Source organism: Paraburkholderia megapolitana (assembly GCF_007556815.1).
In the GTDB taxonomy this organism is placed as follows: domain Bacteria; phylum Pseudomonadota; class Gammaproteobacteria; order Burkholderiales; family Burkholderiaceae; genus Paraburkholderia; species Paraburkholderia megapolitana.
This window is the reverse complement of record NZ_CP041743.1, coordinates 2,205,001-2,435,686: the sequence shown is the minus strand read 5'-3', so window position 1 is coordinate 2,435,686 and position 230,686 is coordinate 2,205,001. Positions and strand designations below refer to the sequence as shown.

Below are 230,686 nucleotides of genomic sequence, written 5' to 3'. Positions count from 1 at the left end.
AAAGAAATCGGTGGTATAGCCCTGCGTGAAATCGCTGCCGATGCCGACCGTGTCCTCGCCAACGATGTTCACCACATAGTCGATTGCTTCGACATAGTCTTCGACGGTTGCATCGATACCGCGCTTCAGGAACGGCGCAAACATCGTCACGCCGACAAAGCCGCCCGCATCGGCGATTTCCCGCAGCTGCTCGTCGGACTTGTTGCGCGGATGTTCCTTGAGCCCCGACGGCAGACAGTGCGAGTAGCACACTGCTTTCTTCGAGAACGCGATCGCTTCCGACGACGTCTTGCCACCCACATGCGACAGATCGACCATGATGCCGACGCGGTTCATTTCGGTGATCACTTCGCGACCGAAATCCGACAGGCCACCGTCACGCTCGTAGCAACCGGTGCCGACCAGGTTCTGCGTGTTGTAGCAAAGCTGCACGACACGCACGCCCATATCGGCGAACGCTTCGATATAGCCGAGGTTGTCCTCGAACGCATGCGCGTTCTGGAAGCCGAGAATCACGCCGGTGCGGTTTTCTTTCTTGGCACGCAGGATGTCGTCGGTGGTGCGCACGAGCGTCAGCAGTTCGCTGTTCTCGCGGATCTGCTGCTTCATCAGTGCGATGTTATCGACGGTCTTCTCAAAGCTCTCCCAGACCGACACCGTGCAGTTGGTCGCGGTGATGCCGCCTTTTTGCATGTCTTCGAACACCGAGCGGTCGAACTTCGAAATGTTCAGACCGTCGATGATGATGCTGTTCTCGTGCAGAGTGCTCATGGTTCGGTGCTCCAGCTATCAGCGTGTGGGGAAACGCGGCGCATGTGTGTCTCGCGCGTGTTGTTTATTGCAGTATCAGTAGATCGGGAAGCGCTCGCACAGCGCGAAGATCTCGCGGCGCACGCGCTGTTCGGTGGCGGGGTCGCCTTCCGGATGGTCGCGCAGCGAGTCGAACACTTCGAGGATCAGACGGCCCGTTTCGCGGAACTCCGCCACACCGAAACCACGCGTCGTGCCTGCCGGCGTGCCGAGACGGATGCCCGAGGTGACCGTGGGCTTCTCGGTATCGAACGGGATGCCGTTCTTGTTGCAGGTGATGCCCGCGCGTTCGAGCGCCTGTTCGACCTGCGCGCCTTTCAGACCCTTCGGACGCAGATCGACGAGCAGCAGATGGTTGTCGGTGCCGCCCGTCACGAGATCGACGCCGCCGTCCTTCAACACGTCGCCGAGCGCCTTTGCATTGGCGAGCACGCTGTCGATGTAAGTCTTGAAGCTGTCCTGCAGCGCCTCGCCGAATGCAACCGCCTTGCCGGCGATCACGTGCATCAACGGGCCGCCCTGCAGGCCAGGGAACACGGCAGAGTTGATCTTCTTCGCGATGTCTTCTTCATTGGTAAGCACGAAGCCGCCGCGCGGACCGCGCAGCGTCTTGTGCGTGGTCGACGTGACGACATGCGCGTGCTCGACCGGATTTTGATGACGACCGGCTGCGATGATCCCGGCGATATGCGCCATATCGACCATCAGCTTCGCGCCGACGCTGTCGGCGATCGCCCGGAAGCGCGCGAAGTCGAGCTCGCGCGGATAAGCGGAGAAACCCGCGATGATCAGCGATGGCTTGTGCTCATTGGCCAGCGCTTCGACCTGGTCGTAATCGATGCGCATCGTCTCGCGGTTCACGCCATACTGCACGGCGTTGAACCACTTGCCCGACAGCGCGGGTTTGGCGCCGTGCGTGAGATGACCGCCTGCGTCGAGCGACATGCCGAGCACCGTGTCGCCCGGTTTCGTCAGTGCCAGCATCACCGCACCGTTTGCCTGCGCGCCCGAGTGCGGCTGCACGTTCGCAAAACCGGCATTGAAGATCTGCTTGATACGATCGATGGCGAGCGTCTCGATCTGGTCGGCGAACTCGCAACCGCCGTAGTAGCGCTTGCCCGGGTAGCCTTCCGCATACTTGTTGGTCAGCACCGAACCCTGAGCTTCGAGCACCGCACGCGACACGATGTTTTCCGACGCGATCAGCTCCACCTGCGACTGCTGCCGCTCGAGCTCCTTGAGAAGCGCGCTGCGGACCGGCGCGTCGCGTTCGGCAAGAGGTTGCGAGAAGAAGGGATTGGCGTTCGTCATGGGGTGTCCCGGGGGTGTCTGTTAGTCATGGAAAGCAAGGGGTCGCACGGCGATTCAAACAGACCGACGAGGCGCGCTGTACCTTCCCGCTTCCCTTGACTGGCCTGCCGGCACCGGCTCCCGACGGCTCTATTCTTCTCCGCTGTCTCGCCCGTCAATTTACGAATTCAGACGTGTTCTTGGCGTTTTCCGACATCCAGGTCCGTTTTGGACAAGTGGCCCGGTGGCCGGCCGGCCCGCCGGTCGCTCCGGCTTGGCGGCATTATTCGTGACGTCCGATCGTATGTTGCGATGCAGCGCGATCGCACTGCCGGCGTGCGCGGCCCGCCCGCGAACAGTGCCCTCGCCGCACATGCAAGGTGCGGCGAGCCGCCCCCGCCTGGTCCGACCGCGCGTGCCAGCCAGGGTTTAGCCGTATGGCATGCTTGTTGCGCTAGATCTCAGAATAGTGCGGCCGTCCCCCCCACGTCGGCTGCTACACCAGAGATCAGAGTCGAAGGAACACTCGCCCCCCATGTCTCCCGACCGCACCGCGTCGCTGGCGCACTTTGCGTTCATGCCGCTGCCCAACTTCACGATGATCGCTTTTACCAATGCGATCGAAGTGCTGCGCATGGCCAACTACCTGAGCGGGCAAACGCTTTATCGCTGGTCGATCATCAGCCCCGAAGGCGGCCTCGTGTCGGCCAGCAACGGCCTTGCCGTCGACACCGCGACAGCGGAGTGCGCGGGTCAACCCGACATCGTGTTTGTCTGCGGCGGCATCGACGTGCAGCGCGAAACCACCCCGGCCCATCTGTCGACACTGCGCCGCTTCGCGCGCGCAGGCGTCGCGCTCGGCAGTCTGTGCACCGGCACTTATGCGCTCGCGAAATCGGGGCTGCTCGCGGGCTATGCGTGTGCGATCCATTGGGAAAACATGTCGGCGCTGAAGGAAGAGTTTCCCGACACGCGTTTCCTGAAAGAACTGTTCGTTATCGACCGTGACCGCGTAACCTGCACCGGCGGTGTCGCTCCGCTCGACATGATGCTGAACCTGATCGCGGCGCGCGTCGGTACGCCGCGCGTCACGCAGATCGCCGAGCAGTTCATCGTCGAGCATGTCCGTGATACCAGTGCACAGCAGCGCATGCCACTCGTCGCACGGCTCGGTTCGGCGAACAAGTCGCTGTTCGAAGTGATCGCGCTGATGGAAAACAACATCGAAGAGCCGTTGTCGCGTGAAGAGCTGTCGCGCCTCGCGAACATGTCGCAACGACAACTGCAACGGCTCTTTCGCGAGCACCTCGGCATGACGCCGACTCACTACTACCTGACCCTGCGCCTGCGCCGCGCGCGCGAACTGCTGCTGCAGACCGACATGTCGATCATGCACATCACGATGGCGTGCGGGTTCCAATCGGCGTGTCATTTCAGCAAGAGCTACCGCGATGCATTCGGCACGGCGCCGACACGCGAGCGCCGCAAACAGGTTGCACCGCTTGCTCACGTCATGCCGGGTGTGACAAGCGGGCTGGCGCTGCCGGCCTGACACCCCTCTCCTGCCTGTTTCCGGGGCACCCGCGCCCCGCGTCCGAAGCGGCCCACACATGGCCTCGTATGGCGCTATAGTGAATGATCTCCAGTCCGTCAGCCCTTCGCCCGAGGCAGGAAATCATGGCCGAAAACGACACCGATATCGCCGCGCGCACGCTCTCCGTCGCTCCACAACAATTCTCGCTCGACGTCCTGCTCGAAAAGTACGCAAAGGGTGACGAACAAAGCGTCGACGACGTCTACCGGCGCGTCGCGCACGGTGTCGCACAGGCCGAACCGCCGGCGCTGCGCGAAGAGGTCGAAGCGCGTTTCGTCGAGAACCTGCAGCATGGCGCGCTCGGCGCCGGGCGCATCATGAGCGCGGCCGGCTCAGGCATCGCCGCGACGCTGATCAACTGCTTCGTGCAACCGGTCGGCGACAGCATTCAGGGTGTCGACGAAGACGGTCTGCCGGGCATCTACGTGGCACTGCTGCAGGCGGCCGAAACGATGCGCCGCGGCGGCGGCGTCGGCTACAACTTCTCCGCGATCCGCCCCAAGGGCGCGCGCGTGCACACCACCAGTTCGTCGGCATCGGGCCCGTGCAGTTATATCGACGTCTTCGACGCGTCGTGCCGGACTGTCGAAAGCGCCGGCTCGCGTCGTGGTGCGCAAATGGCCGTGCTCGACTGCACACACCCGGACCTGCCCGAGTTCATCGAGGCCAAGCATTCGAAGGGACGCTGGAACAACTTCAACGTCTCCGTCGCCGTCACCGACGAATTCATGCAGGCCGTCGAAGCCGACCTGCCGTGGCAACTCGTGCATCGCGCGGAGCCGTCGCCCGCGTTGCGCGCAGCCAGCGACCTGCGGCAACGTGAAGACGGTTTGTGGGTGTACGCCGAGAAACGCGCCCGTGAAATCTGGGAGCGCATCATGCGCTCGACCTACGACGTCGCCGAACCCGGCGTCGTGTTCATCTCGCGGATGAACGAAGACAACAACCTGCGCACGCTCGAAACGATCCGCGCAACCAATCCATGCGGCGAACAACCGTTGCCTGCTTATGGCTGCTGCAATCTCGGCCCGCTTAATCTGACGCGCTTCGTGATCGATCCGTTTGCGCAGGTGCGCGGCGGCAAACCGTCGTTCGACTGGGACGAACTCGCCGCACGCACGCGCACGCAGGTGCGTTTTCTCGATGACGTGCTCGACGTGACGCTGTGGCCGCTTCCCGAGCAATACGACGAATCGCGTGCGAAGCGCCGCATCGGTGTGGGATTTACCGGTCTCGGCGACACGCTCGTCATGTTGGGCTTGCGCTACGACCGCGCCGAAGGCCGCGACTTCGCCGCGCGCATCGCGCAACTGATGCGCGACGAGGCGTACCGCGCATCGGTCGAACTCGCGCGCGAACGCGGCGCGTTTGCGCTGTTCGATGCCGACAGCTATCTGGCCGATGGCACGTTTGCCTCGCGCCTGCCCGACGACATCAAGGCATCGATTCGCCGCGACGGCATCCGTAACAGCCATCTGCTTTCGATCGCGCCGACCGGCACCGTGAGCCTCGCGTTCGCGGACAATGCATCGAACGGTATCGAGCCCGCGTTCTCGTGGACCTATACGCGCATGAAGGTGATGGCCGATGGCAGCCGTGCGTCGTTTGCGGTCGAAGATCATGCGTATCGCGTCTATCGCGCGTTCGGCGGCAACGTCGATGCGTTGCCCGACTACTTCGTGAGCGCGCTCGACATGTCCGCGCGCGATCACCTCGACATGATGGCGGCCGTGCAACCGTACATCGACACGTCGATCTCGAAGACTGTCAACGTCCCTGCCGATTACCCGTTCGATGCGTTCGAAAACCTCTACTTCGATGCATGGAAAGGCGGCCTGAAAGGACTCGCCACCTACCGGCCCAACGAAACGCTCGGCGCGGTGCTGAGCGTGACGCCCCAATCCACCGACGATGCGCTCGCTGAAATCGACGCCGATCCGCTGCGCGTCGCCATCGATCATCGGCCGAAGGGCGAACTACCCGCGATCATCGAGAAGGTCGAATACCTGACGCAGGTGGGCAAGAAGTCGCTGTATGTCGCGGTGTCGTTCATCGAGGTGACGGGCAGAGTCGGCGGCGAAGACATGACGATCGAGCGGCCGATCGAGTTTTTCATCCCGGTCGGCCAGCGCGACGAATCGCAGCAATGGATCACGGCGACGATGCGTTCGCTGTCGCTCGCTGCGCGCGGAGGGTTCGTCGCGCGCAATCTGCAGGATCTGCGCAAGGTGTCGTGGGATCGCGGCCAGGTGCGGCTTGGCGATGTGCTGCGGCTCGATGGGCACCGGACGCCGCGCTGGCACGATTCGGAAGTCGCTGCACTTGCCTATGCGATCCAGCAGATTCTGCATCGGCGTGGGTTCCTCGATGCGGAAGGTAATCAGGTGCCGACGCGGTTGCTTGCGCGCTTGCCGCGTGGGCATCTTGCTGAAGCTGCGGCGCCTGTGGCCGGCCTTGCTGAACCGGATCGCGGCGATAGCGGCGAAACTGCCGCGCTGCCGGAAGGCGCAGGCCCGCTCGAACTGCGCACGATGCTCGGCCGCAAGTGCGATACGTGCGGCGCGAATGCGGTCATTCGTAAGGATGGTTGCGACTTCTGCACGGCGTGTGGGGAAGTGGGCGCGTGCGGGTAGTGGTTTGAGTGTGACGCGTTGTTGGGACAACGCGCCACACCTGTACCCGCGTTCCATACGACGCCATCACTTCGCTTTCCAGCGCTTCATTTCGCACGCCCCCATTTCCGGGCACATCCCCTCCTCTACAGTGATCGCATGCACTGAAACAACCGGTTTCAGTGCAGTTCCCAATCCGGGTCAGCTTTCAATCCAGGAGAAACGATATGGGCATCGCCTCAATTGCTGGTTCACTTGGCCATTCCGCTAGCGGCGGTCTCAAGGCACTTGGAGAGCATAAGGATGGTTTTGAAGCGCTAAATTCCGTGAAAGATCTCACGAGTTCGGGTGGCGGCGAATCGAGTAAAGCGACGTCGGACGAGTCGCCATCGGGTGGCGCGCTCCAGCAACTGCTGCAAGGCATCGAGAAAGCATTGGGCGATTGAACCCGGATTCCGGCTTGAACAGGGTGTTCGATCAATACAAGGAATTCTATGGACCTGCCCCAAACCACTGAGGCCGCCCGGCTAGGACGAGCCGTGTTCGACAGCATCAGGGCCGAACGTTTCGACGAAGCGGAAACGCTCCTGCAGCAGTTGCACGAGGCTCATCCGGCGTCGCGGGACATGCTGTTCTTTCCCGTGCTGATGGCGATCCAGCGTGGCGATGTGCGGGGAGCGTGGCAAGTCGTCAATGGCTTGCCGGAAGACCAGAACCCCGAGCTAAAGGCAATCTGCCTGTACCTGTTGAAAGACCCCACGTGGCATAGCTATGCGGCAGCACTCGAAGACAGCCCCGACCCGTATATCCGTCGGGCAATGTTTGCGCTACTCGGCCGTACAGAAGAAACCAGCGTTGCAGAGCCCGTGCAGTCCACCATGTTGCACGCCTTGCAGGTATGACTTTCGGTTCCCCGGTACAGCTTTACTGAAGCAAACGTGATCCGCCTGCACCTGTGCAGGCGGACCACCACCGCATCAAGCCGCTTTCAGCAACCCATGCGGGTCGATCACGAATTTACGCGGCGCCCCTCCATCGAACTTCCGATAACCATCCGGCGCTTCTTCAAGCGACACGACCGTGACGTTCACGATCTGCGCAATCGGCAGACGGTCCCACAAGATGGCCTGCATCAGATTGCGGTTGTACTTCATCACCGGCGTCTGGCCCGTGTGGAACGAATGCGACTTCGCCCAGCCGAGGCCGAAGCGGATGCTCAGACTGCCTCGGCGCGCGGCGGCGTCGGCGGCACCCGGATCGTCTGTCACGTAGAGGCCAGGAATACCGATCGCACCGGCCACACGCGTGATGTCCATCAGCGAATTCAGCACCGTAGCGGGCGCTTCTTCCTGGCTACCGTGGCTACCATGGCCGTGCGCCTCGAAACCGACGCAATCGACCGCGCAATCCACTTCCGGCTTGCCCAGAATCGCGGCGATCTGTTCGCCGAGCGTCGCATCGCGTGAGAGATCGACCGTCTCGAAACCGACCGAGCGCGCATGCGCGAGGCGTTCCTCGTTCATGTCGCCGACGATCGTGCACGCCGCGCCCAGCAGCCGCGCCGAAGCGGCAGCAGCCATCCCGACCGGGCCGGCACCGGCGATATACACCGTCGCACCCGGCTTCACGCCCGCCATCACGGCACCGTGATAGCCGGTAGGCAGAATGTCGGACAGGCAGGTCAGATCGCGGATCTTCGCCATCGCGCGATCGCGATCCGGGAATTTCAGCAGGTTGAAATCGGCGTACGGCACGAGCACATACTCCGCCTGCCCGCCGATCCAGCCGCCCATATCCACATAGCCATACGCACCGCCCGCACGCGACGGATTCACGTTCAGGCACACACCGGTGTGCTGCTCCTTGCAGGTCTGACAGCGACCGCACGCAACGTTGAACGGCACCGACACGAGATCGCCGACCTTCAACGTCTCGACATCGCGCCCGACCTCGATCACTTCGCCGGTAATCTCGTGGCCCAGCACGAGGCCGACTTCGGCCGTCGTGCGGCCGCGCACCATATGTTGATCCGAGCCGCAGATATTGGTCGACACCACTTTCAAAATCACGCCATGACCGATCGCGCGACCGCGCGGATCGACCATCTTCGGAAAATCGATCGACTGGATTTCGACCTTGCCCTGCCCCAGATACACGACACCGCGATTGCTGCTCATTGTCTCGTCTCCATGTTCGTCTGACGTCACGCATTTCGACACGGCATTCGGCGAACGCCGCTCTTTCGAGCGTAGCCCCTCGGCACCCGCACCCGGTGTATGAAACCCGACATCCGTCTGACTAAAACCGACACGGTCGCCTTTTGCGGTTTTTGTTGATTGATCGGTCAATAAAAAAACGCTAAGCTACGGCTTCCTCGCAGCCTGGCGCTCTCTGGTGTTGGGTTCGTGCAGCCTGTTTTTTGTGGGTTTTCGCGTTTTTTGGGGGTTCGACAGCATGCCCAAGCTTGGAATGCGTGAAGTGCGCCGCGCCCAGCTGATCGACGCCACCCTGCTCACCATCGATCAGGCGGGCCTGTCCGGCACGACGCTCGCTTCGGTTGCACAGCGCGCCAATATTTCGACGGGGATCGTCAGTCACTACTTCGGCGACAAGGACGGTCTGCTCGAAGCGACGATGCGGCATATCCTGCGCGACCTGTGGGCGGCCACCACGCGTCGGCGCAACGCTGCGAAGGCGCAGCCTCGTGCGCGGCTACGCGCTGTCGTCGCCGCCAATTTCGACGTATCGCAAGTTAGCGGACCGGTGATGAAAACCTGGCTCGCGTTCTGGACCGAGAGCATGCACGAGCCCGGGCTGCGCCGTCTGCAGCGCGTCAATACGCGGCGCCTGTACTCGAACCTGTGCGCGGAATTCGCGAAGGAACTGCCGCGCGGCGCCGCACGCCGGGCCGCGAGCGGCCTCGCGGCGATGATCGACGGGCTGTGGCTGCGCGGCGCGCTATCAGGCGATCCATTCGACACCCGGGCCGCACTGCGGCTCGCCAACGACTACATCGACATGCTGCTCGCGCACGCAGCCTGACGCGTTTCCAGCATATCCAGCTCGCATACAAGGAGAACCCCGTCATGACCTCTTACGGCCTGCAACGTCTTTATATCGGCGGCGAATACGTCGATGCCACCAGCGGCGAGACCTTCGAGACCTTCGACCCCGCCACGGGCGCAAAGCTCGCCACCGTGCAGCAGGCGAGCGCAGCCGATATCGACCGCGCGGTGCAGTCGGCACGCGAAGGCCAGCGCGCGTGGGCCGCGCTTACCGCAATGCAGCGCTCGCGCATCCTGCGGCGCGCCGTCGAGTTGCTGCGCGAGCGCAACGACGTGCTCGCCGAACTGGAGATGCGCGACACCGGCAAACCGATCGCCGAAACGCGCTCGGTCGACATCGTGACGGGTGCCGACGTGATCGAGTACTACGCGGGTCTCGCCACTGCGATCGAGGGTCAGCAGATTCCGCTGCGCGCCGAATCGTTTGTCTATACGCGGCGCGAACCGCTCGGCGTCACCGCCGGCATCGGCGCATGGAACTACCCAATCCAGATCGCCTGCTGGAAATCGGCGCCGGCGCTCGCAGCCGGTAACGCGATGATCTTCAAACCGAGCGAAGTCACGCCGCTATCGGCATCCAAGCTTGCCGAAGTCTACCTCGAAGCCGGTGTACCGCCGGGCGTTTTCAATGTCGTGCAAGGCGACGGCCGGGTCGGCGCGCTGCTCGCGGGGCACGAAGGCGTCGCGAAGATTTCGTTTACCGGCGGCGTCGCCACGGGCAAGAAAGTGATGTCGCTGGCTGGTGGCTCGACGCTCAAGGAAGTGACGATGGAGCTCGGCGGCAAGTCGCCGCTGATCGTCTTCGAAGACGCCGATCTCGACCGCGCCGCCGATATCGCCGTCACCGCTAACTTCTTCAGCTCGGGTCAGGTGTGCACGAACGGCACGCGCGTGTTCGTGCATCAGTCGGTGCAGAAGGAATTCGAAGCGCGCATCGTCGAGCGTGTGAAGCGCATTCGCATTGGCAAGCCGTCCGATCCCACCACCAACTTCGGCCCGCTCGCGAGCGCCGCGCAACTCGACAAGGTGCTCGGCTACATCGAAAGCGGCAAGCGCGAAGGCGCACGGCTCGTGGCCGGCGGTGCGCGGATCGTCGACGGCGATTACGCGCAGGGCCAGTACGTGCAACCGACCGTGTTCGCCGATTGCCGCGACGACATGCAGATCGTGCGCGAAGAAATCTTTGGGCCCGTGATGAGCTTGCTGAGTTTCGCCGACGAAGAAGAAGTCATCGCGCGCGCCAACGACACGATCTACGGCCTCGGAGCCGGCGTCGTCACCGAGAACCTCTCGCGTGCGCATCGCGTGATTCACCGTCTCGAAGCCGGCATCTGCTGGATCAACACGTGGGGTGAATCGCCGGCGGAAATGCCGGTGGGCGGCTACAAGCAATCGGGCGTCGGCCGCGAGAACGGCATCACGACGCTCGAGCACTACACGCGTATCAAGTCGGTTCAGGTGGAACTCGGCAAGTATCAACCGGTGTTTTGAGGGAGCGTCGCATGGCAGCGAACGAATACGACTACATCGTCATCGGCGCGGGATCGGCGGGCAACGTGCTCGCGACGCGTCTGACCGAAGAACGCGACGTGACGGTGCTGCTGCTCGAAGCCGGCGGCCCCGACTACCGCTTCGACTTCCGCACACAGATGCCCGCGGCCCTCGCCTATCCGCTGCAGGGACGGCGCTACAACTGGGCGTACGAGACCGACCCGGAACCGCACATGAACAACCGCCGGATGGAATGCGGTCGCGGTAAGGGGTTGGGCGGATCGTCGCTGATCAACGGCATGTGCTACATCCGCGGCAATGCGCTCGACTACGACGGCTGGGCACAGCGTAAAGGACTCGGGGACTGGAGCTATCTCGACTGCCTGCCGTACTTCCGCAAAGCCGAAACCCGCGACGTCGGCGCAAACGACTATCACGGCGGCGACGGTCCGGTTCACGTCACCACCAGCAAGCCCGGCGCGAACCCGCTGTTCGAAGCGATGGTCGAGGCCGGTGTGCAGGCGGGCTATCCGCGCACCGACGATCTGAACGGTTACCAGCAGGAAGGCTTCGGCCCGATGGACCGCACGGTCACGGCGCACGGCCGTCGCGCGAGTACTGCGCGCGGCTACCTCGACCAGGCGCGGCAGCGGCCGAACCTGACGATCGTCACGCACGCCACTACCGACCGCATTCTCTTCAGCGGCAAGCGCGCCAACGGCGTGGCGTATCTGCACAACGGTGCGTCGGTCACCGTGCACGCGCGCCGCGAAGTGCTGCTGTGCGGTGGCGCGATCGCCTCACCACAGATCCTGCAGCGCTCGGGCGTCGGTCCGGCCGCATGGCTGCGCGAACTGGACATTCCAGTGGTGCTCGATCTGCCCGGCGTCGGACAGAATCTGCAGGACCACCTCGAGATGTACATGCAGTACGCGTGCAAGGAACCCGTATCGCTCTATCCGGCGCTGCTGCTGCGCAATCAGCCGGCAATCGGACTCGAGTGGCTGCTGAAAGGCACCGGTATCGGCGCGAGCAATCATTTCGAAGCGGGCGGTTTTATCCGCACGCGCGACGACGACCTGTGGCCGAACATCCAGTATCACTTCCTGCCGGTGGCGATCAACTACAACGGCACCAACGCGATCAAGATGCACGGATTCCAGGCGCACGTCGGCTCGATGCGTTCGCCGAGCCGCGGACGCGTGAAACTGCGTTCGCGCAATCCGCACGAACATCCGTCGATCCTCTTCAACTACATGGCCGAAGCGCTCGACTGGCGCGAGTTCCGCGACGCGATCCGGATTACGCGCGAGATCATTGCGCAGCCGGCGCTCGGCCGGTTTCGCGGCGATGAACTGAGCCCCGGTGCCAGGCTGCAGAGCGATGCGGAGATCGATGCATTCGTGCGTGCGCGTGCGGAAACGGCCTATCACCCTTCGTGCTCGTGTGCGATGGGCTATGACGACATGGCCGTGGTTGACGATGAGGGCCGCGTGCATGGGATCGACGGGTTGCGTGTAGTCGATGCGTCGATCATGCCGCTGATCACGACCGGCAACCTGAATGCACCGACCATCATGATCGCCGAGAAAATCGCCGACCGGATTCGTGGACGGACCGCGCTCGCGCGCTCGACTGCACGGTATTTCGTGGCAAACGGAGCACCGGCACGGGGCATCGAGGTACACAAGGGTGCAGCGGAGACCGTTCACGCGACGTGACCCACTGAACGGCTGAGGGGCTTGCCCTGGGTGACGCCCCCATCCTATCCAGATGCCGCATTCCTTCTATGTCGGCAAATAATGGTCAAGTCTACTGAACGGATCGAGGCCGCGAAGACGCTAGCGAGTGTGCGCATCTTCTCCGCGAGCCTCCTCACATCCATTCAGAGGATGCCATGTCGACCACCGCTTCTTCCTCCACCTCACGTCCCAGCGCCGCTGCCCGGCTAGAACGTTTACCGTTCTCCGGCTACCACCGCACGATCTTCCTGATCATCGCGATCGCCTTCTTCTTCGATTCCGTCGATCTCGGCACGATGACCTTCGTGCTCGGCTCAATCCGCACGGAGTTCGGACTGTCGAGCGCGGCCGCAGGTCTGGTCGCGAGTGCGAGCTTCTTCGGCATGGTGCTCGGCGCGGCCGTGGCGGGTTTGCTCGCGGATCGCTTCGGACGACGCCCCGTATTTCAGTGGAGCATGGTGCTGTGGGGTCTCGCATCCTACCTCTGCTCGACCGCGCATTCCGTCGATACGCTGATCGTCTATCGCATCCTGCTCGGCATCGGCATGGGCATGGAGTTTCCGATTGCGCAAACGCTGTTGTCCGAATTCGTACCGACGGCGTCGCGCGGCCGGCTCGTCGCGCTGATGGACGGCTTCTGGCCGCTCGGTTTCATCACGGCGGGCGTCGTGTCGTATTTCGTGCTGCCGCAGTTTGGCTGGCGCACCGTGTTCGCGCTGCTCGCCATTCCCGCCGTATTCGTGCTGTTCGTGCGCCGCATCGTGCCCGAATCGCCGCGCTGGCTCGAACATCGCGGCCGTCTGCATCAGGCCGACGCGGTGCTCGTGCAGATCGAAGCGAAAGTGATGAAGTCGAAGGGGCTGACATCGCTGTCCGCACCGTCGATGCTCGTCGAAGCCGTCGGCCAGCGCACCCGCGGTGCGTTCCGCGAGATCTGGAGTGTCGCCTACCGGCAGCGCACGATCATGGTGTGGGCGCTGTGGTTCTTCGCGTTGCTCGGTTTCTACGGCCTGACATCGTGGCTCGGCGCGCTGATGCAGCAGGCCGGCGTCGCCGTGACGAAATCCGTGTTGTACACGGTGCTGATTTCGCTCGGCGGCATTCCGGGCTTTCTCTGCGCGGCGTGGCTGGTCGAGCGCTGGGGTCGCAAACCGACTTGCATTGCTTCGTTGATCGGCGGCGGCGCCATGGCTTATCTGTATGGCCAGGCCGCACTGCACGCCGAGAGCGTCACGCTGCTCATCTGCTCCGGCCTGCTGATGCAGTTTTTCCTGTTCGGCATGTGGGCCGTGCTCTACACCTATACGCCCGAGTTGTACGGCACCGGCGCACGCGCGACCGGCTCCGGTTTCGCCTCGGCGATCGGACGGATCGGTTCGCTGATCGGACCGTACGCGGTCGGCGTCGTGCTGCCGGTGTTCGGTCAGGGTGGCGTGTTTACGCTCGGCGCGTTGTCGTTCGTGGTGGCAGCGCTCGCCGTCTGGGTGCTCGGCATCGAAACGAAGGGGCTTGCGCTCGAATCGCTGGCGTCGGAGATGACGGATGGCGTAGCGGCGACGTATCGCGTAGCGGTCGACGAGGTGCGCTGAGTACTTTCGCACGCGGGGTTGGTTGAAAGATAGGGGTATACGCGGATTCGCGAACCCGATCGCACTACGAGCCGTTCACGCATCCCGCATGCTATGCCTATCAGATCCTCACATCCGATAAGAATAATTGCGCCCTCCGCACTGGTCCGACTTTTTCAACCGTTCGTCTTTATCCCTGGCGAGGCCATGAAAGCGGACGAGCTTCGGTCGCGACGCCGTATATCGCATCGGACGGGCAATGAGCATGGATCAGCAGTATCTGCGCACGGATCACAGCATCCCGACGCACAGCAGCAGCGATATCCCCCACCGGATTTCGATCGATGCCGATCGATCCGCCCCTGAACCCCGGGCGACGCATACCGCGGCGGCGGTTGCGACACGCGTGTCGGCGTGGCAACCGGATTTCGCCCTCCTGCGCGGCAATATTCGCATCGCGCTGGCCGATCAGATCGAGCAGGCGGTACGCCTCGGCGTGCTGCGGCCTGGCGATCTGTTCCGCCCGCAACGCGAAATCGCCGATGCGCTCGGGTTTCATCGCAACACGATCAACGCGGCATTCCGCGAAGCGGCACGCCGCGGCCTCGTCCGTGGCAGCAAGCGCCGCGGGACGGTCGTGCTGCCGCTCGACGAGGGCTGAGCCAGCGCCGTAAGCGGTCCACCGTACGCGGTTATTACGCGCGTCGGGTAGTTTCGCGTCGCCGCCACGCGTGCGACGCGTTGCGCGTCGCCTACGCTACACGCGTAGGCGTACTCCATCGCACATTCCATCTCGCCCGCCAGTAGAAATACTGGCGGCGCCCATCTCGCGCCCGTCGCGCAACAGCAAACGTTTTTGTCGATTTTTGTGTGTTCGTGCGATGCCGTCACATACGACAATTCGCTGTCGAAACGTTAAATTGTTAAATGCGCTTCAGCGTCGAAAACATATAAGCTAATAACCCGCAACGCGCTTTCGCCGAAAAGCACGCAAATCTTAGGCAATATCGCCGATTTTCACTAAACATCGCAGGCCGGTTTTGCCGGCAACGAAGCACTACGCATCGAGCCCCTCACTTCGCATCCGATGGTCCGCCACACGCACGCTCGCCGCAACGCACGCACGTGTACAGTCCTGTCTGGTCGCTGCTTGACACTGCAAATCTGGCCGGGTAAAAGTTAGTAACATTCGGCAGGACGTCGTAATTAAAGCGGTGATACGAGGCAGCATGTCAAACCGCCCTTCCTTTCTACAAACTCGCGCTTCGTCGCACTCGCCTGGAGTTAACTTGGCTAAGGGGCTTTTCGATGAACTGGTCAGCGGCTATCACGAGTTAAAACGGGTGCTGACACGCGAGCTGGATACGGATAATGCGGCCGATGTCGCGCAATCATCGTTTGAGCGGGCACTGCGCTACGCGCAAAGTCACGAGGTACACTCGCCGCGCGGTTTGCTGTTCGGTATCGCCCGCAATCTGCAGATCGACGGTGGCCGGCGCTTCGCGCGCGTGTCGTGGCAATCGGTCGACGAGGTCGAAGACGATATCGACCGGCTGGCGTGTTCGGAGGTGACGCCCGAGCGTTCGCTCGCTGGTCGCCAGGCAGTCGACCAGCTATGCGATATCATCGACGCCTTACCACCCCGTTGCCGGGAAGCCTTTGTCCTGTGCAAACTGCATCACATGACTTATGAAGAAGCCGCCGATGAAATGGGCATCAGCCCTACGGTCATCCGCAAATACCTTGTGCAAGCCTTGCGCGAGTGCCGTGTCGTGCTCGGTTAGCACGCGGCCAGCCACGCTCGTACCTTGGGAATCGTCAGGCCCATGCCGCTGAGTCAGTCCGAACGCGACGCCGCCGACGATCTGTTCGCCTCCGCGAAGTTCGGCGACATCGCACAGCAAAAATCAGCGCAAACCGCCCTCGACACATGGACAGGCGGGGATTCCGAACGTCTGGCGCATGTCGCCGGTCTCGAAGCCGCTAACCGGGCACTCGAAGTCAACGTCGGGACCTTGCGCAATCGCTATCCGCGTCACATCGAAAGTCGCGTGCCGGTTGCTGCCGCCACGATCGCGCGTGCACCGGGTCTGTCGCGTTTCTGGCCCGGCATTGCCATGGCCTGTTGCGCCATGGTGGCGGCCGCCACGTGGGTCATCAATCCGGTGCTGTCGCACCAGACCACTTCATCCGCGGTCGGTCAGCAACTCGCCTTCGATCTCGATGACGGCAGCCGCGTCCTGCTCAACACCGATACCGCAGTGCGCTTCGTCAACCGGCTGCATTCGCGCGAGCTGACGCTGGAAAAAGGCGAAGCCATGTTCTCGGTCGTGCATAGCAGCGTGCGGCCGTTCCACGTGTACGCCGGCACCGCCGATATCCGCGACGTCGGTACGCAGTTCAGCGTGCGTCTGCTGCCAACCGGCGTGAGCGTCGCGGTACTTGAAGGCCGCGTATCGGTGACGCCATCCGCCGACACACCGCCCGCCCTGCTCACCGCCAACCAGGCGCTGCGCACCGACGGTACGACGATGGTTGCGGTCGACGGACCACAGGCGGTCAACGCGATGCTGAGCTGGAAAGACCAGCGGCTCGATTTCGACAATACGAGCATCGTCGATGTCATCGGGGATCTGCAGCGCTATCGGTCTAAACCGATCGTGCTGGCCGACAACAAGGCAGGCAAGTTTCGCGTGAGCGGCGGCTTCTCGATCGCCGATCCGGAACAACTGCTCAAGACACTGCCCTCCGTGGCGCCGGTGACAGTTACCATGAAGCCGGATGGCACAGCCGTCATTGCATCGCGCCACTAGCCTGCAGCGGCAACCGGAAAGCAAAGTTCGTCATCGCAGGACACCCGATGTTATCCCGTCATCTGTCGCGCGCCCGGCCGCCTGACACTTTTATCGTGCCTGCCGCATGCAACGTAGATCGCCTGGACCTTGAATGAGAACGAGCTGGACAAGCAAGGCCCTTGTGCAATATCGGCTGGCAACGCTCGCGGGTATGCTGGGCGCGCTCGGCCTGGCAAGCCTCGCTGTTCATGCGCAAACGATCATCGCGCTGCCGGCCCAGGCGTTGTCGCTCTCGCTCTCGCAACTGGCCCGCGAAGGCGCGGTCAATATCCTCGCGCCGTCGGAACTCACCGCCAACCACAACGCGCCCGCGCTGTCGGGCAAGCTGACCGTCTCCGAAGCGCTGCACCGGCTGCTTGAAGGCACCCAGCTCACCGTGCAGCAGCGCGACGAGAAGACCTACATCATTCACGGGCCGCCCGCTCAGGCCGAAGCATTGCCGCTCCGCCCGAGCGATATCGTCACCGTCCTGCCCCCGGTGATGGTCAATGGCACGAACGCGATGAACGACCTCGGCTTTGCCGCGCAATCAAGCTCCCTGGCAACGCGCACCGACACACCGATCATCCAGATCCCGCAGTCCATCGCCGTCGTCACGCAGGACACCCTCGCAAGCCAGCAGGATCAATCGGTGCGGGACGTGCTGCGCAATATCAGCAGCATCACGATCGATCGGGTCGGGAGCTACAGCGCACAGGGTTTGCCTTATATCCGCGGATACGCCGCGCCTGTGCTGCTGGACGGATTGCCGGTCGCGTTGAGCCAGTCCGACATTCCGTTGTCGCTGCCGCCCGTAGCCATATCGCGCGTCGAGGTGCTCAAGGGTGCGGACTCGATTCTCGCGGGGAGCATGGACGCGGGAGGGCTCGTCAATATCGTCACGAAACGCCCACAGGCCGACCCCGTGCAGCGCCTCACCGTGCAGGCCGGGTCATATGGCGACTGGCTGACCTCGCTCGACCTGGCCGGTGCGATCACGGACGACAAAAAGCTGACCTATCGATTCGTGATGTCCGGCGAGCGTGCCGGCCAGGATTCCATCGGCTACGACGGCAAGCGCAATTTCTATGTCGCGCCATCGATCGGCTGGCACGATGCGCAGACCACGCTGGTGGTGGGACTGCAACAGAACTCGGACCGGGAACCGTTTGCGCCGAATTCGCTGCTACTGCCGACCGGTCCGATGAACCTGTCGTCTCCGCTTGGTCGCCCGGATGACCGCTACCTGATCAACGATACGGCGGTGTATTACGACTACACGCGCAAGCTCACGAGTTCGCTGACATTCCACAGCAAGGCGCGCTACGACGCGTCGAGCCAGGACTCGCGGGAATACCTCATCACGGCGTTACCGTCCCCCAGCGGGACCACCTTCCTGCCGCAAACCAACCAGATACAGCAGGATCAGATCAGCGTCGACAACAACCTGCAGTTCAAGACTCGCACCGGGCCGATCACGCATACGCTGCTGGGCGGTTTCGCGTGGTCGTCGGACCGGTATGCCCAGACGCTCGGCAGCGGGACGTCGGTGACCGTACCCATTCCGGTACCGCCGTTACCACCGGTCGCGATAACGAGCGTCAACAAGATTCCGTCACAGCGAGATTCCCTCACGACGCTATACGTGCAGGATCAGATGACGTGGGGACCGCTCCACGTGCTGGTCAATCTCGGGCGTAGCCAGGTCTGGACCACCCACGATGCCCCAGGCATTCCCTCCGCACGCGTGACTAACTGGTCTCCGAGCATCGGCATTGCGTACCAGTTGACCGATAGTCTGGCCATCTTTGCGAACACCACGCACAGCTTCCTGCCGCAGTACACGTTTCCCACTTTCAACGGAAGCGTCCCGCAGCCCAGAATCGGTCACTCGATCGATACCGGTATGAAGTTCAGTCTGCTCGACGATCATCTGACGGGGACCGTTGCACTGTTTCGCAGCAAGGAATCCCACGCGGTACAAGACGACTTCAATCACCCGAACTTCTATGCAGTCGTTCCGGATATCGCCTATCGCGGCGTCGAATTCGACATCACGGGCCGTCTGCTGCCTGGCTGGAATGTCATCGCGAGCTATACGTATAGCAATGCGCAGGCGCCCAACGGCGAAGTCGGACAACTGCCAACTCACGTAGCAAGCCTGTGGACGACCTATGACTTCCAGAATGCGTTCCTGCATGGCTGGGGCGCAGGGATCGGGGTGTGGGCTCGCACTCATTACAACGCGATCGATGCTACTGGAAACCTGTACCGGCAAGCCGGTCAGACACGCACCGACGTGAGCGTCTATTACCACGCCAAACGCTGGTCGGCGACGCTTAGCGCGAAGAACATCTTCAACCGCGCGCTGTATGACGACTACGCGGACCAACGGCTCGAACAACAATCCGGTCGCCTGTTCTTTCTGAGCGGCACGTACGACTTCTAACGCATTCGCGTAGCAGCATGCCGGTCATGACGGCTGTATTACCAGCTTCATGATCGCGAATCTTCTTTCTGCTGATTCCACTGGTTCTCTTCCCTGCCTCGTTCGTCTTTAACAACAACGGACTCCAGAATATCGCGCGCATCTATCGCGTTATTCGATCTGCATTACGCGCAGGAGCGTTTCGATGGAATTAAAGGCAGGCATGACCACTCAGGTTCTGGATACCACCGACGCGAAGTTCGAGATCGACGTCGCGCACACGACGTCGCCGGTGCTGTTGTACTTCTGGGCACCATGGTCGGAGCCGTGCGGTGCGATCGATCCGTTACTCGACCAGGTTGCGCGACACCATACGAGCCGCCTGAAAATTGTCAGGGTGAACGTCGACGAACATGAAGCGATTGTTAAACGCTTCGACATCCACCGTATTCCAACCGTGCTGTTCTTCGACAAGGGCGATCTACACACCGCGCTCGTTGCACCGTCCGTTGCACGCGTGCAGGTACTGATCGAGGATCGCTTTGGATCCGACATGCCGTGGAACGCTGCGCGGGCCGACGAACTCTGCGCATCGTCGGCGCTTGCCTTCCAGGGTCAGGCAGCACGCAAAAAGATCTGTCTCAAGCGCCTGCGCGACACGGTTTTCAGTGCCGAGCATCCGCCCTCCCATTGTGCTGCCGGCGACGCCGGACACTTCGTCGACGAGGTGGGCGTACCGGGCGTGCTCGGCGACATGATCGATACGCTCTGGCGCCTGACCTGTGCGACCGAAGGCGCTGCCTATGCACGTGCGCGCACGATCGCACTGATCGAGGCGATTCCTCTGGGAGCGGACCTGAGCAGTGTCGCACCGGCGGTTACGCATGGACTGCTGCACGATCGCCGCTGGGGACTCGTCCGATACGCGCCGGAAGGCAACGCCCGCGAGATCTTCGCGCGGCTCGCCGTGTTGCATGCTCGCGAACTCGTCGGCACGCGGGTCGATGACCGGGCCTGGCTAGAGTTGGCACGCGATGCGATTGCACTCGCGGATGTTCACAGCCTGCGTCAGTCGGAAGACACGGCGACACCGCTGGATCTGCAACAGATCTTCATCGAACAGATGGAACACGTAGCCCGTCCGCTCGCACGACTGGACCTCGACATGTTGCTGCAGATGGTTCTGTCGCTAACCTATGCACGCGAGCAGCCCAGGTTCTGGACCGACGAAGACGAGCGCAACACGAGGATGATGGGGGACGCGGCGTTACGCGAAGTCGAGCGACAATGCGGACTCAAACCTCCCGACGACGATATCGAAACCGTCAACCGATGGCGTCATCAGGTACGCACGCTGATCGACAAACTGGAAGCGACCCAATCTACCGCGGACCCAACAACCGCCGTGCGCCTCGAGATCTGGAAAAGCCATCGGGACTCGCTTGCGGCAGAACTTTATTCCACTGTTTGCGAACTCATGGTGAACCGCTTCGACCGCGCGCCGAAGACCGTTGTGTTGCACTAGATCAGTCGAGATGTTTTTTCAGAAAGACCTGCATCAACGAAGCAATCTCGTCGACCTGCTCGTCGAGCGCGAAATGACCCGCATCCAGCAGATGAATCTCGGCAGCAGGTAGATCGCGCCCGAAGGCCTCTCCCCCGGCGGCAATGAACGAGGGATCGTTTCGCCCCCACACGACGAGGGTCGGCGGCTTGTGCTCGCGCAACCACGACTGCCATGCCGGATATGCGGCGACATTCGTCTGATAGTCGTATAGCAGCGCCCCCTGGATGTCGCGTTGACCGGGTCTGGACAGGTGGGCGTCCTCGTCGGTCCAGGTGTCCGGGTTGTAGCGTTCGGGATGCGACGTGCCGGCGGTATGGCGCTGTTCGTTTGCCGCCGGCGACATGAACGTATCGAGCACTTCAGGGTGCGCTTTCGGATCGGCCCAATACTGCGCAATTCCCGTCCACTTGACGCCTAGCCCTTCGCGGTAAGCGTTGGCATTCTGGATGACGAGTGCCTGCACACGCTCCGGATGCGCGAGCATGATCCGGAAGCCGACCGGGCCGCCATAGTCGTGCAGATAAAGGTTGTATCTGTCGATACCCAGTTTCTCGAGCAGATGGTTAGTGGTTTGCGCCAGATGATCGAACGTGTAGGTGTACGACGATGGCGGCGGCGCATCGCTTTGACCGAAGCCCGGGAAATCGGGTGCTACCAGGTGATAGCGTGTTGCCAGCAATGGAATCAGCGTGTCGAATTCGCGCGACGAGGACGGATAGCCGTGTAGCAGCACGATTGTCGGTGCGTTCTTCGGACCGGCCTCGCGGTAGAAGATCGAAGTGCCGTCGACCATCACGCGATGATAGGAAGTCGTAGCAGACGTCGACTCCAGCATGGCAGCCTGCGCGGTGTGACCAACCATCAACGCAGCAACCGTTCCCAACAGAATTCGAGTTTTCACAGTGGTAATCCTCTTGCACGCGAGGCAATCAAATTACCACGGCAGCAGCAGCGTCGCAGGCAGGTGCGCATGACGGTAAAATCGCGCATGGCGATGGCGCCCGCATGAGAGGTGGTGGTTTGACCGAGCTTGAACAGGGTTTCATTTTGACCCGGCATTGGCGCGACACACCGGCCGGTACGGAAGTCGATTTCTGGCTGGCAACGGACAGCGGGCCCCGCCACATCCTCCTGCGTCACCAACCGTCGGTGGCATTTATTCCCGCTGGACATCGCGAACGCGCCGAAACCATTCTGCGCCGCGAGGCACCGCTCGATCTACGGCCACTCGAGCTGCGCGACTTCCATCATCGGCCGGTCATGGGTCTTTACTGCCCGCAGTACCGGCAACTGACGGGCTTCGAGAAGCGCCTGCGGCAAGGCGGTGTCGACGTCTACGAAGCCGATATCTTTCCGCCCGAACGCTACATGATGGAGCGGTTCATCACTGCTCCCGTGCACTTCAGCGGCGATGTGCAGCGCGACGGTTCGCTGCTGAACGGCGAACTAAAACCGGCCAGCGGTTATCGTCCTTCGTTGAAGCTCGTGTCGCTCGATATCGAAACCAGTGCGCAGACCGAGCTCTATTCGATCGCGCTGGAAGGTTGTGGGCAACGCCAGGTCTATATGCTGGGACCGCCCAACGGCGACGCAGGCGAACGCGATTTCGACCTCGAATACTGCGAAACCCGCGCGCAGATGCTCGAAAAGCTGAACCTGTGGATCGAACGGCACGACCCCGATGCGATCATCGGCTGGAATCTCGTGCAGTTCGATTTACGCGTGCTGCAACAGCACGCCGAACAGTATCGCGTGCCGTTGCGGCTCGGTCGCGGCGGTTCGGCGATGGAATGGCGCGAGCACGGTCTCAAGCAGAACCATTTCTTTGCAGGTGCTGCCGGGCGGCTGATTATCGACGGCATCGAGGCACTGCGATCCGCGACGTGGAGTTTTCCGTCGTTCAGCCTCGAATATGTGTCTCGCACCGTATTGGGCGAAGGTAAGGCGATCGACAATCCGTATCAACGCATGGATGAAATACAGCGGCGCTTCGATGAAGACAAGCCCGCGCTCGCCCGCTACAACCTGAAAGATTGCGAACTGGTTACGCGCATTTTTGCGAAGACCGAGTTGATGTCGTTTCTGCTGGAGCGCGCCACCGTTACCGGCTTACCCGCAGATCGCAGCGGCGGGTCAGTTGCGGCATTCACGCATCTGTACATGCCGCGCATGCACCGGCAAGGCTATGTCGCACCGAATCTCGGCGATGTGGCCGGCGCGGCAAGCCCGGGAGGCTTCGTGATGGATTCGCGGCCAGGTCTCTACGATTCGGTGCTGGTGCTCGACTACAAGAGCCTGTATCCGTCGATCATCCGTACCTTCCTGGTCGACCCGGTCGGTCTGGTAGAAGGCACGCTGAACCCCACCGACGAAGCATCCATACCCGGCTTTCTAGGCGCGCGCTTTTCGCGCACGCACCATTGCTTGCCGGCGATCGTCAGCCAGGTGTGGCAAGGACGCGAAGCGGCCAAACGCGAACACAACGCGCCGCTTTCGCAGGCGCTGAAGATCATCATGAACGCCTTTTACGGCGTACTGGGGTCGACCGGTTGTCGCTTCTTCGACCCGCGTCTTGCCTCATCGATCACGATGCGCGGTCATGAAATCATGCACACCACGCGCGAGCTGATTCAGGGCGAAGGCTACGAAGTGATTTACGGCGATACGGATTCCACGTTCGTATGGCTCAAGCATGCGCATGACGAGGGAGACGCGAGCCGCATCGGGCGCGCGCTGGTCGAGCATATCAATGCCTGGTGGCGCCAGAATCTGCCGATACGCTTCGGCATTGAAAGTGCACTGGAGCTGCAATTCGAGCGGCATTACCGGCGCTTTTTCATGCCGACCGTGCGCGGTGCCGAGGACGGCAGCAAGAAACGCTATGCCGGGCTCGTTGTTTTGCCGGACGGCAGCGAGGACATCGTCTACAAGGGGCTCGAAACGGTGCGCACCGACTGGACGCCGCTCGCACAGCAGTTCCAGCAGGAGTTGTACCGGCGCATTTTCACGCGGCAGCCGTATCAGGATTATGTGCGCGACTATGTGCGCGATACGCTCGCGGGCAAGCTCGACGATCAACTGGTCTACCGGAAACGCCTGCGCAGGACGCTTGAGGAATACGAGCGCAACGTACCGCCCCATGTGCGCGCGGCACGCGTCGCCGACGAATTCAATCGCCGGCAAGGGCGGCCCCTGCAATACCAGAACGGCGGCTGGGTCAGCTATGTGATGACAGTCGCGGGACCGGAGCCGCTGGAAACGCTGCGCTCGGCGATCGACTACGATCACTACCTCACGCGGCAATTGCAGCCGGTGGCCGATGCGATCCTGCCGATGTTGCGCGATGACTTTACGACTTTGATTTCGGGGCAGCGGCAGTTGTTTTGATGCGCGGCGTAACCACAGATTTACGTGCCTCGATCCGGATGCGTCCAGCTCCCCTCCACCTCGATCACGGTCTTCACCGAATTCGCGAGATAGCACGACTCGTGCGCTTCATGATGCAGGTGCCGGAGCGCTTCGTCGTCCGGCACTTTCGTTCCGCCGAACACGACGAGTGGCCTGAGCACGACCCGCGTCACGACTTCCTTTCCCGCTTCGTTATGCCCCATCTCTCCGAGCGCTTCGTCGCGATACGACTCGATGGCATATCCCGCCTGCGAGGCAATGTCGAGGAACCACAGCATATGGCAACTCGAGAGCGCCGCGACATAGCCTTCTTCCGGGTCCACGCCGGCAGGATCGGAGAACGGCACACGCACGACGTGCGGCGAACTCGACGCGGGCACGACCGCCCCGCCATCGAAACTCCATTGATGCGCGCGGCTATAACGTCGATCGGTAAACCGGCTGCCGTTGCTGCTCCATTCGACGGTCGCGGTGTGGGTTGCCATCTGATCGCATCCTTATGAAAGAGATCGTGCAGGAGAAACTGTGTGTGCGGCACGCGTTCAGATCGGCGTCAGCACGGCCTCGCCGGCAAAGTGCCGTTGCGCATTGACGAGAAAATTCTGCACCGATGCACCGATCGCTTCCGGCGACGATCCGGCCACATGCGGCGTCAACACGATGTTCTTCAGATGCACCAGCGCCTGCGGCAGATGCGGCTCGCCCTCGTAGACGTCGAGCCCCGCGCCGCCGAGCGTACCCGCTTCGAGCGCGGCAGCCAGCGCCGCCGTATCGACTACACTGCCGCGCGACACGTTCACGAGAAAGCCCAGCGGCCCGAGCGCGTCGAGCACCGCCCGATCGACCAGATGATGGGTGCCCGCGCCACCCGGCGTCGCGATGACGAGAAAGTCACTCCATTCAGCCAGCGCCACCACGCTATCGAAGTACCGCAGCGCCGACCCTTCGCGCGGCTTACGGTTGTGATAACCGGTTTCGATATCGAAGCCCGCCGCGCGCCGCGCGACTTTCAGTCCGATATTGCCCAGCCCCAATACGCCGAGTCGCTTGCCCGATACGTTCGGCCTCAACGGCAGCTTGTCGCGCCAGACGCCGTCGCGCGTCGCCCGGTCGCGCTGCGCGATGTCGCGCACCGCCGCGAGCAGCAGCGCGAACGCGTGGTCGGCCACGCAGTCGTCGTTGGTGCCGGCGCCGTTGACGAGCACGATGTCGCGGGCACGGGCGTAATCGACGGCGATGTTTTCGTAGCCCGCACCCAGCGCACTGACGAACTCGAGATCGGGAAGCCGGTCGATCTCGTCGGCGGTCAGGCCGGTCGTGCCGTTGGTCAGTACCGCGCGAATCGTCGCACCGTGCGACGCGATGATCTGCGTGCGCTGCTCAGGCGTCGGGGCGTAAAGGATGTCGAAGGAGGCTGCGACGCTCGCGTAGCTATCGTCGCGAAGGGAAATCAGGACCAGCAGGGAGGGCTTCATGACCTGGGCGCGTTGTGTGGAGACGGCGACAGGCGAAAGTGTAGCAAGGAGCAGCGTGGCGCGCTTCGGGATCTGCCTTTAAAACTTCCTCTTACCGGGCCGCCGCCCGGGCAGCAAGCTAGCCAGCCTGCGCCGGAAACCGCAATTCGAAGCGCGCCACGCCCGGCGTCGGACACTGAGCGCTCGCCGTGCCGCGATGCAGGTTCATGATCGCCTTGACGATCGCGAGTCCGAGTCCGTTCGATTCGGTGAACTGGCTGCGCGCCGCATCGGCACGATAGAAGCGGTCGAAGAGCCGCTGCAGCTGTTCCGGCGCGATCGCCGCACCGTCGTTCTCGACGACGACGGTCGCGCCCTGCCCGTCCTGGACACCGGTCAGGCGCACCACCGTATCGCGCGCACCGTAGCGCACGGCGTTCACGACGAGGTTGTTGATCGCGCGCCGGCACAACATCGGGTTCGCCCACGCGACCCCGTCCGCCGATACGGCGAAGCGCATGCCGCGTTCGTCCGCGATGCCTTCGAAGTAGTCCGCGATCTTGTGCAGTTCGTCGCTCAACGCAACCGGCGCGCGCTCGATCGACAGCCCTGCGTGATCGGCCTGCGCGAGAAACAGGATGTTCTCCGCGATATGACTGAGGCGGCTCAGTTCTTCGAGATTCGACTCGAGCACCTGCTGATACTCGGCCACATCGCGCGGCTGTGCGAGCGTCACCTGGGTCTGACCGATCAACGCGCCGACCGGCGTGCGGATTTCGTGCGCGAGATCGGCGGAAAACTGCGAGAGCCGCTGATAGCCGTCCGCAAGCCGGTCGAGCATCGCGTTGAAGGCAAGCGTCAGCTGGCGCAGTTCGACCGGTGCATCATCGCTATTCAGTCGCACAGCGAGATTGGTCGGGCTGATCTGCGCGGCGTGTGTCGCGATGTGCCGCACCGGCCGCAGTCCACGCCGCAATACGACGTACGCGAGCAACGTTGTAGCCAGCATGCCCGCCAGCGTCGCGGCAAGGATCAGGTCGCGATACGCGGCCAGCATGCGTTTCTCGGCGGTCATTGGGTGCCCGGCGATGATTTCGACCGCCGCACCGTCCTCGCGAGCCGGTGCGAGCGCGACGGCCCAATGCATGATGACGCCGTTCGGCAGACGTGTCTGTTGAATATCGGCGAGCGTGGGCAGCCGCTGCACATCCAGCGTGCGTAGCGCCGGCACCGGCACGTTCTGCGGATTGACGTCGATGAATGACGTTTCGCCCGGCCGGCGAAACAGCAACACGTCCTGCTCGGCGCCAAGCATCGTTTCGAACAGCAACGGTCGGTCTTTCAGCTCGCTGACGGTGTACATCTCGCGCACGAGCCGGCTGAAATGCTCGACCCGGCCGAGCAACACGAGGTCGGCGCGGCGCTGCAGCGACACCTGCGCGGAGCCGTAGAAGTACGCACCCAGCGCGCCGTTCACGAAACACGCGATCAGCGCGAGCAGGATCGTGGTGCGGGTGGTGAGCGAGCGCGACGTCCAGAGCTTCATGTCTCGAGACCGAACGTGTAGCCGATGCTACGCACCGTGTGAATCAGCTTGCGCTCGAACGGATGGTCGATCTTCGCGCGCAACCGCTTGATCGCGACATCGACGACATTCGTATCGCTGTCGAAGTTCATGTCCCACACTTCCGATGCGATCTGCGTGCGCGACAACGCCTCGCCCTGCCGCTTCACCAGCAGATGCAGCAGCATGAATTCCTTGTTGGTGAGCGCAATCTCGATGCCTTCGCGCGTCACGCGCCGGCGCAGCACATCGAGCTTCAGGTCTGCGACTTCGAACACATCCGCTTCGCGCACGATGCCGCGCCTGAGCAACGTGCGGATGCGCAGCACGAGTTCGGTGAACGAGAAGGGTTTGACGAGGTAATCGTCCGCACCGAGTTCGAGACCGTGGATGCGGTCGCTGACGTGATCGCGTGCAGTCAGGAAGATGACCGGCAGGTCGCGCCGCGCGCGCAGCGTACGCATGATCTCCCAGCCGTCGATGCCCGGCAGCATCACGTCGAGCACGACCAGTTCGTAGGCATGCTCGAGCGCCATGTGCAGGCCGTCCGTACCGGTGCGCGCGAGATCGACTGCATAGCCGCTCTCGCGAAGCCCTTTTTTCAGGTAGTCGCCGGTCTTCGGGTCGTCTTCGATGACGAGAATGCTCATGGTTGCTGAATCGTCCGCGGGCGCGCGTGCAGGGAAACTACAGGGTAACGCGCATTCATCAAGAATGTTTTGCCGCATTCTAGCCGGCTGTCTCCGGGAATTAATGACGTTTTTGTCATCCAGAAGTCAGACGCACGAGCCATCTCGCGCACTACGCTTCTCCCGTCCTTCACCACCGGGAAACACCATGAAACCTGCTGCACCCAGCGCCGTACACCATTTTTTGCGCGCAGTCGCCGCGCCTGCACTGATCGTCGCCGCCTTCGCTACGACGGCGCCCGCCGCCTTCGCACAGGCCAGCGCGCCGGCCGGTGTGCGCGGCACGGTCACTGCGCTCGCAGGCGACACGCTCAAGGTGCATGAGAACAGCGGTCAGGATGTCGACGTGAAGCTCGCCAAAGACACGCCGATTCGCGGTGTCACGCTCGCAAACATCGGCGACATCAAGGCGGACAGCTACATCGGCACGGCCGCGATCCCGCAGGCCGACGGCACGCTCAAAGCACTCGAAGTTCACGTGTTCCCGGCCAGCATGCGCGGCATGGGCGACGGCCACCGCCCGTGGGATCTGGGCGCGAACAGCTCGATGACGAACGGCACGGTGGGTAGCGTCGTCGTGAGCAACGGCCGCACGGTCACCATCAACTACAAGGGCGGCGAAAAGAAGGTCGTGATTCCGCAGGATGTGCCGATCGTCAATCTCGAACCGGGCGACCGTTCGCTGCTCGTGCCGGGCGCGCACGTAGTGCTGTTTGCCCACAAGGAAGCCGACAGCTCGCTCGCGGCGAACTTCATTTCTGCGGGTAAGAACGGCGTCGTTCCGCCGATGTAATTGCATGCGCCACCGCTTGTTTTTTGCTTGCGGTGGCGCTTCGCCTCGATTGTTTTCCGATTTCCCCTACTGCCATGTCGCAGAACCCCTCGCGCGTCGTCGCGCATCCGCTGGTCGTCCGGATCACTCATTGGGTCAACGCGTTCGCGATGACCTGCATGATCGCGAGCGGCTGGGCCATCTATAACGCCTCACCGATCTTCGCGTTCCGCTTTCCAGTCTGGGCGACCGTCGGCGGTTGGCTGGGCGGGTCGATTGCGTGGCACTTCGCCGCGATGTGGCTGCTGTGCGCGAACGGCCTCGTCTATCTGACCTACGGGCTCGCGAGCCGGCATTTGCAGCGTCAGTTGCTGCCGGTTCATCCGCGCGAGGTGGTACACGACGCGCTGCTGGCAATGCGCCTGCGCCTGCCGCACGAAACGGGTCGCTACAACGCCGTGCAGCGCGCGCTTTATGTCGCGGTGCTGCTGCTCGGCGTGCTGCTCGTTGCGTCCGGACTGTCGATCTGGAAACCCGTCCAGTTCGCGTGGCTTACCGCTCTATTCGGTGGCTTCGACTTCGCGCGCAAGGTGCATTTCGGCGCGATGGCGGGCGTGGTCGGTTTTGTCGTCGTGCATCTCGCACTAGTCGTGCTCGTACCGCGCACGCTGCCGCCGATGTTCACCGGGCGCGCGATGAAACCGCGCAACACACAGAAAGGCCACCACGCATGAACGACCGGCACAATCTGTCCGCGGGCCGTCGCGACGACACCGACGTTGCGCCTATCGAAACGCCCCGCCCCGCAAAGCGAGAACGCATCGTGCTCGCCGACCATCGCCCGCAACTGGAGCGCCTGCAGCGCCGCCTGTTCCTGCGCTCGACGCTGTCCGTCGGCGCGCTCGCGATGCTGTCGGGCTGCAACATGCAGGACGGCGATTCCGTCGACAAGGTGTTATGGGCGATGTCGCGCTGGAACGATCGCGTGCAGGCGTGGCTCTTTAGCGGCACAAAGCTCGCGCCCACCTATGCGGCAAGCCAGATCACGAAGCCGTTTCCGTTCAACGCGTTCTATCAGGAGTTCGATGTGCCGGAGATCGACGGTGCGTCGTACGCGCTCGAGGTGTCGGGGCTCGTTGCCAACAAGCGTTCGTGGTCGCTCGCACAATTGCGCACGCTGCCCCAGGCGTCGCAGATCACGCGGCATGTGTGTATCGAAGGATGGAGTGCGATCGGCGAATGGCGCGGTGTGCCGTTTCGCACGTTCCTCGAGCGCATCGGCGCCGATACGACGGCGCGCTATGTCGGCTTCAAATGCGCGGACCGCTATTACTCGAGCCTCGATATGGCGACCGCACTGCATCCGCAGACGCAATTGACGCTCGACTTCGGCAGCGAACCGCTGCCGCCGAAGTACGGTTACCCGCTCAAGCTGCGCGTGCCGACCAAGCTCGGCTTCAAGAACCCGAAGCATATCGCCGAGATCTTCGTGACCAACACGAACCCAGGCGGCTACTGGGAAGATCAGGGCTACAACTGGTTCAGCGGACTCTGAGCGAGGCGCGCTTCCGAAAGAGCCTTCACTCAAACCGCCGTCACGTACTGTCGAACCGGCGGCAGGCTGCGCGGAGCCGGCGGCTCGAACGCATTGCGCATCCGTCGCACTTCGTCGACGGGGCTCAGTCCGAACAAACGCTTGAATTCGCGGCTGAACTGCGACGCGCTTTCGTAACCGACCTTGCCCGCCGCCGCGCCCGCATTCAGGCCATCCTGAACCATCAACAGCCGCGCGTGATGCAGGCGCGTGGTCTTCACGTACTGCATCGGCGAAGTGGCCGTCACGGCCTTGAACTGCGCGTGGAAGACGGCGAGGCTCATGCCCGCTTCGCTCGCAAGCGTCTCGACATCGAGTTCGCTCTCGTAGTCCGCATGAATGCGCCGCAGCGCCTTCGCAATGCGGCCGAAATGATGTTGATGCGTGAGCGCCGCGCGGATCGCATCGCCCTGCACGCCCGTCAGCACCCGATAGCAGATCTCGCGGACCATACCGGGCCCGAGAATGCGCGCATCGAGCGGCGACGCCATCACTTCGAGCAGCCGTAGTACCGCGCAGCCAAGCGTCGCGTCGAGCGGCGTCGAATAGATACCGCGCGGCTCGTCGTGAGTCGCGCCGCGCGTGTCGTTCAGCATCAGCACCAGTTCGGCCACTACACCCAGGTCGACGCGGATCGAGATGCCGAGAAACGGTTCTTCCGGGCTCGCCTCGGTCTCGCATTCGAACGGCAGCGGCACCGACATCACAAGATACTGCTGCGCGTCGTAGAAAAACGTCTGTTCGCCGATATAGCCGCGCTTGCGGCCCTGGCACACGATCACGATGCTCGGTTCGTACATCACCGGCTTGCGCTCCACGGGCCGGTTCGAACGCATGAGCTTGACGCCGTCGAGCGGCGTCTGCGTGAAGCCTTCGGCGGGCGCGAGCACGTCGAACAGCTCGACCATGCTCTGCTGCGCGGCCGAGGCTGCGGCATCGAGGGACGCGCCGAAGCTAGGCGGCAATGGGGAGGAAGACGGAATCGGGTTCATCGCGGAAATCTGCGCTAATTGATAAACAGGCTTGAAATCTAGCATTAAACGGGTTGTGGTGCTTGCCTCGGAGAGAAATAGGCAAACCTTCAAGATATTCAGGTATTCCCCAGGACGCGCCCGGCCCCTACGATGGGAACCCTGATGCAACGGCGTCTGAAGTAGCCCGGACACACCCGGAAACGCCCCCGAAGCCCCCTTTTACGCTCGCACACGCTGCCTCTCGACGAGGTTCACAGCATCCGCCGTGAACCTCGCCGCGCGGCCGGCTGGCGGCACTCACCCATCTGCAGGAGCGACCATGACGACAACCCAGGCCTACGCGGCCCACAATCCGAATTCGAAGCTGGTGCCGTTCACTTTCGATCGCCGTGCGCTGCGCGATCTCGACGTGCAGATGGACGTGCTGTTTTGCGGCGTCTGCCATTCCGATCTGCACCAGGCGCGCAACGAATGGAAGAACTCGATCTACCCGGTGGTTCCGGGCCATGAAATCGTCGGCCGTGTTACCGCGGTCGGTGCCGGCGTCACGCGTCATCGTGTCGGCGATCTCGTCGGCGTGGGGTGTCTGGTCGACTCGTGCCGCACCTGCCCGAGTTGTGCCGAAGGGCTCGAGCAGTATTGCGAGAACGGCTGGGTCGGCACCTACAACGGCGCGGACCGCATCACCGGCGACATCACGCTCGGCGGTTATTCGACCAGTCTCGTCGTCGACGAAGCATTCGTGCTCGGCGTACCGGATAACCTCGATCCGGCCGGCGTCGCGCCGCTGCTGTGCGCAGGCATCACGACGTACTCGCCGCTGCGTCAATGGAACGTCGGTCCCGGCCACAAGGTCGGCATCGTCGGGCTGGGCGGTCTCGGCCACATGGGCGTGAAGTTTGCCCGTGCGCTCGGCGCGCACGTCGTGCTGTTCACGACGTCGCCGTCGAAGATCGAGGATGCGAAGCGGCTCGGTGCACACGAAGTCGTGATTTCGAAGAATCAGGAGGAAATGGAGGCCCACCTGAACAGCTTCGATTTCATCCTCAACACGGTAGCCGCACAGCACGACCTGAACCCGTTTATCAACCTGCTGAAACGCGACGGCACGATGACGCTGGTCGGCGCACCGGAGCACGACCATCCGTCGCCGCAGGTGTTCGGCCTGATCTTCAAGCGCCGGCGTCTGGCCGGTTCGCTGATCGGCGGAATCGCGGAAACGCAGGAGATGCTCGATTTTTGTGGCGAGCACGGCATTACGTCGGATATCGAAGTGATTCCGATGCAGCAGATTAACGACGCATACGAGCGCATGTTGAAGAGCGATGTGAAGTACCGCTTCGTCATCGATCTCGACTCGCTGAGGCAGTAAGACAGGCAGCAGGACACCGCATCGCATTTCCTCCTGGGGGCTGCGCTCGCGCGCGGCCTCCTGTCCCGCTCCCCGCCTTACGCATGGCTCGTTGCGCCGGTTCACCTCCCTGACGGGAAGGTGCACCGGCTGCTTGCCGTGCACGCTGTCGACGTTTTACGCGTTACCCGCAATCAATTCGTTTCGTTCACTCTGGAGATGTCCCGTGATCGACCGTATTCAGGCGATGCGCACTTTCGTCCGCATCGTAGACACAAACAGTTTTAGCCGCGCCGCAGAGTCGCTCGACATGCCGCGCGCCACCGCCACGACCGTCGTGCAGAATCTGGAGGCCCTGCTCGGCACTGCGTTACTGACGCGCACGACGCGCCGGCTCAGTCTCACTACCGAAGGCGCCGCGTACTACGAACGCTGCGCGCAGATTCTCGCCGACATCGACGAGCTCGAAGCCGGTCTGCGCGGCACCACCGATGCGTTGAGCGGCCGCCTGCGTGTCGAGATGCCAGGCGCCGTCGCCACCGAACTGGTGTTGCCGGCGCTCGACGATTTCCACATGCGTTTTCCGAACGTGGATCTCGCGATCGGCATCAGCAATCGCAGCATCGATCACATCGCCGAAGCTGTCGATTGCAGCATCCTGCTCGGCGAGCTGCCCGATTCGGGTCTCGTCGCGCGACGCCTCGGCACGCTCGATCACGTGACGTGCGCGAGCCCCGCCTATCTGGAACGCTACGGCACGCCGCTCGAACTCGACGATCTCGCCACGCACATCGCGGTGAACTGCATGTCGTCGCAGAACGGCCGCGCGTGCGACTTCGATTTCGAAGTGGGCGACAACGCAACGCGTGTGAAGGTGAACGGCTTCGTGAAGGTCAGCGATGAGCACGCGTATCTGACCTGCGGCCTGCAAGGGCTCGGTCTGATCCAGCCGTCGCGCATCGCGGCGCAGGCGTACCTCGATTCCGGCGCCCTGCGCGAAGTATTGCCGCAGTGGAAGCCGGTGCCGATGGCAGTATCGGTGGCGTATGTGAAAAGCCGGCGCGTGTCGCCGCGCGTGCGTGCTTTTGTCGACTGGCTTGCGCAACTGTTCGAGCAGGCCGGGCATGTGGAGAAGGACTTGCAGCGTGTGCGGCAGTTGCTGCGCGGCGGGTTGCATCCGGCTTGATGGTTTAGCCTGCCTGGTGATCCAATGTAGCAATCCAACGCTCAGGCGGCCCGACCCGGCCGCCTGAGCGTTATCAGTTCTGCGGCAGCTTCACCGGTACCGGCCGCGTCAGCAGATCGACGTAGTAATCGAAGAAGCGCGCGTTGTCGAAGCGCTTCACGATCGTCATCTTCTGCAGGCCCGCCGGCGGATTGCTCGCGTAGCCGGTCGCTTTCCCATCGTTCGCACCGACGAGTGTGTCGACGTCGACCCACTCGTCGACGGTCTGCGTCGCGAACGTTGGGTCCATCAGGTACGCGATGGTCAGCGTGTCCCAGACGCTCGTCGTGTAGTTGGGATTGGTTTCGAAGCCGTTCTTGCCGTCGAAGCCATAGCCGTTCAGCTTTTTGAACATCCGTGTGATGACGGTCTGGTGTTTGGGATCGTGTGCGATACGGTCGTAGGTCGCCTTGTCCATCTTCACCGTGTCCGTTACGTCGAGCGGCACGACCACCTGCTTGACCGGCAGACGCAACACCTCCTGCGCGGCCACCGGGTCGAACCACCAGTTGAACTCCGCAGTCGGCGTGGTGTTGCCGGGCACATCGATCGCGCCGCCCATGTAGATGATCTGCTTGATCATGGGCACGATTTCCGGATGCTGGCGCGTCGCGAGTGCGATGTTAGTCAACGGGCCGATCGCGAGGATCGTCACTTCGCCAGGATGCTGCTTCACGCTGTCGACGATGAAGTCGACAGCGCTCTTGTGCTGCACTTTGGTGTGCGTCGCGAAACCGTCGGGCGGCGCGACGAGGTCGGCATTCGACTTCGGCTCAGGCGTGCCCCATGCCCCAAGATAGCCGTCGCCGCCGGGGAATTGCGCGAGCTCCTGCTTGATCGTCGCGTAGTCGTGCGAGAGCGGATAATTCGCACCCACATAGACACCGATACGGTTGCCGGCCCCAAGGCGTTCCATCGACTTCAACGCATCCGCTACGCCTTGCTTCAACCACTGGTTGCCGCTGACGACCGTGATGCCGAGCACATCGATCTGACCTTGCGCCTGCAACTGCACCGCCATCACACCCAGCTGGCCATCGTCGCTCAACGTGTTGTAGTCGCTATCGATGATGACCTTCGGACCACCTGTATGCACGGTGCCTCCGTATGCGGTCCCTGCCGCGATGCCAGTTAATCCTGCTGCGCACGCCAACGTCACGATCAATCGCTTCACACACTCCTCCTGTTTTATTCCTGTTCTGTCCGGGCTCTACGCATCGTCACGTTCGCCGAACGCGGCATGCCGGAAGGCGGTCCATCATAAGCGTAAACATCGCGCAGACAAAACGTCATGCCGCGTGCATGGCATGCGCGGCAACGTTCGTGTGAATGGGTTCGGTGATGGAGTCGTGCGGCAGCGAGCTGCTGACCGGATCGCGCACGTCGCACACCATGCACGAAAGAAAAAAGCCGCGACAGAAATGTCGCGGCCGTCGTTCAGGGTTGGTGTGCCTGGTTCGCATTCGGGCACGCAGGGTCTTTGCCCCAGTGCCCGTCGCATACGTGCCAGCGACACATCTGCTCGTCGAAGAAGCCGCGTGCGCCGCATTCTTTCACGCGCTGCGCGAGCGTGGTGGCCGGCGCGCTTGCGGCAGCCGGTGGCGCGGCTTTCGCAGCGTGTGCATTCTTCGCTGCCGCGGTATCCGTTTTCGCACCGGCAGGTTTAGTACGGGCAACGAGCGCCGCCAGCAGATCGGCATCGGAATCCGTACGCGCGCCGGACTTCGCATCGCGTGCGGCCGGCTTCTTCGCCTGCGCAACCGCAGTGGCCGAACTCGCATGATGCGCGTTGGCGGCTTCGCGCTTCGCGCGCGCTGCACTTGCTGCGTGCTTCGCACTGCTGCCAGCCAGCGTCGTCTTCGCCGCTGCGGCAGGCACCGCGACAGCCGAGGCGGACACCGCGGAAGCCGCCGGCGGCGATACACCGCTCGCCTCTTCGGCGCCGCTCGCGAGTGCACGCGACAGACGGTTATCGCCATCGGCACCCGAAGCGCCAGCAGCCGTTGAATCGGACGCGGCCTTATTCGTCGTATCTTCAGAGATGATCGTGGCGGCCTGCGGTGCCGACGCCTGATTGTCGGTTTTCGCCATGACCTGAGCTGTCGCGCTCGCAGCAACCGGCGCGACCGGGTTTGCGCTGGCGGGCACCGGCACGGCGGCAACGGTGGCGGTCTGCCCTTCGCCGCGATGCTGAAGATGCCATGCGCCCCAACCGCCTGCTGCGATTACGAGCAGCGCGACAATGACGATCGGTGCGCGGGAACGCTGTTGTGGTTTATCGGGAGGTGGTGCAACGCGGCCCTCCAGATTCGCGAGAATGCGCGAGCCATTGGCTTGCGCAGCGTTCTCCTTATCGGAAAGCAGGCTGGGAGGGGCTTTGTTCGAATCGGAGCTATCCGGCGCACTCATTCACTGTCTCTTTGAAACCTGCTCATTGAATTCAGGCTTATTTAGCCGCGATAATACGCTTGAGCCCATGTTCGGGCTGGCCTGATTCTAAGAGCAAGCATTACAAAATACAATTGTTTCGAATTTTCCGGGGGTTCTTTGATTGCTGTTGCACTGGTTGCTTATTTTGCCATCGCCGTCCTTGTGGCAGCCATTCTGCTATTACCGTCGGTACGGGCATCACTTTTTGGCGGCGTATTCAATCTGCATAACCGCATAGTACGCCGGGCTTCGCGGGGCGCCGCACACGCGCGTGGCACGATTGCAAAATCGGCAAGAATTTCGCAATCGACGCTCGGCGATATGCAAAATTTACTTGTGCGCCGGCGCTTGCTGATTTTTACGACCACAGGTATTCTTGCGACGCCGCCATTGGTGGCAATTGCATTACGCGGACGACAGTTTTTTCAATATGACGACACTATCAGGGTGCCCGACGAGAAAATAGCCGCACTCCTGAACGGCGAACAACTCGTCCCACCGCCGCCGTTGCCACCCGAGATTTTCGAGACGCAGGAAGTTCAGCAGATCCGGCCCGCGCTAAAGGGCGCAAGCCGCGACTGGAATCTGCTCGATGCTGACTTCAGGACACGCTTATTGCTCGTTTACAAAATGATGCACGAGCAATACGGTTATGAAATGGCTTTGCTGGAAGGTTATCGCAGCCCGGAGCGACAAAACCAGCTGTCGAAAATGGGGGGAGTCACGAATGCCGCTGCGTTTCAGAGCTACCACCAATATGGCCTCGCCGCGGACAACGCGTTTTTGCGCGACGGCAAGCTCGTCATTACGGAAAAAGACCCCTGGGCCATGCGCGGTTATCAACTGTACGGACAGTGCGCCGAACAGGTTGGCCTGACATGGGGCGGCCGCTGGAAGTTGATGGACCTCGGGCACGTCGAATATCACAAACCCGGCTTCGTGATGGGAAAGTCGAAACCGCTCGTCGTGCCCAGCCAATGACCTTATCCCCGATCCGCGGACACTGTTTCGCAACCCAAATCCGCTACGCTCGCGAGCGCGCACCCGCATACGGACGCGCAACGCCCGCCGCTACACCGCACCCCGCTACAACGAATAGCGATAGCCCCAACAGCAGCAATCAAGGCACCAGGACCTGAACGGCATATGCGACGCTTTCTCAACGTGTTGACCCATCCCCGCACGCTTTCCATCGTCGGCCTGATCGCGCTGGCAGCGGTGCTGTTCATTGCAGCCGATACGCTGCAGATCCCGTTGATATGGCCTGCGATCGCAGTCGGCGTCATCGTCGCGCTGTGGCTGCTGGTGTGGCTGATCAGAGTGCTGCGCACCCGGCGGGCCAACAGCAAGCTCGGCGACATGCTCGAGCAGCAAGCCGAAGCGGGCAAGACGACAGTCGCCGCCACCCCGGCCAAGCAGGCCGAACTCGATGCGCTGCGTCAGCGGCTCGTCGAGACCGTAAAGACGATCAAGACGTCGAAGATCGGCCAGATGTCGGGCGGCTCGGCGCTGTACGAAATGCCGTGGTACATCGTGATCGGCAACCCGGCGGCCGGCAAAAGCAGCGCCGTGCTGAATTCCGGGTTGCAGTTTCCTTTCACCGAAAAGAACGAAGCCGTAATTCACGGCATCGGCGGGACGCGTAACTGCGACTGGTTCTTCACGACCGAAGGCATCCTGCTCGACACCGCGGGCCGCTACTCCGTGCACGAGGAGGACCGCAGCGAATGGCTCGGCTTCCTCGGCCTGCTGAAACGCTACCGGCCGAAAGCGCCGATCAACGGCATCATCGTCACCGCGAGCATCGCGGAGCTGACCGGCAATCGCCCCGAGTTTGCGATCAACCTCGCAAAGAACCTGCGCCAGCGCGTGCAGGAACTGACCGAAAAGCTCGAAGTGTTCGCGCCGGTCTACGTGATGTTCACGAAGGTCGATCTGATCACCGGCTTCACCGAGTTCTTTACCGGCAACGACCGCCAGGAATACGACCGCGTGTGGGGCGCTACCCTGCCCTACGAGCCGGACGAAAAGCGCGATGTCGTTGCACAGTTCGACGAGCGCTTCGAAGAACTCTACGAAGGGTTGAAGGAAATCAGCATCGCGCAGATGTCGATCAACCGCGGCGCCAAGCTTTCGCCGGGACAACTGAGCTTCCCGCTCGAGTTCTCGACGATCAAGCCGGCGCTGCGCGCGTTCCTCGCCACGCTGTTCGAAACCAACCCGTTCCAGTACAAGCCGATTTTCCGCGGCTTCTATTTCACGAGCGCGTTGCAGGAAGGCGAAACCAACAGCGCCGCAGCGCAGCGCATCGCGACGCGCTTCGGGCTCGCCACCGACAGCCTGCCCAAACAGACCAGCGCGTTCTCGAAGAACGGCTTCTTCCTGCGCGACCTGTTCTCGAAGGTGATCTTCGCCGACCGTCAGACCGTCAGGCAGTTTGCAAGCCCCGCGAAAGCGCGCTTCCGGTACATGACGTTCTTCGGCTTCGTCGCCGCGCTGGCCATCGCGCTGGGCGGCTGGACGTGGTCGACGATCGGCAACCAGCAGCTCACCGCGAACGTGCAGGCCGACCTCGACAACGTCGTGAAACTGCAGCAGAACCGCAACGATCTGCAGTCGCGCCTGCAGGCCATGGACATTCTCGAAGACCGCATCGAACAGCTCGAACAGTTCCGCCGCGACCGGCCGCTGTCGGTGTCGCTCGGTCTGTATCAGGGCGACCGTCTCGAGCAGCATCTGCTGACGCAGTATTACAGCGGCGTAAAGCAGATCATGCTGGCGCCGGTCTCGCAGAATCTCGCGTCGTTCCTGAAGGACGTCAACACGCACCCCGATCAACTCGCACCGATGACGCATGCGCCCGATTCCGGCGCAGTGCAGGTGTCCGCACATTCGGCGATGGCGGCAAACAACCAGGGCGGCCTGTATAGCGACGCGTCGCCGACCAACGTCGAAGATGCGTACAACGCGCTCAAGACCTACCTGATGCTGTCCGACAAGCGCCACGTCGAAGCCGCGCATCTGACCGATCAGATCGCCCGCTTCTGGCGCGGCTGGCTCGAGACGAATCGCGGCAACATGCCGCGCGACCAGATGATCAAGAGCGCCGAGCGGATGATCACGTTCTATCTGTCGCGCGTCTCGGACGACGACTGGCCGATGGTCGACGAGAATCTGGCGCTGGTCGACCAGACTCGCGAAAACCTGCGCCACGTCGTGCGCGGTATGCCGGCACGGCAGCGCGTGTACGAAGAAATCAAGGCGCGCGCGTCGACCCGCTTCGCACCGATGACCATCGCGCGCATTGTCGGCGAAGGCAACACGGCGCTGGTCGCGGGCAGCTACGCGATTCCCGGCACGTTCACGCGCGAGGCGTGGTTCCAGTACGTGCAAGGCGCCATCCGCGACGCCGCGACCAAGGAACTGCAGGCGAAGGACTGGGTGCTCAACACCTCGGCCACCGACGACCTGACGCTCGAAGGCAGCCCCGAGCAGATCCAGAAGGCCCTCGTCGCGATGTACAAGGACGAGTACGCAATGCACTGGCAGAAGTTCATGCAGGGTATTGCGGTGCAGAGCTTCGGCAGCTTCAATCAGGCCGTCGATGCAATGAACCGGCTTGGCGACCCGCAGGATTCGCCGATCCGCAAGGTGCTCGAAACTGCTTACGACCAGACTTCGTGGGACAACCCGTCGCTCGCCAACGCGAACCTGAAGCTCGCGCAGACCGGCGTGACGAGCTGGTTCAAACGCCTGTTCTCGTCGCACACGCCGTCGGCCGTCGGCCAGCTCAGCGCGAATATCGACATCAACGGCAATCCGGTCGAAGTGCCGATGGGGCCGATCGGAGTAGAGTTCGCGGGCCTCGGGCGGATCGTCTCGACGCAGGACAATACGTCGATGCTGCGCGGCTATATGGACACGCTGTCGAAGGTCCGCACGCGCTTTAACATCCTCAAGAATCAGGGCGACCCGGGGCCGGGCGCGCGTCAGCTGATGCAGCAGACGCTCGACGGCAGCGGCTCCGAGCTGGCCGATTCGCTGAAGTACGTCGACGAGCAGATGCTGACGGGTCTCACCGATACGCAACGCAAGGCACTGCGCCCGCTGCTCGTGCGGCCGCTGATGCAGGCATATGCGGTCGTGATCCAGCCGGCCAGCGTCGAAGTCAACAAGGTGTGGAACGCGCAGGTTTACCAGACCTTCCAGAGTTCGCTCGCGACCAAGTATCCGTTCTCAGGCAGCGCGAGGGTCGAAGCCGCCGCCAGCGAAATTGGCCAGGTGTTCGGTCCGGATGGCTCCATCGCGAAGTTCGTCGGCACGACGCTCGGGCCGCTCGCGGTACGCCGCGGCGATACGCTGACCGCGCGGACGTGGGGCGACATGGGCCTTGCGTTGACACCCGATCTGACGAACGGCTTCGCGCGCTGGGTGGCTCCGCTTGCGGGCGGCGCTGCAGGCGGTGGCGGGGGTGGCGGCGGTGGCGGTTCGTCCGAGCCGCAGACCGTGTTCCAGATCCTGCCGCAACCGGCCACCGGTACGACCGAGTACACGATCGCAATCGACGGGCAGCAACTGCGCTATCGCAACACGCCGCCGCAGTGGACCAACTTCGTGTGGCCGAATCCGTCCGGTTCACCGGGTGCCACGCTGTCGGCAACGACGTTCGACGGCCGCACGATCCAGCTCGTCAACGAGCCGGGCCACTACGGTCTCGAGAAGCTGATCAACTCGGCGCAGCGCAAGCGCCGCCCCGACGGCACGTTCGATCTGGTGTGGACGCAGGGCAATGTGTCGGTGGAAGTCAGCATGCGCATCATCAGCACGTCGACGCCGACTAGCGCCAGCACCGGCAGCGGTAGCGACACGCCGCAAGCGCAGAGCCTGCGCGGGCTGCAACTGCCGTCCTCGGTCGTCGACGTGAGCGCCGGTGCGAACGCCGCGGCCGCGATCGCGACGGGTATCACGCCAGGCGCCCCTGGTGCACCCGGCTCGGCACCGGCCACGGCAACCGCCAATCGGGCCCCGGCCACCACGGGAGGTGCGCAATGACGCCGACAGTCCAGGCGCAAATCGCCTATTTCGGCAAGATCCCGTCGCGCGGCGACTTCGTGAAGAGTGCGCACAACCCGCAGCTGCTACAGACGCTCGACCGCTGGATCGCGCAGGCCATGGAAATGCTCACCGACGATCCGCGCTGGAAGATCGTCTACGAAAACGCGAAGCCGATGCATTTCGCGTTTCTCGGTTCGCGCAGCAAGCTCGCAATTGCCGGCCATATCGTCGCGAGCCACGATCTGTCGTCGCGGCGCTTCCCGTTTCTCGCCGCAACCGCGCTCGAAGTCGAGCGGCCGCTGGCGTTCCTCGCGCGCAGCCCGCTGGCATTCGCGCGGTTGTGGTCGCGTGTCTCCATGCAGATGAAGCCGCTGCTCAGCGCCACCGAGCCCGCGGGCGCACTGCAGGCACTCGGCGACATGCAGGTGCCGATCGATATCGGCGCGCCCGGCAATCCGCATGACGGCACCTTCGACGACTTCGTCGAACATCAAACGCTGTCCGGCCTCGAACAGATGCTGCTCGCGAGCGGCCACCCGGTGCGGCTGCGCGGTGCGATGCTCGCGCTCGGTTCGCTGCTGCGACCCGTGATGCAAAGCGGCTCGTCGCACCTCGAGCGCGGTCTCACATTGCCGCTGCCGACCGATCCGTTCTATCGCACGTTGATCGCCGCGTTCTGGCTCGAACTGATTGCGCCGTTTGTCTCGCAGGCCGATTTCGAACTGGCGATCTTCATCGGCACGATTGCGGAGCGCGAGCGGCTCATCATCGGCTTTAACGGCGCCTCGGCGAAAACGCTGCACAGCGTGGTCGATCCGCAGGCCTATGCAACGCACAACATCGACATCGACGACCCCGAGTGGATCAACGATCACGCACAGAACGATCATGGCATCAGCAAGCTGGTCAGCTACCTCGATCAACCGCAACTGTCGCTGCGTGTCAGCATCGATACGTTCCGCGAAGCCTTCATCGGGGGAGTAACGCAATGACCTTCTACTTCGGCACGATCCGCCGTACGTTGCCCCTCGCGCTGCTCGCCGGCGCACTGGCGAGCAGTCCCGCATGGGCGGACGACGATGGCGGCGGCGCCCGTGTCACGCCGATCGACAACAGCGGCGTGCAGGTCCGTACGACCGTGCTGCCGGCCACGCCCAATGCGACGACAGGCGCTGCAGCAGCCACCATTACGCCGGCCGCGGCGAATCCCGTTCCCGGACAGGTCGTAGTGGGCGGCAAGGTGCCCGACGAAGCGACCAAGGCCGCCGTGCTCGGCCAGTTGCGCAACACGTATGGCGCAGGCAATGTCGTCGATCAGATCGAAGTCGGCGATGTCGCGACGCCGCCGAACTGGGCCACCAACGTCCAGAAGCTACTCGGCTCGCAACTCACACAGATCCACAAGGGGCAATTGACGATCGACGGCACGCAGATCGACGTGAAGGGCGAAGTTCCTAACGAATCGCAGCGTCAGAAGATTGCCAGCGACATGGCCAACGCGCTGAATCCGACCTACACGATTCGCAACGGTCTGCGCGTGAGCGCGTCCGAACAAGGCGTGCTCGACCAGACGCTTGCGAACCGCACGATCGAATTCGAAACCGGCAGCGCGACGCTGACACCGCAGGGCACGCTGATTCTCGATCAGATGGCGGCGGTACTCGCGAAGCTGACGACGCGGACTGTCGCGATCATCGGGCACACGGACAACTCCGGCGCCCGCGCATCGAACATCGCGCTGAGCCAGGCACGCGCCGACACGGTGAAGGGCTATCTGATCGCGAAGGGCATTCCGTCGCAGCAATTAACAGCGACCGGCGTCGGCCCCGACCAGCCGATTGCCTCGAACGATACGCCCGACGGCCGCGCGCGCAACCGGCGCATCGAGTTCCGCGCGGGCTCGTAGCACGCGTCCGTCACACGCCTCGAGATTTTCGAGGCTTCATGCAGGCACAAAACAACGCGGCCGGCATCGCAATCCTGCGAGCCGGCCGCGTGTCTTTTCAGACCGCCTAGTCAATCGATCAGCTACCGCCTGTATCCGCCTGCTTCACGCCGAGCATCTCGCGTATGTGCGAGAGCGAAGCGTCGTCCTTCACCACGGTCGAGAGCCACTGGTCGAGCGGCATGCCGGCCCACTCCGCCGCTTTGTCCGCGAGGTAGGCGACGGGGCTGTGCGGTTCGGTGGCACGAAAGAACTTCGCGACTGCACGCAACTGGTCAACAGCCTGCGCGCGGGTCTGGATTCCGGCCTGCGGGACCACCGGCGTTGCGGTGTGCGAGCTCGGCGTCGACATGTTTCCCTCCGGCAACGACGGGGTCTTGAAACTGGGTTCGTTACGCTCGGGGATATCGGACGGGCGTGTGACTTTCGGCGCGGCGTTGAGATCGACACCGACTTCGCGCGCGAACCGCTCGGCGAGTCGATAAACGCTCTCCTGAGCCTCCTTGATCTGACGGAAACTCGGCGACGCATCGCCCGCGCGGCGATTCAGTTCCTGTTCGAGGTCGAGCACCGCCGCTTCAAACGCTCGCAGATCGGCCAGCAGCGCCAGGTAAAACGTCCCCGGTGTGATGCGCCTGGCCGCATCGATCTGTTCGACCGACGGTTTGCCGCGTGCAATGTCGTCCGCGTTCTCCGGGTCGCGCTTTACCGCTTGCGCGACATGTGTAGCGACTTCCCAGTCGATCGTGCTGTAGCGTGTGCCGGAGGTGAGCGGTATCGCGCGCAGCAACTCCACCGAGCGCCCCACCAGCCAGCCGACATTGCCGAGCCGGTATTCGGTGTCGTCGCCTTCAGGCAACGGATGCACCTGCTCCCAGAAACGCTCGCACAGGCCCGTGAGCAGCGCGTAGCCCTGCGTCAGACCTGTTACGCCGTCTTCGATCGCCCAGCCCTCGGTGAGCCAGACAGCGAGCCGCAAGTCCTTCGTCTTCGTCTGCAGCAGATCGGTGCTGCGCTCGACGACGAACGACCAGTCGGCTTCCTTGACGTCGGTGATCCATTCGCCCTGATCGAGCGTCGCGTCTTCGAAACGGCGCGCGTTCTGGATCGCGTCGAAGTCGGACGAGAACAGCATGTCGTCGCCGCACGGCGATGACTCGTTGATGGGCGCTAGCAGCGCGTTAAGATCGGTCGGCATGACGGATGCAATGAATGCGATAGATGTCGGTTGTGAAGCTTCAGACTACCGTGTAATCGAACGCGCCCGATTCGTCGGCGCGCACCGTGATCTTCTCGATCGCCGCACCTTCGGCGATCCGTTCGAGCACCTCCTGCGCGATCTCGGGCAACAGCGTGCCGTTCAGGATGTGATCGACATTGCGCGCGCCCGAATCGACTTCGGTGCAGCGCGCGAGCACGGCTTCGACCAGCGAATCGTCCCATTCGAACGTCGCCTTGTGATTCGCCTCGATGCGCCGGCGAATCCTGTCGAGCTTCAGTTCGATGATCTCGACGAGCACGTCGTCCGAAATCGGATAATACGGCACGACCTTCATGCGGCCGAGAAACGCCGGCTTGAACGCCTTGTACAGTTGCGGGCGCAACGTCTCGGTGAGTGCATCGGCGTCGGGTAGTTCTTCCGCGCTCTTGTTCAGACACTCCTGCATGATCGCCGTTGAACCGACGTTCGAAGTCAGGATGATCAGCGTATTGCGGAAGTCGATTTCGCGCCCTTCCGCGTCGTCCATGGCGCCTTTGTCGAACACCTGGAAGAACATCTCGAGCACGTCGGGGTGCGCTTTCTCGACTTCGTCGAGCAGCACGACCGAATACGGATTGCGCCGCACAGCCTCGGTCAGCACGCCGCCCTCGCCGTAGCCGACATACCCCGGCGGCGAGCCTTTCAGGCCCGACACGCTGTGCGCTTCCTGGTACTCGCTCATGTTGATCGTGATGAGCTTGCGTTCGCCGCCGTACAGGATATCGGCGAGCGCCAGCGCGGTTTCGGTCTTGCCGACGCCAGACGGGCCGACGAACATGAACACGCCGCGCGGCTTGTTCGGATCTTCGAGGCTCGCACTCGCGGTCCGCACACGCTGTGCGATTGCTTCGAGCGCATGGTCCTGGCCGATCACGCGTGCGCCCAGCAGCGTCTGCAGATTCAGCACGGTCTGGATCTCGTCCTTGACCATCCGCCCGAGCGGAATGCCGGTCCACGATGCAACGATTTCGGCGACCACGTGGCCGTCCACCTGCAGCGGCACCATCGGCTGGCCCGCTTGCAGCGTCTGCAATTCGTTCACGCGCTCCGTCAGCGTGGCGCGCGCAGTTTCCGCTTTCTGCGCCTGCTCGGCATCCGCACTACCGCCACGCGCCGCATCGATGTCCGCGCGCAGCGTACCGATTTCCGTCACCAGCGCGCGCTCCTTTTCGTAGCGCGCTTCGTCGGTAGCAACCGATTGCAGATCGGCTTCCCGGCGCGTGCGCAGTTCGGCAAGCCGCTCGTCGTGCGTGGCACCGCTTGCCGCCTCACGTTCGAGCGACGCGATTTCCGCATCGATGCGCTCGATACGCTTCTTCGTATCGTCGATCGCGCCCGGTGTCGAACTGTGCGCAAGCGCAACCTTTGCACACGCGGTGTCGAGCACGCTGATCGCCTTGTCCGGCAGCTGACGTCCGCTGATATAGCGATGCGACAGACGCACGGCTTCGGTGATCGCATCGTCGAGCACGCGCACGTTGAAGTGCTTTTCCATCAGGCCGGCCATGCCGCGCAGCATCGCCGCGGCCAGCACTTCGCTCGGCTCTTCGATCTTCACGACCTGGAAGCGCCGCGCGAGCGCCGCGTCCTTCTCGAAGTACTTCTTGTATTCGCTCCACGTCGTCGCGGCAATGGTGCGCAGTTCACCGCGCGCGAGTGCCGGCTTCAGCAGGTTCGCCGCATCGTTCTGCCCGGCCTGACCGCCCGCACCGATGATCGTATGCGCTTCGTCGATGAACAGAATGATCGGGTGCGCGCTTTTCTTCACTTCGTCGATCACGTTCTTCAGGCGGTTTTCGAACTCGCCCTTCACGCTCGCGCCGGCCTGCAGCAGTCCCATATCGAGCACGTGCAGTGCAACGCCGCGTAGCGGCGTCGGTACATCGTCGGCGGCGATGCGCAACGCGAGCCCTTCGACTACCGCCGTTTTACCGACACCGGCCTCGCCGGTCATGATCGGATTGTTCTGGCGGCGTCGCATCAGGATGTCGATGGCCTGGCGGATTTCGGCTTCGCGGCCGATCACCGGATCGATCTTGCCTTCGCGGGCGCGTTGTGTGAGGTTGGTCGTGTAGGTGTCGAGCGCGGGCGTCTTCGACACGGTTCGCTGCGGCGTGTCGACCGCATCCTGTGCGGCGCCCTCCGGCGTCGCCGCGGTGCTGCGTTCCACTTCGCACGAACTGGCCGTCAACTCGTCGAACTTGTGCTTCAGGTCCGTGACACGCACGCGCGCGAGCAGCGGTGACATACGCTGCGCAAACTGCGCGAGGTCCGGAGCAGTCAACAATGCGAGCAGCAGATGGCCGGAACGGATGCGGCCGATCTGCGAATCGAGCGAAGCGATCAACCACGCCTGTTCGAACAGCGCGATCAGATGCACGGAAAAGACCGGTGTGCGCGTATTGCCGGTCTTCACGCGTTCGAGTTCGTGCTCGAGATCGGCGCGCAACGCGTGCGCATCGATGCGGCTCGCGCTCACCACCACCGACACGTCGCTCGCCGGTTCATCGAGCAATGTCAGCAGCAGATGCTCGAGATCGACTTCATAGTTGCCACGCGACAGACACAGGCTCGCGGCCCGTTCGGCTGCCTGCCGGCAGGTGGTGTTCAGTTTGGCGATCAGGGTTTTCAGCGGCGTACTCATGTCGTGCGATCCAGGTCTGGGTTTCAACGCTTATGGGTCAATGACGGTCAATGTATGACGTGCAACTCGTAGCGTGCGTCGGCGCGGTCGCGATCGGCATCGTGCGTGCAGAGGAACGCATCCCAGCCGAGCCGCGCGCCAGCGCCGAGATGGCTCGGCCCGACTTCGTCGCGTCGCAGCACCAGCGATACTTCGTATTCGAGCGTGACGCCGGCCAGCAGCGTCAGCATGCGTTCGAGCGCCACCGCGCACTCGGAACCGGGCAGAAACGCTTCATAGTCGCGCTTCGACAACGGACCGACCACGAGCCGCGCACGCATGTCGCGCTGCCAGACGCGCTCGCCCGCAAGCGCGGTCGCGCCGAGCAGTGCGTTCACCTGGCCGAGCACCGTCAACTGGTCCTTCGGTACGTCGTACCACTTGCCGACAAACTGATCGACCCGCACCGGCACCTTGAAGTAATCGGACAACGTGCGCTGCAGGTAGGCCGCCGATACCGGTCGATGCCGTGCGGCCAGCGCATAGCCGGCAATCGCTTCGTCGAGCAGCGCGCCGGTGCCGTCTTGCAGGCTTTCGCGCGAGTCGTCGTTGGCGACGCCGGCAAGCGAAAGCAGCAGCGGCAGATAACGTTCGTCACGATCCAGCTCGTAGTGCAGCGGTAGCCGGTATTTCTTCCACGCCGCATAAAACAGCGCGGTCGCGCGGTTCGAAAAAACGTCGAAGAATTCGCGCGCGGCGCGATCGCGCTTCAGATACTCGCGCGCGACAATCTGTTCGGTGTAGTGCAGCGGCAACGCGCCCTGCCCGCCTAGCAGGCCGAAGAACGCGGGCGTCAGATCGACGCGCTGCACTTTCTCGCCGTCGAGCGCCGCGCTGCGCTGCGCCTTTTCCCTGAGCGCCACGCCTTCGGTGTCGTACGGTAGTGTGCTCTCGATCTCGCTCGGCGGAAAGCCAAGCGAGATCGAGTTGCGAAAAGCGATGCGCCGGGCCACGACGTCGCCTGGACGCAGCGAGGTGTCGCCGTCGGTAAACCAGCGTTCGAGCAACCGCACCGCCTGGAAGAACTCGAAGCGGTGAGGCTCGTCGAGCAGACGCTCGATTACGCCAGGATCGATTCGCCGCTGCGGGGTTTGCATCGCAGAATTTCCTCGCCGGTGCGCTTCGACAACACGACCAGTTGCACAAAGCTGTTCAGGTGGACGTAGAGCCCGAAAAACGTGTCGATGACCCGCACGAACGCGCCAAGGCTCGTGCCGACAAAATGCTCTTCATCGATCGTCAGGCGGATTTCGATGCCGCGCACGAAGGTAGCGAACGGCTTGCCGGGCAGCCACTGCACGGCCGCATGCTGTTCGATGCCGGTGATGCCGTCGATATAGCGCGCCGACACCGCCGTGCGCCGCAGATCGTAGAGCACGAGCATTTCCTTCAGCGCAGCCAGACCGTTGCTCGCGAGCGAGACATGATTCAGCGCGAGATGCGAGATCAGGCGCCAGTGCGCGGCGCGGCCGCGCTCGAAGTGCACGCTCGGCGTCGGCCGGCGCAGCATCGAGATGCTGCCGGTCAGCGAACCGCCTTCGAGAAACAGGTCGCCGCCTTCGAGCCCAACCGCGAGACTCGCCGGCAAATCGCGATTCGTGCAGGTCAGCTCGATGCTCAACGTATCGGTTTGCGGCGACGACGGTTCGAAGTCGATATCGACGATCGAGATCTCGGTTTCGTAGCCGGGGCTTTTCTGCGCCACCCAGTCGTTGCGCCGCGAGAACCAGTAGTGGCCCATGCGTGCGGCTTCGCCGTGATGCAGCGAATAGAACGGCCGGAATTCGATCACGGTTTCTTCGTGCGCCTGCTGGCGCACGAGTTGCACCGAATCGATCGAATAGACCTCGTAAGCGAACGCGCGCCGCGATTCCGCGATGACCGGATACGAAATGGCCTGATGGCTGACGCGCACCGGTTCGCCATGCTGCTTGAACAGATTGACGACCGGCGTGCAGAAGAGCCGCATGTGATGCGATGCGAGACCGTCGAGCAGCCGCGCGACGTGCGAGTCGCTGCGCACTTCCTTCAGGACGATGTGCAGCGTGAGCCGCTGGCAGCGGCCGCTTGCGCGCGTCATCGCGGGCAGATCGAAATCGACGAAGTTGAACTTGTCGGGAAAGGCGAAGTACTCGGTCAGCAGCCGGTACGCCGGGTGCGACTTCGCCGGATAGTCGATAAGCGCGTCCTCTTCGCTGTAACCGACCTCGGCGAACGGCAGCGTGCGCAACGCCGTCCACACGCCGCGCCGGTCGCCTTCCACATAGGCCGCGAGCCCGTTGACGAACAGGCAGTCCGACAGCGCGGCGATAAACGACTGCTCGCCGTGCAGATAGGCGCGCAGCTTGTCGATTTTCATCGCACTGAGATCGAGTTGCGGCGAGGTCGACTCGAACGTCACCGACACGATTGCGGTGGCGTTGCCGGGCAGCACGGTTGCGCTCGGCGCCATGGCCACCGACGTGTACTTCGCCTCCGAAATCCGGATCGGCGCGAGCGTGACGTCGTAGGCGGTACGGAAACGGCATTGCACGCCGCGAATCGGGCGCGATTTGAATTCGGTGCCGCGCTCGATGGTGGCGGGCTCGGTCAGATGGCTGAACGCAGCAGCCGTGCCGAGCTGCGCGATCGAACAGGAAGGAAACGGCCGCAGATAATGCGGGTACAACACCTCGAGCAACGCCTCGGTGAACTCGGGGTAATCGTCGTCGAGTTTCTTGTTGATGCGCGCGCCGAGCAGCGCAAACGATTCGATCATCCGCTCGACGTGCGGGTCCTCGCAGTGCTCGCCCGACATGGCGAGACGCGCCGCGATCTTGGGATATCGTTCGGCAAAATCGCGCGAATAACGCCGCAGGAAAGATAATTCGCGCTCGTAATACGGCAGCAGTTCTTCCATCAATCGTCCCCGAACTCCCCGTTGCTTCCCGGTCGATCTCGCCGCCGCTGCCGTGGCGCGTCCCGGCAAACAGCGGAATTAAAGCTTCGCGCGTGCGCGCGTCACCGAATACTGCAGCGTCGACGGCTGCAGCATCGCATCGAAACTCACCGGCTCTTCCGCCGGATGCACAACCAATAGCGCCTGGATAGCGAAATTCAGCGCATTGGTCGACTGCTGGCTCATTTCGAGCGTCACCGCCACCTGCTGCAGGCGCGGTTCATGCCGCTCGATCGCCGCCTGGATCGACTTGCAGATGAACGTGCGGTCGTAATGACTCGCGAGGCTCAGCCCGGCGAAGTCGTTCAATCCATAGGTCAACACCGATTTGCGGCACTCCGGCAGCGCCAGGAGTTCATGCTCGGTCAATGCGATGCGCGTATTCAGAATCGCTTCGACATCGCGCGCGACCGTTGCCTTCAATTCTTCCAGCGACAATTGCCGCATGGCCGGAGAAGCCGGCAAATGCGGTTCGTCGTCAAACAGCTTGTCGAGAAAACTCGGTTCGAATCGCTTCATCGGGAAGGGTAGAACCGGTGGTGGTGCATCATGTCGCCTCGAGAGGGTTGCCATGCAGAGTCTTGCGGACCGCCTGATGGACCCCGAGCGACCAGCAGGCGGCTACCTGCGCGCAGCAACACGCGCGGTAGCCGCCTTAACCATCAGACAGCGTAGGTCTTGTCGTTCTTCGTCAGGCTCCACGCGCCTTGTACGTTACCGCCCTGGCCACCGCCGACGTTCTGCTGCGTGTACGTCCACTGCACAGCAGCGTACTTCAGCGAAAACTCTTCCGTCGGCAGGCCTTCACCCACGACGGACGGCGTGACGCTCGAGATGATCACGTACTTCATCTTGAGCTGCATGTACTTGACGCGCTTGCCTTCACCGTCTGCACGCATGAAGTCGACCGTCACCTCATCGAATGTCGTGCCACCCGACGCATGCTGATACAGCAGCGGGCTGACCAGATCCATTTCTTTCGTGAAGCGCATGTCGCTGTGTTCGCAGCGCTCGGACGTGCCGCCGCCCGACGACGAAGTCGTGGCGGAACGCGGTTGCAGAATCGAGTGGCTCCATGAGGTGCACTCGATCCACTTACCGTGATCCTTATCCGCCGATTCGCCCTGAATCGCCGGACTGCCGAACTTGAGATAGATGTCCTTGTTGGCCATGATGCTTCAACTCCCCAGATAGGTGGTTTCTACAGCAAGCCCGGGAAGCCCGGGCATTTTTGACTTCGTTTGAATCTCAAGAACCGGCCGGCTTCGGCAGATCCGCGACGAGCCGCAGGGAAATCGACAACTCGTCGAGCTGGAAGTGCGGGCGCAGGAATGCCACCGAACGATACGAACCAGGCTTGCCCGGAATCTCCGAGACCTGGATCGACGCTTCACGCAACGGAAACTGCGCTTTCTGCTCTTGCGGCGCGTTGTCGTCGAGTAGCACGTACTGCGAAATCCAGCGGTTGAGAAACACCTCGACGTTCTGCGCGGATGCAAAACTGCCGATCTTGTCGCGCATCATCGCCTTCAGGTAATGAGCCACACGCGACACCGAGAAAATGTACTGCAGCTGCGCGGACAGAACGGCGTTCGCGTTCGCGCTGTCGGTGCTGTACTTCTTCGGTTTCTGCGTGGACTGCGCAGCGAAGAACGCTGCATAGTCCGAGTTCTTGCAATGGACGAGCGGGATAAAACCCAGATCGGCCAGTTCCTTTTCACGCCGGTCGGTGATCGCGATTTCGGTCGGGCACTTGAGCGCCACTTCGCCGTCGTCGGTCTTGAACGTGTGGGTGGGCAGGTCTTCCACCAGACCGCCGCCTTCCACGCCGCGAATCGCCGCACACCAGCCGAAATCGTCGAACGCAGCAGTCAGGCGCGCAGCGAATGCCCACGCGGCGTTACACCACAGGTACTTGCTGTGATCGGTGCCGTCCACGTCTTCGACGAAGTTGAAGCCTTCCGCCGTGGCACCGTCTTTCGGATTGAACGGCAGACGACCCAGATAACGCGGCAGTGTGAGACCGACGTAGCGCGAATCTTCGGAGTCGCGGAACGACTTCCACTTCGCGTATTCGACGGTGTCGAACACCTTGCCGAGATCGCGCGGCTTGCCCAGATCGGCAAACGACTCGAGGCCGATCAGTTCCGGCGAAGCCGAGGCAATGAACGGTGCATGCGCGGCAGCCGCGACGTGCGCCATCTGCTCGATGAAATAAACGTCTTCCGGCTGACGCGTGATTTCGAAGTCGCCGACCAGCGCACCGAACGGCGCACCGCCGAACGTGCCGAACTCTTCTTCATAGACCTTCTTGAAGAGTGCGCTCTGATCGAATTCGATGGCGGTCTTGAAGTCGCGCACGAGGTCGCGCTTCGGCGCATGCAGCGCCTTGATCTTCACGGTCGCGCCGGTATTGCTTTCCTTGCACAGGTAGTCGAGCCCGCGCCACGTGCTTTCCAGTTTCTGGAATTGCGGCGCATGCATGACTGCGCTCAACTGGTCGGAAATCAAACGGTCGAGTTCGGCCACGCGCGCATCGATCGTTGCCGACAGGTTGTCGGATACAACGACGGTGCCTTCCAGCACCTGATGTACGAGTTCGCCGATCAGATCCTTCGCGCGTGCATGCTCGGAATCGGATTTCGCGACCTTGCTCTTCTCGACGATGTCGTCGAGCAACGAAGTCGCAGCGCTAGCCTCCGGTGCGCCCGCTGCCTGATTTGCAGCCGTTTGCTGATTCATCTCACACCCCGTGGCTATTCGCCCTGCTTGTCATTGTCCGGCTTGCCGTCGTGCGGGTCGCCCACGCTGCTGTCGCCCTTGAGCGTCTGCAGTTGCTGCGTATTCGTCAGCACTTCGCTGAGCAGATCCTCGAGCTTGTCGTTGCCGGCAAGCTTGTTGCGCAGATCCGCGAGCTTCGAACGCGCGTCGAGTAGACGTTGCAGCGGTTCGATCTGCGAGACGACTTCGTCCGGGTTGAAATCGGCAATCGAACGGAAGCGCAGGTCGACAGCGAACTTGCTGCCGCCTCCGGCCAGGCGGTTTTCCACCTGGAACGCCGCGCGCGGCTCGATGCCTTTCATCACGTCGTCGAAATTGTCGCGGTCGATATTCACGAACTTGCGGTCGCGTAATTTCGGCTGCTCGACTTCGGACTGTCCCGCGAGGTCGGCAACCACGCCGACGACGAACGGCAGTTCCTTGATTTCGATCGCATCGCCACGTTCAACCTCATAAGTCAATTGAACGCGCGGAGGGCGCACTTTTTGTAAGCGCTTTTGAATACTTTCTTTCTTCGCCATCGTCGGCTCCCCAGATGCAAGAAAAACTAGCGTGTGATATCAGCGATAGATAAGACGAAACTCAACGCAACGCACTGAAAGGATCTGATGCAGCACCTGAACCTTTTGCTGCTGCCGCTGCCGGCGCAACCGGTTTCGGGACTGCTGGCGCAGGTGCGGGTGCAGGCGTCGGCGCGGTTGCTACAGCCGCTGCCGTGGTGCCCGCCGCCGGCGTTGCGCCCGGCGTCGTGCCCGCTGCAGTCGCGGCGTTGTCCGTGGCCTTCGGCTTGCTGCGTACATACCTGCGTGGCTTGTGAACCGGCTTGTCGGTGACTTCAGGCGGAAACAGCGAAGCCTCGCCGAGCGTGTCGCGCAGTTCCTTCGCGAGCGCCTGGGCATCGGACTTCGCGTCGCCGGCCAGCGATGCATCCTGCCGCAATTCGCCAAGCGACTGGGTTGCCACCCTCAGCCCGGCCACCGCCAGCACGCTCTTGGCCTGCCGGTCGGTCTGATCGCGCTGCAGCGCTTCCTGCGCAGCGACGATCGCCTGTCCATAATGCGCCTGCGAGAACTGGATCTGTGCAATCCGCGACCACGGTTCTTCACGGGTCGGATCGGACTTCGCCAATGCCTGATAAAGCGCCATTGCGCGATCCTGGTCGCCGCCCTTCGCGACCGTATCGGCGTCCGCAAGGCTCTTATTAAAAGCCTCCGGTGTCGGTGCAACGTTGTTCGCCTGTGTTGCGCAGCCTGCAATCACGCCGCACGCCAGTACAACCCCAGATAGTTTTAAAAAGAGTCTCTGTTTCATCGTTTTTCACCGACTTGCGATTTTTTAATTCAAGGAAAAACCGGAGTTTTGCTTTGCTTGAAGTGCGCGGGTATAGTACAGGCCAATTTTTGATAATTCAACTTTCGTGTGAAACGGCTGTGGATCAGAAAAATCGTATGCCGGTTATGTCGCGGCGCCAAGAAGAAATAGTTTCCGGCGCCGAAACAAAACCAATGCAAGATGCGGAAAAAATTGCCGGATTCTTTATGGGGTAACGGTCTGTTCGATGCGCTTTGCATGAAAACGGTGCGTTCCAATTTGACTTTCCTTAACGCTTTGACAGGGGCGGCCGGCGCAAAGCCAGCTGGTATAAATGAATTCGCGTTTTATCCGTTATACAGCGATTCTTTCGGCGTGCGCAGTACTCGCCGGTTGTGCAGCCGCAGTGCCGATGCTGGGCAGTGCGGCCTCGGCAGTCATGCAGGCGACCGGTCTCACCAAGCCCGATGTGCCCGACGCGCAAAAGCCGCCGCGCAATGTCGGCCTGACGCTCTACGCCGCCCCGAACCTGAACGCCGCGAACGACAACAAGCCGCTGGCACTGGTCGTCCGGCTGTATGCGCTGAAGGACCCGACCTCGTTCCTGCAGGCGCCGTTCGACATCTTTACCGACCCCGACAAGGAAAAGAGCACCCTGGGCGGCGATCTGATCAGCGTGCGCGAAGTGACGCTGATTCCGGGTCAACGCTACACCGTGACCGAGAAAGTCTCGCGCGAGGCACAGGGCTTTGGCATCGTCGCCCTGTTTCGCGCTCCGGCGCTACAACGCTGGAAATTCGCTTTCGATCCTGCGAAGTCGGAGAAATCCGGCATAATGATTGGCCTGCATAACTGTGCAATGACCGTAACCAACGGCACCGTGATCCCGCCCGAACAGGGATTGCCCGCACAACCGCTGAATCTGCTTTCATCGGTCAGTTGCGGTTAAAGGACCTAAAAGGAGCGACAGGACAATGTGATGGATGTCGCTCAAATGTCATTTAACAGTCTTTGGCGATTCAAGGTTGCTTTGTATGGATCTGCGGTTCGCCCGACGCATATAACAGGTTTGACATGAGTTATTCAGCTAAGGTGCTCTGGGGGGAAGGCCTTTTTCTGAGGCCGCAGCATTTTCAGCGGCAGGATGCCTATCACGAGGCACGCCTGTTCGAATCGATCCAGGCGATCCAGCCGTACAACTGGGGCGTGCGCTCGGTGCGCTTCGATCGCGACGCGCTCGGCAGCAACGTGCTGCGCGTGAGCGAGCTGTCGCTGGTGTTCCCCGACGGCGCGCTCTACTCCGCGCCGCAGGCCGACGACCTGCCGCCGCCCATCGCGCTCGACACTCTGCCCGACGGCATCAACGAATTCACGTTCTATCTGGCGCTGCATCCGTTGCGCGAGACCGGTGCAAACTATTCGGCCGACCAGAACGCGGGGTTCGTCTCGCGCTATGTGAGCGAGCAGTCGCCGGTTGCCGACCACTTCACCGACGCCGCCGAAGCCGACATCACGTTCCTGAAAACCAGCGTCAAACTGCTCGCGCACAGCGAGCCGCGCGACCAGTTGCTGTCGGTGCCGCTCGTACGTGTGCGCCGCACCGCGACTTCGGGTTTCGAGCTCGACGAGACGTTCGTGCCGCCGTGCCTCGCGATCGATGCTTCGCCGATCCTGCATCAGCGGTTGCGCCAGCTGATCGACGCGCTGCAGGCCAAGGTCAATGCGCTGTACGGTTTTCACCGCGAGCCGACCAAGAACATCATCGAATTCCGTTCCGGCGACATCGCGTCGTTCTGGCTGCTGCACACCGCGAGCGCGGCTTTCGCATCGCTTGCACATCTGTACCAGCACGCGGCCCTGCATCCGGAGCGACTGTTCCAGGAACTGCTGCGCCTTGCCGGCCAGTTGATGACATTCTCGAAAGGCTACGCGCTCGCCGATTTGCCGCCGTACCGGCACGACGACCCCGGCCCAGGCTTCGCGCGTCTCGACACGATCCTGCGCGATCTGCTCGAAACCGTGATCTCGACGCGCTACTTCGCGATCGCGCTCGACGAAGTGCGTCCGTCGTTCCACGTCGGTCGCCTCGACTCGGGCAAGATCGACGACAAGACGATGTTCTACATCGCGGTGTCGGCGGACATGCCGACCGTCGAACTCGTCGAAGCGGTGCCGGCACGTTTCAAGGTCGGCGCACCGGACGACGTCGACAAACTGGTGCTGTCGGCCATGCCGGGCGTGCGCCTCGTCTACACGCCGCAGGTGCCGCCCGCTATTCCGGTACGCCCCGGCGCATGCTATTTCTCGTTCGAAACGCGCGGTGCGCTGTACGACCGCATGCTGCAGGCCCAGTCGGCGATGATCTACGCGCCTTCCGGTATTAACGATCTCAAACTCGAACTGATCGCGGTCACATCATGAGCCACGCGCCCTCCCTGTTTGGCGACGCCAGTCCGCCGTCCCCCAGCCCGTCGTCCGCGCCGCTGAGCGAACCGAACTATCAGGTACGCTCGCTGCTCGATCTGCTGTACGACGGCTTCTTCATGCTGTTCCTGCTGAAGAACGGCCGCGAACCCGGCGATGCCGGCGAATTCACATCGCGCATCCAGCAGTTTCTCGGCGACTTCGAGCGCGGCGCGAAAAAGCTGAACGTCGCCGCCGAAGATGTCTACGCGTCGAAGTTCGCTTTCTGTGCGGCTATCGACGAATCGGTGCTGTCGTCGTCGTTCAAGATCCGTACCGAGTGGGAACGTCGCCCGCTGCAACTGGTGCTGTTCGGCGAGCAGCTTGCCGGCGAGAAGTTCTATCACTACCTCGAGGAATGCCGTGCTCAGGGTGCCGCGCGCCTGCAGTCGCTCGAGGTGTTCCACATGTGTCTGCTGCTCGGCTTCCAGGGCAAGTATCTGCTCGAAGGACCGGAGAAGCTCGCTTACCTGACGGGCCGCCTCGGCGACGAAATCGCGCGCATCAAAGGCAAGCGCGCGCCGTTCGCACCGCACTGGGCGCTGCCCGACCAGGTCGCGCACCGGCTGAAGCGCGAAGTGCCGATCTGGGCCATCGGCGCGGTGTTCGCGCTGGTCGCGCTGCTCGCGTATCTGGGCCTGAACACGTATCTGCGCGATTCGACGTTGCGCACGCTCGCACCGTATTCGCAGGTCGTCCAGCTTGGGCCGCAGTCGGCCAACCTCACCATCTCGCTGCCATAAGCGTGTGAAGCGGGGCGCGCGGTGTAACGCGCGCCCTGTCCTCAACCGTCAGCCCGCGCGCCACACATCGCGCAGAATCGCGAGTCCTTCGCGAATCCCCGCTTCGTCCACCCCGCCGTACCCGAAACCGATCCCGCTGCGCGCACTGCTCCCCGCGTAATACGCGCCGAGCGATTCGAGTCGCACGCCCTTGTCGCGCACGCGTTTCAGCATTCGCTCGATCTCGTGCGGCTCCACATTCGCGAACGCCGCCAGATGCAAACCGGCATCGGACGCAATCGGCTCGAGCGAGCCGGCGAAATCGCGCTGCAGACACTCCAGCAGCACGCGTCGCCGCGTCCCGTAGATCTCGCGCATCTTGCGCACGTGGCGCGCCAGATGCCCTTCGGCGATGAACGCCGCGAGCGTATCCTGCGGCAGCACTGCCGGATGCCATTCCGCGTGCTGCCTGAGCGAGACCAGCGGTCCCTGCGCCCACGCCGGCGCCACGACATAGCCGAGCCGCAGCGCCGGGAACAGGCTCTTCGAGAACGTTCCGACGTAGAACACCGAGGCCGTGCGGTCGAGTGTCTGTAGCGCGTCGAGCGGCCGGGCGCCGAGACGGAATTCGCCGTCGTAGTCGTCTTCGACGATCACGGCGCCGTGTGTCTGGGCAAACTCGAGCAGCGCGGTGCGGCGACGCATCGACATCGCCGTGCCGAGCGGAAACTGGTGCGACGGAGTGACACAGATGATTCGGGCATCGGCGGGTAAGAGATCGACGATGAGCCCCTCCTCATCGACTGGGACCGGCACTACGCGCGCACCAGCCAATGCGAACGCGGCGCGCATCGGCGGATAACCCGGGTCCTCGACGGCGACTGTCGTGCGGCCGTGCGTTACCAGAATCCGTGCGAGCAGGTCGAAGGCCTGTTGCGCACCGGCCGTGACGATCACGTCGTCCGCCCTGCAGGCCACCGCGCGCGCAAACGCGACGTGCGCCGCGATCGCTTCGCGCAGCGCGCCACGGCCCTGGGCATCCGAATAGATGGCAGGCGCTTTGGCTAGCGCCCGGATGGCCCGGCTCGACAGTCGCTGCCAGATATCGAAGCGGAAAAACGCCTGCTCCGGGACGCCGAACTGGAAATCGCGTGGCGCGGACGCCGGCATCGGCACATACGGCGCCGGCGCCGCGCGCCAGTACGCGTTCAGCCGCGGGTCGCCGGGCCGCGGACCGTCCGGTTGCGCGACCAGCTGCGATTGTGGCTGCGCAGACGTCCGGACAGGCGGCTGCGGCAGCACCTGGGCCACGTAGGTGCCGGCCTTGCGACGCGTCACCAGATAACCCTCGCTGAGCAGCAGGTCGTAGGCGGCGATCGCCGTATTGCGCGATACACCGCACGCTTCGGCAAACGCCCGCGTGGCCGGCAGGCGCAGACCCGGCTTCAACCGGCCGTCCAGAATCGCCGTACGCAGCTGCCGGTGCAGTTCGCGCAGCAGATTGCGGGAATCGCGCGGCGGCAGTTCCAGCGGGAATTCGAAGGGGGAAGACAGCATTGAGGAAGACACGGTCGCCGTCGATTCTGGTTCCATAAAATTCCTCATTTATGGTGCTTTATACGTACCAGAAGAATGCCTATTCTGCGTCTATGGCGCAAGCTTTCCTGTTCCTCTTGAACCCTGCTCGATGCGAGGTTGCTCATGATCGATCTGTACTTTTCCCCGACGCCGAACGGCCTCAAAGTCCGGCTTTTCCTCGAAGAAACGGGCTTGCCGTATCGCATCGTTCCGGTGAGTCTGAGCAAAGGCGAGCAGTTCGCGCCGGCCTTTCTCGCCATCTCGCCGAACAACAAGATTCCCGCGATCGTCGACCACGCGCCCACAGCCGGAACCGCACCCGCTGCCGGCGAACCGCTGCCGGTCTTCGAGTCCGGCGCGATCCTGCTGTATCTCGCGGAAAAGTCGGGGCGCCTGCTCGGTTCATCGGCGGCGGAAAGGGTCGAGATCCTGCAATGGCTGTTCTGGCAGATGGCGGGGCTCGGCCCGATGGCCGGCCAGAGCGGCTACTTCCGCGTCTACGCGAACGAACGCGTGCAGTTCGCGATCGACCGCTACACGAAGGAAACCGCGCGGCTTTACCGCGTGCTCGATACGCGCCTTGCCGGTCGCGCGTTCATTGCCGGCGATAACTACTCGATCGCCGATATCGCGTGCTACCCGTGGATCGTGCCGCACGAACCGCACGGCCAGGACCTGCGCGATTTTCCGAACCTGCAGCGCTGGTACGAATCGATCCGTACCCGCCCCGCCACGCAGCGCGTGTACGAAGGCGTCGCCGATGTTTATACGCAACCGGGCAAGCCTGTGCAGCAAGCTGCCGTTGCTGGCCGGAGTTGAGCCTGTCGCACCCGGCCTGCCGCACCAAAACCACCCGCAGCTGAAATCCAGATACCAGGGAGCATTGCCATGAAACGGTCCGATCTCGCTATGCTGATTTCGCTCGCCGCGCTATGGGGCGCGTCGTATCTGTTCATCCGCATGGGCGCGGGCCAGTTCGGCGCCGTGCCGCTCGCCGGCGCACGCGCCGCGCTCGCCGCGTTGATGCTGACCCCGCTGCTCGCGCTGCGCGGCGCAGGCGGCCTTCGTGAGCTGCGTATGCACTGGAAGCCGATCGCGCTCGTCGGCATCACGAATTCGGCGCTGCCTTTCGTGCTTTTCAGTTTCGCCGCGCTGACGCTGCCCGCCGGGCTCTCATCGATATTTACCGCAGCGACGCCGCTCTTCACCGCGGTGATCGCGTGGCTCTGGTTGAACGAGAAGTTGAGCAGCATGCGCGTCGCCGGTCTGGCTGTGGGCTTTGCCGGCGTGTTGTGGCTGGTGTGGGACAAGACGGCCCTCGCCGCACACGGTGGTGCTATCGACGTACACGCCGTCTCGCATACCGCGGTGCACGCAACAGCGCTCGCGATTGCCGCGTGTCTCGCGGCCACCCTGCTCTATGGTTTCTCTGCGAACTTCAGCAAGCGCCGTCTTGGCGGTGTCTCGCCGCTCGCGGTGGCGACCGGCAGCCAGATCGTATCGGCGATCGTGCTTGCAGTGCCCGCTGTTTCTTTGTGGCCAGCAACTGCGCCGGCGCCGCACGCGTGGGCCGCGCTGTTCGCGCTCGCGCTTGCTTGCACCGCATTTGCCTACGTGCTGTTTTTCCGGTTGATCGCCAGTGTTGGGCCGTCGCGCGCGATGACGGCGCTGTTCCTGATTCCCGCGTTCGGAGTGCTGTGGGGCGCGCTCTTTCTCGGCGAGACCTTCACGATGGCGATGGCGATCGGTTGTGGTGTGATACTCGCGGGTACGGCCTTGACTACTGGCGTACTGCGTCTGCCGTCGAGGCGCGAGGCGCCGGTGGTGCGCACCGCAGCCGTGGTATGCCGCGATCGGTCAGCATGTCCGGCAACGGGATCGTGAGTGAAGTCTCGCGTCTGCAAATGCAACGCCAGACAGCGGATGCACACACCGTGGCATGCCGCGCTCAACCAGCGTGGCCCGCAACAGGATCGTGAGCGAAGTCACGAGTAGTGGAAGTATCGGCAGGATCGTGAGCGCGCCGGGCGCGCGTTCGCGCTTCGCCGACCACGCGTGCCAGCGTCGCGGCACTCATCCTCGCTGCGATATCGCGCACGTAGTCGTGATGCCGCGTATCGAGCGGCGCATGCAGATGCTCCGCCTGCAAATAGCGGATCAACGCAATCCGCCGATGACCCAACGCCATACTTTGTTCAAGCAGTGTGATCGCGGCCTGCGCATCGCCGGCATCGTATGCGCGCCTGACGAGTTCGGAGGTGTGGGCGCGCGGCATGGTCGATGGACTGTGCCTGGGCGCCGCGCCGCTCAGCTCGCCACGCCCGGCGCAGCGGCACGGGCTAACCACGCGTCGTAGTCGGCGCGGGTCCAGTCGAGTTCGACGCCGATACGACGCGTGCCCTCGCGGATCTTCGGCTTGTGCAACGCCAGCGTCAGTGCATCGAGCGCGGGCCACTCGCCGAACGACAGCACGGCAAGTTCGACGGCCAGCGTTTCCAGCGTTCTGGTGTGCGGCTTCGTCGACAGAAACGCCGTTACGCGCTCGCAATACTGCTCGTAGTCGATCAGTCCGTGCGCGCCGGTTTCCGACGGCTCGCAGCGATAGACGAGGCTCGCGTCGAGTACGATCGGCTGGGCCGCAGCGTGCTCGTGCGGATGGATACCGATGCGCGTCGCGACGCTCAGTTCGTCGACGAACACGCGCCAGCCGCGCCCCTGTCTCGCTACCAAAGGCGCGGCAAACGCGGCGACCGGTGCGTCGAATGGCTTCATGACATGAGCGGCTCGGCCGCGTCGAGCATGATGCGCACGAAGTAGTCGGCAAAACTGCGGCGCACGACCAGTTCATACGTGGTATCGGCCACCGGAATCAGCACGATCGATGCCTTGAAGTAGTGGCTCTGCGCACACTGCCCCGGTGCGAACACGCGTGGATGCAGATCGAGCGGACAACCGCGTGCAATCACATCACTCACCTTCTCGCCGCTAATCTCCAGCACCGTATACCCGCTGCCGATATCGACCGCCGCGGCGAACTGCCCTGCCAGCGCCGCCGTGAGCTTGCCTTCGAGCGTCGCCGCCTGTTGCTGCTGCGAACGCACGAGCCACTCGTCCGGGCCGAGCCACAGCACGTCGTAGCCGTTGCCGCGCACGACGGTATTCGGTTTGACGGGCAGCCGGCAGCCCGTGACGCTTTCCACTGCGTTGAGGAACGCGGCATCGTTTGCATCGCCGCGCAGATTCACGAGATCGCGAAACGGCCGCTCTTCGAGCCGGAACTTCTTTGCGGCGCCCGCCTGATGCGCCTTCAACAGATCGCCGACTCCGACGAGCGGCGACTCCGCCTGCACGATCGCCGACGCAGTGCCCGGTACATTGCTTCTGGTTTCATTCCACATGTTGACGGACTCCTTCGGTGTCGTAGAAAACCGGGCTCGCGATCTTCGCTGCGATCTGCTTGCCGCTCGCGAGCGGAATCGTCACGCTCTCGCCCATCTTGTCGAGGCCGCCCTTCACGACTGCCAGTGCAATCGAACGCTTCAGGATCGGGCTGTAGTAGCTCGACGTCACGTGCCCGAGCATCGGCGCGGTAGCGCCCTGGAACGGCCCGGCGACGATCTGGCTGCCCTCCGGAATCACGTATTGCGCGTCGTCGGCAAGCAGACCGACGAGTTGCTTGCGGCCCGCCTTCGCGGTATCGGAACGCGCGAGCGAACGCCGGCCGAGAAAGTCCTTCGACTTCGCAACGAGCCCGCCCATGCCGAGATCGTGCGGCGTGATCGACCCATCGGTGTCCTGCCCGACGATGATGTAGCCCTTCTCCGCGCGCAGCACGTGCATCGTTTCCGTGCCGTACGGCGTGATGTCGAATTCAGCGCCCGCGGCCATCAACGCTTCCCACACCGCACGGCCGAGATTGGCCGGCACATTCACTTCATAGGCCAGTTCGCCCGAGAAGCTGATGCGCATCACGCGTGCGGCCACACCCGCCACTGTGCCTTCGCGATACGTCATGAACGGGAACGCGGCGTTGGCGAAGTCGATGTCGCTGCACACTTTCTGCAGGACCTTGCGGCTCTTCGGCCCGACCACGGCGAACGTCGCCCAGTGATCGGTGACCGATGCGAGCCGCACTTTCAGGCTCGGCCATTCGGTCTGCAGCCAGCGTTCGAGCCAGGTCAGCACGCGCGCCGCGCCGCCTGTCGTCGTGGTCATCATGTAGTGCTGGTCGGCGAGACGCACGGTCACGCCGTCGTCGAACACCATGCCGTTTTCGTCGAGCATCAGGCCGTAACGGCACTTGCCGACTTCGAGCTTGCTCCACGGATTCGTGTAGACCCAGTTCAGCAGTTGCGCCGCATCCGGGCCTTGAATGTCGATCTTGCCGAGCGTCGATGCATCGAGAATGCCGACGCTGTTGCGCACCGCGAGGCACTCGCGCGCCACCGCTGCATGTAGGTCCTCGCCCGCCTGCGGGTAGTACCACGGACGCTTCCAGTTGCCCACGTCCTCGAAGGCCGCACCATGTTCGACGTGCCATTCGTGGATGCAGGTCTTGCGAATCGGATCGAGCAGGTCGCCCAGTTCGCGGCCGGCAAATGTGCCGAACGTAACCGGCGTGTAGTTCGGCCGGAACGTCGTCGTGCCGGTTTCGGGAATCGTCTTGCCGAGCGCGTCGGCGAGAATTCCCATCCCGTTGATGTTGCCTAGCTTGCCCTGATCGGTGCCGAAGCCCATCGCCGTGTAACGCTTGACGTGTTCGACGGATTCGAAGCCTTCGCGCGCTGCGAGCAGGATATCGGCGGCCGAGACGTCGTTCTGGAAATCGACGAACTGCTTCGGACCGCGCGGCGCCGCCTCGCGACTACCGACGAGCCACAGCGGCAACAACGGTGCCTCGGCGATGTCCGCCGCCTGCGGGGCCTGCGGACGCGGTGCATCGAAGCCCGTTGCCTTCGCGGCCTCTACACCCGCATCGACGGCGAACCGCAACCCGCGCGCGAGACTGAATTCTCCGGCCGCGGCGCCGATACTCGATTCGGCCTGCGCGGCCTTGCCCGGTACGAAGCACGCCTTGTCGTCGTTCCAGTGCGCCTTGCCGCCCGACTGTGCGAACAGATGCAGTACGGGGCTCCAGCCACCCGACATCGCGAGCAGATCGCACGGCACATCGGCTTCGCGTGCGCCGACCTTGCCGTTCTCATAAGCGGCGACTTCCACCGACGCAACCCGCAGCTTGCCCTGCGCCGCCGTCACGACCTTACCGTTGAGCACTTTCACGCCATGCCGGCGCGCCGCGGCGGGCAACGCGCCGTTGCCCTGCTGGCGCGGATCGATCACGGTCACGTTCGCGCCGCACGCCTTCAGGTCGAGCGCGCACTGATAGCCATCGTCGTTGTTGGTGAACACCACCGCCGTGCGGCCCGGCAACACGCCGTAGCGATGCACGTAGGTCGATACCGCCGATGCGAGCATCACACCCGGCAGATCGTTGTTGCCGAACACGATCGGACGTTCGTGCGCACCGGTCGCGAGAATCACGCGCTTTGCGCGGATCTTCCACAGCAGTTCGCGCGAACCCTTGCGCATCGATACCGGCAGATGATCGGTCAAACGCTGCGTCACGGTGACGAGGTTGTGATCCTGATATCCGAACGCGGTACTGCGGCTCAGTATCTTCACATCGGGCAGACGTGACAGTTCCGCCTCGATTTTCTCGACCCATTGCAGCGCGGAACGTCCATCGATTTCCGCGCGGCACGACAACAGGCTGCCACCCAGTTCGCGCTGATCGTCGACGAGAATCACGCGTGCACCGGCGATACCGGCCGCATGTGCTGCGGCGAGACCCGTCGGGCCACCGCCCACGACCAAGACGTCGCAATGCGCATAGCACTTGTCGTAGCGATCGGCATCGAGCGTATCGGGCGCCTTGCCAAGACCCGCTGCTTCGCGAATCTTCTCTTCGTACTTCGGCCACCATTTGCGCGGCCACATAAACGTCTTGTAGTAGAAGCCCGCAGGCAAAAAGCGCGAAAACTTCTGGTTGATCGCCATGCGGTCGTGCTCGAGGCTCGGCTCCGCGTTCACGCTAGTCGCGACGAGCCCCTGATACAGCTCGACCTCGGTGGCACGTGCATTGGGCACCGTGTAGGCGCCGCGCTCGAGCTGAACCACTGCATTCGGTTCCTCGACACCCGCGGTCACGATGCCGCGCGGCCGGTGATACTTGAAGCTACGCGCAACGAAGTGCACGCCGTTCGCAAGCAGCGCGGACGCCAGCGTATCGCCCTGAAAACCCTGATATGTGCGGCCGTTGAACGTGAAAGTCAGCGGAATCGCGCGGTTGATGCGCCCACCGGCGCCGAGGCGGTCTTTCTGGCTCATCAGGAATTGCCCTCGCTGGGGGTGCTGGCCGGCGTCGGCCGGTCGAAGGTTTCATAGCCCTGGAACGCATACGACACGGTGTCGCGTGTCGCCATGAACCAGCGGCGGCAACCCTGTGTGTGCAGCCATTGCTCGCGATGCACGCCGCGCGGATTCTTGCGCATGAACAGGTAGTCGCCCCACTGTTTGTCGGTCAGGGCATCGGTATCGAGCGGACGGGCAATATCGGCCTCGCCGCCGCAGGAAAATTCGGATTCGGCGCGCGGTCCGCACCACGGGCATTCGATCAGCAACATGTGGTTATCTCCGTTGTGCGTGGGGTTAGTGCGCGACTGCGGCCGCGCCGTGTTCGTCGATCAGGTGACCGGTGTAGAAGCGATCGAGCGAGAACGGCGCGTTCAGCGGATGCGGCTCGTCCTTCGCGATCGTGTGTGCGAACACCCAGCCCGAGCCCGGCGTCGCCTTGAAGCCGCCGGTGCCCCAGCCGCAGTTGAAATAGAGGCCCTTCACATCGGTCTTGCTGATGATCGGGCACGCATCCGGCGACACATCGACGATGCCGCCCCACTGCCGGTTCATGCGCACGCGCGAGAACACCGGGAACATTTCGACGATGGCCTGCAGCGTGCCTTCGATGATGTTGAAGCTGCCGCGCTGGCCAAAGCCCGTGTACTGGTCGACGCCCGCGCCGATCACGAGATCGCCCTTGTCGGACTGGCTGATGTAGGCATGCACCGCGTTCGACATGATCACCGTGTTGACGACCGGCTTGATCGGCTCGGACACCAGCGCCTGTAGCGGATGGCTTTCGAGCGGCAGCCGGATGCCGGCCATATCGGCAAGCGTCGACGTGTTGCCAGCCGCGACAACCGCGACCTTCTTCGCCTTGATAAAACCCTTCACCGTATCGACACCGATCACCGCGCCGCCCTCGCGGCGAATCCCGGTGACCTGGCAGTTCTGGATGATGTCGACGCCGTGTTGATCGGCACCGCGCGCAAAACCCCACGCAACCGCATCGTGACGCGCGACACCCGCGCGCCGCTGGATCGATGCACCGAGCACCGGGTAGCGGCTATTCAGATTGATGGTCGGCTCGATCGCCTTGATCTGCTCGGGCGTGAGGAATTCGGCATCGACACCGTTGAGCCGGTTCGCGTTCACGCGACGCTCGGTGTCGCGCACGTCCTGCAGCGTGTGCGCGAGATTCATCACGCCGCGCTGGCTGAACATCACGTTGTAGTTAAGGTCCTGCGAGAGCCCTTCCCACAGCTTCATCGCCTTCTCGTACAGCGCCGCCGATTCGTCCCACAGGTAGTTCGAACGCACGATCGTCGTATTGCGCGCCGTATTGCCGCCGCCGATCCAGCCTTTCTCGAGAATCGCAATGTTGCGCACGCCGTGCTCTTTCGCGAGGTAATACGCCGTGGCGAGCCCATGCCCGCCGCCGCCGACGATCACCACGTCGTATTCGCGTTTCGGCTCGGGGCTCCTCCACTGACGCTCCCAGTTCTCGTGATACGACAACCCGTTGCGAAACAGACTGAATATCGAATAGCGGCTCATGTGACGGGTTCCTTGCTGATTGCTTTTCTGATGATCGGTTGGTTCAACATTCGGCTCAACTTTCAACTCAACATTCGATGACGTTCACGGCCAGGCCGCCGCGTGACGTTTCCTTGTATTTGGTTTTCATATCGGCGCCGGTTTCGCGCATCGTCTTGATCACGTTGTCGAGCGACACGTAGTGCTGGCCGTCGCCCTTCAGCGCCATCCGCGATGCGTTCAGCGCCTTGATCGCGCCCATCGCATTGCGCTCGATGCAGGGAATCTGCACGAGGCCGCCGACCGGGTCGCAGGTCATGCCGAGGTTGTGTTCCATGCCGATTTCGGCGGCGTTCTCCACCTGGGTCGGGGTGCCGCCCATCACCGCTGCAAGCGCCGCCGCAGCCATCGAACACGCGACGCCGACCTCGCCCTGGCAGCCCACTTCGGCACCGGAGATCGATGCGGTTTCCTTGTAGATGATGCCGATCGCGGCTGCGGTGAGCAGGAAATCGACGATGCCGGCGTCGTTCGAACCGGGCACGAACTTGACGTAGTAATGCAGCACCGCGGGAATCACGCCCGCCGCGCCGTTGGTCGGCGCGGTGACGACGCGGCCGCCCGCGGCGTTTTCCTCGTTGACGGCCATCGCGTAGAGGTTGACCCAGTCGAGCATCGACAGTGGATCGCGCAACGATTCTTCGGAGCGCTCGCGCAGTTGTGTGGACAGATCGGCGGCACGGCGCTTCACGCGCATCGGACCGGGCAACTCGCCGCGCTCCTTGCAGCCGCGCTCGACGCAGGCCGCCATCGTGCGCCAGATGGCGAGTAGACCATCGCGCACCTCCTGTTCGGAACGGGACGCGCACTCGTTGCGCAACGTAACCTCGGCAATCGACAGCCCGCTGTCGCGACACACGCGCATCAGGTCGTCGCCGGTACGAAACGGATACGGCACCTCGCCGCCCGCTCGCACACCGTTCACGCGATCACCCTCGCGATTGACGACGAAACCGCCGCCCACCGAGTAATACTCTTTCTCGACCAGCAACTGGTCGTTCTCGTCGAAGGCCTGGAAGCGCATACCGTTCGGGTGCACGACGCCGGTACCGGCCATCAGCTTGCGGTAGAACGACAGATGCTCGCGCTCGTCGAACTGCACCGCTTGCTGGCCGAGCAGCCGCAGCGACTTCTGCGCACGGATCTCGGCAAGACGCGGCGCGATCATATCGGGGTCGATCGTATCGGGCAGATGGCCTTCGAGCCCGAGCAGCACCGCCTTGTCGGTGCCGTGGCCCTTGCCGGTTGCGCCGAGCGACCCATACAGCTCGATCTTGACGCGCCGCACAAAGCCGAGCAGATTGGCGTCCTCGACGTGCGAAGCGAAGCGGCACGCCGCGATCATCGGGCCGACCGTGTGCGAACTCGACGGTCCGATGCCGATCTTGAACAGATCGAAGACGCTGACGTTCATGGGGAGCTGCCTCGCGAATGGGGGCGGAAATCGGCGCGGCGCGCGTTTCTCCAGGATGGCGCCAGTACACCAAAGCGTAAAATCCGCCGATAGAACAAAAACGGCATCGACGTGGGACGGCGACGCCACGACGGGGTTGCCGGCCCGTGCCGTTCGTTTCTGCGATGGTTCACGGCGGAAAAGCGCAAGTCGCGGCGCACCCGATCGGCGACGCTAGGACCATCGCGCCGCCCCAGCAGCTCGCCCGATACCACAGCAGGCCCAGCTTCACGATGAAAACCGCAGAACCGTTACCACTCACCTCCATCGACGGCGCGCCGAAAGAGCGCATCCGCTTCGGCATCGTGTTGCTGCCGAACTTCACGCTGACCGCGTTTTCGGGCTTCGTCGACATGCTGCGGCTGTCCGCCGACGAAGGCGATTACAGCAAACCCGTGCGCTGCTCGTGGAGCGTGATCGGCGATACGCTGGCGCCCGTGCGCGCGAGTTGCGGCATCCAGATCACACCGTGGGAAACCTTCGCGAGCGCCGAGCCGTTCGATTACGTGGTCGTCGTGGGCGGCCTGCTGCACTCGGGGCCGCAGGCCAGCGACGAAACCCTGCAGTTCATTCGCGAAGCCGCGCGCACCAGTGCGACGCTGGTCGGTATCTGCACCGGCGTGTTCGCGCTGATGCGCGCCGGCGTGCTCGACGCGCACCGGATCTGCGTGAGCTGGTTTCACTACTGGGACTTCGTCGAACGCTTTCCGGCCGTGAATTCCGACCTGCTGATCGCTGACCGGTTGTTCGTGATCGACCGGCGGCGCATTACGTGTTCGGGCGGTCGTGCGTCGATCGACGTCGCCGCTGCGATCCTGCTCAGGCATTTCGAGCACGCAACCGTGCAGAAGGCGCTGCGCATCCTGCTGGTCGGCGAAATGCAAAAAGGCAATGCGCCGCAACCGCATCCGCCGGGGCTCGAACCGGCCACGCATCCTAAAGTTAAGCGCGCGATCCTGTTGATGGAACAGCACGTCGGACGTTCGCTGCCGCTCGAAGAACTCGCCTGCAAGCTCGACCTGTCGCCGCGGCAGCTCGAGCGTCTCTTCAAGGCAGAGACCGGCAAAAGCCCGCAGGTCTTCGCCAAACAGGTGCGGCTGCGCACCGCGGCCTGGCTGCTGACCAGTTCGGATCGCACCGTGGCCGATATCGCCTCGAGTTGCGGTTTCTCGGATGCCTCGCACCTGGGACGCGAATTCCGCAAGCAATTTGGCGTGCCGCCGGTGATGTTTCGCGAGCAACGCGGCGCGGCCCCTGCCGACGATGCGGCGGCGATCAATGAAACGTTTCCGGGGCGGGTGGACGTCTACTAGCGTCGTTTCTTCGTTGACGACCGGTTCTGGACCATCAGGAATGTTCATTCCTGGTTCTTTTGTGTGACCCGGTACAGAACCACAATATGCACATCGGTTCTGCCTCCCCGCGCGTCACTCACTGGATGAACAAGCTATCGTGGACCTCGCCATCATCCGATGCCTGTGCGTTGTCCTCCTCACCATGACACTCTCCCATACCGTTGCCGCGAATCCGCCCGGGAAGATCGGCTATCTCGGGCCGGCCGGCTCGTGGACACATCAGGCCTGTCTGGATCTCTATGGCCCAGATGAACTGGTTCCACTGGACCGGGAAGCACTGTTTTCGGCGTACGCATCCGGGAAGATCGAGCGCGCGTGTGTGCCCGTAACGACCTCCGCCGTCGGCATCACGCCCTATCTGGATGCCGTACTCGATTTACCCGACGTACAGGTCGTCGCGGAGTACCCGAAGATGCTCGGCTACAGCCTGCTCGCGCGCCCTGGAACCCGCCGGGAAGATATCCGGCAGGTCTACGCGCACCCGGTCGCATTTGAAGAGGTGAAGCCCTGGCTCGACAGGGAAATGCCGACCGTCACGCGCGTGGCGGCAACTAGCGGCGGCGCTGCGGCACAGACCGTCGCACAGAGCGACACGCACGACAGCGCATCCTTCGGTCCGAAAATCGGCGGCACGATTTACGGTCTGGTGTCGCTTGCCGATGGCATCGAACAGGGACCGCAGAACGTGACCCGGTGGTGGGTACTCGGTAAAACCATGCCGGCGCCGACGGGCCACGACAAGACCTCCCTGCTCGTGGAAGTCGCCGACGCGCAACTGTCCGGTCTGCTGTCGTCATTTGCCGCGGCGGGAATCCAGGTACTGACGATATACGAACGGCCAAGCAAAAAAACCCTCGACACCCATCGCTATCTGATCGAGGTCGCGGGCCACGCTCACGAGGGCGCGCTCAAAACGTACCTGCCCGAACACAAGGACATTCGCGTCCTCGGCTCCTATGTCCGAAGGTACTGACAAGGCGTGTCCCCATGACAGAAAGCACTCAGTTCGCCCGACTGGCGAACTTCGGCCTCGATGGATCGTGCGCAGGCCCACATGCGTCACGCACCGACGCACAGGGACCGCGTATGAAAAAGCACGAGACGCTAACAACCGAGACGTGGCACATGGACGATGCCACGGCCGGCACGTGGATACGCGCTGCGCATCTTGGGCGCCGTAAAAGGTACGGCAAAGGCGCGACGATCTACCGGCAAGGCGACCAGGGGTCCACGTTCTACTTCCTGCTGTCCGGCCGCGTCCAGGTGTCCATTTTTCAGAACGACGGCGCCGAATTCATTCTCGAGGTCATGGGATGCTGGTCGATGTTCGGTGAAAGCCCCGCAGTAGACGGCTATCCGCGCATCGCCACGGCAATCACCGTCGAAGACTCGGAGCTGCTCGAATTCGACATCGGGGTCATCACAGCGGCCATACCCTCAAACCCGGAGCTTGCGATTTCGTTGCTACGCGTCATCGCGCTCAAACAGCGCATCCTCGCATCGCGCATTCAGTACCTGGCGCTCCCCAAGCCGGAAATGCGCATTGGCGAACTGTTGGGACGACTGTCGGATCTGTACGGAGAACAGCACGACGGGCGCACCCTCATCACGATTTCCCTCACACACGAGCAGATCGCGGCGATGACAGGAGCGACACGCGTGACCGTTACGCGTGCGCTGAAACGATTGTCGGAAGTCGGCGCCGTCGAGATCAAACAGCGCCGCATCTGGGTGCTCGATCCGTCGAAACTTCTCGGCTGATTTCGTAAACGCCTATACAGACTTGCATCCCGCTCGTCCGTAGAGTCCGGTACATCGGCAGTCCTGCCGTGTGCCCTCTACGCTACGAGAAGGAAAAGTCATGAGCAGAATAGAACGATTGCGCCTCCCCGAAGACGACGCGACTTTCGGCAGCAACCGTGTGTTCGATCTCTTCCAGTATGCGCCGGCCGTCACGGCCAACGGCCTCGTGTTTATCGCCGGACAGATCGGCCTGCGCGCCGACGGTTCGATCCCCGAGTCGCCCAAAGAACAGATCGATGTGGCCTTCAGGCGGATCGAAGCGATCCTCAAGCATCTGCATCTGGATTTCACGGACATCGTCGAACTCGTGTCCTATCACGTCGATATCGGCTCGCAGCTGGCGGATTTTCGTGCGGTGAAAGAGCAGTACATCCGCGCGGATTTCCCGGCATGGACGATTCTCGGTGTTGCGGCATTGGCGCGTCCGGAACTCATCGTCGAAATCAAGGTGGTCGCGGCAACGCGCGACGCTTGAGGCTTAACGCGCACTTAAGCGTTGCTGCAAATCAGGAACCGGATATGACCACCCAGGTTAAAACAGATGGATTCGCTTTCGTCGAATTCGTCTCGCCACGCCCCATTGAACTCATCGAGTTGTTCGAACGTCTCGGCTTTCGCCTTCGCGGCCGCTCGGCACACGACATGGTCTTGATGACGCAAGGCTCGGCCGCGTTCATCGTGAACGGGAATCGCAATGCGTTCCAGCAACAGCATGGAGCGTCCGTGCGGGCAATCGGCATTCGCGTCGACGATGCGCATGTCGCACTGGAACAGGCGCTGGCCGGCGGTGCACGCGTTGCATCGCCGGAACGCGAAGGCGCATTCGTCATGGACACGCCCACGATTCTAGGCATCGGCGATAGCCTCGTGTACTTCGTCGACAGCGATTTTCGTGCGGCGTTTCACCTGCCGGTCGAACCGCGCGACGTACCAGCCGGCGACGCAAACATCGTCGCGGTCGATCACACGTCGAACATCGTGCGTCCCGACAATCTCGATCGCTGGGCAGACTTCTATCGCGACAACTTCGGATTCATCGAGAAGCAATATCTCGATGTCAAGGGTGACAGGTCGGGTATGCGCGCGCGATCGATGGTCAGTCCATGCGGGCGCGTGTCGATTCCCGTTGCGGCAGCGGCGCACGACAAACCCGGCGTACTCAACCAGAACGACGAGTTCATTCGCGACTACGGCGGCGAAGGAATCCAGCACATCGCACTGCTGACCTCCGATATCGAAGACACGATCGACAAGCTCACCCACGCCGGGATCGAATTCATGGCGGCACCTTCACAGACCTACTACGGCGGTATCGATGCACGTCTACCGGCGCATGGGCTCGACGTGAATCGTCTCGCCGGTCGAGGCATTCTCGTCGACGGCACTGGGTCGCAACGTATCCTTCTGCAACGATTCACCCGACGTCAGATCGGGCCCGTGTTCTTCGAAATCATCGAACGGCGTGGCGAGGACGGCTTCGGTGAAGGCAATTTCAAGGCGTTGTTCGAATCGCAGGAGAAGGATCAGCAGGAACGGGGTTCGCTGCAGTCATAGTCGCTACGCGGCGAGCGGACGCTGGTCAATATGTCCGAGCAGCGAGGTCACGCCTCGCAGCGTGTTTCGCTGATGCCATTGAAGCGCGTCCAGATTGGTCAGGCGCAGGTCGGGGAGCCTTCGCAGGATCGTTCCCAATGCCGTCTCGAGCTCGAACATGGCTAGACGCGCGCCGAGACAATAGTGGATTCCGCCAGAGAACACGAGCGGTGCATTCGCGCTCTCCGGTCGTTCGATAAGCAACGTGTCCGGCTGATCGAATTGCATGGGGTCGCGATTCGTCGCGCCAAGCGACAACAGGACGATCGTTCCTTTCGGGACGGCTACGCCGTGGATGTCGGTATCTTCAAGTGCCACGCGTTGCACGATCTGTACGGAGCTGTCGTAGCGCATGCATTCGTTGATCGCTTGCGTCAGGAGTTCTGGACGGGCTCGTAGTTTTTCGAGCTGGTCGGGATGCTTGTGTAGCGCGATCAGTGCGTTGCCGATCATGTTCGAGGTCGTTTCATGACCTGCGGCGAAAATGAAGATGACGTTCCAGATGATTTCGTTTTCGCTGAATGTCTCGCCGTTGTCGTTTATCGACAGCATTGTCGATATCAGGTCGGTGCCTGGGTGCGATCGGCGGGTTGCGATGATGTCTTTGAAATAGTGTTCGAGGTTTTCTAGCGCGGTGTTGGCTGCTGCTATCTGCTCTGGGCTGAGGGGGGCCGCTTCGAGGGTCTGGGCTAACCGGCCGACGTTCGCACCTAGCGTCGGAGCGTGATCCAGCGGCACATCCATTATTTTGCAGATAATCCTGATGGGCATCGGCGCAGCGAATTCCGACACGAGATCGATTGGACGGTTTGCCTCCAGTGCGTCGATCAATTCGTCTGCCGTCGACTGCGAGATATCTCGCAGCAGATCGATTTGCCTTGAATTGAAGGCTTTCATGAGCAGCGCCCGCAGTCGTGTGTGTGCGGGGGGATTCATCATCAACAGCATTTTTGAAAGCGCCTGGAAAGCTGGCTGACTTACTCCAGCTTCGCCGTAGCGCGTACGGACGGCTTCCAGATAGCTTTTCCCCATCTTTCGATCAGCCAGCACGGTCCGGGCGATGTCGGCATGCCCGGTTATTAGCGTTCGGGGCGCAATAGGAACAAGATTGCCGGCTTGCCGAAGGAGTTGATAAACCGGATAGGGATCGCGGTAGAAATCGGGGGAGGCGAGATCGGTATAGTTCATGAAAGTAAGGTTGGCAGACGCCGCTGCACTTCCAGCCGGCGCGTTTCGTTATTTCCACTTGGCGATCTTAGTTAGCTTCGCCAGCCTTTTCCTTCTCTTGCAAAGGCGACTGGAATGTGTACGAGTTATCCGCGGCTCGACTGCACATTCGGGTCGTTCCAACCGGGGAGGCCGAAGGCGACGCAAATCTCCTCGGCTACCGTATCGGCTGACTGGTCTACTTCGACGCGGACGAAGTGATACCCATCGTTTATCCCGACACTGCTCAGTATCTCGCGCGCCTCTGGCTCTGTAGCAAAAGCAAAGGCGTCACGAATGCCGGAGGGATTGGTCTTCGACCAGAACGGCGTACCGGAGAGAGTTCCGAGGTAGACACCGCGCGTATCCGATACGGCGACATAGACGACCTTCTTGCCATCGAGAGTCGGAAGCAAGCCGCGCTCGGCCGCGTAACGTGCTGCGTCCCTGACGTTCCTGGTGCGAGCTTTCGCTACTACCTCGGGAAATACTCGCTTCAGAACATCCCGTTCACTGATATCGAGTGCCGACGCGATGTCCTTCGCGGTGTTACCGGATGCGACGGCCTTGAGTACCCGAAGATCGCGAGCGTTGAAATTGCGATCATTAAGATCCTGCGCGCGTCGGGCCGCCAACTGCCAGTCGAATATTTCAGCGCCGAGGCCACGAAGAAAAACCGTATTTTCCTGGAAGGGGCGCTCCCCACCGTCGGCCGGAAGTGTGGGCGAGGTAATGTAAAACATCCCGAAATCATTCGTCCCCGGACGATGTGTAGGAAACCCGGCCCAACTGCATAATCCACAACCCCGGGCAGTAACACCCATGTCACGCCAGCTACCCGTCAAGTTGTCCAGCAAGCCTATGGAGGAGCTATAGATAGGCGTGTTGGACGCAGCCGCGTGAGTCAGGAAAGGATCGATTGCAAACCACCGCTTTTCTACGAACATCTGCAGGAATCCGTTGTCGCCCGAGGCGAGCACCCGATACGTGCGCGGTTGACGTGTCTGCGGGTCGGAAGTCACATAAATTACACCGAATGCATTAGCCCCAAACGGGCTAATCATTCCCAGGATCGTGCGACATAGCTTCGCTTCCGAAGTAATACCGGCCAATGTCTGAATTTGATCCGTCACCGGGTCACCCCGGTCAGTCGGGCGGGACCGGAATCGGCCAGTCAGAAATTCTGTGCCGCGCATGCTTAGATGGATGTCCGGATCATGCGAAACCAGATCTTCAATTCGAAGCGCGGTGTCCGCATATACGACCGTAAAGCTTATTTCACCTTCCCGCCCAGCTCCAATAAGCGTTTCGCGCTCGACAACCACGTCGGCATCTTGCTCAAAGATGCGTAACCTGTTTTCGTAGTCGTGCCCCGTAGATACAAACATCTTTACCAAACGCTTTACTTCCGAACCCATACCCCCTCCATCCGCACTGCTATCGCCTCAGTCATGCTCGCCTAGACTCGTACCAATCCGGAAAGCGGCACCTAGCCTCTTTCCTTGCTATGTCGCCCCTCGTTTCTTCACAACGACATGCGAAGCAACGCCAATTTGCGACCTCGAACAAATATGCTTATTGCATACTCCTTCGCAGGAAAAGATTTCTTACTAGCTTCGATAAAAATCCATTTCCCTATTTAACTGCGTTCGATTGAGAGAGTCCGCTGTGATCTTACTCTCCCGATAAATATTGCGTGTGGCAGTTGGGAAGACAGGGGAATAATCAAATGCCTTTGGGAATCGCGGCGGACAATCTATTCCGATGACACGCTCTGTCGGCGAGTATGAGTTAAATCGCACCGCTTTGCGTCTCGAAGAGACCGCTGCGCGTTCGATCTGGACGACAATTCGTTCGGTTCTTTAACGCACCAATGGAACAGAGGGTTTCTGGCCCATTTTCCACGCTTGCAGTGCCTCCTCTGACGTCGTCAGGCTCTCGACGAATCTAGAGACCTCGGCATCCGTAACAAAGCTCGCCGCCGAACTCGCCGCGAGAATCGCTGCGCTTTCTTGCGGCTTTGCGATGGCAAAACCCTGTACATAGTCGACGCCGATTTCCTTCAGCGCACGCAGCGTGTCGACATCCTCGACCCATTCGGCGATGCTGCGCATACCGAGATTGCGAGCAAGCGCAACGATCGCCTCGACGATCGCGGTGTCCGCCGGATGCGCACACATCGTGCGAATAAACTCGCCGTCGATCTTCAGCGCATCCGCCGACAGATCTTTCAGGTAGCGGAACGACGTATAGCCCGCGCCGAAATCGTCGAGCGCAATCTTGCCGCCCATCTCATGCACGCGCGCGATGAAACGCTGCGTGTTCTCGAGATCGTGCAGCGCAACGCTCTCGGTGATCTCGAAGCACAGGTAGTGCACCACCGACCGGTAGCGGCTGAACAACGCGAAGATATCGTTGACGAACTGCTCGTCGTTCAGGGACCCGCCGCTCAGGTTCACGCAGATGAAACGCGTATTGGGCAGCGCGGCGCGATTCGCATCGACCCATTCGAGTACGGTGGTTAGCACCCAACGGTCGATCGCGGCGATATTGCCGGACTCTTCGGCAGCGACAACGACCTTGCCCGCCGGCAGCGTCGAACCATCCTGCGCGCGCATGCGCAACAGCACCTCGAAGTTCAACGAAGCGGTCGGCGCGCTCAGCGACATGATCGGCTGCATCACGACGAAGAGACCGGCCGGCACGCGGTTCTGGCCGAGCGATTCGACCAGCATGCGTTCCTTCGCGCGCTCCTCGAAGGCGGCCGAACCCTTGCGATACGTGACGAGCCGCGCATGCGCGACGCGCTTGGCCTCGCGGCACGCGCGATCCGCGTTCGACAGTGTGTCCTGGACGCGCGCGCCCGTCGAACATTCGACAAGCCCGATCGAGGCCTTCACCTGGAACGAGCGCCGGCCAACCCGATACGGAGCTGCACTCAACACGGTGATCAGTTCGTGGCACTGTTCAATCGCATCGTCGATCTGTGTGTTACTCATCACGCAGACGAATTCATCACCACCGATCCGGCCGACCGGATAGCGCTCTTCGAACAATGTCCGCGTGCGCACGGCGACCTGCTTCAGGACTTCATCGCCGGCACGGTGGCCGAACAGATCGTTGATCAGCTTGAAGCGGTCGAGATCGATATACGCAAGCGCCCACGGTTGCGGATCCGTCGCCTGAACGGCAATGGCCTTCTCCACGCCGCGGCGGTTAAGCGAACCGGTGAGTGGATCGTGCTCGGCGAGAAAATGCAGTTGTTCGATAGCCTTCGCGCGCTCCGTAACATCCTGCAGCGACCCCTCTATCCAGCCATTCGAATGCGTCGCCTTCAGCAGAAAACGACGCTGCCGGCCCCCCTTGCTCGCCACGCCGTCGAGTTCAAGTTCGCCGTCGCTGCCTTTGGCCGCGAGTGTCTGCAACGCATCCCACGCGCCTGGCTCAAAGTAGTCGTTCCAGCGGCGCACGCGATAATCGGCGCGACGCAGATCGAGCATCGTGCGCAGTGCAGGATTGGCGCGCACGAAATTACCATTGCCGTCGAGCGTGAAGAGACCGATCGGCGTAACCTCGTATGCGTTGCGCAACTCGATCTGCATCTGTCGCCTGCGCTCGCGCTCGGCACGCACCTGTTCGGCAATGGCAAACGCCGCCATCATGCTAGACGACAACGCAGCGACGACCGGATTCACGCCGCCGAACAATAGCTTGATGCCGAAGGCGGCACTCAGCACCTCCGAAAACGTCGAAAACAGCACGACCGCCATCGATGCGACATACCACATCACCGTGCGTGAGCGCGCTAACCAGACGAGCCGCCCAAGCAGGAAAATCAGCACGGCCATGCAGAAGCTGCCCAGCACCCATAGCACAGGGATGAAGTGCGCGTAGCTGAGCGTAAGCGATGCGACGAACAACACCAGACCGTTGTACTGGACGACGCGCAATACCCTCCGGTAGCCGACCCGCTTCAGCTCGCGCCGAAACAGCTGGCCGAACAATGCGACCGTCAACAGGTAATACACAGCGAACGTGATCTGTCGTAGCGGCTGCATCGCTTCCGGTGCGATCGTGTGACCGAGCCACTCGGTGTCCCAGCCCATCGCGTTCGCACACAATCGCAGGTTGCCGACGAGCCACGCGGCGAAGATCACGTAGGTCAGTTCGCGATTGATCAACGCGGTGACGAACACGAACACGGCGAGCGTCAACAGGCCGCCAGCGATAAGTGCAGAACTTTCTTCGAAATCGAGCGCGGACACCGCAAGACCAGACCGGTCCCACGCGAACACGTTAATGTAGGCCGGTCCCGAGAACGTGCCACGACAGAGGATCGACTCGGCACTCGTGAGCGTACCGAGTTCGACGGAAAATCCGGCTTTCACTGGACGCATCTGGCCGCTGGTAGACCTGCGGCTGGCAGTTCCAAGCGGTGTCATCGTCGAGGCAACCCAGCACGCCAACGTTTGCGCATGACGCGACGGAAATTCGATGAGCAAGGGACGCGCCGGCTGCATAGCAGGCGCATCGAAGGTAAACCAGATGGGGGATTCGGCCAGCTGCGTGCTGTAACGTCGCGTGCCGGAGGCCTGCTGCAGCAGTTTCATCGCTGCCGCGGGTATAAGGGTTGCGCGATTGTCGTGGATCGCGCGCAAAGTAAGCGGCATTGCGCCGCTCGACTCGAATCGGTGCGGTGACCACAACAGGATCAGGACGCTGGCAGCCGCAATCAGCACTGGCACAACGTAGACCGAAAATGCATATAGCAACCGGTCGATGCCCGCGCGCATATATCTTGACCGCGAAAATAGAGCCGCCGGTTCCATACGTAGTTGTCCCCTCATGCACCATGGGCGTCGCGAAGGCGATGGCGAAAACCTCAAAAATTCGCCATCGCCGTGCTGGACTAGCCAGCCTTCCGGAGTACCTCGTTCTGATCGCCTAGGCAATTTGCGAATCTCTGGGGCATCCTACCGTTTCCGCCCCGAAAGATAAATGCACAGAATTCAGATCGATATCCGGATGATAAGTTTGAAAAAAGAACGGGCATAGCGGATGCCGGACCGCTTCCCAACGCTTTTGCACGAGCGCGACCGGCTTCGCCATTACTCTGTGCGGCAAACCACCAACATGCGCCATTGGCAGAAATTGTTCCTTTGCGAAAACGTCAATAAATAACATCGCATCGTATTCGCGGTCCAGCGGCGCGCGCGCGGTAATCACCATCCAGTCGATCTGCTCTTGTTCGCTATACAGAAATAGCGCCTTGCACAGCGCGATCTTGACCATTCTTCCTATGGTACCTGCGGCCACCCCAAGCCGCGTCGCTTCCACGAGCCGACTCCCGCTCAACCACTCCGGCAACACCACCGACTGCTCAAGCGCAAGCGGCGCCATCTCGTTGCTCTGAATACGCATCGTACCGAGCGGCCCACCATCAAGTTTCGACTCAGCAAGCAGCACGACCGTACCGGGTTCGCGATCGCTATTTTCTATCGTCATTTTGTCTGCAAAATCTGGTAAATGACGACGATAAGCAATACGCCGCATTTGCACGGCTTTCTCAAGGCCGTTGTCATCGGCGACGATACGAATGGTAAAAGGCAAGCGCTCCTGTTTCAGTAAGGTCGGTTGGGCCGGAAAGTCCGGGCTATCGGCGTGTTCGCGGAGAAATTGAGTCTCTATCACCGCGGAATTAAGGCGATCCATTGTGTGGCCTCTTTTAAGTGACAAGATAGGAAAACGCCATGCCGAGACACGAAATGCGTGCAAACGGCATGACCGACCTAGCCTCTCACGAAGTCAAATTCCGGGGTGAGCGCTACCGAATTTTTCCAGGCAAATTCCGGTGGGCATACATAAAATGCGAACCCGCCGGTTCATATTTGAACGATCAGGGGGCCTAATCGGGGAAAGAGGAACACCAAAGAAACGGGCCCGTATCGCCGGTGTAGCAATGGCGATACAGGCCCGTTTCTATCTGCTGGAACCGCTGGCGCGTAGCGATGGGGCATCCGCGCCTCATCTACGCACCGCCCGGCGTACTCAGGATTCTTCAGCCCATACGATGTTTTCCCGCGCCACGAGCGTGGTCGCAGCCGACGGTCCAAAGGTACCTGCGGTATACCCGCGCGGCCGGTCGCTCGATTGCTTCCAGCCTTCGAGGATCGGATCGGCCCATGCCCAGGCCGCTTCCAGTTCGTCGCGGCGCATGAAGTGCGTGAGTCGGCCGCGCACGACGTCGATCAGAAGACGCTCGTAGGCTTCGGCGCGTCGCTCGGTGAAAGCCTGCTCGAGATCGAGATTCAGATTTACGGGCAGCATGTGCATGCCGCTACCTGGTTCTTTCGCTAGCATCTGCAACTGGATCGATTCCGCCGGCTGCAACTGGATGACGAGCCGGTTGCCGTAGTTGCGCGGACCGCTCGGGATGATCGAGAACGGCAGGTCGGCGAACTCGATGACGATCTCCGACACCTTCTTCTGCATCCGCTTGCCGGTACGTAGAAAGAACGGTACGTTCGCCCAGCGCCAGTTGTTGATATGCACACGCAGCGCAACGAAGGTTTCCGCGCGGCTATCGGCCGGCACGTTGTCTTCCTGCAGATAACCCTTCACCGGTTCGCCGCCCACCGCGCCCGCGGTGTACTGGCCACGTACCGTATCGTGCGCGATGTCTTCGGGGGTCATGCGGCGCAGCGAGCGCAGCACCTTGAGCTTTTCGTCGCGCACGGCGTCGGGATCGAGCGATACCGGCGGCTCCATGGCCACGATGCACAGCAGTTGCAGCAAGTGGTTCTGCACCATGTCGCGCAATGCGCCTGTTTCGTCGTAGAACCCCGCGCGGCTACCGACACCGACCGTTTCCGCCACCGTGATCTGCACGCTCTTGATATACGGCGCCTGCCACAGCGGACCGAAGATCGCGTTGCCGAAGCGCAGCACCATCAGGTTCTGCACTGTTTCCTTGCCGAGATAGTGGTCGATCCGGTAGATCTGCGCTTCGTTGAAATGCGTGCCGACCGAGGTATTGATCGCCTGGGCCGATGCGAGGTCCGAGCCGAGCGGCTTTTCAAGCACGACGCGCGAATGCTCGTCGACGAGCCCCGCCGACGCGAGGTGATCGCAGATCGTCGTGAACAGATTCGGCGACGTCGCGAGATAGAACACCCGCCGCACGCCGGGACGCGACACCTGAGCGAGCCGCGCATAGTCGTCGCCCGAACCCACGTCGACCTGCACGTACTCGAACAGCGCCAGAAAACGGTCCCATGCGGCTGCGTCGATGACCTTGTCGCCGACAAAAGGCTTCGAGTGCTCTTCCATGAACGACAGGTACTCGTCACGCGACCAGGGCCGGCGGCCGATGGCGAGAATACGGGTATCGGCGGGCAGATTGCCGTGCACATGCGCCATGTACAGCGCGGGCAGCAGCTTGCGGGCCGACAGATCGCCGCCGCCGCCGAAGATGATCATGTCGAGCGGAAGGTCGGGCGAAGCAGGAGCGGTCTGGGTTGTCATGGTGCGGTCGCAGCGTCGTGGTAAAGGTCGGCGCGAAAAACGGCGGTGCGGCGGCGTCTTGCCGGGCCCCGCTTTTTTCGCAAGACGCCTATGGTGCAACGTTTTGGGAATGTTTGCACAGCAGCATGCGCCACCTGAGCGACACTTTTTTGTCGATGTGAGCCGCTTTGCATGTGTCGCGGTTCAGGTCGCGGCCGGTGCCGGCTTGCTGGCTGGCCCGTGCGGCGCGGCTACGAAGGCTGTGAAGGCTGTGAGGGCTACGACCCGTGCGCCGAAGCAAGCGTGCTGCGCGCAACGCGGCAGGCAGCCAGGTCCCACGCCGCGCAGCCAACCGACTTGAAGACGACCGGCCGGTCGGCCGGGGCCGCGGATGCAGGGCGCTCCAGCGCCGCCGCGATACCCGTAACAGTATTCCAGTCGACCCCCGCCTGCAGGAAATCGCCGGCCTCGTGCTTCGCGCCGGCCAGATCGTCGACAAAGAGCGCGCTGCCCAGCACCGTGCGCGACCCGAGTTCGATCATCTCCGGCGTAAAAGCGCCAACACCGATCACCAGCCGGTCCGTGCGCGGCGCTTCGTCGTACACGGCGGTGCGACTGGTCGTCAGTGCGATCACGAGATCGACCGAGACCGGGGTTTGCGCGTCGTTGCAGGCTTCGAGGCTACGCACCTTCGTGTCATGCGCCACACAGAATGCCCTCGCCCGCTCCGGCGCGCTGCCGCGCACCCGCACATGGGCATCCGGATACAGTTCGCCGATCGCCTCCAGATGGTTCGCCGCCTGCGTGCCGGTGCCGATCAGCAGCACGTCGCGCGGCGCCGCGCGGCCGAGCGTGGCGACGCCGAGCATCGACATCGCCGCGGTGCGGCGCCCGGTCACGGTCGGGCCGTCGAGGATGAACAGCGTCTCGCCCGTATCGGCGTCGAACGCCATCACCTGACCGTGGATCGTCGGCAACGAGCGCTCGCCGTTGCGCGGGCAGACGTTGACGAGCTTGTGGATCGCGAGGTCGGGCGCGGTAGCGGGCATCGACAGCAGGATGCCGCCGTCGTTGAGCGGCACGACCAGTCGCTCGGGGCTCACGATGCGCCCGCTCGCGTAATCGCCGGTGGCGCGACGCAAGGCCTCGACGAGCGCCGCATAGGGCGTAACGCGCGCGGTTTCGGCGGCGTCGTAGATCTGCGTGGTCCTGCTGCTCATCTTGCGCTGCTCCTGTTGTCGATCGCTATCAATACGCGGCGTCGCACTCGCTCAGCGCACCAGAAAACCATAGGTCAACGGATCGCGCTCGTCGACCAGCCAGTTCGCGAAGCCGCAGATATGCGCGTCGCCCTCGATCTCGGGAATCACAGCATCGAAAGTGCCCAGCTTCGTTTCCGCCAGCACCCGGCCACGAAACACCGTGCCGATCACCGATTCGTTGACGAGCGTCGCATCGCGCGCCAGCTCGCCGCGCAGATACAGCTGGGCGACGCGGCCCGCCGTGCCCGAACCGGTCGGCGAGCGATCCACCTCGCGATCGGCGAACACGCAGCAGTTCGCCTGCGTCGAGCCCGCATGACGCGGCGCGTTATCGATGATCGTGCCGTAGATATGGTTGATCTCGGGAATCTGCGGATGCTCGACCTTGAACGCTGCGTTCGCGGCACGCTTTACTTCGGCGCCGAACTGGATCAACCGGTCGACCGCGTTTTCGCGTACTTCGAGTCCGAACGGCTTGCCCGAGGTATAGAAATAGAACGCGCCGCCGAACGCGATATCGCCGCGCACTTCGCCGAACGATGGCGTATTCACCGTGACGTCGCGCTGCCAGATGAACGACGGCACGTTGACGAAACGCACGCTGCCCACATGATCGCCGTCCCATTGCACGAACGCTTCGATAAAGCCGCACGGCGCATCGATGCCGACGCGCGTTTCCGGTTCGCTCCGCTCAACCCAGCCGAGCGCCACGGCCGTGGTGGCGAGTGCGATCACGCCGTGTCCGCAGTGGTCGCTATAGCCTTCGTTGTGGACGAAGATGATGCCGAAATCGGCGCCTTCGCTGACTGGCTCGGTCAGATAACCACCGTACATATCCGCGTGACCGCGCGGCTCGAGCATCAGCGCGCGCCGTAGATGATCCGCGTGTTCCTTGAGCCACGTGCGACGCTCGACGATGGTCTTGCCGGGGAATTTCGGCAGCCCGCTCGTCACGATCCGGAACGGCTCGCCGCCGGTGTGCACCTCGACCGTACTGATGACGCGATCCAGTTTCATGTTGTTGCGCGCCCTCGTTGTGCAGCCCCGACATCCTTCACCCCGACCATCCTGTTCTCCTCGATGCTGTTTTATACTGGCCCAAAATCTAGACCACATTGGATTTCGCATCAACCAGTTTCAAAATAATCGCAGCGATCTGGTTTGAAAGCAGATCAGCTGCGTCGAGCTGTTTCCCCGCAATCCTCGAATCCTGGCGATATGGTCACGACAACTTTCGCATCCGAGAGCGCGTTTCGCCCGAAGCAGATCTACGAACAGGTGTCGGAGCGGATCCGCGCCGACATCCGCGGCGGCCAGTTCGCGCCGGAAACGCGGCTGCCGTCCGAGCGCGAACTGGCCGCGCGGTTCGGCGTTGGCCGGCCGGCGGTGCGCGAAGCGATCGGCGCGCTGCAGAACGAAGGGCTCGTGCTCACGCGGCGCAACTCCGGTACCTATGTTTGCGCGGATGCGCTGCAACGCCTTTCGGCCGTACCGCCTGATGACATGGCGCCGGCGGCGGACCCCGACTTCAGCCCGAGTTCGACGCTCGACGTGCGGCTAATCCTCGAGCCGGCCATCGCCCGGCGTGCCGCTGCGCACGGGCGACGCGATCCGCTCGCCGAGCACTATCTCGCGCAGATGGATTCGATCGTCGATGTGACGGATGCGGAGCAGCGGGCGCTGTGGAACGATAGCGACCGGCTGTTTCATCGCCAGCTTGCGGTGATGACCGGCGATGCGTTACTCGTGAAGATTGCCGATGAAGTCGCGAAGACGATGGATCAGCCGTTGTGGAAGCGGCTCAAGGACGATGGGATCGATGACCCGGCGCGCATCCGGCTTTATGTGTCGGAGCATCGGTTGATTTATGAGGCGATTGTCGGTGGGGATGGGGATGCGGCGGCGTTTTATGTCGAGCAGCACATCATGCGGGTACGGCGGGATATAACGCCGAAGTAACGCGGCGCTGTGCTTACTCAGCGCGAGTCAACACAATCCCCCGACTCGCATAAAACCTCGCCATCACATCAAACGGCAGATAAGCATCCTGCTGATACGGCGCAACGCCCGACGGATTATGAAACCACACACCGTCACGATCGCGCCCGTGCAGCAGGATCAGATGACCGCCGCGCCTGCTGTTCTCTCGGTCGGGATAACGAACCTCCGGGCTCACCGAAACGATGACCAGCGTCTCGCTATCGATCCGCGCGGCAATATCCTCGATCGCGATATCCGTCAACACATCCGCCTGCAAACCGAAATCAGCGGCTACCCAGTTCGCGAACGGCCGATAGATCAATCCATCGACACCGCCGTCGTCACGCATCCGGTAAACGTCATGGCGTAACGCGTCGTCGAGCAGCGCCGCGCGCGGCGCATGCGCGATGCGCCAGAAGTCCAGCGCCGATTCAAGACAGGTCAGTCCGCACAGACGTTTCGCCCAGAACCGGTAGCGCTCGGGATCGACGAAACCGCTGCGCATCCACGCCGGATCGGCGCAAGGATCGGCGCCGTCTTCGACGATGGCACGGACCCATTCGGGACTGCCCCACTGCGTGTAATACGGCACGCCGGCATGGCGAAGTTCGGTGTCGTGCATCACAGCATGCTCCGCGGACGCTGCGTCGTACCATCCGCAAAACGCCGCAGCCGGAACGCCGCAAGATCGAGCGAAGGCTGCCCGTCATCGATCCACTCGGCCAACAAACGCCCGACAATCGGCCCCATCGCGAAACCATGACCGCAAAAACCGGTCGCCACCAGCAACCCGTCTATCTGCGACGGCGCATCGATCACCGGAATCCCATCCGGCAGCACATCGATCAACCCACCCCATGCTTCCACCACCTGCGCATCCTTCAACGCAGGGAACAGCGCGCGCAATTTGTGCAGCGCACGCGGAGCATGAGCGCGGTTCGGTTGCGGCTGCGGATCGCGCGGTTGCAGCACGCGTTCGCGAGCAGGCACGACGCCAGGTATGCGGTCGCGCAGATCGCGCAGGAACGCATCGTTCAGATGAAAACTAAATGAATCGCGCTGCGTCCACAGTTCGGGCAGGAACCAGCTGAGCGCACGCAGATGGCCGAGCGTCATATCGACGTCGACCTGCATCTCGTCGGCCAGATTGATCGTGCCGTTCGCCCGCTGGCGAATGCCGACGCCGCCGCCCCAGAACGCGGTTGCTGTGACGGGCGGCAACGCGTTGGTGCGCATGCAGGTGCCGCGCACCGTTTGCTGCGGCAGTGCAATGCCGAGTGTCGCGAGCAATTGCCAGCTACTCGCGCCGGCCGCACAGACGAAGTGGCGTGTGCGGATCGTGCCGCGCTCGGTGACGACGCCGGCAATCGCTCCACCGGCACGCTCGATAGCGAGCACGCCGCAGCCTTCGAAAAACCGCGCGCCCGCTTCAATCGCGCGGGCAGCGAACGCCGGCGCCACGCGCCGCGGCTCGGCCTGGCCGTCGCTCGGCGTGTAGAGCGCGCCGAGTGCCGTACCCTGCATGCCGCTCACATGCGCATCGATCTGCGCGCGATCCAGCGTGCGCGTGTCGAGCCCGTACTGACGCGCAACGTCGATCCATTGCTGGAACGAGGCCCAATCGCTTTCGTCGGTGGCGGCGTAGAGGCAACCGCCCTGACGCCATTCGAGATCGAAGTTCAGCTCCGTTTCGAGCTGCGCCCACATGCCGATGCTGGCCATCATCAGCGGCACTTCGGCCGCTTCGCGACCCTGCTGCCGCACGAAGCCCCATGCACGCGTCGACTGCTGTCCGGCGATGCGCGACTTGTCGAGCACAACCGCCTTCAGGCCGCGCCGCGCGAGATAATACGCGGCGGCGCAACCCATGATGCCGGCCCCGGCGATCACGACGTCCGCGGCGTCGGGAAACGGTTCGTCGGCGGGTGTTAGTGTGGCGTGCAGCGGATAGGTGGTCGTCATCGGATGGGTGTAGTGGGCGAGATGCGCGTTGAGTCGAAACCCGGGCAGCGCGGTAGAAACACCCGCTGCGCCCGTGCCGCAGCATCTTCGCAGGCTCGTCCGCCGGCTGCAATCCCGCGGCACCCGCCTGCGCCGGACCGCACGCCCGTGCACAACGCCTGGCCGAGGTCGGCTTGCGGCGCCGCGCTTCACATAAAAGCAGCAACGGGGCATTTTTTTGCGGTACATTTGCTGTCCCCAGGACGTCCGACAGGCGTCCCAGGTATTGCATCGCGCCGTCTCGAACGGCTCATCGGCTATCCAATTTACATCGGCGGGCATTTTTCGCAGCATGGCCAACGAAGCAACTTCACCCGACTCCCTCGCGGTCGCCGAACGCGTCCGCGAGCTGATGAGCCGGCACGGCATCGGTAAGCGTCAGCAGACTACCGAGCTGTGCCGGATTCTCGATCTGAGCTTCTCCCAGGGGCACCGCAAACTGCGCGGCAACAGCCCGTGGACGCTCTCGCAGATCAAGAAAGTGGCCGAAGTGTACGGCGAGCCTGCCGCGCAACTGTTCGGCGCGCAATCGCTCGACCCCGGCATGGTCGGCGCCATCGCGCAAGAAGCGGTGTTCTCGGTCGGCGCAATCGACATGTCGTGTACCGCATGGGTCGGTGCGGCGCTTGAGCCGGGCAGCCGGCCAGAATTCGTTGCCTATTCGAAGCTCGGCCAGTGGCGCGTGGTCCGGCACGACGGCGCGCTCTATCAGAACGCCTACGAAGTCCACAAGATCGAGATCTATCCGCGCCGCGCGGAAACCGACAAGCCGCTGATCGCCGTCGTCGACGACGATCACTCATCCGCCGACAACCTGCGCGATTATCTCGAACGTAGTGGTTTCGCCGCGCTCGCCCTCTACGGTCTCACCGCGTTTACCGAAGCGTTGCAGACCCAGGTGTTCGACGGCATCGTGATCGACTGGCTGTTCGGCAGCCAGACTTCCGCCGCCGCGATCCGCGCCGTGCGCGCCTCCGAAAACCCCGATGCGCCAATCCTCGTGCTGACCGGCGAACTGCTCACGGGCAAGGCAAGCGAATCGGAGATCAGCGCGGTGATCCGCACCTACGACGTCGCGTGCTACGAGAAGCCCGCACGCATGGCGATTCTGGTCGCCGATCTGTCGAAGCGGCTCAACCGCGCATGACGTCGGGCCGCATGCGCGTGGTCAGCGCACGCTGTACCGCTTCGCGCAACACTTCGTAGTGCACCGGCTTCGCCAGGCAATCGAAAAACGCAGTGGTTTCGTCCGACGGTTGCTCGGGCGCATAAGCGCTGACCACGATCACCGGCGCGCCCGCGGCCGGTCCGCTGCGCGCGGTGAACTCTTCGATGAACGCGTAGCCGTCGCGCCCCGGCATGTGCAGATCGAGCAGCACGACGTCGCAGTGATGCGTGTCGAGCCAGCCGATCGCATCGTCGGCACCGCCCAGTGCGGCCGCATCGCAGCCCATGTGTTCGACCATTTCGCGCAGCGACTCGCGCACCAGTTCGTTGTCGTCGACGATCAGCACGCGCGGTCGTGCGCCGTCGTCCGGCGCGGGTGTTGCGGCCGGCGGCGGCGCGGCCAGTTCCACCAGCCCGACCGGGATCGAAATCGTGAACGTCGTGCCTTCGCCAAGCCGGCTTTCGATCTCCAGCTGACCGCCGAACAGATCGACCAGCCCCTGCACGATCGCGAGCCCCATGCCCGCCCCTTCGAAGCGGCGCGAGCGCGATGAATCGAGCTGCGTGAACTCCTTGAAGATCAACGGAATCTGCGCGTGCGGTACACCCGGACCGGTGTCGCGTACCACGATTGACAGTACGGCGGGCACGTGTGCCGCATCGAGTGCGAAACGCACGTTCACCGTGCCCTTCTCCGTGTAGCGGATCGCATTCGTGACGAGGTTGTTGACGATCTGCCGGATGCGGTGCGGATCCGAATCGACGCGCGCAGCCACGCCGTGTGCATCGCCGTCGAGCTTCAGTCGCCTGGCAAGCGCCGCCACATGGTGTTCATCGATGATCGACGCCAGCAGTTCGCGCGGATCGAACTGTTCGTGCCGCAATTCGAGCTTGCCGGCGCCGAGTCGCGCGTAATCGGTCAGGTCTTTCATCTGCGCTTCGAGATGGCGCGCCGCCGTCTCGAGCCGCCGGATGATCTTGCTGTCGCTATCCGAATGAAAGTTAAAGCCGAGCAGTTCCACCGACGAGACGATCGCATGCAGCGGCGTGCGCAGTTCGTGGCTGATCATGCCGAGGAAGGTGTCTTTCGCGAGACTCGCTTCGCGTGCCGCACGACTTGCCTGGTGCTCGGCTTCGAGCGCCGCGTGCTGCTGACGGATCAGGTTCGTACGCCGCCGGCCGTTCAACACCAGCAGCGCTGTCGAGGCCGTCGACAGCAACATCAACACGAGGCCCGCCGCGAACAGCAAGCGCCGTTTCTCGATGAAGTCGCGATTGAGCGCCTCTCGATCCGCGATGTCGGCGAAGCGCCGGCTCAGCGCGAGGTCGTTTACCTCCATCCAGTGCGCGCGCAGCACTGCGATGATCTGCGCCGCGCGAACCGGATCATGCTGTAGTGCATCGACATCGGGGCTGATGGAGTTCAGCACGGCATCGAGGCTGTCGAGTTCGCCCTGCTGTCGCTGTGCGAGCGCTTTCTGGTTGCCCAGCATGCGTGTCGAGACGGTCACCACACCGACCTTCGACTGCACGACCTGCAAACGCAACTGGATCTTCGAGTAGTCGCTGTCGACCCCCGCCTTGTAGAGCAGCAACTGGTTCTCGAGTCGCCCATAGGCGATCTGCAACTGCGCCGCGTCCCAGTAGAAGCTGTCGTAGGTGGTGGTGAGCTGCTGGGTGACACGCGGGTTGAGCAGGTTCGCGTACAGCAGATAGCCGACCGCCGCGATCGGCGCTGCAAGCGCCGCGAGCCAGACGATGATGTAGAGCGGACGTCGCAGCGGGCGCCGGATTACTTGATGATGAACGACTTGATCTGCCATATGAACTTCGAGTCTGCGGAAACGTTCATCAGTTCGCCGGGGAACGCGTCGCGCGGATAAACCAGAAACAGCGGGCCGTAATCGCTGACCTTCAGGCGCGTACCGTTCATCGCATACGCGACGATCACGCCGTAGTGCGCGGCGTCGGACACCGGAATCGTGTACGAATAGTCATCGTACGAATGAAACTCGATCTCGGTCCCGGTTGCGCCGACAGTCTTCAGGATGTCGCTGAGCAGCGGGCCCGTGAAGGTCGACTTCGGCGTCCACGTGGTGGTGGTCGAAATCGCATGCACAGGCAACGCCAGCAGCGCGGCTTCGGTGAAATGGAACACCTTGTGCGTGGGGTCGTTGGTGTTGCGGATCTTGCCGCTCACGTCCAGCGAGAGCGGCGCAGCCTGCGCGGACGTCCAGGCTGCGAACGCGAAGACGATCCAGAGTGCCTGCCACCAGCCTTTCCTGTTGTGCATCAAAACCACCCCTTTGTCACATCGATATGGCTGTATACGCCGGCGTCGCATCGTTGCGCACGAGCGTGGTCGAGCGGCCGTCCGGCCTGATACGGCCCCCGCGCGTGCGTTCGCGGCCCGATTCCGTCGGTCCGGCGCAGATCCGCCGAACCGCATGCATAATATCGTCATTCCGAATACGTCTCAAAAACGCGGCCCCGCCGTCGGCGGCGCGCTTCAGCCTCACGCCCTGTGACTCATGAACCGACCCGTCCTTCCTCTGACGTACGAACAGCTCGATCACTGGATCGAATCGCTGCAGCCCGAACTGGCAGCGGAAAAATTCACGGCAGCCATCGGCATCCTGCGTGGCGGCGCACCGCTCGCCCTGATGGCGTCGCATGTCGGCGGAATCCCGGTCGCGTTTCTGCGCTGTGACCGGCGCTCGCGCCACGTAACGTGGGACTCGACGCTGCCGGTACCGCCGCACGGCTCGAAGGTGCTGCTATGCGAAGACATCGCGGGGCGCGGCTTCACGCTGATCGACTGCATTGCGTTTCTCGAACAGCACGGCCTCGTGGTGAAGACGCTGACCGGCACGTTCGATGAAGAGAGCCGCATCCGCCCCGATTACGGGCTCGACGCGACCGGTTACTTCTCGTTGTTTCCGTGGGAACGCCTTGTGTCGTCGGAACGTCATCGCGACGACTGGCCAGGCGCCGACGACCAGGCGGACATCGATCCCGCCGATCCGGCAAGCGACAATCAACAGCACGCGACCTACGCGATCGATCTGGACGGCATCCTGCTGCCCGACGTACCGCCCGCCCATTACGAAGCCGACCTCGCCGCCGCGCTGAACGAACGCGACGCGCTGTCGCCTTATGAGGCGCTGCCGGGTATCGATCTGACGCGGATCCGCGCGATCGTAACAGGAAGGCCGCTCTTCGATCGCGAGCGCACGGTTGCGTGGCTCGAGCGTCACGGCTTCGGTCATCTCGAACTGGTGATGCGAACGCCCGACGCGCACGATGGAACGCCGGCCGGCACTGCCGCACACAAAGCCGCAGCGGCGCTGCGCCATGGGGTGACGCATTTCATCGAAAGCGATCCGGCGCAGGCGCTGCTGATCGCGCGCGAGGCGCCGCTGTTGCGCGTGGTCTGGTGGGACGCGACGACGCGCACCGGCACGCTCGCCAGTGCATCGTCGTGGGGCTGACCGGCAAGTTGAAAGGCGGATTTAAAAGCGGCTAGAACCCGTACGACCGCACAGCGTCATTCGTCAGCGCGCAGATGCGCCGCAGCGCGTTTCGATGCGACCACGATCAGCTTCATCGTCGCGCGCGTCGCCCCGACAAACAGCTTGCGCGCAATGCGCTCGTCGAACGCATCGAAGTCGACCTCGGTGAGAATCACGCACGGCGCGGACTGCCCCTTGAAGCGGTAGATCGATTCGAGCAGCACCTCGCCCTCGCGATACTCCGGGCTGCCGAACAGATCGTACTTGCCGGTAAAGCTGCGCAGCCGGTGCGGCCCAAGCTGGTCGAGCTCCGTCAACACCGAACCTTCACGTCCGCGAAACGACAGCACGGCGATGTCCTGGCGACGAAACCCGAGTGCCAGCGCCTGGGTAATCGCGCGCTTGGTCGCTTCGAAGCAGCCTTCGGTAGCGTTCGCGTCGTCGTAGGTCGATATCGACACGTCCGAGCCGTCGAACGGACTGCCCGACGCCAGTGTCGCGGCGAACGGCACCGACGCACCGACGATGTCGCGCACGTAGTCGAGGATGTCGCGCGGGCTGCGGTAGTTCGTCGTCTCCTTCAGTACGGTCCAGCCCGGCAGCTCGACGGGCGGTCGCATGTAGAGATTCTGCAGCGGATCTTCGAGCCACCACCATGCGGCGCCCGACGCGAGCAGCCGTTCGAGCGCGCTCACCCACGGTTGCTGGAAATCCTGACCCTCGTCGACGATCAGCACGTCGTATTGCCAGCGCGCATCGATCGGTGTCTGCACGAACGTTGCTTCGAGTTGCCGGAAGATGTCCGCGGCCTGGAAATCGGGCGTGCGGCCCGCGTCGCGCGCGATCCAGTCGCATAGCTGGTGATAGTTCGCGACCTTTGCTTCCGCGGGAGCCACCCGCGCGATGTGATCGGCGAGCGGCCGGTTGAAGCACACATACAACGGCCGCTGGCCGCGCGCGACGGCATCCTTCATCACCTGCACCGCGAGCTGTGTCTTGCCCGAGCCGGCCGTGCCGATCACGCGCAAGCGGAACGGCGTGAATTCGAGGCGGCGCGCCCACGTGGCAAGCCCACCGGCAAGGCGCGTGACGAGCGTACCGGCCTGGCCGACCAGTGCGCTTGCGTCGGGGGTCAACGCGAGTTCGTCGGCGAGAAAATGATGGAGTTTCGCGGCGCATGGCAAACGCGGTTCATCGGCGGGCAGCGCATCGAGAATGACAGACACGAGCCGGTCCTTGCGTGTCGCATCGACGATGCGCGCCGGGTTCACACCGGCGATCGCCGCCTCTTTGACCACATGATCGGGGCAATACAGCAGCTCTTCGATGAAATAAGTGCCCGCGCCGAACGCCGCGGTAAAACGTCGATGCAGCCCTTCGATCGTCCGCGCCAGTCCGATCGCGACATTGCGCTCGGTTTTCAGATGCACCTTCACGAGCCCCTTCGGCGTTTCGCGCAGAAAGCCGGTGCGCTGCTCGACGATCATCGTGCGCCCCGCCGGACTCACGATCACGAAGTCCGCTTCGCCGAACACCGAGAAGCCTTCGTTGAGCCGAGTCCAGTGCACGCCGTGATAGACGGTGTAATCGGCGGGTAATGCATCCGCAAACAACGCGAGGGTTTCGCGCTCGCGTGCGGCGGCGCCGGTGGCGGCGAGATGCATCCAGTCGTCGGGAACAATACGGGCCATGCTGTGCCTCATCACGTTCGGGTGCGCACATTGTACGCAACGTGTGCTACGCGACGCGACCGCGCAGGTTATGCGGGCGGCCGCGCCGACGGCACACTTGCAGTGCGTGTGAGCCCGTCGCGCAGCGGCAGTTTTTTCATCGCCCAATGCGACGCGCCGTCATCGTGTATCGTTAGCGACTGAACGCCGCGCCAGGTGCGCGGCTTGCCAAATACTGAAACGGAGATTGACCGGATGATCACACTCTGGGGACGCGCCAACTCGGTGAATGTCCAGAAACTTCTGTGGTGCTGCGACGAACTCGCACTGCCGTACGAACGCATCGACGCCGGCCTGCAATACGGCCGCAACAACGAACCCGATTACCTCTCGATGAATCCCACAGGCCGCGTGCCGACGCTTGTCGACGGCGACTTCGTGCTGTGGGAATCCAACTCGATCCTGCGTTACCTGGTCATGCAGTACGCGCCGTCGAGCTTTCTGTACCCTGTCGAACCGCGGGCACGCGCGAGCGTCGACCGCTGGCTCGACTGGTCGCTGTCCACACTGCAACCGGCTGAACGCCCGGTGTTCTGGGCGCTCGTGCGCACACCCGCTGCCGAGCGCGACACGACAAAGCTCGCCGCCGATCTGCTGAGCGTCGGCGCGCTGTGGAAGCTGCTCGATACGCATCTGCAAGGGCGCTTCTTTATCGAAGGCGAGCACTGCACGCTCGCGGACATCGTGCTGGGCTCGTATGCGAAGCGCTGGTTCGGACTCGACGGTGTCGAGCGCCCGCTGCTGCCGAATCTCGAGCGCTGGTACTCGCGTCTCGGCACGCGCACCGGCTTCAAGAAGTACGTCGACCTTCCCTTGACCTGACCCACGCCGGCGCAACCATATGACAATCACGCTACATGCATGGGGCACGCCGAATGGCCGCAAGGTCACGGTTGCGCTCGAAGAAATGGGGCTGCCTTACACGATCAAGTCGGTGAACATCGGCCGCGGCGACCAGTTCGAGCCGGAGTTCCTGCGCATCAGCCCGAACAACAAGATCCCCGCAATCGTCGATACGGACGGTCCCGACGGACAACCGATCAGCGTGTTCGAATCGGGTGCGGTGCTGCTCTATCTTGGCGAAAAAACCGGCCAGTTCCTGCCGAAACCGCTGCGCGAACGCGTGCCGGTGCTCGAATGGCTGATGTGGCAGATGGGCGGCTTCGGTCCGATCCCGGGACAGGTTCATCATTTCGCCGCGCTCGAATCGGAAACCGACCGGCGCTATGGCTTGCAGCGTTATTCGGAAGAAACGCGACGGCTCTATGGCGTGCTCGACCGGCGTCTCGCACAGGTGGAATTCGTTGCGGGGGATTTGTCGGTGGCGGACTTCGCGATTCTCGGCTGGGCGTGGCGCCACGAACGCCACCTGGTCGATCTCGCCGATTATCCGCACGTGCAGCGCTGGTACGAGACGCTGTTTGCGCGGCCGGGCGTACAGCGCGGCTTTGCGGTTCAGTTCGAGTGACGGCAGCCGCTCGCGATGCCGCTTATAATCACGCGATGAAGAACGCCAAGCCCGCTCCGGCAGCCAGAAAACCGGCTGCCGCACCGCACGACCATCACGACGATAGCGCCCACACGCATGCCGGTTCGCAGGAAAGCGCGCTCGCGCTCGCGGACGAATATTGCCGCGAACGCGGTGAAAAACTGACGCCGATTCGTCGCAAGGTACTGGAGTTGTTGCTGGAATCGGGCCGCGCGACCAAGGCGTATTCGTTACTCGACGACATGCGCCAGATCCATCCGGGCTCGGCGCCGCCTACGGTATATCGGGCGCTCGATTTCCTGCTTTCCGCGGGGCTCGTCCACCGGATCGAATCGATCAACGCATTCACTGTCTGCCACGATCTGACGCAATGTCAGCACGGCATCCTCGTCGTGTGCCAGCAATGCGGCGACGTCACCGAGCTGCATCAACCGAAGCTGCGTCAGGCACTCGTCGCGCAGATCGAAGACGCCGGTTACCGGCTCGCTGGCGATGAAATCGAATTGAAGGGCCTGTGCGCCGCGTGCGAAGCAGCACAGCATTCCGAGAAGGTTGCGAGCGCTACCGGCAGGTAAGCGAGCAGATAAGCGCCGATTGTGCCCGGCTCAGTGCATGCCCGCCGCACGCGCATCGATCGCATCGTGCAGCAGCGTGACGAGTTCGTCTGGCTGTGCCGGCTTCATCATGAAATGCTGGAAGCCTTCGCCGATGCTGCGCAACCGGTAGCTGTCGTCGGTGTGGCCAGTCAGCGCCACGGCAACCGACGGCGCATGATCGCCGCGAATCTCGTGATCGCGTAGCCGCTGGATCAGATAGAAGCCGTCCATGGTGGGCAGGTCGAGGTCGCAGATCACCGCATCGGGCAATTCGCGTACAGCCGCTTCGACACCCTCTTCCGCGTCCGCTACCGCCACGACGCGTGCACCTTCCGATTCGAGCAACATGGTCAACGACGCCCGGCTATGCGGGTCGTCTTCTACCAGGACGATGGTTGCCTGATCGAGTCTCAAGACTGCGTTCATTTTGCGTATTTATTGCGTTGTTGCTGTAAAGCCGTTAAGAACCGGTAAGGCATGCGCATCGCATCGCTACTGCTCGCCTGCTCGCGACGCGTCTGTCGCATCTGACAATCGGACCCGCTGACGCGCGCCAAGTTGCAATTGTGGCACGCCTCGCAGACTAGACGGCCAGCAAGGCACCGAAATGAAAAACGGCGCCGCCGGCGCCGTCTCTCTCGCAGCCAGCGCCCATGAAGCCTATCCGTTGCCCGCCACCGCTTCCGCATAGCCGAGTTGCACGGAAATCGCACGACCGGCCTCTTTCAGTAACGCGACGTAATGCGCCTTCGTATCGGCGCCACAGCGCATGCTCGGAAACGATACCGACAAACCTGCAATCACATGGCCGAAACGGTCGAACACCGGTACGGCAATGCATTGCAGGCCGTCTTCCTGCTCTTCGTTGTCCTCGCCGTAGCCCTGCTCGCGTACGCGCGGCAGGATGCTCAGCACGGCATCCGCGGAACCGAGCGTTTTCTGCGTCGATTTGCGGAACTCGATGGTAGATAGCACGTGGCGTGCCTCATCCGGCTCCATCCATGCCAGCAGCACCTTGCCGATCGCGGTGCTGTAGAGCGGATTGCGCCGGCCGATGCGCGATTGCATGCGCAGGTCGTAATCGGCATCGATCTTGTGGATGTAGACGATGCTGTTCTCGTCGAAAGCACCGAGATGCACGGCTTCACGCGTGAGCCGCGAAATATGCCGCATCTGCACATCGGCTTCGCGCACGAGATCGACGCTTTGTAATGACTTCGCGCCGAGTTCAAACAATTTGATCGTTAGACGATAGCGGTCGGTATCTTCTTCCTGGGCGACATAGCCGAGTGCTTTTAGCGTCTGCAGGAAACGGTGCACGGTGCTCTTCGACATCACGAGCCGCTGCGACAGCTCGCTGATGCCGATCTGGTTGTTTTCGCCAAGCGCCTGCAGGATCGCAAACACCTTGTTGACCGCCGCCACCGATTCGACGCGCTCCGCCCCGCCGCCGTCCGCGATCAGATCGGCGGAATCGGCGAGCGCGATGTCGTCCGCTTTCGTTTTTCTTGCCGCCGCTCTTGCTGCATCTCGCATAGTCACTATCCGTTCTTGCCCGACTTCAGGCCGTCAGCATAACGCGATTAATTTCTGGCCGGCATAACGCCGGGCGCCGTTTAGCGCGCGAGCCATCCGCCGTCTACCGCTAGCGTGTGCCCATGCATATAGTCCGACGCCGCGGAAGCGAGAAACACAATCGGTCCTGCGAGGTCGTCCGGCGTGCCCCAACGCCCTGCCGGAATACGCGACACGATCTCGTCGTTACGCTGCGCGTCGTCGCGCAACGGTTCGGTGTTGCGCGTCGCCATGTAGCCTGGCGCGATCGCGTTGACGTTGATGCCGCGCGCGGCCCACTCGTTGGCGAGCAGCCGCGTGAGGCCGAGTACGCCGCTTTTCGCAGCCGTGTACGAAGGCACGCGAATACCGCCTTGAAACGACAGCATCGACGCGATGTTGATGATCTTGCCGCCGCTTTGTTGCGCGACGAACTGACGCGCGACCGCCTGCGAAAGAAAGAACACCGTTTTCAGATTCACGTCGATTACCGCGTCCCAGTCCGCTTCGGTGAAATCGAGCGCATCGTTGCGGCGGATCGTCCCGGCGTTGTTCACGAGTATGTCGATCTTGCCGAACGCAGCGACGGCTTCCTGCACGATGCGCTCGACCGGTTCCAGTGTCGCGAGGTTCGCCTGTACGTCGATACAGCGGCGACCGAGATCGCGCACGATGCCTGGTGTGTCGCCCGGCCCGCTGTGATGCACACCGACGATATCGCAGCCGGCCGCCGCGAGCGCCTGTGCCATGCCCGCACCGAGCCCGGTATTGCTGCCCGTGACGAGCGCCACCTTGCCGGTCAGATCGAACAGCCGCGCGGCCAGCGGATTTACGCCCACGTCCGGGCGCTCAGCGCAGATCGGCGACGGCGACATGATCCATGTCCTTGAACACGAGGTTTTCGCCGACCATGCCCCAGATGAACGTATAGGCCCGCGTACCGACACCCGAATGGATCGACCAGCTCGGCGAAATCACCGCCTGCTCGTTATGCACGAGGATGTGCCGCGTTTCGTGCGGCTCGCCCATCATGTGGAAGACCGCCGCGTCGTCGGCGAGGTTGAAGTAAAAGTAGACCTCCATGCGGCGCTCATGCGTGTGGCACGGCATCGTGTTCCACAGGTTGCCTTCTTCGAGCTTCGTCATGCCCATCGAGAGCTGACAGGTCTGCAGCACCTCCGGCACGATGAACTTGTAGATGGTGCGGCGGTTGCTTGTCTTCGGATCGCCGAGCGTTTCCGGCGACGCTTCGGCCAGCGTGATGCGGCGCGTCGGATAAGCGGTGTGCGCCGGCGCGCAGTTCAGGTAGAACCGTGCAGGCCGCACGACATCGACGCTGCCGAACGTCACCGACTGCGTGCCCTGGCCGATATACAGCGCCTCTTCGTTGCCGACGTCGTGGCGCTTGCCGTCCACTTCGATCCAGCCCGCGCCGCCGATATTGATCGCACCCAGTTCGCGCCGCTCGAGCAGATAGTTCACGCCGATCGCCTTGCCGAGCGACGCCGATATCTCGACGGGCCGCGTGACCGGCAGCGCACCGCCGACGATGATCCGGTCGATATGGCTGTAGGTCAGTTTCAGCGCGTTCTCTTCGAATACGCTTTCGACGAGGAACTGCTTGCGCAATCCCGCGGTATCGAGCGTACGGGCGTGCTCGCTGTGGATGCTTTGCCGGACGTCCATGGTTGTCTCCGTGATGAAGGTTCGAGGCCGCCGTGGGAGGCGTGCGACCGTCCATGCGGCGCATTAAAACATAGATTGTTTAATTTCGGAACGACGGTCCGGATTTTGTAATGGTGGCCGCTTCATATTTCATTACGCATCGACTTCGCCCGGTTTACGTAGGTGTAAACGATAGCCACAAAATCCGAAACGCCGTTCCACGTCAATGCTAAATTGCGATCCAGGCGCTGACCGCCGCGCGCTCGCAGAAGCGCGTGCCCAGCGCCGCACAACCACACCATCAAGACATAAACCGATCGGGCGCAGGCTCGTGGAGGAGCAATCCGCATGAACATCAAGAGGTCCATCGACCGCATACCGGGCGGCCTGATGCTGGTTCCGTTGCTGCTCGGCGCATGCGTGCACACGTTCGCGCCGCATGCCGGCAAAACGCTCGGCTCGTTCACCAACGCGCTGATCACCGGCACGCTGCCCATCCTCGCGGTCTGGTTCTTCTGCATGGGCGCCAGCATCAGCCTGAAGGCGACGCCGGTCGTGCTGCGCAAGAGCGGCGTGCTGGTGTTGACGAAGGTCGCGACGGCCGCACTCGGCGGTGTGATTGCCTCGCACTTCCTGCCGCCCGGCGGCATCACGTCGGGTTTTCTCACGGGGCTGTCGGCGCTCACCGTGATCTGCGTGATGAACGAGACCAACGGCGGTCTCTACATGGCGCTGATGCAGCAGTACGGTACGAAAGAAGAAGCCGGCGCGTTCTGTCTGATGTCGCTCGAATCGGGGCCGTTCATGACGATGGTCACGCTCGGCATTGCGGGGCTCGCGAGCTTTCCGTATGCGACGCTGTTCGGTGCGTTGCTGCCGTTTTTGATCGGCTTCGCGCTCGGCAATCTCGATCGAGAACTGCGGCAGTTCTTCAGCCAGGCCGTGCCGGTGATGGTGCCGTTCTTTGCGTTCGCGCTCGGCAATAATCTCGACTTCGCTGTGATCCTGAACACCGGTCTGCTGGGCGTGCTGATCGGCGTCTGCGTGATTCTTGTCACCGGGACCACGCTCGTGCTCGCCGACATCTTTCTCGCGAAAGGTAACGGGACCGCCGGGATTGGCGCGTCGTCGACGGCCGGCGCGGCCGTAGCGGTGCCGCAGATCATCGCGGGGATCGAGCCGCGCTATGCCGCGGTGGCGCCTGCCGCGACGGCGCTCGTGGCGACCTCGGTGGTCATCACCGCGCTGCTCACGCCGATCCTCACCTCGCTGTGGTCGCGCCGCTGGGGCACGCTGTCGCCGAAGCATCGCGCGGCAGCGGCATTGTCCGGCGGCGGCGCTGCGCTCGATACAGGACTGGATGGTCCGCTCGAAGCGCGTTCGAACGCGCACTGATCCTGCTTTGCCGGCAACTCATGTCGGCAACTTAGGCCGGCCCCCATACCGGCGCCATATTGCAGCGCTATCATGAGCGCTCGCCCTGCCCGCTGACGCGGGCGGGTTCCGCGACGGCGGGCCAAGCTCTCCCGCCCGCCGGACGCGAGCACGTAACACGCGCCCACCCTCCTGCTCCCATACGACGATGCCCGCCCCCGATTCCGTCACGCTCGAAGCCCTGCGTCACGTCAGCACCGCGACGCTCACCACGCAACTGTTCAAACGCGGCCTGCGCAATACCTTCATGCAAGGCGTCGCACCGCTCGCTGCGCACAGCGGACCGAACCTCGTCGGTCCCGCGTTCACGTTGCGTAACATCCCGTCGCGTGAAGATATCGATGTGCTCGAACTGTTCGCGAACCCCGAATACGCGCAGCGCAAATGCGTCGAGACGATTCCCGCCGGTTACGTGCTGGTGCAGGATTGCCGCGGCGAGCGCGGCAGTGCGTCGTTCGGCTCGATTCTCACGCAACGGCTACAGGTGCGTGGTGTGGCGGGCATGGTGTCGGACGGTCCGGTGCGCGACAGCGTAACGATCGCCGCGCTCGGCCTGCCAGTGTTCTGCGCGGGCGCCAGCGCGCCGCCGAACCTGCTGCGCCATCACGCGATCGACATCGACGTGCCGATCGGCTGCGGCGGCGTCGCGGTTTTTCCGGGCGATGTGATTGTCGGCGACACGGACGGTGTGGTCGTGATTCCGCACGAAATGGCCGCCGATGTCGCCCAGGCCGCCGTCGAGCAGGAACATCTCGAAGAATTTCTGACTGAGCGCATTCGCGACGGCGCGGCATTGCCCGGCACCTATCCGCCAAACGAAGCGACCCGCGCCGCGTACGACGCGTGGCGGCAGGCGCGCAAGCGCTAAAAAAAAACGCCGGCCAAGGCCGGCGTAAGGGTTCTGGCTATTCCGAGGGCGTACCAGAACCTGAGAGACGGTACTGCGTTGTGCTCCGTGTTCATGCTCGCTGCCGCACGCTGCGACGCACGTTCGATACCCGTACAACGGTTCGCACATGGCGGGAAAGTATAGCCGTGCATCATTGTTTAGTTAAGCCCAACATCTTTCTTTTCATTCCACCGGTACAGACCTGTCTACTCACGTCTCCTGCGAGTGAATCGTATGATCAATACCGCGTGTGCAACTGGTCAGCATCGCCGCCCCACCGCACGATGCAGCGCTAGAATTCGCGCATGACTACCTATATCGCCCTGTTGCGCGCCGTCAATGTCGGCGGCACCGGCAAGCTGCCGATGTCCGAACTGCGAGCAATGTGCGAATCCATCGGTTGCACGAATGTGCGCACCTACATTGCGAGCGGTAACGTTGTTTTTGCCAGCACGCTGTCGAAAGCGTCGGTCAAGACGAAACTGGAAGCTTGCCTCGCGGGTTATGCGGGCAAGCCGGTCGGCGTGGCGATCCGCACCGGTCCGGAAATGGCGGCAGTCCTCGCTGCGAATCCGTTCAAATCAACGCCGCCGAACCGCACGGTCGCGATCTTTCTGGACGCTCCGCCACCCGCCGATACGCTTGCGCAGATAAGCGGCCAGCAAGCCGAAGAGGTTGCGCTCGGCAAGCAGGAGATCTACGTGCACTATGGGGACGGCATGGCGCACACGAAGCTGAAAATTCCCGCTGCGAAAACCGGCACCGCCCGCAACATGAACACCGTCGCTACGCTCAGTGAATGGGCTGCAACTTGAAGCCTAGGCTGCGCTCAGCGCATCCACCAGCAGCACCTTCAGGCTTCCCACCAGCAATGAATCGCCGTTGCCGTGCGCCGATGCGATCGCCATGCCGAACGACGGCAATGCCGGCAGCCCTGTCTGCGTATCGAGCACCGTCAGATCGGCGGGTACCGCGCCTTCGGTGAGGACCGTGATCGCTATGCCGGCGCGGACCATCGCGAGCAACCCATCCTTGCTCGCGCTCTCACACGCGACGTGGTACGCGATACCTGCGCCGTCTAACGCGCGCCGCGCCGCCTGGTGATCGAGCGTATCGGGTTCGGAAAGCGCGAGTGCCAGCGACGCATCGCCGTGTTCCGCAGCCCGTGCATGCGCGCCTACCCACACGAGCTTTTCGTAGCGCACGGCCGCCTCGCCGTCGTCGCCTGGCGCCAGTGAGATCAGCGCGAGGTCGATCCGCTTGTCGCGCAGCATGCGCCGCAGATGCGTCGTCGATGCGCACACCAGATGCACAGCAACGCGAGGATGGCGGCCCGCGATCTCGCGCAGCAGCGCCGGCAGAAACGTAATGCAGTAGTCGTCGGGACAGCCGAAGCGGATCGCGCCGCTCAGACTGCGTCCGGTCAGTTCGGCGAGCGCCTCGTCGTGAATGCGCAGCAGTTCGCGTGCGTGATGCAGCAGCGTTTCGCCGCGTGCAGTCAGCTCGACGCCGCGCACCGTGCGCAGCAACACCGCGCCGCCGGCGACCTCCTCGATGCGCCGCACCTGCATGCTGATCGCAGACTGCGTACGACCGACTTCGGTCGCGGTACGCGTCAACGAACGCGTGTCGGCGATCGTGACGAAGGTTCTGAGCAGGTCGATGTCGAGGTTGGTCATGATTTATCGAGGCGGATAACAACGCGGGTATCAACTCAGGTATCAAGCTAGCGAATGGCATCCATCAACGGTATTCGTTTCCTGTGTGACGGCGTTCGGTCGTAGCATCGGGTCAAGCCGGCGTCATTTGTTTTGTACCCTTCGCGCCGGCATCTTCGTACAGGAAACGAACCTCATGACGCCACTCTCCGAAACGGCATTCTGGTCGGCCGCGCAGCGCCATCTGATCCGCTACGGTGGTTCATTCTCGCCGGTCATCATCGAACGCGCCAGCGGTTCGTACGTATTCGATTCGACCGGCCGCGCGATTCTCGACTTCACGTCCGGACAGATGAGCGCCGTACTCGGTCACGCACATCCCGAAGTGGCCGACGTAATCGCACACAGCGCGCGTGAACTCACGCATCTGTTTAGCGGCATGCTGTCGCGGCCGGTGGTCGAACTCGCGACACGTCTTGCGGAGATCGCACCGCGCGGTCTCGAACGCTCGCTGCTGCTGAGCACCGGTGCGGAAGCCAACGAAGCGGCCATCCGGATGGCGAAGCTCGTCACCGGCAAATACGAAGTGGTCAGCTTCGCGCGCTCGTGGCACGGCATGACCGGCGCGGCCGCATCGTCGACCTACAGCGCAGGTCGCAGCGGTTACGGCCCAGCGGCCGTCGGCTCGTTCGCGATCCCTACGCCGTATCCCTATCGTCCCGCGTTCGAGCGCAACGGGCGCTACGACTGGAACGCCGAACTCGACTACGCATTCGATCTGCTGGATCGCCAGTCGGCGGGCAGCCTCGCTGCGTTTATCGCCGAGCCGATTATCAGCTCGGGTGGATTGATTCCGCTACCGTCGGGTTATCTGCGCGCGCTGCAACGCAAATGTGTGGAACGCGGCATGCTGTTGATCGTCGACGAGGCGCAAACCGGGATCGGCCGTACTGGGCTGATGTTCGAATGCGAGCGCGACGGTGTCGTGCCCGACATCCTCACACTGTCGAAGACATTGGGTGCAGGAATTCCGCTGTCGGCGGTCTTGACCACATCGGCGATCGAGGAACGCGCCTTCGAGAAGGGCTATCTGTTCTACACGACCCACGTGTCGGACCCGCTGCCTGCGGCGGTCGGTGTGAAAGTGATCGAGATCGTGCTGCGCGATCGACTCGCTCAACGTGCAGCGCAGGCAGGTGAACGACTGCGTGCAGGGTTGCTCGAGATGCAGCAGCGCCATCGCTGCATCGGCGACGTGCGCGGCGAAGGGTTGCTGCTTGGCATCGAGATCGTTGCCGATCGGGACAGCAAGGCACCGGCGCCGGAGTTATCTGCAGCGATCACCGAACGCTGCCTGCAACTGGGGCTGCACATGAACATCGTGCAGTTGAAGGGGATGAGCGATGTGTTCCGGCTTGCGCCGCCGCTGACGATCAGCGACAGCGAAATCGATCAGGCGCTGGGGATACTCGATGACAGCATGACGTACTGTCTGAACCGGCACTAGGCGCGGAAGCGGAGCCTGCCGCGCTCCGCATCCGACTCAGACCATCGCGCAACGTTTACCGCACCGTCGTCCAGCTACCATAACGCGCAACCGCACTTTCATCGAAATTAAACCCAAGCCCAGGCGCATCGTGCAGCACCACCCTCCCATTCCGATGCCCAAGCTGCCGATCGATCAACCGCCGAAAGTTCAACACCTGATCGTCCCAGAAGAACTCCACATAACGCGCGTTCTGTGTCGCGGCAACGAGCGGTGCATGCACGTCGTGAAACCAGTGCGGACACATCACGACGCCATAGCTCGCCGCGGTCGCCGCGATGCGCCGCCACTCGGAGATGCCGCCACACACCAGCGCATCGCTCTGCAGGATCGCCGCAGCGCCCTTGTCGAGCAGTTCCTTGTGATACCAGCGGCCATAGCCAATCTCTCCGGTGGCAAGCGGAATGCGCGTGAGCTTCGCGAGGCGCGCGTGATTGTCGATATCGTCGGGGGAAAACGGCTCTTCGACGAAGTACGGATCGTAGGGTTCAAAACGCTTTAGATATTGCAGCGCCTGCGTCGTGTCGGTCCAGCCGTTGTTGATGTCGAGCATCAATTCGACGTCCGGCCCGACCGCCTCGCGCGCCGCGCGCACGCGCGCTTCTTCTTCGCGCGGCGACAAACGCCCTGCTTTCATCTTCACAGCCTTGAAACCCATCTCGACGTAACTTGCCATTTCTTCGCCGAGCATCTGCGGTGTCTTGCCGTCGAGGTAGTAGCCGCCGCTCGCGTAGGCCGGCACCGATTCAAGATGCACAGCGCCGAGTAATTTGTGCAACGGCAAACCATGCGTGCGCGCATTCAAATCCCACAGCGCCGTATCGAGAATACTGAGCGCACGCATCACCGTCCCCGCGCGCCCTTGTAACAACGCCTCCTGATACATCGCCTGCCACAAACCTTCCACCGCGTAAGAGTCCTTGCCGATCAGCACCGGTGCAAGCAGTTGCTCGACCGCGACCCTGAGCAATTCGCCGCCCGCACTGCCGACATAGCAGAAGCCGAGCCCTTCGACACCATCGGTCGAGCGCACTTTCACGAGACCGTAGTGGCGCGTAGACACGGTGCGGGTGGCAAACGAGGTCACGCGATCGAGCGGCACGCTCGCCGCGCACACCGAGACCGATTCGATTCTGGGCATTGCAGCACTCCTCCATTGAACACGGTCGCGGCAAGAGCACGACCGTCAGCAACGCAGTGTGATGGCGGCCACGGATCAAAAACAGTATCCTTTGGCTTCTTTAAAAGATAAAACTTTTATCGATGGATTCGCGCTACCTGCAAAGCTTTGTCTACGTGGTCGAGCTCGGTTCGATCGCGGAAGCCGCGCGCCGGCTGGATCTGACGCCTGCCGCGGTGGCGCAGCGCGTCAAGATGCTCGAACAGGAACTCGGCGCGAAACTCGTGCGCCGTTCGGGGCGCACGGTCGGCACGACCGAAGCCGGCGAGCGCATTCTCGAGCGCGCGCGGGCGGTGCTGCACGATATCCGCGACCTCCGCTCCGATCTCAACGATGCATCCGAGCTGGCCGGACAACTGAGGCTCGGCGGCACACCCACGATGATGACGAGCCTGATCCCCGATGTGCTCGCCGGGCTGCTCGCGCGTCATCCGCAGATCGACATCTATCTCGAACCGGGCACCTCGCTCGATCTGTACCGCAAGGTGGTGAGCGGCGATCTCGATGCGGCGATGATCGTGCAGCCGTTATTCGAGCTGCCGAAAAGCTGCGACTGGCGAACCTTTCGCGAAGAGCCGCTGATTCTGCTCACGCCGGCATCGATGCCGGTGAGCGATCCGCACGCGGTACTCGCGAGCGAGCCGTTCCTGCGTTATGACCGCAATGTGGTCGGCGGTCAGCTTGCCGATGCGTATTTGCGCCAGCATGGCATCCGGCCGCATCAACGGTGCGAACTCGACGGGCTCGATGCGATTGCGGTGCTCGTGGATCGCGGCATCGGTGTGTCGCTCGTGCCGGACTGGTTGATGACTCGCTTCGCGGGACTGTCGCTTGCGAAGTGGCCGTTGCCGCATCCGTTTCCGAAACGCGTGGTTGGGTTGCTGTGGGGGCGTTCGTCGGCGCGTATGCGGCTCGTGCAGGCGTTTTTGAATACTGCGCTCGCGCTGCCGCATCGATGAACGGCACGTCGGTATCGAGCAGGACTGGCCCGAAGCAAAGTTTTACTGATGTCTGAAGCAACGCCCACGCAATGCATCGCTGCGCCCGACGCCGCGATAATGTCTGCTTGAAGCCGTTGCTCGCTGCCCGTTGCTCGCACGCGTCACGGCCTTTGCATGCTCCTGTCAACTTTCTGGCTCCAGGCTCTCGATGACCGCCCCGCTCCCTCCCGCTCCCAGCGCCGCCGACGACAACACTTCCGACAACGCCCACACCGGTCTGCGCAAAGGCCTCACGAACTATGGCGACAACGGTTTCTCGCTGTTCCTGCGCAAGGCCTTCATCAAGGGCGCGGGCTACACCGACAGCGCGCTCGATCGACCGGTAATCGGTATCGTCAACAGCGGCAGCGCGTACAACCCGTGTCACGGCAATATGCCGCAACTGCTCGAAGCAGTGAAACGAGGTGTGATGCTCGCAGGCGGCCTGCCTATGGATTTCCCGACCATCTCCATCCACGAATCGTTTTCGCAGCCGACCAGCATGTATCTGCGTAATCTGATGTCGATGGATACCGAGGAGATGATCCGCGCGCAACCGATGGATGCGGTCGTGCTGATCGGCGGTTGCGACAAGACCGTGCCGGCTCAGTTGATGGGCGCGGCGTCGGCGGGCATACCGGCAATCCAGTTGATCACCGGTTCGATGTTGACCGGCTCGCATCGCTCGGAGCGAGTTGGCGCCTGCACCGATTGCCGTCGCTACTGGGCGCGTTTTCGTGCCGACGACATCGGCGCCGAAGAGATCGCCGACGTCAATAACCAGCTCGTTGCAAGCGTCGGCACCTGCTCGGTGATGGGCACCGCGAGCACGATGGCGTGCCTCGCGGAAGCGCTCGGCATCACGGTGCCAGGCGGCGCCTCGCCGCCCGCGGTCACCGCCGACCGCATGCGCATCGCGGAGCTGACCGGCACGCAGGCGGTGCAGATTGCGCGCGAGCGCCTCACCATCGACCGCATTCTCACCGCCGATGCATTCGAAAACGCGATGCGCGTGCTGCTCGCGATCGGCGGTTCGACCAACGGCATCGTGCATCTGACCGCGATCGCGGGGCGGCTCGGCTTCGATGTCGACCTGCAGGCGCTCGACCGTATGGGCCGCGAAACACCAGTGCTGCTCGACCTGAAGCCGTCAGGCCAGCACTACATGGAGGATTTCCACAGGGCGGGCGGTATGGCGACGCTGCTGCGCGAACTGAAGCCGCTGCTGCGACTCGATGCGCTGACCGTCACGGGCCGCACGCTCGGCGAGACGATCGACGACGCCGGCCCTGGCTTCGCGCAGGATGTCGTGCGACCGTTCGCCGATCCGATCTATCCGCAGGGCAGCATCGCCGTGCTGCGCGGCAATCTTGCGCCGGGCGGCGCGATCATCAAGCAGTCGGCCGCGGATGCGAAGCTGATGGAACACGAGGGCCGCGCCGTCGTGTTCGAGGACGCCGAAGATCTCGCTAGCCGCATCGATCGCGACGATCTCGACGTCGCCGCCGACGATATCCTCGTGCTCAAGCGCATCGGTCCAAAGGGCGCACCGGGTATGCCGGAAGCGGGCTACATTCCGATTCCGAAGAAGCTCGCGCGGCTCGGCGTGAAAGACATGGTGCGTATTTCCGACGGCCGCATGAGCGGCACCGCGTTTGGCACGATCGTGTTGCACGTCACGCCGGAAGCGGCCGTGGGCGGGCCGCTCGCGTGGGTGCAATCGGGCGACCGGATTCGTTTGAGCGTCGCTGCGCGCGAACTTACCTTGCTTGTACCGGATGCGACGCTTGCACAGCGGGCCCAGCAAACGCCAGTTGTAGAACCGACCGCGGAGCGCGGTTACCACAAGCTTTTCCTGCAAACCGTCACGCAAGCGGACCGTGGCGTCGATTTCGACTTCCTGCGTGCCGCGCAGACCACCGGGACGACGCCGCGGAGTTAGTGCATACGGCTGTCACACCCATTCAGCACTACGCGTGCTGGTACTGGATGCGGTGCAGTTGCGCATACAACCCGTTTTTTTCCAGCAGCTCAGCGTGACTTCCTTCCTCCGTTAACCTGCCGTGCTCCAGAACCAGAATCCGGTCCGCCCGCTCGATCGTCGAAAGACGGTGTGCGATAACAAACACCGTGCGGCCCTTCATCAACGTATCGAGAGCAACCTGGACGTGATGCTCCGATTCGGAATCGAGCGCCGAGGTGGCCTCGTCGAGGATCAGGATCGGCGCATCCTTATAGATCGCGCGGGCAATCGAGAGTCGCTGCCGTTGTCCGCCCGACAGGCGCGCACCGTTATCGCCAACCAGTGTATCGATTCCCAGCGGCATGTCCGCTACGGTGCTCCACAAATTAGCCGCGCGTAGCGCTGCTTCGACGCGCTCACGATCCGGCGTTTGCCCATACGCAACATTCGCTGCAACGGTGTCGTTAAAAAGGATGACGTCCTGGCTGACCATCGCCATCTGGCTGCGCAAATCATGCACGTCGTAGTCGACATACGGCACGCCGTCTAGCAGGATCGTGCCGCCTGTCGGATCGAAAAATCTCGGCAGCAAGTTGACCAGTGTCGTCTTGCCGCCGCCGGATGGCCCGACAAAGGCAATCATCTGTCCCGGCTTGACGTTAAACGAAATGCGATCGAGCGCCGGCCGCTCGGCGTCCGCATAACCGAACGAGACGTTCTGGAACTCCACTTCGCCGCTCGTCTGGTCGAGATGACGTCGGCCCGGAACCTGCTCCGGCGGTTCGTCGATCAGCTTGAAGATCAGTTCGGCCGCGGACATGCCGCGCTGCAATGTCTGGTTGACCGACATCAGTTGCTTGAGCGGGTTGATCGCCAATAAAGTCGCGGTGATGTACGCAACGAAACTGCCCGCGCTCCCCTGGCCGTGCAACGACTGAAACAGCGATATGGCGATCACAATGCCTATCGCGGTCGATGCGAGCAGTTGCGTAGTCGATTGCGCGAGCCCGCTCGACACGATCATCCGGATCGCGTAGCCCTTGAGGCGCCGGTTCATTGCCATGAAGCGGTCGACCTCGTATTGCTCGCCGCCGTGAATCTTCACCACCTTGTAGCCCGATACAACCTCTTCGACGATGTACGACAGACCGCTCGTCATGGTTTGCTGTTCGCGACCAAGGCGGCGCAAACGTCGATTGACCTGTGCGGCGAGCCATCCAATGCACGGAAAAACCGCTGCGATGATCAAGGTCAGCCGCCAGTTCAGGTAAAACAGGCCCGCCAGATATCCGATGGCGGTCAGGAGATTCTGCACCGACGAGAACAGCACAGATGTGAAGATCGAGAGTAGCTGGTTGACCTCGTAGACCACGGCATTGATGACCGAGCTTGCTGTCTCCCGTTGAAAGAATGATGCCTTCGCTGACACGACACGCTCGAACATGTCCTTTCTGATCTGCACCAGAATCGTGTTCGATGCATACCCAGTCAGATACCCGGAAGCAAACTGCGCGATCGCACGAACGACGGCCAGCGCGACGAATACGAGCGAAATGCGCCACCAGGCGGACGACGGGGCATTTGGCGCAAACCCGTCGTTGAGCATCGTTTTCATAAAAAGTGGTACCGCGGCCTCGGTTGCGGAAACCAGCGCGGTGAAGATCAACCCAAGCGCGAATATTCCTGCAACTGGCCGAAGGTAACCCTTCAACCGAATCACCAGAGCTTTAACAGTGAGTTTCATACCGGTTTACGAAAGCTGTTGCACATGGACCGGACAGGCAAAGTCCGGATGACTGGTCAGAAACCTCTGCCCGACATCATAATCCCGTTGAACCAACCGAATTTCCGCCACGACCTCGATGAGATGAAAGCAAAAATACGTCCGAATTTCGCGGCGCTGCGCGCCCTGGAGGCTGCAGAGAGATGCAGAAACTTCTCGCTTTCAGCCGAGGAACTGCATCTAACTCATAGTGCGATCAGTCATCAAATCCGGCAACTCGAAGCGGTGCTTGGAAATACGCTGTTTACTCGCGTTGGCTCGGAGATGATTCCTACGCCAGCGTGCAGTCGCCTCGCAGAGCGTTTGCGGCGCGGTCTCCTGGAAATTGATGCAGCGCTGGACGAAGCCAGGACGGAAGGTCAACCATCGAGGAGGCAGCTTAGTGTCAGCGTAATGGCGGATTTCGCGAATGTCTGGTTCATCCCGCGGCTCGCAGACTTCGCCCAACTCCACCCCGATATCGATTTGACTCTGACCGTGCACAATGACTTCACGCCGCCCGATCCGCGTTCGGTGGACGTCGGAATATGGCACCGTCGCATCGACGAGCGAGGATTCCGCTCCGAGAAACTCATGAAAGATCAGGTCATAGCGGTGTGTAGTCCAGGATTTCAGAAGAAGCATGGACCACTCTCGCTCGACCGATTGCAGGATATTCCTCTCCTGCATTTTCATTCCCGGTCCTGGCGCGAGTTCTTTCAAGCCGCGGGGCTTACCCGTGCAGAGCCAGGCCCTGGACCGACGTTTAGTGACGCCGCATCGTTGCTCAACGCTTCACTGGCCGGTTTGGGGGTTGCCATGATACGGGAGCAACTCGCTCGTACTTTCCTGCGCAGTGGTGCGCTCGTGCAGATTGGAGACGTGCGCATACCGGCTCATCTCGAGTACTACTTCGTCTGGCAAGAGGAGAATCTCAGAGAGTCAGCCATACGTTGCCTTTATCTATGGCTACAACAGGGCATTGAAACAATGTAGATCAAGGTTATTCTTGTGGCGCGCGCATCGCGCGACATCGTCCAATACACGATGCCGCGCGATGCAAAATGACACAACGCCTGCTCTTAGTGGCGTCTACCAGCGTCGTGGAAGGTAACGTCTTCGCCATCGCGCAAATCGAGGACCTCACAACCGTCGTCTGTAACTGCTACAACATGCTCCCAATACACCGCGAGAGATTTGTCTAACGTCTGTGCCGAACGGGTGACATTCGGCAGACGGATACCCTCGCCGCTACCTGCGCAAATGAAAGGCTCAACCGTGATCACCATGCCCTTTTCCAGAACACGCCCTTCATTGCGGGGATCCTTGTAGTACGGAATAAGCCATCCATCCGCATGAACCTGGCCGGTCGAATGCCCTGTGCCACTCGGCACTCGCAGCATCGAAAAACCAAACGATTCAACATACTCCTGCACTCTGATTGCGATGTCCTGAAGTTTCGCACCTGGACGCACCAGACTAATGCCGAGGCACATTGCCTGATACCCGACCGACATCAGCAGACGCGCTTCCGAACTCGTTTCCTCACCTACAATCCACATGCGCTGCGTGTCGCCACACCAGCCTTCTTTCTTTATGCTGACATCAACACCGAAAAGATCGCCGCGCTTTAACGGAATATCGCTTGGTTCACCGCTAAAAGCGTTTTCATTATGAGCGATGGAAATGCACGCATACTCGCTGGAGTCGTAACCGGCCAGGTCTTCGCGGTCAATCTCCGCGCCGTACTTGTTCACGATAAGGTCATACGCAATATTATTGATCTGCCGTGAGGTAACTCCGGGTTGAACGTGCGGTGTCAAGTCCTGCAAAACCTGTGCGGCAATTCGACCTGCCGCGCGCAACATCGCAATCTGCTCAGGCGTCTTGATCGAGATCTTGTTGTAGTCGACTTTTTCACTCATGATTTACTCCTGTGGGGATGATCAATTAATTTCCGCTGTTTAATGAATTTTCATTCGATACAGTTTTTCTTTGCATCAGATGCACTGAAAAACGGAGACCGATAAAGCTGCACGGCGACCGTTCACCTATTATTCAAATCTGAAGCGATCCGGTCCAACGAAACCTGTTCCAGCACACTGTGAAGAAAATTTGACGCGGTTTCGGGCGAACCGGTCATCCTGATTTCCAGGGCCAACTAAATCCCGAAGCGTGGTGTCAGTGAGAGGGGCTTCTAAGTCGCGTAACGGTCCGGACACAAAAATTATTAACGTTTGAAGCAACCGGGCCGCTCTTCTTCGCGGGTCTGTGCCACGCAATACTGCGCTGGCGGATCCAGACAGCCAACGAAGGAGACAACCGCCCATGAATGCATCGACTGCCCGTCTGCGCGGCGTGCTCGCGCCGGTACTCACGCCGTTTTCCGCCGACGGCACGCCATCGGCGGCGCGCTATGTCCGGCATTGCCGCCTGCTGCTGAATCAAGGCGTGAGCCTCGCCGCGTTCGGCACGAACTCCGAGGCAAACTCGCTGAGCGTGCGCGAAAAGCGCATGCTGCTCGATGCACTCGTCGAAGCCGGTTTGCCCACTGCACGCATGATGCCAGGCACCGGGGCGTGCGCGATTCCCGACACGGTTGAACTAACGCGTCATGCACTGGCGTACGGCTGCGCCGGCGTGCTGATGCTGCCGCCGTTCTACTACAAAGGCGTGAGCGACGAGGGCCTGTTCCGCAGCTTCGCGAGCGTGATCGATACGGTCGCCGATCCGCGTTTGCGTATCTACCTGTATCACATCCCGCAAGTTGCGCAGGTCGGCATTAGCGCGGCGCTGATTGAACGTTTATTGCGTGCCTATCCGGGCATCGTCGCGGGTATCAAGGACAGCTCCGGCGACTGGCAGAACACCGAGGTCCTGCTCGATGCATTCCAGCCCGATGGCTTCGATGTGTTTGCCGGCAGCGAGACGTTTCTGTTGCGCACACTGCAACGCGGTGGTGCGGGCTGCATCACCGCGACCGCCAACGTCAACGCAAAAGCGATTGCGCAACTCGCACGCGAATGGCACGCAGACGATGCGCCCGCGCAGCAACGGGCACTCGATACGACACGCGCCGCGCTCCAGCGCTTTCCGATGATCGCTGCGATGAAAGCGGCGATTGCGTGGCAATCGGGCGACGATGGCTGGGCCGCCGTACGGCCACCGCTCGTCGAACTCGATGCGGCACAGCGGCGCGATCTGGAGTCTGCGTTGACGAACATTGGCTTTCGTATCGACGGCGCCGCAACGCTGGCAGAACACGCAGAGGAAGTCGTGCATCCAGGCAGGTAGCGCCGCACAGCAAGCTTCGCCTACGTTCAGACGCAGCACGACAACGCCCGCGGCCACACGCAACGACTACACGTTTCGCGCCAGCGCGTCAGGAGACAACCTTGTTCATCCGCACCGCCCTTTCGCCGGCAGTCGGCGCAAACACCGCCGACAGACTGTTTCGTCGTGTCGCGCTGCGCTTCATGCCGCTGCTGTTCGCAGGTTACGTGGTCGCCTATCTGGACCGCGTGAACGTCGGCTTCGCGAAACTGCAGATGCTCGGCAGCCTGCATCTCAGCGAAGCCGCCTACGGACTCGGCGCGGGCCTCTTCTTCGTCGGCTACTTCCTGTTCGAGGTGCCCAGCAATCTGCTGCTGCACCGGCTCGGCGCGCGCCGCTGGATCGCGCGGATCATGGTGACGTGGGCCGTACTGTCGATGGCGACCGCGTGGGTCACGACACCGGCGATGTTCTACACCGTGCGCTTTCTGCTCGGTGTGGCGGAGGCCGGTTTCTTTCCCGGCATGATCCTGTACCTGACGTACTGGTTCCCGTCGCACCGGCGCGGCAAGATGGTGGCGGTGCTGATGGCGGGTAATCCGGTGTCGGGACTCGTGGGCGGGCCGCTATCGGGCTACATCATGCACGCGACACACGGTGTGTCGGGCATGGCGGGCTGGCAGTGGCTGTTCATCATCGAGGCGCTGCCTTCGGTTGTGCTCGGCATCGTGATCTTCTGTTTTCTCGACGACCGCGTCGCCGATGCGCGCTGGCTCGATGAGCACGAAAAACGACTGATCCAGCAGGAGATCGATGCGACGGCTGCCATGCGTACGCATAGTTCGGTGCGCGCGGTATTCACGTCGGCGCGCGTTTGGCTCATGTGTTTGATCCTCTTCGGCATTGTGATGGGTTCGTATGCGATCGGTTTCTGGCAACCAACCATTATTCGCGGCACCGGCATCGACGATCCGTTCGTGATCGGTCTGCTCACGATGATTCCCTACGCCGCCGCCCTCGTCGCAATGATCGCCGTGGGCCGTCATGCGGATCGCACGCGCGAGCGCCGCTGGCACGTCGCCGGGCCGGCGCTGCTTGCGGCGAGCGGGTTCGTTGTGTGTGCACTGAACGGCGATCACGCGTTGCTCTCGATGGTCGGGCTCACGCTCGCCGCGGTCGGCGTCGTGACCGCGCTGCCGATGTTCTGGGCGCTGCCGACCGCGTTTCTCGGCGGGACCGGCGCGGCGGCCGGTATCGCGTTGATCAACTGCACCGGCAACCTCGCGGGTTTTATCAGTCCGGCCGTGATCGGCTGGCTGAAGACCGTCACGCATACGCTGTCGTCGGGGCTTTTTGTCGTGGCGGCTTCGCTTGCGCTGTCGGCGTTGCTGATCGTCGTGCTCGTGCCGGCGCGGCTCGTCAACAGATAGCGATCAGCCAGGCGCTGGAGCGTCACCGTTCGAAATAACGCGCCCGATCAAGATCGGCAATCAACCCAGGCTGCGTCGGCGTCCAGTTCAGCCACGCCCGGGTTTGCACACTCGAGGTTGGAATATCGTTGCCAACGAACTGCGCCAACCGGCCAAAGTGGTCCGCTGCCTCTTCGGCGGAAATTGACACGACCGGCAGCTCGAGACGTCGGCCAATCACACCGGCAATCTCGTTGAACGCGATCCCCTCTTCCGCGATCGCGTGATAGCGACTGCCGATGCTGCCGCGCTCGATTGCCAGCCGGTAGACACGCGCGGCATCGAGCCGGTGCACAGCAGGCCAACGGTTGAGCCCGTCGCCCACATAAGCCGACACGCCGAGCCGCCGCGCGATATCGATCAGCCGCGGCACGAAGCCGCTATCGCCGTCACCGTGCACCGACGGCGCGAGACGCACTGCGGACGCGTGTACGCCGCGCTCCACCAGCAACGTAGCGGCCGCTTCCGGCAGACGCGGAAACACTGCGGGATCGGGATTGCGCGTATCGTCCTCGGTCGCGAGACGACCGGGTGCGAGCAGCGCGACGCCAGACGAAACCAGCAGCGGACGATCGGAGCCGGCCAGCGCAGCACCGATCGCCTCGATCGCACGTCGTTCCACTTCGCTGCTTTCGGCGAACTTCGACATGTCGTGATTGAACGCGGTGTGAATGACGCCGTCCGTGGCGGCCACACCGTTTCTCAAACTATCGAGGTCTTCAAGCGAGCCATACAAGGCCTCGCCTCCCCTCGATGCAAGCGAGTGCGCCGCGGCCTCCGAACGCACCAGACCCAGCACGTGATGCCCGGCGGAGAGAAGTTCGTTGACCACGGCCGAGCCGACAAATCCATTTGCTCCAGTAACAAAGACGCGCATCGTGCAACCTCCGGATTGAGACGAAGGATTACTATCTACGCGTCACCGCACACGATGAAGTCGTGACGTTTTAGGGGTATACGGACTAACAGGATGAGCATGGCGGACGCAAACGAAAATCTGCTTGGAGCCTACCTCAAGGATCGCCGCACGAAACTCGACCCGGCGGCTTTAGGGTTCTCCACCGCGCGTCGGCGCACGCCGGGATTGCGGCGCGAGGAAGTTGCCCAGCGCGCCCATGTCAGCGCAACGTGGTACACGTGGCTCGAACAGGGACGCGGCGGTGCGCCTTCCGCCGAGGTGCTCGAGCGGATCGCCCGGGCGCTGATGCTGACCGATGTCGAGCGCGAATATGTCTTTCTGCTGGGACTTGGGCGCGCACCGGGCCTTTCCGGACACGCCGAGCCTCGCGACGATGCCGCCGACAGCGCACTCCTGCGGCTGCAACACGTCCTCGATTCAATGGAATTCAGCCCGGCCGTGGTGCGAACCTCGACGTGGGACATCGTCGCGTGGAACCGCGCGGCACTCGTGACCCTCACCGACTACGAAGTGTTCCCGCCCGAGCAGCGCAACGTCCTGCGCCGCATCTTTTTCGATCCTGCCGTGCGCGCCGCGCAGCCCGACTGGAACCGCGTCGCGCGCTTTGCGGTCGCGGCGTTCCGGGCCGATACCGTGCGTGCGGGAACGACGCAGAAGGTGCAGGCTCTTGTCGACGAACTCCACCGGCTGAGCCCCGAATTCGCGGCGATATGGCGCGACAACGACGTCCGCGCACACGACAGCAGCACGAAACAGATTCAACATCCGCTGGTTGGACCGATCGCGCTGGAGTATTCGGTCTTTGCGGTGCACGGGCATCCCGATCTGAACCTCGTGACCTACACACCCGCCACACCGGCCGATGTCGAACGCATCAAATTGCTGATTGCTCGCCGTGCGAATAACGTCGTCAGCATGGAAGATGCTGCGTGAATCGAACGGGATTGGACTGGACCGAATAGCGCGCGCGAATCGTAACAGACTGTCAAACATCGCCTTCGTGAAGTTCGTCGTCAGTCAGAATGCCTGCGACGTGCGACCCGATTTTCCAGCCACCTTTGCGGCGCTTCTTCCGGATGACAACACCCATGAACAAATACGCAGCAGTCGCTTTATGCGCACTCGGTGCGACGGATTTTATTTTCCCGAACATCGCGATGGCCGCCCAAAGCACCGGCATCGAAGTCGCGGTTCCAGCCTATGTCTTTCCTGGCGACCCTTTCCTCACGACGATGGAAGACCCGGTGAAGATGCCTGTGCCGCCGTCCATCGTGATCGTCAATATTGCCAACGGCGACGCCGACGAATCCATTCTCGATCATGATGCCGACCTCCTGCGGGCCAGGGTCGCCGCGAGCCGCGAGCCGCGAACACGTCAAGGTGATCGGCTACGTGCATACGACTCACGGCGCCCGGTCCGTCGCGGATGTCGAAGCCAGTATCGACCGGTATCTCGCGCCGCGTAACGGCGCGGTGCATTACGATGGCATCTTCTTCGACGAAGGTATCGCCGATTGCGGCCCGACCGCCGGTTCGATGCAATACCGCGATTACTATCGCACGCTGCGCGAATACGTCTGGTCGAAATATCCCACCAGCGCGCAGAGCCTTGAAGTGATCAACATCGGCACCGCCGTCAACGACTGCTACCTCGATCCGGCACATCGTGCAGCGGACGTGTTCGTCACGTTTGAAGATACGGCCGATCACTACATGACCAATGCCGTCGATGTCGGCTGGAAGTATGGCTGGGTTGGCGGCAATGTCATCGTCAACGGTACATATGCGCTGGGCACGCAGTACGACTCGACGAGCTTCTGGCATCTGGTCTACAACACCAGCCAGGCCACCTGGTCTTCCGTGCTCGATACAGCGCTCCAGCGCTACGCAGGCTATGTCGATGCAACCGATGCGTACATGGTCGGAACGTCGCTCAACCCATGGGCGCAGATGCCGAGCTATCTCAACTCGGAAGTCACGTACGCGAATACGTTGAGCCACAACTAGCGCGATCCAGCTGGGTTTTGTCCGGACAAGTCCCTGCTCAACGCAACGCGGACGCGAAATCGTCGAGTTGCGTGATGCAGGTATTCCAGCCGTCGAAGAACCCAAGTGTTTCGTGGCGCTCGCGCGTGGCGTTGTCCGGATGCATGACACGGGCTTCGTAGCGGCTGCCCGCGCCTTCATCGGCCATCGTGATGATCGCGGTGAAGCCGAGCCACGGTGTATTGGGTCGCCACTGCGCGGTCAGCATCGACGTAAACACGAGACGCGCTTGCGGCACGATCTCGAGAAAGCAACCGGGGTTGTCACTGGTGCCGCCGTCGGGACCGCGCATGAGGGTGTGAAACGCGCCACCGGGGCGTAAATCGAAGGCGAGCACTTCGGTGGTCCACGGTCGCGGGCACCACCATTCCTTGAGCAGATCGGGTTCCGTCCAGGCGCGCCACAACGCGGTGCGCGGCGCGCGCAGCACGCGCGAGATAACGAGGTCGTTGCTTTCAGCGGGTTCGGCGTGATTTGCGGGGTTTGCTGGCACGACGTTGCTCCTCTTCATGAAGACGTTCGACGAAATCGACCATGCGGTCGGATCGCGCTTCCCATATGGCTCGCTGACCCGCTATCCACTGCTCGGCTTCCGACAATCTGCCTTGCATCAGCTCGCAGGTGCGCGTGCGCCCCGCCTTTCGCGTCCGGATCAGGCCGCTGCGCTCGAGCAACGAAACATGCTTCATGAACGACGGCAGCGCCATGTCGAATGGCGCTGCAAGCACGGATACCGCCTGCTCGCCCCGGCAGAGCGCGCTGACGATCGCGCACCGGGTCGGATCGGAGAGAGCGTGGAAGATGTCGCTGACGCCAGCCTGATAGTTAGCCATGTGGCTAACTATAGGTCAAATGCGGTGGGAAGGAAAGTCTGTTGGCGTCAGCGCGTGCTAGTCCTTCACTTCGCGAACAACGACGCCATATTCGCAAACGCCTTGATCTCGACCGCATTACCCGACGGATCGAGAAAGAACATCGTCGCCTGCTCGCCGACTTCGCCCTTGAAGCGGATATGCGGCTCGATCACGAACGCGGTGTTCGCCGCCTGCAGCTTGTCCGCCAGCGTCTGCCATTGCGGCACCGACAGCACGACACCGAAGTGGCGCACCGGCACCGCATGGCCGTCTACCGCGTTCGTCGTGCGGTGGCCCGCTTCTTCGGGTGAGAGATGCGCGACGATCTGGTGCCCGTAGAAATCGAAGTCCACCCATTCCGGCGAGCTACGGCCTTCGGGGCAACCGAGCAGATCGCCATAGAACTCGCGTGCAGCCGCAAGGCTGTGGACCGGAAACGCCAGATGGAACGGCGGAATGACGGCGGTGGAATCGCTCATGTCGAAGATCCTGGTAGCGGTGGGGAGTGGTTTGTAACTCCGGGCGGAGTCAATGACAGCCAGTTTATGTATGAACAAAATTGCTGAAAAGCGATATATTTTCGATCTGACCACCAACAAAATCGATGAATCCGCGATGCTCCGGGAACTCAAAACCTTCGTCGCCGTTGCGCAGCACGGCACTTTCGCCGCGGCCGGCGAGCGGATCGGGCTGACCCAGTCAGCGGTCAGCGCGCAGATGCAGCGGCTCGAAAAGAATCTCGGCTTCGCGCTGTTCGATCGCACCGGCCGTTCCGCGACGCTCAACGACGCCGGCCGCGAAACGCTCGCCCTCGCCGACGACTTGTTGTCGTTGTACGCGCAACTGGGCGGCCAGACCGCACCCACGGAGCGAGGCGGCACACTCACGGTAGGCGCGATCGCATCCGTCCAACCGACCTTCATGGCGGACGCACTGGCAAATTTTCGTAAAGATTGGCCCAGCTGGCGGTTGCGCATCGTACCAGGCGTATCGCTGAACCTGCTCGGCCAGGTCGATGCCGGCGAACTCGATCTTGCCGTCATCATCAAGCCGCCGTTCTCGCTGCCGCCGGATCTCGAATGCCGCACGCTCGTCACGGAGCCGTTCGTGCTGCTCGTGCCCGCGCGGCTGGCGCGCAAGCCGTGGCGCGAATTGCTCGCGACCGAGCCGTTCATCCGCTATGACCGTCGTTCGTTCGGCGGCGGCCAGGTGGACCGCTTTCTACGCCGCCTGCGCGTGAACGTGTCCGAATCGATCGAACTCGACGAATTGCTGGGGATCGTGCAACTGGTGGCGCGCGGCGCCGGTGTCGCGCTCGTGCCGCTGGCCGCCGCATTCGGTGCGTTGCCGCGCACGGTCAAGGCGCTCGCGCTCGGTGGCGAGACCTTCGAGCGCGAGATCGTGCTGGTGGAGCGGCGGCGCCGTGCCGCTGAAGCACCCGCCGCGCGGCTCGGCGAGTGCATCGCGGAGGCCGCGCAGGCGCTCGCCGGCAAGAGTCGCCGGCGATAAAGCGCCGCCCAAAGTTTTACGTCGTTACTTCGGCGAAAACTCGTGATGCCCGCCGAAGCCGAAGCGCATCGCCGAGAGCATGCGCTCGGCAAACGACTCGTCGTCACGCGAACGAAACCGCGTATACAACGCCGCCGACAACACCTGCGCCGGCACCGCCTCTTCGATCGCGGCTTCGATCGTCCAGCGTCCTTCGCCGCTGTCCGCCACTTCGGTCGAATAATTGCCGAGCGCGCCATCTTTCGCGAGCGCGCCAGCCGTGAGGTCGAGCAACCACGACGACACGACACTGCCGCGCCGCCACACTTCGGCCACGTCCGCGAGATCGAGGCTGAAGCGTTCGCTTTCGGGCAACTCGGTCGATGCCTTGTGCTTCAGGATGTCGAAGCCTTCGGCATACGCCTGCATCAACCCGTACTCGATACCGTTGTGGACCATCTTCACGAAGTGGCCGGAGCCGGTCGGCCCGGTGTGCATATAGCCGTTCTGCACGCGCGTATCGCGGCCTTCGCGGCCCGGTGTGAGCGGCACGTTACCGGCGCCGGGCGCGAGCGTCGAGAGAATCGGATCGAGCCGGTGCACCACCTCTTCCTCACCGCCGATCATCATGCAATAGCCACGCTCGAGGCCCCACACACCGCCCGACGTACCGACGTCGACGTAGTGAATGCCCTTCTCCTTGAAGCGCACCGCACGGCGGATGTCGTCCTTGTAGAAACTGTTGCCGCCGTCGATCACGACGTCGTCGGGGCTCAGGATCGGGTACAGGTCGTTCAGCGTGTCTTCGGTGATCTTGCCGGCCGGGAGCATTAACCAGATCACGCGCGGTGCAGCGAGTCCCTTCACGAGGCCGCCCAGGTCGCTCGAACCGGTTGCGCCTTCCTTCACGAGCGCCTCGGTGGCTTCCGGGCTGTGATCGTAGACCACGCACGTATGCCCGTTGCGCATCAACCGACGGCCGATGTTCCCGCCCATCCGTCCCAATCCCACGATACCGATCTGCATAATGTCGTCTCCCTCGTTAACTGGATTGCCGAACCCGCGCGAGCTGCTGCTTCGCCGCTTCGTAGACGCGCTCCGGCGTAAAGCCGAACTTCGTTTGCAGCGCCTTCAGCGGCGCCGACGCGCCGAATGTATGCATCGCGATCAGCGAGCCGGTGCGGCCCACGTAGCGATCCCAACCGAGTACGCCTGCCTGTTCGACTGCAACCCGCGCGTCGACAGCGGCCGGCAGCACCGACTCTTTATACGCGTCATCCTGCTTCTCGAAGATGTCCCACGACGGCATCGACACGACACGCGCCGCGATGCCTTCGCTCTTTAGCTTCTCATACGCGCCGACGCACAGCGACATTTCGCTGCCGGTGCCCATCAGGATCACCTCCGGCTTGCGGCCGTCGGGCGCGTCTGCGAGCACATAAGCACCGCGTCGTACGCCGCTGGCAGGTGCGTACTTCGTGCGGTCGAACGTGGGCAGCGCCTGACGCGACACCACGATGCAGGCCGGCACGCGCGGATTCGACAGCGCGACGCGCCATGCTTCGGCAACTTCGTTCGCATCACCTGGGCGCAGCGTCGTGAGACCGGGCACCGCGCGTAACGACGCGAGCTGTTCGATCGGCTGGTGCGTGGGACCGTCTTCGCCGACGCCGATCGAGTCGTGCGTGAAGACGTAGATCACGTTGACTTCCATGAGCGCGGACAGGCGGATCGGCGGCTTCATGTAGTCGCTGAAAATCAGGAATGTCGAGCCGTAAGGCCGCAGGTTCGACAGCGCGATGCCGTTGCAGATCGAGCCCATCACGTGCTCGCGAATGCCGAAGTGCAGGTTGCGTCCGCCGTAGCTGTCCGCTTCGAAACTACCGGCGCCTTCGAACTTCATATCGGTCTTCGTCGACGGCGACAGATCGGCTGAGCCACCGATCATCCATGGCAGGCGCTTGGCAATCGCGTTGAGCACCTTGCCCGACGAGTCGCGCGAGGCAATGCCCTTTTCGTCCGCCTCGAACGTCGGGATATCGGCGTCCCAGCCCTCGGGCAAAGTGTGCGCTTCGATCGCGCGGAATTCTTCGGCTAGTGCGGGATATTTCGCAGCGTAGGCTTCGAAGGACGCCTGCCATTGTTCGCGCAATGCCTTGCCGCGCGCGCCGATACCTTCCTGGTAGTGCGCGTAGACGCCGTCGGGCACGAGAAAACTCGAATCTTCAGGCCAGCCGTAAAAGCGCTTGGCGAGCTTGATCTCTTCGACGCCGAGCGGTTCGCCGTGCGCCGCCGACGTGTCCTGCTTGTGCGGCGCGCCCCAGCCGATGATGCTGTGCACTACGATCAGCGTCGGTTTGTCCGTATTCGCTTTCGCCTGCTTGAGCGCGGCGCCGAACTCGGCTGCGTCGTTGGCATCGGCGACGTGCAGCGTGTTCCAGTGATAACCGCGAAAACGCGTTTCGACGTCGTCGCTGTACGCGAGATCGGTATGGCCTTCGATCGTGACGCGGTTGCTGTCGTAGATCCAGATCAGGTTCGACAGCTTCAGGTGTCCGGCAAGCGATGCCGCTTCGTGCGAGATGCCTTCCATCATGTCGCCGTCGCCGCATATCGTGTAGACGCGGTAGTCGAACAGCGTCGCATCGGGCTGATTGAAGTGCGACTCGTACCAGCGCGCGGCCATCGCCATGCCGACGCTATTGCCGAGCCCCTGGCCGAGCGGACCGGTCGTCGTTTCGACACCGGTCGTCATGCGGTATTCGGGGTGGCCGGGCGTCACGCTATCTAGCTGGCGGAACTGCTTGAGGTCGTCGAGCGATACCGCGGGCGAGCCGTTCGGGCGGCCGGCTTCGTCGACGGCCTGCACGCCGGTCAGGTGCAGCAGCGCATAGAGCAGCATCGAAGCGTGCCCGGCCGACAGCACGAAGCGGTCGCGATTCGGCCACAGCGGCTCAGCCGGGTCGTAGCGCAGGTGTTCCTGCCACAGGTGATAACCGACGGGCGCGAGTGCCATCGGGGTGCCGGGATGGCCGGAGTTGGCCTTCTGTACTGCATCCATCGCGAGGGTGCGGATGGTGTCGATGGAAAGACGATCGAGATCGGTGGGTGGGTTCGGCATGCTGCGACTCCTTGGACGTCTTGTAACCGGGCGGCGCGAGGTAATCGCGTCAGGACAAGCGGAGTAACCGAGCAAGTGTAATGCCTCGTTCCAGAACGGGTGCGTAAACTGCACGCCGGCCCGCTCAGTGCGGCGGCAAGCGGGTGGGCGTGCGGCTCCTCAAGTTGCTATTACCTGGAAGACTTCGCAAAACCGGTGCGCGGATGGAAAAACTTGCCGGTGCGCGTTTCAGTGTGAAAGCGCGCGATGTCGATCCTGTGTCAGCTTTCTGGCGGCTTGCAATGCGCTGAGCCGCAGCGCGGTCAAAAAAAAGCGCCCTGAGGGGCGCTTGACTTGTATACCCGGCAGCCCTGCCTGTGGCTAGAAATTGAAGTTGTCGATATTGCTCGCATCGAAGGTCGTGGGCGGTCCGAGGATCACCTCGCCCTTCGGGCCGATGGTCCGCTTGCCGAGCTTGCCCGCATCGAACGATTCGCCTTCCTTACCCGTGATCGTGCCCGACGCGAGACCCGCCGCGGCATACGCCGCCAGATAACCGAGTTGACCCGGGTCCCACAACTGGAACGCCTGCACGGTGCCGTTCTTGACGAATGCGCGCATCTGGTTCGGCGTACCGAGCCCGGTCACGGCCACCTTGCCCTTGCTCGACGACGTCGAGATATAGCGGGCCGCCGCGGCAATCCCGACCGTCGTCGGCGAGACGATCGCCTTCAGGTTCGGATACGCCTGCAACAAACCTTGCGTCTCGACAAACGACTTCTGGTCGTCGTCGTTACCGTACGCGATCTTCACGAGCTTGATCTTCGCGTACTCGGGCTTCTTCAGTTCCTCCTGCATCCACTTGATCCACGTGTTCTGGTTCGTCGCGTTCGGCGTCGCCGACAAGATTGCGAACTCGCCCTCGCCGCCCATCAGCTTCGACACGAGCTGGATCTGGCCGCGGCCGATGCCTTCCGCGTTCGCCTGGTTGACGAAGATCTGCCGACCATCCGCTGCGGTATCGGAATCGAATGTGACGATCTTGATGCCTTGCGACATCGCTTTCTTCAGATACGGCACGACCGCGTTTTCATCGTTCGCGGCGATGACGATTGCGTTCTGCCGCTGCGTGATCAGCGTGTTGATGTACTGCACCTGCGACGACGCGCCTGCATCCGATGGCCCCACCACCTTGCCTTCGCCCTTGAACTCCTTGATCGCAGCGAGGCCGCCGTCGTCGGCGATCACCTCGTAGGGGTTGTTGATCTGCTTGGGCAGGAACGCGATTTTCAGCCCGTCCTTGATGCCGGCCGCGTCGGCTGTCGTGCTTATCGTGCTTAGGCCGAGCAGCAGCGCACAGAGCGCCGTGCTGCCGGCCACCGTGCGTATGTTTCGTAATGGTCTCAACATGAGTGTCTCCTCTTCCTGATAATCGGACGTGTGTCCGAAGTCGTGATGTCGTTACCTACCGTGCTACATCTCGTGCCTTGTGTCGTACCGTGTTGCCCGTCAGGTCGACCCCGCGATAAAACGCCGGTCGCGCCGCGCCCGCCAGCGCGCGGCCAGGTTCGGAATCAGTACCGACGCGAGCAGCAACGCGCCGGTCACGATCGTCAGCACTTCGCTCGATACATCCACGAGCGTCAGCGCATTGCGCAACACACCGACGATCAGCAACGACAACAGCACGCCGACCATCGAGCCTCGTCCGCCGAAGATGCTCACGCCGCCGAACAGCACCGCCGCGATCACCGACAGCTCGAAGCCCTCGCCGTTATCTCCGCGCGCACTCGTAAAACGCAGCGTATAAACGATGCCGGCGAGCGCACTGACCGTGCCCGACAGCACGAAGAGACGCAGCCGCGCCTTCGCGACATCGATGCCGGAGAACGCCGCGGCCGTCGGGTTCGCGCCGATCGCGAACAGGCTGCGACCGAACGCGGTGGCCTGCAGCAGCACGGTGAACAGCACCGCACAGACGATCACGATCACGAACGGCAGCGGAATGAAGGTTGAGCCCAATGCGTTCATGCCGAACGCGGTATAGCCCGGCGGAAAGTCAGCAACCGCCTGATCGCCGAGCAGGACATAAGCGAGCCCGCGAAACAGCGCAAGCGTGCCGATCGTTACCGCGAGCGACGGCAGGTTCAGCCTCACAATCACGAGACCGTTCAAAAGACCCGCGAGCGCACCGGCCACGAGCACCAGTGCGATCACAAGCGGCATCGGCAGACCCATGTGCCAGAGCACGCCCATCAGCGCGCTCGCTGCACCGAGCACCGACGCGACCGACAGGTCGATGTCGGCGGCAACGATGATCAGCGTCATCGGCAGCGCCATCAGCGCGACTTCAGTCAGGTCGGCCAGCACGTTGCCGAGATTCGCGCCGCTCAGAAACTCCGGCGACAACACGCGCCCGAGCACCAGCGATAAAACGAACAACACCACCAGCAACGTTTCCCAACGCAGCGGGACCGTCGGCTTGCGCGTACTCAATGCGGAATCGGGTTTAGCCATGATCGCGTTTTCTCATCATGCGTTTTGCCACCGAGCGGGCCAGCAACGTATCGGCAGCGATCGCGACAACGATCAACGCCCCTTCGATCGCCTGTTCCCAGAATGGCGAGACGTGTAACACCACCAGCGCAATGCTGATCACACCGAGCACGAGTGCGCCGAGCGTGGCGCCGAGTATCGTGCCGACGCCGCCAGTGATCGCGACGCTGCCGACCACGGCAGCCGCGACGACCTGCAACTCGATGCCTTTCGCCGTGCTTGCATCGACGGTGCCGAAGCGCGCGAGCCACAACGCGCCTGCGAAACCCGCAATCGCGCCGGAGATCAGAAAGCCCGTCATCACGCGGCGCTCGACGGCTACGCCTGCCAGCCGCGCCGCTTCGGGGTTCGAGCCGATCGCGTAGTGCTCGCGGCCGCCGCGAAACTGTTTCAGGTACACCGAGAGGCCGATCAGCACGACGGCCGCGATCAGCGCGAGCGTCGGGATGCCGAGCAGCCGGCCGGTCGCAAGACGCGAGAACGCTTCGGGCAGGCTCGTCGCGTTGATCTGTCCGCCATGCACCCATGCGTAATCTGCGCCACGAAAAATGTAGAGCGTCGACAGCGTTGCAACCAGCGACGGCACCCGACCGATCGCTACAAGCGCAGCGTTGATCGCCCCCGCGAGCAAGCCGATCGAGAGCCCGGCTGCGAGCGCGACGACCACCGGCATGTGAGGAAACGCGACGTACAGGCTGCCAACCGCATAGGCGCTCACGCCGACCGTCGAACCCACCGACAGATCGATATGACGCATCAGGATCACCACCGTCATGCCGGCGGTCAGCAGACTGATGATCGACACGTTCAGCAGAACGTCGCGCAGATTCTGCAGGTTCAGGAACTGCGGGCGCGCGAGCGCTGTGCCCGCTATCAGCAGGATCAGCACGACAAAGAGCGTCGTTTCGCGGCTCTGTGCAAGTGCGGCGATGAAGCCACCACGCGGTCGGACGCGTGAAGGGCCGTCGGCATGCAGATCGACAGGACGGGTTGTCGATTCGCGCATCATGCCGCGTGCCCCAGATGACCACCGGACTGGCCAAGCGCCGCGCTCATGATGCGTTCTTCGCTCGCGTCTGCGCGCGCGATCTCGGCGCTGATACGCCCTTCGTGCATCACGAGGATGCGGTCGGCCATACCGAGCACTTCAGGCAGCTCGCTTGAGATCATCAGCACAGCCATACCCTCGCGCACCAGTTCGGCGAGCGCGCCGTACACCTCCGCCTTCGCGCCGACGTCGATACCGCGCGTCGGTTCGTCGATGATCAGCACCTGCGGATGCGTAGCCAGCCACTTGCCGAGCACGACCTTCTGCTGGTTACCGCCCGATAGCGTACCGACCGGCGCGGCGGGATCGTCGGCTTTCAGTTGCAGCCGTTTGCCCCAGCGGTTCGCCAGCTCCGTTTCGCTTCGTGCGGAAATCAGACCGAATCGCACGAGCCTGCCGAGCACCGTCATCGATGCGTTGCGTGCGATGCTCAGTTCGAGCGCGAGACCCTGCTGCCTGCGGTCTTCGGGTACAAGCGCAAGACCAGCTTGCACTGCGGCGGCCGGACGTCCCGGTGCGAGCCGTTTGCCCGCGATACGGATCTCGCCCGCATCGAGCGGATCGATACCGAAGATCGCACGCGCAACCTCACTGCGACCCGCACCAACCAGACCTGCGAGCGCAACGATTTCGCCCGCGCGAACGTCGAACGACACATCCTTGAACACACCAATGCGCGTCAGCCCGCGCACCGCCAGACGCACATCGCCAGGTACGACGTCGGCTTTCGGATAGAACGTCTCGAGATCGCGCCCGACCATCTTCGCCACGATCGCGGCCGTGTCGAGATCGGCGGTCGGTGCGTCGAACACCTTCGCACCGTCGCGCATGATCGTCACGTGTTGCGTGAGCGTGAACACTTCGTCGAGCCGGTGCGTGATGAACAGGATCGCGACGTCGCGCTCGCGCAGTTTGCGCACGATCGCGAACAGGCGCTCCACTTCGGGTAACGACAGCGCCGCGGTCGGTTCGTCCATGATCAGCACGTTCGCGTTCAGCGACAGCGCCTTGGCGATCTCGATCACCTGCTGGTCGGCAATCGACAGGCCGCGCACGAGCCGGTCCGCATGCAGATCGACGCCGAGCGACACGAGCAGCGCATCGACCTCGCGATGCATCGTGTCATAACGAATCCTGCCGAGCCGGTCCACCGGTTGCCGGCCCATATAGATGTTTTCGGCAATCGACAGATCGAAGAACAGCGTCGGTTCCTGATAGATCACAGCGATGCCCGCATCGCGTGCCTGCGCGGGACTCGCGAATTCGCGCAACTGGCCGTCGATACGCAGTTCGCCCGTGTCGGCACGATGCACGCCGGCAAGGATCTTCACGAGCGTCGATTTACCCGCGCCGTTCTCGCCGAGCAGCGCATGCACCTCGCCGCTGCGCAGCACGAGTTCGCCATCCGAGAGCGCACGCACGCGGCCGAACGACTTGCTCGCGTGGGTTAATTGCAATCGCGGAACGGCGGTGGTCGGTTCCTGCACAGGCTTGTCTCCTTCTTCGAGCGACGTGGACACGTCGCACTTCTCTTATGAGTTTTTTGCCGCTGCTTCAGATGCGGTAAGTCCGTTCGGCGTTGTGTCTGAACAGCGCCGAGCGCTCCGTATCGCTCGCTCCCGCGACGATCGCCGCATACGCATGCCACAGCGCGGAATACGAGCCAAACAACCGATCGACCGGAAAGTTCGATGCAAACATCGCCCGCTCTACGCCAAAGGCATCTAGCGTTGCGAGTACATAAGGACGCAGACTCTCTACCGTCCAGTCGTGATCGAACATCGCGAGTCCGCTGATCTTCACCGCGACGTTCGGACACGCGGCCAGCACATGCAGCCCGTCGCGCCACGCGCGATAGCCCGCCACGCTGTCGCGGTCGACGAACATGCCCGCATGATTGAGAACGAACTGCGTGTCCGGATGCGCACGGGCCAGCGCTGCTGCTTCGTCCATTTGCGACGGATACACCTGCAGATCGAACGACAAACCATACCGGCGCAGCAGCGCGAAACGCTCCTGCCACACCGGCTCGCGCATGAAATGCCGGCCCACATAATCGAACAGCTTCTCGCGATGTACGTTGAGAATCTGCCGCACGCCGCGCGTATTCGCGAACGATGCGTGCGCTTCGAGCACGGCCGGCGCATCGGGCGCCGCGAGGTCGATCCCCGCGACGATGGCGTTCGGCATGCCATGCGAACCGTCGGTATCGGCGATCCGCTGCAGCCAGCGCGTCTCTTCGACCGGATCGGCGGGATCGTGATTCGCCTCGACGTGCACGACCTTCAGCACCTCGACGTCCTGCGCGTCGGTCAACAGATGTTCGAGCAGATAGTCGTGCTGCAACTCTCGCGCATCTCCGACGAACGACACACCGGGCTTCTCGAGCCACGGGTAGCGGTGCGTGCGCAGGTCCCACAGATGAATGTGCGGATCGACCACTTGCATGAAGCGCGCTCCTTGGGTGTCGGTTCAGCGGGTTAGCGGTTGTCGCGCGGGAAGCTCGAATACCGGCACGAGCGGTTGCTGGAACGGCGTGCGATCGGGTGCCGTCTGCATGATGTCGGCCATCATGTCCCACCATTTGCGCATCACCGGCAGATCGGGCAGCGTGTCCATCGTGTGGTGATCGGTGCGCGTCAGGACCGCAAACAGCGCGCCCGTGGATTCGTCGAGGAAGATGCGGTAATCGTGCACGCCCGCTTCGTGCAGCGCATCGACCAGTTCGGGCCAGATCTCGCGATGCCGCCGTGCGTACTCTTCGCGCATGCCGGGGTTGAGCGCCATCCGGAAAGCGATCGTCTCCATGCGAACCTGTCTCCGTTCATGCTCCTGCGCTTTATCGACGAAGCGTCTGGAGCGACTATAATTCCGCGGTCGATAGCGTCTCAATCCGTAGTTGGGATTGGGCGATCCAGAAACCGAATCGCACAGGTCCCATGAACCGACAAGCCGCCACGGTCGCTCTCGTCAATCGCCTCAAGTTCAAGCACCTTGCGCTGCTGGTCGCGCTCGACGACACCCGCAACGTCCATCAGGCCGCCGACGCGATCAACGTCGCGCAACCGAGCGCGAGCCGCATGCTCGGCGACATCGAGGAAGCGTTCGGTTTCCTGCTGTTCGAGCGCAACGCGCGCGGTATGCAGCCCACGCCGCTCGGCGTCGTCACGCTCGCGTATGCACGGCGCGCGCTCGCCGAACTCACGCGCTTTGCCGAAGACCTCGACGTCAAGCGCCGCGGCGGCCACGGCCAGTTGACGGTCGGCGCGATCATGGGCGCGGCACCCGATCTGCTCGCGATGGCCGTCGCCTCGCTGAAAACCGAACGGCCGCTGCTCAACGTGCGGATACTCGGCGAAACCAGCGACCAGGTCGTGCAGTTGCTGCATCGCCGCGAGGTCGACCTCGCGCTCGGCCGGCTGACCTCGCCGCTGCAGCACAACGATTTCAGCTTCGAGCCGCTCGCGCGCGAACCGCTCGTACTCGTAGTGCGCGTACGGCATCCGCTCATTTCTCGCAGCAGCGTCGCATTGCACGAACTGATGGAGTGGCCGTGGGTCGCGCAGCCGATCACGAGTCCTGCGCGCGTGCTGTTCGAGGAAGAACTCGCGCGTGCCGGGCTCGCTACGCCAGTCAATCTCACCGAATGCGCGTCGATCTTCGCGACGCTGCAACTGCTCGAAAACTTCGATGCGATCGCGATGCTGCCGGAATCGGTGGTACGCGACCACGTGCGCGGCAAACTGCTCGTCGCGCTGCCGATCGAAATCGGCAAGAGCCTGCCGGGCTTCGGCATCCTCACGCGCAAGGGCGAACCGCTCGCCGAACCGGCCGAACATTTCGTCGGCCTGTTGCGGCGTTTTTCGCAGCCGTTCGATACGGAGCACGGTGCGCCGCTCGCGCATACGCCGGCTCATTGAGCGGTTCACTGAAGTAGTCACTGCAGGTTGACGAACAAACCGCCATCCACCAGCAACGCCGCACCCGTCACATAGCGTGCCTTGTCCGAGGCGAGGAACACGACACAATCGGCGACATCTTCAGGTGCGCCTAAACGGCCCAACGGAATGCGCTTCTCGAAGTACGCTTTCTTGGTTTCGTCGGCGAGATCTTCGGCGTTGAGGTCGGTGGCAATCGTGCCTGGCATCACCGAATTACAACGAATACCGTACGGCCCCAGCGCGATTGCACACGACTGCATCAACGAATGAACCCCCGCCTTGGTCGGCGTGTAATGCGTCTGCATCCCGCCGCCCACCAGCGCGCTGATCGAACTGGTCGCGACAATCGCACCGCCGTGGCCCTGCTCCTTCATCTGCCGCGCGGCCGCCTGGGTCACGTAGAACGCACCGTTCAGATTCACGCCGACTGTGCGCTCGAGTACCGACGGCGGCATGTCGAGAAACGCGTGAAACGGACAGATGCCCGCATTGCTCGCGAGCACATCTACCTTGCCGAATGCCTCGACGGTCTGGCGCACCAGATCGACGCCGGTCTGCGGCGCTGCAACGTTGCCTTCCACCGCAATCGCGCGACGGCCCAGCCGCTCGATCTCGTCGATCACCTCGGTAATCGCGGAACGACGACCATATGATGCGTCGTTGTCGCCCCAGTAGTTGATCGCAACGTCCGCACCTTCGGCCGCACAGGCCACGGCAATCGCCCGGCCGATGCCGCGCGAACCGCCTGTCACGATGACCGCCTTGTCCTTGAGCAGCACGGGTACTCTCCTGATCGTTGGTTGAGGGACGTTGCGCGATTAGTGTTGATACGGTCGCACCAACGCACAGTCCGGATTAAGCCGCACGCCGAAGCCCGGCGTCTCGGGCACTTTCATCCGCCCATTAACAGGCACCGGTTCGTCGAGCAGCAACGGCGTAAACATCGGCACGACTTCATCGGCCTTCGGCGCCATCATCAGGAACTCGGCGAACGGCGAGTTATGCCGCGTCACTACGAAGTGATAGCTATACACCGACGAGCCATGCGGTATCACCATCACGTTGTGCGCATCGGCGAGCGCGGAAATACGGATCAACTCGGTGATCCCGCCGCACCAGCCGACATCGGGCTGGATGAAATCGCAGCACTCCATTTCGAGCAACATCCGGAAGCCCCAGCGGGTCGCTTCATGCTCGCCGGTCGACACCAGCATGCCGCGCGGCACGTTGCGGCGCAGTTCGGCGTAGCCCCAGTAGTCGTCGGGAGGCAGACATTCTTCGATCCACTTCAGACCGTACTCGTGGGTGGCCTGCGCAAGACGTGTCGCATAACGCACGTCGAGACTCATCCAGCAGTCGTACATGAGCCAGAAATCGTCACCGACACGGCTGCGCATGTCGGCGAGCTTCTCGATGTTTTTCCTGAAGCCTTCTTCGCCTTCCGCGGGACCATGCTGCAAAGGCAGTTTGCCGCCGATAAAACCCATCTCTTTCGCCAGATCCGGCCGCGCACCGGTTGCATAGAACGTCAGCTCGTCGCGCACCGGGCCGCCGAGCAACTGGTACACCGGCTCCTTGCGAACCTTCGCGAGCAGATCCCATAGTGCGAGGTCGACACCCGAAATCGTATTCAGCACCACGCCCTTGCGGCCATAGTAGAGCGTCGCGAAGTACATCTGATCCCACATCTTTTCGATATCGGTGACAAGCTGGCCTTCAAGAAACCGCGCCAGATGTTTCTCGACGATGAACGCGCCGATCTCGCCACCGGTCGTCACCGCGAAGCCGACCGTGCCGTCGCTTGCCTCGATCTCGACGACGAGCGTACCGAGCACGTTGATACCGAACGACTGACGGCTCTGCCGGTACTCGGGGTAACGCGCCATCGGCGTAGCAATGTGGTCGTCGATCCAGTGACCGCCGGGCTGATCGTGATAGTCGGCGCCGCCGCCGCGAACGATGAAGGCACGCACGTGCCGGATGGTAGGCATGGCCATGTCGATGAGCTCCTGAACTTCGTTATGTTGCTTGAGGCTGTCGCCACTGCGCGTCTGCGGCGGCACGATGTTCGATATGTCCGATACGTTACGTTCGCTGCGCGTCCGCCAACGAGCTCACTGCGGCCGGTGTGACAGCGCGACTTGCGCCCGTGCACGACGATCGTGTGCAAATACACCGATCAGCAGCGCCGCCAGCAAACTCGCGCCACCAAGCACGACCAGTCCCGCCGAAGTCGATTGCCACGCACGCTCGGCGACGGTGCGCAACGTCGGCGCAATAAAACCACCGAGTCCACCGAGCGAGTTGATCAATGCGATGCCGCCCGCGGCAGCCGCGCCGGTCAGGTAGCGCGTGGGCAAGGTCCAGAACAGCGGTTGCGCGGCGATAAATCCGCTGGCCGCGCAGCACAGCGCAAGCAATCCGAGCACCGGACTGTGTGCCAGCCCCGACGCACCGATGCCCAACCCGGCCACGATCAGCAGCACGACTGCCCAGCCACGATGACTACCCTCCCGGTCCGCGCGCCGCGGCACCCACCAGGTCACCGCCACCGCACATAGCCACGGCAACGCGGCGACCAGCCCGACGCGCAGGCCGACTTTCGTGCCAAGCAACGCGGCAACCTGCTGCGGCAGATAGAAGATCACGCCGTACACGCTCATCTGGATCAGCAGATAGATTGCCGACAACATCAGCACGCGCCGGTCGAACAGCGCAGCGAGTACGCTCTGCGGGCCATGCACTGCTGCATGGCTGGCGTCGTCGGCAAGTGCCGCGCGCAGCGTGTCGCGTTGCGCGGCGTCGAGCCAGCGCGCCTCATCGGGACGGTTGTCGAGATACCAGAACGCCCACACGCCAACCGCCGAAGCGAGCCCGCCCTCGATCAGGAACAGCCATTGCCAGCCGGCCAGACCGAGCGCGCCGTGCAGATCGAGCAGCAACCCCGACAACGGACTACCGAAGATAAACGCCAGCGGCGCGCCGAAATAGAACACCCCGACGGCCCGGCCACGCGCGGACTGCGGAAACCAGTGGGTCAGGTAATAAATGATCCCGGGGAAGAACCCGGCCTCGGCAACACCGAGCAGAAAGCGTAGCCAGTAGAACATCGCGGGGCTCTGCGCAAACGCCATCGCCGCCGAGACGATGCCCCACGTGACCATGATCCGGCACATCCAGATTCGCGCGCCCACGCGATGCAATAGCAGGTTGCTCGGCACCTCGAACAGCGCATAGCCGACGAAGAACACCCCCGCGCCGAACGCAAATGCCGCGTCCGACAGGCCGGTGTCGTGCTGCAGCGCTTTCTGGGCGAAGCCGATGTTCGCGCGGTCGAGAAACGCCAGTACGTACATCAGCAGCAGGAACGGCAGCAAGCGCCGCATGACAGTGCTGACAGCCGCTTCCAGCGGAGCGTGCGAAGCAACCGGTTGTGCGCTCATCGAATCTCCCGAAACGGACCGGCTACAAGCCGATGCGAAATACCTTGCCGCATGTGCCAGGCGCTCAATACGTCGCGCGACCGCCCGACAGATCGAACACGGCGCCGGTGCTGAACGCGCAGTCTTCCGACGACAGCCACAGGATTAGCGACGCGGCCTCGTCGGGCAGAAGAAAACGGTTCATGGGGATTTTCGACAGCATGTAGTCGATGTGTTCCTGCGCCATCGAATCGAAGATTTCGGTCTTCGCGGCGGCCGGCGTCACGGCATTGACGAGGATGTTGCTGGTGGCGAGTTCCTTGCCGAGCGACTTCGTCAGGCCGATCAGGCCGGCCTTCGACGCGCTGTAGTGCGACGCATTCGGATTGCCTTCCTTGCCCGCCACCGAGGCGATGTTGACGATGCGCCCGTAGCCTTGCTTGAGCATCTGCGGGACCACCGCGCGGCAGGTCAGGAACGGGCCGATCAGGTTGACGTCGATTACGCGGCGCCAGACGTCCGGGGCGAGTTCCCAGGTCTTGCCGTTGCCGCCGGTGATGCCGGCGCAGTTGATCAGCACGTCGATCGCGTGATGCCGCGCGACGGTTTTGCTGGTTGCATCGGTAACCGACTGCTCGTCGGTCAGTTCAACCGCCACCGCCGATACGTCGCCGAGTTCCGCCAGTTCCCGTTCGCTTTTCGCTAGCCGGTCGGCGTCGATGTCCCACAGCGAAACCGCCGCCCCCGAGCGCAATGCGCGTTGCGCCACCGCGTAGCCTATGCCGCGCGCGCCGCCGGTGATGACGACGACGCGGCGCTCCAGATCGATCCGGTTCATTTTGTCTCCTGCATTGGAATGGTTCGTATGCCGGCCAATATACGGGGCCGTCGATACGACAACAATCCGGGTATCGGATGGAGCGATAGCAAAAGCGGATTGATGAACCTCGATCAGGTCTGGTTGTAGTTCGCCGGGAATACGCAAGAACGTGGCGAATGCCGCCGGACGGGCGCCAGGGGGCCTGTGCGCTTCTTGCGGCTGCCGGGATGTCAGCGACCCTGGGCGCTATTTGCGGGCTTGAGTCCGTCGTGAACCGATTACAGGCGCCGCAGCAGACCACCCTTTCAGCAGCACCTGCGTCTGACCGCGTAGCACCGCGACAATCAACTGACGTTTTTCCACATCGAACGCCGGCCATCCGAGCAAGGACAACGCCGCGCGCGGCTTGAGATGGAACATCATGAGCTGTCCGTACAGGCTGACGGCGCGGATCGTCGTCACAGGATCGTCGGCTGCGATGCCGGTAATCCGCGCGATCAATTTCGCTGCCACCGTATGCAGCGGATCATGGATGCGCTTGCGCACGATTTCCGGCCCGATCGCCGGATCATGGCCAAGCGGCTCGCCGGCAAAGAACAGTCGGCGGCTCTCGTTCGGGACCATGAAGAGGCAATCGCCGAGCGTTTCGTGGAGACGGATGAACACATCGATCAGCGCATTGACGCGCGCATTGCCCTCAAGCAGGCGCATCGCCTGATCCACCACCGGCGCGAGCCGCGCCCATGCGCAGGCAGCGATATGCTCCGCACACGCGCGATAGACCCCTTCCTTGTTCTCGAAGTAATACTGCAACGCCGGCGTGTTGACACCCGCCCGCGCCGCGATCTCGCGAGTCGACGTGTGCTCGTAACCGTGTTCGCCGAACAGATCGATGGCCGCCTCGACGATCCGTAACCGCGTCGCTTCTCCACGCACGGATCCTTTGGTTCGAAGAGGTATCGTCACAGCGGGCCTCGATCTATATCGCCATCTACGTGAAGCGTGTCAGGACTTCACCTCTTCCTGCTGCTGCCATCCACCGCCGAGCGCCTTGTAAAGCGTGACGACATCCGTGGTCAGCGTCAGCGTGCTCTGGATGAATTGCTGACGTTGCTGCTCGAGGGTGTTCTCGGCGGTCAGCACATCGATGAACGTCGACACACCGTTCTTGTACTGGTTCGTCGCGAGTGCGAGCGCTTTGGTTTCGGCGGAGACGGTTTTCTCGAGCGCCTGATGGCGGCGCAATTCCGCGCGATACGCCGACAACGCGTTGTCGACGTCTTGCAACGCTCCAAGGACGGTTTTCCGGTAGCTCAGTGCCGCTTCCGCCTGGTCCGCTTTCGCCAGTTTGAGGTTGGCGCGAAGCTGGCCGCCCTGGAAGATCGGCAGCGAGACGGACGGACCGAACGAGTAGAAGTTATTCGCCCACTTCGTGATATCACCGGGCTTCGTGCTTTCCTGCCCCACCTGGCCCGTTAGCGAAATGTCCGGATAGAACTGCGCCACCGCGACGCCGACCTCAGCAGTCTGGCGATGCAACTGCGCCTCCGCGACCCGGATGTCGGGACGGCGGCGCGCGAGGCTCGCCGGCAAGCCGACCGGTACCTGCGGAGGCGGCGGCGGGATCGGCGTGGCGGTTGCCAGTTCGGCATCGAGCGCACCGGGTGCCTCGCCGAGCAGCACGGCAAGCCCGTTCAGGCTCGCGGCGATCTGCTGATCGTATTGCGCGAGCGACGCTTCGAGCGTCCCGACCGCCGAGGTCGCGCTTTCCACATCGAGATCAGTGACGAGGCCATTCGAAGCACGCTCGCGAGTCAGATCGAGGATTTGCTGTTCGGCGACGAGATCGGCCAGAGCGGTGTCGCGGCTCGCCTGGGCAGCACGCAGTTGCGCGTAGGTTTGTGCCACTTCGGCCTGCAACGTGACGAGTGCGTCGTCGCGATTGCCGATTGCCGCCACCGTGGATGCATTGGCCGCTTCGACCGAACGCCGCACCCTGCCGAACAGATCGAGTTCCCAGGAAGCGTCGAGCGAGCCCTGATAGATGTTGACCGGTTTGGTCAGCGAGTCGACCAGTGCGGCGAGACCCGGGTTGCCGCCGGGCGGTGCGCTGGAGCTGCTGCTGGCGAGCCCCTGGCCGACGTCTTCGTGGGTGTACGACGCGCTCGCATTGATCGACGGGAGGCCCGCGGCTGCAATCGACCGTTCGCTGGCGCGCGCTTCGGCAATCCGCACCACGGCGATCTGCACATCGAGATTGCCGCGCGTCGCCCGGTCGATCAGCGACGTCAGCGTCGCGTCGTTGAAGCTGCGCCACCACTGCGGGTCGGGGTCCGCTTCCGCGGTGACACGTGTCTCGCCCGACAGCGCCGATTGCGTAGCGAGCGCATCGTGCCACGTGGCCGGTGTGCTTGCCTCGGGCGCCTTGAAGTCCGGGCCCACTGTGCAGGCGCCAAGCAAAACCGCACTCGCGGCAAGGGGCAGTAGAAATTTCGCGGTGGTCATAGGTGGCCTCCTTCGCCAGCGGGACTGCCGCCCGCTTTCGATTTCGAGAACAGGAAGGTGAAGGGAATCGCGAGGAACGCGAGGAAGGCGCAGATCGCAAATACATCCGTGTACGACAGCAACTGCGACTGGGCGATCAACTGCTGGTAGAGGTGGCCGACGGCGCCCTGCTGGGCAAGATCGCGCGGCACACCCGACGCCTGCAACGTGCGCGCCGTACTCGCGACCGTGTCGAGATAGGGCTGCGAATACGGTGTCTGGTGTTCGCCCAGATACGCCATCCGCACCTGACTGCGTGTCGTGATCAGCGCCGTCGACAGCGAAATGCCGATCGAACCCGCGATGTTGCGGAACATCGTGAAGAGCGCCGCCGCATCGCCGTTTAATCGACGCGGCAGCGTGAGATACGTGATCGTCGAGATCGGCACGAACAGGAACGCCAGCCCACTCGTCTGGAACACGCGCATGAGGACGAGTGTCCGGAAGTCGAGATCTGGCGTGAGCTGGTGCGAATAGAAGAACGCCCCACCCAGCAACGCAAACCCGAATGCAATCACGTAGCGCGTCTGCACCAGCGGCAGAATCTTGCTGACGAGAATGATCAAGCCGATCAGCGCGACTGCACCAGGCACCAGAATCAGGCCGGCCAGCGTCGCGGTATAGCCGAGCAGTTGCTGCGAGAGTTGCGGCAACAGCACGGCACTCGAATAGAGAATCACCGCCATCGCAAAGATCATCAAACTCCCGACCGCGAAGTTGCGATCGGCCAGCACGCGCAGATCGACGATCGGCTTTTTCGTGTACAGCAACCAGAAGACCGCACCGACGATACCGGTGACGGCAAACGCGGCCATCACGCAGATCAGCGGCGAGCTGAACCAGTCGTCGGTTTCGCCGCGGTCGAGGAAAATCTGCAGCGCGCCGAGACCCAGGATGATCAGACCGAGGCCTACATAATCGAGGTCGGCTTTGCGGCGTTCGTCGCGCATCGACGGCGGATCGCGCACGAGCGCCATCACGCAGAAGAAAGTGATGATGCCGACCGGAATGTTGATCAGGAAAATCCAGCGCCAGCTGTAGTTATCGGTGATCCAGCCGCCCAGCGCCGGTCCGATGACCGGGGCTACGACTGTCGCGAGTGCGGTCACGCCGAAGGCCTGGGCTCGTTTGGCCGGCGGGAACGTATCGAGAATGATCGACTGCTGGTTCGGCTGCAAACCGCCGCCGAAAAAACCCTGCAACAGCCGGAAGATGATGATCTGCGGCAGGCTCGTCGAGATGCCGCACAGAAACGAGCAGACCGTGAACATCGCGATGCAGATCAGGAAGTAACGCTTGCGACCGAGCAACCGCGTCAGGTAGCCCGAAATGGTCAGCACGATGCCGTTCGACACGAGATACGACGTGAGCGTCCATGTGCTCTCGTCGGTACTCGCCGACATGGTGCCCGCGATATGCGGCAGCGCCACGTTGACGATGGTCGTATCGAGCACTTCCATGAAGGCAGCGAGTGTTACGACTATGGCGATTAGCCAGGGGTTGGCTCCATCGCGCGACTGCGGCACGGCTACGGCCCCGGCGCTGCTCATTGCAGATCCACTTCGGGATCGACCGAGGCGCCGAGCGGCAGCGGCAAGTTCGCATCGAGACCGCTATCGATGACGATCTTCACCGGAATGCGCTGAACGATCTTCACGAAGTTGCCGGTGGCGTTCTCGGCCGGGAACGCGCTAAAGCGCGAACCGGTGCCCTGCTGGATGCTGTCGATATGCCCTTTCAGCCGCAGTTGCCCATACGCATCGACACGGATCGAGACCTTCTGGCCGACACGCATCCGGCCGAGCTGGTTCTCCTTGAAGTTCGCGGTGATCCAGACATCGGGAGCGACGAGCGAGAACAGCGATTGCCCTGCTTGCACATAACTACCGAGCTGGACGTTACGCAGCGTTACCCAGCCGTCCTGCGGCGCGCGAATTTCCGTGTACGAGAGATTCAGTTGGGCCGCTTCCAGTTGTGCCTGTGCCTGCCGCACCTGGGCATTGGCCTGATCGACCTGGGCCTGTGCTTGCGCGACCGTCTCGGGAATGAGCTTCGCGATATCGACCTGCGCCTGATTGTTGGTCAGCGTCGCCGCGGCGGAGCGCAACTGCGCGCTGGCCTGGTCGCGTGCCGCCTGGGTCGTGGCGCGGGCGTCGAGCGTGGTTTGCCGGCGGTCGTCCGCGGCTGCGAGCACCTGGTTCGCCGAGGCCTGGGCAACCTGCGCCTTGGCCTGAACCAGTTTGGCCGGTGCGCTGACGCGCGTCACCGTCAGGTTGACCTGGGCATTTTCGAGCTGCGCGCGGGCGACTTCGAGCGAGGCTTCGGCCTGGTCGCGCGCGGCGATGTAGTCGCGCGGGTCGATCTTGATCAGCAGATCGCCGGCCTTGACGCGCTGATTGTCGCGAATCGCCAGTGTGACGACGTAGCCTGCCACTTTGGGCGCAACGGTCACGGCGTTGCCGTCGACCTGGGCGTCATCCGTTGTTTCGGTATTGCGGGTGCTGAAGTAATACCAGCCGCCTACAACGAGCAGAATGCACGCGATGACGATCGCGATCAGCACTCCTTTTCCGCCCGGTTTGCGCGCCGGCGATGTGCCGTTGCCCGGTGCGCCGGGCTGCTCGTTCGGCGCGGCTGCGCCGGCGGTCTGCCCGCCTATTTCGGTGTGATCTGTAGCCATCTGGAGAGCCGTTGATTACGATCGCCAGATGCTGCGCCCCCGGTAATTTTTTGTCAAATTCAAATTTGAAATTTATTTTCGCCGCACGGGACGACCGGGCTTGTCGCCCGTCTCCGCCTGAACGTGTTGCGCGACAGCCGCCAGACCTGCGTGGATAAAGCGTTCGAGATGGTCGATGAGCAGTTCGACTTCGACGTCCGAATCGGTGATGCCAGGCATCATCAATGAAAGCATCGTGCGGTCGGAAATGGCGAGGATCAGGCACGGTGCCACGACCGTCAGGATGGCCCGCCCCACCACGGGGTCGTCCGGCTTCACGCCGATCAACTCCGCAAGGATGTCGCCGAGGATCTTCTTTTTGGGCAGTATTTCGGTCTGGATGAAGGCCGCTTTAACCGGCGACGGCGAAAGCACCTCGCGGCTAAGAAGCCGCATTTCCCACGACGCGGCGGCAGGACTGGCCAGGCGCCGCACCACCGGCGCGATGTAGGCGCGCAGCTTGTGCCGCGCGCTTGCATCGCTCGATGCGATCTCCTGCAGCACCTCGATCGTGACGATTTGCCGGTGCGCATGCGCGAGCGTGGCCGCGTAGAGCGACTCGATACCGTCGAAATGGTAGTTGACCGATGCCGCATTCATGCCGGCTCGCTCGCAGATTTCCTTACTGGTCGCCCGGTCGTAACCTTTCTCGGCGAAAACCTCGCCGGCAGCTTCCAGTAATCTCTCGCTCGCACGCTCACCGGCGGACGGTTGGCCTGAATCGGGACGACGACGCATTTTTGTAGACATGCGCCATGCTATCGGGAAATCGATCGCCCGGTCAATTTCAAATATAGATTTGATTTTTTACAGACTGAGAGCCGGGAGTCAGGAGTCGGCGTCCGAACCGACGACATCCTCCCGGCCAGGCCATCACGCCTGCACTTCCGGCTCGCTCACGTTGGTCTGCTCGAACGCCGGCAGCACCTGCTCAGCGAAACGCCGCATCGACGCGAGCACCCGCGCTTGCGGCAACGCGCCGAACCAGAAGCTCGCGTTGAAGTAATCGCAGCCGATCCCGTCGCGGATGCGCTGCAGCTGGCGCACGCATTGTTCGGCGGTACCGATCACCACGAAGTCGTCGCGTAATGCTTCGTCGGAAGGCTCGTCCTGGAGCGGATCGGCACACACCACGCCATCGACCACTTCGCCCAGTTCGTGCCGCAGCCGTAGCGTGGCGCGGCCGTTCCAGCGCACGTGCTCGATCGCGTCGCGTGCGTCGGCTTCGCTCTCGGCGACATAGACGGGCCGTTGCGTGCCGATACGCACGCCATCGAGTTGCGGTGCGAGATCCGGATAGCGCTCGCGGATATTGACCAGCTTCGAGATCGGCTCGAGCCCGCCCGTGAAGAAATTCATGCGCCGCGCGATCGCCGTTTCGATCTGGTCGCGCCGCGTCGAATTGACGACGACCCAGAACGGCATGCGCTCCTGCACCGGACGCGGATAGAGCCGCGTGCGCGGAATCTGGAACTCGGTGCCGTCGAATTCGACGATCGGATTGTGCAACGCGCGCTGCAGGACTTCGAGCGCTTCGTCGTCACGCTTCGGACGCGCACCTTTGACGAGCCCGAAACGTTGATACTGATATTGCTGGTAGCCCTTGCCAAAACCGGCTTCGGCACGCCCGCCGCTGAGCACGTCGAGTATCGCCAGTTCTTCCGCGACGATGAGCGGATGATGCAGCGGCAGCGGCACGATTGCGGTGCCGAGCCGGATGCGCTTCGTGCGAGCGGCGATATGCGAGAGCAGCATCAGCGGCCGCGACGAGTACGCGTAGTTCGTGAAGTGATGCTCGGCAAGCCACAGGTGGCTGAACCCCAGTTCTTCGGCGGCGACCGCCACCTCGATGCCGCGCGCGAGAATCTCGGCGGACGGACGCGGCTCCGGCGCGGGCATGGTCAGGAACGTGCCGATTTGCATTTCTTCTCCTTGCTGGCGCGCGAAGCGCACGGTTTGGTAACACCCCGCTAGCACGCGTTCGCGCGCTGTGTCTGGGTACGTGGCGTATCTACTCACGAGAAATGCATAACGCACCCTGGCGAGTCATGCGACACCGGGAACATTAGATATGGCTGATTCCGCGATGTCTGTCCCGGAAAAAGCCGACATTGCCGATCAATTCGATGCGCGGTGAGTGGTGGTATCTGTGCCGGACAGACCACTCTCTCGCGTCGTCGCGGCCACCCCCGCTTCAATTCAGTATTCGTCCGACAGCGCGTTCGCGGCGATGCGCGGCTCCGGCCGGTCGTTGCTGCGCAGGTAGATCAGCGTGGCCAGTGCGGCGAGCACGGTGACCAGCGCGAGACCGTCGCTCAACCACTGGAACGCGGCAACGTAATGCTCGCGCAGCAGCGTCAGCGGCACGCCCGGCAAACTGGCGGCTGCGCCGGCGAGGTCGCCGGTGGCGAGTCGCTGCGCCGCCGCGGCAAGACCGTTGCCGCCAGCAGTTTCCACCGATGCCGGCAGCACCGCTCTCAAGCGAAACGCCACGATTGCGGCGAGCGCGGCGCTGACCATCGCGAGCGCGAGCCCTTCGCCAGCCACGCGCGTCGTGCTGAAAATCCCGGTCGCCATCCCGGCGCGCTCTTTCGGCACGACGCTCACCGACAGGCCATCCATCAGCCCCCACGGCAACCCGGCGCCGATGCCGATGACAACCATCGGCAGCAGGATCGCGAACGGCGCCGCATGCGCCGGCACGCTGCCGAGCCACACGAGCGCCGCGGCGGAGATCAGCAGACCGGCCGCGGATACCACGCCCGGCGACGCGTACCGCGTGCACCGCACCGCCAGCATCGGTACGAACAGCATCGGGCTGCACAGCGCGAGCATCATCAGGCCCGCGGCAAGCGGCGTGTGACCGTCGATGCCGACGAAGCGGATCGGCAGCAAGACCAGCAGCACGACGAAGCAGTAGCAGGTCGCGATCGGCAGCATCTGCACGCCGATGAAACGCCGGTAGCGGAACAGCGACAGGTCGAGCATCGGGTGCGCGGAGCGCCGTTCGATCGCGATGAACGTCGTCAGCGCGAACGCCGCCGCGACGAGCAGCACGCGGATCGCCGGATGGGCCCAGCCGATCGACGGCGCTTCGAGTATCGCCACCGTGAAAAGACACAACATCGCGGTGAAGCTGGCGACGCCAGGCCAGTCCATGCGCCCGGTCGTTGGACTGCGGGTCTCGCGCATGCGGGGTGCCGCGAGCAGCAGCGCAACCGTGCCGAGCACCGCCGTCGATGCAAACACCGCGCGCCAGCCAAACGCTTCGATCAGTCCGCCAGCGAGCACCGGGCCGAACGCGAGGCCAACCCCGAAGGTCGTGCCGAGCAGACTGAACGCACGCGCCTGCTCGTGGCCTTCGAACTCCTGCGCGAGCGCCGCCGAGCCGCCCGCCAGCGCCGCAGCCGCCGCGATGCCCTGCGCGCCGCGCAGCACATCGAGCCAGACGATGCCCGGCGCACACGCAAGCAGCAGCGACAACAGCGCGAACCCGGCGATGCCGCTCAGAAACACGCGCCGCCGCCCGAACTGGTCCGCCAGCGCGCCCGCCGCCATCAGACAGCTACCGAACGCGAGCATGAACGCATTGGTAATCCAGTTGAGCGCGACGGGACCACCACCGAGCGCACGGCCGATTGCAGGCGTCGCGATCGCGCCCGCCGAAAAACTAAGCGGCAACACGACGGCCGCGCAACATACGCCGAGCAGCACGAGCGAACGCGCTGCCGCAGGCTGAAGCGAAGAATGGGACATGACGGTTTCCGTAGAGAAGGCGGTTTGAATGCCTCCCAGTCTAATTACGGACACCATGTTGATAAATAACGCCGATGTACAATCACCACGGACTCAAATTCCGGAATCGGCAATGGAAAATCTCACTGGAATCGTCGCGTTCGTGCACACAGCCGAAGCGCTGAGTTTTATCGGTGCGTCGCGTCAGCTCGGATTGACGGCATCGGCGGTCGGCAAGAGCGTCGCGCGGCTCGAGGCACATCTGGGCGTACGGCTATTGCAGCGGAGCACCCGGCGCGTCAGTCTGACCGAAGACGGCGAGCGGTTCTACGAGCACTGCCGGCGCATTCTCGATGCGCTGGGCGACGCCGAAACGATGATGATGCAGGCCAACGCAGCGCCGCGCGGCCGCCTGCGCGTGACGCTGCCGACCATCGGTTACCGGTTCCTGCTGCCGGTCGTGCCGGAGTTCATCGCGCGCTATCCGGAGGTCGATCTCGAGCTGGATTTCAACGATCGCATCGTCGACGTGATTGAAGGTGGTTTCGACGCGGCGATCCGCAGCGGCGAGCTCGCCGATTCGCAGTTGACCGCGCGCCGGCTCGGACCGTTTCGCTTCGTGCTGTGCGCGACGCCGAACTACCTTGCGCGGCACGGCGAACCCGCCGTCCCCGCCGATCTCACGCAGCACACGTGTCTGCGCTTCCGCTTTCCGACCACGGGCAAGCTGCACGACTGGAACATTCGCGACCAGCCCGAGAACTTCATGGCGAATTGCCACGTCGCGCTCACCTGCAACAACATGGAAGCGTTGCGCGGCGCCACGGTGCTGGGACTCGGCATCGGCTACATGCCCGACTTTCTGGTGCGCGACGACATTCGCAATGGAACGCTACGGCTCGTGCTCAAGGACTATCTCGAACACGAAGGACAATTCTCGGTGCTCTGGCCGTCGAGCAAACAGCTCTCGCCAAAGCTGCGCGTGTTCGTCGACTTCCTGACCGAGCGGCTGTTCGCCGATACGAAAATCTAGCGCTAGTCGCGCTGCGGTCCGGCGCCGTGCGTCAGCAGCGCGACGGCGTGCCGCGCGATGTCGTTCGCGGTCAGCGACTTGCGCACCGGATCGTTGCGCCACATCTTCGACGTCGCGAGCGGCAAAATTGTCAGCCCGAGCACCGTGAGAAACACCAGCGACGGCTCGATATCCGCATTCAGCCGGCCCGCCTTCTGCCACCTGGCAATCGCCGCCACCGACTCCTTCTGATGCGCATCGCCGAAACGCTCGAACATGCGCTGCCGCAGTAACCCGCCTTCGGTGATCACTTCGCGTATCCATAACGCCGGAAACCACGGGTACCGGCTCGACACATCGACGAGCCGACGCGCCAGTTGCGTGATGCCCGCGAGCGGATCGTCGGGATGCTCCCCGAACGGATTGCCGAGTTCGGCGCGCAGCGGCAGGAAGCGCTCGTCGATCAGCACGTCGATCAACTGCTCGCGGGTCTTGAAGTAGTAATGGACCATTGCCGGCGTGAATCCGGCCTCGCGGGCAATCGCACCGAGCGTCGTATCGAAGATGCCCTGCCTTGCGAACAGTTCGAGCGCCACGTCGAGTAACCGGGCGCGCTGTTCCGGCCCGCGCGCGCTGCCCGTTGGGCGGCCGGGACGACGCGGCGGCGTGGCGGCAACGCGCGGCTTGCGTTCCTTCGGTTTCAACGTGTTTGTGGCGGATCGGGTCGTGGCCATGTAAGTGTTTCGGATTTGACGAACAGGGAATTGTCGAATATATTAATCTCGTCGTTAATTAATTTCAAGGCCGGATCCCCGGCTGCCCGTTCCCATGAACCTCGATACCACCGTCTCCGCGCCCGTTGCCAGTGCGCCTGCCCACCCGCCGCTGCGCCTGCTGCTTTCGGCGCTGCTGCTGGTCACGCTGCTGTCCGCGCTCGACCAGACCATCGTGTCGACCGCGCTACCTACCATCGTCGGCGAACTGGGCGGGCTGGCCAACCTGTCGTGGGTCGTGACCGCCTACATCCTCTCGTCGACGGTCGTGGTGCCGCTGTACGGCAAGTTCGGCGATCAGTTCGGCCGCAAGATCGTGTTGCAGGCCGCGATCGGCGTCTTTCTCGTCGGCTCGGTGCTGTGCGGGCTCGCGCAGAACATGACGCAACTGATCCTGCTGCGCGCGCTGCAAGGTCTCGGCGGCGGCGGTCTGCTGGTGGTGACGATGTCGGCGATCGCCGACGTCGTGCCGCCAGCCGGACGCGGGCGCTATCAGGGGCTGTTCGCCGGTGTGTTCGCGCTTGCGACGATCGTCGGTCCGCTGCTCGGCGGCTTTCTCGTCGAGCATCTGTCGTGGCGCTGGATTTTCTATATCAACGTACCGCTGGGCCTGATGTCGTTCGCCGTGATCGGCGCGGTGTTCAAGCCGCACGTGACACAAGTCCGGCACACCATCGACTACATGGGCGCCGCGTTTCTCACGTTCGCGCTCACCGGCATCATTCTCTTCACGAGCCAGGGCGGCACGATCCTGCCGTGGTCGTCGGCGCAACTGTGGTGCACGCTGGTGATGGGGCTGATTTCGATCGGCGGCTTTATCTACGAAGAGCGCAACGCGCCGGAGCCGATCATCCCGCTCGAACTGTTTCGCGAGCGCACGTTTCTGCTCTCGAGCCTCGTCAACTTTATCGTCGGTGTCGCGCTGGTCGGCTCGGTGACGTTCCTGCCGCTGTATCTGCAGATCGTCAAGGGTTCGACGCCGACCCAGGCCGGCATGCAGATGCTGCCGATGATGGGTGGCCTGCTCGTGATGTCGGCCGTGATCGGCCGCGTGATCAGCAAGATCGGCAAGTACCGTATGTTCCCGATCACCGGCACGTTTCTGGTCAGCATCGCGCTGGTGCTGCTCGCCACGCTGAAGGTCGACACGCCGCTGCACCTGATGTTCCTGTACACGGGGCTGCTTGGCTGCGGTCTCGGGATGGTGATGCAGGTGCTGATACTCGCGGTGCAAAGCGCCGCCGATCCGAAGCACATCGGTGTCGCAACGTCGGGGGTGACGCTGGCCCGTTCGATCGGCGGCTCGATCGGTGCTGCGTCGTTTGGCGCGGTGTTCTCGAATGGCGTCGCCACACGGCTGCAACGGCTCGTGCCGGCCGGCACGGAACTACCCCACACGCTCAGCCCGGCGACGATCCAGCAGTTGCCCGAGGCGTTGCGCAACGACTACCTGCAGGCGTTCGCAGGCGCGCTGCACACGGTGTTTTTCTTCGCAGCCTGTTTCGCCGTCATTGCGTTCGTGCTGACGTGCCTGATCGAGGAGAAGCCGTTGCGGGCGCGGTGATGGACGCATGTTCCATCGCACGCTGCAACGCTTCGTAGACTTTCGGCCGGTTGCATTGCGACACGTTGAAACGCAGGAAGCTCGTCGCGCCATGCGACACACTGAACACGTTGCCCGGCGCGAACACAATGTTCTCCGTGAGCGCGTAACGCGCGATATCGGCGGCATCGAGCCCGTCCGGCAGGCTTGCCCAGACGAAGAGACCGGCGCGCGGTCGGGTCCATAGCGCGAGACCCGCCGAAGTGAGACGCCGCACCGTCTCGCCCATCGCATCGGCGAGATGCACGCGCAGGTTTTCGAGGTGCCGCCTGTATGTCCCATCCACCAGCAACCGATGCACGACGCCGGTCGCGAGTTGGCTGTTGCCGAACGACGTCGCGAGCTTCAGATCGATGAGCGGTTCGATCCATTCGCTGCGCGCAGCGATGTAGCCGCAACGCACGGCGGCGGACAGCGTCTTCGAAAAACTGCCTATCGATACGACACGCGCCAGCCCGTCGAACGACGCGAGTCGCGGCGCCGGTTCGTCCTCGAGATCCGCGAAAATTTCGTCCTCGACGATCAGCAGATCGTGTTCGTAGGCGAGCTTCAGCAAGCGATGCGCTACCGCCGGTGCCAGCGTCGCGCCGGTCGGATTGTGGAGCGCGGAATTGGTCACGTAGAGCCGCGGCCGATGCGCGACGAGCGCCTGCTCGAATGCGGCGAGATCGGGGCCGACCGGCGTGTATGGCACGCCGATCACCCGCACCCGATGCGCGCGCAGCAGCGCCTGGAAATTGAAGTAGCATGGGTCGTCGATCAACACCGTGTCGCCCGGTTCGAGCAGGAAACGGCACACGAGATCGAGCGCCTGGGTACCGCTGTCCGTCAGCACGATCTGCTCGGGCAGCACGGCGGTGCCATGCTGCCCGAGCCGCCATGCGAGTTGCTGGCGCAATGCCGGCAAGCCGGCCGGCGTTGCGTAGTCGGCGAGTTGCGCGGTCTGGTCGCGCGCGATGGCACGTAACGCGCGCCGCACGCCGTCCTCGGGCAGCCACGATGCCGGCAGCCAGCCGCAGCCCGGCTTCAGCGCACGCGTATCGGCTTCGAGCGACTGCCGCGTGAGCCACAACGGATCGACGTCGCGGTCCAGACGCGGTCCGAGATCGGCAAGCGCGAGCGGCGGCGCATGACCCGAGACGAAGAAGCCCGACCCGCGACGCGCCACGAGCACGCCTTCGGCCACGAGCCGGTCATACGCTTCGACCACGGTCGATTTCGATACATCGAGCGTACCCGTCATGCTGCGCAGCGACGGTACGCGCGCGCCCGGCATCAGCGAACGGTTGGCGATCCGCTCGCGCAATGTGTCCATGACGGTGTCGACGCGCGTGCCCGAGGTAACCCCCGTAGCAACTGGAGTGTCCTGGCCGGATCGGTTCATCTGTACTGCTCCTTTGTAAGTACAGTTTGAATGAATTGTACTGACCTGTAGCTTACCCTTTCGGCTGCGCCGGCGGATACTCGCTGCTTGCGCTTCACAGGGATGCTCCGATGGACAAGACGACGGACGGTTGGCTCAGCGGCATGATTGGCGTGGTGATTTTCAGCGGCTCATTGCCGGCCACGCGCGTAGCAGTGCAGGGGCTGGACCCGCTGTTTCTGACGCTCGCGCGCGCCGCCATTGCCGGTGTGCTCGCCCTCGCGCTGCTAATCGTGTTTCGCGAAAAGCGGCCGGCGCGCAGCGACATCGTGCCGCTGCTGATCGTCGCACTGGGTGTCGTCGTCGGTTTTCCGCTGCTGACCGCGCTCGCGCTGCGTCATGTCACGTCGGCGCATGCGATCGTGTTCATCGGGCTGCTACCGCTCGCGACCGCGATCTTCGGCGTACTGCGCGGCGGCGAGCGGCCGCAGCCGGCCTTCTGGATTTTCTCGGCGCTCGGCAGTACGGCGGTCGTGGGGTTTGCGGCGCGCAACGGGGTGACGGCGTCGCTCGCCGGCGATACGTTGATGCTCGCGGCGATTGTCGCGTGCGGGCTCGGTTATGCGGAAGGCGCGCGGCTGTCGCGGCATCTGGGTGGCTGGCAGGTGATCTCGTGGGCGCTCGTCCTGTCGCTGCCGGCCATGCTGCCGCTCGCCTGGTGGCTACGGCCCGCCTCGTTCGACGGCGTCAGTCATGCCGCGCTGTGGGGCCTAGCGTATGTGTCGCTGTTCAGCATGCTGATCGGCTTCGTGTTCTGGTACCGCGGGCTCGCACTCGGCGGTATCGCAGGGGTGGGACAGTTGCAGTTGCTGCAACCGTTCTTCGGTCTCGTGCTGGCGGCCGGGCTGCTGCACGAGCCGGTGCCGCCGGCGATGATCGCGGTTACGGTCGCTGTCGTCGCCTGCGTGGCGGGAGCCAGGCGATTTGCGCGGCGGGAGCCTGTGCGGAGCTGAAGCTACGGTTGCGATGCCGATCCACGCGATCCGCCCGATCCTCCCAAGGCCCCGGACGCAGCGTTGCACTTGTAGCCCTGCGGTATCCTGACACCCTTGCCGAACAGGAGCCCTCATGAAGTTTTCGCACTACCTCGCGCTCGCCGCGCTCGCGTTGCCGGTGCTGCCGCTCGCGGCGCACGCGCAAACCTCGCAGACCTATCGCTTCGGCGAAGGACAGTCCACGTTGCAGCCCGCCGCCGCGCCTCAGCCGGCGACACCAGCGGCGCAGCCCCAGATGCAGGCACGGCGACAAGCCGAAGCGCGTCCGACGAAACGGCCGAAGCACAAGATCAAGAAGCATCGTCGGCGTATTACGCCCCGGCTGTCGACTCAGTCGATTTACTCGCACCCCTGAGGCACAGACAAGGCTCTACGGAATCAGGGAATCAGAATCACCGAGCCCGTCGTCGCACCGGTTTCCATTCGCCGGTGTGCATCCGCCGCGCGCTGGAGCGCCAGGCGCTCGCCGATCTCGACGTGCAGACCGCCTGCCACGCGATCCAGTGTTTCGCGTGCCGCGCGCTGGTACTGCACCGTGTCACGCATGAGGCCGAGCACACTCGGCCGCGCGAGGGCGATCGAACGTGCGGGGCCGAGTTCGTCGAGCGAAACAGGCGCGGCCTCTCCGGCAACCTGCCCGACGCTCGCCACCATTCCGAACGGCTTCACTGCACCCAGCGTACGCCGCAGCGTATCGCCACCGATGCCATCCACCGCGTAGTCGACGCCCGCCCCGCCGCCAAACTCACGGGCTGCTTCGACGAAATCCTCGTCGCGATACAGCACCGCCTGATCGAGCCCGTGCGCGAGCGCCAGCGCCGCCTTCTCGCGCGACCCGACCGTCCCGATCACGCGCGCACCGAGCGATTTCGCCCACTGCACGAGAATGAGTCCGAGGCCGCCCGCCGCCGCGTGGACGAGCAGCGTGTCGCCAGGCTTCAGTTCGCGTACGCGCCGCAGCAGCATCCAGCTGGTTACACCACGCAAAAGCGCGGCGGCGGCCGTTTCATAGGAGATGCCGTCGGGCACCGGCAGCACACGATCGGCCGGCAGGTTGCGCAGATTCGTATAGCTGCCGGGCGGCATGCCGCCATACACGACGCGCTGGCCGGTCTGGATGCCGTCGACACCCAGCCCCACCGCTTCCACGACGCCCGCCGCCTCGACGCCAGGCACGGCCGGCAACTGCGGCAGACGATACAGACCAGAGCGGAAGTAGACGTCGACGAAATTCACGCCCACGGCCGTCTGCCGGATCTGCACCTCGCCGGCGGCCGGCGCCGGCACCGGATTCGAAAACATCCGCAACACCCCCGCGTCGCCATAGGCTTCGAAACCGATCTGATACGCGTCACGCTGTCCCATCGCTGCACTCCATCAATTGACAATGGGCGATCATAGGCTTCGTGCATAATCGATTGGAATTCCAGATAAATCGTCAACTACTGTGCAAAATTCGACAGATAGCTCGAAGCCCGTGCCCGGCCTGCAATGGGACGACATCCGCTATTTTCTGGCGGCGGCACGTGGCGGCAGCCTCTCCGGGGCCGCGCGCACGCTGGGCGTCCAGCATTCGACAGTCGCGCGCCGCATCGACGCGATGGAGCAGATGCTCGGCGTGCGTCTGTTCGACCGGCTGCCGCGCGGCTGGCCATTAACAACCGAAGGCCAGTTGCTGGTCGATCACGCGGTGCGCATCGAAGAAGAAGCGCATGCGTTCGAACGCGCATCGCGCGGCGCGGTGTCGCTGCAGGGCACGGTGCGGTTGTCGGTGCCGCCCGGGTTCGGCAGCCATTTTCTGGTGCCCCGGCTCGCGGTATGGCGGCGTGCATGGCCTCGCATCCAGCTCGATATCGTCGGCGAAGCGCGGGCTGCGAACCTGTTTCGCCGCGAAGCGGATCTTGCGGTGCGGCTCGGCCGCCCACCGGAACCCGGGCTCGCCGCGCGCAAGCTCGGCACGATGCGGTTCTCACTGCGTGCTACCGCGCACTGGCGTAGCCGGGCGCCCAGCGAATGGGAATTCATCGGCTACAACGAAGCGCTCGCAGATGCGCCGCAGCAGCAGTGGCTCGTGCAGTTCGCGGGAGCCCGGCCGTTCGCGCTGATCGCGAACGACCTCACGTCGATCTACCAGGCGTGCCGCGCCGGTGCCGGCGTGGCCTTGTTACCGGGCTTTATCGCGAACGGCGATGATGCGTTGACCGTTCTCAATACCGACGTCGTATGCGATGTGGAACGCGAGATCTGGCTCGCCGTTCATCCTGACGTGCGACGCTCACCGCGCGTCCAGGCCGTCGCCGAAGCGATCGCGCAGGCAGTACACGATGCCGGTGACAGCCTGTGATGCCGCTGCCCGACAACACACGCAATGTGGCCGCTTTCGTTGCGCGTCATTTTTGACCTGCTTCAATTCGCTGGCTCACGCTGGCATAGTGAATCCCGAACCAGAACTCCTACTGCGCCGTGTGCGCTGTCCCGCTTCGACGCGCACGACCTATCGCTCTACCCGACACCCCATGCTCACCCTCCCCACCGACACAACCCAACTACGCGACGCCACCGACTCCGACCTGCCCGCCATCCAGGCCATCTACGCGCATCACGTGTTGACAGGCGTCGCCTCGTTCGAGGAAATACCTCCTTCCGTCGACGATCTACGGGCGCGCCGCGCCGCCGTGCTGGAGCGCGGCCTGCCGTACATGGTGGCGGAGATCGACGGCAAGGTCGCGGGCTATTGCTACGCAACGCCATACCGCCCGCGCGCGGCCTATCGCCACACGATCGAAGACTCGATCTACATCGATGACGCCTTTCGCGGTCGCGGCCTCGGCCGCGTGTTGCTACAGGCACTGATCGAGCGCTGCGAAGCCGGCCCCTGGCGGCAGATGATCGCGGTCATCGCGGACGGCGGCCGCGGCGGCTCCCTGTCGCTGCACGCAAGCCTCGGCTTCGAACTGATCGGCACGATCAAGGGTGCCGGCTTCAAGCACGGCCGCTGGCTCGACACCACGCTGATGCAGCGCCCGCTCGGCAAAGGCAGCGACGTCATGCCTGACGACCTGCGTCCGTGAGCCACCTGACCCCACGCGGTGACGGCCCGATCCGGCAAGCTATTTATTGGATGCGCCCGGTTCGCGGCGTGGCGCGTTAAAATCGCGACATGCCCAAGACGCCCTCTCCCGCCGTAGCGACGCCAGCCACGCCGCGCAACGAATACACCGTCGACGAACTCGCGCGTGTGACCGACACCACCGTGCGCAACGTGCGCGCCTATCAGGATCGCGGCCTGCTCTCGCCGCCGGAAAAACGCGGTCGTGTCGGCGTGTACGACGACACGCACGTTTCCCGCTTGAAGCTGATCAACCATTTGCTCGCACGCGGCTACACGCTCGCGAACATCCAGGACCTGATCAAGGCCATCGACGAAGGCCACGACCTGCGCTCGATCCTCGGGCTCGAAACGGCGATCGGCAGTAGCTGGTCGCAAGAACGGCCGAAGAAATACTCGTTGCTCGAACTCATGCAACTGTTCGGCGGCAAGGCTTCGCCGACGATGCTCGGCAAAGCGATCGAACTGGGATTGCTCGAACGCGAAGGCCTGTCGTTCGTCGCGCGCAGCCCGTCCACGCTCGCTGCCGGGGCGACGATGGCGCGCGAAGGCGTACCGACTCCCGACCTGCTCGACGCATTGCGCGTGTCACGCCCGCACTTCAACGCGATCGCCAAGGCGCTGGTCGATCTGGTGGTTCGCCGGCTGGACCACTACGAGGCCGGCGCGCTGCCGCCTCCCGCCGATGTCCCCGCACTCGTCGACGCTATCTGGCGTATCCGTCCGCTCAGCATGGTGCTCGTCGAAAGCGAGATGAATCGCGCGCTCGAGGAAGCATCGGGCGACTATCTCGGCGACCGCGTCGCCGGAATCATGGAGAAGCTGGGCCACGTGCACGACGGCGACTCCGTGACACAGGTCAAACCGGCGGACCCGCCCAAGGGCCGCAAGAAGTAGCGCGCCTAACGCGCGGCGCCCTGCCGCGCGTCATATCCAAATCTGCATTGCTTGGTTTGCGCCGGCGTGTGTGCGTGCGACGATCTCCCGCACCTCGTAACCGCACAACCACGCACGGCCACCGCTCAGCGCGTGGCCGCTGCGCATTCACCCCTGGAGCTTCCGATGAAATCTCAACCGGCGAGAAACCGGCGCAGACTCGCGCTCGCTGCCGTTGCGCTCGCGCTGTCGTTTGGCGCAACCGGCGCGTCATTCGCACAGAACACAAATCGCGCCGGCGGCGATCGCGTGCTGCGCGTCGGTTATCAGAAAGCCGGCCTGCTCGCGGTTCTGAAAGCACAAGGCACGCTTGAAACGAAGCTCAAACCGCTCGGCTACAGCGTTAAATGGTTCGAATTTCCCGCGGGCCCGCAACTGCTCGAAGCGCTGAACGCGAACAGTATCGACTTCGGCTATACCGGCGCACCGCCGCCGGTGTTTGCCCAGGCGGGCGGCGTCGGCTTCGTGTACGTCGGCGCCGAGCCGGGTAGCAAGCTCAGCGAAGCGCTGATCGTCAAGGCCGATTCGCCGCTGCGCAAACTGGCCGATCTGAAGGGCAAGCGCGTCGCCTTGCAGAAGGGTTCGAGCGCCAACTATCTGCTGCTCGAGCTATTACGCCAGGCGGGGCTCGGCTACGACGATATCCGTCCGGTGTATCTGGCGCCCGCCGATGCACGCGCCGCCTTCGAAAAGGGCGACGTCGATGCATGGGCTATCTGGGACCCGTACTACGCGGCCGCACAGCAGGCACTGAAGGCGCGCACGCTTGCCGACTACACGGCGCTCCCGCCCGCGGGCCTCACGTACAACTTCTACGAAGCCACCCGCGACTTCGCGCAACAGCATCCCGATGTGGTCAGCGAGGTGCTCGTGCAACTGCGCGCGAGCGGCCTGTGGGTCAACCAGCATCCCGCGGAAACGGCCGCGCTGATCGCGCCGAAGGTCGGGCTCGATGCCGCGCTGGTGGAGAAATGGATACGCCGCGTGCCGTACGGCGCGACGGCCGTCACCGACGACATCGCGCGGGCGCAACAGCACGTCGCCGATGCGTTTTACGGCGCGAAGCTGATTCCGCAGAAAATCGCCGTGAAGGACAACGTCTGGCAAAACAGCAGCGCCAACGCGCGGCTTGCCGCCCAGTAAGACACCGCCGCACTCCCCCTCGTTTTTTCCTGCCGGCCTTACCGCACCGCCCTTGCGGGCGCGGCAAGGCCGGCTGGCGCCGCTCTCCCCCTCCCCATAGAGTCCCCCGTCTAAACAGGGACTTGCGTCATCCGGGCTTCATCTCTATCGTTACATCAATCAATGTAACAGTTATGAGCGGATAAAAAAGGAGACAGACCGGATGAATGCGCGCACGATGCCTCCGGACGCCGCGGCGTCCATCGATACCGACGTTGCGATCATCGGTTCCGGCTTCGCCGGTCTCGGGATGGCGATCCGGCTGCGTCAGAGCGGCCAGACCGATTTCATGATCGCGGAGAAGGCCGATTCCGTCGGCGGTACGTGGCGCGACAATCACTATCCGGGCTGCGCCTGCGATGTGCAGTCACACGTCTACTCGTTCTCGTTTGCACCGAACCCGCGCTGGACGCGGATGTTCGCGCGCCAGCCGGAAATCCGCTCGTATCTGGAAGAATGCACGACGCGCTTCGGCGTGCAGCGCCATCTGCGCTTCGGTCACGAACTCGTCAGCGCGATCTACGATGAGGCGAGCCACCGCTGGCAGTTGCGCTTCGCAAACGGTCAGCAGTGGTCGGCGCGCGTGCTGGTGTCGGGCATGGGCGGCCTGTCGCGCGCGGCGATGCCGAACATTCCGGGTATCGAGAACTTCACGGGCAAATCCTTCCACTCGCAGCACTGGGACCACACGTATTCGCTGGAAGGCAAGCGCGTTGCAGTGATCGGCACCGGCGCCAGCGCGATCCAGTTCGTGCCGCAGATCGCACCGAGCGTTGCGAAGCTCGAACTGTTCCAGCGCACGCCGCCGTGGATCATGCCGAAGGCCGACCGCGCGATCAAACCGATCGAGCAGTGGCTCTTCAAGCATCTGCCGTTCACGCAAAAGATCATGCGCACGGGCCTCTACTGGATGCTCGAATCGCGCGTGCTCGGTTTCGCGATTCATCCGTCGCTGATGAAGACGGTGCAGAAGGTCGCCGAGCGGCATCTGCGCCGCCAGGTGCCCGATCCGAAACTGCGCGCGACGCTCACGCCGAACTACACGATCGGCTGCAAACGCGTGCTGATTTCGAACGACTACTTCCCGGCACTCTCGCGTCCCAACGTGTCGGTGGTGACGACCGGTATTACGCGCATCGAGTCCGATGCTGTAGTCACCGATGACGGCGTACGTCACCCGGTGGACTGCGTGATCTACGGCACGGGCTTCCAGATCTCCGATCCGTTCCCACGGGGCGTCGTGCTCGGTCGCGACGGCGTCGACATCGTCGATACGTGGCGCGACGGCGTGCATGCGTATCTCGGTAGCACCCTGCCCGGCTATCCGAACTTCTTCATGATCGTCGGTCCGAACACCGGCCTCGGTCATAACTCGATGGTGTACATGATCGAGTCGCAGGTCGAATACATCCTGCGCGCGCTGCAGACAATGCGTACCGAACGCGCGGCAGCCGTCGAAGTGCGACCGCAGGTCGAGCGCGCGTACAACGAGAAAATCCAGAAGCAGCTCGATCGTGCGATCTGGTCGACGGGCGGTTGCACGAGCTGGTACCTCGATCCGCGCAGCGGCAAGAACACGACACTGTGGCCGGGATTCACGTGGCGTTTCCGCCAGGCGACGAGCAGCTTCAGCATGGGCGACTACTACGCGTACGCGCCGACTGCGGCGCACGATGCAAAGCTCGCCCCGGTGCAGGACCGCAATGGCGTAACCGCCACGACGGCCTCCGCGGAAGCGACCTGAACACCCGGCACGGCAAACGCATTCCGGATATCGAAACGCAACGCAAACGCATTGAAAACGACAAAGCATCGAGAGAGACAGGAGAAAAGCGCATGAAGAATTTCACCGACAGAGTGGCCGCGATTACCGGTGCGGGCTCAGGCATGGGCCGCTCGCTCGCGATCGCCCTCGCCCGCGAAGGTTGCCACCTCTCGCTGGCGGACCGCAACGCGACGAGCCTCGCGGAAACGGCGCAACTCGCGCAGGCCGCCGCACCGCAGGTGGTCGGCGCGCCGCTGCGCATCACGACCCGCGCGCTCGACGTCTCCGATCGCGCCGCGATGTTCGACTGGGCCGCCGAAACGGTTGCGCAACACCATCGCGTGAATCTCGTGTTCAACAATGCGGGCGTCGCGCTGTCGAGCACGATCGAAGGCATGGAATACAGCGATCTCGAGTGGATTGTCGGCGTCAATTTCTGGGGCGTCGTGCATGGCACGAAAGCGTTCCTGCCGCATCTGAAGGCGTCGGGCGCGGGGCACATCGTCAATACGTCGAGCCTGTTCGGCATCTTCGCGCAGCCCGGCATGAGCGGTTACAACGCGACCAAATTCGCGGTGCGCGGCTTCACCGAATCGCTGCGTCAGGAACTCGATCTGATGAACTGCGGCGTCTCCGCGACCTCCGTGCATCCGGGCGGCATCCAGACCGGAATCGCGCAGTCGGGCCGCATCTCGAAGAACATGATCGGTTTCATGATCGAGAGCGAGCAGCAGGGCAAGGACGATTTCGAGAAGTTTTTCATCACGACCGCGGACGAAGCGGCCCGCGTGATCCTCGATGGCGTACGCAAGAACAAGCGCCGCGTGCTGATTGGTCGCGATGCGAAAGCCGGCGACTGGCTTGCACGCATCCTGCCCTCCGCATACCAGGTGCTGGTCGTGATGCAGACGCGCCGCATGGCGCGCATCGCGCACAAACGCGCCCTCGCACGCGATGCGGCGGCGACAAGCCGGCGCGCATGATGCGCTCGAAGCGGCGCCGCTCACTGAACCACGAGAACGCTACTGTCAAAGAGTAACAAGGAGCACAACGATGATTCCGATTCGCCGCGACCTGCGGTTCGCACTGCCGCCTGAACGGGCCTCCGACTGGCACGCATTCGGTTCGCACGTGACGCACTACTTCAACGCGCTGTCGCTGCTGTTTCCGGCCGGCGAGCGCTTCTTCATGGACAGCGTGCGCTACTACCGCGACCAGATCACCGACCCTGTGCTGAAGAAGCAGGTGCTCGGCTTCATCGGTCAGGAAGCGATGCATACGCGCGAGCACATCGAATACAACGACCTGCTGCAAGCGGCCGGGTTGCCTGCGCACAAGCTCGACAACAAGCTCGCGGCGTTCCTCAACTTCAACCGCAAGATACTGCCGCCGTCGTTCCAGCTCGCGATGACCATCGCGCTCGAACACTACACGGCGATGCTTGCGGGGTTGCTGCTCGAAGACGAAACGCGCATCGCCGGATCAGTCGAGGGTTATGCGCAGATGTGGACGTGGCACGCGCTCGAAGAAACCGAGCACAAGGCTGTTTCGTACGACGTCTGGAATACCGTCGTCAAACCGGGCCCGGCGCGCTATCTGGTGCGTACCGGCACGATGCTGGCCACCACCGTCGTGTTCTGGCTGATCGTGTTCGACTACCACGTGCGGCTGATATTCGCCGACCGCAAGCGCGGCGGCCATCTGCGCGGCATGTGGGAAGTCGTCAAGTTTCTGTACGGTCCGCGTCATGGCGTGTTTCCGCGTATCGCACTCGAATGGTTGCGCTTCTTCAAGCCGGGTTTCCATCCGTGGGATCACGATAATCGCGCGCAACTGTCGCGTATCGATGGACTGGTCGCTGCTGTCGAGGCCTCCAACGCGGGGAACCCCGCGCTGAAGGCGTCGCGCCGCGGCGTGCGAGCCGCAGCATGATTCGCGACACGCTCGTCGTCGACGCGGGCGACGTGCGGCTCGCCGTCTATGTCAGCGGCCCGCGTGACGCCACACCGATCGTGCTCGTGCACGGCTATCCGGATTCGGCCACAGTGTGGGAACCGGTGCGCGCGCAACTCGATTCGCGCTATCGCGTGATCTCTTACGACGTGCGCGGTGCCGGTGCATCGGAGGCGCCCGCCGCACGCTCGGGCTACCGGCTCGAACGCCTCGCCGCCGATCTCGCCGCCGTCACCGCGGCGACCTGCGGCACGCGGCCGTTCCATCTGGTCGGTCACGACTGGGGCTCGATCCAGTGCTGGGAAGCGGTCACGGACCCGGGGTTCCAGGGGCGTATTGCGTCCTACACGTCGATCTCGGGACCGTGCCTCGACCACGCGGCGTTGGGCCTGCGCGGCGATCGCGACCAGAAGGCCGCACAGGCGGGGTCAGGCAGCAGGCTCAAGCAGATACTGAAGTCCTGGTACATCTTCTTCTTTCACCTGCCGCTCATTCCGGAACTGGTGTGGCGCCTGGGCGGCGCGCGCAGCTGGCCGCTGTGGCTGCGCGTGACGGAACGCGTACGCCCCGAGCGCGACCCCGCGCAACTGCGCAACGCGCTCAACGGCATCAACCTGTATCGCGCGAATTTCATCGACCGTCTGCTGCATCCGCGCGCACGGCATGCGCATACGCCGGTGCAGTTCATCGTGCCGATGCGCGACCGCTATGTCGGACCGCCGCTTTCGCTCGGACTCGAGCGCTGGCTTGGGCCCTATGTGCGCACTGAGATCGATGCGAGCCATTGGGTGGTGCTGCGCGATCCGTTGCTGATCGCCGCGGATATCGATAGTTTCGTTGCGCAACATGCGCAGATGGATGGCGCGGTTGGTGTTGTCGATACTGTTCGCAGCGCAACGCCTGGTGGCGGCAACGCTATCAACGCACAGGCGGCAGGCGCCTGACCATCGTCGGGTAGTCGACGACGAGACCGTCGTCGTCGACTTTCAGATGGGTCGTGAATCCACTCAGCAAACCTTCGTAGCGATACTCGCGATCCCGCTCGATACACGTGTACGCCTGATCGACACGCGTCACCTGCAGCTCCGGCGCGGCGATATAGGCCACTGCTATGGTCTGACGCTCGCCCTCCGCGAGTTGCAACCGGCGAATTGGCAGCGTGTTGGTGAACGGCGTCACGGTGATGTCGATATCGATGCAGCCATCGAGCGCGTTTAACGTCAGACCGTGTCCGTCGCGCCAGTGACCTGCGCCGTCGGCGTGCAGTTCGAGTTCGCCGCCGCCTGCGACTTTCAAAAACGCGTACGTCACCCGCCATAGCGGATCGCATCGGACGGTGTAGTAAAGGCCGTAGGTTTGGCCATCGCGCTGCCCGATCACCGTGCTTTCGATGAAAAATCCCTCAGGTCGTGCATCGAACGTCAGATGCTCGATGCCGTCGTCTTCTTCGGATGCCCAACGCACTGTGCGCATGACCGTGCCTCCTTGGGTAGGACTGCGTGCGCCCGATTCGATATCGCCGAGCGCCGCTTTGTCAGGGAGGTTCATGGTAACGCGGCCGTTGGCGGGCACGCGGAGTGCCTAGCCGAACCGGCACCACCCCGGGGCAGTTGAACCTGGCCCGGTATCGCAGACCGGCAACGCATCGTGGCCCAGATGTGCGATACTATGCGCAATATTATGCGCATGGGAGTTGAACATGGGTTTTGCACAAATCCGCCAGGTGGGAGAACTGTCCCCGTCTCAATCGGCGCGGAAAGCTACACGCAAGCCGACGAATGTATCGTTGCCGTCCGATCTGCTTGACCGCGCGAAGGAACTGGACGTCAACGTCTCACGTGCAAGCGAACGCGGGCTACGAGCAGAGGTCCATGAAGCCGAGGCGCGTTTGTGGGCAGCAGAGCACGCAGGTTTCATCGCAGAGATGAACGCACGCATCGAGCACGATGGTCTACCGCTCGACGAGCATCGGATGTTCTGATGGCCCGATTTGATCTGCACAACAATCCGTCATCCAGGTCCAGGGCGAAATCTCCGTACGTACTCGATGTTCAAAGCGATCATCTGGGAGATCTGATGTCGCGGGTCGTAATCCCGCTGACACGCGTGACCGGTAACTACACAGTGGCCAAGGTCGCGCAGGATCTTGCGCCGATTATCGAAATCGGCGGCGAAAAATTCATACTGGAAACGCCATTTCTTGGCGCGATCAGAACCAGTGAACTAGGACCCACAATCGGAACGCTCCAACACGAACAGGGCCGGGTTCTCGCTGCACTCGATCGTCTGTTCGGTGCTTTCTGATTAGTCGTAGGCAACGGCACCGGCCGGACCGCATCACCTTCAACGCTAGCTCGGTTCCGCCTGCGAAAATCCCCGAACATACCCCTTCATAAAATCCACCCACGCCCGGATCTTCTGCGGCACATGCCGCGTCGGAAGATACAGCGCGTAAACCGCCTGCTTCGGAAACCGGTAGTCCGGAAGTGCATCGATCAGCGCCCCGCTGGCAAGGTCGTCGCGCACGAGCCATTCCGGCAGTAGCGCGACACCGCTTCCCCGCAGAGCCAGCGCCCGCAACACCGAGGCGTTATCGGCCACGATGCGCGGTTTCGCAAGCGGACGGAACACATGCTGCCGGCCGTCGCGGTCCTGCAGCGTCCACGCGGCAATGCGCTCCAGCCGGCTATGGCCGAGTCTCGCGAGGCCTGCCAAGGCATCAGGTGACTCGATGCGTGTCATGCCGGTTCCAGCGAGCAGTGCCGGCGACATCACCGGCCTCACTTCATAGGTGTCGAGACAGACGCCCCGATACGGCGAATCCTCGAACTGCTCGAGCCGGCCAAGGCGGATCGCCACATCAAACCGCTCGCGTGCGAGATCGACCTGCGCCGTATGCGTCTCCAGACGGACCTGCAATCCCGGATGCACCTGCATGAATTCGTGCAACGCAGGCGCGATGACCATCAGTCCGTATTCGACCGTCGATGTCACGCGCAAGCTACCTTGCATGCCGCCGTGCTCGCCGCGGGCTTCTTCGATGGCGCCTTCGGCTTCCGCGAGCACGCGCAAACAGCGCTTGTAAAAGCGCTCTCCAGCGTCGGTCATTTCGACGCGGCGCGTCGTCCGCGTCAGGAGGGTGACGCCGAGTTCGGCCTCAAGTTGCTTGATGTTGAAACTGACGGCCGCCCGCGCCTGATTCAGCAAGGTCGCGGCGACCGTAAATGAGCCCGTCTCCGCGACCACGCGGAATACGTCGAACCGGTTCAAGCTCACCATGGCGCCCTCTATTGTCAATTTTTTTTGACCAGTCAAGCCAGATTGATCGTCTTACCAGGACGAATCGCGGACTTTACACTACGCCGTCCAATCCGGTTTCCTGCGTTCATGTCCCCTCGTTCGAAAATTGCCGTCGTCTACCTGATCGGTTTCGCCATCGATCTCGCCAACATGTTCGTGATCAACACCGCGTATCCGGCGCTCCAGCGCGAACTGCGCGCGTCGGTCGCGCAACTCGCGTGGGTGGGCAACATGTACATGCTCGGGTTGACGGTCGTGATCCCGCTCGGTATCTGGCTCGCGCGTCGTTTCGGCGAGCGGCGGGTACTGGTGGCATCGCTGCTGATCTTCGCGCTGGGCAGCGCGGGCGCGGCAAGCGCGCCATCGATCGGCGCGCTACTTGTTTTGCGGCTCATCCAGGGGTTGGGCGGCGGGCTGCTGATCCCTGTCGGACAGGCGATGACCTATCGCGCCTACCCGTCGGAAGCGCGCGCGCATCTGACGTCGATCGTGATGATGGTGGCGCTACTCGTGCCTGCGCTGTCGCCGGCGCTCGGCGGCGTGATTGTCGATCACACGTCGTGGCGCTGGATCTTCTTCGGGATGCTGCCGCTCGCCGCCCTCGCCTGCGGACTCGCACTTGCGTGGCTACCCGCCGACATCGCATCGGACCACTCGCCGGCGCTCGACCTGCGCGGCCTCGCCATCAGCGTGACTGCGCTCGTTTCGCTTCTGCTCGGCCTGACCTTCTCCGGTCAGCGTGGCATGGCTGGCTGGGCCGCCGCGCCGCTTGCCGTCGCGTTCGTCGCGGCTCTCGCTTATGTCCGGCATGCGCATCGCTCGAAGGCGCCGCTGCTCGATCTAACGCTGCTCGCACGACCGTTGCTGCGCGTCGGCATCGTGATCTACCTATGCGTGCCGGGCGTTTTCGCCGGCGTGAATCTCATTGCCACGCTCTACCTGCAGGACGTACTTGGCCTGAGCGCAACGCAGACTGGCGCACTCATGGTGCCGTGGGCCGCTGCGTCGTTCGTTGCGATAACAACGACGCGCCGCTGCTTTCCAAGCTGGGGGGCGAAGCCGCTGTTCGTCTGCGGAATGCTGACCAACTGTGGGGGCATCGCGTTGCTCGCCACACCTTTCGTCGTGCAGGACGCCGGTCCGGTACTTGCGTTCGTTGCGATGGGATTCGGCGCCAGCCTGTGTACGAGCACATCGCAAAGCGCCGCGTTTCTCGACGTGCCCGCCGACCGGATGGGCGACGCGAGCGCACTGTGGAACATCAACCGGCAGTTGAGCTTCTGCCTCGGTGTCGCGGTGCTCGGTAGTGCGCTGAACTTCCTGCTCTCGCACGGTGTGACCGGTGCCGCGCTCACGTCGTATCGTCAATGCTTTCTGCTTGCCGCGTTGCTGACGCTACTGCCTCTTCCGCTCGTCATGCGGCTCGCAACGCACCGTTCCACCGCTAATCAACTCGCCTCCCGTTAATCGCGCCCTCACACCATGAATCCACCGAACCCGTTCTTCCAGGAAATCGTCGACGCACACATCGACATCGAACAATGGCTGTCGGGCCGCGCCGAAGCAGGCCGGCTTGCTGCGCTGCTGAATCGGTTCTCGCCACGTTTTTCGATGGTTACGTTGCAAGGCCTACGGCTCGACCGCACAGCAGTGGATCGGTTGTTTTCGCAGGGGCATGGCAAACGCCCCGGGCTGCGCATCGAGATCGATGAATTGCGCGACATCGATGTGTGGCGCGACGGTGCGGTCGTCGGCTACCGTGAGACGCAGATCGACGAAAGCGGCAGTTGCACAGTCAGACGATCGACTGCTGTGTTGGCGTGCGACGAGTCGGGACACATTACGTGGCGGCACTTGCAGGAGACGTCGGCCGCTTCGTGAGCGCGAACGTAAGGCGCACCTGGTCGTTGCCCGTGTTTTGCCCGATCAGACCAGATGTACGCGCCGGTTGCCCGCCCGGTCACTCCTCCGTCGTCTACCCAAATAGCCACTATCAGCGCACCAGGATGCCTTAATACGCCCCCGTACCCTATCCTCGCGATTCACCCAATCCTGCTGCACCACTCGCTTCATGCACGCCGCCCACGACCCGCAAGCCGCTGCGCTGCGCACGCTGTTGCGCAGCGTCGGCCAGATCGTCCTGCAGCCGAACGCCTGGACCGGCGCCGGTCTGCTCGCGGCATTGCTCATCTGCGAGCCGCGGCTTGCGTGCGCGGCGGCGATGGGCGCCGTGACGGCGAACGTCGTCGCGCTACTCGTCGGTGGTGACGACGCAGCCACGCGTGCCGGATTGCACGGTTTCAATGGCGCCCTCGCTGCGCTGGCCGCGTTCTCGTTCATCGCCGATCCTGCTGAAGCCGTCGCGATCGCGATCCTCGCAGCAACAGCAACCGCGGCACTCGGCGAACCGTGGTCGCACTGGCTGCGCACCCGAGGACTAAGCTGCTATTCGAGCCCATGCCTGATCGTCACGTGGAGCTGGCTGCCGTTCCATCACATCGTTGCAACGCCGACAGCAGCGGCAACAGCAACGCATGCGATCACGACCTTCGCCACGCTGGCTCCAGTCGACGCAGCGCGCGGCGTGTTCGGCGGTCTTGCGCAGATTGCGTTCGCGTCGGGTGCGCTACCGGGATTGCTCATGTTCGCCGGCATCGCAGCCGCGTCGCGGCGCACCGCTCTCGTCGCGCTGAGTGGGGCGGCGCTTGCGAGCGGCGCGCAACTGCTGTGCGGCGCGTCACTATCGTCGTTCGATGCCGGCCTGCTAGGATGTAACGGCGCGCTGACTGCGCTTGCGCTTGTCGACAGCGGTGTGGCAACGATGCTCGGGGCTCTGGCGATAGCGGTACTCCTGCAGCAGCTTGCGATCCGCTGGGGCTGGCCCGCGATGACCGCGCCGTTCGTGCTCGCGACGTGGAGCATGCAGTGGTTGCGGCGCCATACGTTCGATACGTTGCGCCGCGTGCCTGCGCTAGACCCGCAGTCCCACGAAGAACCGCAGGTCACGCAGGCACGAGCAACCGGATAGGCACCGCGCTTCGCATATCGCCACACCCGGCCGCACCCGCCGCCCCACGAGGAGACAGACATGTCGTTCACCCATACGCCGACCGGCCGCGTCGCCGCGACCGGTCCGATGACCGATGCCGAGCACCGGACCCGCACCGATCTCGCCGCCGCCTATCGTCTGGTCGCGCTCAACGGCTGGGACGATCTGATCTACACGCACATCTCCGCGAACGTGCCGGGCGAACCGGGCCACTTTCTGATCAACCCGTTCGGTTTTTCATTCGATGAAGTGTGCGCGTCGAATCTCGTGAAGATCGATATAGCAGGTCAAATCGTCGGTACGAGCGAGCACACGGTGAACGTCACCGGCTTCGCCTTGCATGCGGCCGTTCATGCGGCGCGTGCCGACGCGTTCTGCGTGATGCATCTGCATAACTCCGCAGGTATTGCCGTATCGATCCAGCGCGCGGGCTTGCTGCCTGCGTCGCAACACGCGCTGCGTTTTCACGGGCAGCTCGCGTATCACGACTACGAAAGCGTCGCGTTCACGCCGGCCGAAGGCGAGCGGCTCGTTGCGCATCTCGCCGACAAACCCGCGATGCTGCTGCGCAATCACGGCACGCTCACTGTCGGACGCACGGTCGCGGAAGCGTACGTGCTGATGGCAACGCTCGTGAAGGCCTGTGAAATCCAGTTGCTCGCGCAGGCGCGCGCCCCCGAACACGCGGACCTCGTGCTGCCGTCGGAAGCGGTCGCGGCGCGCACTGCCGAGCAGCTGTTCGACGGCGGCGCCATAGAAGGCGCACTCGAATGGCCCGCGCTACTGCGCAAGCTCGACCGGCTCGATCCGTCGTTTCGCGATTGACCCCAAACATCTTTTTCTTCAGAAGGAATCGTCATGCCCACGTTTCACATCGAGCTTTTCGAAGGACGCAGCATCGAGCAAAAACGTCAGTTTGTCGAAGCGATCACGAAAGCTACCTGCGAGTCGCTTGGCGTCGAGCCGAGTAGCGTCGACATCATCCTCACCGATGTGAAACGCGAAAACTGGGCGACTGGCGGACGTTTGTGGTCAGACCCGGCGTAGCCACCGCATCGCTTTACACCTCCCGGCGACGCACTCGCGTCGCCCCCTTCCCCAAGCCTCTGCTGCAGCGCGGTGTATTGCCGCACTCCGGGTGTAATCACCGCACAAAACGAGCGTTCATCACGCTACGACACACCCCACAAATTCCAATACTGATCAAAGGCTTACGCGCCAATCCGTCACTCAGACGAAACACCCCGCGCGTCCTTTCGCCGCACAGCGCACCGCAGCACAAACGCCTACCCTTGCAACATCTGCAGTACGCAGAGCGCATCGACAGCGGTCGACGCGCGTAGTCAGTTTCCGGTCTCACGCATATGAACACCGCAATCTCGGCCTTCGATCTGGCGCGCATCCAGTTTGCGTTCACCGTCTCCTTCCACATCGTTTTTCCGGCGCTCAGCATCGGTCTCGCAAGCTTCATCGCCGTTCTCGAGTGGCGCTGGCTGCGCACCGGCAAGGCGTACTACAAAGATCTTTGTCTGTTCTGGTCGAAGATCTTCGCAGTCGCCTTCGGCATGGGTGTCGTCTCGGGCGTCGTGATGAGCTACGAGTTCGGCACCAACTGGTCGGGCTTCTCGGCGTTTGCCGGACCGGTCACTGGTCCGCTGCTGATGTACGAAGTCATGACAGCATTCTTTCTCGAAGCGGGCTTCCTCGGCATCATGCTGTTCGGCTGGCATCGCGTGAGTCCGCGTGCGCACTTCGGCGCAACGCTGATGGTCGCGATCGGCACATTGATCTCGACCTTCTGGATTCTCGCGTCGAACAGCTGGATGCAAACGCCGCAGGGTTTCAAGATCGTCGACAACCACGTCGTCCCAGTCGACTGGTTCAAGATCATCTTCAACCCGTCGTTCCCGTACCGGCTCGCGCATATGGCGATCGCGGCGTTTATCGTCGCGGCGCTGGTGGTGGCCGCGGTCGGTGCGTGGCATCTGCTGAAGGGGCGCCGCGATCCGGCGGTCAAGAAGATGTTTTCGATGGCGCTGTGGATGTTGCTGGTCCTCGCCCCGCTACAGGCCGTGGTCGGCGATCAACACGGTCTGAATACACGCAAATATCAGCCGGCGAAGATCGCCGCGATCGAAGGACTGTGGGACACCGAAAAAGGCGGCACCGCGCTGAACCTGTTCGGCATCCCCGACATGCAGGCGGAGACGACGCGCTACGCAGTGTCGATTCCGCATCTAGGCAGCCTGATCCTCACGCATAGCTGGGACGGTGAGATTCGAGGGTTGAAGGAATTTCCGCCGCAGGACCGGCCCAATTCGACGGTCGTGTTCTGGAGTTTTCGCATCATGGTCGGCCTCGGCATGCTGATGATCGCGCTTGCCGTCATCGCCTGGGTATTGCGCCGACGCGGCCGGCTGTTCGAAGCGAAGTGGTTTCACAAACTGACCGTCGCAATGGGGCCAACCGGTTTCGTCACGCTGCTCGCGGGCTGGGTCACCACCGAGGTCGGCCGTCAGCCGTGGGTCGTGTACGGCGTGATGCGTACGGTGCAGGCCGTCTCGCCACTCACCGCGCAGCAGGTCGGCATTTCGCTGATGGCATTCGTGGTCGTCTACTTCCTCGTGTTCGGCACCGGCATCTACTACATGCTGAAGCTGATGCGCGCGGGTCCTGCGCTGCCCGGCGCCACGCCACACGACGCTCCCACCGATAGCACGCGTCACACACACATTACGCACCGCCCGCTGTCTGCTGCCGATTAGCCGATCGACACAGCCCGACACCGACCGTTTCTGGAGATTGCCATGGATGTCACCGTAGTCTGGGCCGCGATCATCGCGCTCGGTCTTTTCATGTATGTCGTGCTCGACGGCTTCGATCTGGGCATCGGCATCGTGTTTCCGTTCTTCCCCGACGAACGCGAACGCGACCTGATGATGAATACCGTCGCACCGGTCTGGGACGGCAACGAAACCTGGCTCGTGCTCGGCGGCGCGGGGCTCTTTGCCGTGTTCCCGATCGTCTATTCGACGGTGTTGTCCGCGCTGTATCTGCCGCTCGTGTTCATGCTCGCGTGTCTGATCTTTCGTGGCGTGTCGTTCGAGATCCGCGCGAAAGCGAAGCGCACGCGGCATCTGTGGGACCTGGCGTTTATCGGTGGTTCGACCGGTGCGGCATTCTTTCAGGGCGTCGCACTCGGCGCGTTCCTGCAAGGCATCCCGGTTGCCGACGGCAGCTTTGCCGGCGATGCGTTCGGCTGGCTCACGCCGTTCAGCCTGCTGACCGGCCTTGGCCTCGTCGCCACCTATGCGTTGCTCGGCTGCTGCTGGCTCGTCGCGAAGACCGAAGGCGATCTGCAGCGCCGGTTGCATCGCATCGTGTGGCCGCTGACGCTCGTGCTGCTCGGCTTCATCGCGCTCGTCAGTCTGTGGACACCGTTGCAGGACCCGCTCATCGCCACACGCTGGTTCGACTCGGGATTGTTGCATCGACTGCTGCCGGTGCCGTTCCTCGTTGCCGTGTGCGCCTTCGTCATGCATCGCGCGGTACGCGACCGGCATCACATCACGCCGTTCGTCGCGGCAATCGCGCTCGTGCTGCTCGGTTATGCGGGGCTACTCTTTTCACTGTGGCCGTACGCGATTCCGTCGAGCATGACCTTGTGGGAAGCCGCCGCGCCACGTTCGAGCCAGGTGTTCACGCTGATCGGCGCCGCGGTGATCCTGCCGGTGATTCTCGGCTACACGATGCTCGGCTACTGGGTATTTCGCGGCAAGGTGCGCCATGGCGACACGCATTATCACTAGGCTGGCGGCGCCGGTCCTCGCGCGGCGCGTGCCCGGTTGGGTCTGGTTCGTCGCGCTGTGGTGCGGCGGAGTCGGCGCGGCGATGCTGCTCGGCTTCGCGTTCAAGGTGCTGATGAACGCCACGCTGTTCGCGGTGGCGTAGCCGGTTCAGCGGTCAAGCGCCCGCTTTTGGCACATGTAACCCGGTGTAAACCACCGGACTTCGCAGTGCACTTCAAAATTTGCGTAGTGGCCTCGTCTACCTAACGACTCCCGGCGCAAAACAGTCGCCGGGATGCCGGGACCTGCCGCGAGGGCGGTGAAGTGTCCCGCAGCTCGAACGGCAAGGACATCGGACCGGGCCGCACGGGGGGACCACTTCACAAGAAACAACTGTTGCAGTTGGACCGGGGAACGCCAACAATACCGGGGAAGCGCCGTCCGCACGGAGCTCGCAAGGCGCCGCGCAGGACAACCTGAGAGCATCCGCGCCGCCAGGCCGGAAGCCGGCCAACCGGGGGGGGGTGGCCGGCTTCCGGAGCCGGTTGTCCGGTAATACGGTCATTCGGCGCACAGCAGAGTAGTGAGTGAAACAGCGGATGAAAAAAACAGAGACTGAAGGCAGCAACCGGCCATGCCCCCGCGGGCACAGCATGACGAGGACGCGGGGTAGCAACACCCGGGACCGTGCACCATCGCCGCACGCGCCTCGGACCATGACGACGCGTCAATCAGGGCGCGCCGCCATCGATGCGCACCAGTCCGGCCGCAAGGCCACCGGTCGCAAAGCGGGCAGCGGGCAGCAACGGCACAACAACAGTGGCACAACAAAGCGGCAAGGCCGACTCGCGGAGACATCATGAAGTTTCTAGTGGCCGACGACCATGAACTCATCCGCCAGGGTGTGAAAGGGCTGTTGCGCGGCCTCGACCCGGATGCCCAGTTCGACGAAGCCGATAGCTGGGAAACGCTCGCCGCCGCCGCCCGGCCCGATGCGGACCACGACCTCGCGATCGTCGATCTCAACATGCCCGGCATGGGCGGCGCACCGTCGCTGGCAGTGCTGCTGAAGGCGAACCCGGCGCTGCCGGTAGTCGTGCTGTCGGCGGAAGAATCGCCCGACGAAATGCGTGCCGTGCTCGCCGCCGGCGCGCTCGGCTTCGTGCCGAAACGCCAGCCCGCCAGCGTCATGCTCAAAGCTATCGAACTCGTGCTGTCCGGCGGCGCTTATGTGCCGATGGAAGCGCTGAGCCTGCTCGGCACACGCGAAACCACCACCGCCTCTGCCACGGCATCCGCCGCCGTCGCGGCCGGCGACCAGCCGGTGGCCTCCCTTACCGAAGTGCTGACCGCGCAGCCCGTGCAGGGCCTGCAGCCGCATCAGCAGCATCTGCTGGAAAACCTCTCGCCGCGGCAGCAGGACATCATGCGGCTCGTTCACCGTGGCTGGACCAACAAGATGATTGCGCGCGAACTCGGTGTGGCCGAGGGAACCGTGAAGGTGCATCTGTCGGTGATCTTCCGTGCGCTGGGTGTGCACAACCGGTCGACTGCGATCGCGGTGATCAACGGTTGGCTCGAAGCCGGCAAGACGTTGTAAGTCGCGCTGCGGGGCGCTACGACTCGTCGTTCAGTTCGTAGCCCGCAGCTTCTACGCATCCCTGTATCGATAGACGCGCGGCCGCACTGCGGCCGCCGTCGCCATTAGCACGCTGACGCAGCGCCTTGTCAGGCGAGCTGCCCCGGTCTGCCCAACTGGATCGACGGAGCGGCGCCGACGGTGTCGGCCATCGTGTCGACCGCACTCCCCTGGACAATCCCGGCCCCACTTCCCGAAGTCGCTGCACGCGCGCTGTCCGCCTGCTGCCACAGCAGTTCCAGCGTGCGCCGCAGACGCGCCGGCGTCACCGGTTTGTGCAGCACCGGAATGCCCTGCGCGGCCAGCGCCTGCAATTCCACCGACGCCATATCGCCGGTAATCAGCAGCGTCACGACGTTCTCGCGACCGCCGCGCCGCAACGCGTCGCGCACCGCGGCGAGCGCCTGCGCGCCGGTGCGGTGGTTCGCGAGCTGGTAGTCGCACAGCACCGCATCGGGCACGAAGCCGGTGGCGAGCGCCTCGAGCGCGTCGCGTTCGTCGCGCGCGCCGCGCACGATGCAGCCCCAGCGGCCGAGCAGGCTTGCGAGGCCGGCGAGGATCGACGGGTCGTCGTCGATGCACAGTACGTGCCGCCCCTGCGCCGTCAGCACGACGGCCGCCGCCGCGTCGCTCAGGCCTGCGACGGCCCGCACCGGATCGCCTAGCTCGACCGCGAAGCGAAACACCGAACCGCGCCCCGCCACGGAGCGCAGCTGCAACTCGCTGCCCAGCAGTCCGATCAGCCGCTTCACAGTCGGCAGCCCGAGCCCGTGGCCCTGGCGCGCATCGCGCTGGGGGTTGGCGACCTGATAGAACTCTTCGAAGATGTGTTCCTGCTCGGCCTGCGCAATCCCGATACCGGAATCGCGCACCTCGATAAAGCCGCCCATACGCCGGCCCGCGCGCCGGAAACCCATCCAGATCGCGCCTTCCTCGGTATAGCGCACGGCATTCGACAGCAGGTTGCCGAGCACGCGCTCGAGCAGCACCGGGTCGTCGTGAATGACGATCGAGGTCGGCGCGATACGCAGCGCCAACCCCTTCGCCGCCGCCTGCGGCCAGTACTGGTTGCCGACCCGCTCGAACAGTTCCGACAGCCGGAAGTGCATGCGGATCACCTGGGTTACACCGCTCTCGATCCGCGCGAGGTCGAGCACCTGGTTGAACAACTGGTTCAGCGCATCGACGTTGTTCACGATATGGTCGGCGGTCTTCGTGCGCTGCTCGCTGGTGGCCGTCGGGTCGTTCAGCGACGCGGCCAGCAGGCCGATCGCATGGAGCGGCTGGCGCAAATCGTGGCTCGCGGCGGCAAAAAAGCGCGTCTTCGCGAGGCTGGCCTCTTCGGCCACGTGCTTCTGCACGGCCAGCGATTCAGCCAGATACTGCTGGTCGACCCGCGCCTCGACGACGCGGTGGAACAGCCTGCGGTAACTGATCGCGTAGACGTTGATCGCGCAGAAGAAGAACGCGAGGACGATCGCGAGGATGGTGCGATCGAACGTATGGCTGCCGATGTGCAGGACGATGGCAGGCAGCAGCAGCAAGGGTACCGAGGTCGTGAAATTGAGCCGGTCGAAGCCGTTCGACATGAACACGCCCGCCGCGAGTGTCACGAGCAACACCGTGTGCAGCAACGGCAGCTCGGCCTGCCGGCTATGGAATGCAAACCAGATGGCAAGCCCCGGCGCGCTGTACAGCAGCACGCTGCGCAACGCGTGCAGCCTGATCCAGCCACGCGGCGTCAGCGCTCCCGGCTGACGCCGGTTCCAGACCCACATCGCCAGCCCGGCGCAGTTCGCAATGCCATAGAACGTGAAGCAAGCCGCGAACAGCTGCGGCGAGGGCATGTTGTGCCAGTAGATCGAAACCAGCACGGCGATCGAAAACCAGTGGCTAAAAAAAGCAATCGGATCCTGCGCATACAACACGCCCACGAGATCTTCGTCGACCGCACGCTGGATTGGGTCGGCCCGCATCATGCGGTCTCCTTGTCGGGTCTGGCAATTTGAATGGTTTGACGGACGGCGCGCCGGAAAGCCGCGGCGGCCGCACCAGCATTGGCCGGGAGACAAAAAAGCACCCGCCGGGGAAATGATTCGCCCGACGGTTTACCCGGCAGTTTACCCGTCAGCTATCACTTAATCCATATAGGCGAAGTCGTATCTCAAAACGATACTGGGTGCACTTTCAGCGCGGCACACAGTCCTTGCGGACCTCGTCTCACTGCCTGTCTCATCGGCTCCCTGGCGGCTTTCCGCTTCCCGCGCTTCATGTCTCAACCCTTGATGGAGGTTTTCATGAGCGCTCTTCCGAGCCGTGAGCTGGCACGTACCCTCGACGACGCAATCCTGCCCGAACTATGGCGCCGCCGTACCCGGCTGTCGGAAGACGAGATGGTCTCGATGTACGACCTCGTACGCCGCGCGCTGCGCTCGTACCACCCGCAGGAGCTGTCGGCGCTCGGCGAAGACAAGGAAGAACTGGTCGCCCAGTTCATCTACACGAAGGTTCTGCGTCTCGCGCCGGGTCACACCGAATCGAACGCCTGTGCCGAAAGCGCGCCGTCGAACGGCTATGCGCTGTGCGCCTACTTCCGCCGCTATCTGATCGATTGCCTGCGCAGCGCGAGCCATCAGCGCAATGTTTCGATGGAAGACGAAGGCATGGAGCAGGAAATCGACCTGCACGCGCATGCGCTCGAAGATCCGGTTGAAAGCGTGCTGATGGAATACGGGCTCGACGAACACCGCGTCCGGCTGGCCGCGCGCACGTTCATCGCCGGTCTCGACGAGCCGGAGCGGATCGTGCTGGCGGGCAGCCTCGGCTGGTGCTCGGGTTGCAAAGGCGGATTGTCGGCGGTGGCTACACAGCATCGGGTGCCCTCATATCACTACCGTGCGGTGAAACTGGGCGTCACTATGAAGAAGACGGCGGATGCCGGCGATTTTTCCAATACGAAGATCGGCCGCTGGCTCGTCAACGTGCTCGGCATCGATATCGATAGCGAAAACCGCACGGCGATCCTGATTGCACTGAATCTGCTCGCCGCCGAATCGAGCGAAGACGAAATGATCGACGCCGCTGCATAATCGCGCGTCGGCACCTGCCGCGGGCATTGCCGCGCGACCACTGAGACCTCAGATAGCCGAGGCCGGCATGGCTCGGCCGTTGCAAACGAGCGGTGCGCAGAACTTGATTTTCCGCCGACGCAATGCAGGATAGATGGGCTGAGGAGCGCTCAGCCTGCTTCCCCCAGGTTGTCCAGGGTTTCCCCGCCCTGCCCTAATCCATCAAGGTGGTCGTATGAACCGCTTATCCAGTGCCGTTGAGGCAATGCAGCCGCATTACGAAATCGTGGTCGTTGGGTCGGGTTATGGCGGCGCCATCGCGGCAAGCCGCATGGCACGCGCCGGGCGCAATGTGTGTCTGCTCGAACGCGGGCGCGAGTTTATGGCGGGCGAGTATCCAGCCACGCCGCTCGAAGGCGTCGCGCAGGTGCAGTACAACACCAGCGTCGCTCAGGTCGGTTCACCGCTGGCGTTGATCGAAGTGCACGTCAATGACGAAGTCAACGCCGTGGTCGCGTGCGGGCTCGGCGGCACGTCGCTGATCAACGCGAACGTCGCGCTGCAGGCCGACCCGCGCCTGTGGGACGATCCACGCTGGCCGGCCGCGGTGCGCGCCGACGCTGCGGGCCGTGATGTGGGCTATGCGCGCGCAACCGCGATGCTGCAGCCATCGCCGGTGCCCGCCAGCTTTCCGCGCCTGCCGAAGCTCGACGCACTCGAACTGGCCGCCGCCAAGATGGAGATGACCGACCGCTTCTACCGGCCGCCCATCACGGTCACCTTCGAGGACGGCCCGAACGCCGCCGGCGTCATGCAGAAAGCCTGCAACGGCTGCGGCGACTGCAACTCCGGCTGCAACCACGACGCGAAGAACTCGACGCACATGAACTACCTGCCCGATGCGGTCGCGCACGGCGCAGAGATTTTCACGGGCGTCGCCGTGCATTCGGTCGTGCGCGATGAAGCGCTGCAAAAGTGGTGCGTGCGCTATCAACTGGTCGGGCTCGGTCGCGAGAGCTACGATGCGCCCGATCTGTTCGTGACCGCCGACATCGTGATCATCTCGGCAGGCACGCTCGGCTCCACCGCGTTGCTGCTGCGTTCGCAGCAAGCCGGGCTGCCGGTCTCGACCCAGCTTGGCCAGCACCTCACGGGCAACGGCGACGTGCTCGCGTTCGCCGTGAACACCGATCACGACATCAACGCCGTCGGCTGGGGCAAGCAGACCGACATCGCGCCGGTCGGGCCGACCATCGCCGGCATCATCGATCATCGCAACACGCCGGATGTGCGCGACGGTTTCGTGATCGAAGAAGGCACGCTCGCGGCGCCGATCGGCGCGGCCATGATGGGTATGTTTGGCATCGTCACACCGGTCGAAGGCGTCTCGATGCCGGGCCTGCACGCGGCGGCGGGTGGCGGCGTGCTCGATCCGGAAGCGCGCATCGTCGATAGCCTGTTGCGCGGCCCGTATCACGGCGCGATGCGCAACACCCAGACCTACCTCGTGATGGCTCACGACAACGAAAGCGGCGAGATTCTCGTCAAGGACGGACGGGCACGCATAAGATGGCCCAAGGCCAGCCAGCAGCCGATCTACGCGACCGTCGAGAAGACACTCGAAGCAGCATCGGCGGCGCTCGGCGGCACCTATGTGCGCAATCCGATGTCTACGGCCGTCCTCAACAACAGCCTCGTCACAGTGCATCCGCTGGGCGGCTGCGCGATGGCGGACGACGCGGCCCAAGGGGTCGTCAATCAGGGCGGTCAGGTGTACTCGGGCACCGCAGGCAATGCCGTGCATCCGGGCCTCTATGTGATGGACGGCTCGGTGATGCCGATCTCGCTCGGCGTGAATCCGCTCCTCACGATCTCGGCGCTCGCCGAGCGCAACTGTGCGCAGCTCGCAGAAACGCACGGCTGGCAGATCGACTATGAATCGAAGGGCCGCGCCGCGCCGCCCCCACCGCCGAAGATCGGGCTGCGCTTCACCGAAACGATGCTCGGCGATTACACGCCGATACCGGCAAACGGCGCGGCAAACGGCGCAGCAGCCGCATCGGTCGCGATGAGCTTCACGCTAACCGTCGAATCCGACGATCTCGAACACATGCTCGCCGACCCGCAACACGAGGCGCGCATGGTCGGCACGCTGACCTGCACCGCGCTGTCGGCGCAACCGCTGATGATCGTCGACGGCCGCTTCAACCTGTTCGTCGACAACGAGGAAGAAGTCGACGTCCGCAACATGAATTACCGGATGACGCTCGAATCGGTCGAGGGCAAGACGTATTACCTGTTCGGCCAGAAGATCGTCACGCATTCGTCGCTGCTGAACCTGTGGTCGCAGACCAACACGCTGTACGTGCAGATGCGCGATTCCGCCGCACCCGATGCCCCGCAGATCGGTCGCGCAACGCTGATCATCACGCCGGAAAATTTCCTGCGGCAGTCGCGCACGATGGAAGTCACGAACGCACCCGACATCGAAACGCGGCTCGCGTGGACGCTGAAGTTCGGTCGCTTCTTCGCAGGCGTGCTGTTCACCGAATATGGCGGCATCGCCGCGCCGCTGCAGTACTTCGATCCGGACGCAGCGCCACGCGCGCGCCGTACGCTGCGCGCACCGGCGCCGGTCATCACGTTCTTCAAGACCGACGACGACAAGACACTGAAGCTCACGCGCTATCAGGGTGGCACGAAAGGACCCGTGCTGCTGATCCATGGATCGGGTGTGTCGAGCCGGATCTTCTCGACGGATCTGATCGGTACGAACCTGGTCGAGTATCTGTGCGCGGCGCAATACGACGTGTGGCTCGTCGATCTGCGCGTGAGCATCGAACTACCGAGCGCCCCCGAACCGACCACCGCCGACGCCATCGCGCGCGAAGACATCCCTGCCGCAGTCGCGAAAGTTCGCGAGCTGTCGGGTGCGCCGGATATTCAGGTCGTCGCGCATTGCTTCGGCGCGTTGTCGTTCTCGATGTCGTTGCTGTCGGGTTTGACGGGCGTGCGCTCGGCGGTGCTGTCGCAGGTATCGGCCCACCCGGTAGCCGGCGATCTACAGACGATCAAGGCGGGCCTCCACATACCGAATATCCTCAGGCACCTCGGCATCAAGGATCTGACCGCGTACACGAAAGACCAGAAGTGGCCGAAGAACCTGTTCGACGACGCGCTACGGCTTCTGCCCGTCGGGCACTGCAACAACGCGGTCTGCCATCGCGCGACGTTCCTGTACGGGGAGCTCTACGAACACGAGCAGCTCGACGAGCCGCTGCATGAAAACCTGCACGAACTGTTCGGCGTGCACGACATGGAACTGTTCGGCCATCTCGCCACCATGGTGCGCGCGGGGCATGTCGTCGATGCGTCGGGTCACGACGTGTATCTGCCGAATCTCGATCGGATGAAGCTGCCGATCGCCTTCATTCACGGCAAGCAGAACCGTTGCTATCTGCCTACGAGCACCGAGCAGACTTTCGAAATGCTGGTCGAACGGTTCGGCGGGACACACTACTCGCGGCATGTGATCGATGGGTATGGGCATATCGACTGCATCTTCGGCAAGAACGCGGCACGCGATGTTTATCCGGCTATTGCCCAGCATCTCGACGCGTACTGAAATTACCCACCCGCAACAACGGCCACGGCCAGCGCGTACAACGCTGCCCGTGGCCGTTGTGCGTTACAGCACCTTGCCGGGATTGAGAATGCCGTGCGGATCGAGCGCGTGCTTGATGGCGGCCATTGCCGCCAGTTCTTCGCGCGAGCGCGACACCGGCAGGTACGCGCGCTTCAGCAAACCGATGCCGTGTTCCGCCGACACCGAACCATGCAGCGGCGCGAGCATGTCGTACACGAACGCATAGACGTCGTCGTGCGCGCGACGCCGGGCACCGAGCGACCGTCGACGGTCAGATGCAGGTTCGAGTCGCCGATATGTCCGAAGAAATACGTGACGTTACCGGGCCAGCGACGATCGAGCGCTGCGCGACAGCGATCGACGAAGCCACCGATCTCGCCGATCGGCACGCTCACATCGAAATTGATCGGATCGAGGCGCACTGGAAACTCAGCCGTGCATTCTCGGATCGCCCACAACGCGCGCGCATCGGCCACCGATTGCGCGATCACCGCGTCGCGGATCGTCTGCGTCTCGAGCGCATCGGTCAGCGCGGTCGAAAAACGCTCGCCTGCATCGTCGGCATCGAAGCCTGCATGTTCGATCAACGCATAGAGCGGATGCGCGGCGGCAAACGGCGAGCGGCCGCTTGCGGTCAGCGTCACGCCGAAATCGTAGAAGTCCGGCCACATGATCTCGAACGCAGCGATGTCGTTGCCGAAGCGCTGCGTGAGGCGCCGCAGCAACGCGACCGCCGCGTCGTAGCCATCCAGCGCGACGAGTGCGGTATGCCGCGCGGCCCGCTGCGGATGCAACCGCAATACGGCACGCGTGATCACGCCGAGCGTCCCTTCGGAGCCGATGAACCAGTGCTTGAGATCGTAACCGGTGTTGTTCTTCACCATCTTGCCGAGCGAACTAAGCACCGCGCCGTTCGCCAGCACGACTTCGAGCCCGAGCACCTGGTCGCGCGCGGTGCCCGACTGGATCACGCGATTGCCGCCCGCATTGGTCGCCAGATTGCCGCCGATCTGGCATGAACCGCGTGCGCCCAGATCGAGTGCGAGTTCGAAGCCGGCAGCGATGGCGGCCTCCTGTGCAACCTGCAGGGTCGTGCCGGCACGCACGGTGAGCGTCGCCGCCGCGGTATCGAGTTCCTCGACACCGGCGAAGCGATCAAGCGCGAGAGCGATATCGGTGGCCGCTGGAATCGCGCCGCCCGCGAGACCGGTCATCCCGCCTTGCGGCACGACCGGTTGATACGCGTCGTGACAGATTGCCAGCGCACGCGCGACGTCTTCGGTGGAACGCGGCAGCAGCAGCGCTGCGGGACGGGTGGGCGCGTGACGCGTCCAGTCGGTCATCGAGCGTTCGCCGATCGCATCGCCGACGCGCACGGCATCGGCGCCCAGCGCATCGCGCAACGCGGCAACGGTTGCTTCGAGCGGCTTGCGCCGATCCGGTGTCATGTGGCGCTCCCCTCAGCGAGCTTCTTCCGGTAACCCATCGAGTCGTTGATGCGGCCGAGGATGTAGTCGCCGGCCGCGATCGGTTGATATCGAAGGTTTGCCTCGGCCGTACCGAGTTCGCGCGGATCCACGCTCGCGCCCGTAGTCGGATCGTAGAACGTCGCGATCGAATACCGCTCTCTCCCCGACGTGTTGATGACGCGATGCAGTGTCGAGCGGAAGCGGTCGTTGGTCCAGCGCGCGAGCAGATCGCCGACGTTGACGACAAAGCTGCCGGGAATGGGCGGCGCGTCGATCCACGTGTCGTTGGCGATTTCGCGCACCTGCAAACCGCCCACCTGGTCCTGCCATAGCAGCGTGATGCAGCCGTAGTCGGTGTGTGGCGCGACGCCGAACTGATCTTCACCCGATTGCGGCGGCTGCGTCGGGTAGTAAACCATCTGTGTGCGCTGCATCCGCTTCGTGTAACGCGACGCAAAGAAATGCTCGTCGATGCCGAGGCCCACCGCAACCGCGCGCAGCAGGTCCGCACCGCACACGGCGAGTGCTTCGTAATAGGGATACAGCATGATGCGCAGCGCCGGCATGAAATCAGGCCAGTTGTTCGGTCCGCGCAGTGGCTGACCGGCGATCACATCGGGATCGGCTTCCGGCAGTTCGAGCCCGATGCTGAAGAACTCCTTGTAGTCGGGGCGCTTTGCCTGGTACATCGTCGCGTCGCCGAGCGCATTGAAGCCGCGATGGCGCGCGTTCACAGCGACGCGGCGTTTCATCTCGGTAGAAAACGAGAAGAACGTGCTCGCGCCGGCTTCGGCCGTGTCGATCACGAGTTGCGGCACACCGTGATTCACGACGTAGAAAAAACCGATCGTCGTGCACGCGTTCGTAGATTTCGCGGCCGACGCGCGCGAGTGCGGCAGGATCGCCGGCACGCAAGCCAGCGAGATCGATAATCGGAATACGGGTGGCCGACGACATCGCAACACTCCTTGAAAGACAGCCATTCCGCTGACGAATAGCGGCAAACGGATGACCAACGACAGATGGCGCACAACGCGCTCACAGCAGCTGAATTCGCGTGAACCGAAGTTGTATATACCGCCAAAACTACGGCGGCAAGCAACGCTGCGATGCTCTGATGACAGTGCGACAAAGAACCTCACTGTTCTGCCGCAGCATGCACATACAAAGGCCATTGTGCACGGCTCATTGTGTCCGATGACATTGCATGAAAACCCTGGTCCACGCGTTCACGTTTCTTTATTTTTGCGAAAAATCTGCGGTATATACTGCCCTTCACATCCCACGCGTGTCCGGCTCACCTCACGCATTGCCGCTTCCTTCACGGAGAAAAATCCATGAGCATTCTTGCAGGCTGGAAAGGTCGTTTCGCGACACTGGCGCTGTGCGCCGCGAGCGTTGCCCTGAGTGCGACTGCGCACGCGGAAGATCAGCTTGCCAAAGTAAAAAAGGCCGGCGAACTGGTGGTCGGCACCGAGATGCAGTTCGCTCCGTTCGACTTCCTGGAGAACGGTCAGCAGTCGGGTTTCAACAAGGACCTGTTCGCTGAAATCGGTAAGGAACTCGGCGTGAAGGTGCGCTTCATCGATCTGCCCTGGCCGAGCGTGCTGCCCGGACTCGAGGCGGGCAAGTTCGATATGGTCGGCGGGCCGATCACGATAACGAAGGCACGGATGGAGCGCTATACCTACACGCTACCGGTCGCCGATGCGACCGACGCACTGCTCAAGCGCACCAACGACACGTCGCTGAAGCAATCGTCGGATATCGCCGGTAAAACGGTCGGCGCGGGCAAAGGCTCGGCGCAGCTCGACCAGTTGAAAGCCTACGTCGCTACCTTGCCGAAACCGCCGGAAATCCGCGAATACGTCGATAACAATCAGGCGTACGCGGATCTTGCCGCGGGTCGCATCGCTGCGGTTGCGAACTCGGTGACCAACATCGCCTACGTCGCGAAGCAACGGCCCGAAACATTCACCGTCGTGCAGCCGTCGTTTGGCGCGAAAGTCTACTTCGCGTACTGCTTGCGCAAGGACGCCGACAGCAAGCCGCTCGCCGACGCATTCAACGCCGCACTCGTGAAGATGCACGGCGACGGCCGCCTCGCTACGCTGCAGAAGAAGTGGTTCGGCGTCGCCATGGATGCGCCGACCACACTGCCCACCCCGAACTACTGATAGCACCGCTATCGGCTCGCAGGCACCGCGCCCATGTTCAGCTTCACGGTCTTCGCGCAAGGTTTTCCGCTGCTGCTGCACGCGGCGCTCGCAACCGTCGGCATCTCGCTGACGGGACTCGTGATCGGCTTTTTCGTTGCGATCGGCGTGTGCGCGGCGCGGCTGTCGGTTCATCGGGTGGCGCGTCTTGCGGGCGGCGCGTATGTGTTCTTCTTTCGCGGCGTGCCGATGCTCGTGCAACTGCTGCTCGTGTACTACCTGCTGCCGTTCGTCGGCATCAACGTGCCGCCGCTTGCGGCAGCGATCAGCGCGGTATCGCTGTGCTCGGCTTCATACATTGCGGAGATTCTGCGCGGCGGGTTTCTGAGCATTGCGCCCGGGCAGATCGAGGCCGCGCGCATGCTCGGGCTGTCACCGTTCGACATGCTGCGGCGGATTCAGGTGCCGCAAGCGTTCCGGTTGACACTGCCGTCGCTCGTCAACGAGATGGTGCTGCTGATCAAGGCGTCGTCGCTGATCTCGGTGGTCGGCGTCGCGGAGTTGACGCGCACCGCGCAAAATATCGCGGCCAGCACCTATCGTCCGCTCGAAGCGTATCTGGCGGCGGGGCTGATCTACTTTCTGATCTGCGGCACGCTGGCGCTCGTCGCGCATGCGGCCGAATATCGCATACAGCACGCCTGAGGCCACAGCGATGCAGCAACTCGACCCCACGGTCATTACCCACAATCTTCAACCGATCGCCGCTGGCCTCGCGACGACGCTCGGCACATGGGCGGCGGGTGTGGCCATTGGCCTCGTGCTCGGTTTCCTGATCGCGGTTCTGCAACTCTTTTGCGGCCGCAACGTGCGCGCCGCGTTGCGCGTTTATATCGAACTCTTCCGCGGCACACCGTTTCTCGTGCAGCTCTTTCTGCTGTACTACGGCGGCCCGTCGATCGGCCTCACGCTCGAACCGATGACAGCCGGCGTGCTCGGCCTCGGCCTTTACGGCAGCGCGTATTTCGCGGAAGCGTTCCGCTCGGGCTTCCAGTCGGTGCCGCCCGGTCATCTCGAAGCGGCAGCGTGCCTCGGGCTATCGCGCTGGCAGGCGGTACTGCGTATCCAGGCGCCGCAAATGCTCCAGTTGATCGTCCCGGCGCTAACCAATCTGATCATCGTGCTGAGCAAGGAAACGGCCGTACTGTCCATCGTCACGGTGCCCGAACTGACGTTCGTGCTGACCGGCATCGGCTCGGCGACCTTCGCCTTTGTCGAAACGCTGCTCGTGCTGTGCTTCTGCTATCTCGCGCTCGTCGAACTCACTTCGCGCGTGGGCATGTGGGCCGAAGCGCGGCTGATGCGCTTCATCGCTTGAATCCAGGTCCTTCCATGAACGCCATCGTCGACATGCCCTCCTCCTCCCCTGCTCCCACCTCGTCGGCTCAGGGAACGCCGCTCGTCCAGGTCCGCGGTCTGCACAAACGCTACGGCGAAGTCGAGGTACTGCGCGGCGTCGATCTCGACATCAGGAAGTCGGAAGTGGTCTGCATCATCGGGCCGTCGGGCTCCGGCAAGAGCACGCTGTTGCGGTGCATCGCGGCGCTCGAGACCTACGACGAAGGCGAGGTGCGCATCGAAGGCGACCTGCTCGGCTATACCGAACGCAATGGGCAACGCGTCCGCGCATCGCACGGCGAGATCAACCGGGTGCGGCGCAATGTCGGCATGGTGTTCCAGCAGTTCAACCTGTGGCCTCATATGACCGCGCTAGGCAACGTCAGCGAAGCGCTGCTGCGGGTACGGCGACTCTCGCGCGACGAAGCACGCAGCCGCGCACTCGCGATGCTCGAAACGGTCGGCCTCGCGCACAAGGCCGACGCGTACCCGGCGAAACTTTCGGGCGGCCAGCAGCAACGTGTCGCGATTGCACGTGCGCTGGCAATGGAACCGCACATCATGCTGTTCGACGAACCCACCTCGGCACTCGACCCGGAACTGGTCGGCGAAGTCTTGCAGGTGATGAAGCAACTCGCGCGCGACGGCATGACGATGGCCGTCGTCACGCACGAGATGGGCTTTGCGGCGCGGGTCGCCGACAAGGTCGTGTTTATCGATCAGGGGCAGATTGCAGTACAAGGCGCGCCGCGCGAGATCTTTCACGACGCCGGGCAGCCGCGGCTACGGCAGTTTCTGCAGAACTATTTCGATCGCAACGCGTTCTGGGCGCGCAGCGGCGAGGCGGACGCGCCATGAGCGTTGCGCACCGTCATTCCGTTGCGGCCGCCGCACCGGCGCGCTACGAACAGGTCAAGCGGCACATCCGCGGGACGATCGAATCCGGTGCGCGCCGGCCTGGCGACCGTATTCCGTCGGAGCTCGATCTCGTCGCATCGCTTGGCGTCTCGCGGATGACGGTCAATCGCGCACTGCGCGAACTCACGAACGAAGGGTTGCTCACACGTGTGTCGGGCGTCGGTACCTTCGTCGCCGAAGCCAAACCGCAATCGACGCTGCTGATGATCGCCCACATCGGCGACGAAATCCGTTCGCGCGGTCATGAGTACACGTCCGAAATCCTGCTTGCACAACGTGTGAGCGCACCGCTGCCCGTGTCGAACGCGCTCGGTCTCGCGCCGGGCGCATCGGTATTTCATGTGATCTGTGTGCATCGCGAGAACGGTCTGCCGGTGCAGCTCGAAGACCGCTATGTGAATCCGGCGGTCGCGCCGGCATTCCTGCAACAGGATTTCTCGACGCTAAGACCGTCCGAGTATCTGTTCAACACCGTGCCTTTGCACGACATCGAACATGTCGTCGATGCGGGTCTGCCGACTCGCGAGGAAGCGGAGCGTCTTGAGATCGTCGAGAGCGAGCCGTGTCTGACGCTCGCGCGCCGGACGTGGACTAGTGGCGTCGCGGTAACGTATGCGCGCTTCGTGCATCCGGGCTCGCGTTATCGGCTCGGCTGCCGGTTTACACCCGACGACTCGCAGCGTCAGGGCTGAATTTCAACGCGGTCGCCACGTGGCGCCACACTTCCTTCAAACCTTGCCGGCCAGATGAAAGCGCGACGCCGGGTGCCACAGTTGCACCGACGTCGCCACCGCCGCACCGACCCACGTGCGCCGCCAGAGCATCAGGCAAGGCTCGCCAATCTCCATCGCCAGATGCCGCCGCACATGCGCGTCCGGCTTCTGCGCATAGATACGGAACTCGGCGCGCTGGATCGGCGCGAGCCGCACCATGTAGTGGTTCGGCGTCTCGATCGTGAAGTCCTGTTCCAGGTAATGGGGAAACACCTGCGGATTCACATAGCGATCCTCGTACTGGATCGGTTCGCCCTCTTCGCTGTGCACGATGCGCGAATGGAAGATCGGCCCTGCGGATAGCCCGAGCGCATCGACGGCGAGCGGGTCGTCGCTCGGTTCCAGTGTGAGCACGTGGGCACTGTGACGATGACCGCGCGCCGCAATTTCGTCGGCGATATTGCGAATTTCCAGCACGGTCGATTCGTAGTGCTGCGGCGCGACGAACGTGCCGGAGCCCTGCACGCGCGTCAGCACGCGCTCCGAGGTCAGTTCGCGCAATGCACGCGACACCGTCATGCGGGCGACGCCGAACTCTTTCACCAGTTCGGTTTCCGACGGGATCACCCCGCCCGCTTTCCACTCGCCCTCGGCGATTCGCTGCAGGACGTAGCGCTTGATCTGCTCGTAAGCCGGCATCGGTTTCACCGACGTCTTAACGCCGGGTTCCGCGCGATCCAGCCTGCTGTCGGCCCGCTCTTTTAGATTCATGTTCACGTCGACCTCGTGGGTAGTACGTCGCGTCTGCAACACAGGGTAATGCGTGCGACGCCCTCTGGTGCCTAGTGACCTGCCTGTGCCCCTGCCGCGGCCGGTCGCGGATCGTTCGCAGCCGCGCCCGCGGGTCCAGCAGCAACGATCGGCGCGCCGCTGTCCGTGCCGTCGTGACGCGGCGGTTGCAGATTGCCCGGATTCGGCAGCGGCGGCGGCGCTCCATCCGCGATCAGGCGGAACGCGGCGGCCATGTCGTCGGCGAGCGGCCGGTCGTCGCGGTACGTCGCGACAACGCCGCGCACGCGCCGCCACAGCGCTTCGGTATGCGGCGCACGCGCTGCATCGACCGCCTGCAGATCGTAGGCCTGTGCCGCCGCCAGCAATTCGATGGCGACAATACGCCCGGCATTATCGATGATTTCAAGCGCCTTCAATGCAGCCGGTGTCGCATGACACAAATGATCCTCTTGCAGCCCCGACGTAATGCCGCCATCGAGACTGGCCGGCGCCGCAAGCCGCCGGTTCTGCGCAACGAGCGAAGCGGCCGTGTACTGCGCGATCATGAAGCCGGAGCAGGTCCCGCCCGGTTCCGCGAGAAACGCGGGCAAGCCGCTGACGAGCGGATTCACGAGCCGGTCGAGGCGCCGTTCGGCCATCGCGGCGACCTGCGCAATCGCGGTCGAGAGGCTGTCCATCGCAAGCGCGATCGAAGCGCCCACTGCATGCGCCTGCGAGTAGACGCGCGGGGCCTCCGGCGTGCCGGCGACGATCGGGTTGTCGGTGATCGAAGCGAGTTCGCGATTCACGACGTCGGCGGTTGCGGTCAGCACGTCGCGCGCTGCGCCGTGTACGTGAGGGATCGTGCGCATGCTCAGCGGGTCTTGCGTGCGCTGACCGACAAACGACGCGAGGATGCCGCTGTCCGCGAGCGCTGCCCGCATCCGCGAGCCGACCAGATTGAGCCCCGGCGACACGCGCATTGCCAGCGATTCGGCATCGAACGCGGCGAGTTGCCCGTGCAGGTTTTCGAAGCTCATCGCGGCGACCGCATCGGTCCAGTCGAGCAGCCCCTCGGCGCGTGCCAGCGCGAGCGCCGCGAGCCCGGTCACACACGGCGTGCCGTTGACGAGACTCAAGCCTTCCTTCGCTTCGAGCACGAGCGGTTCGAGCCCAAGCCGCTGCAACGCGTCGCGGCCGCTCAGCCGTTCGCCGCGATAACGCACATGCCCTTCACCGATACACACGAGCGCGATATGCGCCATGTGGCTCAGGTAACCGACCGAGCCGAACGCCGGCACTTCGGGCAGGCAGTCGGCAGCGAGCAGCGCAACGAGCCGCTCGGCGACTTCAAGACGGATGCCCGAGTGACCGTGCGCGAAATTATTGACCGCCGCTGCGATGATCGCGCGCGTTTCGGTTGCGCCAAGCGGCGTACCGACACCGACCGCGTGGCTCATCAGAATGTTGCGCGACAGCGTGCGCTGCTCCGACTGCGATACCACCACATCGCACAGCGCACCGACGCCGGTATTCACGCCATACGCGCGAATGCTGCGCACGACGATCTGTTCGACCAGCGTGTGGGCGGCGTCGATACGCGCACGAGCATCGGCGGAGAGTTCGAGCGTTTCGCCAGCGGCGATGGCCGCGACCTGACGCCAGTCGAGGGGACGAACGGAACGGAGGATGGCCATGGTCGTGCTCAGTTGGCGGTGCGGTTGTGGTGGCTCGAGACGAACTGACGGAACCGGTCCGACTTCAGTTCGCCGAAAACTTCATCGGGCGTGCCGTCCGCTTCGACCTGCCCTTGATGCAGAAACATCACGCGATTCGACACGTGCCGCGCGAAGCCCATCTCGTGCGTGACGACGAGCATCGTGCGCCCTTCTTCGGCGAGCGAGCGCATCACGCGCAGCACTTCGCCGACGAGTTCCGGGTCGAGCGCCGAGGTCGGTTCATCGAACAGCATGACCTTCGGATGCATCGCGAGTGCGCGGGCAATTGCCACCCGCTGCTGCTGTCCACCCGACAGATGCGCCGGATAGTGACCGCGCTTTTCCGCAAGACCGACTTTCGCGAGCAACGCTTCGGCTTCCTCGACCGCCTCGGCACGGCTGCGCTTCAATACGCGCATCGGACCTTCGATCAGGTTTTCGAGCACCGTCATGTGCGACCAGAGGTTGAAGTTCTGGAACACCATGCCGAGTTGCGAGCGGATGCGATCCACCTGGCGGCGATCGCCCGGTTGCAGACGACCGTCGCCGCGACGCTTCATCTTCAGCTCTTCGCCGCCGAGCGCCACCGAACCATCGTCGGGCGTCTCCAGCAGATTCAGGCAACGCAGAAACGTGCTCTTGCCCGAGCCGCTCGCGCCGAGAATCGAGATCACGTCGCCTTCGTGGGCTTCGAGCGAGATGCCCTTCAGCACGTGATGGTCGCCGAACGACTTGTGGATGTTCTTGACCGACAATGCAACAGGAGCCGTAGCGTTCATGAGGTTCTCCTCTCCGGGAAAAGGGGCAATCGCCTAGCGCGCGGCGCGGCGGATTTCAGCGGGCGGCGTAGCCGCGGCAGCCGATGGCTTGACGTTGGCGGGCGCGGCACGCAGATGCCGCGACAAGCGCCATTCGAGCGCACCGAGTACGCGCACGATGACGAAGTTCAGGAACAGGTAGATCAACGCGGCGCAGATGAAGACTTCGGTCGTGCGATAAGTCTGCTGGATGATCTGCTGGGCGACGCCGGTCACTTCCCACACGGTGACGAGACTCGCGAGCGCCGTCGATTTGACGAGCAGTACGGCTTCCGTCGAATACGCGGGCAGACACTGGCGCAATGCGATCGGGCCGATCACGCGACGCAGCAGCGCGATGCCCGACAGGCCGATCGAATAACCGGCTTCGATCTGGCCGACCGGCACCGCCATCAGGCCGCCGCGAATGATCTCGGCGGTATAGCCCGCGGTACAGAGCGCCAGCGACAGCACCGCGCACAAATACGGATCGCGCAGCATCGGCCACAAGAAACTCTCGCGAATCACACCGAACTGGCCGAGCCCGTAATAGACGAGGAACATCTGGATCAGCAGCGGCGAGCCACGAAACACGAGAATGTAGAGTCGCGCGAAGCGGTTGGGCAACCAGTGGCGCGAGACGCGCATCGTGACGATCACGAGCGACAGCAAGCCGCCCACGACCAGCGACGAAAAGAACAGCCCGAGCGTAGTCGGCACGGCCGCGAGCAGTTGCCGCAGCGTATCGAACAGAAAGTCGAAATCGAATGACATGATGGCGGCGTCCCGTTCAGTTGCGCGCGAAGTTGCGACGGAACGACCGCGCAATGCGCGCTTCCGCCCGGTTGAAGACGCGGTTCGAGATGCCGGTCATCAGCAGGTACAACGCGCCGCCCGCGCAGAAGAACACGAAATACTGATGCGTCGAGCCGGCCGCGACCTGGCTCTGGCGCAGCAACTCGGCAAGACCGGTCACGGAGATCAGCGCCGAATCTTTGAGGCTCAGTTGCCATACGTTGCCGATGCCCGGCAACGCGAAACGGAGGATCTGCGGAATCAGGATGCGGCGCGCCATCGTGAAGGTCGGCATGCCGATCGCGCGTGCCGCTTCGAGTTCGCCGCGCGACACCGCGAGCACAGCGGCACGATACACCTCGGCCTGATACGCACCGGAGATCATCCCCACCGCAAGCGCGCCGATCACAAACGGCGGCACACCGACGAAACCTTCGGCACCGAACCACTGGCCGATCGTGGTGACGAGCGTCGAGCCGCCGAAGTAGAGCAGATAAATGACGAGCAGTTCGGGGACACCGCGAAACACCGTCGTGTACAGATCGCCGAGCACGCGCGCGGCGCGAAAGCGCGACAGTTTCGCGGCGGCGATCAGCGCACCGAACACCGCGCCGACTGCCAGTGCGGCGAGCGTCAACGCGACCGTCATCAGTGCGGCGAGCAGCAGCACGCCGCCCCAGCCGTCCGGCCCGAAACCGAGTATCTCGATCAGAGTCATGCGTGCGTCTCCTTCACTGCGTCATGTCGACCTGCTGTTACTACGACTGCAACCACGTGCGGTGCAATGTCTCACGACATCAAGCCATCAAGGCGTCACGTCAGTCTTGAACCACTTTTCCGACAGCTTCTTGACGGTGCCGTCGGCCATCGCCGCCGCAATCGCCGTATCGAACTTCGTCCGCAGATCGCCATCCTGCTTGCGGAACGCGAGCCCTTCGCCCGGGCCCCAGATCGGACCGCCGATCTTCGGTCCAGCCAGCACGATCGACGACGTCTCTTTCTTGTCGAGATTCGCTGCGTAGTAAGTCACGTCGTCGAACGATGCATCGATGCGGCCCGCGGCCAGATCGAGATCGCGCTCAGGCGAAGTCTTGTAGACGCGGATCGTCGCGACGTCCTTGAAGTTGTCGTTGATGAACTTCGTATAGACAGTGCCCGACTGGATACCGATCGACTTGCCCTTCAGTTGCTTGCGCAACGGATCGACGGTGGCCTGGTCGGTTTTCGGGTCGCCGGTCAGCTTGACCTGCGGCGCACCGGCCGCGGCCTTGGGCAGCACCTTCGTATCGGCGACGGCGAACGTAGCGGGCGTGGCTGCATACGGCCGCGAGAACGCAATGATCTTTTCGCGCTCGGGCGTGATCGAGATCGCGTCCATCAGCACGTCGAACTTGCCGGCCTGCAAGCCAGGAATCATGCCGTCCCAGTCCTGCGCGACCAGATTGCATTGCAGCTGGATGCGCGCACACAGGTTCGCGACCAGTTCCGGTTCGAAGCCGCCGAGCTTGCCGCCCGGCAAGGTCAGGTTCCACGGCGCGTAGCCGCCTTCGAGTGCGATCGTCACCGTCTTCCAGTCTTTCGCGTGCACAGGTGCCGCGAGTACCGCCGAGGCGCCGAGTACGACGCCGATCAATGCCTTTGCCAACGTGCTGCGCTTGCCCATTGCGAATCTCCGTGATTGAGGTTGCCGGCAGCCGGCTCGACGATCGCTCGCCCCCAGCTAATTTGACTAGACAAGCTTGCCCGAGTAAAAAAAACGCCGCAAGGAGAAATCTCGAAAAAATGGATTTCGTCCGGGTAAGCCCTATAAACAAGGGGTTTAGCAGAGGATTTCAGATCGGCTGGATGAGTCTGGCCGGTGCAGGCGTGCGCTGCGATGGTGCGTTTTGTCTAGACAGGTTCGTGCAAGGTGCAAAGCACGGCCCGGGCAACGCCACGGGAGGTTCGGAGCCGACCCGGCTACCAGACGCCGGGAACGAAGCGGTACCGCACCCGGGCGGCATAGGCCGCATAGCCGTCGAGTTGTTCCGCCAGCATACGTTCCTCGAGCACCGCCCGGTAACCGAGCGCCGCCACGAGCAACGGCACACACGCCAGCCCCCACCACGAGCCGAGCAACAGTGGCGTGCCGACGAAAAACGGAATGGTGGCGGCATACATCGGATGGCGCACATGCGCGTAAGGGCCGGTATCGGCGACCTTGTGACCGCGCTCGGTCTGGAGCTTCACGACGGGCGCGGCATAGCTGTTGGCGCGAAACACCGAACGCGTAGCAATGACGCAAACGGCGATGCCGAGCGCACCGATAACATTTATCCACACCGGCACCGCCGACCACCGCCAGCGCTGCGCATCGAACGCAATCAGGACGAGCCACACAGGCCATACGATCGCGACGCTCGACATGAAGAACCGGTCCCAGCGGCTCTGCTGCTTCTGCACGATATTACCGAGCCGCTCGGCGAGCAGCGCCGGATCATGCCGTGCGAGCCACAGGCCAAGCCACACGCTGAGTGCGCCGAGTTCCAGCAGATAGCACCAGGCGCCTGGCCATGCGAGCGTACCGGCCGCACCGAACATCAGCACGCCCATGCCGACGAGGAAAACGAATGTCTGCGTAAACATCCGGACGATCATCGATCACACTCCCGCCGCGAGATTGTTGACGCGCTCATAGATCGACGCCACGTCGATGTCGCCGGGATCGAGGCCGAACGCGTCGCGCAGGCAGGTCTCCAGTTCGCGGGCGCTGCCGAGTGTGCGTTCGCTGCCGCGGCCATCTTTCGATCGTTCGGTGAAGCGGTCGTTAAACAGCGTCAGCCGGCCGTGCGGCTGTACCCGGCACACCACCAGTTGAGTGACGAAAAGCGATTCGGGAAAGGTCGACGTGTACCAGTTCGCCGTTTCGTAGTCGATCCACTCGGCGCGCTGCAAGTCGAAACGATAGATCTTCATCCACGCATCGCCGGAACGCAGTTCGAGATCGAAAGCGCCGTTCGGCGCGTCGCTAACACGCAGCGCTTCGTGCGACGTCTGCTGCGTTTGCCCCGCTATCAGCCGCAGCGGCTCGGTGAGCGTGACCACGCCGAAGCCGACATCGGCGATCCACGGGCCGTCGTCGAGATCGATGCGCACCAGCATGTGCATGCGCGCCGTGACCGCATCGGGCTCGCGGCCCCACAGCACGCGCGCGATCAACGGTGTGACGCGAAAGCCGAGTTGCATCAGCACGCGGGCAAACAGCCCGTTCTGCTCGAAGCAGTAGCCGCCGCGCCGACGCGCGACCAGCTTGCTCACGATCGAAGCCGGATCGAGCAGCACGCGGCGCCCGGTGAGCGGATCGAGATTCTCGAACGGGATCGTATAGGCGTGCAGGCGCTGCAGTTCGCGCAACACGTCGAGCGTCGGTGTGCGCGGACCGGTGTAGCCGATGCGGGAAAAGTAACGGTCGAGATCGAGCGTAAACGACATCGTGGCGGTCCTCTTTTGCCCCGGCGCGGGACGCACCGGTTGGCAGCGATCCATCATAGCGCCGGGACGCAGCGAGCAAGCGCACTGCGCTCCGGACAACCCATATGAAGGCATAACGAAAGCATTACGACAGCGAAAAACAAGCTAAAAGATTACACCCCGTAAAGTAGATGCGAATCGTTCTCATTTATGTTGACGGGCATATTCCCCCTGCGTACGATGGCGCCAATCGCCGCATCGGACGTCGCGAACCCGGTACGGCCATCTACTGAATCGAGGCTTTCAAAGCCGCCGGCAAACTGTCGGGTTCAGTCATAAAACAACACCGAAGGGATTCACATGAAACTCGCCCTGTTCACTGGACACGCTGCGCCTGCACGTGTGCGTCCGGGTCCTGCGCGACGCTCGCTGCTGCATGCGCGGCCGCTGTCGTCGCTCCGCAAGATCGCGCTGTATGTCGCGTTTGCGTGCACGGCGTTGACGGCTCACGCCGCGTTCGCCGAAGCGAATCCGGACGCCACGCCCGAAGCCCCCGAGGCCGACCTGAACATCAAGGCGCAGCAAACCAGCCAGTGGACCGGCACGTGGTCCCGCCAGACCCTGCTCGGCGACATCGGCGGTCTGCGGCCGTGGCTCGGCAAGTACGGCGTGACGTTCGCGCTGACCGAAACCAGCGAATACCTCGCGAACCTGCGCGGCGGCCTGCACACCGGCGGCGACTACGACGGCCTCACGACCGCCACGGTCCAGGTCGACACGCAGAAAGCATTTGGTTTGCCGGGCGGTCTTTTCAACGTCAGTGCGCTGAATATTCACGGGCAGAACCTGAGCGCCAACAAGCTCGGTACGCTGAACACCGCATCCGGTATCGAGGCGCAGGACACGACGCGGCTCTGGGAGCTGTGGTACCAGCAGTCGTTCCTGAACAAACGTATCGACGTCAAGGTCGGTCAGCAAAGTATCGATCAGGAATTCATCACCAGTCAGTACGCGTCGCTGTTCGTCAATACGATGTTCGGCTGGCCTGCGCTGCCGTCGTACGACATGCCGTCGGGTGGCCCCGCGTATCCGCTCGCCGATCTCGGCGTGCGCGTGCGCGGCCAGATCACGCCGTCGCTGACCGCGCTCGCGGGCGTGTTCGACGGCGATCCGCTCGGCAACAATCCGAACAACATCAGCGGGACGAACTTCAATCTGCATAACGGCGCGCTGTATATCGGCGAGCTGCAGTACTCGATCAACCAGCCGGCGGACGGCGAGATGGTCGGTACTGGCTCGAAGGCGCTGCCCGGTACCTACAAGCTCGGCATCTGGTACAACAACGAAAGCTTCGCCGACCAGCATCTCGACAATACCGGCCTGTCGCTCGCCAACCCGGCATCGACCGGCATCGCGAGCCAGCATCACGGTAACTACAGCATCTATGCGGTCGCGGACCAGATGATCTGGCGCCCGGACCCCGACGAGCCGCGCAGCATCGGCGTGTTCGCACGCGTGATGGGCGCACCGGGCGACCGCAACCTCGTGAGCCTCGCCGCCAACGTCGGCATCGTGATGAAAGCGCCGTTCGCCGGTCGCGACAACGACAGCGTCGGTCTCGCGGCAACCTTCATCAAGGTCGGCAACGGCATTCACGACCTCGACCAGGACACGCTCGCAGCGAGCGGCGGACCTTACGGCGTACGTACCAGCGAAACCACGCTCGAAGCGACCTATCAATACCAGGTCAACCCGTGGTGGCAGGTCCAGGGCGACGCGCAATACACGTTCAACGCCGGTGCCGGTCAGAACCCGAGCGACCCGACGCAGCCGCTACGCAACACGTTTGTTGTCGGCGTGCGCACTAACATTACGTTCTAAGCGCCCTTTGGTCGCCATGATTTATCACGCACTTACGCTTCGATCATGACCGCATTTAACGCTTTGTGCGCAGGCACGGAGACTCATATGAAACATCTCACGCGCAAGCTTTCGTCGCGCTCCGCCCGCACTGTTCTCGCTCTCGCGACCGGTGCAGTTGTGTTCGCCACCGCTGCCACCGCGTACGCAGAACCGCAGGGCTTCCTCGAAACCCTGCATCACCATACGACGCTGATCAACACGGTGCCCGACAACGGCGATCAGAACCCGTACGCGCTCGTCGTCGCGCCGGTCTCGGCGGGTACCGTGAAACAGGGCGATGTGCTGGTCGACAACTTCAATAACTCGACCAACCTGCAAGGCACCGGCAGCACGATCGTCGACTATCACCCCGACACGAAGCAGATGACGCTGTTCGCGACGATCCCGCGCGACCTGAAGGATTGCCCGGGCGGCATCGGCCTGTCTACCGCGATGACAATGCTGAAGTCCGGCTGGGTGATCGTCGGCAGCACGCCGAGCAACGACGGCACCACCGGCACAAAAGGCGCCGGCTGCCTGATCGTGCTCGACAGCCAGGGCAAGATCGCATCGACCATCGCCAGCCCCAATATCAACGACCCATGGGGCAACATGGCCGTCGTCGACAACGGCACGAGCGCGACGCTGTTCGTCAGCAATGCGGGCTTCGGCGTCGGCGCCGCGACCGGTAATCCGCCGGTCTTCAAGCAGGCCACCGTGCTGCGTCTCGACCTCGATATTCCGCAAGGCAAGGCGCCAGTCGTGAAGAAGGAAACCGTGGTCGGCAGCGGCTTCGGCGCGCAGGCCGATAAGGGCGTGTTCCTCGTCGGGCCGACCGGGCTCGCGTTGTCGGCGGATCAGAAACTGCTGTACGTGTCCGACGCAATCGGCAACCGCGTCAACGAAATCGACGATCCGATGACACGCGACACCAGTGCGGGCGTCGGCCGTCAGCTCACCGCCGATGGCCTGCTGCACCGTCCGCTCGCGATGGTCACCGCGCCGAACGGCCACCTGCTCGTCACGAACGCGTTGAACGGTCAGGTCGTCGAGATCGATCCGGCGAGCGGCAAGCAGCTCTACGCACGCTGGATCGACACCGACAAGGCACAATCGCCGCCTGGCAACGGCGACCTGTTCGGCATCGTGATGACACCCGAAGGCGACGGTTTCTATTTTGTGCAGGACGACGTGAACACGCTGGTACTGGCGAAGTAATCATGGCAAACGACTCCTCTCCCCCCTCACGGCCCGCGCGACGCGGTTTTCTGAAGGCAGGCGCGGCGACCGTCGCGGCCGGTGCGAGTCTCGGCACCGTAGGGGTCGCGCAGGCGGCGGCTCAAGCGGCGCTCGGCAAGACGCATGCGGACGATCCGCAACTGGCGGTCGAGCCGTTCTTCGCGCCGCATCAAGGCGGCATCGTCACGCCGCAGCAGAGCCATACGTACGTCGTAGCGCTCGATCTGACGACCGAAAAACGCGACGACCTGATCGGCCTGCTGCGCACATGGACCGACGCCGCTGCGCGCATGACGCAAGGCTCGCCCGCCGCATCGCTGCAAACCGCCGACGACAAATCCGCGCCCGATTCCGGCGACGTACTCGGCCTCGGCGCCGCCGGCCTGACGATCACGTTCGGTTTCGGCCCAGGGCTCTTCACGCACGAAGGCAAGGATCGCTACGGCCTCGCCTCGCGCCGCCCCGCCGCGCTCGTCGATCTGCCGCGCTTTAACGGCGATCAATTGGTGGCGGAGAAAACCGGCGGCGACCTGTTCATCCAGGCCTGCGCCAACGATGCGCAGGTTGCATTCCACGCGGCGCGGCAACTGGCGCGCCAGGCCTACGGCATCGCGCAGATGCGCTGGGGCCAGGCAGGTTTCCTGTCCGGTCCGCGCGGACAGACGCCGCGCAACCTGATGGGCTTCAAGGACGGCACCAACAATCCATCGACGCAAAGCGCGCCGCTGATGAACGAGTTCGTCTGGGCCACCTCTGCCGATACACCGTGGATGCAAGGCGGCACCTACACGGTCGTGCGCCGTATTCGCATCACGCTCGAACACTGGGACCAGATGGAACTCGGGTTTCAGGAGCAGGTGTTCGGCCGGCACAAATACAGCGGCGCGCCGATCGGCCAGAAGAACGAATTCGATGCAGTCAATCTCGACGCGCAGGACAAGGACGGCAACAACGTGATCCCCGACAACTCGCACGTGCGGCTGTCGAATCACGCCTCGAACAACGGCGCGCAGATTCTGCGGCGCTCGTACTCGTACAACGACGGCACGAACTTCTACATCGAGCGCTGGCCGCCATGGCGCCAGGAAACCGAATACGACGCCGGGCTGATCTTCATCGCGCACCAGAGCGATCCGCGTACCGGTTTCATCCCGATCAACGAGAAGCTCTCGAAGTTCGATCTGATGAACCAGTTCACGACGCATATCGGCAGCGCGGTGTTTGCGTGTCCGCCGGGCGCGCGCCAGGGGTCGTTTATCGGCGCGGGACTGTTCGAGACCTGAGCGCACGCGCAACCCTACGAACCGACACCATCATCTGAATCTGAAGAAGGAACGCTACGACCATGACTCACTCCTCGTTTGGCACTCGCCTGCGTGTGCTCGGCGCCGCCGCCAGTCTGACGCTTGCTGCCGTCGGCGCATTGCCGCTGTCCGCGCATGCCGCGTCGATCGTGCTGTACAACGCGCAGCACGAACAGGTCGTCAACATGCTGGCGAAGGACTTCGAAAAGGAATCGGGCATCTCGGTGAAGATCCGCAGCGGCGAAGGTCCGGCGCTCGCCGCGCAGATCGTCGCGGAAGGCACGGCGTCGCCGGCCGATGTGTACTTCACGGAGAATTCGCCGGAGCTGATGCTGCTCGAAGAAAAGGGGCTACTCGGCAAGATCGATCCGGCGACGCTCGCGACGATTCCCGCACGCTACAGCTCGCCGACCGGCGCATGGGTCGGCGTCACGGCGCGTGAAAACGTGCTCGCGTACAACACGACGAAGGTTCAGCCCGCGCAGTTGCCGCAGTCGCTGTTCGATCTCGCGAAGCCCGAGTGGAAAGGCAAGGTCGGCATCGCACCGAGCGACGGCGACTTCCTGCCGCTCGTGAGCGCCGTGCTCGCACTGAAGGGCGAAGCGCAAACGGTACAGTGGCTCAAAGGCCTGAAAGCAAACTCGCAGATCTTCGACGACGACGAAGGCGTGGTGGCTGCCGTTAATCGTGGCGCGGTTGCGACCGGCATTATCAATAACTACTACTGGGCCCGTCTGCACGCCGAGATCGGCGACAAGGGAACCCGCAGCGCGATTTATCACTTTGGTCATGGCGATGCGGGCGCGCTCGTCAATGTGTCGGGTGCGGCCGTGCTGAAATCCGCGCACAACGCGGACGGTGCGCAGAAATTCATCGCGTATCTGGTTAGCGAACGCGCGCAGGATCTGGTCGCGAAGAGCCACGTCGAGTTCGAGTATCCGTTGCATGCAGGCGTTGCACCGGACCCGATCCTCAAACCTTTCACCGAGTTGAGCCCGCCCGCCCTGACGATCGAGCAACTCGGCGACGACAGCCAGGCCGGCAAGCTGCTGCGCCAGGCCGGTTTGCTGTAAATGAGCGACGCCGCGTCGGCCGGCATCCCGGCCGTCGAACCACCGGTCGCGGCGCGCAGTCGCGCGCGGGCACCGCGCGGTCTGTTCGCGGCAGCGGCACTCAGCGCATTGCTGGTGCTGCTGCCGATTGCGTTTACGTTCTGGCGCGCAGCAAGCTTCGGGCTCTCCGATGCCATCGATCTCGTGTTCCGGCCGCTCGTCGGCGAACTGCTAGTCAACACGCTGCTGATTACCGTATCGGCAACGCTTGCTTCTGCCGTGATCGGTACGGCGGTGGCGTGGTTCGTCGAACGTACGCGTCTGCCTGGGCGTCGTCTCTGGGCCGTGCTGAGCGCAGCGCCGCTCGCGATGCCCGCGTTCATCACGAGCTATGCGTGGGTGTCGTTCAGCCTCGATCTACAGGATTTCGCGGGGGCGCTGCTCGTCATCACGTCCGCGTATTTTCCGCTCGTGTACCTGCCCGTTGCCGCCGCGTTGCGCAACATGGACCCTGCCCTCGAAGAGAGCGCACGCGCGCTTGGTTGCGGTCGCGTCGCTACGTTCATGCGCGTCGTGCTGCCGCAGTTACGGCCCGCGTTGCTCGGCGGCACGCTGCTCGTCGCGCTGGGCGTGCTCTCCGAATTCGGCGCGTTCACGCTGCTGCGCTTTCGCACCTTCACCACTGAGATCTACGCCGAGTACCGCACCAGTTTCGACGGCGGCGGTGCGTCGGTGCTCGCGTGTCTGCTGATCGCGATGTGTCTCGTGTGTCTTGCCGGCGAATTTCGTGTGCGCGGTGCGGCGCGCTATGAGCGCGTCGATCGCGGTGCTCGGCGCGCCGTATTGCGCTATGACCTTGGCGCGTGGCGCTGGCTCGTCGTCGCCGGTTTCGCGGCTCTTGCGATCGCTACGCTCGGTGTGCCGCTCGGCATGATCGGCTTCTGGCTCACGCAGCCGGGCGCCGCCGCCGTGACGCCCGCCGATGTCTCGCCCGAACTGCTGTTCAACGCGACGATGTCGTCGCTGGGCTTCGGGCTTGCCGCGGCGGTGCTGACCACCGTGCTCGTGATCCCGCTCGCGTTTCTGCTGGTGCGCTTCCCTGGCCGTCTCGCGACGCTGTTCGAACGCACCGTGTTCATCGCGCAAGGCGTGCCCGGTCTCGTGATCGCGCTCGCCATCGTGTCGCTCGCCGTGCATGCGTTGCAGCCGCTCTATCAAAGCGCGGCGCTGCTCGTGATCGCGTACGCGATCCTGTTCCTGCCGCTCGCGCTCGTTAGTGTGCGTGCCGCATTGATGCAGGCGCAGCCACGGCTCGAAGAAACGGCGCGGGCGCTGGGTCTCGGCTGGGCGCAGACGGTATTGCGTGTGCTGCTGCCGCTGGCAGGTCCTGGTCTTGGCGCGGCGGCTGCGATGGTGTTCATCTCGGTGGTCACCGAACTCAACGCAACACTGCTGCTCTCGCCCATCGATACCCACACGCTCGCCACCCAGGTCTGGTCCGATACGTCGACGATGGCGTTCGCTGCCGCCGCACCGTATGCCGCGTTGCTGACCGGCATTTCGCTGTGCGCATCGGGGCTGCTGTTTACACTGCTTGGTCGCTCGGCGCTGCTGGGCGAACGCTCATGAGCGCTTGCATGAGCGTGTGAACGTATGAGCGCATGAGCGATATCGGGCCTTCTGCAATTTGATCGGATTCACATGAGCGAACTTCGTATCCGCGGACTGCGTAAATCGTTCGACGGTCACCCGGTGCTGCACGGCATCGATCTGTCCGTCGAACGCGGCACGCTGCTCGCGCTGCTCGGCCCTTCGGGCAGCGGCAAGACCACGTTACTGCGTGTGCTGTGCGGCTTCGAACGCGCGGACGGCGGCACCGTCGAGATCGACGGTAGACGTGTGGTCGGCGACGGTCTGCATCTGCCGTCCGAACAACGGCGCGTGGGCTATGTGCCGCAGGAAGGCGCGCTGTTTCCGCATCTGTCGGTGGCGGACAACATCGTGTTCGGTTTGCCGCGCGCACAGCGGCGTGCGCGACATCGTGTGGCCGAACTGCTCGAACTGGTCGGCCTGCCCGCTTCGTTCGCGACGCGCGCGCCGCAACAGCTTTCGGGCGGTCAGCAACAACGTGTTGCGCTGGCCCGCGCGCTCGCTCCAGCGCCGACGCTCGTGATGCTCGACGAGCCGTTTTCTTCGCTCGATGCCGCGCTGCGCCTCGAAACTCGTCAGGCCGTTGCGCATGCGCTTGCCGCGGCAGGCGCGACTGCGGTGCTCGTGACACACGATCAGTCGGAGGCGCTGTCGATGGGGCACGAAGTGGCTGTGCTTTGGCGCGGCAAGCTGATCCAGACCGCTACGCCGCAAACGCTTTACCGGCAGCCGGTGACGCGCGAGCTGGCCTCGTTCGTCGGCGAAGCGGTGTTGCTTGCCGGCGATGCACGCGGCGGTAGTGCAACCTGCGAGCTGGGTACGCTGCCGCTGTCCGTGCCGGTCGCCGACGGTGCCGTCGATGTGATGGTGCGGCCCGAGCAGATCCGCGTACTGCATGCGCATGAGGCCGCGCCGAGCGGTGCGCCAAGCTTCGACGCTATCGTGCGGGATGTGGTGTTTCAGGGGCAGGACGCCGCGGTGACGCTGCAGATGCAGTCGGCCGCGCACACCGTCGTGCGTGCGCGTGTGCCGGGGTATCGTAGTCCGCAGTTGGGTGAGCGGGTCACGCTTACTGTTGATGGGGACGCGACGGCGTATCCGCGCGGTTGATCTCGTATCCGGTGCACTGATCGTGCTAATTCACACCAGCAGGTTGTCGCGCAACGCGGTTTCGTGAGTCGCGCGAGCGCGGATGTCTGCACAGTTGATCTCGCCTCCAGTTCGTCGCACTTGCAGCTTCACATCGGCAAGTTGTCGCGCGACGCAGTCTCCTGCGCCGGCTGAGCACGCGTCTGCGCGCGCACCGCGAGATCCTGCACCATCTGCGCAGCCAGATAATCGCAGGTCGGTCGATCCGATTTCGCACTGCGCGCAACAACGATTTCAAGCGGCTCGATAAACGGCAAGCCCTGCGCTTCACCGAGAATGGCGAGCCGCGCCGGCACGCTGCAGCGCGCGAGCGCAATCACCGCCAGACCCGCATCGACGGTCGCGACCAGACCGAGCAGGCTCGCGCTGCTGTACGCGGCGCGATAGCGGATCTTCGCGGTATCGAGCGCGGCGAGCGTATGCAGACGCGCGACGCAACCGGGCTCGTACAGCCCGACCGGCAGCGGCGAGGCAGCAAGCACAGCCGGTTCATCGGATGAACCCACCCACACCATCGGTTCGCTGCGCACGAATTCGCCGTGCAGCTTGCGGTCGCGCGTGACGAACGCCAGATCGATCTTGTTGTCGGCCAGCATCGGCGCAAGCGCCGTGCTCTGCGCGCAGACGATCTCGATCTCGACGTGCGGATAGAGATTCGAGAACCGCCGCAACACCGGCGACAGCAACGACGACACATAGTCGTCCGGCGCACCGAGCACGACGCGCCCCGTCACTTCGGGCCGCACGATCGCAGCCCATGCCTCCTGATGCAGATCGATCACGCGGCGCGCGTATTCGAGCAATGTATTGCCCGGCCGCGTCAGTGCGAGATTGCGGGTGTCGCGCGCGAACAGCGTCGTGCCGAGCATCCGTTCGAGCCGCTTGATCTGCATGCTCACTGCCGCCTGCGACCGGTGCACCGCCACCGATGCCTTCGTGAAACTCCCCGTTTCCACTACGGCGACGAAGGTGCGCAGCAAATCGATGTCGAATTCAGGGTGCATGATTTATCAATCCAGCTTATGGAATTTCTAAATTTAATTCGTTTGTCGGCGGCTTACAAGTCACGGATACTCGATCGGTCTATCGTTGCGGAGTCGCGTTTCCATGTCTTTCACCGAGCGCCAGCAAGGCGCCATCACGCTTGCCAGCGGCGGGCTGCTGATGGGCACGATCGGCGTGTTCGTCGAAGAAGCGCGGCTCGATGCGCTGTCGATGGTGTTCTTTCGCTGCCTGTTCGGCTTCTTCGCACTGGCCGCTTACTGCGCGTGGAAGGGCTTCTTCGCGCGCCGCCATTTCACGCGGCGTACCGTCGTGCTGGCGGTGGTGTCGGGCGTGCTGATGGTCACGCAGTGGGTCGGTTTCTTCGACGCGATCCATCGCACGAGTATCGCGGTCGCGACCGTCGTGTTTCATGTGCAGCCGTTCTGGGTCGTACTGATCGGCGCGGCGCTGTTTCACGAACGGCTTGGTATCGACCGGCTTGGGTGGATCTCGGCGGCGTTCGTCGGGCTGGTTCTTGCGTCGGGTGTGGTCACGAGCGGGAATCTGCAGGGCCATTCGAGTTATCTGATCGGGATCGGCGAAGCGCTCGCGGGCTCCGTGCTGTATGCAAGCGTGACGCTGATCGCGAAGAGCCTCGGCGATCTGCGCCCGCATCTGCTGACGCTCGCGCAGTGCCTCGTTGGAGTGGTCTGCCTGCCGTTCATCGCACCGCTCGGCGCCGTGCATATCGGGCCGCAGCAGTGGTTCTGGCTCGTCGGCATGGGCGTGCTGCATACCGGGCTGTCGTATGTGCTGATCTACGGGGCGTTGCCCAAGCTGACCACGCCCGTGATCGCCGTTCTGTTGTTCGTCTATCCGCTAACTGCAATCGCCGTCGATGCGCTCGTCTACGGCCGCGCGCTGTCGGTGCCGCAACTCGCGGGCATGGCGCTGATCGTGGTGTCGAGCCTCGGCGTCAATCTTGGCTGGCCGCTCGTGAGTGTTGTACGGCATGGCTGGCGGGTGCGGCGACCGGCGGAGTAACAACCTTCCCACGCCCCCCGCACCACCAATCCGCCGGCCGCTGCTCCCACAAGGACCAGCGGTCTTTCTCCGTTTAAGGTCCCAAACCGCCTTGACATGTGACCAAATGGTCACCTATTATCCGCTCCATGGACGACGTATTCAGAGCCCTTTCCGACTCGACCCGCCGCAGCCTGCTCGATGAGCTGTTCAAGCAAGACGGGCAGACATTGAGCGCGCTCGAAGCGCGCTTGCCGATGACACGCTTCGGCGTCATGAAGCATTTGAAAGTGCTCGAAGAAGCAGGACTTGTCGTGAGCCGGAAAAAAGGACGCGAGAAGCTGCATTTTCTGAATGCGGTCCCCATCCGGCTCATCCATGACCGCTGGGTAAGCAAGTACGCAGAGCCGTGGGTGACGGCGCTGAGCGACCTGAAAGACGAACTGGAGAAGACAATGGAAAAGGTTTACGAGATCTATATCAAGACGACGCCCGAGCGTCTGTGGGAAGCCATTACGCGCACTGACCTGCGTGCCAAATACACGTTCGGCCTGCAGACATTATCGGACTACACGCCGGGTTCGCGCCACGAAGCGCGGCCGCCAGCGCCGGCCGGCGCGAGCCGCTCGGACATGCCGATCATTGCGGAAGGCGAGAATCTCGAAGTCGATCCGCCGCGGCGTCTCGTGCAGAGTTTTCGTGCGCTGTGGAGCGACCAGGCGAAGGCCGAAGGTACGTCGCGTGTGACCTGGCAGATCGAGCCGGTCGGCGATTCGTGCAGGCTCACCGTCACGCATGACCAGATGCGCGAAGGGGCATGCGAAGAACTCTATGGCGGCTGGCCGATGGTGCTGTCCGGTCTCAAGACGTTGCTGGAAACCGGGCAGTTGCTGACTACGCCGGGCTCGCTGGCTTATATGCCGGACGGACCGCAAAGCTGCATCTGACGCACTGGCCGATACGGGGATGGCTATGTCATCCCCGTGCGTCCGCTCGTCGTCCTGGTAGCCCTGCATGACCTGGTAACCCTTCCTGCACAGTTCGCCGGTTGCAACGACCGGCACGATGTCCCCCCACATCCACGAGCTTGATCTCCCGATGACGCGGACTCCGTCCGACCATCGTCGCACGCTTGTCGAAAGCGCATCTGCGTCGGAGAGGCTCGGCACTTCCACAACGAATCCCACGTTATTGACGATATTTCGATGCGTCAGCGCAGCGCCTTAGCGGCGGCCGCTCGTGCCGCCTATGAACTGAATATTGGACAAATTTCATCACTATTCGTGTTTCACGACAGATGAATTCGCGTTGTGCTTCTTTATCCATAACGCCGATGCCCTCAGCATGCACCCATGTCCCGAAACGCAGAATTGCGCGACGCCTCTATCGCGCGAACCACAGGAATGTCTCACTGATGCATCAGAACTCCCTCAGTGCTTCCGCGGCAGTGCCGCGTTCCGCACGCGCAAAAATGCTTGTGCTGATTGCGGTCATTCTGGCCTGCATTAGCCTGCCTTTGAGTCTTTCGGCAGGTCCCGCGGCTCAAACCTTCATTAGCCGTGATCTTGCGGGAGGGACCGTTGCCCTTTCCTGGATCACCAATGCCTTCATGCTGGCTTGCGGCAGTACCCTGATGGTGGCGGGTGCGCTTGCCGATCACTATGGCCGCAAGAAGATCTTCTTTGTCGGCATGCTGGTCATGACGCTCGTTTCGCTTGCCATGCCGTTTGCGCCAAGCGTTTTGTGGCTTGATTTCCTGCGTGTGCCGCATGGTCTTGCGGCCGCGTGCGCCTATGCGGGCGGCGTCTCAATGCTGGCGCAAGAGTTTGAAGGTCCCGCGCGCGTCAGGATTTTTAGTCTTATCGGCATTGCGTTCGGCGCGGGCCTTGCCTTTGGCCCGACGCTGGCCGGCAGCCTGATCGCTCTTTTTAACTGGCATGCAGTCTTTCTCGGCAGCGCAGTGATCAGTTCGATTGCTCTTCTGCTGTGCATTTTCTACATGAAGGACAGCAAGAACCCTGCGACGCATAGCCTCGACTGGCTAGGTGCCGGCACCTTCACGCTCATGCTCACGCTCTTCACCTTTGCCGTGATTGAAGCCCCCGTGCATGGCTGGACGAGTTCGCTGGTTCTGGGTCTCTTTCTGTCGAGCGGTGTGGCGCTTGTCGTGTTTGTTGCGATCGAGTTGAAAGTCCCGAACCCGATGCTCGATCTCAGTCTGTTCCGCTATCCGCGCTTTGTGGGCGCACAGCTTTTGCCGCTCGCGACCGCGTACTCCTATATCGCGCTACTCGTTATCCTGCCGCTACGTTTTATCGGAATTGAAGGGCTCAGTCCCTTGGACGCCGGAATACTGATGCTTTATTTTTCTGCACCACTTCTATTCATTCCGTTTCTTTCGGCAATGCTCACCCGATTTTTTCCGGTTGGCATCCTCTCTGGTCTCGGTATGCTGATATCCGTCGCGGGACTTTTTCTGTTCACACAGGTGCCACTCGGGAATCACGGCATCCTGATGCGCGTCGATCTGCTTCTCATTGGTTTGGGTGCCGCTATTCCGTGGGGTTTGATGGACAACCTGGCCGTCAGTGTCGTGCCCAGCGACAAAGCCGGGATGGCTATCGGTATCTTTGGCGCTTTGCGCGTCTCGATCGATAGCACGGCGATGGCCATTGTGGGTTCATTGCTGGCGTTTTTCGCCCGGCAAACATTGACCGACTTCAAGCCTGATCAGAACCCGGACACGCTGACGTCAGGCGCTGCACAACTTGCTGCTGGAACGTTGGCGAAAGCCGGATCGATCCTTTCGAGCTTTGATCATGCACAACTGCTCCAGGCTTATGAGCTGGCGTTCCAGAAACTGCTCTGGGTCGCGATTATCCTGACCTTGATTGCTGCTGTTCTGGTCTTTGCGTTGCTTGGGCGGGTTCGTTCCGATCATGGCGAGCTTGCACGAGACAAGGATGACGAAGCAAATCACACCATTCCTGCACCGCTATCGGAAGAAGTGCCGGTGACGGTGGAATAGCGTTCACGATGGGTCTGGCGCAAATAGTGATATCGGGCCGACTAGCGTGTCGAGCCCGATATCGATTCACTGATACCAATTCACTCACTGCGGCAGGACTTCGCCCTTCGTCTCCGGCGCAAACGGAATGATGAACAGCCCGATGACAAACGCTATCGCGGTCAACGCAACCGGCACACCGAGCGTATGCATGTGCAGCACGGCAGCGCCGAGCAGGAAGTTCACGCCGGCTCCAACGAAGCGGCCAAACGACGTGCAAAACGCAAACGCCGTCGCACGTACGCGGGTTTCGAACTGCTCGGGCAACCACAGGCTGAACAGCGCGAAATTGCCGCCAAAAAATCCCAGCACGAACAGCCACGCGATAAACGGCGCGAGCCCGTTCGGCAGATAGAACGCCCAGCCGAACGCACCGGCAATCGACACCGCCATCCCCGCGAAATAAATAGCGAGCGTTTTCTTGCGACCGATCCGCTCCGCGAGCGGCGGTAGTGCGAGACAACCGAGAATCGTCGCAATCGACAGCAACCCGGTTGCAAGCGAGGCCGTCTTGATCGCATCGCCCTTCGCCATGCCGGCGCGCGTCGCGAGCTGGATCACCGCCGACGGCTCATACACCGCCCCGGCCCACAAACCGATGATCGCAATCGTCAGCAGCGCGCAGGCCACCCACGTGCGGCGTCGATACGCAGGTCCGAGAATTTCGCGCAACGGCTTCTTCGGCGCACTGCCCGCTTCAGCCTTCTGCCATTTCTCCGATTCCTTCACGCGCAGTAGCACCAGAATCGCGATGACGACCGGCACCGCGCCGGTCAGGAACATCGCGCGCCAGCCGAAGTGCACGCCAACCGTGTAGTTGAGCGCGGCGGCCAGAAAGAAGCCGGCGTAATAACCGGTCTGTAGATACCCCGCCCCCATCTTGCGACGATCCTCCGGCCAGGACTCCGCGACGTAGGTACCGGCCAGCGCCCATTCGCCACCGATCCCCACACCCGCAATAAACCGGTAGATGCCCAGCTCCCACACGTTGTGCGAGGTCGCGGCAAGCCCCGTGAAGATCGCAAACGTAAAGATGGTTCCAGCAAGCACCTTGGTGCGCCCAAAGCGATCGGCAAGCGGTCCCCAGATGAACGACAGCCCCCAGCCGACCAGAAACAGCGCAAACAGAATCGATCCGGCGAGACCGACATTGCCCGGCGTCGCCGCGTAGCCCGAGCGCGGCAACAGCTCGGTCAGCGCAGGCGTGAGGACCAGCGCGTAGATGAACGAGTCCATCCCGTCGAGCGTCCAGCCGGCCCACGCGCCCCAGAAACCGACGATCTGCGACCGGTTTAGCGGTGTGCGTTGCCGCGCGATACGTGCGCGGTCTGTTGTTGAATTCATCATCTCCTCCGGCCATACAGTTGGAATACGTTATGCGTTGTGGTGGCGTGTCTGATTTGCCTCTTGGAAAATCGCCATTTTGTATATAATATTTGATCTTATGAGCAACGCAACCGATGGTTTTCCCCTGGCCGACGACTCCGCGTCCTTGCCCCCCATGCCCGCCGTGCCTCGGTCCAGCACGGCGCGGATGATCGCGGACGCGGTGCGGGCGGCGATCGTCGACGGCACGTTTGCGCCGGGCGCGCCGCTGCGGCAGGACGCGCTTGCGCGGCACTTCTCGGTCAGCGCGATTCCCGTGCGCGAGGCGCTGCGGCAGCTCGAGAGCGAAGGCTGGGCCAAGGTGGAGGTCAATAAAGGCGCGACCGTCGCCCTGCTTTCGGCCGAGGAAGCGCGTGAGATCTATGAGATCCGCTCGGCGCTCGAGAGCCTCGCCATCGGCCTCGCCATTCCGCTGCACGACGCCTGCTCGCTACGCACTGCGGAGTCGCTATGCAAGGCCGCTGCGCGCGAACTGGACCCGTCGCGCTATGTCGCGCGCAACCAGGCGTTCCACTTGAGCCTGTATGCCCCGGTCGTCCGTCCGCAGCTGGCCGAGATGATCGAGACGTTGCACCGACGCGGCGAACGTTATCTGCGGCTGAAGTTCGGCTTGCCGTTGCACAAAGGCGAGTCCGATGCAGAACACGTCGCGATCCTCGATGCCGTGCGCCGCCGCGACGTCGCTACGGCGCAGTCGCTGGTGGCCGCGCATCTGCTGGGCACTGGCGATCTGCTGTACCGCTTTATCACCGAGCGTGCGCAGGCCGATGCCGCGCAAGCCGAGCCGCGGCGCGCCCGACGCACGCGCGCTTCTCATTCCGGGAGTTGAATCCGCCGATGAACCAGCACACCGAAGCGCCCCCTCCCACCACTGCGGATGCAGCACCCGCCGCCCGCTCCTGGACCACGCGTCGTGACGAGAAAGCGCGCCGCCTCGCGGCCATCGCGCCGTGGCTCGAGGATGGCGTACTGCCGTCCGCGCGCATCGTCGATGCGCTCGAAACGCTGATCCGCCCAGGCGATCGCGTCGCACTCGAGGGCGACAACCAGAAGCAAGCCGACTTCCTGTCGCGCTCGCTGGCGCAGGTCGATCCGCAGAAAATCCACGACGTGCATCTGCTGATTTCAAGCATCAGTCGCCCCGAGCATCTGACGCTGTTCGAGCGCGGCATCGCGCACAAGGTCGATTTTTCGTTTGCGGGACCGCAGAGCCTGCGCGTCGCGCAACTGCTCGAAGACGGCCAGCTCGAGATCGGCGCGATCTACACCTACGTCGAACTGTATGCGCGGATGTTCGTCGACCTGACGCCGCACGTCGCGCTGCTGTGCGCGGAAAAGGCCGACCGTCACGGCAATCTGTACACCGGCCCCAACACCGAAGACACCCCGACCATTGCCGAAGCCGCCGCGTTCCGCCACGGCATCGTGATCGTGCAGGTCAACGAGATCGTCGATACGTTACCGCGCGTCGACATTCCGGGCTCGTGGGTCGATGTCGTCGTGCAGGCAGATCGCCCATTCGCCGTCGAACCGCTCTTCACGCGCGATCCGCGCCATATCGGCGACCTGCAGGTGCTCACAGCGATGATGGTGATTCGCGGCATCTACGAGCCGTACAGCATCACGTCGCTGAATCACGGCATCGGCTTCGATACCGCTGCAATCGAACTGCTGTTGCCCACGTACGGCGAAGCGCTCGGCCTGAAAGGCAAGATCTGCCGCAACTGGACGCTCAATCCGCATCCGACGCTGATTCCCGCGATCGAATCCGGCTGGGTCGACAGCGTGCATTGTTTCGGCAGCGAGGTCGGCATGGAGAAGTACATCGAAGCGCGCCCGGACGTGTTCTTTACCGGCCGCGACGGCAGCCTGCGTTCGAACCGTGTGCTGTGCCAGTTGGCCGGCCAGTACGGCGTCGATCTGTTCATCGGTTCGACGCTGCAGATCGATGCCGATGCAAATTCGTCGACGGTCACGCGTGGGCGGCTGGCGGGTTTTGGCGGTGCGCCGAACATGGGTCACGATCCGCGCGGACGGCGTCATTCGAGCACCGCGTGGCTCAAGCTGCTGAAGGACGAGGGACCGGTATCGCGTGGTCACAAGCTGGTCGTGCAGATGGCCGAGACGTACAAGAAAGGCGGCGAGCCGACCTTCGTCGATGAGCTCGATGCTATCGCGGTCGGTGCGAAGAACGGCATGCCGGTTGCACCGGTGATGATCTATGGCGACGACGTGAGCCATGTCGTCACTGAAGAAGGTATCGCCCATCTTCATAAGGCCGAAGGTATCGACGAGCGGCGCGCTGCACTGGCGGCGGTGGCTGGTGTCACGCCAATCGGATTGCGTGCACAACCTGCGAAAACAGCCGAACTGCGCCGGCGCGGCATCGTCGCATATCCCGAGGACCTCGGCATCCGGCGTGGCGAAGCGAAGCGCTCGCTGCTCGCGGCACGCAGCATCGACGATCTGGTGACGTGGTCTGGTGGTCTTTATGAACCGCCTGCACGTTTTCGTAGCTGGTGATGCGATGACTGCCTCCGTTCTCGCGTCTTCGCGTGCGCCTGCGCTTGTATCTACCACTGCTTGTATCTCGCCCTCATCGGTGAGCGACGAGCGGCGCATGCGTCGTGATGTCCACGCAGCCGTTGCGCTGTCCGACACGCAACTCGCACGACTCGCTGTCACAGCGCTGATCGACGAAGCGCAGCTGACTCCAAAGCCCGCGCTCGTCGATCGGCGCGGCAGCGGTGCGCATCGCGATCTCGATCTTGCCGCGATGCTGCGCTCCGCGCACGCGCTCGAACCGACGTTCGCGACTCTCGCACGCGCCGCGCGTGGGCGCACGCCATCAGCGGCGCTGCGCAGCGAACTCGCACAGATCGGCCGCACCGGCGAACACGCGATGCTGCTTGCCACCGGCGGCAGCAATGCGCATCGCGGAGCGATCTGGATCGTTGGATTGCTGGTTGCGGGTGCGGTTATTCATTCGGCTCAGAGCGATTTTGAAGCCGACACATTGAATGCACACGCCGCACGCATCTGCTCGCTTGCCGCGCAGATTGCCTGCTTTCCCGATCGCCTCGCCGTTGCCACCGAAAGTAACGGCGAACGCGTGCGTCAGCGTTACAGCGTCGGCGGTGCGCGGCGCGAAGCGCAGGACGGTTTTCCACATGTCACCGACGTTGGCTTGCCGGCACTCGTCGCGGCCCGACAGCGTGGAATCGGTGAAGACGCCGCGCGCCTCGACACATTGCTCGCGATCATGGCGTCGCTCGACGACACCTGCCTGTTGCATCGCGCCGGCCTGCCCGGTTTGCAAGCGGGCCGCATAGGCGCGGCGCGTGTGCTTGCGTTCGGCGGCAGCTCAACTTCAGAGGGCCGCACAGCACTCGCCGCACTTGAGCACACGCTGCTGTCGCTCAACGCCTCGCCTGGCGGCGCCGCCGATCTGCTCGCCGCCACCCTTTTCATCGACAGCCTGATGCGTCAGGACATCGACAGGAGTACGACCGCATGGAACATCTGACATTCGACTATCCGGCGCAACGCGCCGTCACCGCACGCGCGCATGTGGGCGTGGTCGGCTCCGGCGATCTCGAAGTGCTGCTCTCGCCGGCTGCTTCGATGACGGCAAGCGTGATCGTGCGAACCAGCGTCGATGGCTACAGCCACATCTGGAAGAGCGTGCTCGATCGTTTCTTCACGCGCTATGACGGCGCCGCGCAGATCGAGATCAACGACTTCGGCGCGACACCGGGCGTCGTCGCGCTGCGGCTCGCGGAAGCCGCCGAAGCCGCAGAAGCTGCCGATAGCGCGCAAGGCGGCGCACCGGAGCAACGCCCATGAGCACCGCCACTGCCCTTCTCGCGCCGCTGCTGCGCGAAAGCTTCATCGAACTGTCCGCCCGCGAACGCGCTCGTGCGCTGCTCGATCCCGACAGCTTCCGCGAGTTGCTCGGCCCGTTCGATCGCCTCGAATCGCCGTGGCTACCGCTGCAGGGCGTCGTCTGCCAGGCCGACGACGGCGTCGTGATTGCGCGCGGCACGATCGACGGTGCGCCGTCGGTGATCGCGGCGATCGAACCCGCGTTCCAGGGCGGCAGCATCGGCGAGGTGTCGGGCAGCAAGATCGCCGGCGCACTCGAACTTGCTTTGCGTGACTGTGAACGCGGCCATCTCGTGCGCCCGGTCGTGCTGTTCGAAACCGGTGGCGTGCGATTGCAGGAAGCCAATCTCGGGCTCGCCGTGATCGCAGAGATCCAGGCGGCGATCGTCGCGCTGCGACGGTATGTACCGGTGGTCGGTGTGATCGCGGGAATGGTCGGCTGCTTCGGCGGCATGTCGCTTGCGGCAGCGTTGTGCTCGCAACTGATCGTGACGAAGCAGGGACGGCTCGGCATGAACGGCCCCGAGGTAATCGAACAGGAAGCGGGCATCGACGAACTCGATGCAAGCGACAAGCGACGCATCTGGCAGTTGATCGGCGGCGAACAACGCGTCGCGACCGGGCTCGCGGATGTCCTCGTCGACGACGATCTCGATGCAATACGCGCGGCCGTGCGCAAGGCCAGCGCGCCTCGTACGGACGGTACGCATTCTGTGCCGCGCAGCGCGCAGGTCGACGAATATCTCGCGCGACTCATGCGCATCGATCCTGCAACCATCACACCTGAAACGATGCGCGCGATGTTCAACACGAATTGCAAGGAGGCCGTGTGAACGACTCGAACCCGACAACCCGTGGCGCACGCTGGTTCCACGCACTCGCCGGTACGCCCGCGAGCAGCGCGCCCGTGTGGTACCAGGATGCGCCGCTTGGCGCTAACAACGCGCGCTTTATCGCAGTCGTTCCCGATCCTGACAACCGCTTTCCACGCGCCGTCGATAACGTGGTCGGTCTCCTGCAAGGCTGGCAACTCGCACGCGCAGTGCACGACGCGATCGCTGAGGACGCACAGCGTGCAACGAAGCGACCGATCGTCGCCATCGTCGACGTGAAGAGCCAGGCTTACGGCTATCGCGAGGAAATGCTCGGCGTGCATCTAGCGTGTGCGGCCGCTGTCGACGCCTATGCGACGGCGCGCGATGCAGGTCACCCGGTGATCGCGCTGATCGTCGGTCCGGCGATGTCCGGTGCGTTCCTCGCGCACGGCTATCAGGCGAACCGGATCGTCGCGCTCGACGCGCCCGGCACAATGGTTCACGCGATGGGCCGCGAAGCCGCCGCGCGCGTGACGCGCCGCACCGTCGAGGAACTCGACAAGCTCGGTGAAACGATCGTGCCGATGTCGTATTCGATGGCGTCGTTTGCGAAGCTCGGGCTGCTCGATGAACTGATCGACGGTATCGATGCGGACGCACCTGACGAAGCGCAGATTGCACGCGTGCGTCAGGTGTTGATCGATTCGGTTGAAAGCGCGCGTACAGGTGCACGCGATCTGTCGCATCGTCTGCAGTCCGCTAACGCGAAGACGACGCGCGCAGCGTCGATCGAAGTGCGACGGCGGCTTGCCGAACAGTGGGATGCTGTGTGATGTACGCGCACGCCGTAGTGCCGTGTGCAATCGATGCTTCATTGCCCGTGCATCGAACGGGCCTGCAGCCGCACGACCTGCTGCGCCTGCGAGACATCCAGCACACCGACGACGAACCGCAATGGGTGCACGAAGCATGGAGGCGCGCGCCGTTCGCCGTCGTGCGGCGTGCGCTTGCGACGGAAGGCATGGTACCCGTCGGACTGCGCGGCATCACCCGTGCGCAGCGCTACGGCACGTGGGCGAAAACGTTCGATATCGAACAGTGCGTCGCCCCTGAAGATCTCCTCGACACAGAGTCCTTCACGCTGCCGGTGAGCCGACACGCGCTACCTGCATTCGTAGCACTCGCCGCACTGCGTCACGATGCGCGCTATCTGCACACGTTCGTCTGGGGGCCCACGGGCAGCGCCAGCTTCGAACTTGCAACGCACGCACTCACCGTCACGCCGACGAGCGATCTCGATCTGCTGATCCGTGTACCCGAACCGTTGTCGCGCGCCGATGCCCTGCTTCTACTGGACGAACTGCAACGCGCTGCACAACACAGCGGTACACGCGTCGACGCGCAACTCGAAACGCCTTCGGGCGGCATCGCGCTCGCGGAATATGCAGCCGGGAAACCACGCGTGCTCGCACGCAGCGCACACGGCCCGCATTTGATCGACAACCCGTGGAGCGCCGCTTACGGCGTCGCGTGATGCTCGCGTATCTGTTCCCCGGCCAGGGTGCGCAAAGCGAGGGGTTTCTGCATCGCCTGCCGCAACGCGCCTGCGTCGACGCAACGTTGAACGAAGCGTCGCAGGTGCTGGGTCTCGACGTGCTGACGCTCGACACGCACGATGCCTTGCGCTCGACGGTTGCTGTGCAGATCGCACTCGTCGTGGCAGGCGTGGCTACCGTACGTGCACTCGCTAGCGAACAATTGCAGGCACGCTTCAATGCAGGGCTGTCGGTCGGCGCCTATGCAGCGGCGGTCAGTTGCGGCGCGCTCGCCTTCGACGACGCACTGCGGATGGTTCGCCGACGCGCGCAGTTGATGGAAGCCGCGTACCCGTCGGGCTATGGGCTTGCCGCCGTGTCGGGACTCAACGAAGCACAGATCGAGCAACTGGCCCTCACGCACGAACACGATGGCTATACGCGCGTATATGTCGGCAACGTGAATGCGCTGCGCCAGATCGTGATCGCGGGTGCCGACGACGCGCTCGAAGCGTTCATCGAACGCGCACTGGCGAACGGCGCACGCAAGGCGACACGTCTCGCAGTCGGCGTTCCGTCGCATTGCGAACTACTTGCACCTGCCGCCGACGAACTGCTCGCCTACGCCGCGACCGTTCCATTCCACGTACCGCACAGCACCTACGTCGGCAATCGTGGCGGGCGCCCCCTCTACACCGCCGATGCGATCCGCGAAGATCTCGCACTCAACATGCGCTACACGGTCCGCTGGTTCGACGCATTGACCGCCATGCATGAGATGGGCGCCCGGGTGTTCGTCGAAGCGCCGCCCGGACAGGTGCTGACCGACATAGCTCGCGAAAGCTTTCCCGAGACACCGGCGCTCGCAGCCAGTGCGACCGGCTTCGATGCGCTAGCGGCAACGATCCGCCGCCGGCTCGACGCGATCGCGTAGCAAGATCGTTATGCGCATAAACTAATTAAATTTCTTATATTTTTTATAAATTTAACTAGCGCTGCGGAAAACTGCGTGGCGTGACCCAGCGAAACGTCAGATTGATCCGCTCACCCTGCACATTCGGCTCCTTCGGCACGCGATGCCGCCATTCCGCCTGCGTCCTGCCGCGCATCACCAGCAAACTGCCGCCCTTCAACTGAAACGACTGAACGACACCGGTTGCGTTATGACGCAGATCGAAACGGCGCGCCACCCCGAGACTCACCGAGGCGATCACCGGTTGCGCACCCAGTTCCGGCTCGGCGTCCGCGTGCCAGCCCATGCTGTCGTTGCCCTGACGATATCGGTTCAAGAGCACGCTGTTAAAGCGCGCACCGCTGGCAGCTTCGGCAGCCGATTTCAGTTCGGCGACCGCCGGCGTCCAGCGGTCAGGCACGTTGCGAATACCCGAGTACGTGTAGACGGCATCCGGTTCACCCTGCCAGGCAGTGAGGCGCGGTAACGGTATGCGGCCCGCCGGCGTGCCCATCGTGTCTTGCTTCCACGCAACTTCGCTGGCCACGCGCGCAAGAAATTGCGCGGCGGTATCGGCAGTGAGCCAGTCGGGCAACCAGGCCACATCGGGGGTGGGCAAATCGTCGAACAGGTCAAGCATCGGCATGAAGTAATCGTCGTCGGCACACACGTATGCGCGCGTCGGCGTGGGCTATCAGCAAAGGAAAACACACGCGACATTATCGCGCCGGAAGGTTCGCCCAACGACGCACGAACTTGCGCTTCGATTGCGGCGGCCCGGCAAGCGCGTCAGTCGATCAGTTGCGCCACGTAGAACACTACTGCGCCGTGCGCCCCAGACCCGGTAGCGCTCATCAAAAACGGCGCAAACACCGCCAGAACCCCGCCCACCGGGCGTTCAGCGGCCGCCGGCAAGTGCCGGTAGAATGGACCGCCGGTCAGCCCCTGCTGTACCGGTGCACTGCCGCCCTTCTTGTCTGCTGCCTCCCTTATGCGCCGCTTTTCGCAGTTCTTCATCCGCTTGATCCTCATCGGCATCCTGTTTCACGTCTATGTCGGTTTTCGCCTGATTCCGGATCTTCCGGTCGGCGGCACCTGGCACTGGCTTGCCGCGCTCTATCTCGTGCTGTCGTGTCTGCTGATTCCGCTCGGCATGCTCGCGCGAAGCATTACCGTGACGCGACCCAAGCTCGGCGACCGGCTGGCATGGCTCGGTCTGATGCCGATGGGCTTCTTTTCGTCGCTGCTGGTGCTGACGTTCGTGCGCGATCTGCTGCTCGCCTCGCTGCTAACCGTCGACGCAATCTGGCCGCACACGATCGCGCTCGCACACTGGCGCACGAACAGCGCGGCCGCGGTTCCGTTGCTCGCCCTGCTGTCTACAGCAGTGGGATTTTTCAATGCCCGCCGACGCGCCCGCGTCGTCACGATCGACGTGCCGATCGACGATCTACCGAACGCACTCGACGGCTTCACGATCGTGCAGATCAGCGACATCCATGTCGGCCCGACGATCAAAGGCCGCTATGTCGATGCGATCGTCGATGCGGTGAACCGTCTGAAGCCGGATCTGATTGCGGTGACGGGCGATGTCGTCGACGGCAGCGTCGAGCAGTTGACCGAACACACACGTCCGTTGTCGCGCCTCACCGCGCGGCACGGCGCGTATCTGGTCACCGGCAATCACGAGTACTACGCGGGTGCCGATGCATGGATCGCCGAGTTTCAGCGTCTTGGCCTGCGCGTGCTGATGAACGAGCACGAAGTCATCGACCATAACGACGCGCAGCTCGTGATCGCGGGCGTGACCGATTATTCGGCCGGACATTTCGACCCCGCGCATCGCAGCGATCCAGCCGGCGCGTTGTTGGGCGCACCGTCCGACGTGCGCATCAAGGTGCTGCTCGCGCATCAGCCGCGCACAGCGGACGCCGCCGCCGATGCCGGTTTCACGCTGCAACTCTCCGGCCACACGCACGGCGGCCAGTTCTTCCCGTGGAATTTCTTCGTGCGCTTCCAGCAGCCGTTCACCGCAGGGCTCGCACGACTGAACGGACTGTGGGTCTACACGAGCCGCGGCACCGGCTACTGGGGACCGCCCAAGCGTCTGGGCGCGCCCTCGGAAATCACGCGCCTGCGGCTGATCCCGGCTGTGCCGGGTTGATGCCCACGCACGGGCGCGGCGTGAGCGCTACTAGTATCACTGCTTCCACGCCGAGCCAAGAATGATCGAGCAGAAGTTGCCGCGGTGATAATGCGGGTCCTTCAGCGCCAGAACGTCCGCCTTCACGTTGCCGAAGGTCGTCTCTGGCTTGTGTATCGTCCCTTGAGCGAAGGCATCGATAATGCCTTCCTTGAAGCCCTCGCCGCGCGGATGGGCGTGCGTCACCTGATCGCGCTGCTCCTGCGTGAAGTCGTGATACGCGAGACCGAGCACGTCCATCTCGACACCCGCGGTGACCAGCGCGACGACCGGCTTCTTGTGCTTCGGAATGCCCGGCGTCGTATGCAACGCAATCGCGTCCCAGACCTGCTCGATGTCCGTTTCGGCGATGCCATGCCGCAGCAGAAAATCGCGCGCGGCATTCGCACCGTCCACCTCGAAGCGTTCGTCCTTGCTGCTATACGGCTCGACGAGTCCCATGTCATGAAACATCGCGCCGATGTACAGAAGCTCCGGATCGTACTTGAGTGCCTTGCGCTCGCCGGTCAATGCGCCGAACAGAAACACGCGTCGCGAATGATGAAACAGCAAATCGGTTTCCGTGTCGCGCACGAGATCGGTTGCTTCGCGCGCCATGATGCTGTCCGGAATCTTGATGCCTGCAATGGTCGTTGCCATGTGAGTGTCCTCGATAGGGAAAAGATCGCGCATCGGGCGGTAGCCGCGCAACGCGCATTCGATCAGCCGATATAACTCGGCGAAATGGGATCGCTGGCCGGAAACGTCTCGGCGAGTGCTTCGTCGAGCAACGCTTCCTGGCGCGCGTGCGCGGCGTTTGCGCGATCGGCATCGGCGGACGATGCGGCGAGCACCAACCGTCGCGCGCGATGTACCCGACGCTCAGCCGCAAGCGCGCTGCGCATTCCTGTCCTGAGATGCTTTTTCATGGCGTTCATCCGTGAAGGGGCGATGCGTTCAGTATTGGCAATCGCCCGCCTGCGGACAACGCCGGCGAACCGTGCAACACTGCCAACCGCACGGCAAACACTGCCGATAGCGCTTTTTTGCCTACCCCGCCCTCTGACGAGACCCTCGAATGCGCAGCGTAGCCATCGCGATCTTTCCCGGCGTACAGGCGCTCGACGTCGCCGGTCCGCTCGATGTTTTCAGCGAAGCCAATGGCTTTCTGCCTGCCGGCGAGCATTACGCCGTCACGGTCGTCGGTCCTGAACGAGGCGTGCTGCGCGCATCGAACGGGCTTGCCATCGTGGCCGACAGCACCTTCGACGAAGTGCCGCAGCGTTTCGATCTCGTGCTCGTCGCGGGCGGACCGGCGTTACCGGTCGCGCAGCCCGATGCGCGTCTGACCGCGTGGATCGTGCAGGCGGCTGCGCGCAGCGCGCTCTACGGCTCGGTCTGCACCGGTGCGTTCGCGCTCGGACATGCGGGGTTGCTCGATGGACGTCGCGTCACCACGCACTGGCAGCATGCGCGACAGCTCGCCGACCAGTTTCCGCGCGCGCAGGTCGACTTCGACCGGATCTATCTGCGCGATGACCGGTTGGTAACGTCGGCGGGTGTGACGGCCGGGATCGATCTTTCGCTGGCGCTGGTCGCCGAAGATCACGGGCCGCGGCTCGCGCTCGCGGTGGCAAAACGGCTCGTGGTGTTCGCCCAGCGGCAAGGCGGCCAGTCCCAGTTCAGCCCGTATCTGACCGCCCCCACCGACGACGCCTCGCCAGTCGCGAAGGTCCAGCGCCACGTGATGGAACACATCCGCGAGCGCTTTACGGTTCGGGAGCTTGCCGATGTCGCCGGCATGAGCGCGCGCAACTTCGCGCGCGTCTTCGTCGAGGAAACCGGCGTCACGCCGCACGAATTCGTGGAACGCGCCCGCATGGACGCCGCGCGCAAGCTGCTGGAAAGTAGCGACGGCGTGTTGAAAGCCGTCGCCTACGACTGCGGCTTCGGCACCGCCGACCGCATGCGTGCGATCTTCATGAAGCGCATCGGCGCGACGCCGATGCAATACCGCGAACGGTTCCGCAGCCTCGCGGGATAGCGCGGCGCAGGTCGTTCGCCGGATCGCGGTTACTGATACCATCGTTCGCCGGCTCACCGATTATCAGGCTTGCCAGGCTCATCTGGCGTAACCGCTGGTACAGCGGCTACACCCGGTCCGCATCACTCTGCTGAAACAACCCACGAGCAAACGACGATTCGCCGACGCGGCGATCCACTCGTGTGCGCCTGATCGATGTCAGACATGGAATACGCGGCGAAAAAGGGCAAACGATTCGTCCAGCGCATCTATCGCTTGCGCACGGCGGGGCTCGCGCTCGGCTTCATTTCCATCGCCCCGGTATTCCTGCAACTGCATCACGGCCCGCTGCTATGGGCACTACTGCTGTTGTACGGCTTCGTCTGGCCGCATCTCGCACGCTACGCCGCGCTGGCAGGCGCCGTGCCGTATCGCAGCGAACAGCGCAATCTGATGGTCGATGCCGTGTTCGGCGGATTCTGGCTCGTCGCGATCCGCTTCAACCTGCTGCCCGGCGTGCTGATGCTCAGCATGCTGAGCATGAACAACATTGCGTCCGGCGGATTGCGGCTCTTTCTGCGTGGCGTCGCCGCGAATCTGGTGGGCGCGGCGATCGGTATCGCGACGCTCGGCTTCGTCCTCGCGCCGCAATCGCAGATGCACATCGTCATAGCCTGCCTGCCGGTTCTCGTGCTGTATCCGCTCGCGCTCGGCTGGTCCGTGTACCGGATGTCGCGCAAGCTCGCCGCACAGACCCGAACGCTCGAGCATCTGAGTCGCACCGACGGACTCACGGGCCTGCTCAACCGGCGCTACTGGGAGGAGCGACTCGCCGCGGAATTCGAGCGCTGCAACACGCAGCGCCTCACGTCCTGCCTGCTGCTGATCGATCTCGATCACTTCAAGCAGATCAACGACTCGCGCGGCCATCTCGCCGGCGATACGGTGTTGCAGTCGTTCGCGGACATGCTGCGCGACGAATTCAGGCACAGCGACAGCATCGGGCGTTACGGCGGTGAAGAGTTCGGCGTCGTCTTGCCCGATGCGTCGCTGACCGAGGCGCGCGCAATCGCGACCCGGTTGCTCCATGCGGTCCGCGAGAAAACGAAGCAGGAACACGTCGTGTCGCCGTTCACGATCAGCATCGGCATCGCGCCCTGTCCGCCGGACGGCTCCGACTATCACGCGTGGCTGCTCGAAGCGGACCGCAGCCTTTATCGGGCGAAAGTGCTCGGCCGCGACCAGATCGCAGTGGCGGGCGAACTGGAGCCTGCGTCGGGAACGCCCGTCGACCCTCCCAGTGTTCATTCGAACATCAAAAAGGGTTGACCCCGCTCGTTTGCGAACATACGATGCGCGTTAAGCTCATTGAGATCAGTCGTCTGACAAATAATGACGCTAAAACACCCGATTTAGCCCGCTTTTGGTGCCTGAATGGTGTCGAGTCATGTGATGACTCATAAAACGAGCAGTCGCAACGAAGAAAACGCGCGACACAACGGAGACGAATTTGAAGACCGTCAGAGGCCTGCGCTGGTGGATCATCGTGCTGATATGCATCGGCACGATCATGAATTACCTCGCACGCAATTCGCTCGGCGTGCTCGCGCCCGAACTGAAACACGCATTGAATTTCAGCACGCAGCAGTACTCGTACATCGTCGGGGCGTTCCAGGTCGGCTATACGATCATGCAGCCGGTGTGCGGCATCGTCGTCGATCTGATCGGGCTGCGGCTCGGTTTCGCGCTGTTCGCCGCGCTCTGGTCGGCCACTGGCGTCCTGCACGGCTTCGCGACCGGCTGGATGTCGCTCGGCGCGATGCGCGGCATGCTCGGGCTGTTCGAAGCCGCTGCGATTCCCTCGGGTATGAAGGCGGTTGCCGAATGGTTTCCGGACCGCGAAAAGTCGGTTGCGGTCGGGTATTTCAATGCCGGCACATCGCTTGGCGCCCTGCTCGCTCCGCCGCTCGTCGTGTTCCTGTCGCTGCGTTACGGATGGCAGTCGGCGTTTATCGTGACCGGTGCGCTCGGTTTCGTCTGGGCCGCGCTCTGGTATGCGGTCTACCGGTCGCCGGCCGACCATCCACGTCTCAGCACCGGCGAACGCACGCTGATCCAGCAGGGCCAGACGCATTCGCCGCCGGCAAGCAAACGGCCGGTGCGCGACATCCTCCGTTCGCGCCGGTTCTGGGCCATCGCGCTACCGCGCTTCTTCGCTGAACCCGCCTGGCAAACGTTCAGCTTCTGGATTCCGCTGTATCTCGTGACCGAGCGTCACATGGATCTCAAGCAGATCGCGCTGTTTGCGTGGCTGCCGTTTCTCGCGGCCGATCTGGGCGGGATTCTCGGCGGTTATCTGTCGCCATTCCTGATGCGCTACTGCCGTATTCCGCTTATCTGGTCGCGCGTGGCCGGCGTGATACTCGGCGCGTTCATGATGATCGGGCCGGCCTGCATCGGGCTCGTCGCGTCGCCGTATGCGGCCATTGCACTCTTCTGCGTAGGCGGCTTCGCGCACCAGATGATCTCCGCGCTCGTCAACACGCTCAGCGCCGATGTCTTCGATCCCGACGAAGTTGCCACTGCAAGCGGTTTTGCCGGCATGGCGGCGTGGATCGGTGGGCTTGGTTTTTCGCTGGTCGTCGGCGCGCTTGCCGACACCGTCGGTTACGGGCCGCTGTTTGCCTGTCTCGGTGCGTTCGATCTGATCGGCGCCACGCTGCTGGTGCTGCTGATCCGCGGCCAGACGAAGCAGGAACGCGCGCACGCTGCTTGATGATGCCGACGATGTGCATCCGCTTCATAGCTACACAAGATTCGTTCAAGGAACCTGTCTGATGACGTCGCTGCTCCACCCTCCCGTATTCGCCCTGACCCGCACCGACGGTAACGCGCTGCATTTCGCGAGCGCGGCCGGCCCGACCATCGATGTATTCGTACTCGAGGACGATATCGTCCGCGTACGCGTTTTGCCCGACGGCAACGCGCATGGTCCGCGTACCTGGGCGATCGCCCCCGGGCTCGACGACGTGCCCGTGGAAGGTCGCGACCGGCTCGATCTGTCGGGTTTCGCACTGCCCGCTTTTGAGGTTGTCGCTGGAAGCGACAGCGTACAGATCGAAACCGCGCAGATCCGCCTCACGGTCACACTGCACGGCGGCTACTGCGCATGGGAGCTGCGCGACGACAGCGAATGGCGACGCGTTCTGCAGGATCGCGCGACCCAGGCCTACAACTTCGGCTGGTGGGACGAGCGCGTCTATCACTACCTGCGGCGCGAGCCTGGCGAGATGTATGTGGGACTCGGCGAGCGCGCCGGCTCGCTCGATCGCGCAGGCGGCCAGTACCGGATGGCCAACATCGATGCGATGGGCTACAGCGCCCGCACTACCGATCCGCTCTACAAGCACATCCCGTTCTATCTGACGTGGCAGCGCGAGACTTCGCTCGGCTTCGGTCTCTTCTACGACACGCTCGCCGATTGTTCATTCGACATGGGTCGCGAACTCGACAACTATCACGGCCACTATCGACACTTCATCGCCGAACACGGCGACCTCGACTATTACTTCATCGCATCGCCGGCCACACCGCTTGCAGCCGTGCGTCGCTTTACGTGGCTTACCGGACGCCCCGCGCTGATGCCGAAGTGGGGTCTCGGTTATTCCGGCTCGACGATGAGCTATACCGACGCACCCGACGCGCAGCAGCAGATGGGCGAATTCCTCGAGCGCTGTCGCGAATACGATGTGCTGTGCGACTCGTTTCATCTGTCGTCGGGCTATACGTCGATCGGCGCGAAGCGCTATGTGTTCCACTGGAACCGCGACAAGTTTCCGGACACCGACGGTTTCGTGCAGCGGTATCTCGCAGAGGGCGTGCGGCTTTGCGCGAACATCAAGCCGTGCCTGCTGCGCGATCATCCCGAGTTCGAGCAGGCAGCGCGCGACGGCCTGCTGATCCGCGCACGCGATGGCGCACCGGCCTGGGTGCAGTTCTGGGACGAGGTCGGTGCGTACCTCGACTTCACAAATCCGGACACGCTCGCATGGTGGCAGGCGCACGTCACCGATGCGCTGCTGCGTCACGGTATCGCGGCGACCTGGAACGACAACAATGAATTCGAAATCTGGACCGACGATGCGCTCGCACACGGCTTCGGCAAGCCATACCCGGCACGCGAAGCGAAAGTGCTGCAAACAATGCTGATGATGCGCGCCTCACGCGACGCGCAGCGCGCGTATGCGCCGGGCCAGCGACCCTTTCTCGTGTCGCGCTCCGGCGGTGTCGGCATGCATCGCTATGTGCAGACCTGGTCGGGCGATAACTATACGTCGTGGGAAACGCTGCGCTACAACCTCAAGATGGGACTGGGACTTGCCATGTCGGGCGTGTCGAACACGGGCCACGACATCGGCGGATTTTCGGGTCCGGCGCCGGACGCGGAACTGTTCGTGCGCTGGATACAGTTCGGCATCTTCATGCCGCGCTTCAGCATTCATTCGTGGAACGACGACGGCACCGTCAACGAACCGTGGATGCATCGCGAAGCGACCACGCACGTGTCGGATCTGATCAAGCTGCGCTACCGGTTGATGCCGTATCTCTATCATCTGTTGTGGGAATCGACGCAGCGCTACGAACCGGTGCTGCGTCCGATGTTCGCTGAATTCCCGCACGATCCTCGATGCTACGAAGACGGCGACGACATGATGCTCGGTAGCGCGTTGCTCGTGGCGCCGGTGGTCGAATCCGGGCAGACGCATCGACAGGTGTGGTTGCCTGCCGGTACGCACTGGGTGTCTTACTGGAGCGGCGAGACGTTCGCCGGTGGGCAAACCGTAAGCTTCCCTGCGCCGTGGGATCAGCCTGTCATGTTGATTCGTGAAGGAACGGCCATCCCGCTGAACGTCGCAACGCAGCATTTCGCCCAGCCGGCCGAGCGGCGCGCGTTCGTCGTTGCGCCGTGTGTGGGTAGCGGTGTCGTCGAAGGCATCTGTGTCGAAGACGACGGCATATCGGAAGCCTGGCGCGCCGGCGAGCGTGGAAGCGTGAAGCTGCGCGTCGCATGCGATACCACGACGCTTTCGATATCGGTTGAATGGGCGGGACACGGACGCCCGCCGTTCGCTTCGATCGATCTCTTCATCCCTGAGGCGGACACGCGTCGTGTGATCGCGGCTAATGGCACGATCGCCACGGCAGCGCGCGAGGCCGGATGGACGCGCTTGACACTCGATCTCGCCGCCCATGCCGGTTGAATGCGCGCGCTTCGGCCAGTACCGCGCAATGGCACACCATCGCCTCACAGCGGTTGACTTCGCGCGAACGCCCCGCCTAAAATCCGGCCATCCGTCGAACAGGAACCTGTATCTTGGACAGTAGCAGTAGCCGAATCCCGACTTTCCCGCTCGCCTGACCGGCAAGACCCCGCGCCCGATTTCCTCCTGCCGCCGTCTTGCCATCCGGGCAAGCGGCGCGCGTCATACCGTTTCCACGCACGTCGCGCGTTACCGCCATGCATTGCATGTTGCGCATCGGCATCGCATGCCCGTTTCGCGCGCCTGTCATGCGTATCGATCAACCTGTACGTCTGCACGTTTTTGTCTTTCATCTCATGACGCTTGAATTCCTTCTACGGCTTTTCGTCGCGTTTGCCTGCGGTGTCGCAATCGGCATCGAACGGCAGATGCGCCAGCGCACGGCCGGCCTGCGCACGATCACACTGGTCGCAAGCGGCGCGTGCCTGTTCGTTACGCTTGGCGTACTCACCGGCAACGGTACCGCCGGCGTCACGCAGATCGCTGCGTATGTCGTCTCGGGGGTCGGTTTTCTCGGCGGCGGCGTGATCATGCGCGAGAAGGGCTCCGTCCAGGGCATCAATACGGCGGCCACGTTGTGGTGCTCTGCAGCAGTCGGTGTGCTAAGCGGCAGCGGTCACTTCGGTCCCGCGATTGCCGGCACCTGCGTCGTACTGCTGACGAACACCGTGCTGCGCGAAGTCAGCCAGTTGATCAACGCGACGCCCGTTTCAAACGCCGACCTTATCCGGGCGTACGTGTTGAGCGTCGTGTGCCGCGATGAAGACGAAATCCATATCCGCACGGCCCTGTCCAACGCGATGTCGTCGACGCCGCTCTCGTTCCAGAGCCTGACGAGCGAGGATGTCGCCGATCAACCAGGACGCATTCTCGTCACGGCAACGCTCAAACTGCATCCGAAAGACCAGCCGAAGCTCGAGTGGATGGCCAGCCGGATCAGCATGGAAAAGAGTGTGTCGAGCGTGAGCTGGATCGCTCAGGAAGCGGAGCCGACGCCGGAATGACGCCGTAATGCTGCATCGCCAGATGCCCTTTGCATGGGGCCTTTCCCGGCTCGCGCTACCTCGCGGATACCTCACGCCAGGTTGCAATACGCTACCGGTTGCTTCAGATATTGTTAATTCAGTATCCTCAGAGATGGACGGCGCCGTCGCCATCGACTAAGCTCCGTTCGGTGAACCCCTCACGTTCAACCATGGAGTCTCGATTATGGAACACGGCATCATTGCATGGCTCATCATCGGTGCGATCGCTGGCTGGCTAGCAGGTGTGCTGGTTAAAGGCGGCGGCTTCGGATTGATCGTCGACATCATCGTCGGCATCGTCGGTGCGTTCATCGGCGGGTGGCTGGCCGGCGTACTGGGTATTACGCTCGGCGGTGGCTGGATCGGTTCGATCATCACTGCGGTAATCGGCGCGGTTATTCTGCTGTTCATCATCCGGCTCTTCCGACGAGGAGCGTAGTGTTTCCGGCGTCAGGCAGCAGCCGCTGCCTGACGCTTTTGCGATCGACGCGTCGTTTCAGTTTGCTTTGATCGTTTTTTTGATCGCTTCATCACGCACCGCCCGGCTACTCACGTAGCAATCTGTAGCATCGGGACGGTTCGATCGAACTGCGTGCGCCGCGTCGTGCCGCACGTTGTGCAAGCTGTTCTTTCTTCTTCTCTTCCCCCTCTCGCATTTCTCCATTCGTTCAATGCGCGGTCTGCGTATGACGATGTGCTGCTCGTGCATTGCCGGACGCAACGCACATGCCGCGAACTCATTTGCTTATTCGATATCGAGCTTTGAGCAGCGGCCGAAGCAGCTAGAGTTCATGATGTTGCTGTCCTGTCTGACTCTGCTGTCTAGATACGGAGGAACATTATGGGCATCTGGAAACCGGACCCAAGCTTCTATCCTTCGCCGCGCCTCGCTGCGCAGGCACCGCCGGAAAAGTTCGCCTACGTCGCCGCGTTCGATCCCGAGCGCAAGCAACCCGACGGCATAGCAGTCGTCGACGTCGACCCGACCTCATCGCGTTACGCGACGATCGTGAGCAACCTCGCGATGCCGAACGTCGGCGACGAGCTGCATCACTTTGGATGGAACGCGTGCTCATCGTGTCTTTGTCCGAATGCGCCTCATCCGCATACCGAGCGGCGCTATCTGGTTGTACCTGGGCTCCGCTCGTCGCGTATCTATATCCTCGATACGAAACCCGATCCGCTGAAGCCCTCGATTGCCAAAATCATCGAACCGGAAACGATCGCGAAACGGACCGGCTATTCCCGTCCGCATACGGTGCACTGCGGGCCGGGAGGTATCTATGTGACTGCGCTCGGTAACGCGGAGGGCGGTGCGCCTGGCGGTATCTTTCTGCTCGATCCAGATAGCTTCGAGCCACTCGGTCGCTGGGAAGTCGAACGCGGTCCACAGCAGCTCGCCTACGACGGCTGGTGGCATCTCGGCTACGACACACTGGTCACGAGCGAATGGGGAACGCCCGATACGTTCGAGAACGGTCTGGTTCCAGAGATACTGCTCGGTGGGAAGTATGGACACCGACTGCATTTCTGGGACCTTACCCGGCGTAAGCACCTGCAGGAAATCGACTTCGGGCCGGAGTATCAGCTGGTATTCGAACTGCGGCCGGCTCACGATCCGACCAAGGCATATGGTTTCGTCAATTGCGTGATCAGCCTGAAGGATCTCTCGTCGTCGATCTGGGTGTGGTACCGCGATGGAAACGCATGGGGCGTGCGCAAGATCATCGATATCCCTGCCGAACCGGCCGCCGCTGAACTCCTGCCTCCGATGCTGAAGTCGTTTGGCGCGGTACCACCGCTCGTGTCCGATATCGATCTGTCGATGGACGATCGCTTTCTGTATGTGTCTTGCTGGGGAACCGGCGATCTTCTGCAATACGACGTCTCCGATCCGTTCGCGCCGAAGCTCGTGGGCAAGGTGCGGATTGGCGGCATCGTGTCGCGCGCGTCGCATCCTGGCGCGTCGAACGGTGCACTCAATGGCGGTCCGCAAATGGTCGAGGTGAGTCGCGACGGCAAACGCGTCTACTTCACGAACTCGCTGTACGGTGCTGTCGACTCACAGTTCTATCCCGATGGTATCGACGGCTGGATGGTGAAGCTCGACGTCGCCGCGAACGGAGGCATTGCGTTCGATCCGAAGTTCTTTCTCGAGTGGCCTGCCGGGCATCGTCCGCATCAGATCAGACTTGAAGGTGGCGACTGTTCGTCGGACTCGTATTGCTATCCATGACACCCTGGAGCCCAACGACGCATCCCGCCTGGATGTGGGCCACGATCGTCGGGCTCGGCGTGTTCCACGGCATCAACCCGGCGATGGGCTGGTTGTTCGCCGTGGCGTTAGGTCTCTATCGAAAAAGCCGGCGTGTGGTGCTGCTGGCGCTCGTGCCGATTGCGCTGGGACATGCGCTTGCTGCAGGTCTGATGCTTGCGGCCGGGCTCTCGTTAAGCGCTGCCATCGGTCATACGACGCTCAACCGCGTGTGTGGCGCGCTGTTGATCGGCTGGGCCATCTGGCATTGGGTGCGAGGGCACAAGATGCACTCGCGCGTCGGCATGCAAACAGGGTTTGTCGGGCTCGCTGCCTGGTCTTTTGCCATGTCGGGATCGCACGGTGCAGGGCTGATGTTGATACCGGTATTGATGCCGACCTGCAATGCGTTGGCGGCCGTGGGCACGGGTACGCCATCTATTGCGATGCTCGCTTTCACCGCACTCCTGCTGCACAGCGCAGCCATGCTCGCGACGATTGCGGCGATATCGCTAGCTGTATTCGACTGGTGGGGATTGGGCGGTCTCAGAACGAAGTGGGTGAACTTCGATTTGCTCTGGACGGGTACGCTTGCGCTGTGCGGGGTATTGCAACTGGGTGCGTAGCGGAGGCGCTTACGGTGAGGCCTGTGATATCCGCTGCGGTAAACGCCAAGACCCCGCTGGTTGAGGGCGGGGTCTTGTCTTGCAGCATGAGGAGCCTGACGATTACCTACTTTCACACGGGCAATCCGCACTATCATCGGCGTGGAGTCGTTTCACGGTCCTGTTCGGGATGGGAAGGGGTGGTACCGACACGCTATGGTCATCAGGCATGACTTGTTGCTGTGTCGCCTTTGAGGGCGCTACAGCCAATCTGGAAGAAGTAGTTGAGAGGAAGCCTCTCGTTTGGGGTTGTGCGTATCGTGCACAACACTGATCTCAACCGGTGGTGTCTTGCCCCCGTTCGGGGGTGGTCCTGAGTAAGTGCTGAAGCACTAACTCATGACGTAAAACACACCTGTTATAGGATCAAGCCTTACGGGCAATTAGTATCAGTTAGCTTAACGCATTACTGCGCTTCCACACCTGACCTATCAACGTCCTGGTCTTGAACGACCCTTCAAGGGGCTCGAAGCCCCGGGGATATCTCATCTTAAGGCGAGTTTCCCGCTTAGATGCTTTCAGCGGTTATCTCTTCCGAACATAGCTACCCGGCGATGCCACTGGCGTGACAACCGGTACACCAGAGGTTCGTCCACTCCGGTCCTCTCGTACTAGGAGCAGCCCCCTTCAAATATCCAGCGCCCACGGCAGATAGGGACCAAACTGTCTCACGACGTTTTAAACCCAGCTCACGTACCTCTTTAAATGGCGAACAGCCATACCCTTGGGACCGGCTACAGCCCCAGGATGAGATGAGCCGACATCGAGGTGCCAAACACCGCCGTCGATATGAACTCTTGGGCGGTATCAGCCTGTTATCCCCAGAGTACCTTTTATCCGTTGAGCGATGGCCCTTCCATACAGAACCACCGGATCACTATGACCTGCTTTCGCACCTGCTCGACTTGTCGGTCTCGCAGTTAAGCACGCTTATGCCATTGCACTATCAGCACGATTTCCGACCGTACCTAGCGTACCTTCGTACTCCTCCGTTACACTTTGGGAGGAGACCGCCCCAGTCAAACTGCCTGCCATGCACTGTCCCCGACCCGGATAACGGGCCAAGGTTAGAACCTCAAACAAACCAGGGTGGTATTTCAAGGACGGCTCCACGCAGACTGGCGTCCACGCTTCAAAGCCTCCCACCTATCCTACACAGACCGGTTCAAAGTCCAATGCAAAGCTGCAGTAAAGGTTCATGGGGTCTTTCCGTCTAGCCGCGGGGAGATTGCATCATCACAAACACTTCAACTTCGCTGAGTCTCGGGAGGAGACAGTGTGGCCATCGTTACGCCATTCGTGCAGGTCGGAACTTACCCGACAAGGAATTTCGCTACCTTAGGACCGTTATAGTTACGGCCGCCGTTTACCGGGACTTCAATCAAGAGCTTGCACCCCATCATTTAATCTTCCGGCACCGGGCAGGCGTCACACCCTATACGTCCACTTTCGTGTTTGCAGAGTGCTGTGTTTTTATTAAACAGTCGCAGCCACCAGTTTATTGCAACCCCTTCACCCTCCTGGCGCAGGCCAGTCAAGCTACAGGGGCGTACCTTATCCCGAAGTTACGGTACCAATTTGCCGAGTTCCTTCTCCCGAGTTCTCTCAAGCGCCTTAGAATACTCATCTCGCCCACCTGTGTCGGTTTGCGGTACGGTCAACGTGAAACTGAAGCTTAGAGGCTTTTCCTGGAACCCCTTCCAGTTGCTTCGCTCCCGAAGGAGCTCGCGCCACACCCTTGAATTGCGCACCCGGATTTGCCAAAGTGCCTTCTCCAATGCAGCGACCGGGACTTCCAACACCCGGACAACCTTCCGCGATCCGTCCCCCCATCGCATTTCACGTCGGTGCAGGAATATTGACCTGCTTCCCATCAGCTACGCATTTCTGCCTCACCTTAGGGGCCGACTCACCCTACGCCGATGAACGTTGCGTAGGAAACCTTGGGCTTACGGCGAGGGGCCTTTCACCCCCTTTATCGCTACTCATGTCAGCATTCGCACTTCCGATACCTCCAGCGCACTTTTCAATGCACCTTCGCAGGCTTACGGAACGCTCTCCTACCATGCACATAAATGTGCATCCGCAGCTTCGGTATATGACTTAGCCCCGTTACATCTTCCGCGCAGGACGACTCGATCAGTGAGCTATTACGCTTTCTTTAAAGGATGGCTGCTTCTAAGCCAACCTCCTGACTGTTTTAGCCTTCCCACTTCGTTTCCCACTTAGTCATATTTCGGGACCTTAGCTGGCGGTCTGGGTTGTTTCCCTCTTGACACCGGACGTTAGCACCCGATGTCTGTCTCCCGTGATTGCACTCTTCGGTATTCGGAGTTTGCTATGGCGAAGTAATCCGCAATGGACCCTTCAACCATGACAGTGCTCTACCCCGAAGGTGATACACGAGGCACTACCTAAATAGTTTTCGGAGAGAACCAGCTATTTCCAGGTTTGTTTAGCCTTTCACCCCTATCCACAGCTCATCCCCTAACTTTTCAACGTTAGTGGGTTCGGACCTCCAGTACGTGTTACCGCACCTTCATCCTGGCCATGGATAGATCACCTGGTTTCGGGTCTACACCCAGCGACTGAATCGCCCTGTTCGGACTCGCTTTCGCTACGCCTGCCCTAATCGGTTAAGCTTGCCACTGAATGTAAGTCGCTGACCCATTATACAAAAGGTACGCCGTCACCCCTTGCGAGGCTCCGACTGTTTGTATGCATGCGGTTTCAGGATCTATTTCACTCCCCTCCCGGGGTTCTTTTCGCCTTTCCCTCACGGTACTGGTTCACTATCGGTCGATCACGAGTATTTAGCCTTGGAGGATGGTCCCCCATCTTCAGACAGGATTTCACGTGTCCCGCCCTACTTGTCGTACACCTAGTTCTTCCTCACTGTTTTCGCTTACAGGGCTATCACCTGCTATGGCCGCACTTTCCAGAGCGTTCAGCTAACAACGAAGATAAAGAGTACAGGCTGATCCCATTTCGCTCGCCACTACTCTGGGAATCTCGGTTGATTTCTTTTCCTGCGGTTACTTAGATGTTTCAGTTCACCGCGTTCGCTTCACGTAGCCTATGTATTCAGCTACGGATACTCCATTAGGAGTGGGTTTCCCCATTCGGACATCTCCGGATCAAAGCTTGTTTGCCAGCTCCCCGGAGCTTTTCGCAGGCTACCGCGTCCTTCATCGCCTGTGATCGCCAAGGCATCCACCACATGCACTTGTTCGCTTGACCCTATAACGGGTGTGTCTCTCTCGAAACATCCGCTACAGGTTGAGTTTTAGCGTTGTGCCGTATTCCAAAGCGATCTCTCGATCACCTTTTCATACTTGATACAATCACAACCCTGATCCACCTACCCACACACCCATCTCTAAGTGTGCTTTCGGTGAATCTCTTTACTACTTCTTCCTGATTGTTAAAGAACGACAGCCG

General features: G+C 62.9%; 200 protein-coding genes, 2 rRNA genes and 3 pseudogenes (1 of these 205 cut by a window edge). 110 read left to right on the top strand and 95 right to left on the bottom strand.

Annotated features, from left to right (window positions below; all coding sequences use genetic code 11):
* Positions 1-771: the 5' portion of a dipeptidase gene (locus FNZ07_RS10355; protein ID WP_091018047.1), read on the bottom strand. Its footprint begins 201 nt before the window's first position; only the first 771 of its 972 coding nucleotides appear in the window; the start codon lies at positions 769-771; its stop codon lies beyond the left edge, outside the window.
* 75 nt (positions 772-846) lie between these two features.
* Entirely contained in the window at positions 847-2,121 is a 1,275-nt protein-coding gene (locus tag FNZ07_RS10350; protein WP_091018045.1) for a serine hydroxymethyltransferase, read from the bottom strand.
* Positions 2,122-2,593: 472 nt separating this feature from the next.
* Between FNZ07_RS10350 and FNZ07_RS10345 the strand changes: the two genes are divergently transcribed.
* The 4 genes from FNZ07_RS10345 to FNZ07_RS10330 all read left to right on the top strand — a co-directional run bounded on the left by FNZ07_RS10345 (position 2,594) and on the right by FNZ07_RS10330 (position 7,208).
* Positions 2,594-3,652, top strand: coding sequence for a GlxA family transcriptional regulator (locus tag FNZ07_RS10345; RefSeq protein ID WP_407670703.1), 1,059 nt, complete (start codon positions 2,594-2,596; stop codon positions 3,650-3,652).
* A 125-nt stretch (positions 3,653-3,777) separates the two neighbouring features.
* Positions 3,778-6,327, top strand: coding sequence for an adenosylcobalamin-dependent ribonucleoside-diphosphate reductase (locus FNZ07_RS10340; RefSeq protein WP_091018041.1), 2,550 nt, complete (start codon positions 3,778-3,780; stop codon positions 6,325-6,327).
* Between the two features lie 206 nt (positions 6,328-6,533).
* Positions 6,534-6,752 carry a hypothetical protein gene (locus FNZ07_RS10335; protein ID WP_091018038.1) on the top strand — a complete coding sequence of 73 codons (219 nt, stop codon included), beginning with the start codon at positions 6,534-6,536 and terminating at the stop codon, positions 6,750-6,752.
* A gap of 48 nt (positions 6,753-6,800) precedes the next feature.
* A complete protein-coding gene (locus tag FNZ07_RS10330) occupies positions 6,801-7,208 on the top strand; it encodes an HrpB1 family type III secretion system apparatus protein (RefSeq protein ID WP_091018037.1) in 408 nt (135 codons plus the stop codon).
* A 75-nt stretch (positions 7,209-7,283) separates the two neighbouring features.
* Here FNZ07_RS10330 and fdhA read toward each other — a convergent pair whose 3' ends face one another.
* Positions 7,284-8,483 (bottom strand): formaldehyde dehydrogenase, glutathione-independent, encoded by a 1,200-nt coding sequence (gene fdhA, locus FNZ07_RS10325; protein ID WP_091018034.1) that lies wholly within the window; start codon positions 8,481-8,483, stop codon positions 7,284-7,286.
* Between the two features lie 277 nt (positions 8,484-8,760).
* Between fdhA and betI the strand changes: the two genes are divergently transcribed.
* The 9 genes from betI to FNZ07_RS10280 all read left to right on the top strand — a co-directional run bounded on the left by betI (position 8,761) and on the right by FNZ07_RS10280 (position 20,959).
* Positions 8,761-9,348: a transcriptional regulator BetI gene (gene betI, locus FNZ07_RS10320; RefSeq protein WP_091018218.1), complete on the top strand. Its 588-nt coding sequence runs from the start codon at positions 8,761-8,763 to the stop codon at positions 9,346-9,348.
* A 44-nt stretch (positions 9,349-9,392) separates the two neighbouring features.
* The gene (gene betB, locus FNZ07_RS10315; RefSeq protein ID WP_091018032.1) at positions 9,393-10,862 is read left to right on the top strand and encodes a betaine-aldehyde dehydrogenase; all 1,470 of its coding nucleotides are present in this window, start codon (positions 9,393-9,395) and stop codon (positions 10,860-10,862) included.
* Positions 10,863-10,873: 11 nt separating this feature from the next.
* Entirely contained in the window at positions 10,874-12,583 is a 1,710-nt protein-coding gene (betA, locus tag FNZ07_RS10310; protein ID WP_091018029.1) for a choline dehydrogenase, read from the top strand.
* A gap of 176 nt (positions 12,584-12,759) precedes the next feature.
* A complete protein-coding gene (locus FNZ07_RS10305) occupies positions 12,760-14,193 on the top strand; it encodes an MFS transporter (protein ID WP_091018025.1) in 1,434 nt (477 codons plus the stop codon).
* A gap of 238 nt (positions 14,194-14,431) precedes the next feature.
* Positions 14,432-14,833, top strand: a complete 402-nt coding sequence (locus tag FNZ07_RS10300; RefSeq protein WP_245811706.1) for a winged helix-turn-helix domain-containing protein — start codon at positions 14,432-14,434, stop codon at positions 14,831-14,833.
* A 568-nt stretch (positions 14,834-15,401) separates the two neighbouring features.
* On the top strand, positions 15,402-15,956 hold the full coding sequence (locus tag FNZ07_RS10295; RefSeq protein WP_091018021.1) for an RNA polymerase sigma factor: 555 nt from the start codon (positions 15,402-15,404) through the stop codon (positions 15,954-15,956).
* 42 nt (positions 15,957-15,998) lie between these two features.
* On the top strand, positions 15,999-16,985 hold the full coding sequence (locus FNZ07_RS10290; protein ID WP_091018019.1) for a FecR family protein: 987 nt from the start codon (positions 15,999-16,001) through the stop codon (positions 16,983-16,985).
* A 133-nt stretch (positions 16,986-17,118) separates the two neighbouring features.
* Entirely contained in the window at positions 17,119-19,455 is a 2,337-nt protein-coding gene (locus FNZ07_RS10285) for a TonB-dependent siderophore receptor (protein WP_091018017.1), read from the top strand.
* A gap of 184 nt (positions 19,456-19,639) precedes the next feature.
* Positions 19,640-20,959: a thioredoxin family protein gene (locus FNZ07_RS10280; protein ID WP_091018015.1), complete on the top strand. Its 1,320-nt coding sequence runs from the start codon at positions 19,640-19,642 to the stop codon at positions 20,957-20,959.
* A gap of 1 nt (position 20,960) precedes the next feature.
* On the opposite strand, the gene FNZ07_RS10275 is transcribed toward FNZ07_RS10280, so the two are convergent.
* The gene (locus FNZ07_RS10275; protein WP_245811705.1) at positions 20,961-21,902 is read right to left on the bottom strand and encodes an alpha/beta fold hydrolase; all 942 of its coding nucleotides are present in this window, start codon (positions 21,900-21,902) and stop codon (positions 20,961-20,963) included.
* A 119-nt stretch (positions 21,903-22,021) separates the two neighbouring features.
* On the opposite strand from FNZ07_RS10275, the gene FNZ07_RS10270 reads away from it, so the two are divergent.
* Positions 22,022-24,388, top strand: a complete 2,367-nt coding sequence (locus FNZ07_RS10270) for a DNA polymerase II (protein WP_091018216.1) — start codon at positions 22,022-22,024, stop codon at positions 24,386-24,388.
* 20 nt (positions 24,389-24,408) lie between these two features.
* On the opposite strand, the gene FNZ07_RS10265 is transcribed toward FNZ07_RS10270, so the two are convergent.
* The 4 genes from FNZ07_RS10265 to FNZ07_RS10250 form a co-directional block, all read right to left on the bottom strand.
* Positions 24,409-24,894, bottom strand: coding sequence for an OsmC family protein (locus FNZ07_RS10265; protein ID WP_091018010.1), 486 nt, complete (start codon positions 24,892-24,894; stop codon positions 24,409-24,411).
* Positions 24,895-24,951: 57 nt separating this feature from the next.
* The gene (locus FNZ07_RS10260) at positions 24,952-25,884 is read right to left on the bottom strand and encodes a 2-hydroxyacid dehydrogenase (protein ID WP_091018008.1); all 933 of its coding nucleotides are present in this window, start codon (positions 25,882-25,884) and stop codon (positions 24,952-24,954) included.
* Positions 25,885-26,002: 118 nt separating this feature from the next.
* Positions 26,003-27,409, bottom strand: coding sequence for a heavy metal sensor histidine kinase (locus FNZ07_RS10255; RefSeq protein ID WP_091018006.1), 1,407 nt, complete (start codon positions 27,407-27,409; stop codon positions 26,003-26,005).
* Positions 27,406-28,077: a heavy metal response regulator transcription factor gene (locus FNZ07_RS10250; protein WP_091018003.1), complete on the bottom strand. Its 672-nt coding sequence runs from the start codon at positions 28,075-28,077 to the stop codon at positions 27,406-27,408. The genes FNZ07_RS10255 and FNZ07_RS10250 overlap by 4 nt, the downstream gene beginning before the upstream one ends.
* A 187-nt stretch (positions 28,078-28,264) precedes the next feature.
* On the opposite strand from FNZ07_RS10250, the gene FNZ07_RS10245 reads away from it, so the two are divergent.
* From FNZ07_RS10245 to FNZ07_RS10235, 3 genes are all read left to right on the top strand, one after another.
* The gene (locus FNZ07_RS10245; RefSeq protein WP_091018002.1) at positions 28,265-28,909 is read left to right on the top strand and encodes a hypothetical protein; all 645 of its coding nucleotides are present in this window, start codon (positions 28,265-28,267) and stop codon (positions 28,907-28,909) included.
* 74 nt (positions 28,910-28,983) lie between these two features.
* Positions 28,984-29,622 carry a cytochrome b/b6 domain-containing protein gene (locus FNZ07_RS10240; protein WP_091018000.1) on the top strand — a complete coding sequence of 213 codons (639 nt, stop codon included), beginning with the start codon at positions 28,984-28,986 and terminating at the stop codon, positions 29,620-29,622.
* Complete coding sequence (locus tag FNZ07_RS10235) at positions 29,619-30,443, top strand: molybdopterin-dependent oxidoreductase (RefSeq protein WP_091017998.1); 825 nt, start codon at positions 29,619-29,621, stop codon at positions 30,441-30,443. The genes FNZ07_RS10240 and FNZ07_RS10235 overlap by 4 nt, the downstream gene beginning before the upstream one ends.
* 29 nt (positions 30,444-30,472) lie before the next feature.
* On the opposite strand, the gene FNZ07_RS10230 is transcribed toward FNZ07_RS10235, so the two are convergent.
* Positions 30,473-31,474, bottom strand: a complete 1,002-nt coding sequence (locus tag FNZ07_RS10230; protein ID WP_407670699.1) for an AraC family transcriptional regulator — start codon at positions 31,472-31,474, stop codon at positions 30,473-30,475.
* A gap of 301 nt (positions 31,475-31,775) precedes the next feature.
* Between FNZ07_RS10230 and FNZ07_RS10225 the strand changes: the two genes are divergently transcribed.
* Together FNZ07_RS10225 and FNZ07_RS10220 are read left to right on the top strand one after the other, a co-directional pair.
* Positions 31,776-32,828, top strand: a complete 1,053-nt coding sequence (locus tag FNZ07_RS10225; RefSeq protein WP_091017995.1) for an NAD(P)-dependent alcohol dehydrogenase — start codon at positions 31,776-31,778, stop codon at positions 32,826-32,828.
* Positions 32,829-33,033: 205 nt separating this feature from the next.
* Positions 33,034-33,993 carry a LysR family transcriptional regulator gene (locus FNZ07_RS10220; protein WP_091017993.1) on the top strand — a complete coding sequence of 320 codons (960 nt, stop codon included), beginning with the start codon at positions 33,034-33,036 and terminating at the stop codon, positions 33,991-33,993.
* 73 nt (positions 33,994-34,066) lie between these two features.
* Here the strand turns inward: FNZ07_RS10220 and FNZ07_RS10215 are convergent, their stop codons facing one another.
* Both FNZ07_RS10215 and FNZ07_RS10210 read right to left on the bottom strand, forming a co-directional pair.
* Positions 34,067-35,158: a nucleoside hydrolase gene (locus tag FNZ07_RS10215; RefSeq protein WP_245811710.1), complete on the bottom strand. Its 1,092-nt coding sequence runs from the start codon at positions 35,156-35,158 to the stop codon at positions 34,067-34,069.
* A 311-nt stretch (positions 35,159-35,469) separates the two neighbouring features.
* Positions 35,470-36,441: a flagellar basal body-associated FliL family protein gene (locus tag FNZ07_RS10210; RefSeq protein WP_091017988.1), complete on the bottom strand. Its 972-nt coding sequence runs from the start codon at positions 36,439-36,441 to the stop codon at positions 35,470-35,472.
* A gap of 138 nt (positions 36,442-36,579) precedes the next feature.
* On the opposite strand from FNZ07_RS10210, the gene FNZ07_RS10205 reads away from it, so the two are divergent.
* From FNZ07_RS10205 to FNZ07_RS10190, 4 genes are all read left to right on the top strand, one after another.
* Complete coding sequence (locus FNZ07_RS10205; RefSeq protein ID WP_091017985.1) at positions 36,580-37,443, top strand: M15 family metallopeptidase; 864 nt, start codon at positions 36,580-36,582, stop codon at positions 37,441-37,443.
* A gap of 165 nt (positions 37,444-37,608) precedes the next feature.
* Positions 37,609-41,514, top strand: coding sequence for a type VI secretion system membrane subunit TssM (gene tssM / locus FNZ07_RS10200; protein WP_091017983.1), 3,906 nt, complete (start codon positions 37,609-37,611; stop codon positions 41,512-41,514).
* Positions 41,511-42,509 carry a type VI secretion system-associated protein TagF gene (gene tagF / locus FNZ07_RS10195; protein WP_091017981.1) on the top strand — a complete coding sequence of 333 codons (999 nt, stop codon included), beginning with the start codon at positions 41,511-41,513 and terminating at the stop codon, positions 42,507-42,509. The genes tssM and tagF overlap by 4 nt, the downstream gene beginning before the upstream one ends.
* Entirely contained in the window at positions 42,506-43,423 is a 918-nt protein-coding gene (locus FNZ07_RS10190) for an OmpA family protein (RefSeq protein WP_091017979.1), read from the top strand. The genes tagF and FNZ07_RS10190 overlap by 4 nt, the downstream gene beginning before the upstream one ends.
* Positions 43,424-43,541: 118 nt before the next feature.
* Here FNZ07_RS10190 and tssA read toward each other — a convergent pair whose 3' ends face one another.
* From tssA to FNZ07_RS10145, 9 genes are all read right to left on the bottom strand, one after another.
* Positions 43,542-44,660, bottom strand: coding sequence for a type VI secretion system protein TssA (gene tssA, locus FNZ07_RS10185; protein WP_091017977.1), 1,119 nt, complete (start codon positions 44,658-44,660; stop codon positions 43,542-43,544).
* 40 nt (positions 44,661-44,700) lie between these two features.
* The gene (gene tssH / locus FNZ07_RS10180) at positions 44,701-47,367 is read right to left on the bottom strand and encodes a type VI secretion system ATPase TssH (RefSeq protein ID WP_091017976.1); all 2,667 of its coding nucleotides are present in this window, start codon (positions 47,365-47,367) and stop codon (positions 44,701-44,703) included.
* A 47-nt stretch (positions 47,368-47,414) separates the two neighbouring features.
* Entirely contained in the window at positions 47,415-48,503 is a 1,089-nt protein-coding gene (gene tssG / locus FNZ07_RS10175) for a type VI secretion system baseplate subunit TssG (protein WP_091017974.1), read from the bottom strand.
* Positions 48,467-50,305 carry a type VI secretion system baseplate subunit TssF gene (tssF, locus tag FNZ07_RS10170; RefSeq protein ID WP_091017972.1) on the bottom strand — a complete coding sequence of 613 codons (1,839 nt, stop codon included), beginning with the start codon at positions 50,303-50,305 and terminating at the stop codon, positions 48,467-48,469. The genes tssG and tssF overlap by 37 nt, the downstream gene beginning before the upstream one ends.
* A gap of 78 nt (positions 50,306-50,383) precedes the next feature.
* Positions 50,384-50,863, bottom strand: a complete 480-nt coding sequence (gene tssE / locus FNZ07_RS10165) for a type VI secretion system baseplate subunit TssE (protein WP_091017970.1) — start codon at positions 50,861-50,863, stop codon at positions 50,384-50,386.
* Positions 50,864-51,006: 143 nt separating this feature from the next.
* Complete coding sequence (locus FNZ07_RS10160) at positions 51,007-51,516, bottom strand: Hcp family type VI secretion system effector (protein ID WP_091017967.1); 510 nt, start codon at positions 51,514-51,516, stop codon at positions 51,007-51,009.
* Positions 51,517-51,592: 76 nt separating this feature from the next.
* Entirely contained in the window at positions 51,593-53,086 is a 1,494-nt protein-coding gene (tssC, locus tag FNZ07_RS10155) for a type VI secretion system contractile sheath large subunit (protein WP_091017965.1), read from the bottom strand.
* Between the two features lie 14 nt (positions 53,087-53,100).
* Complete coding sequence (gene tssB / locus FNZ07_RS10150; RefSeq protein WP_091017963.1) at positions 53,101-53,646, bottom strand: type VI secretion system contractile sheath small subunit; 546 nt, start codon at positions 53,644-53,646, stop codon at positions 53,101-53,103.
* Between the two features lie 61 nt (positions 53,647-53,707).
* A complete protein-coding gene (locus FNZ07_RS10145; RefSeq protein ID WP_091017961.1) occupies positions 53,708-54,436 on the bottom strand; it encodes a tetratricopeptide repeat protein in 729 nt (242 codons plus the stop codon).
* A gap of 53 nt (positions 54,437-54,489) precedes the next feature.
* On the opposite strand from FNZ07_RS10145, the gene FNZ07_RS10140 reads away from it, so the two are divergent.
* From FNZ07_RS10140 to icmH, 4 genes are all read left to right on the top strand, one after another.
* Complete coding sequence (locus tag FNZ07_RS10140) at positions 54,490-54,672, top strand: hypothetical protein (RefSeq protein ID WP_143098152.1); 183 nt, start codon at positions 54,490-54,492, stop codon at positions 54,670-54,672.
* A gap of 98 nt (positions 54,673-54,770) precedes the next feature.
* Positions 54,771-55,385, top strand: a complete 615-nt coding sequence (tssJ, locus tag FNZ07_RS10135; RefSeq protein WP_091017959.1) for a type VI secretion system lipoprotein TssJ — start codon at positions 54,771-54,773, stop codon at positions 55,383-55,385.
* Positions 55,386-55,510: 125 nt separating this feature from the next.
* Positions 55,511-56,857: a type VI secretion system baseplate subunit TssK gene (gene tssK, locus FNZ07_RS10130; RefSeq protein ID WP_091017957.1), complete on the top strand. Its 1,347-nt coding sequence runs from the start codon at positions 55,511-55,513 to the stop codon at positions 56,855-56,857.
* Complete coding sequence (icmH, locus tag FNZ07_RS10125) at positions 56,854-57,642, top strand: type IVB secretion system protein IcmH/DotU (RefSeq protein WP_091017955.1); 789 nt, start codon at positions 56,854-56,856, stop codon at positions 57,640-57,642. Before tssK ends, icmH begins: the two co-directional genes overlap by 4 nt.
* A gap of 48 nt (positions 57,643-57,690) precedes the next feature.
* Here icmH and pdxR read toward each other — a convergent pair whose 3' ends face one another.
* Positions 57,691-59,178 (bottom strand): MocR-like pyridoxine biosynthesis transcription factor PdxR, encoded by a 1,488-nt coding sequence (pdxR, locus tag FNZ07_RS10120; protein WP_091017952.1) that lies wholly within the window; start codon positions 59,176-59,178, stop codon positions 57,691-57,693.
* 144 nt (positions 59,179-59,322) lie between these two features.
* Here pdxR and FNZ07_RS10115 point away from each other — a divergent pair, with 144 nt between their 5' ends.
* Together FNZ07_RS10115 and FNZ07_RS10110 are read left to right on the top strand one after the other, a co-directional pair.
* Positions 59,323-60,018, top strand: a complete 696-nt coding sequence (locus FNZ07_RS10115) for a glutathione binding-like protein (RefSeq protein ID WP_091017950.1) — start codon at positions 59,323-59,325, stop codon at positions 60,016-60,018.
* Between the two features lie 69 nt (positions 60,019-60,087).
* A complete protein-coding gene (locus tag FNZ07_RS10110) occupies positions 60,088-61,083 on the top strand; it encodes a DMT family transporter (RefSeq protein WP_091017947.1) in 996 nt (331 codons plus the stop codon).
* 139 nt (positions 61,084-61,222) lie between these two features.
* On the opposite strand, the pseudogene FNZ07_RS10105 reads toward FNZ07_RS10110, so the two are convergent.
* The 7 genes and pseudogenes from FNZ07_RS10105 to FNZ07_RS10075 form a co-directional block, all read right to left on the bottom strand.
* A pseudogene (locus FNZ07_RS10105) lies at positions 61,223-61,474 on the bottom strand (hypothetical protein); the annotation flags it as partial.
* Between the two features lie 32 nt (positions 61,475-61,506).
* Positions 61,507-61,971, bottom strand: a complete 465-nt coding sequence (locus tag FNZ07_RS10100) for a dihydroneopterin aldolase (protein WP_091017945.1) — start codon at positions 61,969-61,971, stop codon at positions 61,507-61,509.
* Positions 61,968-62,597 carry a sarcosine oxidase subunit gamma gene (locus tag FNZ07_RS10095; protein ID WP_091017942.1) on the bottom strand — a complete coding sequence of 210 codons (630 nt, stop codon included), beginning with the start codon at positions 62,595-62,597 and terminating at the stop codon, positions 61,968-61,970. The genes FNZ07_RS10100 and FNZ07_RS10095 overlap by 4 nt, the downstream gene beginning before the upstream one ends.
* A complete protein-coding gene (locus FNZ07_RS10090; protein WP_091017940.1) occupies positions 62,587-65,586 on the bottom strand; it encodes a sarcosine oxidase subunit alpha family protein in 3,000 nt (999 codons plus the stop codon). Before FNZ07_RS10090 ends, FNZ07_RS10095 begins: the two co-directional genes overlap by 11 nt.
* Positions 65,586-65,882 (bottom strand): sarcosine oxidase subunit delta, encoded by a 297-nt coding sequence (locus FNZ07_RS10085; protein ID WP_091017937.1) that lies wholly within the window; start codon positions 65,880-65,882, stop codon positions 65,586-65,588. The genes FNZ07_RS10090 and FNZ07_RS10085 overlap by 1 nt, the downstream gene beginning before the upstream one ends.
* Positions 65,883-65,907: 25 nt before the next feature.
* The gene (locus FNZ07_RS10080) at positions 65,908-67,152 is read right to left on the bottom strand and encodes a sarcosine oxidase subunit beta family protein (RefSeq protein ID WP_091017935.1); all 1,245 of its coding nucleotides are present in this window, start codon (positions 67,150-67,152) and stop codon (positions 65,908-65,910) included.
* Positions 67,153-67,219: 67 nt separating this feature from the next.
* Positions 67,220-68,605, bottom strand: a complete 1,386-nt coding sequence (locus FNZ07_RS10075) for an L-serine ammonia-lyase (RefSeq protein ID WP_091017933.1) — start codon at positions 68,603-68,605, stop codon at positions 67,220-67,222.
* Positions 68,606-68,877: 272 nt separating this feature from the next.
* Here FNZ07_RS10075 and FNZ07_RS10070 point away from each other — a divergent pair, with 272 nt between their 5' ends.
* The 5 genes from FNZ07_RS10070 to FNZ07_RS10050 all read left to right on the top strand — a co-directional run bounded on the left by FNZ07_RS10070 (position 68,878) and on the right by FNZ07_RS10050 (position 73,356).
* Positions 68,878-69,957, top strand: a complete 1,080-nt coding sequence (locus FNZ07_RS10070; protein WP_091018214.1) for a GlxA family transcriptional regulator — start codon at positions 68,878-68,880, stop codon at positions 69,955-69,957.
* Positions 69,958-70,141: 184 nt separating this feature from the next.
* Positions 70,142-70,972 carry a prephenate dehydratase gene (locus FNZ07_RS10065; protein ID WP_091017931.1) on the top strand — a complete coding sequence of 277 codons (831 nt, stop codon included), beginning with the start codon at positions 70,142-70,144 and terminating at the stop codon, positions 70,970-70,972.
* Positions 70,973-70,986: 14 nt separating this feature from the next.
* Positions 70,987-71,760, top strand: coding sequence for a Crp/Fnr family transcriptional regulator (locus tag FNZ07_RS10060; RefSeq protein ID WP_091017928.1), 774 nt, complete (start codon positions 70,987-70,989; stop codon positions 71,758-71,760).
* A gap of 100 nt (positions 71,761-71,860) precedes the next feature.
* A complete protein-coding gene (locus FNZ07_RS10055) occupies positions 71,861-72,277 on the top strand; it encodes a RidA family protein (RefSeq protein ID WP_091017926.1) in 417 nt (138 codons plus the stop codon).
* A 44-nt stretch (positions 72,278-72,321) separates the two neighbouring features.
* The gene (locus tag FNZ07_RS10050; RefSeq protein ID WP_091017923.1) at positions 72,322-73,356 is read left to right on the top strand and encodes a 4-hydroxyphenylpyruvate dioxygenase family protein; all 1,035 of its coding nucleotides are present in this window, start codon (positions 72,322-72,324) and stop codon (positions 73,354-73,356) included.
* 3 nt (positions 73,357-73,359) lie between these two features.
* Here the strand turns inward: FNZ07_RS10050 and FNZ07_RS10045 are convergent, their stop codons facing one another.
* The 7 genes from FNZ07_RS10045 to lhpH form a co-directional block, all read right to left on the bottom strand.
* Complete coding sequence (locus tag FNZ07_RS10045) at positions 73,360-74,583, bottom strand: cytochrome P450 (RefSeq protein WP_091017920.1); 1,224 nt, start codon at positions 74,581-74,583, stop codon at positions 73,360-73,362.
* Between the two features lie 125 nt (positions 74,584-74,708).
* Positions 74,709-76,019, bottom strand: a complete 1,311-nt coding sequence (locus tag FNZ07_RS10040) for an autoinducer binding domain-containing protein (RefSeq protein WP_091017918.1) — start codon at positions 76,017-76,019, stop codon at positions 74,709-74,711.
* A gap of 444 nt (positions 76,020-76,463) precedes the next feature.
* Positions 76,464-79,271, bottom strand: a complete 2,808-nt coding sequence (locus FNZ07_RS10035; RefSeq protein WP_322788661.1) for a putative bifunctional diguanylate cyclase/phosphodiesterase — start codon at positions 79,269-79,271, stop codon at positions 76,464-76,466.
* A 274-nt stretch (positions 79,272-79,545) separates the two neighbouring features.
* Positions 79,546-80,313 (bottom strand): N-acyl amino acid synthase FeeM domain-containing protein, encoded by a 768-nt coding sequence (locus FNZ07_RS10030; RefSeq protein WP_091017914.1) that lies wholly within the window; start codon positions 80,311-80,313, stop codon positions 79,546-79,548.
* A gap of 336 nt (positions 80,314-80,649) precedes the next feature.
* Positions 80,650-82,125 carry a glucose-6-phosphate dehydrogenase gene (zwf, locus tag FNZ07_RS10025; RefSeq protein ID WP_091017913.1) on the bottom strand — a complete coding sequence of 492 codons (1,476 nt, stop codon included), beginning with the start codon at positions 82,123-82,125 and terminating at the stop codon, positions 80,650-80,652.
* Positions 82,126-82,382: 257 nt separating this feature from the next.
* Positions 82,383-83,324 (bottom strand): bifunctional Delta(1)-pyrroline-2-carboxylate/Delta(1)-piperideine-2-carboxylate reductase, encoded by a 942-nt coding sequence (gene lhpI / locus FNZ07_RS10020; RefSeq protein WP_091017911.1) that lies wholly within the window; start codon positions 83,322-83,324, stop codon positions 82,383-82,385.
* Positions 83,325-83,375: 51 nt separating this feature from the next.
* On the bottom strand, positions 83,376-84,383 hold the full coding sequence (lhpH, locus tag FNZ07_RS10015; protein ID WP_091017908.1) for a trans-3-hydroxy-L-proline dehydratase: 1,008 nt from the start codon (positions 84,381-84,383) through the stop codon (positions 83,376-83,378).
* 201 nt (positions 84,384-84,584) lie between these two features.
* Between lhpH and FNZ07_RS10010 the strand changes: the two genes are divergently transcribed.
* Positions 84,585-85,325, top strand: coding sequence for a FadR/GntR family transcriptional regulator (locus FNZ07_RS10010; protein WP_091017906.1), 741 nt, complete (start codon positions 84,585-84,587; stop codon positions 85,323-85,325).
* Between the two features lie 13 nt (positions 85,326-85,338).
* On the opposite strand, the gene FNZ07_RS10005 is transcribed toward FNZ07_RS10010, so the two are convergent.
* Both FNZ07_RS10005 and FNZ07_RS10000 read right to left on the bottom strand, forming a co-directional pair.
* Complete coding sequence (locus FNZ07_RS10005; RefSeq protein ID WP_091017904.1) at positions 85,339-85,968, bottom strand: C39 family peptidase; 630 nt, start codon at positions 85,966-85,968, stop codon at positions 85,339-85,341.
* Entirely contained in the window at positions 85,968-87,308 is a 1,341-nt protein-coding gene (locus tag FNZ07_RS10000) for an NAD(P)/FAD-dependent oxidoreductase (protein WP_091017901.1), read from the bottom strand. The genes FNZ07_RS10005 and FNZ07_RS10000 overlap by 1 nt, the downstream gene beginning before the upstream one ends.
* A gap of 331 nt (positions 87,309-87,639) precedes the next feature.
* On the opposite strand from FNZ07_RS10000, the gene FNZ07_RS09995 reads away from it, so the two are divergent.
* On the top strand, positions 87,640-88,494 hold the full coding sequence (locus FNZ07_RS09995; RefSeq protein ID WP_091018211.1) for a helix-turn-helix domain-containing protein: 855 nt from the start codon (positions 87,640-87,642) through the stop codon (positions 88,492-88,494).
* Here the strand turns inward: FNZ07_RS09995 and FNZ07_RS09990 are convergent.
* Positions 88,481-90,337, bottom strand: coding sequence for an ATP-binding response regulator (locus FNZ07_RS09990; RefSeq protein WP_091017898.1), 1,857 nt, complete (start codon positions 90,335-90,337; stop codon positions 88,481-88,483). The two genes, FNZ07_RS09995 and FNZ07_RS09990, sit on opposite strands and share 14 nt — an antisense overlap.
* Complete coding sequence (locus FNZ07_RS09985) at positions 90,307-90,807, bottom strand: putative pterin-binding protein (protein ID WP_091017895.1); 501 nt, start codon at positions 90,805-90,807, stop codon at positions 90,307-90,309. The genes FNZ07_RS09990 and FNZ07_RS09985 overlap by 31 nt, the downstream gene beginning before the upstream one ends.
* 238 nt (positions 90,808-91,045) lie before the next feature.
* On the opposite strand from FNZ07_RS09985, the gene FNZ07_RS09980 reads away from it, so the two are divergent.
* Positions 91,046-92,005: a phosphoribosyltransferase gene (locus FNZ07_RS09980; RefSeq protein ID WP_091017891.1), complete on the top strand. Its 960-nt coding sequence runs from the start codon at positions 91,046-91,048 to the stop codon at positions 92,003-92,005.
* 56 nt (positions 92,006-92,061) lie between these two features.
* On the opposite strand, the gene FNZ07_RS09975 is transcribed toward FNZ07_RS09980, so the two are convergent.
* Entirely contained in the window at positions 92,062-93,717 is a 1,656-nt protein-coding gene (locus FNZ07_RS09975) for an ATP-binding domain-containing protein (RefSeq protein WP_091017889.1), read from the bottom strand.
* A 234-nt stretch (positions 93,718-93,951) separates the two neighbouring features.
* On the opposite strand from FNZ07_RS09975, the gene FNZ07_RS09970 reads away from it, so the two are divergent.
* The 3 genes from FNZ07_RS09970 to FNZ07_RS09960 are packed head-to-tail and all read left to right on the top strand — an operon-like array spanning position 93,952 to position 95,820.
* Positions 93,952-94,578 carry a glutathione S-transferase family protein gene (locus tag FNZ07_RS09970; RefSeq protein WP_091017888.1) on the top strand — a complete coding sequence of 209 codons (627 nt, stop codon included), beginning with the start codon at positions 93,952-93,954 and terminating at the stop codon, positions 94,576-94,578.
* A gap of 19 nt (positions 94,579-94,597) precedes the next feature.
* The gene (locus FNZ07_RS09965; RefSeq protein ID WP_091017886.1) at positions 94,598-95,224 is read left to right on the top strand and encodes a glutathione S-transferase N-terminal domain-containing protein; all 627 of its coding nucleotides are present in this window, start codon (positions 94,598-94,600) and stop codon (positions 95,222-95,224) included.
* 35 nt (positions 95,225-95,259) lie between these two features.
* A complete protein-coding gene (locus FNZ07_RS09960) occupies positions 95,260-95,820 on the top strand; it encodes a Fur family transcriptional regulator (RefSeq protein WP_091017884.1) in 561 nt (186 codons plus the stop codon).
* A 30-nt stretch (positions 95,821-95,850) separates the two neighbouring features.
* Here the strand turns inward: FNZ07_RS09960 and FNZ07_RS09955 are convergent, their stop codons facing one another.
* The 4 genes from FNZ07_RS09955 to kduI form a co-directional block, all read right to left on the bottom strand.
* Entirely contained in the window at positions 95,851-96,267 is a 417-nt protein-coding gene (locus tag FNZ07_RS09955) for a response regulator (protein ID WP_091017882.1), read from the bottom strand.
* A 234-nt stretch (positions 96,268-96,501) separates the two neighbouring features.
* Positions 96,502-97,377, bottom strand: coding sequence for a DNA-binding transcriptional regulator KdgR (gene kdgR, locus FNZ07_RS09950; protein ID WP_091017880.1), 876 nt, complete (start codon positions 97,375-97,377; stop codon positions 96,502-96,504).
* Positions 97,378-97,457: 80 nt separating this feature from the next.
* Positions 97,458-98,270 (bottom strand): 2-dehydro-3-deoxy-D-gluconate 5-dehydrogenase KduD, encoded by an 813-nt coding sequence (gene kduD, locus FNZ07_RS09945; RefSeq protein WP_091017878.1) that lies wholly within the window; start codon positions 98,268-98,270, stop codon positions 97,458-97,460.
* Positions 98,245-99,081: a 5-dehydro-4-deoxy-D-glucuronate isomerase gene (kduI, locus tag FNZ07_RS09940; RefSeq protein WP_091017877.1), complete on the bottom strand. Its 837-nt coding sequence runs from the start codon at positions 99,079-99,081 to the stop codon at positions 98,245-98,247. The genes kduD and kduI overlap by 26 nt, the downstream gene beginning before the upstream one ends.
* A 327-nt stretch (positions 99,082-99,408) precedes the next feature.
* Here kduI and kdgT point away from each other — a divergent pair, with 327 nt between their 5' ends.
* From kdgT to FNZ07_RS09925, 3 genes are all read left to right on the top strand, one after another.
* Positions 99,409-100,455, top strand: coding sequence for a 2-keto-3-deoxygluconate transporter (gene kdgT, locus FNZ07_RS09935; RefSeq protein WP_091017874.1), 1,047 nt, complete (start codon positions 99,409-99,411; stop codon positions 100,453-100,455).
* 187 nt (positions 100,456-100,642) lie between these two features.
* The gene (locus FNZ07_RS09930) at positions 100,643-101,362 is read left to right on the top strand and encodes a ribonuclease activity regulator RraA (RefSeq protein ID WP_091017872.1); all 720 of its coding nucleotides are present in this window, start codon (positions 100,643-100,645) and stop codon (positions 101,360-101,362) included.
* Between the two features lie 326 nt (positions 101,363-101,688).
* Positions 101,689-102,198: a DUF1697 domain-containing protein gene (locus tag FNZ07_RS09925; RefSeq protein WP_091017870.1), complete on the top strand. Its 510-nt coding sequence runs from the start codon at positions 101,689-101,691 to the stop codon at positions 102,196-102,198.
* Between the two features lie 3 nt (positions 102,199-102,201).
* Here the strand turns inward: FNZ07_RS09925 and FNZ07_RS09920 are convergent, their stop codons facing one another.
* The gene (locus FNZ07_RS09920) at positions 102,202-103,062 is read right to left on the bottom strand and encodes a LysR family transcriptional regulator (RefSeq protein WP_091017868.1); all 861 of its coding nucleotides are present in this window, start codon (positions 103,060-103,062) and stop codon (positions 102,202-102,204) included.
* A gap of 175 nt (positions 103,063-103,237) precedes the next feature.
* On the opposite strand from FNZ07_RS09920, the gene FNZ07_RS09915 reads away from it, so the two are divergent.
* Positions 103,238-104,548: an aspartate aminotransferase family protein gene (locus tag FNZ07_RS09915; protein ID WP_091017866.1), complete on the top strand. Its 1,311-nt coding sequence runs from the start codon at positions 103,238-103,240 to the stop codon at positions 104,546-104,548.
* A gap of 55 nt (positions 104,549-104,603) precedes the next feature.
* Here the strand turns inward: FNZ07_RS09915 and FNZ07_RS09910 are convergent, their stop codons facing one another.
* A complete protein-coding gene (locus FNZ07_RS09910; RefSeq protein WP_091017864.1) occupies positions 104,604-105,728 on the bottom strand; it encodes a mandelate racemase/muconate lactonizing enzyme family protein in 1,125 nt (374 codons plus the stop codon).
* 122 nt (positions 105,729-105,850) lie between these two features.
* Here FNZ07_RS09910 and FNZ07_RS09905 point away from each other — a divergent pair, with 122 nt between their 5' ends.
* Positions 105,851-106,726, top strand: coding sequence for a LysR family transcriptional regulator (locus tag FNZ07_RS09905; RefSeq protein WP_091017862.1), 876 nt, complete (start codon positions 105,851-105,853; stop codon positions 106,724-106,726).
* Between the two features lie 190 nt (positions 106,727-106,916).
* The gene (locus FNZ07_RS09900; RefSeq protein WP_091017859.1) at positions 106,917-108,689 is read left to right on the top strand and encodes an IlvD/Edd family dehydratase; all 1,773 of its coding nucleotides are present in this window, start codon (positions 106,917-106,919) and stop codon (positions 108,687-108,689) included.
* Between the two features lie 28 nt (positions 108,690-108,717).
* Here the strand turns inward: FNZ07_RS09900 and msbA are convergent, their stop codons facing one another.
* Positions 108,718-110,454 (bottom strand): lipid A export permease/ATP-binding protein MsbA, encoded by a 1,737-nt coding sequence (gene msbA, locus FNZ07_RS09895; protein WP_091017857.1) that lies wholly within the window; start codon positions 110,452-110,454, stop codon positions 108,718-108,720.
* 24 nt (positions 110,455-110,478) lie between these two features.
* Between msbA and FNZ07_RS09890 the strand changes: the two genes are divergently transcribed.
* The gene (locus FNZ07_RS09890) at positions 110,479-111,468 is read left to right on the top strand and encodes a LysR substrate-binding domain-containing protein (RefSeq protein WP_245811703.1); all 990 of its coding nucleotides are present in this window, start codon (positions 110,479-110,481) and stop codon (positions 111,466-111,468) included.
* 86 nt (positions 111,469-111,554) lie between these two features.
* On the opposite strand, the gene FNZ07_RS09885 is transcribed toward FNZ07_RS09890, so the two are convergent.
* A complete protein-coding gene (locus FNZ07_RS09885) occupies positions 111,555-112,397 on the bottom strand; it encodes a M24 family metallopeptidase (protein ID WP_091017855.1) in 843 nt (280 codons plus the stop codon).
* A 403-nt stretch (positions 112,398-112,800) separates the two neighbouring features.
* Between FNZ07_RS09885 and FNZ07_RS09880 the strand changes: the two genes are divergently transcribed.
* A complete protein-coding gene (locus FNZ07_RS09880) occupies positions 112,801-113,766 on the top strand; it encodes a dihydrodipicolinate synthase family protein (protein WP_091017853.1) in 966 nt (321 codons plus the stop codon).
* A gap of 182 nt (positions 113,767-113,948) precedes the next feature.
* Positions 113,949-115,175, top strand: a complete 1,227-nt coding sequence (locus FNZ07_RS09875; RefSeq protein ID WP_091018206.1) for an MFS transporter — start codon at positions 113,949-113,951, stop codon at positions 115,173-115,175.
* Between the two features lie 22 nt (positions 115,176-115,197).
* Here the strand turns inward: FNZ07_RS09875 and FNZ07_RS09870 are convergent, their stop codons facing one another.
* A complete protein-coding gene (locus tag FNZ07_RS09870) occupies positions 115,198-116,091 on the bottom strand; it encodes an SDR family oxidoreductase (RefSeq protein WP_091017851.1) in 894 nt (297 codons plus the stop codon).
* Positions 116,092-116,190: 99 nt separating this feature from the next.
* On the opposite strand from FNZ07_RS09870, the gene FNZ07_RS09865 reads away from it, so the two are divergent.
* From FNZ07_RS09865 to FNZ07_RS09855, 3 genes are all read left to right on the top strand, one after another.
* Positions 116,191-117,066, top strand: coding sequence for a helix-turn-helix transcriptional regulator (locus tag FNZ07_RS09865; protein ID WP_091017849.1), 876 nt, complete (start codon positions 116,191-116,193; stop codon positions 117,064-117,066).
* Positions 117,067-117,221: 155 nt separating this feature from the next.
* A complete protein-coding gene (locus FNZ07_RS33585) occupies positions 117,222-117,599 on the top strand; it encodes a hypothetical protein (RefSeq protein WP_170275708.1) in 378 nt (125 codons plus the stop codon).
* Entirely contained in the window at positions 117,526-118,140 is a 615-nt protein-coding gene (locus FNZ07_RS09855; RefSeq protein ID WP_170275707.1) for a spherulation-specific family 4 protein, read from the top strand. Before FNZ07_RS33585 ends, FNZ07_RS09855 begins: the two co-directional genes overlap by 74 nt.
* Positions 118,141-118,177: 37 nt before the next feature.
* On the opposite strand, the gene FNZ07_RS09850 is transcribed toward FNZ07_RS09855, so the two are convergent.
* The 3 genes from FNZ07_RS09850 to FNZ07_RS09840 form a co-directional block, all read right to left on the bottom strand.
* The gene (locus FNZ07_RS09850; RefSeq protein ID WP_091017842.1) at positions 118,178-118,690 is read right to left on the bottom strand and encodes an SRPBCC family protein; all 513 of its coding nucleotides are present in this window, start codon (positions 118,688-118,690) and stop codon (positions 118,178-118,180) included.
* Positions 118,635-119,012, bottom strand: coding sequence for an ArsR/SmtB family transcription factor (locus FNZ07_RS09845; RefSeq protein ID WP_091017840.1), 378 nt, complete (start codon positions 119,010-119,012; stop codon positions 118,635-118,637). Before FNZ07_RS09845 ends, FNZ07_RS09850 begins: the two co-directional genes overlap by 56 nt.
* A 65-nt stretch (positions 119,013-119,077) precedes the next feature.
* Positions 119,078-119,512, bottom strand: a complete 435-nt coding sequence (locus tag FNZ07_RS09840; RefSeq protein WP_091017838.1) for a VOC family protein — start codon at positions 119,510-119,512, stop codon at positions 119,078-119,080.
* A gap of 136 nt (positions 119,513-119,648) precedes the next feature.
* On the opposite strand from FNZ07_RS09840, the gene FNZ07_RS09835 reads away from it, so the two are divergent.
* Complete coding sequence (locus FNZ07_RS09835) at positions 119,649-120,542, top strand: LysR family transcriptional regulator (RefSeq protein ID WP_091018204.1); 894 nt, start codon at positions 119,649-119,651, stop codon at positions 120,540-120,542.
* A gap of 24 nt (positions 120,543-120,566) precedes the next feature.
* Here the strand turns inward: FNZ07_RS09835 and gnd are convergent, their stop codons facing one another.
* From gnd to FNZ07_RS09795, 8 genes are all read right to left on the bottom strand, one after another.
* Positions 120,567-121,547: a phosphogluconate dehydrogenase (NAD(+)-dependent, decarboxylating) gene (gene gnd, locus FNZ07_RS09830; protein ID WP_091017835.1), complete on the bottom strand. Its 981-nt coding sequence runs from the start codon at positions 121,545-121,547 to the stop codon at positions 120,567-120,569.
* Positions 121,548-121,563: 16 nt separating this feature from the next.
* Positions 121,564-123,642, bottom strand: a complete 2,079-nt coding sequence (tkt, locus tag FNZ07_RS09825) for a transketolase (protein WP_091017833.1) — start codon at positions 123,640-123,642, stop codon at positions 121,564-121,566.
* A 360-nt stretch (positions 123,643-124,002) separates the two neighbouring features.
* A complete protein-coding gene (gene rhaS, locus FNZ07_RS09820) occupies positions 124,003-125,031 on the bottom strand; it encodes a rhamnose ABC transporter substrate-binding protein (RefSeq protein ID WP_091017832.1) in 1,029 nt (342 codons plus the stop codon).
* Positions 125,032-125,130: 99 nt separating this feature from the next.
* Positions 125,131-126,138, bottom strand: a complete 1,008-nt coding sequence (locus FNZ07_RS09815) for an ABC transporter permease (RefSeq protein ID WP_091017829.1) — start codon at positions 126,136-126,138, stop codon at positions 125,131-125,133.
* A complete protein-coding gene (locus FNZ07_RS09810; protein WP_091017827.1) occupies positions 126,131-127,186 on the bottom strand; it encodes an ABC transporter permease in 1,056 nt (351 codons plus the stop codon). The genes FNZ07_RS09815 and FNZ07_RS09810 overlap by 8 nt, the downstream gene beginning before the upstream one ends.
* Positions 127,183-128,712 (bottom strand): sugar ABC transporter ATP-binding protein, encoded by a 1,530-nt coding sequence (locus FNZ07_RS09805; protein ID WP_091017824.1) that lies wholly within the window; start codon positions 128,710-128,712, stop codon positions 127,183-127,185. Before FNZ07_RS09805 ends, FNZ07_RS09810 begins: the two co-directional genes overlap by 4 nt.
* A 67-nt stretch (positions 128,713-128,779) precedes the next feature.
* The gene (locus tag FNZ07_RS09800) at positions 128,780-129,673 is read right to left on the bottom strand and encodes an amidohydrolase family protein (RefSeq protein ID WP_091017822.1); all 894 of its coding nucleotides are present in this window, start codon (positions 129,671-129,673) and stop codon (positions 128,780-128,782) included.
* Positions 129,674-129,697: 24 nt separating this feature from the next.
* Positions 129,698-130,033, bottom strand: coding sequence for an L-rhamnose mutarotase (locus FNZ07_RS09795; RefSeq protein WP_091017820.1), 336 nt, complete (start codon positions 130,031-130,033; stop codon positions 129,698-129,700).
* 131 nt (positions 130,034-130,164) lie between these two features.
* On the opposite strand from FNZ07_RS09795, the gene FNZ07_RS09790 reads away from it, so the two are divergent.
* A complete protein-coding gene (locus FNZ07_RS09790) occupies positions 130,165-131,145 on the top strand; it encodes a LysR family transcriptional regulator (protein WP_091017817.1) in 981 nt (326 codons plus the stop codon).
* A gap of 17 nt (positions 131,146-131,162) precedes the next feature.
* On the opposite strand, the gene FNZ07_RS09785 is transcribed toward FNZ07_RS09790, so the two are convergent.
* The 11 genes from FNZ07_RS09785 to FNZ07_RS09735 form a co-directional block, all read right to left on the bottom strand.
* A complete protein-coding gene (locus tag FNZ07_RS09785; RefSeq protein ID WP_091017815.1) occupies positions 131,163-131,945 on the bottom strand; it encodes an SDR family NAD(P)-dependent oxidoreductase in 783 nt (260 codons plus the stop codon).
* A gap of 39 nt (positions 131,946-131,984) precedes the next feature.
* Positions 131,985-133,163 (bottom strand): L-rhamnonate dehydratase, encoded by a 1,179-nt coding sequence (gene rhmD / locus FNZ07_RS09780; protein WP_091018202.1) that lies wholly within the window; start codon positions 133,161-133,163, stop codon positions 131,985-131,987.
* Between the two features lie 117 nt (positions 133,164-133,280).
* Positions 133,281-134,609 carry an MFS transporter gene (locus tag FNZ07_RS09775; RefSeq protein WP_091017813.1) on the bottom strand — a complete coding sequence of 443 codons (1,329 nt, stop codon included), beginning with the start codon at positions 134,607-134,609 and terminating at the stop codon, positions 133,281-133,283.
* Between the two features lie 64 nt (positions 134,610-134,673).
* A complete protein-coding gene (locus FNZ07_RS09770; protein WP_091017810.1) occupies positions 134,674-135,426 on the bottom strand; it encodes an SDR family NAD(P)-dependent oxidoreductase in 753 nt (250 codons plus the stop codon).
* Positions 135,427-135,654: 228 nt separating this feature from the next.
* A complete protein-coding gene (locus FNZ07_RS09765) occupies positions 135,655-136,374 on the bottom strand; it encodes a CerR family C-terminal domain-containing protein (protein WP_091017808.1) in 720 nt (239 codons plus the stop codon).
* A gap of 39 nt (positions 136,375-136,413) precedes the next feature.
* Positions 136,414-137,913: an efflux transporter outer membrane subunit gene (locus FNZ07_RS09760; RefSeq protein ID WP_091017805.1), complete on the bottom strand. Its 1,500-nt coding sequence runs from the start codon at positions 137,911-137,913 to the stop codon at positions 136,414-136,416.
* Positions 137,910-139,502 (bottom strand): DHA2 family efflux MFS transporter permease subunit, encoded by a 1,593-nt coding sequence (locus FNZ07_RS09755; protein ID WP_091017803.1) that lies wholly within the window; start codon positions 139,500-139,502, stop codon positions 137,910-137,912. The genes FNZ07_RS09760 and FNZ07_RS09755 overlap by 4 nt, the downstream gene beginning before the upstream one ends.
* Positions 139,499-140,632: an HlyD family secretion protein gene (locus FNZ07_RS09750; RefSeq protein ID WP_091017801.1), complete on the bottom strand. Its 1,134-nt coding sequence runs from the start codon at positions 140,630-140,632 to the stop codon at positions 139,499-139,501. The genes FNZ07_RS09755 and FNZ07_RS09750 overlap by 4 nt, the downstream gene beginning before the upstream one ends.
* Positions 140,633-140,704: 72 nt before the next feature.
* A complete protein-coding gene (locus FNZ07_RS09745) occupies positions 140,705-141,421 on the bottom strand; it encodes a TetR/AcrR family transcriptional regulator (RefSeq protein ID WP_091017799.1) in 717 nt (238 codons plus the stop codon).
* A 123-nt stretch (positions 141,422-141,544) separates the two neighbouring features.
* Positions 141,545-142,594 (bottom strand): LLM class flavin-dependent oxidoreductase, encoded by a 1,050-nt coding sequence (locus FNZ07_RS09740; protein WP_091017797.1) that lies wholly within the window; start codon positions 142,592-142,594, stop codon positions 141,545-141,547.
* Between the two features lie 276 nt (positions 142,595-142,870).
* Complete coding sequence (locus FNZ07_RS09735) at positions 142,871-144,427, bottom strand: MFS transporter (RefSeq protein ID WP_091017795.1); 1,557 nt, start codon at positions 144,425-144,427, stop codon at positions 142,871-142,873.
* 112 nt (positions 144,428-144,539) lie between these two features.
* Here FNZ07_RS09735 and FNZ07_RS09730 point away from each other — a divergent pair, with 112 nt between their 5' ends.
* Complete coding sequence (locus FNZ07_RS09730; RefSeq protein ID WP_091017793.1) at positions 144,540-145,439, top strand: LysR family transcriptional regulator; 900 nt, start codon at positions 144,540-144,542, stop codon at positions 145,437-145,439.
* A 2-nt stretch (positions 145,440-145,441) separates the two neighbouring features.
* Here the strand turns inward: FNZ07_RS09730 and FNZ07_RS09725 are convergent, their stop codons facing one another.
* Positions 145,442-146,152, bottom strand: coding sequence for a TetR/AcrR family transcriptional regulator (locus FNZ07_RS09725; RefSeq protein WP_091017790.1), 711 nt, complete (start codon positions 146,150-146,152; stop codon positions 145,442-145,444).
* A 94-nt stretch (positions 146,153-146,246) separates the two neighbouring features.
* Between FNZ07_RS09725 and FNZ07_RS09720 the strand changes: the two genes are divergently transcribed.
* Entirely contained in the window at positions 146,247-147,755 is a 1,509-nt protein-coding gene (locus FNZ07_RS09720; protein ID WP_091017788.1) for an MDR family MFS transporter, read from the top strand.
* On the opposite strand, the gene FNZ07_RS09715 is transcribed toward FNZ07_RS09720, so the two are convergent.
* Positions 147,700-149,178, bottom strand: a complete 1,479-nt coding sequence (locus FNZ07_RS09715) for an aminotransferase-like domain-containing protein (RefSeq protein WP_091017787.1) — start codon at positions 149,176-149,178, stop codon at positions 147,700-147,702. The genes FNZ07_RS09720 and FNZ07_RS09715 overlap by 56 nt on opposite strands.
* 110 nt (positions 149,179-149,288) lie before the next feature.
* On the opposite strand from FNZ07_RS09715, the gene FNZ07_RS09710 reads away from it, so the two are divergent.
* Both FNZ07_RS09710 and FNZ07_RS09705 read left to right on the top strand, forming a co-directional pair.
* Positions 149,289-150,170, top strand: coding sequence for a DMT family transporter (locus tag FNZ07_RS09710; RefSeq protein ID WP_091017786.1), 882 nt, complete (start codon positions 149,289-149,291; stop codon positions 150,168-150,170).
* 115 nt (positions 150,171-150,285) lie between these two features.
* The gene (locus FNZ07_RS09705; RefSeq protein WP_091017785.1) at positions 150,286-150,567 is read left to right on the top strand and encodes a hypothetical protein; all 282 of its coding nucleotides are present in this window, start codon (positions 150,286-150,288) and stop codon (positions 150,565-150,567) included.
* A gap of 23 nt (positions 150,568-150,590) precedes the next feature.
* Here the strand turns inward: FNZ07_RS09705 and FNZ07_RS09700 are convergent, their stop codons facing one another.
* Positions 150,591-151,577 carry a quinone oxidoreductase family protein gene (locus tag FNZ07_RS09700; RefSeq protein WP_091017784.1) on the bottom strand — a complete coding sequence of 329 codons (987 nt, stop codon included), beginning with the start codon at positions 151,575-151,577 and terminating at the stop codon, positions 150,591-150,593.
* A 121-nt stretch (positions 151,578-151,698) separates the two neighbouring features.
* Here FNZ07_RS09700 and FNZ07_RS09695 point away from each other — a divergent pair, with 121 nt between their 5' ends.
* The 8 genes from FNZ07_RS09695 to FNZ07_RS09660 all read left to right on the top strand — a co-directional run bounded on the left by FNZ07_RS09695 (position 151,699) and on the right by FNZ07_RS09660 (position 160,101).
* The gene (locus FNZ07_RS09695; RefSeq protein WP_211367917.1) at positions 151,699-152,556 is read left to right on the top strand and encodes a LysR family transcriptional regulator; all 858 of its coding nucleotides are present in this window, start codon (positions 151,699-151,701) and stop codon (positions 152,554-152,556) included.
* A gap of 172 nt (positions 152,557-152,728) precedes the next feature.
* Positions 152,729-153,283, top strand: a complete 555-nt coding sequence (locus FNZ07_RS09690) for a GNAT family N-acetyltransferase (RefSeq protein WP_091017780.1) — start codon at positions 152,729-152,731, stop codon at positions 153,281-153,283.
* A gap of 89 nt (positions 153,284-153,372) precedes the next feature.
* On the top strand, positions 153,373-154,218 hold the full coding sequence (locus FNZ07_RS09685; protein WP_091017778.1) for a MerR family transcriptional regulator: 846 nt from the start codon (positions 153,373-153,375) through the stop codon (positions 154,216-154,218).
* 165 nt (positions 154,219-154,383) lie between these two features.
* A complete protein-coding gene (locus FNZ07_RS09680; RefSeq protein WP_091017776.1) occupies positions 154,384-155,400 on the top strand; it encodes a sulfonate ABC transporter substrate-binding protein in 1,017 nt (338 codons plus the stop codon).
* Between the two features lie 202 nt (positions 155,401-155,602).
* Positions 155,603-157,183 carry a flavin-containing monooxygenase gene (locus tag FNZ07_RS09675; RefSeq protein WP_091017774.1) on the top strand — a complete coding sequence of 527 codons (1,581 nt, stop codon included), beginning with the start codon at positions 155,603-155,605 and terminating at the stop codon, positions 157,181-157,183.
* 92 nt (positions 157,184-157,275) lie between these two features.
* Positions 157,276-158,187, top strand: coding sequence for an SDR family NAD(P)-dependent oxidoreductase (locus FNZ07_RS09670; RefSeq protein ID WP_091017772.1), 912 nt, complete (start codon positions 157,276-157,278; stop codon positions 158,185-158,187).
* A 70-nt stretch (positions 158,188-158,257) separates the two neighbouring features.
* The gene (locus FNZ07_RS09665; RefSeq protein WP_091017770.1) at positions 158,258-159,136 is read left to right on the top strand and encodes a metal-dependent hydrolase; all 879 of its coding nucleotides are present in this window, start codon (positions 158,258-158,260) and stop codon (positions 159,134-159,136) included.
* Positions 159,133-160,101: an alpha/beta fold hydrolase gene (locus FNZ07_RS09660; RefSeq protein WP_091017769.1), complete on the top strand. Its 969-nt coding sequence runs from the start codon at positions 159,133-159,135 to the stop codon at positions 160,099-160,101. Before FNZ07_RS09665 ends, FNZ07_RS09660 begins: the two co-directional genes overlap by 4 nt.
* Here the strand turns inward: FNZ07_RS09660 and FNZ07_RS09655 are convergent.
* A complete protein-coding gene (locus FNZ07_RS09655) occupies positions 160,076-160,630 on the bottom strand; it encodes a putative glycolipid-binding domain-containing protein (protein WP_091017768.1) in 555 nt (184 codons plus the stop codon). The two genes, FNZ07_RS09660 and FNZ07_RS09655, sit on opposite strands and share 26 nt — an antisense overlap.
* Positions 160,631-160,856: 226 nt before the next feature.
* Here FNZ07_RS09655 and FNZ07_RS09650 point away from each other — a divergent pair, with 226 nt between their 5' ends.
* Both FNZ07_RS09650 and FNZ07_RS09645 read left to right on the top strand, forming a co-directional pair.
* Positions 160,857-161,138, top strand: a complete 282-nt coding sequence (locus FNZ07_RS09650) for a type II toxin-antitoxin system CcdA family antitoxin (RefSeq protein ID WP_091017766.1) — start codon at positions 160,857-160,859, stop codon at positions 161,136-161,138.
* Complete coding sequence (locus FNZ07_RS09645; protein WP_091017760.1) at positions 161,138-161,461, top strand: CcdB family protein; 324 nt, start codon at positions 161,138-161,140, stop codon at positions 161,459-161,461. The genes FNZ07_RS09650 and FNZ07_RS09645 overlap by 1 nt, the downstream gene beginning before the upstream one ends.
* 45 nt (positions 161,462-161,506) lie before the next feature.
* Here the strand turns inward: FNZ07_RS09645 and FNZ07_RS09640 are convergent, their stop codons facing one another.
* On the bottom strand, positions 161,507-162,436 hold the full coding sequence (locus tag FNZ07_RS09640; protein WP_091017759.1) for a LysR family transcriptional regulator: 930 nt from the start codon (positions 162,434-162,436) through the stop codon (positions 161,507-161,509).
* Positions 162,437-162,544: 108 nt separating this feature from the next.
* Between FNZ07_RS09640 and FNZ07_RS09635 the strand changes: the two genes are divergently transcribed.
* The 9 genes from FNZ07_RS09635 (at position 162,545) to FNZ07_RS09600 (ending at position 170,894) form a co-directional block, all read left to right on the top strand.
* Positions 162,545-163,924, top strand: a complete 1,380-nt coding sequence (locus tag FNZ07_RS09635; RefSeq protein ID WP_091017758.1) for an MFS transporter — start codon at positions 162,545-162,547, stop codon at positions 163,922-163,924.
* A gap of 15 nt (positions 163,925-163,939) precedes the next feature.
* Positions 163,940-164,338 carry a DUF4440 domain-containing protein gene (locus FNZ07_RS09630; protein WP_091017757.1) on the top strand — a complete coding sequence of 133 codons (399 nt, stop codon included), beginning with the start codon at positions 163,940-163,942 and terminating at the stop codon, positions 164,336-164,338.
* A 190-nt stretch (positions 164,339-164,528) separates the two neighbouring features.
* Positions 164,529-165,485, top strand: coding sequence for an urea transporter (locus tag FNZ07_RS09625; RefSeq protein WP_091017756.1), 957 nt, complete (start codon positions 164,529-164,531; stop codon positions 165,483-165,485).
* 60 nt (positions 165,486-165,545) lie between these two features.
* Positions 165,546-166,331, top strand: a complete 786-nt coding sequence (locus FNZ07_RS09620) for a class II aldolase/adducin family protein (protein ID WP_091017755.1) — start codon at positions 165,546-165,548, stop codon at positions 166,329-166,331.
* Between the two features lie 33 nt (positions 166,332-166,364).
* Positions 166,365-166,553, top strand: a complete 189-nt coding sequence (locus FNZ07_RS09615) for a 4-oxalocrotonate tautomerase (protein ID WP_091017752.1) — start codon at positions 166,365-166,367, stop codon at positions 166,551-166,553.
* 317 nt (positions 166,554-166,870) lie between these two features.
* On the top strand, positions 166,871-168,271 hold the full coding sequence (locus tag FNZ07_RS09610) for a cytochrome ubiquinol oxidase subunit I (RefSeq protein ID WP_091017749.1): 1,401 nt from the start codon (positions 166,871-166,873) through the stop codon (positions 168,269-168,271).
* Positions 168,272-168,313: 42 nt separating this feature from the next.
* Complete coding sequence (cydB, locus tag FNZ07_RS09605; RefSeq protein ID WP_091017746.1) at positions 168,314-169,315, top strand: cytochrome d ubiquinol oxidase subunit II; 1,002 nt, start codon at positions 168,314-168,316, stop codon at positions 169,313-169,315.
* Entirely contained in the window at positions 169,293-169,457 is a 165-nt protein-coding gene (locus tag FNZ07_RS33580) for a hypothetical protein (protein ID WP_170275706.1), read from the top strand. The genes cydB and FNZ07_RS33580 overlap by 23 nt, the downstream gene beginning before the upstream one ends.
* A 696-nt stretch (positions 169,458-170,153) precedes the next feature.
* The gene (locus tag FNZ07_RS09600; RefSeq protein WP_091017744.1) at positions 170,154-170,894 is read left to right on the top strand and encodes a response regulator; all 741 of its coding nucleotides are present in this window, start codon (positions 170,154-170,156) and stop codon (positions 170,892-170,894) included.
* Between the two features lie 128 nt (positions 170,895-171,022).
* Here the strand turns inward: FNZ07_RS09600 and FNZ07_RS09595 are convergent, their stop codons facing one another.
* Positions 171,023-172,909 carry an ATP-binding response regulator gene (locus FNZ07_RS09595; protein ID WP_091018199.1) on the bottom strand — a complete coding sequence of 629 codons (1,887 nt, stop codon included), beginning with the start codon at positions 172,907-172,909 and terminating at the stop codon, positions 171,023-171,025.
* Between the two features lie 321 nt (positions 172,910-173,230).
* Here FNZ07_RS09595 and FNZ07_RS09590 point away from each other — a divergent pair, with 321 nt between their 5' ends.
* Both FNZ07_RS09590 and FNZ07_RS09585 read left to right on the top strand, forming a co-directional pair.
* On the top strand, positions 173,231-174,022 hold the full coding sequence (locus FNZ07_RS09590; RefSeq protein ID WP_091017742.1) for a hypothetical protein: 792 nt from the start codon (positions 173,231-173,233) through the stop codon (positions 174,020-174,022).
* A gap of 214 nt (positions 174,023-174,236) precedes the next feature.
* Positions 174,237-177,626: an alpha/beta fold hydrolase gene (locus FNZ07_RS09585; protein ID WP_091017739.1), complete on the top strand. Its 3,390-nt coding sequence runs from the start codon at positions 174,237-174,239 to the stop codon at positions 177,624-177,626.
* Positions 177,627-177,689: 63 nt separating this feature from the next.
* Here the strand turns inward: FNZ07_RS09585 and FNZ07_RS09580 are convergent.
* Both FNZ07_RS09580 and FNZ07_RS09575 read right to left on the bottom strand, forming a co-directional pair.
* A pseudogene (locus tag FNZ07_RS09580) lies at positions 177,690-179,095 on the bottom strand (FAD-binding oxidoreductase).
* Positions 179,092-180,073 (bottom strand): annotated as a pseudogene (locus tag FNZ07_RS09575) (isopenicillin N synthase family dioxygenase). Before FNZ07_RS09575 ends, FNZ07_RS09580 begins: the two co-directional pseudogenes overlap by 4 nt.
* 380 nt (positions 180,074-180,453) lie before the next feature.
* Here FNZ07_RS09575 and FNZ07_RS09570 point away from each other — a divergent pair.
* Genes FNZ07_RS09570 through hutC (FNZ07_RS09550) form a run of 5 tightly spaced genes read left to right on the top strand, consistent with a single transcriptional unit; the run spans position 180,454 to position 184,280 of the window.
* Positions 180,454-181,293 carry a transporter substrate-binding domain-containing protein gene (locus FNZ07_RS09570; protein ID WP_091017732.1) on the top strand — a complete coding sequence of 280 codons (840 nt, stop codon included), beginning with the start codon at positions 180,454-180,456 and terminating at the stop codon, positions 181,291-181,293.
* A gap of 33 nt (positions 181,294-181,326) precedes the next feature.
* Positions 181,327-181,977 carry an amino acid ABC transporter permease gene (locus FNZ07_RS09565; RefSeq protein WP_091017730.1) on the top strand — a complete coding sequence of 217 codons (651 nt, stop codon included), beginning with the start codon at positions 181,327-181,329 and terminating at the stop codon, positions 181,975-181,977.
* A gap of 10 nt (positions 181,978-181,987) precedes the next feature.
* Positions 181,988-182,650, top strand: coding sequence for an amino acid ABC transporter permease (locus FNZ07_RS09560; RefSeq protein ID WP_091017728.1), 663 nt, complete (start codon positions 181,988-181,990; stop codon positions 182,648-182,650).
* A gap of 14 nt (positions 182,651-182,664) precedes the next feature.
* Entirely contained in the window at positions 182,665-183,528 is an 864-nt protein-coding gene (locus FNZ07_RS09555) for an amino acid ABC transporter ATP-binding protein (protein WP_091017726.1), read from the top strand.
* Positions 183,525-184,280, top strand: a complete 756-nt coding sequence (hutC, locus tag FNZ07_RS09550) for a histidine utilization repressor (RefSeq protein ID WP_091017724.1) — start codon at positions 183,525-183,527, stop codon at positions 184,278-184,280. Before FNZ07_RS09555 ends, hutC (FNZ07_RS09550) begins: the two co-directional genes overlap by 4 nt.
* A 36-nt stretch (positions 184,281-184,316) precedes the next feature.
* On the opposite strand, the gene hutC (FNZ07_RS09545) is transcribed toward hutC (FNZ07_RS09550), so the two are convergent.
* The 8 genes from hutC (FNZ07_RS09545) to FNZ07_RS09510 form a co-directional block, all read right to left on the bottom strand.
* Positions 184,317-185,000, bottom strand: a complete 684-nt coding sequence (hutC, locus tag FNZ07_RS09545) for a histidine utilization repressor (RefSeq protein WP_091018197.1) — start codon at positions 184,998-185,000, stop codon at positions 184,317-184,319.
* Positions 185,001-185,143: 143 nt separating this feature from the next.
* Positions 185,144-186,769 carry an HAL/PAL/TAL family ammonia-lyase gene (locus FNZ07_RS09540; protein ID WP_091017722.1) on the bottom strand — a complete coding sequence of 542 codons (1,626 nt, stop codon included), beginning with the start codon at positions 186,767-186,769 and terminating at the stop codon, positions 185,144-185,146.
* 8 nt (positions 186,770-186,777) lie between these two features.
* Entirely contained in the window at positions 186,778-187,569 is a 792-nt protein-coding gene (locus FNZ07_RS09535) for an ABC transporter ATP-binding protein (protein WP_091017719.1), read from the bottom strand.
* Positions 187,570-187,602: 33 nt separating this feature from the next.
* On the bottom strand, positions 187,603-188,361 hold the full coding sequence (locus FNZ07_RS09530; protein ID WP_091017717.1) for an ABC transporter permease: 759 nt from the start codon (positions 188,359-188,361) through the stop codon (positions 187,603-187,605).
* 16 nt (positions 188,362-188,377) lie between these two features.
* Positions 188,378-189,100 carry an ABC transporter permease gene (locus FNZ07_RS09525; protein WP_091017715.1) on the bottom strand — a complete coding sequence of 241 codons (723 nt, stop codon included), beginning with the start codon at positions 189,098-189,100 and terminating at the stop codon, positions 188,378-188,380.
* 87 nt (positions 189,101-189,187) lie between these two features.
* Positions 189,188-190,045 carry a transporter substrate-binding domain-containing protein gene (locus tag FNZ07_RS09520; RefSeq protein ID WP_091017713.1) on the bottom strand — a complete coding sequence of 286 codons (858 nt, stop codon included), beginning with the start codon at positions 190,043-190,045 and terminating at the stop codon, positions 189,188-189,190.
* A gap of 296 nt (positions 190,046-190,341) precedes the next feature.
* A complete protein-coding gene (locus FNZ07_RS09515; RefSeq protein WP_091017710.1) occupies positions 190,342-191,019 on the bottom strand; it encodes a methyltransferase family protein in 678 nt (225 codons plus the stop codon).
* A 3-nt stretch (positions 191,020-191,022) separates the two neighbouring features.
* On the bottom strand, positions 191,023-191,853 hold the full coding sequence (locus tag FNZ07_RS09510) for an arylamine N-acetyltransferase family protein (RefSeq protein WP_091018194.1): 831 nt from the start codon (positions 191,851-191,853) through the stop codon (positions 191,023-191,025).
* Positions 191,854-192,192: 339 nt separating this feature from the next.
* Between FNZ07_RS09510 and FNZ07_RS09505 the strand changes: the two genes are divergently transcribed.
* The 6 genes from FNZ07_RS09505 to FNZ07_RS09480 all read left to right on the top strand — a co-directional run bounded on the left by FNZ07_RS09505 (position 192,193) and on the right by FNZ07_RS09480 (position 200,089).
* The gene (locus FNZ07_RS09505; protein ID WP_091017708.1) at positions 192,193-193,713 is read left to right on the top strand and encodes a carbohydrate porin; all 1,521 of its coding nucleotides are present in this window, start codon (positions 192,193-192,195) and stop codon (positions 193,711-193,713) included.
* Between the two features lie 87 nt (positions 193,714-193,800).
* Positions 193,801-194,952: an NHL repeat-containing protein gene (locus FNZ07_RS09500; protein ID WP_091017705.1), complete on the top strand. Its 1,152-nt coding sequence runs from the start codon at positions 193,801-193,803 to the stop codon at positions 194,950-194,952.
* A gap of 2 nt (positions 194,953-194,954) precedes the next feature.
* Positions 194,955-196,256, top strand: a complete 1,302-nt coding sequence (efeB, locus tag FNZ07_RS09495; protein ID WP_091017703.1) for an iron uptake transporter deferrochelatase/peroxidase subunit — start codon at positions 194,955-194,957, stop codon at positions 196,254-196,256.
* Positions 196,257-196,318: 62 nt separating this feature from the next.
* Complete coding sequence (locus FNZ07_RS09490) at positions 196,319-197,350, top strand: iron ABC transporter substrate-binding protein (protein WP_091017701.1); 1,032 nt, start codon at positions 196,319-196,321, stop codon at positions 197,348-197,350.
* Positions 197,351-198,958 (top strand): ABC transporter permease, encoded by a 1,608-nt coding sequence (locus tag FNZ07_RS09485; protein WP_091017699.1) that lies wholly within the window; start codon positions 197,351-197,353, stop codon positions 198,956-198,958. It begins immediately after the preceding gene.
* Positions 198,959-199,030: 72 nt separating this feature from the next.
* Positions 199,031-200,089 carry an ABC transporter ATP-binding protein gene (locus FNZ07_RS09480; RefSeq protein ID WP_091017697.1) on the top strand — a complete coding sequence of 353 codons (1,059 nt, stop codon included), beginning with the start codon at positions 199,031-199,033 and terminating at the stop codon, positions 200,087-200,089.
* 128 nt (positions 200,090-200,217) lie between these two features.
* Here FNZ07_RS09480 and FNZ07_RS09475 read toward each other — a convergent pair whose 3' ends face one another.
* A complete protein-coding gene (locus tag FNZ07_RS09475; RefSeq protein ID WP_091017695.1) occupies positions 200,218-201,132 on the bottom strand; it encodes a LysR substrate-binding domain-containing protein in 915 nt (304 codons plus the stop codon).
* 103 nt (positions 201,133-201,235) lie between these two features.
* Here FNZ07_RS09475 and FNZ07_RS09470 point away from each other — a divergent pair, with 103 nt between their 5' ends.
* From FNZ07_RS09470 to FNZ07_RS09460, 3 genes are all read left to right on the top strand, one after another.
* Positions 201,236-202,156: a DMT family transporter gene (locus FNZ07_RS09470; RefSeq protein WP_091017693.1), complete on the top strand. Its 921-nt coding sequence runs from the start codon at positions 201,236-201,238 to the stop codon at positions 202,154-202,156.
* A 128-nt stretch (positions 202,157-202,284) separates the two neighbouring features.
* Positions 202,285-203,082, top strand: coding sequence for an ArsR/SmtB family transcription factor (locus FNZ07_RS34370; RefSeq protein WP_091017690.1), 798 nt, complete (start codon positions 202,285-202,287; stop codon positions 203,080-203,082).
* 467 nt (positions 203,083-203,549) lie between these two features.
* Positions 203,550-205,163 carry an MFS transporter gene (locus FNZ07_RS09460; RefSeq protein ID WP_091017688.1) on the top strand — a complete coding sequence of 538 codons (1,614 nt, stop codon included), beginning with the start codon at positions 203,550-203,552 and terminating at the stop codon, positions 205,161-205,163.
* An 84-nt stretch (positions 205,164-205,247) separates the two neighbouring features.
* Here the strand turns inward: FNZ07_RS09460 and FNZ07_RS09455 are convergent, their stop codons facing one another.
* Positions 205,248-206,546 (bottom strand): MFS transporter, encoded by a 1,299-nt coding sequence (locus tag FNZ07_RS09455; RefSeq protein WP_177228325.1) that lies wholly within the window; start codon positions 206,544-206,546, stop codon positions 205,248-205,250.
* Between the two features lie 100 nt (positions 206,547-206,646).
* Between FNZ07_RS09455 and FNZ07_RS09450 the strand changes: the two genes are divergently transcribed.
* The 8 genes from FNZ07_RS09450 to mdcH all read left to right on the top strand — a co-directional run bounded on the left by FNZ07_RS09450 (position 206,647) and on the right by mdcH (position 213,757).
* The gene (locus tag FNZ07_RS09450) at positions 206,647-207,417 is read left to right on the top strand and encodes a GntR family transcriptional regulator (protein ID WP_091017683.1); all 771 of its coding nucleotides are present in this window, start codon (positions 206,647-206,649) and stop codon (positions 207,415-207,417) included.
* 8 nt (positions 207,418-207,425) lie between these two features.
* The gene (gene mdcA / locus FNZ07_RS09445; RefSeq protein WP_091017681.1) at positions 207,426-209,111 is read left to right on the top strand and encodes a malonate decarboxylase subunit alpha; all 1,686 of its coding nucleotides are present in this window, start codon (positions 207,426-207,428) and stop codon (positions 209,109-209,111) included.
* 97 nt (positions 209,112-209,208) lie between these two features.
* Complete coding sequence (locus FNZ07_RS09440; RefSeq protein WP_245811700.1) at positions 209,209-210,114, top strand: triphosphoribosyl-dephospho-CoA synthase; 906 nt, start codon at positions 209,209-209,211, stop codon at positions 210,112-210,114.
* Entirely contained in the window at positions 210,102-210,434 is a 333-nt protein-coding gene (locus FNZ07_RS09435; protein ID WP_091017679.1) for a malonate decarboxylase subunit delta, read from the top strand. The genes FNZ07_RS09440 and FNZ07_RS09435 overlap by 13 nt, the downstream gene beginning before the upstream one ends.
* The gene (locus FNZ07_RS09430) at positions 210,431-211,306 is read left to right on the top strand and encodes a biotin-independent malonate decarboxylase subunit beta (protein ID WP_091017676.1); all 876 of its coding nucleotides are present in this window, start codon (positions 210,431-210,433) and stop codon (positions 211,304-211,306) included. The genes FNZ07_RS09435 and FNZ07_RS09430 overlap by 4 nt, the downstream gene beginning before the upstream one ends.
* Positions 211,303-212,121 carry a biotin-independent malonate decarboxylase subunit gamma gene (mdcE, locus tag FNZ07_RS09425; RefSeq protein ID WP_091017673.1) on the top strand — a complete coding sequence of 273 codons (819 nt, stop codon included), beginning with the start codon at positions 211,303-211,305 and terminating at the stop codon, positions 212,119-212,121. Before FNZ07_RS09430 ends, mdcE begins: the two co-directional genes overlap by 4 nt.
* Positions 212,121-212,822 carry a malonate decarboxylase holo-ACP synthase gene (locus FNZ07_RS09420; protein ID WP_091017670.1) on the top strand — a complete coding sequence of 234 codons (702 nt, stop codon included), beginning with the start codon at positions 212,121-212,123 and terminating at the stop codon, positions 212,820-212,822. Before mdcE ends, FNZ07_RS09420 begins: the two co-directional genes overlap by 1 nt.
* Positions 212,822-213,757 (top strand): malonate decarboxylase subunit epsilon, encoded by a 936-nt coding sequence (gene mdcH / locus FNZ07_RS09415; protein WP_091017668.1) that lies wholly within the window; start codon positions 212,822-212,824, stop codon positions 213,755-213,757. Before FNZ07_RS09420 ends, mdcH begins: the two co-directional genes overlap by 1 nt.
* A gap of 55 nt (positions 213,758-213,812) precedes the next feature.
* Here the strand turns inward: mdcH and FNZ07_RS09410 are convergent, their stop codons facing one another.
* Positions 213,813-214,415, bottom strand: a complete 603-nt coding sequence (locus FNZ07_RS09410) for an alpha-ketoglutarate-dependent dioxygenase AlkB family protein (protein WP_091018189.1) — start codon at positions 214,413-214,415, stop codon at positions 213,813-213,815.
* A gap of 149 nt (positions 214,416-214,564) precedes the next feature.
* Positions 214,565-214,792: a hypothetical protein gene (locus FNZ07_RS09405; protein WP_143098150.1), complete on the bottom strand. Its 228-nt coding sequence runs from the start codon at positions 214,790-214,792 to the stop codon at positions 214,565-214,567.
* On the opposite strand from FNZ07_RS09405, the gene FNZ07_RS09400 reads away from it, so the two are divergent.
* Positions 214,767-215,939, top strand: coding sequence for a metallophosphoesterase (locus FNZ07_RS09400; protein ID WP_091017666.1), 1,173 nt, complete (start codon positions 214,767-214,769; stop codon positions 215,937-215,939). The two genes, FNZ07_RS09405 and FNZ07_RS09400, sit on opposite strands and share 26 nt — an antisense overlap.
* A gap of 36 nt (positions 215,940-215,975) precedes the next feature.
* Here FNZ07_RS09400 and FNZ07_RS09395 read toward each other — a convergent pair whose 3' ends face one another.
* Both FNZ07_RS09395 and FNZ07_RS09390 read right to left on the bottom strand, forming a co-directional pair.
* The gene (locus FNZ07_RS09395; RefSeq protein WP_091017663.1) at positions 215,976-216,617 is read right to left on the bottom strand and encodes an HD domain-containing protein; all 642 of its coding nucleotides are present in this window, start codon (positions 216,615-216,617) and stop codon (positions 215,976-215,978) included.
* A gap of 62 nt (positions 216,618-216,679) precedes the next feature.
* Entirely contained in the window at positions 216,680-216,886 is a 207-nt protein-coding gene (locus tag FNZ07_RS09390; protein ID WP_143098149.1) for a hypothetical protein, read from the bottom strand.
* A 149-nt stretch (positions 216,887-217,035) separates the two neighbouring features.
* On the opposite strand from FNZ07_RS09390, the gene FNZ07_RS09385 reads away from it, so the two are divergent.
* From FNZ07_RS09385 to FNZ07_RS09350, 8 genes are all read left to right on the top strand, one after another.
* Positions 217,036-218,001 carry a GlxA family transcriptional regulator gene (locus tag FNZ07_RS09385; RefSeq protein ID WP_091017658.1) on the top strand — a complete coding sequence of 322 codons (966 nt, stop codon included), beginning with the start codon at positions 217,036-217,038 and terminating at the stop codon, positions 217,999-218,001.
* A gap of 204 nt (positions 218,002-218,205) precedes the next feature.
* Positions 218,206-219,309, top strand: coding sequence for a diguanylate cyclase (locus FNZ07_RS09380; RefSeq protein WP_091017656.1), 1,104 nt, complete (start codon positions 218,206-218,208; stop codon positions 219,307-219,309).
* Positions 219,310-219,490: 181 nt separating this feature from the next.
* A complete protein-coding gene (locus tag FNZ07_RS09375) occupies positions 219,491-220,756 on the top strand; it encodes an MFS transporter (protein ID WP_091017654.1) in 1,266 nt (421 codons plus the stop codon).
* A 61-nt stretch (positions 220,757-220,817) separates the two neighbouring features.
* Positions 220,818-223,241: a glycoside hydrolase family 31 protein gene (locus tag FNZ07_RS09370; protein WP_091017652.1), complete on the top strand. Its 2,424-nt coding sequence runs from the start codon at positions 220,818-220,820 to the stop codon at positions 223,239-223,241.
* 356 nt (positions 223,242-223,597) lie between these two features.
* Positions 223,598-224,305, top strand: coding sequence for an MgtC/SapB family protein (locus FNZ07_RS09365; protein ID WP_091018187.1), 708 nt, complete (start codon positions 223,598-223,600; stop codon positions 224,303-224,305).
* 205 nt (positions 224,306-224,510) lie between these two features.
* Positions 224,511-224,765, top strand: coding sequence for a GlsB/YeaQ/YmgE family stress response membrane protein (locus FNZ07_RS09360; RefSeq protein WP_091017649.1), 255 nt, complete (start codon positions 224,511-224,513; stop codon positions 224,763-224,765).
* Positions 224,766-225,167: 402 nt separating this feature from the next.
* On the top strand, positions 225,168-226,562 hold the full coding sequence (locus FNZ07_RS09355; RefSeq protein WP_091017647.1) for a selenium-binding family protein: 1,395 nt from the start codon (positions 225,168-225,170) through the stop codon (positions 226,560-226,562).
* Positions 226,559-227,206, top strand: a complete 648-nt coding sequence (locus FNZ07_RS09350) for a hypothetical protein (protein ID WP_249040652.1) — start codon at positions 226,559-226,561, stop codon at positions 227,204-227,206. The genes FNZ07_RS09355 and FNZ07_RS09350 overlap by 4 nt, the downstream gene beginning before the upstream one ends.
* A 93-nt stretch (positions 227,207-227,299) precedes the next feature.
* On the opposite strand, the gene rrf is transcribed toward FNZ07_RS09350, so the two are convergent.
* Positions 227,300-227,413: ribosomal RNA gene (gene rrf / locus FNZ07_RS09345) — 5S ribosomal RNA — on the bottom strand.
* 194 nt (positions 227,414-227,607) lie between these two features.
* Positions 227,608-230,485, bottom strand: a 23S ribosomal RNA gene (locus tag FNZ07_RS09340).
* Positions 230,486-230,686: the final 201 nt, after the last annotated feature.

What these genes read in the sequence shown, in the direction of transcription:
- FNZ07_RS10350 (WP_091018045.1), bottom strand. Translation starts at nt 2,121, where the DNA reads ATGACGAACGCCAATCCCTTCTTCTCGCAACCTCTTGCCGAACGCGAC.
- FNZ07_RS10340 (WP_091018041.1), top strand. Translation starts at nt 3,778, where the DNA reads ATGGCCGAAAACGACACCGATATCGCCGCGCGCACGCTCTCCGTCGCT.
- FNZ07_RS10335 (WP_091018038.1), top strand. Translation starts at nt 6,534, where the DNA reads ATGGGCATCGCCTCAATTGCTGGTTCACTTGGCCATTCCGCTAGCGGC.
- FNZ07_RS10330 (WP_091018037.1), top strand. Translation starts at nt 6,801, where the DNA reads ATGGACCTGCCCCAAACCACTGAGGCCGCCCGGCTAGGACGAGCCGTG.
- fdhA (WP_091018034.1), bottom strand. Translation starts at nt 8,483, where the DNA reads ATGAGCAGCAATCGCGGTGTCGTGTATCTGGGGCAGGGCAAGGTCGAA.
- betI (WP_091018218.1), top strand. Translation starts at nt 8,761, where the DNA reads ATGCCCAAGCTTGGAATGCGTGAAGTGCGCCGCGCCCAGCTGATCGAC.
- betB (WP_091018032.1), top strand. Translation starts at nt 9,393, where the DNA reads ATGACCTCTTACGGCCTGCAACGTCTTTATATCGGCGGCGAATACGTC.
- betA (WP_091018029.1), top strand. Translation starts at nt 10,874, where the DNA reads ATGGCAGCGAACGAATACGACTACATCGTCATCGGCGCGGGATCGGCG.
- FNZ07_RS10305 (WP_091018025.1), top strand. Translation starts at nt 12,760, where the DNA reads ATGTCGACCACCGCTTCTTCCTCCACCTCACGTCCCAGCGCCGCTGCC.
- FNZ07_RS10300 (WP_245811706.1), top strand. Translation starts at nt 14,432, where the DNA reads ATGAGCATGGATCAGCAGTATCTGCGCACGGATCACAGCATCCCGACG.
- FNZ07_RS10295 (WP_091018021.1), top strand. Translation starts at nt 15,402, where the DNA reads ATGTCAAACCGCCCTTCCTTTCTACAAACTCGCGCTTCGTCGCACTCG.
- FNZ07_RS10290 (WP_091018019.1), top strand. Translation starts at nt 15,999, where the DNA reads ATGCCGCTGAGTCAGTCCGAACGCGACGCCGCCGACGATCTGTTCGCC.
- FNZ07_RS10285 (WP_091018017.1), top strand. Translation starts at nt 17,119, where the DNA reads ATGAGAACGAGCTGGACAAGCAAGGCCCTTGTGCAATATCGGCTGGCA.
- FNZ07_RS10280 (WP_091018015.1), top strand. Translation starts at nt 19,640, where the DNA reads ATGGAATTAAAGGCAGGCATGACCACTCAGGTTCTGGATACCACCGAC.
- FNZ07_RS10265 (WP_091018010.1), bottom strand. Translation starts at nt 24,894, where the DNA reads ATGGCAACCCACACCGCGACCGTCGAATGGAGCAGCAACGGCAGCCGG.
- FNZ07_RS10260 (WP_091018008.1), bottom strand. Translation starts at nt 25,884, where the DNA reads ATGAAGCCCTCCCTGCTGGTCCTGATTTCCCTTCGCGACGATAGCTAC.
- FNZ07_RS10255 (WP_091018006.1), bottom strand. Translation starts at nt 27,409, where the DNA reads ATGAAGCTCTGGACGTCGCGCTCGCTCACCACCCGCACCACGATCCTG.
- FNZ07_RS10250 (WP_091018003.1), bottom strand. Translation starts at nt 28,077, where the DNA reads ATGAGCATTCTCGTCATCGAAGACGACCCGAAGACCGGCGACTACCTG.
- FNZ07_RS10245 (WP_091018002.1), top strand. Translation starts at nt 28,265, where the DNA reads ATGAAACCTGCTGCACCCAGCGCCGTACACCATTTTTTGCGCGCAGTC.
- FNZ07_RS10240 (WP_091018000.1), top strand. Translation starts at nt 28,984, where the DNA reads ATGTCGCAGAACCCCTCGCGCGTCGTCGCGCATCCGCTGGTCGTCCGG.
- FNZ07_RS10235 (WP_091017998.1), top strand. Translation starts at nt 29,619, where the DNA reads ATGAACGACCGGCACAATCTGTCCGCGGGCCGTCGCGACGACACCGAC.
- FNZ07_RS10230 (WP_407670699.1), bottom strand. Translation starts at nt 31,474, where the DNA reads ATGAACCCGATTCCGTCTTCCTCCCCATTGCCGCCTAGCTTCGGCGCG.
- FNZ07_RS10225 (WP_091017995.1), top strand. Translation starts at nt 31,776, where the DNA reads ATGACGACAACCCAGGCCTACGCGGCCCACAATCCGAATTCGAAGCTG.
- FNZ07_RS10210 (WP_091017988.1), bottom strand. Translation starts at nt 36,441, where the DNA reads ATGAGTGCGCCGGATAGCTCCGATTCGAACAAAGCCCCTCCCAGCCTG.
- tssM (WP_091017983.1), top strand. Translation starts at nt 37,609, where the DNA reads ATGCGACGCTTTCTCAACGTGTTGACCCATCCCCGCACGCTTTCCATC.
- tagF (WP_091017981.1), top strand. Translation starts at nt 41,511, where the DNA reads ATGACGCCGACAGTCCAGGCGCAAATCGCCTATTTCGGCAAGATCCCG.
- FNZ07_RS10190 (WP_091017979.1), top strand. Translation starts at nt 42,506, where the DNA reads ATGACCTTCTACTTCGGCACGATCCGCCGTACGTTGCCCCTCGCGCTG.
- tssA (WP_091017977.1), bottom strand. Translation starts at nt 44,660, where the DNA reads ATGCCGACCGATCTTAACGCGCTGCTAGCGCCCATCAACGAGTCATCG.
- tssH (WP_091017976.1), bottom strand. Translation starts at nt 47,367, where the DNA reads ATGAGTACGCCGCTGAAAACCCTGATCGCCAAACTGAACACCACCTGC.
- tssG (WP_091017974.1), bottom strand. Translation starts at nt 48,503, where the DNA reads ATGCAAACCCCGCAGCGGCGAATCGATCCTGGCGTAATCGAGCGTCTG.
- tssF (WP_091017972.1), bottom strand. Translation starts at nt 50,305, where the DNA reads ATGGAAGAACTGCTGCCGTATTACGAGCGCGAATTATCTTTCCTGCGG.
- tssE (WP_091017970.1), bottom strand. Translation starts at nt 50,863, where the DNA reads ATGAAGCGATTCGAACCGAGTTTTCTCGACAAGCTGTTTGACGACGAA.
- FNZ07_RS10160 (WP_091017967.1), bottom strand. Translation starts at nt 51,516, where the DNA reads ATGGCCAACAAGGACATCTATCTCAAGTTCGGCAGTCCGGCGATTCAG.
- tssC (WP_091017965.1), bottom strand. Translation starts at nt 53,086, where the DNA reads ATGAATCAGCAAACGGCTGCAAATCAGGCAGCGGGCGCACCGGAGGCT.
- tssB (WP_091017963.1), bottom strand. Translation starts at nt 53,646, where the DNA reads ATGGCGAAGAAAGAAAGTATTCAAAAGCGCTTACAAAAAGTGCGCCCT.
- FNZ07_RS10145 (WP_091017961.1), bottom strand. Translation starts at nt 54,436, where the DNA reads ATGAAACAGAGACTCTTTTTAAAACTATCTGGGGTTGTACTGGCGTGC.
- tssJ (WP_091017959.1), top strand. Translation starts at nt 54,771, where the DNA reads ATGAATTCGCGTTTTATCCGTTATACAGCGATTCTTTCGGCGTGCGCA.
- tssK (WP_091017957.1), top strand. Translation starts at nt 55,511, where the DNA reads ATGAGTTATTCAGCTAAGGTGCTCTGGGGGGAAGGCCTTTTTCTGAGG.
- icmH (WP_091017955.1), top strand. Translation starts at nt 56,854, where the DNA reads ATGAGCCACGCGCCCTCCCTGTTTGGCGACGCCAGTCCGCCGTCCCCC.
- pdxR (WP_091017952.1), bottom strand. Translation starts at nt 59,178, where the DNA reads ATGCTGTCTTCCCCCTTCGAATTCCCGCTGGAACTGCCGCCGCGCGAT.
- FNZ07_RS10115 (WP_091017950.1), top strand. Translation starts at nt 59,323, where the DNA reads ATGATCGATCTGTACTTTTCCCCGACGCCGAACGGCCTCAAAGTCCGG.
- FNZ07_RS10110 (WP_091017947.1), top strand. Translation starts at nt 60,088, where the DNA reads ATGAAACGGTCCGATCTCGCTATGCTGATTTCGCTCGCCGCGCTATGG.
- FNZ07_RS10100 (WP_091017945.1), bottom strand. Translation starts at nt 61,971, where the DNA reads ATGAAGCCATTCGACGCACCGGTCGCCGCGTTTGCCGCGCCTTTGGTA.
- FNZ07_RS10095 (WP_091017942.1), bottom strand. Translation starts at nt 62,597, where the DNA reads ATGTGGAATGAAACCAGAAGCAATGTACCGGGCACTGCGTCGGCGATC.
- FNZ07_RS10090 (WP_091017940.1), bottom strand. Translation starts at nt 65,586, where the DNA reads ATGAGCCAGAAAGACCGCCTCGGCGCCGGTGGGCGCATCAACCGCGCG.
- FNZ07_RS10085 (WP_091017937.1), bottom strand. Translation starts at nt 65,882, where the DNA reads ATGTTGCTGATCGAATGCCCGTGGTGCGGACCGCGCGCCGAATCCGAA.
- FNZ07_RS10080 (WP_091017935.1), bottom strand. Translation starts at nt 67,152, where the DNA reads ATGAGCCGCTATTCGATATTCAGTCTGTTTCGCAACGGGTTGTCGTAT.
- FNZ07_RS10075 (WP_091017933.1), bottom strand. Translation starts at nt 68,605, where the DNA reads ATGAACGTCAGCGTCTTCGATCTGTTCAAGATCGGCATCGGACCGTCG.
- FNZ07_RS10070 (WP_091018214.1), top strand. Translation starts at nt 68,878, where the DNA reads ATGAAAACCGCAGAACCGTTACCACTCACCTCCATCGACGGCGCGCCG.
- FNZ07_RS10065 (WP_091017931.1), top strand. Translation starts at nt 70,142, where the DNA reads ATGACACTCTCCCATACCGTTGCCGCGAATCCGCCCGGGAAGATCGGC.
- FNZ07_RS10060 (WP_091017928.1), top strand. Translation starts at nt 70,987, where the DNA reads ATGACAGAAAGCACTCAGTTCGCCCGACTGGCGAACTTCGGCCTCGAT.
- FNZ07_RS10055 (WP_091017926.1), top strand. Translation starts at nt 71,861, where the DNA reads ATGAGCAGAATAGAACGATTGCGCCTCCCCGAAGACGACGCGACTTTC.
- FNZ07_RS10050 (WP_091017923.1), top strand. Translation starts at nt 72,322, where the DNA reads ATGACCACCCAGGTTAAAACAGATGGATTCGCTTTCGTCGAATTCGTC.
- FNZ07_RS10045 (WP_091017920.1), bottom strand. Translation starts at nt 74,583, where the DNA reads ATGAACTATACCGATCTCGCCTCCCCCGATTTCTACCGCGATCCCTAT.
- FNZ07_RS10040 (WP_091017918.1), bottom strand. Translation starts at nt 76,019, where the DNA reads ATGGGTTCGGAAGTAAAGCGTTTGGTAAAGATGTTTGTATCTACGGGG.
- FNZ07_RS10035 (WP_322788661.1), bottom strand. Translation starts at nt 79,271, where the DNA reads ATGCCGCTTACTTTGCGCGCGATCCACGACAATCGCGCAACCCTTATA.
- FNZ07_RS10030 (WP_091017914.1), bottom strand. Translation starts at nt 80,313, where the DNA reads ATGGATCGCCTTAATTCCGCGGTGATAGAGACTCAATTTCTCCGCGAA.
- zwf (WP_091017913.1), bottom strand. Translation starts at nt 82,125, where the DNA reads ATGACAACCCAGACCGCTCCTGCTTCGCCCGACCTTCCGCTCGACATG.
- lhpI (WP_091017911.1), bottom strand. Translation starts at nt 83,324, where the DNA reads ATGAGCAGCAGGACCACGCAGATCTACGACGCCGCCGAAACCGCGCGC.
- lhpH (WP_091017908.1), bottom strand. Translation starts at nt 84,383, where the DNA reads ATGAAACTGGATCGCGTCATCAGTACGGTCGAGGTGCACACCGGCGGC.
- FNZ07_RS10010 (WP_091017906.1), top strand. Translation starts at nt 84,585, where the DNA reads ATGGTCACGACAACTTTCGCATCCGAGAGCGCGTTTCGCCCGAAGCAG.
- FNZ07_RS10005 (WP_091017904.1), bottom strand. Translation starts at nt 85,968, where the DNA reads ATGCACGACACCGAACTTCGCCATGCCGGCGTGCCGTATTACACGCAG.
- FNZ07_RS10000 (WP_091017901.1), bottom strand. Translation starts at nt 87,308, where the DNA reads ATGACGACCACCTATCCGCTGCACGCCACACTAACACCCGCCGACGAA.
- FNZ07_RS09995 (WP_091018211.1), top strand. Translation starts at nt 87,640, where the DNA reads ATGGCCAACGAAGCAACTTCACCCGACTCCCTCGCGGTCGCCGAACGC.
- FNZ07_RS09990 (WP_091017898.1), bottom strand. Translation starts at nt 90,337, where the DNA reads ATGGCAGATCAAGTCGTTCATCATCAAGTAATCCGGCGCCCGCTGCGA.
- FNZ07_RS09985 (WP_091017895.1), bottom strand. Translation starts at nt 90,807, where the DNA reads ATGCACAACAGGAAAGGCTGGTGGCAGGCACTCTGGATCGTCTTCGCG.
- FNZ07_RS09980 (WP_091017891.1), top strand. Translation starts at nt 91,046, where the DNA reads ATGAACCGACCCGTCCTTCCTCTGACGTACGAACAGCTCGATCACTGG.
- FNZ07_RS09975 (WP_091017889.1), bottom strand. Translation starts at nt 93,717, where the DNA reads ATGGCCCGTATTGTTCCCGACGACTGGATGCATCTCGCCGCCACCGGC.
- FNZ07_RS09970 (WP_091017888.1), top strand. Translation starts at nt 93,952, where the DNA reads ATGATCACACTCTGGGGACGCGCCAACTCGGTGAATGTCCAGAAACTT.
- FNZ07_RS09965 (WP_091017886.1), top strand. Translation starts at nt 94,598, where the DNA reads ATGACAATCACGCTACATGCATGGGGCACGCCGAATGGCCGCAAGGTC.
- FNZ07_RS09960 (WP_091017884.1), top strand. Translation starts at nt 95,260, where the DNA reads ATGAAGAACGCCAAGCCCGCTCCGGCAGCCAGAAAACCGGCTGCCGCA.
- FNZ07_RS09955 (WP_091017882.1), bottom strand. Translation starts at nt 96,267, where the DNA reads ATGAACGCAGTCTTGAGACTCGATCAGGCAACCATCGTCCTGGTAGAA.
- kdgR (WP_091017880.1), bottom strand. Translation starts at nt 97,377, where the DNA reads ATGCGAGATGCAGCAAGAGCGGCGGCAAGAAAAACGAAAGCGGACGAC.
- kduD (WP_091017878.1), bottom strand. Translation starts at nt 98,270, where the DNA reads ATGTCGCCGTCGCCGATCTGCGCTGAGCGCCCGGACGTGGGCGTAAAT.
- kduI (WP_091017877.1), bottom strand. Translation starts at nt 99,081, where the DNA reads ATGGACGTCCGGCAAAGCATCCACAGCGAGCACGCCCGTACGCTCGAT.
- kdgT (WP_091017874.1), top strand. Translation starts at nt 99,409, where the DNA reads ATGAACATCAAGAGGTCCATCGACCGCATACCGGGCGGCCTGATGCTG.
- FNZ07_RS09930 (WP_091017872.1), top strand. Translation starts at nt 100,643, where the DNA reads ATGCCCGCCCCCGATTCCGTCACGCTCGAAGCCCTGCGTCACGTCAGC.
- FNZ07_RS09925 (WP_091017870.1), top strand. Translation starts at nt 101,689, where the DNA reads ATGACTACCTATATCGCCCTGTTGCGCGCCGTCAATGTCGGCGGCACC.
- FNZ07_RS09920 (WP_091017868.1), bottom strand. Translation starts at nt 103,062, where the DNA reads ATGACCAACCTCGACATCGACCTGCTCAGAACCTTCGTCACGATCGCC.
- FNZ07_RS09915 (WP_091017866.1), top strand. Translation starts at nt 103,238, where the DNA reads ATGACGCCACTCTCCGAAACGGCATTCTGGTCGGCCGCGCAGCGCCAT.
- FNZ07_RS09910 (WP_091017864.1), bottom strand. Translation starts at nt 105,728, where the DNA reads ATGCCCAGAATCGAATCGGTCTCGGTGTGCGCGGCGAGCGTGCCGCTC.
- FNZ07_RS09905 (WP_091017862.1), top strand. Translation starts at nt 105,851, where the DNA reads ATGGATTCGCGCTACCTGCAAAGCTTTGTCTACGTGGTCGAGCTCGGT.
- FNZ07_RS09900 (WP_091017859.1), top strand. Translation starts at nt 106,917, where the DNA reads ATGACCGCCCCGCTCCCTCCCGCTCCCAGCGCCGCCGACGACAACACT.
- msbA (WP_091017857.1), bottom strand. Translation starts at nt 110,454, where the DNA reads ATGAAACTCACTGTTAAAGCTCTGGTGATTCGGTTGAAGGGTTACCTT.
- FNZ07_RS09890 (WP_245811703.1), top strand. Translation starts at nt 110,479, where the DNA reads ATGGACCGGACAGGCAAAGTCCGGATGACTGGTCAGAAACCTCTGCCC.
- FNZ07_RS09885 (WP_091017855.1), bottom strand. Translation starts at nt 112,397, where the DNA reads ATGAGTGAAAAAGTCGACTACAACAAGATCTCGATCAAGACGCCTGAG.
- FNZ07_RS09880 (WP_091017853.1), top strand. Translation starts at nt 112,801, where the DNA reads ATGAATGCATCGACTGCCCGTCTGCGCGGCGTGCTCGCGCCGGTACTC.
- FNZ07_RS09875 (WP_091018206.1), top strand. Translation starts at nt 113,949, where the DNA reads ATGCCGCTGCTGTTCGCAGGTTACGTGGTCGCCTATCTGGACCGCGTG.
- FNZ07_RS09870 (WP_091017851.1), bottom strand. Translation starts at nt 116,091, where the DNA reads ATGCGCGTCTTTGTTACTGGAGCAAATGGATTTGTCGGCTCGGCCGTG.
- FNZ07_RS09865 (WP_091017849.1), top strand. Translation starts at nt 116,191, where the DNA reads ATGGCGGACGCAAACGAAAATCTGCTTGGAGCCTACCTCAAGGATCGC.
- FNZ07_RS33585 (WP_170275708.1), top strand. Translation starts at nt 117,222, where the DNA reads ATGAACAAATACGCAGCAGTCGCTTTATGCGCACTCGGTGCGACGGAT.
- FNZ07_RS09850 (WP_091017842.1), bottom strand. Translation starts at nt 118,690, where the DNA reads ATGAAGAGGAGCAACGTCGTGCCAGCAAACCCCGCAAATCACGCCGAA.
- FNZ07_RS09845 (WP_091017840.1), bottom strand. Translation starts at nt 119,012, where the DNA reads ATGGCTAACTATCAGGCTGGCGTCAGCGACATCTTCCACGCTCTCTCC.
- FNZ07_RS09840 (WP_091017838.1), bottom strand. Translation starts at nt 119,512, where the DNA reads ATGAGCGATTCCACCGCCGTCATTCCGCCGTTCCATCTGGCGTTTCCG.
- FNZ07_RS09835 (WP_091018204.1), top strand. Translation starts at nt 119,649, where the DNA reads ATGCTCCGGGAACTCAAAACCTTCGTCGCCGTTGCGCAGCACGGCACT.
- gnd (WP_091017835.1), bottom strand. Translation starts at nt 121,547, where the DNA reads ATGCAGATCGGTATCGTGGGATTGGGACGGATGGGCGGGAACATCGGC.
- tkt (WP_091017833.1), bottom strand. Translation starts at nt 123,642, where the DNA reads ATGCCGAACCCACCCACCGATCTCGATCGTCTTTCCATCGACACCATC.
- rhaS (WP_091017832.1), bottom strand. Translation starts at nt 125,031, where the DNA reads ATGTTGAGACCATTACGAAACATACGCACGGTGGCCGGCAGCACGGCG.
- FNZ07_RS09815 (WP_091017829.1), bottom strand. Translation starts at nt 126,138, where the DNA reads ATGGCTAAACCCGATTCCGCATTGAGTACGCGCAAGCCGACGGTCCCG.
- FNZ07_RS09810 (WP_091017827.1), bottom strand. Translation starts at nt 127,186, where the DNA reads ATGATGCGCGAATCGACAACCCGTCCTGTCGATCTGCATGCCGACGGC.
- FNZ07_RS09800 (WP_091017822.1), bottom strand. Translation starts at nt 129,673, where the DNA reads ATGCAAGTGGTCGATCCGCACATTCATCTGTGGGACCTGCGCACGCAC.
- FNZ07_RS09795 (WP_091017820.1), bottom strand. Translation starts at nt 130,033, where the DNA reads ATGGAGACGATCGCTTTCCGGATGGCGCTCAACCCCGGCATGCGCGAA.
- FNZ07_RS09790 (WP_091017817.1), top strand. Translation starts at nt 130,165, where the DNA reads ATGAACCGACAAGCCGCCACGGTCGCTCTCGTCAATCGCCTCAAGTTC.
- rhmD (WP_091018202.1), bottom strand. Translation starts at nt 133,163, where the DNA reads ATGGCCATGCCTACCATCCGGCACGTGCGTGCCTTCATCGTTCGCGGC.
- FNZ07_RS09775 (WP_091017813.1), bottom strand. Translation starts at nt 134,609, where the DNA reads ATGAGCGCACAACCGGTTGCTTCGCACGCTCCGCTGGAAGCGGCTGTC.
- FNZ07_RS09770 (WP_091017810.1), bottom strand. Translation starts at nt 135,426, where the DNA reads ATGAACCGGATCGATCTGGAGCGCCGCGTCGTCGTCATCACCGGCGGC.
- FNZ07_RS09760 (WP_091017805.1), bottom strand. Translation starts at nt 137,913, where the DNA reads ATGACCACCGCGAAATTTCTACTGCCCCTTGCCGCGAGTGCGGTTTTG.
- FNZ07_RS09755 (WP_091017803.1), bottom strand. Translation starts at nt 139,502, where the DNA reads ATGAGCAGCGCCGGGGCCGTAGCCGTGCCGCAGTCGCGCGATGGAGCC.
- FNZ07_RS09750 (WP_091017801.1), bottom strand. Translation starts at nt 140,632, where the DNA reads ATGGCTACAGATCACACCGAAATAGGCGGGCAGACCGCCGGCGCAGCC.
- FNZ07_RS09745 (WP_091017799.1), bottom strand. Translation starts at nt 141,421, where the DNA reads ATGTCTACAAAAATGCGTCGTCGTCCCGATTCAGGCCAACCGTCCGCC.
- FNZ07_RS09740 (WP_091017797.1), bottom strand. Translation starts at nt 142,594, where the DNA reads ATGCAAATCGGCACGTTCCTGACCATGCCCGCGCCGGAGCCGCGTCCG.
- FNZ07_RS09735 (WP_091017795.1), bottom strand. Translation starts at nt 144,427, where the DNA reads ATGTCCCATTCTTCGCTTCAGCCTGCGGCAGCGCGTTCGCTCGTGCTG.
- FNZ07_RS09730 (WP_091017793.1), top strand. Translation starts at nt 144,540, where the DNA reads ATGGAAAATCTCACTGGAATCGTCGCGTTCGTGCACACAGCCGAAGCG.
- FNZ07_RS09725 (WP_091017790.1), bottom strand. Translation starts at nt 146,152, where the DNA reads ATGGCCACGACCCGATCCGCCACAAACACGTTGAAACCGAAGGAACGC.
- FNZ07_RS09720 (WP_091017788.1), top strand. Translation starts at nt 146,247, where the DNA reads ATGAACCTCGATACCACCGTCTCCGCGCCCGTTGCCAGTGCGCCTGCC.
- FNZ07_RS09715 (WP_091017787.1), bottom strand. Translation starts at nt 149,178, where the DNA reads ATGAACCGATCCGGCCAGGACACTCCAGTTGCTACGGGGGTTACCTCG.
- FNZ07_RS09710 (WP_091017786.1), top strand. Translation starts at nt 149,289, where the DNA reads ATGGACAAGACGACGGACGGTTGGCTCAGCGGCATGATTGGCGTGGTG.
- FNZ07_RS09705 (WP_091017785.1), top strand. Translation starts at nt 150,286, where the DNA reads ATGAAGTTTTCGCACTACCTCGCGCTCGCCGCGCTCGCGTTGCCGGTG.
- FNZ07_RS09700 (WP_091017784.1), bottom strand. Translation starts at nt 151,577, where the DNA reads ATGGGACAGCGTGACGCGTATCAGATCGGTTTCGAAGCCTATGGCGAC.
- FNZ07_RS09690 (WP_091017780.1), top strand. Translation starts at nt 152,729, where the DNA reads ATGCTCACCCTCCCCACCGACACAACCCAACTACGCGACGCCACCGAC.
- FNZ07_RS09685 (WP_091017778.1), top strand. Translation starts at nt 153,373, where the DNA reads ATGCCCAAGACGCCCTCTCCCGCCGTAGCGACGCCAGCCACGCCGCGC.
- FNZ07_RS09680 (WP_091017776.1), top strand. Translation starts at nt 154,384, where the DNA reads ATGAAATCTCAACCGGCGAGAAACCGGCGCAGACTCGCGCTCGCTGCC.
- FNZ07_RS09675 (WP_091017774.1), top strand. Translation starts at nt 155,603, where the DNA reads ATGAATGCGCGCACGATGCCTCCGGACGCCGCGGCGTCCATCGATACC.
- FNZ07_RS09670 (WP_091017772.1), top strand. Translation starts at nt 157,276, where the DNA reads ATGAAGAATTTCACCGACAGAGTGGCCGCGATTACCGGTGCGGGCTCA.
- FNZ07_RS09665 (WP_091017770.1), top strand. Translation starts at nt 158,258, where the DNA reads ATGATTCCGATTCGCCGCGACCTGCGGTTCGCACTGCCGCCTGAACGG.
- FNZ07_RS09660 (WP_091017769.1), top strand. Translation starts at nt 159,133, where the DNA reads ATGATTCGCGACACGCTCGTCGTCGACGCGGGCGACGTGCGGCTCGCC.
- FNZ07_RS09655 (WP_091017768.1), bottom strand. Translation starts at nt 160,630, where the DNA reads ATGCGCACAGTGCGTTGGGCATCCGAAGAAGACGACGGCATCGAGCAT.
- FNZ07_RS09650 (WP_091017766.1), top strand. Translation starts at nt 160,857, where the DNA reads ATGGGTTTTGCACAAATCCGCCAGGTGGGAGAACTGTCCCCGTCTCAA.
- FNZ07_RS09645 (WP_091017760.1), top strand. Translation starts at nt 161,138, where the DNA reads ATGGCCCGATTTGATCTGCACAACAATCCGTCATCCAGGTCCAGGGCG.
- FNZ07_RS09640 (WP_091017759.1), bottom strand. Translation starts at nt 162,436, where the DNA reads ATGGTGAGCTTGAACCGGTTCGACGTATTCCGCGTGGTCGCGGAGACG.
- FNZ07_RS09635 (WP_091017758.1), top strand. Translation starts at nt 162,545, where the DNA reads ATGTCCCCTCGTTCGAAAATTGCCGTCGTCTACCTGATCGGTTTCGCC.
- FNZ07_RS09630 (WP_091017757.1), top strand. Translation starts at nt 163,940, where the DNA reads ATGAATCCACCGAACCCGTTCTTCCAGGAAATCGTCGACGCACACATC.
- FNZ07_RS09625 (WP_091017756.1), top strand. Translation starts at nt 164,529, where the DNA reads ATGCACGCCGCCCACGACCCGCAAGCCGCTGCGCTGCGCACGCTGTTG.
- FNZ07_RS09620 (WP_091017755.1), top strand. Translation starts at nt 165,546, where the DNA reads ATGTCGTTCACCCATACGCCGACCGGCCGCGTCGCCGCGACCGGTCCG.
- FNZ07_RS09615 (WP_091017752.1), top strand. Translation starts at nt 166,365, where the DNA reads ATGCCCACGTTTCACATCGAGCTTTTCGAAGGACGCAGCATCGAGCAA.
- FNZ07_RS09610 (WP_091017749.1), top strand. Translation starts at nt 166,871, where the DNA reads ATGAACACCGCAATCTCGGCCTTCGATCTGGCGCGCATCCAGTTTGCG.
- cydB (WP_091017746.1), top strand. Translation starts at nt 168,314, where the DNA reads ATGGATGTCACCGTAGTCTGGGCCGCGATCATCGCGCTCGGTCTTTTC.
- FNZ07_RS33580 (WP_170275706.1), top strand. Translation starts at nt 169,293, where the DNA reads ATGGCGACACGCATTATCACTAGGCTGGCGGCGCCGGTCCTCGCGCGG.
- FNZ07_RS09600 (WP_091017744.1), top strand. Translation starts at nt 170,154, where the DNA reads ATGAAGTTTCTAGTGGCCGACGACCATGAACTCATCCGCCAGGGTGTG.
- FNZ07_RS09595 (WP_091018199.1), bottom strand. Translation starts at nt 172,909, where the DNA reads ATGCGGGCCGACCCAATCCAGCGTGCGGTCGACGAAGATCTCGTGGGC.
- FNZ07_RS09590 (WP_091017742.1), top strand. Translation starts at nt 173,231, where the DNA reads ATGAGCGCTCTTCCGAGCCGTGAGCTGGCACGTACCCTCGACGACGCA.
- FNZ07_RS09585 (WP_091017739.1), top strand. Translation starts at nt 174,237, where the DNA reads ATGAACCGCTTATCCAGTGCCGTTGAGGCAATGCAGCCGCATTACGAA.
- FNZ07_RS09570 (WP_091017732.1), top strand. Translation starts at nt 180,454, where the DNA reads ATGAGCATTCTTGCAGGCTGGAAAGGTCGTTTCGCGACACTGGCGCTG.
- FNZ07_RS09565 (WP_091017730.1), top strand. Translation starts at nt 181,327, where the DNA reads ATGTTCAGCTTCACGGTCTTCGCGCAAGGTTTTCCGCTGCTGCTGCAC.
- FNZ07_RS09560 (WP_091017728.1), top strand. Translation starts at nt 181,988, where the DNA reads ATGCAGCAACTCGACCCCACGGTCATTACCCACAATCTTCAACCGATC.
- FNZ07_RS09555 (WP_091017726.1), top strand. Translation starts at nt 182,665, where the DNA reads ATGAACGCCATCGTCGACATGCCCTCCTCCTCCCCTGCTCCCACCTCG.
- hutC (WP_091017724.1), top strand. Translation starts at nt 183,525, where the DNA reads ATGAGCGTTGCGCACCGTCATTCCGTTGCGGCCGCCGCACCGGCGCGC.
- hutC (WP_091018197.1), bottom strand. Translation starts at nt 185,000, where the DNA reads ATGCCGGCTTACGAGCAGATCAAGCGCTACGTCCTGCAGCGAATCGCC.
- FNZ07_RS09540 (WP_091017722.1), bottom strand. Translation starts at nt 186,769, where the DNA reads ATGGCCATCCTCCGTTCCGTTCGTCCCCTCGACTGGCGTCAGGTCGCG.
- FNZ07_RS09535 (WP_091017719.1), bottom strand. Translation starts at nt 187,569, where the DNA reads ATGAACGCTACGGCTCCTGTTGCATTGTCGGTCAAGAACATCCACAAG.
- FNZ07_RS09530 (WP_091017717.1), bottom strand. Translation starts at nt 188,361, where the DNA reads ATGTCATTCGATTTCGACTTTCTGTTCGATACGCTGCGGCAACTGCTC.
- FNZ07_RS09525 (WP_091017715.1), bottom strand. Translation starts at nt 189,100, where the DNA reads ATGACTCTGATCGAGATACTCGGTTTCGGGCCGGACGGCTGGGGCGGC.
- FNZ07_RS09520 (WP_091017713.1), bottom strand. Translation starts at nt 190,045, where the DNA reads ATGGGCAAGCGCAGCACGTTGGCAAAGGCATTGATCGGCGTCGTACTC.
- FNZ07_RS09515 (WP_091017710.1), bottom strand. Translation starts at nt 191,019, where the DNA reads ATGATCGTCCGGATGTTTACGCAGACATTCGTTTTCCTCGTCGGCATG.
- FNZ07_RS09510 (WP_091018194.1), bottom strand. Translation starts at nt 191,853, where the DNA reads ATGTCGTTTACGCTCGATCTCGACCGTTACTTTTCCCGCATCGGCTAC.
- FNZ07_RS09505 (WP_091017708.1), top strand. Translation starts at nt 192,193, where the DNA reads ATGAAACTCGCCCTGTTCACTGGACACGCTGCGCCTGCACGTGTGCGT.
- FNZ07_RS09500 (WP_091017705.1), top strand. Translation starts at nt 193,801, where the DNA reads ATGAAACATCTCACGCGCAAGCTTTCGTCGCGCTCCGCCCGCACTGTT.
- efeB (WP_091017703.1), top strand. Translation starts at nt 194,955, where the DNA reads ATGGCAAACGACTCCTCTCCCCCCTCACGGCCCGCGCGACGCGGTTTT.
- FNZ07_RS09490 (WP_091017701.1), top strand. Translation starts at nt 196,319, where the DNA reads ATGACTCACTCCTCGTTTGGCACTCGCCTGCGTGTGCTCGGCGCCGCC.
- FNZ07_RS09485 (WP_091017699.1), top strand. Translation starts at nt 197,351, where the DNA reads ATGAGCGACGCCGCGTCGGCCGGCATCCCGGCCGTCGAACCACCGGTC.
- FNZ07_RS09480 (WP_091017697.1), top strand. Translation starts at nt 199,031, where the DNA reads ATGAGCGAACTTCGTATCCGCGGACTGCGTAAATCGTTCGACGGTCAC.
- FNZ07_RS09475 (WP_091017695.1), bottom strand. Translation starts at nt 201,132, where the DNA reads ATGCACCCTGAATTCGACATCGATTTGCTGCGCACCTTCGTCGCCGTA.
- FNZ07_RS09470 (WP_091017693.1), top strand. Translation starts at nt 201,236, where the DNA reads ATGTCTTTCACCGAGCGCCAGCAAGGCGCCATCACGCTTGCCAGCGGC.
- FNZ07_RS34370 (WP_091017690.1), top strand. Translation starts at nt 202,285, where the DNA reads ATGGACGACGTATTCAGAGCCCTTTCCGACTCGACCCGCCGCAGCCTG.
- FNZ07_RS09460 (WP_091017688.1), top strand. Translation starts at nt 203,550, where the DNA reads ATGCATCAGAACTCCCTCAGTGCTTCCGCGGCAGTGCCGCGTTCCGCA.
- FNZ07_RS09455 (WP_177228325.1), bottom strand. Translation starts at nt 206,546, where the DNA reads ATGAATTCAACAACAGACCGCGCACGTATCGCGCGGCAACGCACACCG.
- FNZ07_RS09450 (WP_091017683.1), top strand. Translation starts at nt 206,647, where the DNA reads ATGAGCAACGCAACCGATGGTTTTCCCCTGGCCGACGACTCCGCGTCC.
- mdcA (WP_091017681.1), top strand. Translation starts at nt 207,426, where the DNA reads ATGAACCAGCACACCGAAGCGCCCCCTCCCACCACTGCGGATGCAGCA.
- FNZ07_RS09440 (WP_245811700.1), top strand. Translation starts at nt 209,209, where the DNA reads ATGCGTCGTGATGTCCACGCAGCCGTTGCGCTGTCCGACACGCAACTC.
- FNZ07_RS09435 (WP_091017679.1), top strand. Translation starts at nt 210,102, where the DNA reads ATGGAACATCTGACATTCGACTATCCGGCGCAACGCGCCGTCACCGCA.
- FNZ07_RS09430 (WP_091017676.1), top strand. Translation starts at nt 210,431, where the DNA reads ATGAGCACCGCCACTGCCCTTCTCGCGCCGCTGCTGCGCGAAAGCTTC.
- FNZ07_RS09420 (WP_091017670.1), top strand. Translation starts at nt 212,121, where the DNA reads ATGTACGCGCACGCCGTAGTGCCGTGTGCAATCGATGCTTCATTGCCC.
- mdcH (WP_091017668.1), top strand. Translation starts at nt 212,822, where the DNA reads ATGCTCGCGTATCTGTTCCCCGGCCAGGGTGCGCAAAGCGAGGGGTTT.
- FNZ07_RS09410 (WP_091018189.1), bottom strand. Translation starts at nt 214,415, where the DNA reads ATGCTTGACCTGTTCGACGATTTGCCCACCCCCGATGTGGCCTGGTTG.
- FNZ07_RS09400 (WP_091017666.1), top strand. Translation starts at nt 214,767, where the DNA reads ATGCGCCGCTTTTCGCAGTTCTTCATCCGCTTGATCCTCATCGGCATC.
- FNZ07_RS09405 (WP_143098150.1), bottom strand. Translation starts at nt 214,792, where the DNA reads ATGAAGAACTGCGAAAAGCGGCGCATAAGGGAGGCAGCAGACAAGAAG.
- FNZ07_RS09395 (WP_091017663.1), bottom strand. Translation starts at nt 216,617, where the DNA reads ATGGCAACGACCATTGCAGGCATCAAGATTCCGGACAGCATCATGGCG.
- FNZ07_RS09390 (WP_143098149.1), bottom strand. Translation starts at nt 216,886, where the DNA reads ATGAAAAAGCATCTCAGGACAGGAATGCGCAGCGCGCTTGCGGCTGAG.
- FNZ07_RS09385 (WP_091017658.1), top strand. Translation starts at nt 217,036, where the DNA reads ATGCGCAGCGTAGCCATCGCGATCTTTCCCGGCGTACAGGCGCTCGAC.
- FNZ07_RS09380 (WP_091017656.1), top strand. Translation starts at nt 218,206, where the DNA reads ATGGAATACGCGGCGAAAAAGGGCAAACGATTCGTCCAGCGCATCTAT.
- FNZ07_RS09370 (WP_091017652.1), top strand. Translation starts at nt 220,818, where the DNA reads ATGACGTCGCTGCTCCACCCTCCCGTATTCGCCCTGACCCGCACCGAC.
- FNZ07_RS09365 (WP_091018187.1), top strand. Translation starts at nt 223,598, where the DNA reads ATGACGCTTGAATTCCTTCTACGGCTTTTCGTCGCGTTTGCCTGCGGT.
- FNZ07_RS09360 (WP_091017649.1), top strand. Translation starts at nt 224,511, where the DNA reads ATGGAACACGGCATCATTGCATGGCTCATCATCGGTGCGATCGCTGGC.
- FNZ07_RS09355 (WP_091017647.1), top strand. Translation starts at nt 225,168, where the DNA reads ATGGGCATCTGGAAACCGGACCCAAGCTTCTATCCTTCGCCGCGCCTC.
- FNZ07_RS09350 (WP_249040652.1), top strand. Translation starts at nt 226,559, where the DNA reads ATGACACCCTGGAGCCCAACGACGCATCCCGCCTGGATGTGGGCCACG.